Genomic DNA, 210,908 nt, shown 5'->3' on the forward strand with positions numbered 1-210,908 from the left:
AAAACGGCCCCACTCCTCGACCAGCGAGAACCACGAACCCGCTCCCCCACCACCAACTCGACGACCGGCCCCACCTTACGGAACCGGGCCCACGATAGATCATGGGCCCAGTTCCCGGGCCCGGGCCCGTCCGGAGGGGGCTAGTAGCGGTAGTGGGCTACTTTGTACGGGCCCTCGGCGGGAACACCGATGTAGGCGGACTGCTCGGGGGTCAGCACGGTCAGCTCCACGCCGAGGGCGTCGAGGTGCAGGCGCGCTACCTTCTCGTCGAGCAGCTTCGGCAGCACGTACACGCCCACCGGGTACTTCTCCGGTGAGACATACAGCTCGATTTGCGCGAGCACCTGGTTGGTGAACGAGTTGCTCATCACGAACGAGGGGTGTCCGGTGGCATTGCCCAGGTTCATCAGGCGTCCCTCGGACAGGATGAGCACACTGCGCCCGCTCGGCAGACGCCATTCGTCGACCTGCGGCTTGATCTGAACCTTGACGGCGCCCGGCAGCGACTCGAGCGAGGCCATGTCGATCTCGTTGTCAAAGTGACCGACGTTCGCGACGATGGCGAGGTGCTTCATGCGCAGCATGTGGTCGACACCGATGACGTTGAAGTTTCCGGTGCCGCTGACAAAGATGTCGACCTGTTCGACGACGGAATCGAGGCGGGCGACCTGGAATCCATCCATCGCCGCCTGCAGGGCGTTAATCGGGTCGATTTCGCTCACGATGACGCGGGCACCCTGGCCGCGCAGCGCTTCGGCGGCGCCCTTGCCGACGTCACCATAACCGGCGACGAAGACCACCTTGCCGCCGATCAGCACATCCGTTGCCCGGTTGAGGCCGTCGGGCAGCGAGTGGCGAATGCCGTACTTGTTGTCGAACTTGCTCTTGGTGACGGAGTCGTTCACATTGATGGCCGGAAAGAGCAGTTCCTTGCCCGCTGCGAGCTCGTAGAGGCGGTGCACACCGGTGGTGGTTTCTTCGGTGACGCCCATGAGGTCGGCGGCGACCAGGGTCCAGCGGTCGGTCGACTCGGCCAGGGAGCGACGGAGGGCGGCGAGAATGACGCCGTATTCGTGGCTGTCACCGGCAGCATCCGCTGGTACGGCGCCAGCCAATTCGAACTCGCGACCCTTGTGCACGAGCATGGTGGCGTCGCCGCCGTCGTCGAGGATCATGTTCGGGCCGGTCCAGCTGGCTCCGGCCGCGGCCGCCTCGGCACTCCAGTCGAAGATCTGCGCGGTGCACCACCAGTAGTCCTCGAGGGTTTCGCCCTTCCAGGCGAACACGGGAACGCCGGCCGGGGCATCCACTGTGCCGGTGGGGCCGACCGCGATCGCGGCGGCGGCGTCGTCCTGCGTCGAGAAAATGTTGCAGCTGGCCCAGCGCACCTGGGCGCCGAGCGCGACGAGGGTCTCGATCAGCACGGCGGTCTGCACGGTCATGTGCAGGGATCCGGCGATGCGGGCTCCGGCGAGCGGCTTCGATTCGCCGAATTCGGTGCGGAGGGCCATGAGCCCGGGCATCTCGTTCTCGGCCAGACGCAACTGGTGGCGTCCAGCCTCGGCGAGTGACAAATCGGCGATCTTATAGGTGAACGTGGGGGGCGCGATGGCCGAAGCGACAGTCATGGTGCTATCTTGCCATTTCCGCCTGAACGCCCCCGACAAAAATCGGTTCGACCGCACGCTGACAATGCTAAGCAGCGGCAAAACGGATGCTGCCCACTTCCATGGGCAGACGGCCTGCGGGACGAGATGGCCAGGTTTTGTAAACCAAGTAATTCCAAGAGGCCGAAACGGCCACTAGTCGGCGAGGCCGAGACGACCCAAGAGACGAGCAGGGCAGCGGGCCTGGTCAGGGGTTCGACCGCGGGACGAGGCGGCCGGGGCAAGTCGGAGCTGGCTACTCGACAGGGTCGGACTCGTCGGCGACGAGGCGGTGCCGCATCAGCTGCCACCCCTGCGGAGCGGTCGTTCGCTCCGCGTGCCGTGCGCAGAGGTCAAAGGTGTGCGGTTCTTTGCGGCCGGCGAGTGGGCCGAGTACGGCCAGCGAGTCTCGATAGTCAAAGGTGAGCGTGGCCACCGAGGGTTCGAGGCAGGCAACGCGGGAACACGGACGAAATGTCATTGCCTCTCAGGGTACCCGTCGACCAGCCTAGGATGGCAGCATGGCCCGATCTCGACGTTCTGCAGCGCCCGAACCGACCGTACGCGGCCGCGGGCGGGACCGGCACGGCCGCGGAATTCGCAGCTCGGCGACCGGTCCGTTTCTGCCGCCGCTGCGCACCCGGATCGACCTGTTCGACATGACGGTCGCCTCCACAATCGAATACCTGCGCGGCGTCTGGCCGGAAGAACTCGGCCACGCCGTGTTCGAGGTGGCCTCCGGTCCGCGCTCGGTGAAGCCGGGCATCGGCGTGGAACGCTGGATGGTCACGCCGGCGACGAATCGGGTGGTGTTCTACCGGCTGCCAATTCAGCGACTGTCCCGCCTGCACGAAAACGACGAGATGCACCAGCGCATGATGATCGAGACCTGCGTCTTTCGCGGAGTCGCCGAGCTGCTCGGCAAAGACCCGTGGGATCTCGCACCGGATCGCTTCCGCCACTTCTAGGCCGCCGCCACTTCGCGGCCGTCACCGCTTGGGCTGCGGGAGCCGTGCTGCGCCGGGGTCGGGCATCCGCTGATGCTAAACCGCTGCGCCGGTCGGCGCGGCGCGCGCTTGAAAAGCTCGCAGGTGGTCAGAACGTGGACCGCGAGCGGGGGCGGCATCCGCTCGGCTGATCAGCGTCGATCCCTGCTCAGGACCGGGATTGAGGGGTGTTTGGCGCGCCAGCATTGTCTGAATGTTTGCTGAATTAGGTAACAGAACGGTAACGGATTGGGGCAATTCCAAACCATTTCAGGGGTGGAACCGAACACCATGCAGACCCCAACACCACCTGCTCGATTGACAGAAAAGGATTCATCCCATGCGCACATTCACCAAGGCCACCATTGGTTTCGCCTCCGCCGGAATTCTCATCGCCGGTCTCGCCGGCTGCTCGTCGGACGCCGGCACGACGACCCCGGCGCCCGCTTCGAGCTCCAGCTCGTCCGACTCGGCCTCCGCTGACCCGACGCCGCTCGCCTCGATCCCCAGCCTGTCCGGTGTGGACACCGCCGTGCTGCTCGACGCCGACTTCGGTGCCGCGCTGACGAGCCTCGGCCTGACCGCCGGAACCGTGGGAACGGCAACCTTGGAAGAGGGCAGCCTGCACTTCCCGATCACCGGCGGAAACGTGGACTACTACGACCCGGCCGAAGATTACCGCCCCTTCGTTCAGGGTTCCATTGAGCACGAGGGATCCGGCTTCTCGCTGACCGCCGGCGACATCGTCGTCGAGCTGACCAACTTCACCATCGACCCGGGCACCTCGGAGCTCTTCGGTGACGTCTCGGTCAACGGCGAGTCCGCTGCCACCCAGGCCCTGCTCTTCGACCTCTACGGTGGAACCCTTGAGCCGCTCAAGATGGACGGCGACAACGCCATCCTCACCGGCACCACGGTTCACATCTCTTCCGTCGCCGCCGGCCTGCTGAACTCCACGTTCAGCACCGACGCGGTCGCCGACCAGATGCTCGTTGGCATCGCAACCATTACCGCCGCCACGAAGTAGTTCTTTTTCACAGCTTTCGGCTGTACAACACAAACGGGGCTCGCCACACGGCGGGCCCCGTTTGTTGCGTGCCCGGGGGCCTTTGCGGCACCGGTGCGCCTCGCGGCGCTCGTTAGCGAAACGGGCGCCCGGTGCTAGGGATGCCACGAACTCTAACGAGTGCCGCGAGCGGGCTGAGGCGGGCTACCGCACCAAGGCGGTCAGGCAGCAAGGCGGTCAGACAGCAAGGCAGTCAGGCAGGGCGGTCAGGCAGGGCGGTCAGGCAGCAGGGCGGTCAGGCAGGGCGGTAAGACAGCAGGGCGGCCAGGCACGGCGGTCAGACAGCAAGGCGGTCAGGCAGGGCGGTCAGGCAGGGTGGCCAAGCGGCGAGGTCAGGACCGGCGGTCAGACAGCAGGGCGGTCAGGCAGGGCGGCCAAGCGGCGCGGTCAGGACCGGCGGGCGCGCAAGGGGCGCAGCATCCGCTTGACTGTGCCTGGGCCGGCGCGATGCAGGGAAACCGCCACGATCACGATGATCGCGATCGCAATCGACGCTCGGGTGAGCGGAACGCTCGGTACCAGCAGCCGCAATGTGAGCGCCATCGGCACGAGCAGCCATTCCCAGCGGCCGCTGAGCGCCACGAACGGCAGCAGCAGCAGCGCATACCAGGGGTATCGGGGGCTGAGTACGAGCAGGGTCGCGCCGATCATGACGAGCTGGCCGACCCACGGCTGGTTCTGGTCGGTCTTGAGAATCACCAGCACGGCGACGATGGCCAGAATCAGGCCGGCGACGATCACAGCGGATGCCCCCGGCGCCACCAGGGACACCAGCGCGAACCGCGACCCGTCCTGATACCCCTCTTCACTCAGGTAGCCGGGCAGGTAGCCGAGGACCCCGATGCCGGTCGCGATCACATAGGGAACGTAGAGCAGGGCAAAACTCAGAACGGATGCGGTCACCATTCGCCAGCCACCGCGCCGGAGCAGCGCTGGCGCGGCGAGCACCGGGATGAGCTTGGTGCCGATCGCGATCCCGAGGGCGATGCCGCCACGCCAGACCTTCTTCGTGGACACGAGAAATACGGCCGCGACGACGAAGATGACGCCGAGCATATCCACGTGGGAGTTGGTGATCGCCTCGGTCGCCACGAGTGGACACCAGGCCCAGAGGGCGACGTTGCGTTGGTCGAGGCCGCGGCGGCGCGTGCCGACCAGCAGCATGACCGTGGTACCCAGGCTGAGTAGCAGCCCGGCGAGCTGCAACGGCCAGTAGGCCGGCTCGGGTCCGGTAAGGAAACGCACGCCGGCGAAGAAGATTTCGCTGGCCGGAGGGTAGATCGTGGGTACAGCCGTGCGGTTCAGGGACGAGCAGAGCAGGTCGCCGTCGGTCGTGCGTGCGGTGGCGATGCGTTCGCCGACACATTTCTCCTCCCCGCCGGCCTCGCTCTGGGGCGTCGGGAACAGCCAGCCTGGTCTCAGGGAATCGAGGCGGGCATTCGCTGGGGTGAAGGCGTAGGGACTGATTCCTGCGTTTTGCACGATGCCATCCCAGGCGTAGCGGGCCGAATCGGTACTCGTGTTGGGCGGGCCGACCATGGCCGCGCCGCCGATCAGGGCGGAGCCAGCCAGGATCAGGGCAACCACCGCTTTGCCGTTGATTTTATGCAGCAGCCAGCAGGCGAGGCCGAAGACAAACCAGAGCGCAGCCGTGACCAACACCAACTGCACTTCGTCGCGCTCGGGCGGGAACAGGTCGAGGGTTGTCGCGCTGAATGCGGTGAGGGCAGCGCTGAGCACCAGCAGGACCGCGATGATCGTTATGCGCACGGTTCAGTCTCTCGTACGGAGTTCGTTTGCCCGTGATCGTTCCCCAACTCACCCGCACATCGTAAGGAATTTTTCCGGTTTGCAACGCGCTGTGGTGATGCAATAGAAGTATGCGGCAATTGATGTATGAGGCCCAGCGAGCGCTGGCGTCACCGGTGCGCAATCCGCGCATGGCGACCGTGATCGGGCGGCTGCTCGGTGCCGCCTTTCTTATCTGCTTCGGCACCGGCCTGTACAGCCATTTTCTGCAGGAACCGCTCGACTGGATGCGCTTCGCGACCCGGCCGGAATTTCTGTATCAGGTGACTCAGGGCACGCACATCATCGCCGGCATCGCCTGTTTTCCGCTGCTGCTGGCCAAGTTGTACATCGTTTTTCCCGACCTGTTCGCCTATCCCCCGGTGCGCGGTTTCGTGCATTTTCTCGAACGGGCCTCGATCGCCCTGTTCGTGGGGGCCTCGCTCGTGCAGATCACGATCGGACTGCTCAACACGTTTCAGTGGTATCCGTGGCCCTTTCCGTTTCGGCAGGTGCACTTTGCGCTCGGCTGGGTGCTGATCGGGCTGTTGGTGATTCACATTGCGGTCAAGCTGCCGGTGATTACGCGGTATTGGAGTAAGTCGTCGGGTTCGGGTTCGGGTTCAGGTTCGGGTTCGGGTTCTGACTCGGGTTCGGGTACTGACTCGGGTTCGGGTTCTGACTCGGGTTCGGGTTCTGACTCGGGTTCGGGTTCTGACTCGGGTTCGGGTTCTGACTCGGGCGACGGCGATCATCTGGTCGACGCGGTGTCGGCCGACCGGACGGCCGATGCGGAGGCGGTGCGACTGTGGGGCACGACTCGGCCGGGGGGCCTCACCGGGCGACTGCTCGACTATATCGATGCGACGCCGCGCCCGTCCTCGCGGGTCAGCCGGCGCGGATTTCTCACCACCCTCGGCGTCGCCACGACGGCCGTCGTGGCCCTGACCGCCGGCCAGACCTTCACGCCGCTGAACGCGGTCAACCTGTTTGCGCCGCGCAAGAAGGGCGTCGGCCAGCAGGGCGTTCCGGTGAATCGCACCAGCGAGCAGGCGCAGGTGGCGGATGCCGCCCTCGCTTCATCGTGGACTCTTACCCTCGCGGTGGCCGGCACCGAGCGCTCCTTCACCCGGGCCGAACTGCTCGCGCTGCCGCAGACCGAGGTTCGGCTGCCGATCGCCTGCGTCGAGGGTTGGAGTCAGATGGCGACGTGGCGCGGTGTGCGGCTGCGCGACCTCGCCGACCTGATGAAAGCCGACCCGGAGACCTCGTTTCGTCTGATCAGCCTGGAAGAACGCGGCAGCTTCAGCAAAACCCAGATGGGCCGGGAATATGTGCGCGACTCGCTCACGCTCGTGGCTCTCGAGCTCAACGGCGAGACTCTCGACCTCGAGCATGGGTATCCGGCCCGCATGATCGCGCCGGGTCGGCCCGGGGTGTTGCAAACCAAATGGCTGAGCCGAATCGAGGCGATCGAATCATGAGAGCGGATGCGCGCGGATCACGCGGCGAGGCGGCCGGCGGTGACGTCGGTGTGGACACCGGAGTGGGGGTGACCGGCAGGGGTGCCCCGATGGGTTCGGCGACCACGTCAACCGAGAACGCCGGGACTGGCCTGTTTCCGCCACCGGCCGGGATCGCGGCGTCGACCAGTCGGCGGATGCGGAGCATCCGTTTGGCGCTGGTGGGTGCTGGTGTGCTGCTGCTGGCCTGGGGCGCGTTTGTGATGTTCGATTCGGTGCGGCTGACCCGGATTCCCGGGGTGGCGCTCTGGATTGCGGCGGCGATCGTGCTGCACGATGCGATTTTGGCGCCGATCGTGTTTGCGTGTGGGATTGCGCTGCGCCGAGTCGGGCGGCGGACGACCGGCACGGTCATTGCGATCGTGCAGGGCGCAATTGTGGTCGGATCTCTTGTGTCGCTGATCGCGGTGCCGACGATGGTGGCGAAGAACTTTGCTCCGGCGAATCCGACCGTGCTGCCGCTGGATTACGGGCTCAACCTGGGGATTTTCTGGCTCGTACTGGCGGTTTTGACGGTGGGGTTGTCGGTGTGGGCGCTGCTGCGGGAGCGGCGCCAGCGGGTCATCCGCGTCTCGCTCAGACATTGAAGATCGTCGGTGCACGGTCAGACTCCTAAGCACCTTGGTCCGGGCCCACCTTAGGAAACCGGGCCCATGATCCAGCATGGGCCCGGTTCCCGGGCCCGGGCCCGGGTAGATGAACGACTAGGCGCGAGCCAGGCGGGCGAAGGTGCGGCCGCCGCGGGACCATTCTGCGACCGGAGTCAGGCCTGCTTGTGCGGCCCGGCGGCGCAGGGCGCTGACTCCGAGTTCGGCCCAGGGGAAGGCGTCGCTCGTGTGTCCGGCGGCGTCGTGCAGGGTGCCCACATAGGCGAGGTCGTGTTCGGGGTCGCGGTGAACCTCGACGACGAGCATGCCGTCGGGGGCGAGCAACGCGGCGCAGCGTTCGAGGAGCGCGTCGGGGTCGCCGCCAATGCCGATATTGCCGTCGACGAGGAGCAGGGTTGCCCAGGTCCCCTCGAGCGGAAGGTGATCGAAGACGGAGCGGTGCAGCACAGTAAGTCCGGCGGCCAGGGCGATCCGCACGGCGGTCGGTGACACGTCGACGCCGAGTGCGTCGAGGCCTTCGTCCATCGCGGCCCGGATCATTCGGCCCGGTCCGCAGCCGATATCGAGCACCGGTCCGGCGACGCCGGCCAGCAGGGAACGGTCGATCGCATCGGCTCCGGCGCTCCACCGTCCAGCGTGCATGGTGGAAACGCGGGCGGCCGTTTCCGGATCGGCGTCGTGGCGGCGGCCGTGCAGGTAGAGCACGTTGTCGTCGCTTTGCAGTGCCTGGGCGTAGGGTTCGGATCCGCCGGCACCGAAGGTAGTCGGGCGCCGAAAACGGTCGGCCGTCGTCTGGTCGGCAGCCGAACGGTTCGCGGCCCCATGCTCGGCCAGTTCCCCGACGAGTTCCGAAGTGAATCGGTCAGCGGCATTCGGACCCTCGCTGACCGGCCATTTCGCCGGATGGTCCCAGAGGCGCGGGGAGACGAGGGTCACGAGCGTGTTCCGGTCAGCGTGAGCAGGTCGGCAGCGCGCGTGGCCGCCGAGTGCCGGTCGGCCGGGTACGGGGCCACCGGGTGCAGGTCGGGGGCACCCGCGTCGGCAGCTCGCCCATCCGCGGGGGGCCGATCCGTCGAGCGCCGTTCGGTCGCGGGCTGGTTCGCATCACCGGGTTGAGCGGATGCCCGCACCCCCGCGAAGGCACGCGCGAAGCGCGTGTGGGGGGCGATCGAGGCGACGGTCTGGGCATCCGTTATGGTGTCGATGTCGGTGAGCGCGGGCAGCAGGCGCACGGTGAGGCCGGCCTGGTCGAGACGTTGCAGCTGGTGTGCGCCGGTGTCGGAGCGGCTCATCGGGATGCCTCGGAGCAGCGCGCCGCTCGGGTTTTTCAGCGCGAGCGCCCAGAACCCGCCGTCGTTGGCGGGGCCGAACCAGGCATCCGTTTCATTCCAGTTTTGGAATACTGGTGCGAGCAGCTCGGCGCTGACCTGCGGGGTGTCCATTCCGAGCAGCAGCGTCGGCTCGTCGAGGTGGTCGAAGATGGCGGCGAGGCGTTCGTCGAGTCCGCCGCTGGTCTGCGGCAGAATCTGCCAACCGGATGCCTCTGGCGGCGGCGTGACACCATCGAAGGCGAGAATGTGGCGCGTCGCGGGTAGCTGGGCGGCGACCGCGAGGGTGTCGGCGAGGCTCGACGCGGCGAGAAGGGCGGCCTGCTCGAGCGACAGCGGCGGGTGCAAACGGGTCTTCACCTTGCCGGGAAGGCATTCCTTGGCGATGACGACAATGGCGGTCATGAGCGGTCCCCAATGCGGCTGGCGCGGGCAGCGTTGCCACTGGCGGCGCTGTCATTCCGGCGTGGGCTGTCGTCAATCTCGTTCCGGACGGCGCTGCTGGCGCGAAGCAGAGCGGACATGTCGTGGATGGCGGTGAGGGTGCCGCGCACGGTTCCGGTCACCTTGCTGCGGCCGACCCGCGGCGCATAGCCGGTGTCGACCTCACGAATGCGCCAATCGGCCGCGGCAGCGCCGAGAAACATCTCCAGCGGATACCCGCTGCGGCGGTCGCGCAAATCGAGGGCGAGGAGTTGGTCGCGGCGGGCGGCCCGCATGGGGCCGAGGTCATGAATGTTCACACCTGTTATTCGGCGCAGTCGCCAGGAAAGATAGGTATTTGCTAACCGGGCATGCGGCGGCCACGCATTTGGGGTGGTTGGGCGGCGTCTTCCGAGCACGAGATCGGCGTCGTCTTGAGCGACCGGGTCGACCACGAGTGGCAGGTCGCGCGGGTCCATCGAGGCGTCGGCGTCGCAGAACGCAACGATCGGGGCGGTCGCGGCGAGGAGCCCGGCGTGGGCTGCGGCGCCGAATCCACGACGGGTTTCGTGCACGACCTCGGCGCCGAGGGCACGGGCAATATCCGCCGAACCGTCCGTGGATCCGTTGTCAACCACGATCGCCCGGTAGCCGGCGGGCATCCGCTGGAGAATCCACGGAAGCGCCTGTGCCTCGTTCAGGCAGGGCAGCACCACGTCAACCCGAATACTCGTCATGGTTCGACCCTATGCACAGGGTCTGAGTGTTCGGGGCGAAAGTGGTTACGAACCTGGGAAGGATACCGATCAGCTCCACAGCAAGCCAAGCCGTCGATCGGGCCCACCCTATGAACCGGGGCCCAGTTTGTAGACTGGGCCCGCGTTCCGGGCCCGGTCCCCGAACGGTTAGTGGCGGCATGGGGCGGGGCATCCGTTGACCAGGCGCACAGATCGGTCGCGCGGTACCGCGCGGTGACGCGACCGCGCGCCTAGTCTGAGGGGGTGTCCCCCTCCCAATATTTCGCGCCGCCGCAAGCCGATGCCCTGGCCGGGCGCCGCGTGCTCGTCATCGAGGACGATCCGATGGTGTGTGAGGTGGTCGGACAATACCTGCGCTCCGCCGGATTCGTCGTGGACGAAGCCGTCGACGGGCTCGCCGGACTGCGCCGAGCCGAGGCTGTGCCGCCCGACCTGGTCGTGCTCGATCGCATGCTTCCGCTGCTCGACGGCATCGAAGTGTGTCGGCGCATTCGGCAAAATTGGGGCGCCCTTCCGGTGATCATGCTCACCGCGCTCGGCGAGGAAGAGCACCGCATCGCCGGACTCGAGGCCGGTGCCGACGACTATCTGGTGAAACCGTTCTCGCCGCGGGAACTTGTGTTGCGGGTGCAGTCGGTGCTGCGACGCAGCCGGTCGGAGTCGATTCCGGAGGGGATTCTCGAGGCCGGCAAGTTCACGCTCAACCTGGCCGCGCACCAGATTCGCCTGCGCGGGACCCCCCTCGTGCTCACCGCGCGGGAATTCGATTTGCTCGCCTACCTGATCTGGCGCCCCTCCAAGGTGCTCACCCGCGAAGAACTCCTCCGCTCGGTCTGGGGCTGGGAATTCGGTGACCTGTCTACGGTGACCGTGCACGTGCGGCGGCTGCGGGAGAAGATCGAAGCCGACCCGGCGCATCCGCTCGTGTTGAACACGGTCTGGGGTGTCGGCTACCGGTTCGACCCTGTGCCGCTGGGCGCGGGAGCTGCGGATGGCACGGTGCCGGCGGAAAAGGCCGGGACGGCGCGGGGCACACAGAGCGCGGATGGCCCGAAGAATGCCGGCGGCACACCATGACAGCGTCGGTGTTCGCCGCGGTCGCCGGCATCGCACTCGGCTGCGCGCTGGTCGTGGGCGCGCTCGGATTACTCGCGTTGCGGCTGCTGTCGCGCGGGTCGCTGATCGCCCAGATCGTCGTCGTCGCCTTCGCCACCGTCGCATCGGTGGTCAGTGGAACGGCTGCGGTCGCCTCGCTGATGTATCTGTCGGCGCACGATCTGATCGTGTTCTACGCGGTCGCAGCGGTGGCGGGTGTCGTGTCGCTGGTGATGGCGTCGGTGCTCGGACGCTCACTGGCACGCGACAACAAGTATTTTCGGGCCGCCGCGGCGAGCATCGGTCGAGGCGAATCGGTTCTCTCCCCGGATCGACACACGAGTCTGGAGTTCGCAGCGCTGGCCGGGGAGCTCGCCGCAACCGCCGATCGGCTGACCCAATCCCGCGAGCGGGAAGAACGCATTGAAACGTCCAGGCGCGAAATCGTGGCCTGGATCTCGCACGATTTGCGCACCCCGCTGGCTGGAATCCGCGCCATGGCCGAGGCGCTGGAAGACGGCATGGCGCCAGACCCCGAGCGGTACTACGTGCAGATACGCGGGCAGGTCGATCGACTCAGCGGCATGGTCGACGACCTGTTTGAGCTGTCCAAAATCCATTCGGGAGCGCTGCAGCTGTCGCTCGAACGGGTCTCCCTGTATGACCTGATGAGCGATACGGTGGCCGATCTGGCGCCGGTTGCCCTCGCGAAATCGCTCGACCTGCGCTTCGAGGGCGAACGCGGTCTGATGCTGCAAGCGGATGCCCGCCAGCTCGCCCGCGCGGTGGGCAACCTGGTGATGAATGCCATCCAACATTCGCCGGCCGACAGTGTGATTGTGGTCTCCGCGACCCGGCACGTCGACGGGCGGGCCATCATCTCGGTCGTTGATGCGGCGGGCGGTATCCCCGAACAGGACCTCGGCCGGGTGTTCGAGGCCGGGTGGCGGGCGAGCGAGCCGCGGACTGTGTCCGCCTGGGGAACCGGCGGTCGCAGCGGCGGCGCCGGGCTCGGACTCGCGATTGTTCAGGGGATCGCTGAGGCCCATCACGGGTTGGTGACGGTGACCAATGTGGAGAATGGGTGTCGGTTTGATTTGCTGCTGCCGCAGCATCCGCTTGGCTGAGCGGTGTTGATGCGGCGCCGATTGCGACCATTCACCCGCTCAGGGGTGGCACCGCGGGGCCTGCTCAAGGGGCGAAAGGTGGCACCTCACGGATGCGCCGGGACGACCAATCAGGGGCGCACGGCGGCGCGCAGCGGGGCGGTCGCGAACTCGCGCATTCCGTCCTCGAAGGAGATTTGCGCCGACCAGCCGAGTTCTCGTCGCAAACGCTCCGAGGACGCCGTGATGTGCCGCACGTCGCCGAGCCGATACTGCCCGGTCACGATGGGTGCCGGGCCGCCCGCCGCCGCGGCAAGGGCGGTCGCCATGTCTCCGATGGTGTGAACGATTCCGCTGCCGACGTTGAACGGACGAAATATTCCAGCATCGGAATTAATTGAGCCGGTGGGTGCGATTTCAGCAGCTGCAGAGTTGGCGGGCGCGCGGCCAAGGCCGGCAGCCTGCGGCCTGTAGTCGAGCCCGGTGAAGTCAAGCGCGGCGATGTTGGCCGCGGCGACGTCCCGTACGTGCACGAAGTCGCGGCGCTGCCGGCCGTCTTCGTATACGCGGGGAGCCTCGCCACGCTCGAGTGCCGAGCGAAACAGTGAGGCGACTCCGGCATAGGGCGTGTTCTGCGGCATGCCCGGCCCGTAAACGTTGTGGTAGCGCAGGGCCGCGACGCGTCCGCCGGTCGAGCGGGCCCACGCGGTCGCAAGATATTCCTGGCCGAGTTTGCTGCTCGCGTAGACGTTGCGCGGGTCGAGCGGATCGGATTCGCTGACCAGAACGGGCTCGAGCGGCTCCCCGGTGGCCGGGTCACGGGGATCGAAGCGTCCGGCATCGAGGTCGCTGGCCAAGCGGGGGCCGGGCCGGGTAAAGCCGTTCGGGCCCCGGTAGCTGCCCTCGCCGTAGACGACCATGGATGACGCCAACACCAGGCGACGGATGCCCCGCGCGGCCATCGCGGCCAGCAGCACGGCCGTCCCGACCTCGTTGCTGTGCACGTAGTCGGGGGCGTCGGCGAAGTCCACACCGAGGCCGACCTTGGCCGCCTGGTGACAGACCACGTCGATGTCGGCGAGGGCGCCGGCTGCGGTCGCCGGGTCGGTCACGTCCCCGTGCACGAACTCGACCCGCGGGTCCAGTCCCGCCGGCCTGACGTTCCGGGCCCGGGCCCGGAAACGGGGCCCATGTTCTATCATGGGCCCACTTTCCGGGCCCGGGCCCGGACCGGTTGTGGACTCTGCCGCGGGGCCGTGCACGTCGGCGCGCAGTGAGTCCAGCACGCGCACCTCGTAGCCGCGGGCGAGGGCAGCCTCAACGATCGCGGAACCGATGAATCCGGCACCGCCCGTGATCAGCAGACGGACGCCGCTCATGCGAGGCCTCGGTAACAGGCACGAGCTAGTCGGTTGGTCGGCCAGGACGCACCGGGGAGCCTGCGACGAGGCTGAGACCGACCGGTCGTCACGTGCGATCCCCGGCTGGGTCCGACGGCAGGGCAGAAGAGGAATCGCCGTGCGCGGCATCCGACAGCACGGCCCGCGCTAGAACGGCGTCGACCTGGGCCGGGTCGATGAGCTCGCGCGGGGTGAAGTCGGTCGGCAAGGCGCGCAAGATCCCGTCGATGGCCGCGAGGATGCGCGGCTGGGCCTCGCGGAGGCGACGGAACACGACCGATGCGGTGACGGCATCCGTTTCGCTGGTCGCGGTGGCGCCGGGCGTCACGGGGCCGCCGGAAGCGCCGGGCGCGGACAACGCTGAAGCCGGTGACCCGGACACGGCCAAGCCCGAAGCGGCCACGCCGGGCACAGGCAAGCCAGGAGCGGAGGAACCGGAGGCATCGACCACGGGACCAACCTCGACGGCATAAGGCGTCGGCGCGAGTCCCGCGTCGGCGTCCGTCACGAAGGAGAGGTTGACCGTGCCCATGTTGAGCTCACCGGCCAGCACGATTTCAGGGTACGCGGTCATATTGACAATGTGCGCGCCCATCGAACGGAACCAGACCGACTCTGCCCGGGTGGAAAACCGTGGCCCCTGGATGACCACGACCGTGCCGGAGGGAGCGAAGTTCTCGCCAAGGTCCTCGAGCGCGCGCCGGGCGTAGCCGCGCAGCTGAGGGTCGAACGGGTCCGCGGCGGAAAGGTGCTGCACCGATTCCCGGTCGTAAAACGTGTCGGGGCGGCCCGACGTGCGGTCGATGAACTGGTCGGTGACGACGAGCAGACCCGGCGGATATTCCGGCGTGACCCCGCCCACCGCCGAAGAGGAGATGATCGCCCGCACGCCGATCGAGGCGAGGGCCCACAGATTGGCCCGGTAATTGATCAGGTGCGGCGCGACACTGTGGCCACTGCCGTGCCGGGGCAGAAAAGCGACGCGGCGACCCGCGCGCAGGCCGATCGTGACCGACGCCGACCCGTACGGCGTCGGAATCCGATGCGTGACCGCGGTTGCGGGGTCGACGAGTTCGTAGAGGCCGGATCCGCCGATCACGGCGACGTCCGCGCGCGCGGTCGGGTCAAGCACAGGGTCAATCGTCACTAGCGGCTCCCAGCGGGTTACGAGTCGAGTGTTCAGTCTGCCATTGAAAGCTGCGTGCTCACGCAAGCCCGCGACACCAAAACGGATGCCCCCGCCGCGGCTGACCCGGCCCGGGCCCGGTCGCTGGGCCCATGATAGAACATGGGCCCGCTTTCCAGGCCCGGGCCCGGTCCGATAAGGCCGGCAGGCGCGCGACGGGCGACACCCGGTGTTCGGCGCCCGGGCCCGCTCCGTCGGCCCGGTCTGTGAACTCCGCCGGCCCGATCTGTAAACTCCGCCGGCCCGGTCTGTAAACTGGGCCCGCGTTCCGGGGGTAGGCCCCGGACGCAAGAGAGACCCGGACGCAAGTAGAGAGACCCGAATACCCCGGAACCACAACCGGCTAGTGCGTGTAGACGCGGATCGACGACGCGAGCGGTCCGGGCGGGTTCACGGTGAATGACGACAGCAGGCCGTCGCCGGAGTAGTCCACGAGCGCCCACACCGACTCCCCACCGCTCACCAGGTAGCGAGCCCCACTCCGTAGCGGAACCGTCGCGCTCGCCCCGGCGTCGATCTGCAGGTCGACGGGAGAGCCTTGCACGGGCGTGAGGGTGAGCGCAGCATCCGCTCCCCCGCCGTTGACGAGGTGCAGGGTCGGCGACGGCCCCTCGGCGACGGCCACCGTGAACGAACCCTCGAGCGGTGCCGAGGCCGCGAACCAACCGAAGTCCCGGCCGTCAGCGCCCTCGCTGGAGGTGCGGGCGGCCGCGACGATCGGCTGGTCGGAACGCAATTTCACCGAGAAACTGCCTACGGTCAACGGCGACAGCGGAATTTCGGTCGCAACTCCGGGCTCGATCTCCACCTGGGTCGAGGTGCCGTCAGCAGCCCCGTCGGCGCTCGTGACGCCGATCTGCACGGTCGCCGCCTCGGTGCCGGGCACGAACACCCGAATCGACGGGGTATCGGCGTTGAACCCCTCGCCGGTGGTGACGGTGTCCGCGGCGACCGCCGACGTGACACGCACCCCGGCAATTGTCTGGTTGAGTGCCGGCGTGGCGGTGGCGCCAATGATCTCGACTCCGCCGGGTTCAATCCCCCGGATGCTGCTCTGCTCCAATGCTGCCGCCACCTGCCCACCACGCGACGACACAAGCACGACCGGGGATTTCAGGTTCGGGGCGAGGCCGGCCAGCGAAATGACCCGCTGCTCGCCGGGCTGCACCAGAATGCCGGAGGCGCCGGGCGCGTCGACGATTCCGCTCTCACCGTAGACGGTGACGTCGACGGTCGCGAGCACGGTCGACGGGTTGCTGAGCAGCAGCAGGCTACTGCCGCCGATATCGGTGGATCCCCCAACGAGCCAGCTCTCGCTGGCCGCTTCGGTGCAGGACGCGACGGCGAGCCCGCCCAGGGTGTCGGTGCCGACGACCTGCGACTGGCTGCCGGCGACGAGCGGCGGCACGGTGGCGCCATCCTGCACGGGAACGGTCAGCAACAGCGGCGGCTGCCGACTGCTGGAGTCGTCGACCGCACTGATCTCGGTGACGTCCGGGCGAATCTGGTCAAAGTCGCTCCCGGCCGCGTCGATAGCGCCATACACGGCGGCAGCGGACCCGACGCTCGACGCCGACTGGGCCTGCGTCGAATCCTCGGCGAGAGTGAGCAGCGGTCCAGGGCAGACCCGTTGCTGCTCGCTCGGCAGCGGCACGATCTCGCTCGAGCGGGGTTCGTTCTCAACGGTCGGCAGCGTCACGAGGGTCGAGGCCGCGCCGACAGCGACAACGACCGCGATGCCAACCAGACCGAGCACGCCGCGGCCGGCCCGACCACCAATGCGGACGAGAGTGCTTCTAGCGGGCATGATCGTCCTCCACAGTGTCTTCCGTGGACGATTCCAGCCCGGTACCGACGCCGGTTTCCCGGTCCATGGCCAGGTCGGCCTCTAGATCGGTACCGAGCGGCGGTTCCCGATCGGCGTCCAGGTCGGAACCGACCATGCTCTTGCCCCGGCGGGTGCGTTTCGGTTTCGGCTTGGCGTTGGCCCTGGCCGCGCGGCGAATCGCATCGCGGTTGGCCTGGCGCACGGCTTCACGGCCGGCGCCGATCGGCAGCGACAGTAGTACGGCGCTGCCCACCACGGCGACGGCAATCAGCAGGGTGACCAAGCCGAAGACGCCGCCGGCGCGAGCCGGTGCTGAAACGCCACCGGCAGCATCCGTTTCGCCGAACTGCCACAGTCGGCCGAATTCGGTGTCGCCCACCGGTGCCAGTGCGGCATTGCCGTCCAGGGCGGTTTCGGTGCGCAGCTGGGTGTCACCGGCAAGAACATCAGCGCCGGCCGGCTGCAACACGATAAAGCGGATGCCGAATTCGGCCAGATCCGCGCTGGTGTCCAGCCCGCTGCGTGAGGCCAGGTTACCGGCGAGCTCCGCCAGCGCTTTCTCGCGGGCGCTGAGCGTTTGGTCGGTGCTGCCGCGGGTGGATTGCTGGTTCAGCGTGGCGCCGACACCGCGCTCGATCGTAGCGAGCAGGCCGCCGTCGGCCTGCGGAACGAGGTGCAGGGTGCCGACCCGGTCATCGATCTGCGCTTCGGCGGCGACGAAGGCCGGCTGGGTTCGCCCGGTTCCCTCGCGCACGGCGGCGGTACCGAGGTGCAGGGAGCCCAGAAGCGGCAGCACTACGACGGCCAGAGCCAGCGCGGCGACGACCCCGGGCGCCGGCGCAAATCGGCGCAGGGCGCGCAGGCCGATCAGGAGGGCGCCGACCAGGCCGAGCCAGTACAGGCTGAGCCCGGCGCCCGACCACACCCGCACCGGTTCGGCACCGATGGCGGCGAGAACGAGCTGGTTGGCGGCGAGGGCGGTGGCGAATCCGAGCAGGGCGACCAGCCAGGCGCCGCCCGCGAGCCGGGCGCCCGGCAGTAGCAGCGCCAGCAGGGCGAGCAGGGCGATGGGCGCGAGCAGGATGGGCACGATCAGCTGCGGGTCGAGACCAGGCACCCCGAACCGATCGAGGACACCGGCCCAACCGCTGCCGCCGGGCAACCCGAGCAGCAGTTGCAGGGTCGGTGCGTGATCGCTCGGTACGGGCAGGCCGGGGTCGGCGACGAGGTTCAGCCAGGTGCCGCGCAGGCCCTGGTCGGCAATGAGCGGAAGCGCGAGGGCGAGCGCCGGAAGCGGAATGCCGATGAAACGCATTACCCGGCGACCGGCAATGGCCACGCTGAGGAGCCAGGCCACGAGCAGCGCCGGGGCGAGGGAGGGCGCACAGGCCACGACCGCCGCGAACAACAGTGCGGCCGAGGCGGAGGACGACCAGGTGCGCGCGGCCGCGAACCAGGTGAAAAACAGCCAGGGCAGCAGCAGGTGCACGAGGATGGCGGCCGGGCGGCCGTCTGCCAGGGCGGCCAGAAAACTCGGGGCCAGCACCCACAGGGCGGCGGCCAGGGCGCGCAGGCTGCCCCGGTCGGTCAGGCGGGTCGCCGCCATCCAGGCGCCGACCGCAGCGAGCGGAAAGGCGAGCGCGTAGACCAGCACGAAGGCAAAGGACGGCGACCAGAACGCGATGGAGCCGAGCACGGCAAGCACTGCGGCAAACGGGTCTGCGGCGCCGACGAAGCCGAGTCCGAGGTCGCGCCAGCCGTAGCCGACGCTTGCCCACAGTTCGGGCAGGCTGGGCGACAGCGGCAGCAGCCCACCACCGATGAGGGTGTTGGCGCCAAGCAGCGGCACCATCATCACGATGCCGAGCGAAGCGGCGGCGAGCATGGTCCAGGCTCCGCCGCCGGAGAAGAACCGAATTTCGGCGCGTTCACCGTGCAGGCCGAACAGGCTCGCCTCGCGCTTGAGCGACTGCCGCCGGCGAACTTCGGCCGACGGAACGCGCAGGGTGGAGATGGCATCCCAGCCGAGGGTGCGGGTTTTCGTAAACATGCGACGGGCGCTGCTGACGCGCAGGCCGTTGAAGGCAGCGCCGAATGCGGCCGAGAATTCGCCCACGATGGCTCCGGGCTCCTTACGCAGCAGCTGGCCGATCGAGCGGATGAAGGCGAGCGGCAGCAGGGTCAACCAGTGCAGGGCGAGCACTCCGGCCGGCGCGTAGACCAGGCGGCGATGCAGCTGCGCCGAGCGTTCGGCTCGCACCCGGCGGCGGCGCAGCCGCCCGCGGGAGGACTGGTTCGGGCCGGCCACGCCGTCGCCGGCCGAAGCCACCCGTGCGGCCGGCACCACCGAAACGCGATACCCGGCGAGGCGCACGCGCACACAGAAGTCAAGGGAGTCGTCGACGGTGGGCAGCGCCGGGTCGAAACCACCCAGCTGTTCCCACACTTGGTGGCGCACGAGCATGCCGCCGGCGCTGACGGCGAGCACATCGCTCAATCCGTCGTGCTGGCCCTGGTCCAGTTCGCTCTCCACCAGGGTGACGGTCGCGCCAAACGGCGTCATCGACTCGCCGAAGTTGTGGATGTATTCGCCGGCGATCCACTCCATCACCTTGGGCCCGGCCACCGCAACGGACGGCGCAATCTCGAGCGCGTCGACCAGGACTTCGAGGGCGGTCGGGTCTGGGGCGCTGTCCTGGGCGAGCAGCCAGAGCAGCTCCCGGTCGTGCGTGGGCGGCGTGGTCACGCGCACGGCGGCGGTAATCGCCTGCCCGAAGTTCAGGTCGGCATCGGCGGCAATGAACTGGGTCGGCCCGAAATCGGCCAGCATCTTGGCTGTCGCATCGCTCGATCCGCAGTCCACCGTGATCACAATGTCGGGTTTGCGGGTCTGCAACGACAACGCCTTGAGAGTTCGCTCAAGGTGTTTCGCACCGTTTCGGGCGACAAGGATGGCGGTGACTCTCGGTTGCATAACAGAACCAGCCTAGGTCGGGATCGGTCGCTGCCCCTCAACCGAGAGGGCGCGCCTCAAATATTGGCCGGGCAATAGCAAAGCGGATGCGTCAGCATCCGCTTTGCTTCCTCCAGGCCTAGCGCGGCCGAAACCTTGCTCGCTGCCAACCGCTTCAGGGCCGAGAAAGCTGCGCCCGGACCGAGCCAGCCGACAGCATCCGCTTAAAAACTGCGCGGAACGGGTTAGGCGCGCTTGCGCAGTTTGCGCCGTTCGCGCTCGGACAGCCCACCCCAGATGCCGAACCGCTCGTCATTGCTGAGCGCGTATTCGAGGCATTCGCTGCGTACCTCGCAACCGGAGCAAATCTTCTTGGCGTCGCGGGTGGAGCCGCCCTTTTCGGGGAAGAATGCCTCGGGGTCGGTCTGCGCGCAGAGGGAGTCGGCCTGCCAGGCCAAGAGGTTCTCGTCGCCGTGGTCTTGTCGTACTCCCGGAACACCGAGGGTGACGGGGTCAACGAACCAGTCATCTGGTACTCCGGAACGATAGTCAGGTAATGCCATATCGTCTCCCAGCGCTCGATCCGCACCAATCAGTGCCGCACCTAATTACACCCGTGTAATTCGATATCGTCAAGTCGCGAATCGTAAACCCTCAATATGGGCTAGAGAGTTGCGACGCGCCCACGGCGACAAATTCGGCCATTTGGGGGGCGTCTGAACGTTGCGAACAGAGCACGATCTGCGCCTTCAGCGGCGTGTCGACCCTCAATGAACGGCCGCGCGTGATGAGTCCCAGGCACTCTGCACCATCTGCTCGAGGGTATGGCTCATGCTCCAGCGCAGGTCGCGGGCCGCGAGCGCGCCAGACGCGACGATGCGATCGGGGTCGCCCACGCGTCGCGGTCCGAGCTCCGGAACGAAGTCGATGCCGGTGACCCGACGCACAGTCGCCATGATCTCGCCGACCGAGACGCCGTCGCCGCTGCCGAGGTTGTAGACCGGCTCGATCGCCTCGTTGGCGTCGAGCCGGCGTGCCGCGGCGACGTGCGAGAGGGCCAGATCGGCGACGTGAATGTAGTCGCGCACGCAGGTGCCGTCCGGCGTGGCATAGTCGTCGCCGTTGATGCGCGGGGTGCGACCCTCTAGCAGCGCCGCAAAGACGAGCGGAAAGAGGTTGTGCGGGCTGGTGTCGCTCAGGCTGAGGTCGCCCGAGCCGACGACATTGAAGTAGCGCAGCGAGGTGTGCCGCAGGCCGGTCGCTACGCCCTGGTCGCGCAGCAGCCACTCGCCAATCAGTTTGGATTCGCCGTAGGGCGATTCCGGGCTTTTCGCGGTGCTTTCGGTGACGAGGTCGGTGTGCGGCGTGCCGTAGACCGCAGCGCTGGAGGAGAACACGATGCGGTCGATCGCCGCCCCCTCCATGGCGGCGAGCAGCGTGGCCGTCGCGGTGACGTTCTGTTCGTAGGTGTGCAGGGGGCGTTGCACCGAGACGCCGGCGTACTTGAATCCAGCGACGTGGACGACGCCGTGCACGTCGTGCTCGCGAAAGGTGTGCACGAGCAGATCGCCGTCGAGCACGCTGCCCCGCACGAAGGGCACTGTGGCCGGCACGAAAGATTCGTGGCCACTCGAGAGGTCGTCGAGCACAACCACGTCGAGCCCTTCAGCCTGGAAAGCGCGCACCACATGGGATCCGATATAGCCCGCTCCGCCGGTTACCAACCACGCCATACTGCCCCGCTCGTTCACGGTGACACCGATGTGCCACCGCTTCAGGCTAGCGCCAGCGAATCAGTGCGTCATCGTCGTCGGCTGCTCGGACGCCTTGGCGACCGTAACCGTCGCGCCCGGAAGAGCGAATCGTGGCCACAACACCGGCGATCGCGAGGACTGTGAGGAGAAAAATAAGAATGAACATGGCAGAAACTCTATGTATTGTGCTTTTCTGCCGCGAGTGGCACAGTTGACGTTGTTCGACACATTTCTGCCATGTCCAGCCTCAGCAGAACGGATGCCCATGCTTCAGAAAATCGTCTGCGTCACCCTCCCCGGTCTGGCGCCGTTCGAATTCGGCGTCATCTGCGAGGTGTTCGGCATCGACCGCAGCGTGCACGGCGGGCCGGCGTTCGACTTTCACGTCGTCGCCGCCGAACCTGGCCCGATCCGCACCAAGATCGGCTTCGACATCGTCGTGCACGACGACCTCGCCGCCGCCGCTGACGCCGACCTCATCGCAATCCCGGCCTACGCTATCGGAGCGGCAATCGACCCGCGCGTGCTGCAGGTCGTGCGCGACGCCGAGGCTCGCGGTGCCTGGGTGCTCAGCGTGTGCAGCGGCGCGTTCGTGCTGGCCGAGGCCGGCATCCTCGATGGGCGCCGCAGTACGACCCATTGGATGTACACCGAGGCCCTCGCCCGGGCCTACCCGAATACAACCGTCGACCCCGACGTCCTGTTTGTGGAAGACAATCACGTCGTCACCGGAGCCGGCACCGCCGCCGGAATTGACGCCGCACTGCACATCGTGCGCAAGGAACTGGGCGCGACCGTCGCGAACGTGATCGCACGCCGTATGGTCGTGCCGCCGCAGCGCGATGGCGGCCAGTCCCAGTACATCGAAGCATCGGTCGTCGACTGCCAGGACGAATCCTTCGCCGCCGTCACCGAGTGGATGCTGCGCCACCTCGACCAGGAATTGCCCGTCGATCTACTCGCCCGCAAGTCGCTCATGTCGCCGCGCACCTTCGCCCGCCGGTTTCGCGCCGAAATCGGCACCACGCCGACCCGCTGGCTCAACCGGCAGCGGCTGCTTCGGGCGCAGGAACTGCTCGAGGACTCCTCGAGCAGCCTCGAGGAGATCGCCATCGACACCGGCTTCGGCGGGGCGGCCGTGATGCGCCATCATTTTCTGCAGGTTCTGCAGACCACTCCCACCGCCTACCGGCGGGCCTTCGGCCCCCGCCGGGCCGGCTAACCGCGCGGCCTCACGTCGTTCGTCCGGCGGTCTCGACAAGCTCGACCAACGAGAAATGGTTGCCTCCCCGAGGCTGCTCCCGACTCGCCTACGCGACCCAGACAGTCCGCTGGTCGAGCTTGTCGAGACCGCAATCGACCAATGCTTGGCTGCCTGCGAAACCCGGCTTACGCGCCCGTCGTCGCCAGAAACACCTCGCCAGTTCCAGCGAAGGTCAGCGTGCCCTCGTCGGGCGTGACATAGACAGCCTGGCCGCGCTTCAGCGGCCGCGACGACGCGGCCCCGGCCACCAGAAAACCGCCAGCCGTGCAGATGGCAATCGCCGGACCGGTGAGGGTGATCTGTCGCATCGTGACGGGCGACGACGTCGCGGCATCGGCATCCGCTTCAATGTGCACGAGCTCGAAGTCGGGCACGTCCGGACGATACAGCGAGACACCATCGCCGAGAACGATCGGCGCGAGGTAGGGCGAGGGCGCCGGAGAGAAGTCGAGTACCGCGAGCAGTTCCTCGATGTCGATGTGCTTGGGGGTCAGCCCGCCACGCAACACGTTGTCGGAGGCGGCCATGAGTTCGACGCCCAGCCCGGACAGATACGCGTGGATATTGCCGGCCGGCAGATACATCGCCTCGCCGCGCTGCAGGGAGACCCGGTTCAGCAGCAGGGCGAGCACGATTCCGGGGTCGCCGGGATACTCGGCGGCGAGCGCGCGCACCGTCGCGAGCTCTCGCGCATAGCCGATGGCCGCTCCGCCCTCGGCCAGGAATGCGGCGTGGTCGGCGAGCGCCACCACCCGTTCGACCAGCCATTCCACCTCGCCAGAGTCGCCGCCGCGACCGTCGCGCAGCAGCCAGTCGACGGTGTCGGGCAGGCCCCGGGTCAGGTGGCTCTCGAGCAGATCGATGATCGCGGCCTGCGAATCCTCGGTCGCGAGATCGAGCAGCCGCAGCTCAGCGATGATTCCGCGCACCTCGGCGAGCGGCCGAAACCCGCAGAGCGCCTCGAAAGTGTCGCTGAGCGCAAAGATCAGCTCGGGCTTGTGGAACGGGTCGCGGTAATTGCGATTGCCGGCGTCGACCGGCACGCCGGCCGCGTTCTCGAGGTCGAATCCGGCGCGGGCCTGCGCGCTCGTCGGGTGTGCCTGCAGCGACAGCGGGCGACCGGCCGCGAGAATCTTGAGCAGAAACGGGAGGCGTGGGGCCGCATCCGCTTCTCGACTGGCCCCATCAGCGCCGAGTGCTACCTCCGGCGCCGCCGCAATCCACTCGGCGAGGGTGTCACACCCGCCCACCAGGGCCGGATCCTCGATCACCGAAGGCGACCCGGCATGCGCTCCCAACCACAGTTCGGCCTCCGGCCCGCCCGACGCCGTGCGGCCGAGCAGGTCGGCGATGGCGCGAGTGGAACCCCAGGCGTAATTGCGCGGGGTGTTGGTGATGCCCACAAACATATTCGGCTCCTTCTACAACTGTTTAGACCAAACTACCAACCGGGTTGGGGCGCTCAGACAAGCCCCCTAGGCTGGCGGCAATTCACCGGTCGCCTGTCGGCCGCAGTCTATGCAACGGAGCAACCATGACCTTTGAACTACTCGGCAGCGACTTCTTCGGCTACGAAGACCTGCTCACCGAGCCCGAGCAAGCCGCGATCATCAAGCTGCGCGCCTACCTCGAAAAGGAGGTGCGGCCGATCGCAAACGGATGCTGGGATCGCGCCGAATTTCCCACCCAGGTCATCAAGCCCCTCGCCGAGCTCGGCATGTACTCCTTCGGCTGGGAATCGACGAAACCGTTTGAGAATTCGGCGGTGTTCCGGGGATTCGTGGCGCTGGAACTGGCGCGAGTGGATGCATCCGTTGCCACCTTCGTCGGTGTGCAGAACGGTCTCGCCGCCGGCACCCTTGAAGCGTGCGGCTCGGACGAGCAACGCGCCGAGTGGATTCCGCGCCTGGCCTCCGGCGAGATCGTCGGGGCGTTCGGGCTGACCGAGCCGTTGAGCGGCTCCGACGCAGCGCAGGGCCTTCGCACCACCGCGACCCGCAACGGCGACAGTTGGACGTTGAACGGCGCCAAACGCTGGATCGGCAACGCCACCTTCAGCGACCTGACCATCATCTGGGCCAAGGACACGGCTGACAATCAGGTGAAGGGCTTCATCGTTCCTACCGACACCGCCGGATACACGGCCACCAAAATCGAGGGCAAGATCAGCCTGCGCGCGGTGCAGAACGCCGACATCGTGCTGACCGACGTGATCGTTCCCGAAAGCCTGCGCCTGCAGAACGCCAACTCGTTCAAGGACACCGCGAAAGTACTGCGGGCCACCCGCGCCGAGGTGTCGTGGGCGGCGGTCGGCAATGCTATCGGCGCCTACGACGCGGCCGTCGCCTACGCACACGAGCGCGTGCAGTTCGGGAAGGCCATCGGTGGGCACCAACTCGTGCAGGACCTGCTGGTGAAGAGCCTCGGCAACATTACCGCCAGCCTCGGCATGGTGGTGCGGGTGTCGCAGCTGCAGGATCAGGGCGTGCAGCGCGACGAGCACTCCGCATTGACCAAGGCCTACACGACCAGCCGTATGCGCGAGACCGTCGCCTGGTGCCGGGAGCTGTTCGGCGGCAACGGAGTCACCCTCGAGTACAACGTGGCCCGGCACTTCGCCGACGCCGAGGCCATCTACTCCTACGAGGGCACCCAGGAGATGAACACCCTCATCGTGGGCCGCACCATCACGGGCCAGGCCGCGTTCGTCTGACCCGTGCCGCCCGTAAAACCGGCAGAATTTGCGACACGCCGGGTCACCGCAATCCGTTTGAGGCAGCGTGTCGCAAATTTACCGGCGTTAGCTACGCGAGCGGATGCCCGCGCAGGGTGTGCGTCCGCCGGACTCGGGCTACGGTGTCGGAATGAGACTTGACGTGCACGGACCGGCGTGACGACCGACCAGGAGCTCGACGCGATCGTCGTCGGATCCGGCCCGAACGGACTCGCCGGGGCGGTCACGCTCGCCCGCGCCGGGCTCAAAGTGCGGGTCTACGAGCGCAATCCTCAGATCGGCGGCGGGGCGGCCACCGCCGAGCTCACCCTGCCCGGGTTCCACCACGATGTGGGGAGCGCCGTGCACCCGCTCGCGCTGGCCTCCGAGTTCTTTCAAAAGTTCGGCCTCAAGGATCGCATCGAACTCAGGGTTCCGGAGATCTCCTACGGGCATCCGCTGCCCGGCGGCCGGGCCGGCGTGTCCTGGCACGACATCGAACGCACCGCCGCCGGCCTCGGCAGTGACGGCCCGGCCTGGCTGAACCTGCTCGGGCCGCTCGTCGACCAGATCGGAGCCATCGCCGAGCTGACCGGGGATGCGCTGTTGCGCGTGCCGCGGCATCCGCTCACGCTGGCCCGCTTCGGGCTGCGCACGCTGGAGCAGGGCAGCCCGGCGTGGAACTGGCGTTTCACCGGCGAAACAGCGCCGGCGCTGCTCACCGGCACGTTTGCGCACTCGATCGGGCGGCTGCCGAGCCCGTCGACCGCCGGCGCCGGGCTGACGCTCGCGGCGCACGCGCACGCCGGCGGCTGGCCGATTCCTACCGGCGGCAGCGGTGCCATCGTGCGGGCCCTCGCCGACGACCTGCTCGCGCACGGCGGCGAAATAATAACGGATGCCGACATCGCAAGTCTCCGAGAGCTGCCGCCGGCACGCGTGACGCTGCTCGACGTGACCCCCCGCGCCCTTGTGGGCCTCGCCGCCGGCGCCCTGCCCGACCGCTACGCGGCCGCCATGACACGGTTTCGCTACGGAAACGCCGTCGCCAAGGTGGACTTCGCTCTCTCCGAACCGGTGCCCTGGACCGCCGCGGACCTGCGGCGAGCGCCGACCCTGCACGTCGGCGGCACCCGCGCCGACCAGGCCCGCGCCGAAAACGCCGTCGCCCGCGGCCGGCACGCCGACTCCCCCTACGTGCTCGCCGCGCAGCCGAGCATCCTCGACGCCACCCGCGCTCCCGCAGGCAAGCACGTGCTCTGGGCCTACACACACGTGCCGGCTGGCTCGACCCGCGACCAGACCGAGCAGATCACGCGGCAGATCGAACGCTTCGCCCCCGGCTTTCGCGACACCATTCTGGCCTCGGCCAGTCAGACCGCCGCGCAGATGCAGAACCACAATCCGAACCATGTTGGCGGCGATATCGCCGCAGGCGCGATCAGCCTCCCGCAGCTGCTCCGCCGTCCGGTGCTCTCGGGCGACCCGTGGCACACCCCGTTGCCCGGCGTCTACCTGTGCTCCTCGTCAACGTCTCCGGGCCCGGGCGTGCACGGCATGTGCGGCTACCGCGCCGCCCTCAGCGCCCTCCGCCACGATTACGGCATCGAGGACCCCCCCACCCTCTCCCCCTAACAACCCGCGAGAGCGCAAAAAGTGCCCGATTGGGCACTCCAATCGGGCACTTTTTGCGCTCTCGCGACAAACCGAAGGAGACCCGATGGCTGTGAACTATCGAAAATTCCGCTGCACTCCCGAGCAGGTCTTCGCGGTGCTGCACAACGGATGGCTGTACCCCACCTGGGTCGTCGGTGCGAGCCGCATGCGCGACGTCGACGCGATCTGGCCCGCGGTCGGCAGCCGCCTGCACCACTCGGTCGGAGTCTGGCCGGCCCTGCTCGACGACACCACATCCGTGCTCGAATGGCAGGCGCCCCGCCACGCCATGCTGAAGGCCCGCGGCTGGCCGATTGGCGAGGCGCACGTGTCGATCGACGTTCAAGATCACCAAAGCGGATGCCTCGTGCGCATGACCGAAGACGTCGTCGCCGGCCCCGCGCGCCTCGTTCCCACCACCCTGAGCGATCTGGCCATCCGCTACCGCAACTCGGAGACCCTGCGCCGCCTCGCCTACCTCGCCGAGGGCCACGCCGAGTAGCCGCGTCCCCTCGTCCCCTCGTTCCCCTCGTTCCCCTTGTTCCCCTCGTTCCCCTTGTTCCCCTCGTTCCCCTCGTTCCCCTCGTTCCCCTCGTCCCGCGAGAGCGCAAAAAGTGCCCGATTGAGCCCTCCAATCGGGCACTTTTTGCGCTCTCGCGTGACCTGGCGCGCAACACCGGTAATCTGAAGCCATGTCCGCCGTGCAGAGTCGCCTCGTCATTCGACTCTTCGCGACCTTCGTCTGGTTCACCGTTCTGGCCGGCCAGTTCTGTCGCAACCTCGGCGGCTGGTGGGGCTTCGGCGCCATCGCCGTGATCGTGGTGATCGGCAGCATCATCGGCCTGAACACCCAGCGCCACAAAGCCTGCCGCCGGGCAACCGACAACGCAGCCACAGCCGCAGCCACAGCCACCCGCCTAAACGCAGCCCCCGCAAACGCGTCCGCAGTCTCCTCGCACGCTGGCACGGAAGCCTCGGTCCCGGTACATGCCGACGGCGCAGCCGCGGTTTCAACGACCGCAGCGCCCACACCCGCGCAGGACGACACCCCCACCGACCGCGACATCGCCCGCGGAAACACCTACCAGGCTGCCCTCGCGCCCGCTCTGAACTGGCGCAAGTTTCCGAAGACCATCACCGCGTTCCTGCTGCTGACCACCCTGTCGATCGCGTGGTCGTATTACCCGGGGGCATCCGCTCTGGGCGTCACGCTGCAACTCATCACGACCCTCGCCGCCCTGTTCCTGGCCGTGACCCTCACCTGGCCGGAGCTGCTGCGCACCCTGGCGGGCGCCCTGCGCTGGGTACTCGCGCTGAGCCTCGTATTCGAGCTTTTCGTCGCCGTCGTCATCCGAAATCCGGTACTGCCGTTCTTCGTTGACTACGGCACCGACGACGTGCCAGGCGCCTTCTACTGGAGCCGCGGCCTGCTCTTAAACGGCGGCCCCATCGAGGGCATCGTCGCCAACCGCAACCTGCTCGGATTCATCGCGTTGACCGCCATCATCGTCTTCATCGTGCAACTGAGAGCCCGCCTCGTCAAGCGCGGCGCCGGCCTGGTCTGGCTGGGCCTGGCCGTCGGGATGCTGCTGCTCACCCGCTCCGCCACGGTCACCGTCTCGCTGGTCGCGGTCGTCGCAGCCCTGTTGTTCGCGCTCTGGGCCCGACGACTGCACGACCAGCGCCGGCGGCCGCTGTATCTCGTGGCCGCGGCATCCGTTCTGGCAGTGGCAGCGGCCCTCGCGCTGTTCTCGTCGCAGCTGTTCGGGCTGCTCGGCCGCAGCGAGGATCTCACCGGTCGCTTCGACATCTGGGCCAGCGTCACCAATCTCGCCCAGGAACGCCCCGTCTTCGGCTGGGGCTGGGTGAGCTATTGGGTGCCGTGGGTCGAACCGTTCAACGACCTCGCCGTGCGCAAGGGCGTCACCTACCTGCAGGCGCACAACGCTTGGCTCGACGTGTGGCTGCAGCTCGGCATCGTCGGCGTGATTCTGTTCGCCGCACTGGTCTTCTCGACCCTGTGGCGGGCCTGGTTTCTCGCCGTCGACCGGCCGCGCCTCGGCATCGAGGACACCGAACCGTTCGCCGTCTCCGCGCTGCTGCCCCTGCTGCTGCTCGCCGCGCTGATTGCGCAGAGCGTGGCCGAAAGCCGGCTGCTGATCGAGAGCGGCTGGGTGATTCTCATCGTGCTCGCCGTCGTCACCAAACGGCAGCAGCACGCGCCCCGGCCGATGCCGTGACCTGCGCGCGGTAAATTAGAGGATGACCACCCTGCCCGAGGACCTGCGCCGGGTGTTCGCGTCGCCGAAATTCGCGGCCGCACTCACGCTCATTATTCTGGCGACCGCATTCAGCACCCATCTGCTGCGCAGCGTCATGGGCTGGGCCGGCCTCATCGGCATTCTCGGCGGCCTGGTCGTTCTCGCCGTGCTCTCCCTGCTCGCCCGCCGCCCCATCGTGGAGTGGCACGGCCTGCTGCCCATCTCGATCATCGTATTCGTGGCCTGGTGCGCGCTGTCCAGTGTGTGGAGCGGCTACACAGCCTCGACCATCATCGGCGTCAGCTACCAGGTCACCGTCGGATTCCTCGCCATCTACGTGGCCCTCGTGCGCGACACCTTTCAGGTGGTGCGCGCCACCGGCGACGTGCTGCGCGTGCTGCTCGGGCTCTCAATCGTGCTCGAAGTGCTCTCCGGCCTGCTGCTCGACCTGCCGATCGCCTTTCTCGGCGTGGTCGGCAATATCGACCAGTTCGGCCCGATCCAGGGCGTTTTCGGCTCCCGCAACGTCTTCGGGCTCATCGCCCTCATCGCCGCCGTCACCTTCTACGTCGAGCTGCGGGCCAGGTCGATTCCGCGCAGCCTCGGCCTCGGCTCGATGTGGCTGGCCGGTATCTGCCTGGTACTCACCCGCTCCCCTGTCGTGGTCGTCGTCGCGATCTGCGTCACCGTCGCAGCGCTGGCGCTCTACCGGTTGCGTCGCACCCCCGTTGCCGGCAGACGGATGCTGCAGCTCGGCCTCCTGAGCGCGGCCCTCGTCGCCGCCGGCGCGGCCTGGCTCGGTCGCACGACCATCATCGATACCCTCAACGCGGGCAGCGAGTTCGAAGCGCGGTCCTCGCTCTGGAGGGAGATGTGGCGGCTGGTGGAGCTGCATCCGCTTGAGGGCTGGGGCTGGGCCGGATTCTGGCCGCAGGACGTGACACCCTACGGCTGGCTCGAATTCACCACCGGGCGCGTGCACGTGACCGGCCTGAACGCCTACCTGGACGTGTACTTTCAGGTCGGGTTGATCGGCTTTCTCGCTTTTCTCGCCCTGGTGCTGCTGGCCTTTGTGCGCTCCTGGCTGCTCGCCTCCAACAAGCGCTCACTGGCCTACGTCTGGGCGCCGCTCATACTCGTCACCCTGCTGGTGACCAGCGCGGCGGAGAGCACGATTCTGTTCGAGTTCGGCTGGCTGCTGCTGGTGATCTGTTCGGTCAAGGCCGCGCAGGGCCTGAGCTGGCGCAGCGCCCTGCCGCACAAACCGCACCCCGACGCGCCGTAAGCCTGAGCCCTGGTTGAGCCAGTCGATCCCCCCGTTACCTTGTAGCTGTCCCTTGAAGTTCTGCTTCTGAGGGTGTTGGCCTGTTAGGCCGGCATGGTTGCTGCCCCCAGTCGTTGATGATCCGGGGGGTGTTGCCACCGGGCCTGACTGATATTGGGTGATCGCTAATAGGGGCTCGGCTGGAACTTTCTTCTTGGTCGAACGTAACGTGGATGCCGAGACTTTATGCCGTGGACAGGCCAACCGATCCGCATGGCCGACAGGGGAACTCATGATTGAGAACTACGACAGCGTTGACGTGTTCATCGGTGTTGACGTTGGGAAAAGCGAGCATCACGCCGTCGCGTTGGACCGCGCTGGGAAGCGACGTTACGACAAGGCCCTCCCGAATGACGAGGCAAAACTCCGCGCAGTGATCCGCAAGCTAAAGCTCCGCGGCCAGGTGCTCCTGGTCGTTGACCAACCGGAGACCGTGGGCGCTTTGCCCGTCGCAGTCGCCTACGCCGAAGGGATCCTCGTCGGCTATCTTCCGGGCTTGGCGATGCGGCGCATCGCCGATCTGCATGCCGACGAAGCGAAGACCGATGCTCGCGACGCGGCGATCATCGCCGAAGCGGCCCGGACGCTTCCACACGCTCTGCGGGCAATCCGCCTCGAGGACGAGCAAGTCGCCGAGCTGTCTTTGCTCTGCGGATTCGACGACGACCTCGTAGGCCAGATGACCGCGACGAGCAACCGGATTCGGGGGCTGCTGATGCAGATCCACCCAGCCCTTGAGCGGGTTCTGGGTCCGCACCTCGACCACCCCGCTGTCTTGGATCTGCTTCAGAAATACCCCACACCGACAGCGATGAAAGCCGCCGGCCTGGCTCGGCTCGGCACGCGCCTGCTCAAGCTCGCCCCGAGAATCGGACGCCGTTTGGCCGAGGAAATCTTCCAAGCCCTGGCCGAGCAGACCGCTGTCGTGGGCGGCACCAACGCGACGAGCGCCGTGCCGCCCTCCGTCGTCAACGAACAGAAATTGTCGTGGAGGTGGCCGTGCTCGTCGCCGACCACCCGCTGGAGCCCATCATCACCAGCATGCCCGGAGTCGGCGTTCGAACAGCCGCCCGACTCATCACGGAAGTCTCCGGCAAGGACTTCGCCACCGCCGGCCACCTCGCCTCCTACGCCGGGCTCGCTCCCGTCACCAGGCGTTCCGGATCATCGATTCGTGGCGAGCATCCCTCGCGGCGAGGCAACAAAGCCCTCAAACGAGCGCTGTTCCTCTCCGCTTTCGCGGCGCTCAGCGACCCCGTCTCCGCACCTACTACGACCGCAAAATCGCCCAGGGCAAACGCCACAACCAAGCCCTCATCGCCCTGGCCCGACGCCGCTGCGACGTCCTCTACGCGATGCTCCGCGACGGCACCATCTATCAAGCCCAATCGCCCGTCGCAGCTTGACGAACCACATAGGCCCCCCAGAAAAAAATCCTGACCGATTCAGAGCCCAGCGACGTGACCGACCGTTCGCGCCACCATTGTTCGTTGATTCCCCGAGGTCGATTTTGTGCAATCCACCTGCACCAGCCAGCCCCTGCGTAACTAGTCAGGTTCTTTCTGCGTGGGTTTTGCGGTTTCCGGCGGTTTAAAAATATTTCAGGTCTTTTCGCTGCGACGATGGCGTCATGGTCAGTGGTCCTACGTATAGCGAGTTGATGCACACGGTCGCTGAGCTGATGCAGGAGAATAAGACCGTCCGGGCAGAGTTTGGGGCGATGGTTGATCGGCTGGAGAAGCGGGTCGATCGTCTCGAGGAGGAGAACGCTTCGTTGCGTTCTCGGCTGGATAAGAACTCGACGAACTCCTCCAAGCCGCCCAGCACGGATAGCTTCAGCAAGCCCGCCAGTAAGGCCCAGTCGCTTCGCGAATCTTCCGGTAAACCGCAGGGGAAACAAACGGGCAGCGGTGGTACTTCGTTGCCGATCACGGCGACTCCGGGCCAGGTCCTGCGTCACGAGCCCACCACATGCCCGGGCTGTGGGAGTTCATTGCGTGGCCGGGACCATCGCTGCGAGGCGGCACATCATCGACGTCCCGCCGATCCGGGTGGAAACGGTCGAGCATCAACGGATTGAAAAGCTATGCCGGTGGAGGGTGTCAGCGTCACGGCGACAGTATCGGCCAGCTGGCCTCATTCTTGCAAACGGTTCGGATCCACCGTTGCGCCGGGAGGGTGTCAGATGGTCTGTGTAAGGGGTTGCGGATCTATTTGAAGGAGTGACACTAATGGTCATGACTGAACGAAATGAGAAGCTGAAAGCACCGAAGTCCCCGGCCCAGCGTGCGGCCGCCGATGCGATCAAGGAGTTGCGCGATAGCGGAGCTCTCGATGGTCTCTTCGCGAAGATCGATGCCGGCACCATGCAACTCACCGGCGAGGGCGGGTTCGTGCCCGGCCTGATCAAGGCGGCCCTCGAGCGCGGGTTGCAGGCCGAGCTGACCGAGCACCTCGGCTACGACAAGGGCGACCCCGAAGCTAGGTTCTATGCGAATTCGCGAAATGGAACGTCAGCGAAGACGGTCGCGGCCGAGGTCGGCGATCTGGAGCTGGACATCCCGCGGGACCGGGACGGAAGCTTCACACCCCGCCTCGTGCCCAAGGGCGAGCGGCGCCTCGGCGGCCTGGACGACATGATCATCTCGCTTTATGCCGGCGGGATGACGGTGCGCGATATCCAGCACCACCTCGTCTCCACGATCGGCACCGAGCTGTCCCACGAGACGATCTCGAAGATCACCGACGCGGTCCTCGATGCCGTCCTGGAATGGCAGCGCCGCCNCGACGCGGTCCTCGATGCCGTCCTGGAATGGCAGCGCCGCCCACTCGAAGCGCTTTACCCGGTGATCTACCTGGACGCGCTGATCGTCAAAGTCAGGGACAGTGGCCATGTCCGCAACAAGGCCGCGCACATCGCCGTTGGCGTCGACATGGACGGCATCAAGCATGTGTTGGGCATCTGGGTGCAAGACACCGAGGGCGCCAAATTCTGGGCCAGCGTCTGCGCGCAGCTAGCCAACCGCGGTGTCAAAGACGTCCTCATCGTCTGCTGCGACGGCCTGACCGGGTTCCCCGAAGCGATCGAAACAACCTGGCCGCAAGCGACCGTTCAGACGTGTGTCGTACACCTGCTGCGGGCGGCGTTACGGTTCGTCGGCTACAAAGACCGCAAGGGTGTTGCTGCGGCGCTGAAGCCGATCTACACCGCCGTCGACGCCGACGCGGCCTGGGACGCGCTGACCGAGTTCTCCGCCTCCCCGATGGGCGTGAAATACCCCACGGCCGTGAAAACGTTCGAAGATGCATGGGAACGATTCACTCCGTTCCTGGCGTTCCCGCCCGAGCTGAGACGGGTCATTTACACCACTAACAGCATCGAATCATTGAATTTTCAGCTGCGAAAAGTCACCAAGAACCGGGGCCATTTCCCCAACGATGACGCCGTGATCAAGATGCTCTGGTTGGCCATCTGCAACACAGAAGACAAGCGAGCCCGCGACCGAGCCAAGGAACGCGGCCGAGCCGCAGGCGTCAAACGCACCGCCGAAAGCCGCCTCGTCGAAGGCCAAATCACCACGAACTGGAAGCAAGCCCTCAGCCAGCTCGTGATGATTTACCCCGACCGAATCAACCCCCACCTCTAACAAAATTCCCAACACTTACACAAAACACTTGACAGGCTCTGCCGGTGCGACAGCGTTACCAGCGGCGTGTTCCCCGCTGACGTGAAATGCGCGGTGTCCTACGGCCGAGGCTGCACGCGGTCGGCGCCTATTTGATCAATGTGCACGATATGCCCGTCGCCCGCACCGCGGCCGTATTCAAGGATCTGTTCCAGGTCTCCGTGTCCGCCGGGCGGGTGTCCTCCGTGGGAGCGAAAACGTCCGCGCTGCTGGCCGAGACGGTCGTATTGATCAACCAGGCCGTCACCGCCAGTGCGGTAGCTCATGTCGACGAGACCGGCCTGCGCGTGGGCGGCGGCCTGGCCTGCGCGCACTGCGCGGGCACCACCACGCACACCGTGTTCCATATCGATGCGAAACACGGACCGGCCGGCACGCTGAACGGTGGGGTGCTGCAGTCATTCACCGAGGTGATGGTTCACGACCGGCGATGAGCAGTGCCCGGCCCGATTCCACCCGAAAACCGGCGGTCGCATCGCGCAAACCGAGCAGCGGCGACTGCTCAACAGGCTAGGTCCCCACCACGATCACGTGCTGCGTTTCGCCACCGACTTCAGCATCCCACTCGATAATAATCAGGCCGAACGCGACATCAGAATGATCAAGAACCGCCAAAAAATTTCGGGATGCCTACGCCCCACCGCAAGCGCAAGCGCAGAATGCTTCGTGGCCATCCGTTCCGTGAGTCCACGGCCAGGAAACAAGCAGTGAACGAGTCTGAAGTTCTACTCGACGCATTCACCAGCAACGGCTGGATCCCCTCACGGTCCTGACCACGACCCGCCAAACCACCCGTCAAAACACGACCTGTCGGAGAAACGCACAGTCACCCCAAAGAACCTGACTAGTTACCCCCTGACGTATCGAATGCCGCGCCAAGAGTCGCCCGTGGTACCCTACTGCGGTGACATTGTCCCAAATCTCCAATCAGACCAGACTCGCTCCGCCACCGTGCACGGGGAAAGGCCTAATACCGACAGTGTCGTTTGCACCGGAATCGCAGCCGGTGGTGAGCGTGATCGTTCTCGCGTGGCGGCTGGTCGATCCTCTTCTCGAAGCACTGGAATCAGTGTCCCGCTCCGTCGACGCTCCCCCGTATGAAGTGATTGTCGTATTGAATGGTGCTCTCCCGAATGTGCGCCAGGCAGTCCGCGCTCAGGTCGCGGGGGTGCGCGTGGTGGACGTCGAAGCGAATACCGGATTCGGGGATGGCTGCAATCGTGGCGCTGCTCTCGCCCGTGGGCGCTTCCTGCTCTTTCTCAACGATGATGCAGTCGTCGCCCCCTCGATGATCACCGCGCTGGTAACGTCGGCTGACTCCTCGGCGACAGGGCAATCCATCGGAGCGGTGGCTGCAGTTCTGCTCAACGGTGACGGAACAATTCAGGAGGCCGGATCCCGCATGGTCAGCACGGCGGGTACGGTCCAGCTGGGAGCTGGAATCCGTCCGGAATCGCCGGATGCCGCACCGTATCTTCTTCGACGTCCCATCGATTATGGATCGGGCGCTGCCCTGCTAGTACAACGGGACGTATTCACGACAATTGGCGGCTATGACACCAGGTACCGCCCCGCCTACTTCGAAGACGCCGACCTCGCTTTTCGCCTAAAAGCACTCGGCCTCTCGGTGATTCTGGAACCCGTGGCGCGAGCAACGCATCTTTCCGGCGCATCCACTGAACGCGATCTGCGTTTTCGCCAGTTCGCGTCGCACCGGGCCGGCCTGGCGTTCATTGAACATGGATGGATGTACTCGCCACGGCACCACTCGCCGACGCTCCACTCGACCAGCTCTGCGTGGTTCCCGAAGCGGAGTTTGAGTCCGTTCGCGACGATGATCTGTTGAGCACCGATCAACCCATGGCAATCGCGCTCAGCATCGCTGAGGACTATGCGCGGTGGCTGAATACCGAACTGGACGCTTCCCTAACAGAAGTCGCATCGCTGCGGGATGAGCTCACGCGCGTTCGCGAGACTGCCAGTGGCATGGAAAACGACTTGCGCCCGCGGGCCGAGCAGGTGGAGATTCTGGCGCACAGGCTCCAGGACCTGGAGCACCGAGGTCCGATCGGTCTCATTAAATGGAAAATCGGTGCACTGGTTCTGCAGCGACGCAGCCGGTAAGCCCTACTGACCGAAGGACTCCCGCAGCGCCACGATTCCCTCGTCCGTGGCCCCATCGAAAACTATTTTCCCGTGCGACAGTACGACGACTCGGTCACAGAGGTCCGCGACCTGGGCAGCGGAATGTGACACGAAGACGATGGTGCGGCCTTCGGCCTGAAATTCGCGAATCTTGGCCATGCATTTTTCCTGGAAGGGCTCATCGCCAACGGAGAGCACTTCGTCGACGAGGAGAATATCCGGGTCCACATGCACGGCGATCGCAAACGCGAGCCGCACGTACATTCCGGAGGAGTAGAACTTGACCTGAGTGTCGATGAAATCTCCGATTTCGGAGAAGTCGACGATGGAATCGAAGTAGTCGGCGGTTTGCTTCTGGCTCAAGCCAAGAATGGAACCGTTGAGGAAAACGTTTTCGCGGCCGGTCAGGTCCGGGTGAAAACCGGCGCCCAGCTCGAGCAGAGCCGCGAGACGTCCTCGGCGCTCGACGCTGCCATCATTGGGCTGGATGATGCCGCCGATCACCTTGAGCAGGGTGCTCTTTCCGGAGCCGTTGGCCCCGACCAACCCCACGCTCGACCCTGCAGTGATTTCAAATCCGACATCACGTAGCGCCCAAAAGTCTTCTTTATGGCGCTTGGAGCGGCCGAAGTTGACGATTCGTTCCTTGAGCGACTTGTCCTTGCGAATGATGAATCGCTTGGATACGTCCTTGGTACGGATAACGACCGGCGCGTTGGCGATTGATGGTCGATTCGAGACGTGCGGCATTAGATCTCCTGCGCAAAGTTACCTTGAAGCTTCTGGAAAACACGCTGGCACACAATCAGCAGGATGAAACCGATGATCGTCACGACGAGCAGACGAAGGTCGAGGTCGACGGGCCAGGGCTGGGGGCTCACGACGGTTTCGCCGATGGTGCGCGTTTGGGAACCGGCCTGCCACATTCCTTTCTGAAATGCGAGGACTGCGTTCGAGACAGGATTCAGAAGGTACAGGGACGCTATCCAGGAATGGCTCACCACGACCGCCGAGTTCACGACATACGACCAGGCGTAAACAATGGGCGAAGCCCAGAACAACAAGAGCATGGCTACTTCGACCAGGTATTGGATGTCGCGCAGGTAGACGTTGAGCGCCGACAGCAGAATGGCGAAGGCGACTCCGTACACCAGCACGATGAGAATGGCGACGGGGACGTAGAGCAGATTCCACGACAGTGGAAACTGCCCCAACACCACGGTGGCAGCCACGAGCACGATCATCTGAATGGCAAAGTTGAAAATGGCCGAACCGGCCGCCGCCAATGGGAAGATCTCTCGCGGCAAGTAGACCTTCTTGATCAGTCCAGCGTTGCCGATGATCGACATGGTGCCGGACAATACGATCTCGCTATAAAGTCCCCAGATGGTTAGCCCGGCGAACACGAAGATAGCGAAGTCGGGGATGCCACGTGCCGCGCCGAGAAATTGCCCGATCGCTACGTAGTAGATGAGAAGCATGGTGAGCGGTTTGATCAGGCTCCATAGAAACCCGAGGCTGCTATCTTTGTACCGTGCTTTGAGTTCGCGTCGAATCAGAAGGTCAAGGAGTTCTCTGTGAGCCAAAACCTCCTTGATCGAACCCCAGAATCCGCCGATTGCGCCGGCGCTGGAGGAGGTTGACGTCTGGAAGGGAAGGGTCGCCAATCGATCGGCGCGCTCTTGGGCTTTGCTAGTCATGTGGCTCCGAGTGATTCATGGACGCCTGTCCAGTGGTCGAGTCTATGAGATTTTGTGGAAGTAGTTCCACAGCTCGGTGGCGTAGTCGTCCCACCCTTTGTTCTGCCGTTTGGCCGCTTCGAGGCGCAGGTCGGCATTCACCGTGTCGTCAAACATTGCGCTTCCCACCGCTTCAGCGAGGGCGTGGTCGTCTCGTGGATCAACCAATATTGCGCCCCCCTGTTCACAAATTTCCTGCATACTGCCGAAATTCGAGGTTACGACCGGCGTGCCTACCGCGAGCGACTCCGCCACGGGAAGGCCGAACCCTTCGTTCAGGGAGGGAAATACGGTGGCACGAGCCAACCGGTAACCGCCCCAAAGGATTTCATCGGAAATGGCCGAAATACTCTGCACCGGTCGACCGAGTGCCTTCATCTGGGCGAGCTGGGTCGTGAATTGCAGTCCGCCCCACGAGTTGCCACCGACGAAGGAGAGACAGAATTTGTGTCCCTGGCGCCAAAGCAGCTCCGCGGCAGTGAGAACCGCTAGGTGGTTCTTGCGCGGTTCGTGGCTGCCCACGCACATCAGAAGCGGAAGGTCGTCGATCACGAGCTTGCTTCGGGCGAACGCAAGCTCGGTATCTGTGACCGTCCCGGCATCGGAGGCCAGGAACACGGGTTCGATCACAGGCCCGCTCAGGCCCGCTCCGCTCAGCATCCTGCGCCACCCGCGATATTCGACCGCAGCGGCAACGGAAATCGTCGCTACTCGATCGAACCGAGCAATGGCGGCCAAATTCTTTGCAAACGCCCCGCCCATCCCGAGACCGGTCGTCTCGGCCGAGGTCAGCGGAACGCAATCAAACCCGATGGCGAAGGTCGTGTTGCCGGAGAACTCTGCCAGCGCAGAAATGCGCAGTGTGCGTTCGGGCTCGATAGCAAGCTCCGGCAGAATGTACGTTGATTTCCACGGGACAGTGACCTCGCCGATCCCTGCGTGCCCCGCGTGCGGATCGGTCCCATACAGCGCGTTAGTACGTTCTGCCGCCGACAGCTCGCGAAGGCCGCCAAAGGTGGAGCCCCAGCCGACGAGCACTAGGTCCTTGGTCTTCACCCACTCGTCGACGGTCTTGCGCACGACCCGCTGAATGCCCGTGGCCAGGCCGGTTCGAGCAGTGTGGTGCACATCGACGACGGTGACATCGGTGACGACACGCACCGGTCGTACCGAACCCGACGACAGCAATCCGCGACGAACCGGGGATCGCAGCGCTGCGCGGAGGGCAACCTCCGCACCATCGAGCCGGATCCGTCGCACCATGTCGATGACCTGATCGCGGGTCGGAAAATCTGCGCGCAGCACTGCCAGGGCAAGCCACACCCGGTCCGTCGCCGGTTCGGCGTATTGCCGACACACGGCGGCGAACAGCTCGGAATTCGCGATCGACGAAGAGGTCTCCGGTGCCAGCGCATTCAGCAGCACGCGCAGGCGATCATCCCTCGACTGGCGGGGCTGCTTGGCGTCAGACATTGCGCGCAACTCTCAAAGGCTCAACCAGTTGATCCCATAGCTCATCGGCATAGTCGTCCCAATTCCTTGTTGATCGCTCGACGATTTCCGCACGCAACCGTGCGAGCACAGCATCATCGGTGAGCATGATGCGCATGGCATCCGTGATCGCATCGTCGTCGCGGGGGTCCACCGCGAGGCACCCACCGTCAACAGCGATTTCTGCGGTACTACCGTAATTACTGGTCAATACCGGCGTCGCCAAGGCGATGGATTCTGCCACCGGCAGTCCATAGCCCTCGTGCAAGGAGGGGAAGAGTGAGAATCGCGCTTCCCGGTAGGAGGCTATGAGTACGGCGTCGTTGACGCCCCGAAGCACTTCCACCTTGCGGTTCAGTCGTTTGAGCTGGCGCACGCGCTTGTCGAAGTCCCGGGTATAGAGGATGCTTCCCCCGCCAATGAAACGGAGGCGGAAATCGAGCCCCTCGCGCCACAGAACCTCGGCGGCAAAAAGCACCGCGAGGTGATTCTTGCGAGGCTCCTGACTCCCGATGCAGACCACCAGCGGCGAATCAGCGATATCCGCCTGAGCGTAGGCGGCGCCATCCGGGGAGTCCACGGGCAGGCTGACCTCGACTGCGACGGGGCCGACCAGACCCTGGGCGGGCAGTGCGGACACGAAACCCGCGAACTCTTCCGTGGCCGCCGCGCTGATGCCGACCACCCGCTGCGAGTGCTTGAGGATGGTCAGATAGCGCACAAAGCGCTCGGTCTCGTTGGAATCCAACGTGTCAGCACTCACGACCGGGATCGTGTCATAGCCGATCAGGCCGACCCGGTTGCCGGAATACTGGGCGAGGGCCGCCAGTGGGTTGCACAGCACCGCCTGCGGAACCTCCGGGAGGATGACTTCACTGTTAAAAGGGATCACAATCCGGTATGTCGGCGGGTCGACTGGTGCCCTATCAACCTGCGGCTCGGTGTAAGTATTCCACTCGACGACCCGGCTGCGTTCCAGATCCGTCATCGACCGCATGGCGCTGCCGTTCGCCGTCCAGGCCACCAGGGTCATGTCTCGATTAGTCGTCCATCGTGACATGGTCTGGCGAACGACACGTTGAATCCCGGTGTTGTGAACATGGTTGGCGCAGAAATCAACGTCGATGACGGTTCCCGCTGAAATGACCTCGATGCCCTTGTCAAGATCGGCGAATCTCACCGCAGCGTCAAAACAGGTTTCGAGGAACACACTGGAGGCCGTGCGTTCGTCGGCCAGGGTAAGAGCTCGGCGCGTCATTTGCAGAACTTCAGGGCTGGGGAACGCAGCCGTGACTCCAGCGATAAGGAGCCAAACCAGATCATTGCCGCGCCGAGCGCGGGCGATGTTTACCAGGTGCGCCAACAACGGTCCGGTTCCACGCAACGCAAGCTTTACGATCGTGTCCTGATCGGAAACGAAATGCGGGGCAATTGCCTTCAAACGACCGAGAAGAGCGGTGTTAAGGTTTGGCTCCGTGCGGAAACGAGTCGAGCTCAACGCCGGCGCCCGACGTGCCGTCGCTTGAGGTCGGCGACGGCCAATTGGGAAAATCGTGCAGGGCCAAGTTCGACCGCTTTGATCTGCACTTTTCGCACAAACCTCAATGGCTTCGTGATGCGCCAGGACAGGGTGTTGTGGATATCGCCGAGAATGCGTGACTCAGTGCCGACGACCTCGAGCCAGGAGGCGACAGAGTCATTCTCCCGCGCATCCAGTTCGCTCCGCAGCTGGTCCCGCTCAAGTTCCACCTCGGCCAGACGCTCCGAGAGGGACGATGGCTCGGGCTCGTTCGCGGTGGATGAACCGAACGCTTCGCTTTCAGGCATTGCCTCAGTGTACGACAGAAGCCGCAGGAAGAGCCTCCACCCCCGATTCCATTTTTAATGAAAACGGTTCCGCCTGGTGCATCCACAACATAAACTCGGCGTGTAGGGCATCAATTCGGGGCCTGGGGAAGGCACAGAGCACCATGCACCACGCACCACAACGACTTGAACGAGGTCGGCTTTCTCCGCGAGGGATTGCACGATTCCGTCAAACCCGGGCCCAGTGGGCAACGGTAGCCGTGTTGGCTCTGGCAGCATCCTCCCTTGTGACCGGGACTCTCACCGCGAACTCGGCCTCCGCCGCCGATGCGAGTCAGTTCAAAGCTGGCAACATCATTAGCGACGAAACGTTCTATAACGGGAATGCACTCTCCGCCAATGTGATTCAGTCCTTCATCGCGAGCAAGGAAGCGAGTTGCACTGCCTCCAGGGGCCAGCCGTGCCTCAAAGACTACCGAGTATCGACCCCCACGATCGCGGCAACGTCGTTCTGCGCAACGTATAACGGGCGTTCCAATGAACCTGCATCCGACATCATCCAGCGAGTGGGGGCAGCGTGTGGAATCAGCCAGGAAGTTCTGCTCGTGTTGTTGGAAAAGGAACAGGGCCTCGTCAGCAGCATCGCACCGAGCGCTCAGCAATACCGGGCCGCGACGGGATACGGCTGCCCCGACACGGCTGATTGCGACGCCAATTACTACGGGTTTTTCAATCAGGTCTACAATGCGGCCAGTCAGTTCCAGCGCTATACGCAAACAAGTTCCACGCGCGGTTATCAGCCCGGGCGTTACAACAACATTCAGTGGCACCCGAACGCCGCCTGCGGTTCCAGCTCGGTATACATCGAGAACCAGGCCACCGCGAATCTGTACATTTACACCCCGTACCAGCCGAATTCGGCCGCTCTGGCCAACTACTACGGCTCGGGCGACGGATGCTCGTCTTACGGCAACCGAAACTTCTCGCGGATCTTCAATGATTGGTTCGGGAGCCCCACCGAGGGTCGGCTGAAATCAGCGTCCTTTGAAGGCGGCTCAAGCGACGGATGGGGAGGGAGCAACGGCCCCATCAATCAGCTCGTTGCATACGGTCCCCAGCAGGCTCAGCACGGAAATTACTTCCTTGCCACGAACACAAGCGTGGCGGGACGCGCCATGACACAGGACGTCGCTCGAACAACCGTCGTCGGCGAACAGGTGGCCGCGACGATCTGGGTCCGGTCCGCCTCAGGACGTCCGTATGCAGGGACGATGGCGGTCTGGGGCCTCGGCGGCTCGGGAAACGAACAGGCCAACAAGAGTTTCACCGCCACCGACCAGTGGCAGGAGATTGTTGTAAAACTTCCCATCCGCAAGGAAAATCGATCGAAGATTCGTCTCGACATTTACCTGCAAAACACGTCAGACACCCTGTGGATCGACAATGCATCGATGGTATTCGGCGCGGCGCCACCCGTTCAGAACCTCGCCGCCAACCCATCGTTCGAAGGATCCTTCGCAAACTGGGTCCCCGGTAATGGGTTCATGAACCGTCAGATCTACAACGACCCGGCCTTAACGCAATCCGGCTCGTGGTTCGCGGCGTCCAATACGCCTGTGGCCGAACGATCTTTCTCCCAGACAGTGTCGGTGCCGGCCGGGTCGACCGGCAAGTTCGTCTTTTCCGTCTGGCTGCGTTCCTCCAGCGACACCGTGCCGTTCAATGGCACCGTGGCGCTCTGGGGACTTGGCGCACAATCAAAACCGATGAACCTCACCCGGTTTGCAGTCGGCAACACGTGGACCAAAGTGGACGTTGAGGTCGACCTGGGCTCGAGTGGGTCCAGTGCACTCAAGGCAGAGGTCTATATGGCCAACACGACGGACACGCTCTGGTTAGACAACGCGGTTCTCGCGCAGAACGTTCTCCGGGCCAGCTCATTTGAAGGGAACGTTTTCGCCCCCTGGGAACGCAGTGGATCTGAAGTGAACACTCAGGTCCGTTCATCGTCAACAGCGCTGGCTGCCAAGGACGGCAGCTACTTCGCGGCAACAAACACGTCGACGGCCGGCGGGTCCATTCGGCAAGACGTACAGCGGCAAACCACGCCGGGCCACACGTACACGGCGGAGGTGTGGGTGAGATCCGAGGACGGTCAGCCCTTCAATGGTGTCTTAGCACTGTGGGCCCTGGGCGGGACGACCGAGGCCACGAGCCTACCGTTCACGGCAGGCGCCGAATGGACTCGCGTTATGATCGAACTTCCGATCAGAGAAGAAAACCACACGACTCTTCGGTTGGAAACCTATCAAAGCACCACGGCCGGCAACCTTTTGGTCGACGCCACCCGGGTCTACTAGGGTCAGGGCAGCCGCCCTGACAGCACCCCCACCGATCTGCGGATAGGGTTGGGATCGACTCGCTAAACACGGAAACGAAGAGGACTATGCCCCGCGCACTTATCACCGGAATTACTGGCCAGGACGGTCTGTACCTCGCAGAATTGCTGCTCTCTAAAGGTTATGAAGTCTTTGGCTTCATGCGCGGCCAGAACAACCCGAAACGTGAACTGGTTGAAAACACCGTTCCCGGAGTGAAAATTCTCACTGGCGACCTGACTGACTTGTCCAGCATTCTCCGTGCACTCGAAGTTGCCAAGCCCGACGAATTCTATAATCTCGGTGCGATTTCATTCGTGGCGTACTCCTGGGAGAACGCGCACATGACCAGCGAGGTCACCGGATTGGGGGTGCTGAATGCACTCGAAGCTGTGCGGCTGTACTCGCACAACGATCCGCAGAAGGTGCGTTTCTACCAGGCTTCCAGCTCGGAAATGTTCGGTAAAGTTCAGATGGTTCCCCAGAAGGAAGATACCCTTCTCTGGCCACGCTCCCCTTACGGAGTCGCCAAGGTCTATGGGCACTACATGACCATCAACTATCGTGAGTCGTACGGCATGCACGCATCGTCGGGCATCCTCTTCAATCACGAGTCGCCTCGTCGCGGCCCGGAGTTCGTCACGCGCAAGATCAGCATCGCGGTGGCTCGCATCTCCCTGGGGCTGCAGGAGCACATCACCCTGGGCAACATCGACGCCCGCCGCGACTGGGGCTTTGCCGGTGACTATGTCGAGGCCATGTGGCGGATGCTGCAGCAGGACACCCCGGATGACTACGTCATCTCCACGAACGAGACCCATGAAATTCGGGAGTTCCTTGATCTGGCGTTCCGTCAGGTCGGCATCGAAGACTGGGCACCGTACGTCAAGCAGGATCCCCGTTTCATGCGCCCGGCCGAAGTCGACCTTCTCATCGGTGACTCGACCAAGGCACGTACTACCCTTGGCTGGGACCCCAAGGTTGGGTTCGCCGAGCTCGTTCGAATGATGGTCGACAGCGATGTTGCTGAGCAGAAGCTCCTCGCCGGGCTGTAAAACCAGATGACCGTTGCACTTATCACCGGCATTTCCGGTCAGGACGGCTCCTATCTGGCCGAAGCCCTGCTCGCGCAGGGCTTCACAGTGCACGGCGCCGTACGTTCTGAGGCGGAGGTGGACCTCCCGGCCATTGCGCACCCGGACGTCGCGTATCACCGGGTCGATATGTCCGAACCCGAACGGTTGAAACTGCTGATCGAGGATGTGGGACCAGACCACATTTACAACCTGGCGGCGATGAGCAGTGTTTTCCAGTCCTGGCAGCAGCCCATTCAAACCGCCGCAGTGAACGCCATCCCCGTCGCCCAGATCTTGGAATCGGCCTGGCAACTGCAGGAACGGCGGGGCCGCCCGGTTCGGGTCGTCCAAGCATCGAGTGCCGAGTTGTTCGGAAATGCCCAGGAATCGCCGCAGACCGAGCTGACTCCTGTGCGACCCACATCACCCTATGGGGCAGCCAAGGCGTACTCCCACCACCTAATCAACGTTTACCGCGGGCGCGGACTCTTCGCCTCATCGTGCATCCTCTATAACCACGAATCGTCGCGCCGACCCGAGTCCTTTGTCACTCGAAAGATTACGGCTTCGGTCGCTCGGATCTCACTGGGTCTGCAGGATCGTTTGGAGTTGGGGGGCTTGGATGCTCGCCGCGACTGGGGCTGGGCTCCTGACTATGCCAGGGCACTCGCACTCACCGTGCAGGCGGATGAACCCGACGATTTCATCATTGCGACGGGAATCTCACACTCCATAGCTGACTTTGCCCGCTTGGCGTTTGCTCGCGTCGGCATTGCCGACTGGCGGAGGTTTGTCGACCTCAACGACGCGTTCACCCGACCGGTGGATCCTGTCGCACAGGTCGGAGACGCCTCAAAAGCTCTTCGGGTGCTCGGCTGGAAGCCGACCAAACCATTCGCGGAGATCGTGGCCGACATGGTCGACAACGATGTCTCACTCTTGACCGCGCGCAACGCTTAAACTGCAATTCCGATGACTGCGCCATCCGTCTTAATCGATGCCACCTGCGTCCCACGATCCCGCGGCGGGGTAGGGCGGTACGTCGACAGCGTCATTCCGGCTCTGGTCGGCCTCGGCGCCCAAATCACGGTCGTGTGCCAGGAACACGACACCGATCTATTTCGAGCCAGTGGCGCTTCGGTCGTCGCAGCACCAGCTCGAGTGAACCGTGTTCTGCACCGCTTGATCTGGGAACAGACATTCCTGCCGGCCCTGGCACGTCGGCTCCAGATCGATGTCATCCATTCACCGCACTACACGTTCCCCGTACTGACCAGGCTGCCTCGCGTAGTCACCTTGCACGATATGACATTCTTCAGCCTGCCCGACCTCCACTCCCCGGTGAAGAAGATCTTTTTCAAAGCGTGGATACACCTGAGTCGAATCCTCCGTCTCACCGTCGTCACACCGAGCCAGGCAACCGCAGATGAATATGTCCGGGTGACCGGAGCTACCCCGTCCGACGTCGTGGTGGCGTTGCTGGGCTATGACGCAGAGCAGTTTCATCGACCAAGCGAGCAGTCGATTGAGTCCTTTCGCACCGCGCACCAGCTTCCGTCAGGATGGGTCGCTTTTCTCGGCACACTAGAACCACGCAAGAACATTCCAACGCTCATCGCCGGGTATCGCAACGCGATGGGCGACCGGACGCAGGCTTCCAGACCAGCACTTCTTCTCGCAGGTGGTGACGGCTGGGATCACGAAATCGAGCCGGCCATCACTCGAGCCGTGTTGGATGGGTTTGACGTGCGCAAGCTGGGGTACCTGCCCCTGACCGAACTCTCGGCGTTTCTTGGCGGTGCTGCGGTGGTGGCTTATCCCAGCCTTGGTGAGGGATTTGGTCTCCCTGTTCTCGAAGCGATGGCCACGGGAGCGTGCGTCCTCACCACTCGCCGACTGGCCATCCCAGAAATTGGTGGCGACGCCGTGGAATACACCGAGGTGTCGGTCGAAGCCATCAGCCAGAGCCTGCGCGCACTGGTCGCTGACCCAAATCGCTGCCGGGAACTGCGCGAAGCGGGTATTCAGCGGTCGCATTCATTCACGTGGGCGTCAACCGCCGGTAAGCATCAAGATGCTTACCGGCGAGCCCTGCGCTCGTAGCGCTCCTAGCGCCTATTGCACAGTCGTCAGAGTCGGCACAACGACCTCAACAGCCTTCATCAGTTCGAGGTCAGTGGCACGGATATTGCCGACCTGAATGGGACCGCTGTCTCCGCCGACTGGTGATAGCGGTGCGGCACCGTCTCTCACAGCCAGCGGAATTTTGCTGCGACCCGGTGGCACTGTCACATTCAGGGTCACAGATTTCGATTCCACACCTGTCTGCAGCTCCGTTGTACTGCCGTCGGGATAGGTGAAGCGCAACGTCGCGTCCCCTTGCCGATAGGACAGATGAAATGTCAGGGCGATGTCCACTGGCTTGTCACGGGGGTTGTCGAGAGTAAACCCGGGTTCATACGTGGAACCGAGGAGTGGGGCGCTGTATCCCTGGGAAGCGTCCGGTTGGAACGTTGCGAGCACGGGCGTGACCATCCAAGCACCCAGCTTGGCGTTTTCCTCGCTCGTCGTCCCGGCGAGCCCGGCCGTGACTGATACGGTGGTGAAGAAGACATATCGACCTTCGGGCGACTGGTACACGGGTGAGCCGAGCGTCTCGGTCAGGCTGTTGACCGTGGCGGCTGCATCGTCAGGCTCGTACGAGTTCTGGTCGACCAGGATTCCAGCGAAACCGGCGAAGGTCGCTACCGTCGCAAGCTGAGAAACGGTCAATTCTGCCGCAGCAATCCCGCTCCACTCAGAGGTCGGTCGTCCCTTGATCCCGCCACCCGACCACCTGAGGGTGTCGGAGTGCAGGTACGGCTTCAACTGATCCGTGTCCCACACATTGTTTCGCGGCGGTGGCGTCTCCGGAAACTTTCGGTATGGCAGCTGGAAGATCATAGCCTCGCCGGGCACGATCGTTTCGATGGCCTTCACCATAGCCTCATCCTGATCGAAGGCGGCCTTGGTTGCTGAGTAGTTGGGAACGCGCGAGGGAGCGACCTGGTCGAGGTAACCACCGCCGAGCAGCAGCACAGCCGTCGCCGCCGAGATAGTCGGAAGCAGACCCGTTCGGAGGGAGACTCGTTGATCGAGGCTTCGAAGTGCCAGATCGATCACAAGACCGGTGACGCCGAGGGACAGCATCGCAAGGACGATGGACATTCGATTCCATCCACGAAGGTCACTGGTGAAGAAGGAGACCAGGGTCGAGAATCCACCCAGTGTCGCCAAAAGCAACCCGAACATCGTCAAGGCCGAGATCACTCCGAGAGCCGCCAGGAGTTCGGAGTGGCGACCCGCCGTGCGACCGCGATTCCACGTCAACACGGCATAGAGCGTCAGGACAAGGGCGACGATGAATCCGAAGGTCGCAACAAACCCGAGCGCAGGTTGTTCGGCAGGAAATGGATAGGTGCCTTCGTAATAGGTTCTGAGCTCGTTCAGCCAGGGAATTCGATGCCCAGGCTGGGGAAGAATGAGTTGCGCGATTTTGAGCGCGTACAGCTCGGCCTCAACGGGATAACGCACGACAGCAGCATCGTTGGCGCCATTCTGCCAGCTGTAGATTATGTCGGGCAGCATATTGGCCAGCATGACGAGAACCGTGAACACACCGGCCGCCACAGCGCCGACGAATGATCGCCACCGTCGTCCGTTGATAAGCTGGAACAGGCCCGCGACGCCGATGAACAGGACGATCCAGAAGGCGTAGTAGGAATTTGCCGTGCCGACAAGAGCAAGCGCAAAGACGGTGAATGCCGCTGGGCCAGTGAACCAAGAGACAAGGCGCGTCGGGGAGTTGTCCGCACGCCAGATGGGACGGCCCCGGGCGATCAAGTAGACAACGCCCAACGCCAGCGGGATCGGGTAGTAGGCGGACAGCCACATGTGGTTCTCACCGCGAATGAAGTGGTACGGAGCAATCGCGTACAGAACCGCGAGGGCGAGTGCGATCGCGCGAGACACGCCGATTAAGCGGAGGAACCACGCGGCGGTGAGTGCAGCAAGCGGAAATCCCAGCAGGAAGTACAGATTCATCACAACACCAAAGCTGTGAATAAATGTGCCCATTACCGATGCAAAAATGTGGTGGAGATTGTCGGCTGATTTCCAGTCGTGGTACACCTGCCCGAACGGTGCGCCGAGGAGACTTTGGCTCTCATACCAGCCCGTCTCGATATCGGTCTTGATATGCGAAGCGATAAGCACGGCATCGCCCTCGTAATTGATCGGGATATACCAGTTGATCTTCCACAGGTCGTATGCCATCCAGGTCACAAATATGGTGACGGCACCAACTAACAGGTAGAAATAGAATTCGCGGCCCGCAATCCGCTGGCGCATCGTCCGGCGCGGTGACGGATCCGTGGCGAAGGGCTGATTGGGCAAAATACTCCTCATGACGCGCTGACAGTGTTGACGTTCGACAGGTGACATCGACATCTCACCGGTACCGCCGATCTAGCCTAACCGGCGCCGACGCTGCGTTCCACGGGCCGAGGTGAGCGCATCCGCTAATATGGGACTCGGCACGCGCTTACATCGTCCATTTCCACAGACAGGCTTATCGTGACTTGCACCGTTTCAGTCGTGATTCCTGCATTTAACAATGTGGAGTACATTCGGGCGGCTGTCGAGTCCGTCCTCGGGCAAACGCATGCCGATCTCGAGGTGATTGTCGCCGACCATGGTTCAACGGATGGCACGTGGGAGTGTCTGCAAGATTTCCTCAGCGACGATCGAGTGACCTTGCTGCAGACTCCTGCCGGCGGCAGTGCGATACGCAACTGGAATCGGGTGACCGAGTGCGCGTCGGGCGAGTTCATCAAGTTGGTCTGCGGAGACGACATTCTCTATCCGCGCTGTATCGAAGTTCAGCTTCAGGCCTTCGCGGAAGGAATTGCGCTGGTCGCGTCACCGCGGGACATCATCGATGCTCGCGGCGACCTGGTCCTGCGGCGCTGGGGTATCCGGGGCAAGCGCAGACGCATGTCGGGAGCAACGGCGATCCGCCAGGTCGTGCGTGCCGGAACGAATATCTTCGGAGAACCCGCCTCGGTACTCATGCGACGCAGCACCCTTTTCGCCAGCGGCCTGTGGCAGTCGGAACGACCGTACCTCATCGACGAAGCCACTTATGTGAACGTGCTCCAGCACGGGGATTTTGCCCTCGTTCCCGAAAGCCTGTCGGCATTTCGCATGAGCACAAGCCAGTGGAGCGTCAAACTCGCCAAGGAACAGTCCGACCAGGCACTCGCGTTCCATCGGAGTCTGCTTAAGTCGCGGCCAGACATCCTGACTAGACGCGACGTACGTCTGGGAAACGTGCGGGCACGGCAAATGGCGTTGATGCGTCGCGTTAGCTATGTCTGGCTCAAGAATCGCATGTCACGAGAAGAGACATGATTCGCCTCCGTCGTTCCGATGTGCTGCTGTACTCGGCGGCAGCGGTGCTGTCGGCGGTTTTGGTAATCATAACCCTGCAGTTGTGGCGTGCGAACCTGTCGGTGCCGTTCACCTACCGAGGAGATGCTCTCCCTGTGGGCGCGCACTTCAAAACGGTGATCGAAGAAGGCTGGTATGAACATCAGCCCCGGCTGGGAGCGCCCTTCGGCCAGTATTACAGCGACTTTCCGACCGCGGATAACCTGCACCTGATCGCGGCAAAGTTTCTCAGTCTCTTCACGTCCGACTGGGGAACGGCAATGAACGTGTATTACATCGCCGGTTTCATTCTCACCGCTCTGACCGCGGTCTGGTTCCTGCGCGTATGCACCATCTCACGGTCGTTGAGCCTCGTGCTCGCCGTGCTCTATTCCCTGGCCCCATACCATTTCATACGCGGCGAGAGCCATCTGTGGCTCGCTTCGTATTACACCGTGCCTCTGGCATTGGGGCTGAGCGTTCTTCTCTTTCAGCGCCGCCCTCTCTGGGGATGGGGAGAATCTCGGCACCGCATGGTGCGTATCATCATGAGCCCGACGATGCGTTCAGTTGTATTTCTGGCCTTGCTGGGCACCTCGTCGAGCTACTATTCAATATTCTTTCTGGTACTGCTGGCGATGTCGGGCATCGCCGTGCTCATCCGGGATCGAAACTGGCGCGTGTTCTGGGGTGCCGCTGGCGCCGGGCTGCTCACTGTGGCGGTCATGATCATAAATATGCTGCCGGATTTTCTGTATCAGCTGGAACACGGGCAGAACCTTTCCGGACTGGAGCGCAGTCGCGCTGAGACCGAATTCTATTCGCTCAAGCTCGTGCAACTCCTGCTGCCGTGGCCGGGGCACCGCCTGGAACCGCTCGCCGCCCTGCGCGCCCAGTACGACTCCTTCTATTTGGCTGTTGGGGAGCAGCCGGCCCTCGGCGTCATCGGCGCCGTCGGACTCGTCGCGGCATTCGTGCTCATTGTCATTCTCATCGTGGCGCGTACGAAGATTCCGTCGGAGCACAGAACTGGCGGCTCATGGTCGTTGCTCGGAAATCTTTCAATTCTTGTATTCATCGCCTTCCTGTTCTCCACCCTGGGCGGCCTGTCGACCGTCATATCTTTTGCCACGAGCAGCCTGCGCGGCTGGAACCGGATGTCGATTCTCATAGCTCTTCTCTGCCTGGCGATTGTGGGCCTTCTTCTCGACCTGGCTCGGCGACGATGGGGCTCAGGCCACGGACCGCGCACCCAACGCACGGTCGCGGCGCTCCTTGCCGTTGTTCTGCTGGGTGTCGGGTTCTACGATCAGACTCCGGGTAACGCGGGTGACGAGTACGCCAGCAACGAGGCTGCCTACACCGCGGATGCCGAATATTTCAGCACGATTCAGGCCTCTCTTCCCACTGGCGCGATGGTGCTTGTTCTCCCCTACATTCCATTCCCGGAAAGCTCTGCAGCAACGGGTCTTCTTGCCTCCGATCAGCTGATCCCTTACCTCCATACGAGCACCGTGCGATGGTCGAACGCCGGGATCAAGGGCAGGCCGACCACCGACTGGCCGGGTCAGCTCGCGATGTACCCGACCGACCTGACGGCAGTCCTCGCCTCAGCCGCCGGGTCGGACGGGATTTTAGTGGATCGAGCCGGACTCGCCGACAGCGGTCGCGAGCTCGAAGCCGCCATCGTGAAAGCGAGCGGAACATCCGCTTTCACCAGCCCCAACGGACGCTTCGCCTACTTCGATATTGCGAGTTTCCGCGCAGAGCAAGATGCGAGCCGATCTACCGTGGATCGCGCTGAGCTTCTCGCTTTGATCACCAAACCGGTCATGCTCACCTTCCCGCCGGACTTCAACGCGGCACTCGACGAAAACGGATTGACTGTCGCCCAGAGCAATGACGCCAATCCTCGATTGGCCCTTGTGAACGTGCGGTCCAGCGCAGTGGAGGTGACGATTTCGATGGTGGTCACGAGCAGCGTCACTCAGGGCAGGACAGCCATCACCCTCCCCGACGGATCCGTGCTCAGCGAGGACTACACCGGTTCCACAGCGGCGTTTACCGTAGCGCTAGCCGCGAAGCCGGGAGACCATCCGATCACCGTTCAGGTCACAGATCTAAACGGGACCCCGGTTTCCAAAACCGTCCTAGGTGAGATTCACCTCGAACAAGACGTGGTTCTGAAACTTGCGTCGAATCGCGGCTAGGTCTTCAAGACCCACCTGCGTCTAGACAGAGGGTGTATCCGGAGCACTTCTGTCGAACGGTAACGGGCGACGACGGAATGAGAAGAACTTGTGGCCGACATAGCTGACAGTAGTGGTGACCACGACAATCACCGCTTGAGCGCTGAGGGGCGACCAACCCAGCAGTTCAACCAGCAACGGCAACGACACAGTATTGATGACCAACGAGACCACGTAGACGCCCTGAAATCGAAGAAAGTCTACGAGGACATTGCCCCGGACGTGAAAGACGAAGCGTCGATAAAGATTAAACGCCAAAAGACTGGCGAGCGCATATGAGCCGTACAGACTCCCCAGATAGCCGATCACGTGTCCGATGGTCAGCCACAGTCCGGTGTACAAGCCAAACCCGACCACGGTATTCGTGCCGCCGACGATGAGGAACCGGACTCGTTGATCGCGAAGGATTACTCCTGTGAGCCTCTTCAAGCTGTCCAGCGTGGTCTGCAGTCGTGGACGTAGATTCGATGGGTTAGACATACGCGTCGAATCCTTCCTTTGGACAGCTCGTGAACCCTGACACCGGCAATCCCGCCGGCTCTGATCGTTCCCGCAAGTCGGAACAGAGATAACTTAGTTTACCGGCAGTCCTCCCGCAGACCGCGCCGTAAAACATCCGTTCCGGCACCAGCGTCAGACCCTGCTGCCCAAAGCCCGCGTGCTAAATTGGCATTGTGCCTACAGAACCGAATCCAAGTGACAATGTGACCCCAGAACGACCGCACGAAATCTCCGTCGTCATTCCGGTCTACCAGGGCGAGCAGACCTTGCCCGCTCTCATCGCCGAGTTACAATTCCTCACCAATGTCACGAATTCGCCGGACGGTTATGGGTACCTGGTGCGCGAGGTTCTCCTGGTATGCGACAATGGTCCCGACGAATCTCCGCGCATCATGCGTGAGTTGAGTGACCAGTACGACTTTGTCCGGCCAATCTGGTTGAGCCGTAATTATGGCCAGCATGCCGCGACCCTTGCTGGAATGGCGTCCTCGGGAAGCGAATGGATCGTGACCCTCGATGAAGATGGGCAGCATGACCCGGCCGAGATTGGCGGGCTTCTCGACACAGCCATGCGTGAGCAGGCATCCGTGGTGTACGCCAAGCCGACGAACCCCGCGCCACACGGATATCTCCGCAACTCGGCCTCGTCTGGGGCGAAATGGCTACTGACGAAGTTGTTCACAGGCTCGAACGCGCCCGACTATCAAAGCTACCGACTCATCCTCGGAAATATCGGTCGCAGCGTCGCAGCCTACTCCGGGTCCGGGGTCTATCTTGATGTTGCCATGGGATGGGTCGCCGGAAAGGTGGTCACCTCGCCCGTGCGACTCCGTGGCGAAGGAGACCGTCGTTCCGGATATTCCGCTCGCCGACTCTTCTCTCATTTCTGGAGCATGATTCTCTCCAGCGGCACACGTGCGCTTCGGTTCGTCAGCATTCTTGGAGTCGCTATCGGCCTGATCGGCGCCGCGCTTGCAATGGTGATCGGGCTCTCCCGGCTGTTCGGGAACGTCGTGCCGGAAGGTTGGGCGTCAACCATCGTCATCGTTCTGTTGAGCTCAGGCGCAGTACTGTTCTCGCTCGGCGTGATCGCCGAGTACATCGGAGTCAATGTCAACATGGCGATGGGCAAACCGCCCTACCTCATCACAACCGATCCCTCGCACGGGCCACTCGGTCGGCGTCACCAGCACGTGTCGTGACGGCTGCGGCGTGGGTTATTGGCGCTCGCGGAATGCTCGGTCGGGCGACGACCAGGCAGCTCGAGAGCGGGTCGAACTGGCTTCGAATAGAGCAGCCATCGCTGCCGTGGAATGACGACAGCCTCCTCGAACAGGCCGCAGAACGCGGCATGCGGGAGCTGTTGCACCAGGCCAGCACAGTCGGTGGCGGGTGGGCCGTTTTCTGGGCGGCCGGCACCGTGGTCACGTCGAGTCCTGCTGAGGCGATGACGGAGGAACTCCGACAGTTTAGAGTGGTACTCAGTGCGATCGAACGCAGCGTGAAGGGGCATCCCCTCGCCCGAAGGGGCTGCATCTTTTTCGCATCGTCGGCCGGTGGCGTCTATGGCGGATCGGCGAATCCCCCCTTCACCGAGCTCACGATGCCCGTCCCCATCTCTCCATACGGTCATTTCAAGTTGCACGGTGAAGCAATTCTCGAAGAGTTCTCGCGCCGGTCGGGGGTATCGAGTCTGAGTGGACGCATTTCAAACCTCTACGGGCCCGGCCAGAGACTCGACAAGATGCAGGGACTCATCTCCCACGTCGCTCGCGCGCAGTACACCGGACCGCCCACCTCGATCTACGTTCCTTTGGATACCCTACGCGACTATATCTTTGTCACGGACTGCGCAGCCCTCATCGCGGACTCCACCTTGCGTGCGCTGGAGGTGACGGCAAAGCGCGGCACGATTCAAGCAACGAAGAACCTGATTTCAGGTCGCGCGGTCACGATCAGTTCGCTGCTCGGATATTTCCGCGTGCTCTCGAAGGGTCATCCGCGGGTGATGCTCGGATCATCGGCGGCCGCCGCACTTCAGGCCCTCGACCTGCGTCTCGATTCTGTCGTGTGGACAGACCTCGACGATCGAGAGCAGGAAAGTCTTCCCTCGGGAATCACGGCAACAATGATGGACATTCTCGCCGGCATTCAGCGCGGCACTTCCAACGCTCCGTAGCGTCAGACGACGTCCCCGACTCAGCCCTTAATACTAGCGAGGAGGGCCGTCAAGTACTTGCCGTAGCCACTCTTGTTGAGTGGAGCTGCCAGGAGTTCCAGCTGGGCATCGTCGATCCAGCCCGCGCGCCACGCGATTTCCTCAATGCATCCGATCTTGAAACCCTGGCGGTCTTCGATGACGCGTACGTACTCACTTGCCTGCATCATGGATTCAAACGTTCCGGTGTCGAGCCAGGCTGTGCCTCTGTCGAGAACCTGAACGCGGAGTTTTCCGCGGTCGAGGTACTCCTGATTGATCGTTGAAATTTCAAGTTCACCGCGGGCACTCGGCTTGATCGACTTGGCGATCTGAACGACAGAATTGTCGTAGAAATAGAGACCCGGAACGGCGTAATTGCTCTTGGGAACGGCGGGCTTCTCTTCAATGGACACGGCCCGGAATTCTCCGTCGAACTCTACGACTCCGTAGGCAGCCGGCTCGGCAACGTGATACGCGAAGATGAGCGCCCCGTCAATCCCCGCATTGCCCCGCAAGGCCGTTCCAAGGCCGGCACCGTGGAAGATGTTGTCGCCGAGAACCAGGGCGACGCTGTCGTCTCCGATGAATTCTTCGCCGATGGTGAACGCCTGCGCGAGCCCGTCCGGGGACGCCTGCACCGCATACTGAATGGCAAGACCCAATTCGGACCCATCCCCGAACAGAGCGCGGAACTGGCTGGCATATTCCGGCGTCGTAATAATGAGAACTTCCCGGATGCCCGCCATCATGAGCGTTGCCAGGGGGTAGTAGACCATCGGCTTGTCATATATCGGCATGAGCTGCTTGGAGATGCCTTTAGTTATCGGCCACAGCCGGGTTCCCGACCCCCCAGCCAGAATTATCCCGCGCATGTCACGCCTTTCCTATCGATGATCCGTTGAGCGATTCGTAAAAGGCCCGCGATTCCGCCCAGGTCGGGAGGAGCCCAAGCGACTGCGCCTCCATCAGCGAGGGCCCCTCAGTGTCTTTCTCTGAAAGCAATGGCACCCCCGCTTCCAGCGGGAAGACCAGGGCGACGTCCGAATCGAGTGGGTTGATACCGTGCTCGCGTGTGGGGTTGAAGGTGTCGGAGACCAGGTAGGTGACGGTCGCATTGTCGGTCAGTGCTACAAACGCATGCCCCAGCCCTTCGGCCAGATACACACTGCGATGCTCGACGTCATCGAGGAGCACGGAATCCCACTGGCCGAAGGTGGGCGAACCCACTCGAATGTCAATGACATAGTCGAGCACAGCACCAGAAACGGCGGTCACGTATTTAGCCTGGCCGCGAGGGATGCTCGCAAAGTGGATGCCGCGTACTACGCCCTTGCGCGAAACCGACAGGTTCGCCTGGCGAAGGTCGAGTGCGTGACCAATGGTCTCCTCAAGACGGTCGAACCGATACCACTCGAGAAACAGCCCTCGGTCATCCGCGTGTTGTTTCGGGGTCAATTCGTAGGCATCTGGGATCTTGAGTTCACGGATCTGCACCCCCAGAAGTCTACACAGTGACTGTCCCGGTAGAATTGACACGACTTCTTCTCGATCGGAACGGTACCTGCACGCATGAGACTCGGACATACTCGCGATCGCGCTATCTCGAACGTCGAGGAAGTCTCGACGTCATGATCGCTGTGGTTACGGTAAGTCACGGATCAGACGATGTCCTCCGGCCGTTCCTGGCCAGCGTCGCCGCCGCGAGCGCACAGCCACTCCGCATCGTCGTGGTCGACAACAAACCGCTCGGCAGTGAAGCACATGCCATCGCCGCCGAATACGGAGCGGAGTATCTTCGCGATCAAAATCATGGCTACGGTCACGGCATCAATGCCGGTTTTGCAAGCCTCGGCGAAACACCGGCCTGGGTTCTGGTCTGCAATCCCGACCTTGTGCTGGCGCCCGATTCCATCGATATCCTTCGCGCTGTCGGCGATTCCGATCCGTCCATCGGCGCCGTCGGACCCCGCATTCTGAACGCTGACGGAACCACCTACCCGTCGGCGCGTGCCCTGCCTTCAATTCGAACGGGTTTGGGGCATGCTCTCTTCGCAAATATCTGGACCTCAAACCCCTGGACGCGCCGGTACCTCCAAGGAACCAAGGGTGAACCCCACCGTCGCGAGAGTGGCTGGTTGTCGGGCGCCTGTCTCTTGATCCGTGGCTCAGTCTTCGAGGAACTGAACGGTTTCGACGACACTTACTTCATGTATTTTGAAGATGTCGACCTGGGGTACCGGCTCCAAAAGGCGGGGTACCGCTGCATTTACGAGCCCGTCGCGGCCGTCACCCACACCGGCGCCCATTCGACCCAAACCGAGTCGACCCGCATGCTCGCTGCACATCACGAGAGCGCCAATCAATTCCTCTCACGCAAGTACAGCGGTGTACTTCTGTGGCCTCTGCGGAAAGCCATCACGGCCGGTCTCTGGGTACGTTCGCGATTCCAACAACGCAACAAGACGCATTGACCAGTGCCGCCGAAGCCGCTACGAAAGATCCGGTAGAATCACCGGGTCCCCTCAGTCAATGGAACGGTACCTTTTAGATGAAGATCCTCGTCACCGGCGGCGCCGGTTTTATCGGCTCCAATTTTGTGCGACGCACGATTGAAGACAAATACCCGGGCCTAGAAGGTGCCGAAGTTGTCGTGCTCGACGCATTGACCTACTCGGGCAACCTCGCAAACCTCGCCCCGATCGCCGATTCTCCGCGCTACAGCTTTGTGCACGGTGACGTTCGCGACGGTACACTGCTCGACACCTTGTTTCCCGGGCTCGACGCGGTGGTGCACTTCGCCGCCGAGTCGCACGTTGACCGCTCCGTGATGGACTCGACGATCTTCGTGGAAACCAACGTACTCGGAACCCAACAACTGCTCGACGCGGCGCTGCGCCACAAGCTCGCACGGTTTGTGCACGTCTCCACTGACGAGGTCTACGGGTCTATCGCCGAAGGCTCCTGGAACGAGGAGCGGGCGCTAGAGCCCAACTCCCCCTACTCCGCGTCGAAGGCCGGCAGCGATCTGCTCGCCCGCAGCTACCACCGCACGCACGGCCTCAACGTGTCGATCACACGTTGCTCGAACAATTACGGTCCTTACCACTTCCCCGAAAAGGTCATTCCCCTCTTCGTGAGTAACCTCATTGACGACCTGCACGTTCCGCTTTACGGCGAAGGCAACAACATTCGCGATTGGCTGCACGTTGACGACCACACCCGCGCCATTGCGATGGTGCTCGTGGGCGGCCGCGCCGGCGAAATCTACAACATCGGCGGAGGAACCGAGCTGACCAATAGGGAGCTCACCCAGCTGCTCCTCGACTCGACCGGCAAGGATTGGTCTTACGTTGACCGCGTCACCGACCGGCTCGGCCACGACCTACGTTATTCGGTGGACATCAGCAAGATACAGGCCGAATTGGGTTATGCCCCCGAGGTTCCGTTCGACCAGGGCCTCGCCGAGGTGGTCCAGTGGTACCGCGACAACCGCGAGTGGTGGGAACCGCTCAAGGCTCGTGCGGCGCTCAGCTGACATGACCCGTGTCACCCGGCCCCTGCGCCGTGCACGCTCGAACTTTCATCGGAGATGAGACGTAAATGACGACACTGCGCGTGATCGTGGAACAGATGCTCTCACCTGTACCAGGCGGCATCGGGCGCTATACAGAAGAAATCACGCGCCAGCTGATCGCGACTGCCCCCGACGACTGCAGCGTCGAAGGTGTGGTGTGTGCGTCGACTCCCGAGAAGTATGCCTCGGTTTTGGAACGATTGCCCGGCCTGGCGAGCTTGTTCAAGACGACGCTGCCGCGCCGGGAACTCGCCGCGGCCTGGCAATTGGGGCTGACCTCCCTGCCCGGAGGGGGCATGGTACACGCGCCAAGCCTGCTGGCGCCCCTACGACGGCACGATCGCGCCACAGACCAGAATCAGGTCGCCGTCACCATTCATGACGTTGTGCCGTGGACGCACCCGGAAACCCTGACTCCGCACGGTGTCACCTGGCACAAAGCGATGGCGAAACGAGCCAGAAAGCACGCCGACGCGATCATCGTTCCCACCCACGCCGTCGCCCGCGCACTGTCGGAGATTATCGATTTCGGGGACCGCATACGCGTGATCGGCGGTGCCGTCAGCAGCGAATTACGTCTTCCGCTGAACGCAGATGAGCGAGCTGCTGAACTCCAGCTGCCCAGCGAGTTCATTCTGACGGTCGGCACGCTCGAACCGCGCAAGGGACTGACCGCCCTCATCACCGGGCTCGGACTGCCCGGTGCCCCCGACCTGCCCTTGCTCATCGTCGGGCCGCAGGGCTGGGGAGAACTGGACGTGGCCGCTGTAGCCGACGAGGCCGGGCTGGCCGAAGGACGGGTGCGCGCCCTGGGTTTCGTGAGTGACAGCGACCTCGCGCTCATTCTTTCGCGCGCAAGCGTATTCGTGTACCCGAGCCAGGCCGAGGGATTCGGGCTTCCCCTGCTTGAGGCGATGAGTTTCGGCACCCCCGTGGTGCACAGCGACGCTCCCGCACTCGTCGAAGTTGCGGGAGAGGCCGGGCAGATTGTGGCACTGAACGATGCCGCTGGGTATCCGGAACGCCTGGCGGCGGCCGTGGCGCGCGCGGTCAACGATCGCGAGCTGCGGGCCGCCCTGCGCCTGCGTGGCCTGGACCGTGCGAAGGCGTACAGCTGGCGCGACTCAGCAGAGCGGGTCTGGCAATTGCATGCGGACTTGTAACCCCTGCAGGCAACTGCACTCCGTCACGACTCGAGCGGCGCTGATATGACACGGTATTTGATCACCGGAGCCACCGGCATGTTGGGGCGCGACCTGCAGACGGCGCTGGCCGGACGCGACCTGACGGCCCTCGGCCGACGTGAGCTCGATGTGACCGACCTTCACGCGGTGATGGCCGCCGCTACGGAGCATGACGTCATCATCAACTGCGCTGCGTACACCAAGGTCGACGACGCCGAGACAAACCAAGACGATGCCTACCAGATCAACGCGGTGGGGCCGCGCAATCTGGCAGGAGCGGCATCCGCTGTGGGGGCGAAACTGGTGCAGATCTCGACGGACTACGTCTTTGACGGCAGCGCGACCAGGCCCTACGCCGAGGACACCGCGCACAGCCCGATCTCGGCCTACGGCCGCACGAAGGCGGCCGGTGAAGACTTCGTGCTCGCCGAGAACGGCGCCCGCAGCTACATCGTGCGCACGGCCTGGTTGTACGGCAAGAACGGTCCGAACTTCGCCAAGACCATGCTCAAGGCCGCTGGCACGCGCGACACGCTGAACGTCGTCAACGACCAGGTCGGCCAGCCCACCTGGACGTTGGACCTCGCCGCCCAGATCGTGTTGCTGCTCGACTCCGACGCGCCCGCCGGTATCTACCACGGCACGAACTCCGGGGTCGCTTCGAAGTTCGACCAGGCCCGCGACGTGTTCGCCCTGGCCGGACTTGACCCGGAACGCGTGCTGCCGACCGACAGCTCGGCGTTTGTTCTGCCGGCGCCCAGGCCCGCGTACTCCGTGCTCGGCCACGCCAACTGGGCGGCCGCCGGGCTTGAGCCGATGCGCAGCTGGCAGTCGGCCCAGGCCGAAGCTTTCGCCGCGGGGGTTTTCGAGACAGCATGATCACTCTGCGGGTAGTCGTCGACCAGATGGTCGCCCCGGTTCCGGGCGGCGTCGGACGTTACACCGAGGAACTCACGCGCGCACTGACTGCCACCGCGCCCGCCGCACAGTAGGAACTCATTGAGGCCGCCCTGCCGGGCCTGGCCAACCTGCACAAGACGACGCTGTCCCGCCGCGAGTTGGCAACAGCTTGGGCACTGGGCGTAACTGCATCGGCCGGCACAGGCCTGATCCACGCGCCGGGACTTCTCGCTCCCCTGGACCGCCACAACCGTGCCCACGACGGCACCCAGATTGCAGTGACCCGGCACGATGTGCTGGCGTGGACGCATCCATCGTCGCTGACGCCAACGACCGTGGCCTGGACAAAAGGCATGCTGAAGCGCGCCCGCAAGCACGCCGATGCCATCGGTGGTGCCGAGCCATGCTGTGGCGAGGCAACTAACCGAGACTATAGACCTGGGCGACCGGGTGCGCGTGATCGGCGGGGCAGCGGGGCTCGGGCTCGTGTTGCCGGCCATTCCCATCGTGGAAGAGCGCGTGCAGGAGCTGGGCCGCCCGTCGCAGTACATTCTGACCTCCGGGTCGCTTGACCCACGCAAGGCCGTGACGTTGCTGATCGCGGCGTTCGGGCTGCCGAACGCGCCCGACCTGCCGCTGATCGCGCTCGGTCCGGACACCTGGGGCGAGCTCGACCTAGCTTCGGTTGCCGATGAGGCCGGGCTCGCACCGGGGCGCGTGCGCGCGCTGTCGGGCCTGAGCGATTCCGACCTGGCCGTGGTGATTGCCCGGGCGTGCATTTTCGTCTATCCCAGACTGGAAGAAGGCTTCGCACTGCCGATCATCGAGGCATTCCACCTCGGCACTCCGGTCGTTCACTCCGACGCCCCAGCACTGCTCGAAGCCGCCGGTGATGCCGGCGTCGCGGTCGAGCGATCAAACACCAAAGAGCACCCTGCGCGTCTCACCGAAACGATCAACCGGGTGCTCGGCGACAGCGTGCTGCGGGGCCGCGTGACGGTGCACGGTGGAGACCGCTCACGCGCCTTCAGCTGGCGCGACTCCGCCGAACGGGTGTGGCAGCTGCACGCCGACTTGTAACACACGTAGCCATCCGCTTCGGCAATCACGAGAGACGCGGCACGGTCGCGCGGTCGCACACTGCAGCAGGGCTGCCAGCGGCTGCCAGCGCTCACGGCCTGCCACGCAGAGCGTCTGGGCGCACATGCCGGATCTGGCGTGCGCGACGCCGGAAGATCAGGCGTGGCGACTCGTCGGGGTCATGGAGCCGGGGTGGGCGCGGGAGCCAGGACTGCGGCGACCATGGCCTGGATGACGGCGTAGTCGGGGTCTTCGGGGTCGACGCCGTTCTCGGGAATCAGCGGCACCGAGATCACCGGTAGTTCCTTGGTCTTGGCGGCCAGGGTGACGAAGTAGCCCAACATGCCCTGGGGAACATCCGTCTTGATCACCTTAGAACCAGCAGCGGCGATACCCTGAAATTTGGTGAGCACGTTTGCCGGGTTGAACTGCGCCAGCAGAGCTTCCTGCAACTGGGTTTGGCGGCCCATGCGGTCGTAGTCGCTGGTCGTGTGTCGTGACCGTGCATACCAGGTGGCCGTGGTGCCATCCATGTGTTGCGGGCCGACCTCGATCCAGCCTTCGACCTCATTGAGCTGCTCGTCGCCACCGATGGGAAGGCGCTCAGAAACTGTGATGTCGACGCCACCGAGTGCGTCGATGAGGTCAGAGAACCCCTGCATGTCGATCAGCACGTAGTACTGAATGGTGAGCCCGGTGATGCCCTGCGCGGCCTCGAGGGTGGCCTGAATTCCCGGGGAACTGCCCTCGGCCACGGCATTCGGGTAGTACTCGGGGCGTTTGAGCTCGGCTTCGGTGAAAATGGAGTTAAGCATGCACGCCGACACGTCGCATCCGTCGATCGATCCGTATCCCTCGGGGTACAGCGCGCCGAGCGAGGAACCGGCCGAGAACGGCACGTCCTCGAGGTTGCGCGGCAGGCTGATGGTCGTGGCCTGGCCGGTCGTGGCGTCGATGCTGACCGCGGAAAGGCTGTCGGGGCGCAGGCCGTCCCGGTCAGCGCCGGCGTCCCCGCCGAGCAGCAGGATGTTGTAGCGGCCATTGACCGGCGGTTCACTCGGACCGGCGACGAAGACGGAGGAGAGGAATCCGCTCGCCGAGGTTGCGACGAAGGCGCCATAGCCAGCCGTGCCGCAAACGACGACCATGAGGGCCGCGGAGAAGGCGGCGATCAGCGGGCGGGCGCCGGGCGCGGCTTTCAGCAGGTTGATCAGGCTGAGGGTGTTGACGGTGAGCACGAGCCAGGTGAGCGCGTAGAACGCGAGCACTGCGGCGGCGACCCAAAGGCCGATCGTGCTCGTGAACACCGTGAGCACGGCCGCGGGCCAGAACAGGTAGACAGCCCCGGCGACGATTGCCGAGGCCACCAGGATGAGCGTGGCGCCGAGGCCGAACCGGCCGAGTCGTCGATTGCCGGCGAGTACCTGCGCCGAACCGGGGAGCACGAAATTGAGTACGACCAACCACCACGCACGCGTCGTCATGATGCGCGTGGAGCCGGAATTCGGGTGCCGGATCGGGTCAGTCACACTGCTCATAATCGCTCTTGGAGGTCCCGGTTCTTCTGCTCGACCAGGTCGGCGAGTGCGACGGAATAGTCTTCGAGCTTCACGCGTAGCGCGTCATCGCTCGTGGCGAGAATCTTGATCGCGATGAGCGCGGCGTTCTTGGCCCCGCCGATCGACACGGTCGCGACCGGCACGCCGGCCGGCATCTGCACGATCGACAGCAGCGAGTCGAGGCCGTCGAGCAGTCCGAGCGGAACAGGAACCCCGACCACGGGCAGCGTGGTCATGGCGGCGAGCATACCGGGCAGGTGCGCTGCTCCTCCGGCTCCGGCGATGATCACCTTGAGGCCACGGGCCTGCGCGTTGCGGCCATAGTCGAGCATCTTCTCGGGGGTGCGGTGCGCAGAGACGACCTGCACCTCGTGCGCCACCCCGAAGTCTTTGAGGGTCTGCGCGGCGGCACTCATGACGGTGAAGTCGGAGTCGCTGCCCATGACCAGGCCGACGAGCGGCGCGCTGGAGTTCACGGGCACACTGTTAATGGGCACAGCGTTTATGGGCACAGCGGAAGGCTCGATGTTGTCTGGCACGCAGATGATCCTATTGCTCAAGACTGAAAGATTTGTGCAGTGGCACGCGCCTGGTAGGCAACTTCGTCGAGATCGTCGCCGCCCGCGGTGACGTGGCCGACCTTTCGGCCGGGCCGTGACGCCTTCCCGTAGTTGTGCACTTTCACCAGCGGATGCTCCGCGAGGGCGCTCTGATACCGGTCGCCGAGCGAGCCTTCCGAGGGCCCCCCGAAGATGTTGACCATGACCGTCCACGGGTCACGGGCGCCCGTCGCCCCGAGCGGCAGGTCAAGCACGGCCCGCAGGTGCTGCTCGAACTGGCTCGTCGTGCTGCCGTCAATCGACCAGTGGCCGCTGTTGTGCGGACGCATGGCGAGCTCGTTAATGAGGAGGCGCTCATCCGTGGTCTGAAACAGTTCGACGGCGAGCACCCCGGTGACACCGATTCCCTTGGCCACGGCCACCGCGATGTCGGTGGCGACGTCGGCGAGGCGGCCTGCAGACTGCGGGGCCGGCGCGATCACCTCGGCGCAGACACCGTCTTTCTGCACGGTCTCCACCACCGGCCAGACCGCGATCTCCCCGCTCGGGCGGCGCGCGACGACCTGGGCGAGTTCCCGGCTGAAGTGCACGAGCTCTTCGACCAGTAGGGCGCCGCCGTTGCCGTCCTCGGCAAGCGCCAGAAACCAGTCGTCAACGTCGTGTTCGTGGCTGACGACGCGCACACCCTTGCCGTCGTAGCCGCCGCGGGCGGTCTTCACAACGGCGCGGCCGCCGTGCGCCTGCAGAAATTCGGCGAGGCCGGCGGTATCCGTTATGCGCGCCCAATCGGGTACGGGCAAGCCCAGCTCGGCCAGCTTCTCGCGCATGAGCAGTTTGTCTTGCGCGTACAGCAGCGCGTCGGGGCCGGGATGCACTTTGACGCCGGCGCTGACAAGCTCGCGCAGAATCTCCTGCGGCACATGCTCGTGGTCAAAGGTGATCACGTCGACGGTCTTCGCGAAGGCCAGCACCGTGGGCCAGTCGCGGTAGTCGCCGACGCTGACGGCGGCCAGGTCGGCGGACATACCGTCGGCTTCGGCGAGTACCTTGAGGTCGATGCCGAGGTTCACGGCCGCGGGAATCATCATGCGGGCCAGCTGGCCCGCGCCAATCACACCGACGGTCAAAGCCATCTGTTCACCATTTTCTGTGCGAGCGTTCAGCTAAACGCACGTTGATACTCAGCCCGGAGAATTCCGCACGCCGTAGACTGCGAGACTTCACTGCATTCCTAGTGCCACTTTACCGAACGGCGGACGGACGCATGTCGATCACACTGAAGCAGCGCCTGCTCAATTTTCTGAGCCAGGGCCTGAAGTTCGGCACCGTCGGCGCCCTCGGCTTCGTGGTGGACTTCACCGTCTTCAACCTGCTGCGCACCACAGTGCTCGACTCGGCCGACGTGCACGCCGGCCCCATCTACGCCAAGATCATCTCGACCGTGCTGGCTATTCTGGTGAACTGGCTCGGTAACCGGCACTGGACCTTCAGGAAGAATCGCCAAAACCATACGGCACGCGAGGGCCTGGAGTTTCTTGCGGTGAGCCTGGTCGGTATGGGCATCGGCATCGGATGCCTGTGGTTCAGCCACTATGTGCTCGGCTACACCAGCGTTCTCGCCGACAATATCGCCGGCAACGTGGTGGGTCTTTTTCTGGGCTCGGTGTTTCGCTTCACGCTGTACCGCTACTGGGTGTTTGCGCCGAGTCGCAGCGGCGCGTCGGCATCCGTCGCCCATGCGGACACTCGCAGTGGCGCGATTGCGCTAGCGGCGGCCCCAGAACGCTGACTCGTCGGCGTGCGCCGACTGCTCCTGCCGGCGGGAACCCATGACGGTCACCGACTGCTCCATCAGGTCGTGCAGCACGCTCTGCACCAGGTCTACGTTGGGGATGTCTTTCAAGATGAGCGGATGCTCCAGCCCCGAATTGATCAGCACCGTGCCCGAGTGGAACCCGGCCTGCAGCCAGTTCTGCCGCACGCTCACGTCGTAGCCGCGGCTGTGCAGCAGTTCTTGCCGGGTGCGCACGAAGAATCCGTGGCGAAAGATGATGCGCCGGGTGGTGATCGTGTAGCGCTTGGTCAGCCAGGCGGCGAGCGGCAGCAGCCAGCCCAGCACGGCCAGCACGATGGCGCCCGGCAACAGGGCCGCGTTCTGCCAGGGTTCGGGCAGGTTGCCGGCGAAGTAACCGGTGGCGCCGGCCAGGGCGAAGAGCAGCAGGGTGGGCCAGAGCAGCACCCGGGCGTGCGGGCGCAAGCGGGCGACGACCTCCTCCGGCCGACTCTCCCGGGCGTAGCCGGAGGGTTCGGTCTCGTTGGTCTCTGTCTTCTTCGGTTTCATTACTTCTATTAATACCTCAGGTGGGTGACATCGCCGGCGGCGACAGACCGTTCTTCGCCATCGGCCTGGTTGACGATTCTAAGCCGTCCCTCGGCGTCGATGCCGGTGGCGGTGCCGACCAGGTCGACTCCGCCGGGCAGTTCCACCCGCACGACGCTGCCGAGGGTGCCGCAGAGTCTCGACACTTCCTCGTGGAGACCGCTCTTCTGTGCGTCACCGTCGGCCTCGACGAAGGCCCGATACAGGGTGACGAGCTCGTGCAGGTAGGCGGCGAGGACTGCGTCCGGGTCGGGCGCGGTGCGGGTGACTAGCAGGAGCGAGGTCGAGGTGAGGGTGGGCAGGTTGTGCTCATCGAGCGAGAGGTTGAGGCCGGCGCCAATGACGATGCCCTTGCCGTCGGGCAGGAGTTCGCACAGGATGCCGCACACCTTGTAGCCGTCGATGAGCACGTCGTTGGGCCACTTCAGGGTCGTGTCGTGGCGGGGATCCTCGGCCTCTTTAAGATTTACGTCGTGCACCGGCGGCGTGCTGGCCTCAACGATGGTGCGCACGGCCCGGGTCATGGCGGCGCCGGCCAGTAGAGGGAACCAGCCGAGGCTGTGCGGCGGTAACTCCGGGCGAATGAGTAGGGAGATGGCCAGGGCTTTGCCGGTCGGGGCCAGCCAGACACGACCGAGCCGGCCACGCCCCTGAGTCTGGTTGTCGGTGACGACCACCGAGAGGTCGGGCCAGGCTGCGGCATCCGCCTCAGATAAACCAATAGCACTGGCGAGATCTTTGAGCACATCGTTGGTGGAGGAGGCCTCGGCACGGTATTCGAACCGGCTCACCTCGTTGCGGCTGAGCGAAAAATCCATCGTACCTACCCTCTCGTGTGCATAACTCCTGCAATTCTCTCGAATCTGGCCTCAAAACACCTATTTTGGGCAGTTTCTGAAGAAATTGCAGGAGTTATGCACGGGGAAGTCCGGTTTCTGCAGTCCGAGGGACCCAGCGGAGGGGGAAAGAACCAGTGTTGCGGGGCAAAGTTGTAGAACATCGTCAACGAGGAGCGGTCGGGGGGTGCCGGTAGAGTGAAATGGTGACTGACAAGACGCCCGCCGCGGCACCCGACCTGTATACGACGGCGGGAAAACTCGCCGACCTCAAGCTGCGCTATCACGAGGCTGTGACCGCCAGCGGGGCCACCGCCATCGAGAAGCAGCACGCCAAGGGCAAGATGACCGCCCGCGAGCGCGTCGACCTGCTGCTCGACCAGGGTTCCTTCGTAGAGCTCGACGAGTTCGTGCGGCACCGCACCGTGGCCTTCGGCATGGAAAAGAAGCGTCCCTATGGCGACGCCGTCGTCACCGGCACCGGCACGATTCACGGCCGCCAGGTGGCCGTGTACTCCCAGGACTTCACCATCTTTGGCGGTTCGCTCGGCGAGGTCGCCGGCGAGAAGATCATCAAGGTGATGGACCTCGCACTGAAGACCGGGGTGCCGATCATCGGCATTCTCGACTCCGGCGGAGCGCGCATTCAGGAGGGCGTTGTGGCCCTCGGCAAGTACGGCGAAATCTTTCGCCGCAACACGGCCGCCTCCGGCGTCATCCCGCAGATCTCGATCATCTGCGGCCCGGCTGCCGGCGGCGCGGTCTACTCTCCGGCGCTGACCGACTTCGTGATCATGGTCGACAAGACCAGCCAGATGTTCGTCACCGGCCCCGACGTGATCAAAACCGTCACCGGTGAAGACGTCGGCATGGAGGAGCTCGGCGGCGCCCTCACCCACAACAAGGTCTCCGGGGTATCGCACTACCTTGCGAGCGATGAGCCCGACGCGCTCGACTTTGCCCGCGCACTGCTGAGCTACCTGCCCGACAACAACCTGGCCGAGCTGCCGGTGTTCGACAACGAGGTGGAGCTTGAGACAACGGATGCTGACCGTCGACTCAACACGATCGTCCCCGACTCCCCCAACCAGCCCTACGACGTGAAAACGGTCATCGAGCACATCGTGGACCGCGGTGAGTTTCTCGAGACGCAGCCGCTGTACGCTCCGAACATCGTCGTGGGCTTCGCCAGGGTCGAGGGCCGCTCGATCGGCATCGTCGCCAACCAACCCAACGCCATGGCCGGCACGCTGAACATCGAGGCCGGTGAGAAGGCCTCCCGCTTTGTGCGGTTCTGCGATGCGTTCTCCATTCCCATCCTCACCCTGGTCGACGTGCCCGGTTTTCTACCGGGCACCGACCAGGAATGGACCGGCATCATCCGTCGCGGGGCGAAGTTGCTCTACGCCTACGCCGAAGCCACCGTGCCGCTCGTCACCGTCATTCTGCGCAAGGCCTACGGCGGCGCGTACATCGTGATGGGGTCCAAGCAGCTCGGTGCCGACACCAACCTGGCCTGGCCGACCGCGGAGATCGCCGTCATGGGCGGCCAAGGCGCCGTGAACATTCTCTACCGCGCTGAGATCAAGGCGGCCGAGCAGGCCGGCGAAGACGTCGCCGCCGTGCGCACCCGCCTGGCCAACGAGTACACCTACAATGTGGCGAGCCCTTTTCTGGCCGCGGAGCGCGGGGAGCTCGACGGCATCATCGAGCCCGCCGCCACCCGCGTGTCGGTCGTCAAGGCCCTGCGCGCCCTGCGTACCAAGCGGGCCACCCTGCCCGCGAAGAAGCACGGAAACATCCCCCTCTAATGCCCAAGCCCTCAGAGTTCGATCCCTCGGAGCTCATTTTCGTCACCGGACACGTCAGCGACGTCGAGGTGTCGGCGGTGAGCGCCATCATCCGTGGGCTGTTGCGGGAGGAATCCGACGAGCGTCGGGCAGCTCCCGTACAGCACCGGAGCGCCTGGCAGCAGGGCCAGCGCGCCATCCGCCAGCCCGTGCACCCCGGCGCCGGCCGCTGGCGCGGCTTCGCCGGCTGACCCCCTCCGGCGCCCCACCTTCTTCGTGAATGGGGTCAGTTTAGAAACTGGGCCCCGGTTCACAAGGTGGGCCCGGACGGAGTGGAACCAACCTCGCGTCTGTCCTCCTAAATGCCGACAGCGGGAATTTGAAGAATAGTGCATACTGGGATTGCTCGGTGGAACTCTTGGAGTTTCACCACCAATCATTCGCTGACTAGGGTAAGCGAGCGAATGTGTTGGGGGCGAGAACGGATGGCATTCGGGTTGTCGTCCTTTCTCGAATAAACGGTAGGGGACCAGCTTCGGCTGGTCCCCTTTCGCGTACCCAGGGTCCCGAACAGGGAGCAGGGTGATTAGGGCGTGATCTGACGGGGGATTTCCAGCCACAGGTTGACCTCATCGTCACCCGCAGAGTCCGGCCCGAGGGCACTCACCGCCGGGTCGGGGCTCGACAGCCCCACCACGGTCACCGCGACGGTCGCGCTGTCAGCCGCGGTACGCACAATAATCTTGTCGGCGCTCGTCTGCTCGAGGGCGAGGGCGAGGGTGCCCAGCACGTCGTCGAGGGCCCCACCGCCCAGATCGTCGATACCGCCCTCGTCGAGGAGCGTGACGCTGGCTCCGCGACGCCGGGCAGCCATGACCTGTTCCCGCACCGCGTGGTTGAGCAGGCGGCGGCCGCGGATCTCATCGCGAATGGCCGCTTCGAGAAACCGGCATTCCTGCTGTTCCTCTGCGGTCAGCTCACCGTTGCTCTCGCTGATGCGTCGCAGCATCGGCATGGCAAGGCGCATGGTCTGAGTGAGACGCACCTGGCGCTCGTAGAGGTGAGCCTCTTGGGCTGCGTGCCATCCGCTCGCCTCGCGCTCGGCTCGGGCATACTGGCGGGCATCCCGGCTGGCCTTGACCAGGGCACGGGAGAGCACCGCGGCTGCGACCACCCAGACCACGCTTCCGATGACGCCCAGTCCCCCGAGTTCGCCGACTCCGGCCCAGATCACACTGTGGATGACGAGCACGGCCACACCCAGCAGGGCCAGTTGGGGACGCTTGCGGGTGGCAGTGATGGTCATCAGCGTGCCGATGGCGGCGACGTACCAGGTGGCGTAGCCGAGATTACCCGAAGAGCCATCGAGCTGGCTGCCCACGATCAGTGGGAGTGCCACGCTGACCGCGACGTTGAACAGCGCCAGCGGCAACGACATGCGCATCGGGCTGCTCGGCCACAGGCTCGCCGTTGTCGCCCCCACATACAGGCCCATGGCGACCAGGATCGGCACCGACGACGCCGGCTCTTGGATCGAATACAGCCCGAGAATCACGTGATAGCCCGAGAACAGAGCCGCTACGACGAGGATGAGCGTGCGCGACACCCCGACAACGCTGGTCATCAGCGATCACCCGCCCGGTCGGCGTCGAGACTGGTGACGGCATACTCGACCGATGCGGGCGCCATGCGAAGCCCCGCGTCGCTGCCCCCATCCGTTTCGCTGTCGGCGGAGACCTCAGCCCGCGGCCAGCTGATGACCACGGTCGTGCCCTGGCCGGGACTTGAGTTCACCACGGCGACGCCACCCACGCTGGCGATCCGGTCGCGAATAGAGACTCGCACGCCGAGCCGGGCACTGGCCACGCTGGTCGGATCAAAGCCGCAGCCGGTGTCGCTGATCTCGATGCGGCATCCGCTTTGACCGTTGCCGCAGATCATCAGGCTGCGCATTTGCGCTGGGCCGGCGTGCTGCACGCTGTTGACCATGGCTTGCACGCTCGCCGCGTACAGGGCCTCGGCGACGAACTCCGGAATGCTCAGGCCGTCGATCCCCCGCTCGGCGACGGTGAAAGCGCCGTTGTTCAAAGCGGCGCCACGAAGGCGGTCGACCAGACGGCTCACGTCGGTCGTTGCATCGTCGAGGGTTCGTTCGCCATTGGCCTCCTGCAAGCGGATGATGGCGCTGCGAGCCATCGCCGCGGCCAGCTCGGCTCCCTTGGCATTGCGCACACCGGCGGCCGAGAGCAGAGTCGCGAGAACGCTGTCGTGCACGATCGAGTCGACCTCGACGCGTTCCATCTCGGTAGCGTGGTGGCGCACCGCCACGGCGTATTTTGCCAGGGCATTGGACTGGGCGGTGTCGACCTTGTCGGTCGCGTCGCGGAGCACGTAGATGATGATGAGCACGACACCGCCGAGCAGCATGGCGTAGCAGGTGTCGAGGGCGGCGAGCAGGTTTTCGGCCGCACCGCCCGAGGGCAACACCCGCACGAGTCCAAAGACGACGGGCGTGACGACTGTGTAAATGATGGCCCAGAGCAGCGGAAACGCGATCGCCGCGCACGAGGTCGCGACGGTGCACAAGTACCAGAGCCACGGTTTGCTGTCGAGAACGGCCGTGGGGTCGCGCATGACGAGCGGCCAGACGATGAGGGCGATGAGGTAGACGGCCGCGATAATGCCGGCCGTTGTGCGGATGCCGCGCCGAACCAGCGTTGCGACCACGAACACCAGAATTGACAGGCCCAGGGCGATCCCGATGGGCACGGCGGAACCGGGCTTGCGACTTTCCAGCTGTCCGAGCATAAGCGGCAGCGTCTGGAGAGCGAAGACCACCGCGACACCCGCCACCGAACGGGACAGGGCGATCTCGATCTGGGAGTGACTGATCGGATTGCGCGGGTGCCGGGGCTGTCCGAACAGGTCGTCCGGGAAGTCGGCCGGATTGACCGCGCCGAACGCGGCCGTATCGGTTGACACCAGGGCGCCCGGGCGGGCGGCCCGTTTAGACACCGCGGTCACCGTCGGAGGCGTCGAGTCCTGGCAGGATTCCGTCTTCGACGGCGCGGCGCAGCAGGTCGACCTTGGTCGGCGCTGGGCGGCCGACCTCGACGTACTTCACCCGGATTCGGTCCAGGTATTCCCGCGCCGTGGAGTGCGCGATGCCGAGCTGCAGGGCAACCATCTTCAGTGGCAGGCCCGAGGCGTACAGGTGCAGAACGTCGCGTTCACGGCGACCGAGCTGAGCCTTGGCGAAGTCGCGGTCGGCGTCGATCGCGGTGGCCCACTCGAGGTTGTTGAGCACGTCGCCCCGGGCAACGGATGCCAAGGCGGCCATGACCGTGGTGGTCGGCGAGGACTTGGGGATGACTCCGGCGGCGCCGGCGGCGAGTGCCTCACGCACCGAGGCAACCCGGTCGGCGATGCTGTGCACGAGCACGGCCGAGCCGGTGCTCGCGACGAGGTGCACATTGTCGGTCACGAGCGAACCGTCGCCGAGCGAGAGGTCGAGCACAATCACGTCGCACGCTCGTCCGGCGAGGCCATCCACAAGGGCCTGAGCGGTCGCGGCGGCGAACAGCACCTCGTAGCCGGAGTTTTCGCAGGCGGCCTGCAAGCCCAGTCGCACCGATTCGTGGTCGTCGACGATACCGACGCGAACGGACTGCTCGGGGGTGCGTGGGGTGGGATCAGGTAGTGCGTGACTCACTGTGTCGCTGTCCTTCTCGTTGGCTCGTCTTAAGGATAGCTATTTGCTGAGCAGTGCGACGGCCTCAACATGATGGGTATTGGGGAACAGGTCGAAGGCTCGGAGGGTGCGCAGCTGGTATCCCTGCTTCTGGAACAGCGCAACGTCGCGGGCCAGGGCCACCGGGTCGCAGGCCACGTAGACGATTTGCCGGGGGGCCAGGGCCACCAGCTGATCGACGACGGCGGTGCCGGCGCCGGCGCGCGGCGGGTCGAGCACGACGGTGGCGGCGGCGAGGCGGGCGCGCTCCGCGGCATCCGCCTCGCGTAGCAGACGCTGCAGATAGCGGTCGACGCGGTCGGCCTCGGCGGTGGCGCCCGCCCATTCCTTGAGGTTGCGGGCGGCAAAGGTGACCGCTTCCGGGTCACTTTCGACCGACGTGATGCGGGTCGACGCGCCGAACTTGTCGCCGACGGCCGCGGCGAGCAGGCCGACACCGCCGTAGAGGTCGAGGTTGGAGGCGCGCGGGTCGAACTGATCGGGGTCGATGATGTTCTGCACCGCGTGGTAAAGCGTGTCGGCGGCCATGGAGTGCACCTGCCAGAACCCGGACCGGTCGAGTTCAAACTCGCGGCCGTCGACAACCTCGTGAATCAGACCGTGCGGCACCCGCTTGGGCTTGCCGTTGGAATCCTTGGCCGAGACGAGCACCTGCACATCGCCCTTGCTCGGTGCGACCAGGTCAACCTTCGCGGCGTTGTGGAACAGGGTGTCGAGCGGGGCGCGCAGCTCGAGTTCGTGTTCGGCGAGCGGCAGATCGTCGACCGGGATCACGCGGTGGCTCCGGGCAGCGTACGGGCCGATGGTGCCGTCGGCGGCCACGTGCAGGCTCACCCGGGTGCGCCATCCGGTGCCGTCCATCGCGTCGCCGGGGCTGGCCTTGGCGCTGACCGCGACCGGTTCGACGACCACGTCGCTGTCGATCCCGGCCATGCGCGTCAGCGCGTCGGCGAGCACCTGGCGTTTGAGTTCGCGCTGAAATCCGAGCTCAATGTGCCCGAATTCGGCACCGCCCGCGCGGTCTTCGGGGGCGCGATCAACGGATGCTGCGCTCCAGATGTGCGGCTGGCGTTCCGGGGCGGCGTCGAGCACGGCGACCGTCTCAGCCCGCCAGAAGCTCTTGTGGTTGGCCTCGGTAAGGCGCGCGCGCACCCGTTCACCGGGCAGGGTGTCGCTGACGAAAATGACGCGACCCTCATGGCGGGCGATGAAGATTCCGCCGTGCGCGACGTTGGTGATGTCAAGCTCGAGCTCGCTGCCGACCGTTTCGGAGGGGGGGCTGGCGGCGGCCTGGGGCTGGTGACTCGAATTGCTCATTCCTTGATGATCCCACACCCCCCCTTCCTCTCGTGCTCGATCGAGCCTGATTGAATGGAGTCACCGAAACTGCGAAGGACAAGCATGCGCCTCTATCTGGCCTCCACCTCTCCGGCCCGGCTGGCCCTGCTCCGGGCGGCCGGCATCGAACCGGTGCTGATCAACCCTGACGTCGACGAAGCACGAGTCGTCGCCGAGACCGAGGCTGCCGCCGGAGCCGCGCTCGCGCCGCGGGATCTCGTGCTGCTGCTGGCGCGGGCGAAAGCTGAGGCGGCGGCATCCGTTCTGCCAGCGGAGCCGTTGAACGGGCTGCTGCTGGGCGGCGATTCGGTGTTCGTGCTGGACGAGGTCATCTACGGCAAGCCGCATACCGCCGAAGCGGCGCGGGAACGCTGGGAGCGCCAGCGCGGGCGCACCGGAACGCTGTATTCCGGGCACTGGCTGATCGAGGTCGCTGATGGCCGGCCCGGGCCGGCGATCGGCGCGGTCGCGGTGGCCGAGGTGACCTTCGCCGACGACCTCGACGACGCCGAGCTCGACGCCTATATCGCCACTGGGGAGCCATTGTTCGTGGCGGGGGCCTTCACGATCGACAGTCTCGGTGCTCCCTTTATTACGAGCATCGTCGGGGATCCGTCGACCGTGGTGGGGCTGTCGCTACCGACGATGCGGCGGCTGGTGCGCGCCCTCGGACACGAGTGGCCGACCCTGTGGAATCGCCCCGGAGCACTCTAGTTGTAGGCATCCGCAAGAATCTGCCGGGTCTTTTTGTGGGACAGAACCAAAAGGGATGCGGCGGCGGGCAATAGGCTAAGTGATTGTGTCACTCATAACGAAGGTCCTCATCGCCAACCGAGGCGAGATCGCCGTTCGGGTCATCCGTGCCGCGAAAGACAGTGGAATTCTCTCTGTTGCCGTCTACGCCGACCAGGATCGCGATTCCCTGCACGCCCGTCTCGCCGACGAGGCGTACGGTCTCGACGGCACCAGCGGCGCTGAAACTTACCTGGTCATCGACAAGATTCTGTCGATCGCCCGCCGGAGCGGCGCTGACGCCGTGCACCCCGGCTACGGCTTTCTGGCCGAGAACGCTGACTTCGCCCGCGCCGTGATCGGCGCCGGACTGATCTGGATCGGGCCGTCGCCCGAGGCGATCGAGCAGCTCGGCGACAAGGTTTCCGCCCGCAAGATCGCCGAAAAGGTCAACGCGCCGATGGCGCCCGGCACCCTGAACCCCTGCACCGATGCCGCCGAGGTACTCGCCTTCGTCGACGTGCACGGTCTGCCCGTCGCGATCAAGGCCGCGTTCGGTGGCGGCGGCCGCGGCCTCAAGGTCGCCCGCACCCGCGAGGAGGTCGCCGAGATGTTCGACTCCGCCACCCGCGAGGCCATCACGGCCTTCGGTCGAGGCGAATGCTTCGTCGAGAAGTACCTCGACTCCCCCCGCCACGTCGAAACGCAGTGCCTGGCCGACCAGCACGGCAACGTCGTCGTCGTGTCGACCCGCGACTGCTCGCTGCAGCGCCGCCATCAGAAGCTCGTCGAAGAGGCGCCGGCGCCCTTCCTGACCGAGGCACAGACGACCGAGATGTATCGTGCGTCCAAGGCCATCCTCAAAGAGGTCGGCTACCTCGGCGCCGGCACCTGCGAGTTTCTCATCGGCCAGGACGGCACCGTCTCGTTCCTCGAGGTCAACACCCGCCTGCAGGTCGAACACACCGTCTCCGAAGAGGTCACCGGCATCGACCTCGTGCGCGAACAGTTCCGCCTCGCTGAGGGCGGCGAGCTCACCTACGGTGACCCCGTCGCATCCGCTCACTCGTTTGAATTCCGCATTAACGGAGAGGATGCCGGCCGCGGCTTCCTGCCCGCGCCCGGCCCGATTCACGTGTTCAAGCCCGCGGGCGGCCCGGGCGTGCGCGTCGACACCGGCGTGCAGTCCGGCGATGTGATCAGCGGATCCTTCGATTCCCTGATCGCCAAGCTCATCGTCACCGGCGCGACCCGCGAAGAAGCCCTGGAGCGTTCGCGCCGCGCCCTCGACGAGTTCGAGGTTGCCGGCCTGCCGACCGTGCTGCCCTTTCACCGCAAGGTCGTGCGCGACCCGGCCTTCGCTCCGACCGACGGCAAGCCGTTCAGCGTCTTCACCCGCTGGATCGAGACCGAGTTCGACAACGACATCGAACCGTGGACCGGCAGCATGGAAGACGCCGTCGGACCGCAGAAACGCCACAGCATCGTCGTCGAGGTGGACGGACGCCGCATCGAGGTGACCCTGCCGACGCGTCTGCTGCCCGGCGGCGCGAGCGCGCGCTCGGTGGGCCCGGCCCCCAAGCGTCGCGGCGGTCTGCACACCGTCGATACCGCCACCGGAGATGCCGTGAAGGCACCGATGCAGGCGACCATCGTCAAGCTACTGGTCGCCGAGGGCGACATTGTCGTCAAGGGCGACCTGCTGCTCGTGCTCGAGGCCATGAAAATGGAGCAGCCGCTCGTCGCCCACCGCGACGGCACCGTGGGCAACCTGGCCGCCGTCGTCGGCACGACGGTCTCCTCCGGTTCGGTTCTGCTGACCGTCTCCGACGCCGCGTAGCCCGCTCGACACCCGTCGATTGGCTGGCAGCACACCAGACTTTCGCATGATTTTGCCGGCGGGGTTGGGGACAAGACAACCGCTCCTCAGCTCCAACAATGCCGGTTTTCAGGAAGGGATCCGAGAAAAGCATTCGGACCCTTCCCACGCACCCGCGATGTCTGAGCGAGGAGCGGATGACCCGGTTTCCGCGGCCTACCGCCGAACCCCAACCCCGTCCACACAAGCAGGGGCAGGGCGTCGAGAACGCGGGCTACCCCGAGAACTGCGCGGGGATTTCGGGGCTACCGGACGACGTGCATGGCGCGCGCGGCATCCGTTATGGAACCGGTGAGCGAGGGGTAGACCGGGAACGTGCGAGCGACCTCGTCAACCGTGAGTCGGTGCTCGACCGCGAGAGCCAGCGGGAAGATGAGCTCGCTCGCCTTGGGGGCGACGATCACGCCACCGATGACGGTTCCGCTGCCGGTGCGGGCGAAGATCTTGACGAAACCGTCCTTGATTCCCATCATTTTGGCCCTCGGGTTCACGGCAAGCGGCAACTTGTAAATATCGCCCTGGGCGAGTCCGTCTTCGATCTGCTTCTGGGTGTAGCCGACCGTCGCGATTTCCGGCTGCGTGAAGATGTTCGCGGCGACGTTGCGAATCTCGATCGGGTTGACGGTGTCGCCCATGGCGTGGAACACCGCGGTGCGGCCCATCATCGAGGCAACGGATGCCAGCGGGAGCTCGGTCGTGCAGTCCCCGGCCGCGTAGATGTTCGGAATGGAGGTGCGGGCGACCCGGTTGGTCTGGATGTGCCCGGACTCGGTGATCTGCACGCCGGCCTGCTCGAGGCCGATATTGGCGGTGTTCGGAATCGACCCGACGGCGATGAGGCAGTGGCTGCCTTCGACCGTGCGTCCGTCTTCGAGGGTAGCGACGACACCGGTCTTGGTGCGTTCCACCGAGGAAGCACGCGACTTGGAGAGCACGGTCATACCATTGCGCTTGAACACGTTCTCAATCACGTTGGCGGCGTCGGCGTCTTCCCCGGGCAGCACCTGGTCGCGGCTGGAGATTAGGGTGACCTTCGCGCCGAGGGCACGGTAGGCGGAGGCGAACTCGGCGCCGGTAACGCCGGAGCCGACGACGATGAGGTGTTCGGGGATCGCCTTGAGGTTGTAGAGCTGGGTCCAGGTGAGAATGTGCTCGCCGTCGGGAAGTGCAGAGGACAACACGCGCGGGCTGGCCCCGACGGAGACGACGAGGGTGTCGGCGTCGATGCGGTCGAAGTCGGTCGCGGTCGAGTCGCCGGAAGTGGCGACGATGATGCCGGTGGTGCCGTCGAGCCGTCCGTGGCCCTGCACGTAGCGCACACCGGCGCGAATGAGCGTGGCCTTCATATCTTCGGACTGCTGGCGCGCCAGCGCGAGGAGGCGCTTGTTCACTGCGGCCAGGTTGATGGCGACTTCGGGGCGCGTGGGCTTGCCGGTTTCGCCGCGCACGAAGAACTGCACACCGAGGTCGGTAGCTTCTCCGATGGAGTTGGACGCCTCGGCGGTGGCGATGAGGGATTTGGAGGGGACAACATCCGTTATCACGGCGGAGCCGCCGACACCGACGCTTTCGATGAGGGTGACATCGGCACCCTGCTGTGCTCCGGCGATGGCCGCTTCGTATCCGCCGGGCCCTCCACCTAATACTGCGATGCGTTGCTTGCGTTCGAACTCATAGGCCATGTAGTCCATTCTCGTGGCCCGCGCACCCCCCGCCAAACCGTGGGTATGTTCGCGGCGCGCGGATCGTCCGCCAAATCGGCCCAATTCGAGCCGTATTGTCGCCAGAGTGCCGGTTCGGCGCGCCGATGAGCAGAATTCGCGCAAAATCTCCGCCTGGTTGGCGGGGGTTCTAGAGTAGTGAAATGTTTACGAACGAGATCAACCCGTTAGACCTGCCCGAAACTGACCCGTTTGAGGCAGCTCGGTCGGCCGCAGCGGAGATCGCCGGCATCACGGGAGTGCCCCGGCACGACATCGCCCTGACGCTCGGCAGCGGCTGGGCCAAGGCGGCCGACCTCATCGGCGAGACCACGCACACAGTGGCCGCCGCCGACATCACCGGGTTCAGCGCCCCCGCGCTGGCCGGCCACGCCGGCACCCTGCGCTCGATTCTGCTGCCCGGCGGCAAGCGCGCGCTCGTGATCGGCGCACGCACGCACTACTACGAGGGTCACGGCGTGCGCCGGGTCGTGCACAGTGTGCGCACGGCAGCGGCCACCGGAGCGACGACGATGATCCTGACCAACGGGGCCGGCGGCATCCGTGAATCGTGGAAGCCGGGAACTCCGGTGTTGATCAGCGACCACATCAACCTGACCTTCGATTCGCCGATCGAGGGCGCGAACTTCGTTGACCTGACCGATTTGTACTCGAAGCGGCTGCGCAATGTCGCGCGCGGTATCGACCCTTCCCTCGATGAGGGCGTGTACTGCCAGTTTCGCGGGCCGCACTACGAGACCCCCGCCGAGGTACAGATGGCCAAGGCGATCGGCGGCCACATCGTGGGAATGTCGACCGCGCTTGAGGCCATCGCCGCTCGGCAGGCCGGCATGGAGGTGCTGGGTCTTTCGCTCATTACCAACCTCGCCGCCGGCATTCAGTCGACCCCGCTCAGCCATGGCGAGGTTATCGAGGCCGGTGCTCTGGCCGAGCCTGTGATCAGTGCGCTCCTCGCGCGGATCGTGGCAGCGCTGTGAGCGGCCCGGATCGCGACAACGTCGAGCAGCCGGTCGAACGTAGTGGCGGTCGGCACTCAGGCCCGCCAGCGGATGCGACTGTCGAAGTCACCCCGCCACGCACGCCGGCTTCCCCGCACGTCACCGACGCCGACCCGGCCGACGAGACCGCGACTCCCACCCGCGCCCTCCCGATCGTGCAGGACAGCGACGATGCCGGCTCAGAACCGACCGTCGCAATTCGGACCATTGTGCCGGACAACGACGATGACACCGTGCAAGCGACGGTTGCCATTCAGACCATCACGACCGACGATGGCGCTGAGATCGACGACCTAGCGACCGCGCCGGTGGCCCACGAGACCCCGGAGACCCCGACCGACCGCACCGCGACGCTGTTACAGGCCGCGCGGGCCTGGCTCAACCAGGACCCAGATCCGGAGACGCAGGCACAGTTGCGCGCTCTCATCAATGCCGTCGGCGACGGCGACACCGCAGCGCTGTCCAATCTGCATTCCCGGTTCGATACCCGGCTGGCCTTCGGCACGGCCGGGCTGCGCGGTGAGATTTCCGCCGGACCGAACCGCATGAACCGCGTGCTCGTCTCGCAGGCCGCCGCTGGCCTGGCCACTTACCTGCTGCGACACGCTGCGCCCGGGGTGACCCCGTCAGTCGTCATCGGCTACGACGGACGCAAAAACTCACACGTCTTCGCGACCGACACGGCGGCGCTGATGGCGGGCGCGGGGGTGCGCGCCATCCTCTTGCCGCGTCTGCTGCCCACGCCCGTGCTCGCCTTCGCCGTGCGGCATCTCGACGCAAGCTGCGGCGTGATGGTAACGGCCTCGCACAACCCGCCGAACGACAACGGTTACAAGGTGTACCTGGGCGGGGTGAACAATGGCGCTCAGATCGTCTCCCCCGACGACAAGGCCATCTCGGACGAGATTCTGCGCGTCGCTGCCGACGAGCACGTGCCGCACCTGCCGCGCGCCAGCTACGAGACCGCCGAAGAAACCGTTGTCCAGGCCTACATCGCCGAAACGGCCAGCATCGCCCACACACCGCGGGCGCAGGTGAATGCGGTGTACACCGCCATGCACGGCGTCGGTTGGGACACCACCCGTCGCGTGCTCGAAAAATCCGGTTTTGACCTGCCGACCCTGGTTGACGCGCAGATCGCGCCCGACGCGGCCTTTCCCACCGTCGCCTTTCCGAACCCTGAAGAGCCCGGCGCGATGGACCTCGCCTACGAGACTGCGCGTGAGGTGAGCGCCGAGCTCATTATTGCCAACGATCCCGACGCCGACCGGCTTGCCGTCGCCATTCCCGACCTCTCAAGCGCGAGCGGTTATCGCCGGCTCAGCGGCAACGAGGTCGGAGCGATTCTGGGCTGGCGCGCCGCAGCCCTGGCTACTGCTGACGCCTCAAACCCGGGCGCGCTCGCCTGCTCAATCGTGTCATCGCCGGCTCTGCACGCGGTAGCGGATGCCTACGGCCTGCGTTTCGTCGAAACCCTCACCGGGTTCAAATGGGTGTCCCGGGTGCCGGGTCTGGTCTACGGTTTCGAAGAGGCGCTCGGCTACCTGGTCAACCCGGACAGCGTGCGCGACAAGGACGGCATCTCGGCAGCGGTCGCCCTGCTCTCGCTGGTCAGCGACCTCAAGTCGGAAGGGACGACCCTCGCCGGCTACCTTGACCGGTTCAGTGAGAAGTTCGGACACTACGCCTCGGGGCAGATCTCGGTGCGGGTCTCCGAAGTCTCCACGATCGCCCTGGTCATGACGCGCCTGCGGGAATCCCCGCCGACCCATGTCGGGCGCATTCGCGTCGACGAGATCGACGACTTTCGGTGGGGGCTGGGTGACCTGCCGCCGAGTGACGTGTTGCGCATCCGTTTGACCGACGGATCGCGCGTCATGGTGCGCCCGAGCGGTACCGAACCCAAGCTCAAGGTGTATATCGACACCCGAAGCACGGTCGGCACCCTGGTCGAGCGCCGTGCCGCGGCGCAGGCCGCCCTCGACGAGCTCGACCGCGGAATGCGCGCGCTGATCGAGTAGGTTCTGGCCTGCGGTTCGTCGTGAGGTGCTTGCGATTCACACCGCGGCATTCGTTGCGGACCTGATCGAGTCGGTGGCGGCATCCGCTCGCCGGGCCCACCCTAGGGCCCTGGGCCCGTGATTTATCATGGGCCCACCGACCGGGCCCGGGCCCGGTCGGTGTTGGGGAGCTAGCCGAGCAGGGAGACCGCCCGGGCGATGACGAGGGCCAGCAGCACGAAGCCGCCGAACGACTCGATCCCCATGAGCGCTTTAGCCCGGAGCGAGAGCGGCATCGTGTCGGTCGGGCTGAACGCCATGGAGTTCGACAACGAGAAGTAGACATAGTCGAAGAACGAAGCGACCCAACCGGTGCGCTGCGACGACCTGGCGGCGACCTCCTCGATGGCGTCGTGGTCTTCGTCCTGGGGAAAGCGAAAATCAGCCGGCGGAAAATCGGCCCGGTCGGCATGATGCCTCGAGACCGGGCCGCCGCGGTCGAGTTCCCAGTAGACCAGCGCGAAGGCGATAACGTTGGTGACCCACACCTGCAGGGCAGCGAGCAGCAGTGTCGGCCCGTCATCCTTACCGCCCGATGTGAGCTGGATCACGAGTTGCACGAGGGCGACTTCGTTGGCCGCGACCAGCAAGACCGCCTGGCCGGTGGCGAGGTATTTCGACCAGCGGGTTTCGCGATGCAGCCGGTGGGGGTTGAGGGCGAGGAGCGGGATCAGCATGGCGAGCCCGATCGCGACGACCGTGTAACGCAGCCCGGGCAGGAACGTGCTCGGCAAGGTGGCATACAACGTGAGAGCAACCAGCAACCCCAGTACGGCCGGCCAGCGGTGTTCGGCCCGTGCACCCTGCTTTACGCTGTCGCTCATGCGCTGAGCATAGGCCCGTCGCGGGCGCTCGGGCCACTGCTCGAGGCGTCGCCGTCCAGGCCGTCGATGTGCCGCGCGGCGTGCCGCTAGGCACGTTCGCCGCCGGGCCCACCTTACGGTCCTGGGCCCATGATCTATCATGGGCCCACTTTCCGGGCCCGGGCCCGGAAAGAAACGCGGCCCGGAACGCGGCGGGGCTAGGAGCCCAGCGCGATATCGAGCTTGGCGACGAGTTCGTCGACGTCGAAGTAGTTGTTGATGACGATCACATCGGCGTTGGTTTTGCCGATCGCGTCGACAAGCTCCGAGGAGGTCAGGATAACCTGGGCGTCGGCCGCGGCGGAACGCACGCCGGCGACATCCGTTGCCTGTACGCTCGCCTCGATCTCAAGCCGTTCGAGCGCGCGCTCGGCGTTGACCTTGAGAATGGCCGAGGTGCCGAGGCCGACGCCGCACATCACGACGATCTTCACGAGAAGACGCTCTGCACGAATTCCGCGGTGGTCGCGCCGGCCAGCGCCGGAATCACCGCCGGGTCATTGAACACGTTGGCGAGTTCGGCGACGAACTGGAGGTGGTCGTCGGCGCCGGCCACGGCCAGTCCGACGATCACGCTAACCGGGTCGTTGTGCGGGTGCCCGAAGGCGACCGGCTCAGCCAGGGTGACGACGCAGAGTCCGTCGGTGAGAACATCCGCTCCCGGACGGGCATGCGCGAGGGCGAGCCCCGGCGCGATCACGATGTAGGCACCGAATTCGTGGATCACCGCGATCATGCGATCGGTATAAGCGGATGTCGCGGCGCCGGAACGTACGAGGGCGTCGCCGGCGGCCGTGATGGCCGCGGTCCAGTCGTCAGCGTGCGCGCCGATGGTGATGGCGTCAAGCGGGAGGTGCGGGAGTGGCATGGTGTCTTTCGGTTATGCGGGGTCGTCCTTGGTTGGCCGGCGGGGCTAGGCGTCGCCGAAGCCCGCTTCGATGGCTTCGACGAGTTCTTCGCGGTCTTCCAGCGGCAGGAAAGCAGCGTGGGCAGCGTTGAGCTGGAAGGTCTCGAGGTCGCCGAGGTCGTAGCCGAAGGCATCCGAGAGCAGGGCGAGTTCCTGGGACAGGGTGGTGTCGCTCATGAGTCGGTTGTCGGTGTTGACGGTGACCTTGAAGCCGAGCTGGTACAGCAGGTCGAACGGGTGGTCGAAGAGTTCTTCGCCCCAGGCGGCGACCGCTCCGGTCTGCAGATTCGAGGAGGGGCTGAGTTCGAGCGTGATCTCACGGTCGCGCACCCACTGGGCGACCGGTCCGAGGGTGACGAAGGTGTTGTCGTCGTCCTGGCGTTCGATCGTGACGTCTTCGGCGAGGCGCACGCCGTGGCCAAGGCGCAGGGCACGGCCGTCGAAGAGGGCGCCGCGGATGCTGTCAAGCCCGTCGGCCTCGCCGGCATGCACGGTGACCGGCATGAATTCGCGGGCCAGCAGGTCGAAGGCCGCGCGGTGGTTGCCGGCCGGGAAGCCGGCCTCGGCGCCGGCGATGTCGAAGCCGACGACGCCGTCGAAGCGGTAGCGCACGGCGAGTTCGGCGATCTCGAGGCCGCGGTTCGCGTGGCGCATGGCGGTGATGAGCTGGCCGATGCGGATGCTGCGGCCCGACTGCTCGACGTTCTCAATGCCGGCTTCGATGCCGTCCTGCACGGCCTCGACGACCTCGTTCAGGGTGAGGCCGCGAGCCAGGTGCTGCTCGGGAGCCCAGCGGATCTCTCCGTAGATGACGCCGTCATCGGCGAGGTCTTCGACGAATTCGCGGGCGACCCGGGTCAGGCCCTCGCGGGTCTGCATGACGGCGGTCGTGACGTCGAAGGTCTTCAGGTATTCCACGAGCGAGCCGGCATTGGACTGGTCGGAGAACCATTCGCCGAGCGCGTCGGCATCCGTTGTGGGAAGCACGAATCCGATGGAGTCGGCCAGCTCGATGATGGACTGCGGACGCAGACCGCCGTCGAGGTGGTCGTGCAGCGAAACCTTGGGCAGGGTGTTGATGCTCGTGCCGCCGCCGGGCATGAGGAATTCCTCGATCAAAGTCATACGAACAAGCTCCTCGGTACGGGGGCGGGTGTGAACTACAGCCGCGCGCCCAGCTTATCGGAGCGGCTCTGGGCGGACCATGAGAAATGCGGCGAGCGGATGCGCCGGCTCGCGTCGCTGCCGCTGCCCGCGCACGCCGGGCCCACCTTCGGCAACTGGGCCCATGATCTACCATGGTCCCGGTTTCCGGGCCCGGGCCCGGAAAGGGGAAGACCACGTACCCTGAGTTGTGCCCACCAAAATCATCCTCGACTGCGACCCCGGCCATGACGATGCGATCGCGCTGCTGCTCGCACACGGCAATCCGAACATCGAACTTGTCGCCGTGACCACGGTGATGGGCAACCAGACCCTCGCCAAGGTCACTCGCAACGCCCTGTCCGTCGCCCGGGTCGCCGGCATCACCGGGGTCCCGTTTGCTGCCGGCTGCCCGCGGCCCCTGGTGCGGAAGATCGAGACGGCGCCGACGATTCACGGCGAGTCAGGCCTCGACGGCCCCGTGCTGCCCGAACCGACCCTCCAGCTCGACGCCCGGCACGCCGTCGACCTCATCATCGACACGATGATGGCGCACGAGCCCGGGGAAATCACCCTCGTGCCGACCGGGGCGCTGACCAACATCGCCCTCGCCGCCCGCAAAGAGCCGCGCATCGTCGAGCGGGTCGAGCAGGTCGTGCTTATGGGCGGCGGCTACCACGTGGGCAACTGGTCGGCCACAGCCGAGTTCAACATCGTCATCGACCCCGAAGCTGCCCACATCGTGTTCAACGAAACGTGGCCGCTGACCATGATCGGGCTGGACCTCACCCACCAGGCCCTCGCCACCCCCGACATCGTCACCCGCATCGCCGCCGTCGGCACAGCGCCGGCCCGGTTCGTCGGCGAGCTGCTCGCCTTCTTCGCGGAAACCTACAAGGATGCCCAGGGTTTCGACTACCCGCCGGTGCACGACCCGTGCGCGGTCGCCTACGTGATCGACCCGAGTGTCATCACCGTGCGCAAGGCTCCGCTCGACGTGGAATTGGCCGGCACCCTCACCCTCGGTATGACCGTGGCCGACTTTCGTGCGCCGGCCCCGGCCGACTGCACCACCCAGGTGGCCGTCGACCTCAACCACGAGAAGTTCTGGGCCCTCATCGTCGACGCCCTCGAGCGCATCGGCGACCCGCCCCAAAGTTAAGCGGCCGGGAACGGATGCCCCCTCGTCGCTTCCCGAGATGCACCTGCCCCGGAATGCTGCGCGAGGGCGGCCACCCGTGAATCTGCCCGGGCTCGCGACCGACGCGTGACTTTCCCCGCACGAACGGGTTGGCTGAATTACCACCACTACTCGGGAGCACCATGACCAAGACCGCGCCGGCCAGCACGAGCAAACCCGTTCCCGACATCCAGGTTCCCGACCTGCACGGCCAGCTGGCCGTCGTCACGGGCGCTAACAGCGGCCTCGGCTTCGGCCTGACCGGCCGCCTCGCCCGGGCCGGCGCCGAGGTCATTCTCGCCGTGCGCAACGAGGAGAAGGGCGCCGCGGCCGTCAAACTCCTGAACGAGCAGGCCCCGGAGGCGAGCGTCAGCATCCGTCATCTCGATCTGGCGTCGCTCTCGAGTATCGCCGGATTCGGTGAGGAGCTCAGGAACGAGGGCCGCCCGATCGATATTCTGCTCAACAACGCTGGCCTCATGATGCCGCCGGTGCGCGACGAAACCGAAGACGGCTTCGAGCTGCAGTTCGGCACCAACCACCTCGGACACTTCGCGCTCACCGCGTATCTGCTTCCGCTGCTGCGGGCGGCCGGCACCAGCAGAGTCGTGAGCCTGTCGAGCCTCATCGCCCGCGGCGGCCGCCTCGACTTCACCGACCTGCAGGGTCTGCGTTACCGCGCGCACCGCGCCTACGGACTCTCCAAACTGGCCACGCTCATGTTCGCGCGCGAGCTCAACCGGCGCAGCGTCGTCGGGAGCTGGGGCGTGCGCAGCGTCGCCGCGCACCCGGGCGCAACGGTCACGAACCTGCAGATCTCCGGCCCCACCCACAACGGGGCCTCGGCCCGCATCTTTCTCGCCGCCAACGAAGCCTCACACCGCATCGGCTGGATGTGGCAGCAGGTCGATCAAGGCATTCTTCCCGCCCTCTACGCGGCGACGAATCCCGCGGCGGCCGGCGGCGGTTACTACGGCCCTGGCGGGTTCGGTGAACTCACCGGCGCACCGGCTCCCGCCAGGCTGCCCAAACGTTCCCTCGATGAAGCGGATGCCCGCCGCCTCTGGTCGGTCTCGGAGGAACTCACCGGAGTGACCTACCCGGCCGTCTAGCTCAGCTGTCGATCACGTTCACCAGCACCCGGGCCAGGCGCCGGCGGATGATGTGGTCGTTGGCCTCGACCCGGTGCATGGTGACGTGGCGCATCCGCTCAATGATGGTCATGCTGCCCTGCGCGATGAACGCGTCCAACGCGCCGTAGATCACGTCGACCGGCACCTCGAGGCTCGCGATATCGCTCACCACGGTCTGCGATTCGATGCAGTGCTCCATCGATTTGATGAACGGCGTCCAGGTTTTCTCGGTCAGTTCAAAGATGCCCTTGGGGAGCAGCCGCGTGATGATGGACGCGTTGGCGAGTGTGAAATCCTTATTGGCGCGCAGAAAATCGTAGGCCCGCAGGTAGGCGCTGACTCGCGCTTTGACTCGTGGGTCGCCGATATCGCTCGGTGACACATAGACCGGCGGCCCGACCAGCACCACGCGCGACACCGTGCCGCTGCCGGTCAGCCTCCGCCAGACGCTCGCCCCCGGGCCCTGCCGCTGCATCGCGGCGTAGCGGGTGCTGATCAGGCTGCCGAGGGAGTGGCCGACCAGCACGAACGGCTCGCGCAGTTTCATTGAGCGGATGGTCGCGGCCAGGGCCCCGACATGATCCTCCAGCCGGTACTCGCAGCCGTCCGGTGCCGGCGACTGCCCGAAGCCCAGAATGTCCACCGCGATCACCCGATGATTCGGGGTGAGCCGCGGGATCACCTCGTAGAAGGTAATCGAGGACGACGCGATGCCGTGCACGAGAATGACGACCGGGCCGGTACCGGCATCCGTTGCCACGTGCAACAGCGGTGGGCGGGACCGACGCGCTCGGCGCATCCGCTCCGCCCACCAGGTCATGTGCTAATTATCGTTGCGCAGCGTGGCCTTGAAGTCGTTCTTGGCCTCGGTGGCGTTGCGCTCGGCCTCGGCGTGCTTGACCTCGCCCTCGGCCTTCTTCACCTTGACGTCAGCCTTGGCCTCGTCGACCCGGTCTTCGACGCGGTCCTTGGCGTCATCAACCGCCCGGCCGATCTTTTTGCCGGTGGCATCGAGTGCATCCTTGGCATCGTCTACGAATCCCATGTTGTCCTCCTGATCGTGTGTGCAGTTGGGTTGAATGTGCAGTCGGGCTGCTCGCCGACTCCCTGACCTTACTTCGGGGGTAGGCGCCGAGTCCCAATTGTGATCCGACTCCCAGACTGCCCCCAGACAGCGCCCCCACCCCGCTCGGTACGGTGAGTCATGAGACGAACCTGGGGAGTGATCGCGGTCCTGCTGACCGCCGGTTTGTTGGCGGGATGCACGGCGAATAGTGGTTCGGTGAGCACGGACTCGTCTGGGAGCACGGGCTCGGCGGACGGCGGTATCGGCGAGGTCGCGCCGGAACAGGACTTTTCGGTCGACAAGGCCCCCGACGGCAGCGTCGTCACCGGCACTACGGGCGACGTGAACACGTCCAACCGGGACGTCATCACCACCGGGTCCATGTCGATCACGGCCACTGATCCGGTCGCGGCGAGCGAATCCGCCGTCACGATCACCGAACAGGCCGGCGGACGCGTCGACAGCCGCAGCGAAAACCCGGGCACCGACGTCCAGCCAGCGAGCGCCACCCTCACCCTGCGTATTCCGTCCGACGAACTCGACCGTACCCTGGCCGAGCTCAAGAAACTCGGTCGGCTCAACTTCGTCTCGCTCAACGCCCAGGACGTGACACAGCAGAGCCAGGACCTCGACGCCCGCATCACGGCTCTGACCACCTCGGTTGACCGGTTGTTGGCACTGATGGCCTCGGCGACGAGCACGACCGACCTGATCAGCATCGAAGGCGCTTTGTCGAGTCGGCAGGGTGAGCTCGAAAGCCTGCAGTCCCAGCGCGACTTTCTCGCCGATCAGATCGATTACTCGACCGTGCAGCTCGAATTGGTTTCGGAAGGCACCGTGGCCGCCGGCGGCCCCGACAATTTCTGGACCGGCATTATTGCCGGTTGGACCGCCCTCGTCGCCGCCGCCGGCGGCCTGCTGATAGGCCTCGGAGTTGCTCTGCCCTGGCTGGTCGTACTGGCGATTTTCGGGGCAATCGCGCTCGTGATCGTGCGGGTGTTGGCGCGACGGCGTAAGGCTGCATAGGCTTGTCCCTGTGACCGAGTTTCTCCCTGCTTTAACCCTGCCCGAAACCTCTCCGGCAGCGCCCGTTTTTGTTCCTTCGATCGAGCCGGTGCTGTCTGATCAGCTGCTGGCCGGCATCCGCTCACGGGCAGCCGGGTATGACCGGGCCAACGCCTTCTTCACCGAAGATCTCGAGGTGCTCATCGCTGCCGGCTACCTGCGCGCCCTCGTGCCGGTGCAGTTCGGCGGACTCGGCCGCACCCTGCAACAGACCGTGCGCGAGCAGACCCGGCTCGCCGCGCACGCCCCGGCCACCGCCCTCGCCGTGAACATGCACCTGGTTTGGACCGGTGTCGCCGCCAGCCTGAACGCGCAGGGCGACCACTCGCTCGACTTCGTGCTCGAAGAGGCCATGCGAGGCGAAATCTTCGCCTTTGGCGTGAGCGAACCCGGCAACGACCTGGTGCTGTTCGGCTCGCAAACGGATGCCCTCCCCCAGCAAGATGGCGGCTACCGGTTCACCGGCACCAAGGTGTTCACCTCACTCTCGCCCGCCTGGACCCGGCTCGGCACCCTCGGCCTGGATTCCTCCGCCCCGGCTGACCCCGCGATCGTCTGGGCGTTTCTCGATCGAGCGGATGCCGGCATCCGCTCGAAAGATGACTGGGACACCCTCGGCATGCGCGCCAGCCAGAGCCAGAGCACCGTGCTCGATGGCGCTCTCGCCCGCCCGGACCGGGTCGTGCGCCGCCTGCCGATCGGCCCGAACGGCGACCCGCTCGTCGCCGGCATCTTCGCCAACTTTGAAATTCTGCTCAGCGCCGTGTACACCGGAATCGGCCAGCGCGCGCTCGAACTCGCCGCCCTGGGCGCTAACCGTCGCACCTCGCTGAAAAACGAGGGGCGCACGCACGCGCAGGATCCGGTCGCGCGGTGGCGGATCGGGGACCTCGTCATTGCGATGGACGGCATCTATCCGCAGATCGACGCCCTCGCCCGGGCGGTCGACGAGCGTTTATTCGCGGTCGGACCGGCCTGGTTTGCGCAGCTCTCCGGGCTCAAATACCGAGCCACCCAGAACGCCAAGTTCGTCGTCGACACCGCCGTGCAGGTTGCCGGCGGCTCCGCCTACGCCGCGTCCTCCGAACTGGCCCGGCTCTACCGCGACGTGCTCGCTGGTTTCTTCCACCCCTCCGACGCGGACTCCGCGCACGCGACCGCCGCAGCATCCGTTCTCGGACCCCTCGATTTGCCTGCCTCATGAGTTTCAGCAAGACCACCGCCATCACGCTCGACCACTCCGGTTACACCCGGGCCGTGCTCGACCTCACCATGCGCCTCGCCGAAGTCATCTTCACCGCCGGCGCCGGCGCCGAAGACGCCACCGCCGCAATGATCGCGCTCACCAGGGCCTACGGGCTCAAGGGCACCGACGCGAATATCACCCACACGACCATCACGCTGACCCAGGAAGACCCGTCGACGCACGAGTCGATCATCCGCAGCCGCAACGTGAAGTACCGCACGCTGGACTATTCCAAGCTCACCGCCACCTCGGAGCTGATCGCGGACATTATCGAGAAGCCGATCGAAGTAGCCGAGGCCCGCAAGATCCTCGCGACCATCGTCAGCTCAAAACCGCAGGTGCCCAAACAGTGGCGCCGCATCGGCTGGAGCCTGGTCGGTGCCGGCGCCGCCGTTCTGATCGGCGGCGGGCCGACAGTGATCATCGCCGCCTTTATCGCCACCTGGATCATCGACTGGATCACGTCGGTGCTCGACCACCGCCAGGTTCCGCTGTTCTACCAGACGGTCGTCGGCGGGGCGATCGGCCCCCTCGTCGCCACGGTCGTGCGGGTGATCGACCCCACGGCCAACCCCTCGCTCGTCGTCGTCGCCACCATCATCATGCTTCTCGCCGGTGTCACCACATTCGGTGCCGTGCATGACACGCTCTCGGGGTTTTACCTGACCGGCACCGCCCGACTGGTGGAGGCCCTGCTGATCACGGCTGGCCTGGTCACCGGGGTGTCGGGATCCGCCCTGTTTTTGGCCCGGTTCGGGCTGCTGCTCGAGATCGACTCGAATCCGATCGTGACCATCGGCGTGCTGCCGGTACTGCTCGTAGCCGCCATCGTCATCGTCATCGGGTTTGCGCTGGCCGTGCAGGTACCGTGGCGGGCGGTCTGGGTGGTCTGCGTGCTCGGCGCTCTCGCCGAGTTTCTGTTCGTGGCCGCGCTGGCCGGCGGATTCGGACTGGTCGGGGCCTCGGCGGCGAGCGCCCTCGGCGTCGGACTGCTGGCGGCGGTCGCGGCGCGCATCGTGCGTACCCCTCCACTCGTCATTATGGTGACGGCGCTCGTGCCGCTCGTGCCCGGTCTCACCCTGTTTCGCGGGTTGCTCCAGCTCTCCGAGGGCGATATCAACGGGCTGCTCGCATTGCTCACCGCTGCCGGCATCGCGATGGCCCTCGCGGCCGGCGCGCTGCTGTCGCAGTATGTCGTGCAGATCGTCTGGGGCCCGGCGCGCAGGCTGCAGCGCCGCTTCGTCGGACCGCTCATGGCCCTGCCGGTGCGACTCGGCCGCGACGCAACCAAGCGCATTTAGCGCGCGCTGCAGCATCCGCTGTCAAACGGATGCCTGCGTCAGTTGGGAATGTCCGCCTCGCCGGCGTCGACGGCGTCTTCCTCGACGAAACGATACGGGATGGGCTCGTCGGTCTCACGGCCGCGCTTATAAGTGCGGGTGATCGTTTCGGTGTCCTCGACCGCTTCGAGCACCAGGACGTCCTGATACTCACCGTCGATGTATTCCAATTCGACCTCGGTTCCGGCGGCAATCGGGTTGGGTCCAAACAGAACTGCCCGGTAGGTGGCGCTGTGGCTCATGACATGACCTTTCGACGGAGAGCGGGTTCATTGCAGCGACAGCATACGACAGACCGGCAGCCGTGCACAGGGCTCCGACCAGGTCTGGCGATTTGCGGTAGCGCGGTCGGCTGCGGAGATGACGGATGCCGCAAACCCGCGTATTCTCGAGGAGACGGAGCCCCACGGCTCGGCGCGAAGGAGTACACAATGGCTGACAAATCACCGAAAAAGGACGCAACCAAGAAGGTTGCCGACAAGTCCCTCAAGGAAAAGAGGGCCGACAAGAAGGCGAAGTCTGAAGAGACCGCTTCTCGGGCCCGCAAGAGCTAGATTCTGCATCTTCTCGGTGCTATGGGTTCTCCGCTCCTGGTATCGCGCGCTGCATCTGGCGCAGTATTAGCAAGCACGGGTGCCGCCACGATCGTGGCGGCACCTTTCTTTCGTCGGCGTGACCGACAACATCCGCTTGTGAAAGGACCAGCCATGACCCTGCCCACCGAAGATACCCGTGTGCTCTACCCGAGCGGCGCCGTCGACGCGCAGGCGACCGTGCTGCACTCCGAGCCGCTGCCGGACGGACGCTCAGCCGTGCTGCTCGATGCGACCTGCGTGCATCCGGTCGATGCCGGCTGGCCCGACCAGGCCTTGCTGCATCACGGTGCCGCGTTCTGGCCGGTCGAGGACTGCATCGTCGGAGCCACCGATGGGTCCGAGCTGTATATCGGTGCGGACATTCCGGTGGCGAAGGGCACCCCAGGCTGGGCCTTCGTCGTGGTGCACGTCGTCGACGCGGCCGGGCTTTCAGCCGGCGACACCGTCACGGTCGAGGTTGACGAGGGCCTGCGCGACGCCACGAGCGCCGGCCACACCGCGTGCCATTTGGCCTCCCTCGCCCTGAACGACGCTCTCGCCGACCGGTGGAAAAAAGAAGTACGCGCCGACGCGCTCGGCCACCCCGACTTCGACGGGCTCGCCATCGACGAATCATTGATCGGCCAGAACGCTTCGGTCGACACCTACCGGCTCGGCAAATCGCTGCGCAAGAAGGGCTTCTCGGTCGATGGCTTCGCCGAGTCGCTCGCGGCGATCGAAGCGACCATCAACGCGACCCTGCTCGCGTGGACCATGACGGATGCCGCGGTACGCATCGACCAGGGCGGCAACCGGTTGACGGACCGCCGCTACTGGGTGTGCGAACTGCCCGGCGCGACCGTGCGCATCCCCTGCGGCGGCACCCATGTCGCCTCGCTCGGCACACTCGGCGTCGTGACCGTGACGCTCGGCCTGCACGACCTGGACGGCACCGACGTGCTCACCATGAACACCTCCGCCACGCGCTAGTTTTCGCGCATCCGGGGCAATTTGCGAGCATAATCGGGACATCCATTAGGCACATTGCACGGTTAATCTGCGAGAGATTGCGCATTTCCGCTCCCAGGCGCAGAATTCAGAGGTACCCGGTCAGAGAGGACCAGCCATGAGCACCGTCGTTGAGAGTCCGAAGATCGGCGATACCGAAGTGGATGCGCCCAGCACCGAGTTTTACACCGGTCCCACCACCGATTTCTTCTCCTACCAGGACTTCCTCACCGTGGACGAGCAGAATCTGGTAGCCACAGCCCGCGCGGTGTTCGAACGCGAGATTCGACCCGTCGTCGCCGAGCACTGGAACAACGAGACGTTCCCGTTCGAAATCATCCCCGCCCTGACCGCCCTGAACCTCGTCGACCTGTGTGCGCGCGGCGACAATTTCTTACTCCACGGGTTCATGACCGTCGAGCTTGCCCGCGTCGATGCGTCCATTTCGACCTTTGTCGGCGTGCACAGCGGCCTGTTCGCAGCGGCGATCGCCCAGCTCGGCACCGATGACCAGCGAGACCGATTCCTGGCCGACGCCATTTCCCTGCGCAAGATCGGCGCGTTCGCGCTCACCGAACCGGACCACGGCTCCGATGTCTCACGCAATATGGAGACAACCGCCACCCGCATCGGCGACTCCTGGACACTGAACGGCGTCAAACGCTGGATCGGCAGCGGAACCTTCGCGGCCAATGTGCTGGTCTGGGCGCGCGACACCGACGACGACCAGATCAAGGGCTTCATCGTCGACGCGACCCTGGCCGGGTTCACCGCGGAGAAGATCGAGAACAAGATCGCCCTGCGCATCGTGCAGAACGCCACGATCACCCTGCGGAACGTCGTGGTCGCCGAACGCGACCGGCTGCCCGGTGCCACGAGCTTTCGCGATACCAACCGGTTGCTCACCAATTCGCGGGTCTGGGTTGGCTGGCAGTCCGTGGGCCTGCAATTCGCCGCCTACGACTATGCGTTGGGCTACGCCCTCGAGCGCCGGCAGTTCGGCAAGCCGATCGCATCGTTCCAGCTCGTGCAGGAGAAGCTGGTGCGCATTCTCGAGAATGCGACCACGTCGCTCGGCCTGATGGTGCGCATCGCCCAGCTGCAACAGGCTGGAACGCTGCGGCCGGAGCACGCCGCGATGGCCAAGGCCTCCGCCAGCGCGCGCATGCGCGAATCCGTGGCACTGGGTCGTTCGGTGTTCGGTGGCAACGGCATCTCCACCTCCTGGGGCATAGCCCGCGTCTTCGCCGACGCCGAAGCCCTGTATACCTACGAGGGCAGCTACGAGGTCAACACCCTCGTCGTCGGCCGCGCGATCACCGGTATCTCCGCGTTCGAGTAGCTGCTGGTTCGTCAGGCGGATGCCCGCGGCCGCCTCACGGGGCCGCCCCAGGCATCCGCTCACCGAGGCGTGAGTTTCGCGACCCCGGGCGCACCGAGCCGTGAGTTTGGACACGATGTGTTGCCATTTTCGGGCTGAAACTCACGGGTCGATGACCGAAACTCACGGGTCGGCAACGCGCCCGCGTGGCCTGGCAGGCCGCACCGAAAAACCGGGCCGCCACATCCGCTCGCCAGGCTGATCCGGGCCACGGCCGGGCCGATCGTGGTTTGCCTGTGCATAACTAATATGTGCAATCGTGATTGGCGTCATGATCGCTGCATGCCCATCACACCTGAACGTGCAGCCCTGTCGTTTCGTCGTTTGCGGGCGGAGCGCGAGCATCCGGCGTCGACTTTCGACCTCGCCAGAGCATATTCCAAGCGGATGCCCGCCACCCACGTCTTCAGCCACTCGACGGCGGCCGTGATTCACGGGATCTGGTTGCCCAGCCGACTTGAAGGCGACCGCCGACTGCATGTCTCGGTGCCACCGGGGGTGCGGGCACCGCAGGTTGTGGGCATCATCGGGCACGAGGGGGTGGGTGGCACGACGCAGCGGGTGTACGGATTCCCGGTGACCAGTTTGATCCAGACGTGGATCGACCTCGGCCCCGTGCTTCCCCGGGTTGAGCTCGTGGCCGCTGCGGATTTTCTCTGCAGCGGCCGCAATCCGTGGCACACGCCCGACGAGCTTCGCGCGGTCGCTGCGGCCCTGATCGGGAGACGCGGGTGTCGTGCCCTGCGGAAGGCTGCCGCTCTTGCTCGGGCGGCGGTCGACTCTCCGCAGGAGACCAGGACTCGCCTCTTCTTGGTGGATGCGGGTATTCCGGAACCGGTCGTCAACTTCGAGATCCTCGACGCGCGTGGCATCTTCGTAGCCCGGGTCGATCTGGCGTGGCCGCGCTTCAAAGTCTGCGTCGAGTACGAGGGCGACGGACACCGCAGTAACCAGAGGCAATTCCGCGTCGATATCACCCGCCGCGAGCGGGTCGAGGATCAGAAATGGCGCATGGTGCGCATCACCGACGACGACCTGAAGACTGGTGGCCAGGAACTTCTGCGCCGGGTGCGGGCCGCCCTGGTCGAACGGGGCGCGCGCTGGTAGGTGGGTCGGCCATCCGCTCGCCGAGCCGTGAGTTTCCGGTTTCGCCGCTCGCCGAGCCGTGAGTTTCAGGCCCTTTCGAGCGGGTTTTCGGGTCGAAACTCACGGGTCGGCGGCCGAAACTCACGGGTCGGCGGCCGAAACTCACGGCTCGGCGACGGCAGACCAGGTCTTCGCCAAGCGGATGTCGTTAGGCGCGCTCGAAGATGGCCGCGAGTCCCTGCCCACCGCCAATACACATGGTTTCGAGGAGGTAACGACCTTCGGTGCGCTGCAGGTGGCGGGCGGCGGTGGCAAGGATACGAGCGCCGGTGGCGCCGACCGGGTGGCCGAGGGAGATGCCCGAGCCGTTGACGTTGGTGCGGGCCCAGTCTTCCGTGGTGAAGTTCCACTCCCGGCTGACGGCGAGTACCTGCGCGGCGAAGGCCTCGTTGAGTTCGATCAGGTCGATGTCGGCCAGGGTCAGGCCGGCACGCTCCAGCGCGAGCTTCGTTGCCGGCACCGGGCCGAGGCCCATCCGCGACGGCTCGACGCCGGCCCGTGCCCAGGACGCGAGCCGCACCAGAGGGGTCAGGCCGAGCTCAGCCGCCCGCTCCGGGGTGGTCACGATGCACGCGGCGGCTGCATCGTTCTGCCCGCTGGCGTTGCCGGCGGTGACGGTGGCGGCGGCATCCGCTTTGCCCATGATCGGTTTCAGGCCGGCGAGGGCTTCGAGGGTGGTTTCGCGCGGGGTTTCATCGACCGAGACGACGATGGGGGCCTTGCGTCCGGGCACGGTGACCGGCACGATCTCGTCCACGAAGCGGCCGTCGGCGACGGCGGCGAGAGCGCGGCGCTGGGACTCGACGGCGAGCTCGTCTTGTTCGACGCGGTCGAGACTGTAGTCGCGGCGCAGGTTCTCGGCGGTTTCGAGCATGCCGCCGGGCACCGGATAATTGCGGCCGCCGGCGGTTTCGCGGCCACGGCCGAGGGCGTCGCGCAGCAGCACACCGGCCGTTCCGGCCACGCCCCAGCGGGAATCGACCGTGTAGATGGGGGCCTGGCTCATGACGTCCACTCCGCCCGCGATGGCGAGGTCGCTCACCCCGGTCTGCACCTGCATCGCAGCGTCGAGGATGGCCTGCAGACCGCTGCCGCAACGACGATCGACCTGCACCCCGCCGACGGTGACGGGCAGGCCGGCGTTGAGGGCGGCGACGCGGGCGACCGGCGCGGCCTCGGCCGTGGGATAGGCCTGGCCGAAGATGACGTCGTCGACGACGGCGCCGTCGAGGCCGGTGCGTTCCATCAGCGCGACAATGACTGCCGCGGCGAGGTCGGCCGGCGCGACGGTTTTGAACGCGCCGCCGAAGCGGCCGATCGGGGTGCGAAGCGGTTCGCAGATGACGATCTGGCGGAGGGTGGTGATGGTCATACGGCGGCTCCGTTGCTGAGGATGGTGGTACGGGTGCTGAGGACGGTCGCGGCGACGAGCATCATTCGGCAACGCCGAGCAGCGTCGTGATCGTGGCTGGCGGGGTGGGCACGAGCAGGGTCGCCTCGGTGGCGGCCTGCACCGCCAGGGCGGTCACGCCGGGCGCGACCTCGCGCAGCACGAGCCCCTCGGGAGTGACGTCGATCACAGCGAGGTCGGTGATAATGCGGGTAACGACGGCCTTGCCGGTCAAGGGCAGGTCGCAGACCTCTTTGATCTTGAACTCGCCCGTCTTGGTCACGTGTTCCATCACGACGATCACGGTGTCGGCGCCGTGCACCAGGTCCATCGCACCGCCCATACCCTTGATCATCTTGCCGGGCACCGCCCAGTTGGCGATGTCACCGACCACACTGACCTGCATGGCGCCGAGCACGGCCACGTCGATCAGGCCGCCGCGGATCATGCCGAAACTCTGCGCCGAGTCGAAGTACGCGGCGCCGGGATTGACGGTGACGGTTTCCTTTCCGGCGTTGATGAGCTTGGGATCGGCCTCACCCTCCCACGGGTAGGGTCCAACGCCGAGCACCCCGTTTTCGGAGTGCAGCACGACGTGCACCCCCTCGGGCAGAAAGTTCGGAATGAGGGTCGGCAGACCGATGCCCAAATTAACATAGGAATCGGGGGCGAGTTCCTGGGCGGCGCGGGCCGCCATCTCATTACGCGTAAGGGCCATCAGTTCGCTCCAATTTCAGACGAAGGCCGCGGCCGCGTCGTCGTTTTCTCGATCGGCAGGTCGGCGGCGTCCACCGCGCCGAGCTGCACGATGCGGTTCACGTAGATGCCGGCGAGGTGCACCTCGTCGGGGTCGATCTGACCGGGTTCCACCAGTTCGTCGACCTCGGCGATGGTGATGCGGCCAGCCATGCCGGCGACCGGGTTGAAGTTGCGGGCCGATTTCTCAAACACCAGGTTGCCGTGCCGGTCGCCCTTCGCGGCCCGCACCAGGGCATAGTCGGTGACGATGGCCTCTTCCAGGACGTATTCCTTCTCGCTGCCGAGCGAAGAGAAGCGTCGTGTCTCCTTCGGCGGCGATGACACCGTCACCTCACCATCTGGGCCATAACGCCACGGAAGTCCGCCATCGGCGACCATAGTTCCGACGCCGCTCGCGGTGTAGAACGCGGGAATTCCGGTGCCGCCGGCCCGCAGCCGTTCGGCGAGCGTGCCCTGCGGCGTCAGCTCGACCTCGAGTTCACCGCCGAGGTAACGGCGCGCGAAATCCTTGTTCTCACCGATATACGAGGCGATGACCCTGGCTATGCGACCCTCCCGAAGGAGTTCGCCGAGCCCCCAGCCGTCGACACCGCAGTTGTTCGACGCAACGTGCAGGTTCGTGCTGCCGAGGGCGAGCAGCGCACGAATCAGAACGATCGGCACGCCGACCAGCCCGAACCCGCCGACAGCAAGCGAGGCACCATCGGGAATGTCGGCGACAGCGGCCGCGGCGGAGGGATAGGTCTTGTCCATGGTGCTTGGGTCCTTAGCTCGGCCGAATGGCGGTGTCGTCGGGCGTGGTCGCGTCGGTATCGGGTTCGGTGGCAGCCGCATCGAGCCCGGCGAAGGTCTCCCGGGCCACGGTGAACGCGGCATTGGCGGCCGGCACGCCCGCATAGATAGCGGTGTGCAGAATGGCTTCGCTGACCTCGGCGCGGCTCAGCCCGTTGGTCAGGGCCGCGCGCACGTGCATCGCGAGCTCGCCCTCATGCCCGCCGGTAACGAGCGCGGCGATGGTCAGGAAGCTGCGGGTGCGTCGGTCGAGACCCGGCCGCGTCCACACTTCGCCCCAGGCATAACGCGTGATGAAGTCCTGAAACACCGCGGTTTCGGGGGTGATCGCAGCCGTGGCCGCATCGACATGCTGGTCGCCGAGAACCGCGCGACGCACGAGCATGCCGTCCGCATAAGCGGATGCCGCGGTGCGGTCCGCCGATAGCGGCTCGGCCGGTCGCGCGGCAGCAGCCGAAGCGCCGACCAGCCATTCCCCGAGCAGTGCGCCGACCTCGATCGGCTGCTCGAGCGCCGGCAGATGCGCGACCCCGGCGATCTCTACGGCCCGGGCGCCGGGAATGCGCGCCGCCAGCTCCTGCAACTGCACGGTCGGTGTCACCGTATCGAGTTCGCCCGACACGCACAGGACGGGCGTGCGGATAGCGCTGAGTGCATCCGTTTGATCGAAAACAGCGAGCGCTTCACAAGCAAGCGCATAGGATTCGTCGTCGATGTCGAGCAGCGCATCGAGCGCGTTTGATCCGGCCTTGGGGTCGCGACCGAGAAAGTCGGGGGCGAACCAGCGACTGGCGCTGCCGATAATGAGCGAGGGGGTGCCGCTCGCGCGTACGCCGGCGGCTCGATCGGTCCAGGCCTCCGCGGTGCCGATTGTTGCGCCGGAGCAGAACACCGCGAGGCTCGTCAGGCGGCTCGGGTGGTTCACAGCCAGGGCCAGGCCAACGGCCCCGCCGAGCGAGATTCCGGCGTAGTGAAAGCTGTCGACGCCGAGAGAGTCGACCAGGCCAACGACGGCGTCGGCGATCTCCTCGATCGTGAACGCCGCGGTCGCACGAGGGCTGAATCCGTGCCCGGGCAGGTTGAAGCTGAGTACCCGATGGGTCACGGCGAGCGTCGGCACGACGCCGGCCCAGAGGTCGGCCGTGGTGCCGAGCGAGGGGCCGAGCACGATCAGCGGCGCGTTGGCGTCGCCGGTCGCAGCCGGCTCGATGGTGCACAGGATGACGGGCTGGCTCATGAAATCCTTACGTCTTTGTTGGAGTGGGCTGCGCCGGTGCCTGCTTCGACCATATCGGTTGCGGCGGCTGCCTCGGCCCGCCGCTTCACGGCATCCGCTCGCTGCCGGAACGCGCGCACGACGCGGTCGATGCCAGCCGCCGACTGCCCCGGCTGGCCCTCATAGTCGAAGGCCGCCCAGATTTGCGCGCGCAGTTCGTCGGAACAGCCCTCGGCGATGAGGATGCTCGCGAGCACGACCTGCAGCGGCCGGTTGGTCACGAAGGCCTCCTGCGAGGCGCGTTCGACCAGCGCAAACGCGGTGGTTTTGCCGACGGTTTCGGCCAGAATTGTGGTGACCCGTTCGCTGAACACGAGTCCGTCGGTGAGGTCGAGGTTGGCGCGCATGCGCTCCGGGTCCACGTCGAGGCGAGCGGCGAGCGACGCGGCGCCGGTCACCGCCGAGATCGTGAGCCGTTCGAGCACCCGCAGCGACTGCCATTCGGCATGCCAGGCCCCGCTCGGCCGCTGGTCTTCGGCGAGCATGCTGCCATAGAGAGTGGATGCCAGACCCGGCGTTTGCAGCGCAGCCGCCGTGATCAGCACGGCGGACACCGGGTTGCGTTTGTGCGGCATCGCGCTGGAACCACCCTGGCCGGGAGCGAGACGCTCGCTCACCTCGGCGATTTCGGTGCGGGAGAGCACGGAGACGTCGAGCGCAAAGGTACCGGCGACGCCGGTCGCGGCGGCCAGCACGGAGGCGAGTTCGGAGATGACGACCCGGTTGGTGTGCCAGCTGAGGCGTGGCACGACCAGGCCGACGTGGTGGGCGAAGCGGTCAATGACCGCGTCGAGCACGTCAGTGTCGACGGCTGCGCTGCGCCGGGCCCGAGCGATCTCGGTGAGCACGGCCAGGTTGCCGACCGCGCCTCCGAGCTGCACGGGCAGGGTGTCGCGAATGCCCTCGAGGCGCCTGGCGATGAGCAGCACGGCGTCGAGCCAACCGGCCGCGATAAAGCCGAAGCTCGTCGGCGACGCCTGCTGGCCGAGGGTGCGACCGCTCATCACGGTGCCGCGGTGCGCTTCGGCGAGGTCGGCGAGGGTGGCGCCGAAGGAGTCGAGCTGGTCAATGAGTTCGCAGGTCACCCGGCGGGCCACGATCATCGCAGCCGTGTCGAGGATGTCCTGGCTGGTCGCGCCGACGTGAATGTGGTCGGACGCTCCGGCCCGCACCTTCTCGGCGGCGCGGCCGAGGTGCTTCACGAACGGGATCACGGGGTTGCCGCCGCCCCTGGCCTCGACAGCGATCGCACCGAGGTCAAACTGGCTCGCGTCCCCGAGCGCGTCGCAAACGGCCAGCATCCACTCGGGGGCAAGCTCGGCGTCGACGAGCGCGCGGGTGAGGGCGAGCTCGGCGTCGACCATTGCCTGCAGCCACGCCTGATCGCTGGTCAGCTCGGATTCCCGAGTGCCGTGGCTCAGCGGGTTGAGCAGCCCGTCATCAAAGCTGTGGTCAGGCATCAAAGTCCAAAAAGACGGTCTCGTTCTCGCCCTGCACGCGAATATCAAAGCGGTACGACTCGGCTCCCCCGACGATTCCCTCGGAGACGCAGATGAGCGTGCTGCGGCGGTCGACCGGAACCGCGCTGAGCACGGCGTCGGTCGCGTGCAGTGCGGCGTCCTCGGCGAAGTAGGCCCGGGTGAACAGGTGGTGCGTGACACCACGAGCGAACACCGTCACCAGGATGTAGGGCGCTGCTGAGCCGGCCGCACCGGGCTTGAGCGTCGTGAAGGTGTAGTTGCCGGCGATCGTGGTCGCGCACCGGCCGAAGCCGGTGAAGGTGAACCCGTCGCGGTCGATGCTGCCACGGGAGCGGCTGAGCACGCCGCTCTCGTCGGCCTGCCAGATCTCGAGCAGGGCGTCGAGAATCGGCTCGCCTTCGCCGTCGGTGACGGCGCCATGAAAGCGGATGGCGCGGGGATGGTACCCGGGGACCAGCTCCGGCCCGCCCGCAAAGGGCAGGGCGTAGCCGTAGAACGGGCCGATTGTCTGCGACGGGGTCTGCAGAGCATGCTTCTGCGGGGTGCTGGTCTGCACGGCGGCAGCTACTCCGGCAAGGTCAGTCATGGGCTTCTTCGCCTTCCATCCAGGTGGACTTGGGTCCGGTGAGCACGATGTCCCAGTTGTAGCCGAGCGAGAACTCGGGCACGCTCAGGTTGTGGTCGTACTGCCCGATCAGGCGGGCGCGGGCGTCAGCTGAGGCAATCGACTGGTAGATCGGGTCGAGCGCGAACAGCGGGTCGCCCGGAAAATACATCTGGGTGATCAGGCGCTGCGTGAACGCGGTGCCGAACAGCGAAAAGTGGATGTGCGCGGGTCGCCACGCATTCACGTGGTTCTTCCACGGGTACGGGCCGGGCTTGATCGTGGTGAACGAGTATTCACCGTTCTCACCGGTAATAGCGCGGCCGACTCCGGTGAAGTTGGGGTCGAGCGGCGCGGGGTGCTGGTCGCGTTTGTGCACGTAGCGTCCGCCGGCGTTGGCCTGCCACAGTTCGATCAGCTGGTGTCGCACCGGGCGGCCTTCGCCGTCGAGCACCCGGCCGCCAACGGTCATCCGTTCGCCGATCGGTTCGCCGGCGTGCTGGATGGTGAGGTCGCTCTCGAGCAGGTTCACGTCGGTGTGGCCGAACGCGGGCGAGACCCGTTCGACCTCTTCCGGATCGACGCGCACGAGTTCGTGGGTGGGGTGGCGCAGCAGGGAGCTGCGGTAGGGGGCGTAGTTGCGACGCGGCTGGCGCTCTGGCGAGCCGCCGGCGGCGACGCGGGCTGCGGCATCCGCTTCGATCGCTTCGATCTCGGCGGTGATCTCGTTTTGGCTGGCCGGGCCGGTGCCGGGGCGCGGGGATGTCTGAGTCATGGCGTTCTCTATCTGTTAGAGCAGGAGGCCGGTGTACTGCTCGGCGAGCATGCGCTGCGCGAGCGGCGAGTGAGTGACGTAGTCGAGCTGGCCGAGCTGGCTGCGGTAGTCGAAGGCACCGGATTGCAGGTCGCCGGGGTTGGTGTGCAGCATCTCGGTCATCCAGCGGGAGAATTGCTGCACCCGCCACTGCCGGGCCAGCGCGGTATCGCTGTAGCCGGCCAGAAGCGTCTCGTCGTTGGCGTAGAACGCGGTGAGCGCGCTCGCGAGCTGGGTGACGTCGGAGATGGCCGAGTTGAGACCCTTCGCGCCGGTCGGCGGCACGATGTGGCCGGCGTCGCCGACCAGAAACAGGTTTCCGTAGGCCAGGCGGGAGGCCACGAAGCTGCGCATCGGGGTGATCGATTTGTCGGTGATCGGGCCTTCGTTCAGGGTCCAGCCCGGGGTGCCGAGCCGGGTGTGCAGCGCCTCCCAAATGCGCTCATCTGACCAGTTCTTAATATCGTCGGCCGGGTCGACCTGCAGGTAGAGGCGGGAGACGACCGGCGAACGCATCGACAGCATCGCGAAACCGTCTTCGTGCAGCGCATAGATCAGCTCGTCGGAGGAGGGTGCAACGTCAGCGAGGATGCCGAGCCAGGCGTAGGGGTAGCTACGGTCGAACAGGGTGATTTCTTCGCTGGGAATCGACGCCCGGCAGATGCCGTGAAAGCCGTCGGCGCCCACAACGAAGTCGGCGTCGATGGTGTGGTGCTCGCCGTCGTGCACGAAGGTCACGCTTGGGTTCTTGGTGGTCAGGCCGAGGGCGGCGACGTCGGATGCTTCGTAGTAGATCGTCGATCCGGCGTCGGTGTGCGCGGTGACGAGATCCTTGACAACCTGCTGCTGGCCGTAGACGGTGACCGTGCGGCCGATCAGCTCGTTGAAGTTCACGTTGTGGCGCTCGCCGGCATACTGCAGAAAAATTCCGTCGTGCTGCAGGCCCTCGAATGCGAGGCGGTCACCCACCCCGAGGCGGGTCAGGGTTTCGACCGACCCCTGTTCCAAAACACCGGCGCGGATGCGGCCGAGCACGTACTCCTGCGAACGATTTTCCACGACGATCGAGTCGATTCCGGCGTCACGCAAGGCCCAGCCCAGCAAGAGACCGGCGGGACCGGCGCCGATGATGGCGACGCGGGTGTTTTCGTGGGGCACAGATTCTCCTAGCGACGATGACAGGGTGTGTTGTCTTCAGTGTGCTGTACCGGTCAGGGCTCCGATGCCCTTCTTCCACTCAGTGAAAGTGCCGACAATCGGCCATTGCTCACGACTGCTGGGCACGCCGGTAGCCGAGAGCCCGACTGACTCCCTGCGCGGCCAGGCGTACCGCTTTCTCCTGCTCAGGGTCGACGGTGTCGGTCGTGCGGGTAACGATCGACACGGCCGCCACGACCTGGCCGGTGCGGTCCCGGATGGGCGCGGCAATCGAGCTCGACCCTGCCGTCATCTCCTCCGTCATGCGGGCCAGGCCGAGCAGCCGGATCTCGGCCAACCGCTTGCGTACCGCCTCGGGCTCGGTGACCGTGCGCGGCAGAAAGCGCTCAAGGCTCGCAGCGAGATACTGCTGCACCACGTCCGGCGGCGCGTGCGCCAGAAGCACCAGCCCCACCCCGGTCGAGTGCAGCGGTAGGCGAGCGCCGACCCGCGAGATCAAGCGAACCGCGTGGTGGCCCGAGAGCTTTTCCAGGTACAGTGCGTCGCGCCCGTCGAGGATGGCGAGGTGCACGTGTTCCCGCGTCGTCTCATACAGGTCTTCCAGGTAGGGCAGCGCGATCGTGCGCAGGTTGCGGGCGGTCGGCGTCTGCACCCCGAGCTCCCACAGCTTCATGCCGAGCGAGTACTGCCCATTCTCGTGCTTGCTCAGGCCGCCCCAGCTCACCCACTCGGCGACAAGCCGGTGCGTGGTGGAGAGCGGCAGGCCAGCACGTTGGGCAATGGCCGTCAGGGTCAGGGTGAGCGACGTCGCCCCGGCGGGCGCTGCGAACGCGTCGAGAATGGCGAAGAGCCTGGCCGCGACGGAACGATCGTCGACGGGGAGCGCAAGCGCCCCCTCGGGTTGCCTCGACCGCGCGGGTTTTCCTGACATCTATCCCCACGCTACTCGAAACCGGGGCTTCACCGAACTGGAGTTGTGTCGTGCGGGCCGAGGCCCTGCCGCCGTTTTTGTGGAGCGTGCGCCACTGCGCTTTTACCTCGCAGATATGATTTATCTGAACCTCGTTGCCAACGCGCGCTCGGGACAATCTGGTTGCAATGCGCGGTGGCATCTGAAAAGGGGGAATCATGACCGGGGTGCAGGAACGGCTGCTGCAACCAGCAGACGCGGTGACCTGTCGAGAGATTGTTCTGGACTTCTGGGTCGACCCCGAACTCGTATTCCTGCGTCTCCTGAAGTCTGAGAAAAACGCCTTCTGGCTGGATAGCGGGTTCGAAGCAGAGACCGGGGTGAGCTACCTGGGATTGCCCTCGCCATCGGCCCCGGTGGTCACGGCATCCGGCGCCGGCGACACCGTCCTCGTCTCGGGAGTGGGCACGAGCGACAGGTTCGAGGGCTCGATCTTCGACCTGCTCCGGCTGACGACCACCACTCGCGGAGCCGGCCCTGTGGCTGACCCTGTGGCTGACCCGGCCGACGGTCTGCGGATCGGCTGGGTCGGGTGGCTGGGTTATGAACTGGGTGCCAAAACCGTGGGGTCGCCGCGTCACCCGTCTGCCCTGCCCGACGCTGCCCTGATGTGGGCCGATCGCATTATCGCTTTCGACCACCGCGCGTCGACCATGTCCCTCCGCGTCCCCGCCGGGTCGCCGACAGCAAAGCTGTGGGTCCGGGACGTTCAGGCGACCCTCCGCTCCCTGGTCGGGAGCACGGTACCGCCGCTCCCGGAAGCCGGGCAGCCGAGGAAGGCCTCGCTACGTCATACCCACGCGGAGTACGTCGACCTCGTCGAGCAATGCCGGGATGCCATCGCGGAGGGTGATGCCTACCAAATCTGCCTGACCAACGAGATCACCATCGAGGGAGCCCTGGACCCGGTCCAGACCTATCGCCGGTTGCGTCGCCTGAACCCGGCACACCATGGAGCGCTGATCCGTTTCGCCGACTTCGCGCTGTTGAGTTCCTCCCCCGAGCAGTTTCTGGAGGTGTGCCCGGACGGAACAATGACTACCCGACCGATTAAGGGTACGCGTCCCCGAGGCCGAACATCCGAGGAAGATGCCGGGCTCATCACCGAGCTGGCCGGTCATCATAAGGAGATCGCGGAGAACGTGATGATCGTGGATCTCATGCGCAATGATCTGGGTCGGGTGGCCGAAACCGGCTCGGTGCAGGTCCCCGATTTACTCCGGGTCGAGTCCTACCAAAACGTGCACCAACTGGTGAGCACCATCTCGGCGAGGATCGACCCACGACTTACCTGGGTCGACGCCGTTGAGGCATGTCTGCCGGCCGGGTCCATGACCGGAGCGCCAAAACACAGCGCGATGAGCATCATCGATCGGCTCGAAGGCGGCGCCCGGGGACCCTACGCCGGCGCCTTCGGCTACATGGGGGCAGACGGTCGCGTCGACCTGGGCGTGACCATTCGAAGCCTCGTAATTGGACCAACGACGACGACCATCGGCGCGGGTGGCGGCATTACCGCCTGGTCGGTAGCCGAGGAAGAGTACGAGGAAACGCTGCTCAAGGCCGCGCCGCTGCTGGCAGCCGCGTCTGCGGTGATCATCGCCTGACGAGGCCTGTCCGGTCAGGGCCGGCCCGAACTATCTGTGATTATTGTGACCCGCAAGACGGCGAAGGGGATCTTCGACACGCCCTGCTGGCGCTCCTCACCGTGGAGCCGATGACCGGATTCGACCTGTCGAAGGCGTTTCAGGTATCCGTTTCGCATGTCTGGCACGCGCCCGACTCGCAGATCTACCCGGAACTTTGCTCTTCCACTGGATGGAAGTGGCCTGAAGGGGGGCGTCGGTGCTCGTTAGTCTCCGAGAAAGACAATGAGTGTGTTGACTGCTCAAACCAGGCTTCTGCACTTCTCTTGCACCAATAACAGCGTCCCGCGCACCCACAGCAGCACTACCCGCACCACCACACAATGGAGTGAAAATGAAGAAATCGCTATTGATCGGACTTGCCGCGGCATCCGTTCTCGCCCTCAGCTCCTGCTCGGCCGGCGCCGACACCAGTGCCCCGGCCGGCAGTGACACTCTCACGCCCGTCACGGTCGGCGTCATCCCCATCGCCGACACCGCCCCCCTCTACCTGGGCCTCGAGCAGGGCTTCTTCGAGGATGAGGGCCTTCAGCTCACCATCGAAACGGCCACCGGCGGCGCCGCGATCGTGCCGGCCGTTGTGAGCGGCGACTACCAGTTCGGCTTCAGCAACCTCGTCTCGCTCATGGTCGCCAACGACAAGGGCTTGCCGCTCCAGGTCGTCAACGCGGCCGTCGCCTCGACCGGTGATGTCACCAGCGACTTCGGAGCTGTAATCGTCAAGGGCGACTCCCCCGTCGAAACCCTCGCCGACCTCGACGGCAAGACCGTTTCGGGCAACAGCCTGAACAACATCGTCGACACGGTCATGCGCAGCTCGATAGATCGCCTCGGGGGCGATTCCGCGTCGATCTCCTTCGTCGAGGTTCCGTTCCCCGACGCCAGCGCTGCCGTTGAAAACGGACAGGTTGATGCCGCCTTCGTCGTTGAACCCTTCGTCACCGCCGCGATCGAGAGCGGCCAGCGCGTCATCTCCTACGGCTACGCGGACTTCGATGTGAATCTCGACGTTGCTGCCTACTTCTCGTCCGCTGCGACCGTGGCAAATGACCCGGAACTTGTCACGAAGTTTCAGACAGCCATGAAGAAGTCGCTCGAATACGCGCAGGCCAACCCCGACGCCGTACGTGCGATCATCGCGACTTACACCGCAACTCCGGCCGAGGTACTGGCGAAGATCGTGTTGCCGAAGTTCCCGACCGCGTTCAACGTGGAGGCTGTCACAGCGCTCGGCGAGGCTGCCCTCAAGTACGGCGTGGTCGAAACCGCGCCAGACATGAGCACGTTCCTGCCGTAACCCGCCCATCCCGCACCGACCACGAGGAAGTGGCTTGCCAGAATGAGAAAACAACGTAGCGCTGCTGCCGGGCCGAAAGCGAAAGCTTTGGGCCTGGGCATCAGCGGAATTATCCTGTTCTTCCTGATCTGGGAGGCCACTCCCCGGCTCGGCCTGGTCAGCGACCGCTACCTTCCGCCGGCCAGCGAGGTGTTGGTGCGCCTCGGCCAATACCTGACCGAGGCCGCGTTCTGGCAGGACGTCGCCGACACCATGACGAGCTGGGCCCTGGGCCTGGCAATCGCCACGGTCGCCGCCATCGCCGTCGGCCTGATCATCGGGTCGAGCCGGTTTCTGCGCCGCGCCACCCACACCACGATCGAGTTCCTGCGGCCGATTCCCTCGGTCGCGCTGATTCCCCTCGCCGTGCTGATCTTCGGCACCAGCATCGAATCCACCCTGCTGCTCGTGGTCTACGCCTCATTCTGGCAGGTACTGCTGCAGCTGCTCTACGGCATCGCCGATGTGGATGCTGTCGCGAACGACACCGCGAAAAGCTACGGTCTGGGCCGACTCGCCCGGGTACGTTACGTCATCTGGCCGACCGCCCTGCCGTACCTGATGACCGGGCTGCGGCTCGCCGCCGCGGTCGCGCTGATTCTGGCGATCACCGCCGAACTCATCATCGGCACCCCCGGACTCGGCAAGCAGATCGCGCTCACCCAGTCCGGCGGCGCCATCTCCTCGATGTATGCCCTTGTGCTGGCCACCGGCATGATCGGCGTGCTCATCAACCTCGGCGCCCGCATCATCGAAAAACGGGTGCTGTCCTGGCATCCCTCCGTGAGAGGAGAGGTCGTCCTGTGAGTCCCCTCAAACGCATCGCCTACTTCTTCGGCCTGCCCATTCTGCTCATCATTCTCTGGTACGCCCTGTCGTATGGCACGACGAACTTCTTCGTGCCCAAGCCCATCGAACTGGCCCAGACCCTGTGGACCACCTGGATCGGCGACCGCTTCACTGAGGACGTGCTGCCCAGCCTCGGCCGCCTCGCGGTCGGCCTGTTCTTCGCGATCGGCCTGGGCATCGTGTTCGGGCTGCTCATCGGTTCCACCCGCTGGCTGCGCAACCTGCTCGAGCCGCTGCTCGAATTCTTTCGCGCCATCCCGCCGCCTGTGCTCGTGCCGCTGCTCATGCTGCTCATCGGCGTGAACGACAGCATGAAGGTCGCCGTCATCATCTCCGGTGCCATCTGGCCAGTGCTGCTCAACACCGTCGAAGGCGTGCGCGCCGTCGACTCGGTGCTGAGCGACAGCTGCCGCAGCTACGGGATTCGCGGCTTCGCGCGCATCCGCTACTTTGTTCTTCCCGCGGTCACTCCGCAGATCATGGCCGGGGTGCGGCAGTCGCTGTCGATCGGCCTGATCCTCATGGTGATCAGCGAGATGTTCGCCTCATCGTCGGGGCTCGGCTTCACGATCGTGCAGTTCCAGCGCAACTTCGCCATCCCCGAGATGTGGAGCGGCATCGTCGTGCTCGGCCTCATCGGTCTGGGCCTGGCCATTATCTTTCAATTCGTCGAACGACGGGTACTGCACTGGTACCACGGTCTGAAGGAAATCACTCATGACAGTTAGCGAGACCACCATGAACCAGCCCGTACAGCCCCTCCCCGCCGTCCAGGCCGTGCCGATGCTCTCGGTGCGCGGCCTGCAGAAAATCTACAAGGTGCCCGGCGGCGAGGTCGAGGCCGTGCGCGACCTCACCTTCGACCTCGCCGAGGGCGAACTGGTCTGCCTCGTCGGTCCTTCCGGCTCGGGCAAGACCACCCTGCTCAAGTGCATCTCGGGACTGATGGAACAGACCAGCGGCACCGTTGAACTGAACGGCAGCAAGGTCACCGGCCCGCCCAAGTCGATGGCCGTCGTCTTTCAGGAGTACGGCCGCAGCCTGTTTCCCTGGATGACGGTGCGCGCCAACGTTGAGCTGCCGCTGAAGAACCAGAAGGTTCCCAAGGCTGAACGCACGGCGCTCGTCGACGCCGCGCTCAAGTCGGTCGGACTCGACCACGTGCCGAAGAGCTACCCGTGGCAGCTGTCCGGTGGCATGCAGCAGCGCGTCGCGATCGCCCGCGCCGTGGCCTACCGCCCGCAGGTGCTGCTCATGGATGAGCCGTTCGCGGCCGTCGACGCGCAGACCCGCGCCGACCTCGAAGACCTGATCCGCACTATTTGGAAGCAGCTCGGCATCACGATTCTGTTCGTCACCCACGACATCGACGAGTCGGTGTACCTCGGCGAACGCGTCATCGTGCTGTCGAGCTCGCCGACCGTCGTGCAGGAAGACCTCAAGATCGATCTGCCCGCCGAGCGCGACCAGCTCAACACCCGCGCCCTGCCCCGCTTTATGGAGCTGCGCTCGCACGTCTACGCCGAGATTCAGCGCGCCAAGCTCGGCCCGGTCACCGAGCAGATCACGGCGCAGCGCAAGGCTGCACTCAAGTAACTACGCACAATACAAGCGGATGCCCCGACGAATTTCGCCGGGGCATCCGCTGTGCCGCTGACGCTAGGAGACGCTAGGAGACGCCGATCGTGACGATCGCGGGGCCGCCGCGCACGGCATCCGCTTGGAGGCCGGTGGATGAGGTGACGGCGCGGGAGACGCAGCAGCACATCTTCGCGGCGGCGTGCTGCTCGCGTTCGCTGTAGAACACGTCGCGGTGGTCGATGGCGCCCTCAAGCGCCAGCACCTTGACCTCGCACAGGCCGCACTCGCCCTTGCGGCAGTCGAACATCATCTCGACGCCGGCGTCTTCGAGGGCTTCGAGCATTGAGCGGCCGGCGGGAACGCGCGCCTCGACGCCGAGGCTGGGCACCCGCACGACGAATTCTTCCGGGTCGTACCAGCCGCTGTTTCCGAAGGTCTCGAAGCGCAGGTTGGGCAGGTTGAGCTCGCGTTCGCGCCAGGCGCGGCGCACCGCATCCATCAGGCGGATCGGACCGCACATGTAGAGCTCGGACGCGGGGTCGATATTGCCGACCAGGTCGGTCACCGACAATTCGGTGCCCTCGTCGTCGATGTGCACCTTCAAATTGTCGCCGTGCAGGGCGAGCAGTTCGGGCAGATAGGCCATGCGCTCGCGGCTGCGCGCCGCGTAGACGAGTGTGTACTCGGCTCCCAAACTCTTCAGGACCCGCGCCATGTTGACGATTGCGGTCACACCGATGCCGCCGGCCAGCAGCACGTAGCTGGGCGCGCCGACCCGCAGCGGAAAGTTCTGCAGCGGTTGGGTGATCTCCAGCGTGTCACCGGGCTTCAGGGTGTGCATGAAGATCGAGCCGCCACGAGACAGCGGTGCCTGAAGCACGCTGATCGATACCCGCGAACCATCCTCGGTCGAGTCGACGACGGAGTAGGAGCGCTTATGCCGCTCGCCGTCGATGGTGACGAACAGGTCGAGGTGCGACCCCGGTTCGGCCCGTTTCGGCAGGCTGGGCGCGAGCACGATGCGCTGAATATTGCTGGCAACAGCGACGGCCTCGATGACGGACGCCTGCTGCCAGACCTCAATGTTGGTTGCTGCCATGGTCGTGCCCGCCTAGTTGGCGGCGCTCACGCGCCCGGCGCGGCCGGCGGAGACCGGTCGGCCTTCGGCCTCGAGCATGCGTTCGATGAGGCGGCGCACCCACAGGCCGCCGGCGTCGATGTTGAGGTTGTAGAACTCGTAGTCGGGGTTGGCGTCGATCGCCGTCTGCTGGGCCAGCAGCATGTCTTCGTCTTCCTTGAAGACACCGGAGACCCCGGCGCGCAGCTGCGAGGTGATGAGCTGGCTTTCCAGGCGGTAGTTGCGCATGAAGGCCCAGAAGTAGTGGGCGCTACGGGCCGTTTCGGGAGTGATGGTGTTCATGACGTAACCGTTGACGCCCTGGCTGCGGTCGCCTTCTTGCGCTCCGGTGCCGGCCTTCGCTACTCCCACGTCAATGTTGATGGTGGAGGGCGCCTCAAAGTGGATGATCTGCCACCGGTCAACCTTGCCGGTGAAACCCGGAAACTTGTCGCGCATGTTCTTCAACCAGAACGGCGGGGCGTCGATGTTGTGCATCCAGCGCGAGACGGTGACGGTCGTGTCGTCGTGGGTCACCTCGAAGTCACTCTCGCTGAGCTCGGCCTGGCCGATGCTCGAACCGTGCACGAATTCTTCGTGGGTGAGGTCCATCAGGTTGTCGAGCACGAGCTGGTAGTTGCAGGTGACCGGGATGGTGAGGCCGTCGCCGGCCCACTCGGGATGGTCCATCTGGTGCATGTCGGGGATGGTGTCGGGGTTGGCGAGCGTCGCATCGCCCAGCCAGACCCAGAGAAAACGGTGGCGTTCAACGACCGGGTATGACGGCACGGTCGCGCTCGGGTTGATCGTCTCCTGGGCGGGCATCGATACGCACCGGCCAGCCGAGTTGTAGACGATGCCGTGGTATGGGCACTGGATCTCATCCTTAGCGAGTACTTTGCCCTGCGACAACGGCGCGAGGCGGTGCCAGCAGGCATCGGCGAGCGCGACCGGACGGCCGTCTTCGGTTCGGTAGATGGCGAGCGGCTTGTCGGCGACTTTGCGGGAGATCAGCTTGCGCGTGACCTCGTGGTCCCACGCGGCGACGTACCAGGTGTTCAAGGGGTAGTTGAGCACCTTATTCGTGGTCGAACTCTTGGTCTGGATAATCGTCATTGAAAACCTCCGGTCAGCTACCTATCCCCATAGATAGTTAGCGCAGGTCCAGACTATCTATGCTGGTAGGTACTTACAAGACTGAAAGGGGAACGCCTTGAGCCTTCGACACGCCCTGTTGGCGCTCCTCACGGTGGAACCGATGACCGGGTACGACCTGTCCAAGGCGTTCCAGGCGTCCGTTTCGCACGTCTGGCATGCCCCCGACTCGCAGATCTATCCGGAACTGCGTCGCATGGAGGCTGACGGGCTGGTCGTGGGCACCGAGGTGCCGTGGGGGCCGCGCGGCAAGAAGCGCGAGTACCACGTGACCTCCGGCGGGCTCGAGGCCTTTCGGGCCTGGATGAACGAGCCGCTCAGCTACACCCGAGAACGCGACCCCGCGCACCTCAAGGCCGCCTACCTCGAGTGGGCCGAGCCGGACGCAGCGCGCGCCCAGCTGCGCGCGCACATCGCGAACTACGCTGAACGCCGCGCCGAATGGCTCGAGAAAGTGCGGGAGATCGACACCGGAACCAGCGCGATGCTCGAAAAACGTCTCGCGCACGCGCCCAAGAGCGAGCACGCGAGCATCCGCACCTACAAGCGCTACACCTACGAGGGTTTGATCGCGCGGGCTGAGCACGAGATCGAGTGGGCCGAGCGGGGGCTCCGGCTCATCGACGACCTTAACGGAGGCGACCTCACCAGAGCGGACGCCGCGCCCCCGCAAGCTGACCGGCACGAGCCGCGGCATCCACTTTCCTAAGAAACCGCGTGCTCCCGGCGCAGGTCGGCCTTACGGATTTTGCCGCTCGCCGTGCGCGGCATCTCGGCCACGATCACGACGCGTTTCGGAATCTTGTAGCGGGCCAGACGATCACGAAGGTGGGCCTGGATGTCGTCGGAGTCGAGGGTGAAACCGTCGCGCACGGTCACGACGGCGCAGGGCACCTCGCCCCATTTCTCGTCGGGAACGCCGATCACCGCGACGCTCGACACCGATTCGAGTTCGGAGATGGCCAGCTCGATCTCAGCCGGATAAATGTTCTCGCCGCCGGAGATGATCATGTCTTTCAGCCGGTCGGAGATGAACAGATAGCCGTGTTCGTCGGTGTAGCCCATGTCGCCGGAGCGAAACCAGACGTTGCCGGCGTAGCTGTCGGCGGTGGCCTCTGCACGATTCCAATACTCGCGAATCACGTTCGGCCCGGAGATTTGGATCTCGCCGACCTCACCAACCGGCACCTCGGTGCCGGTCTCGTCGACGATGCGCACGTCGGTGAAGAAGTGCGGCAGCCCGGCCGAACCGGCCTTCTCGCGGGACTTGTGCGCTGCGAGGCTCGTCGCCCCGGGCGCCGTTTCGGTGAGGCCGTATCCGCCGGAGAATGCCAGCCCGCGTTTCTCATAGGCCTCCAGCACCCGGGTCGGCACCGCCGACCCGCCACAGGTCAGCTTCTGCAGCGAGCTGATGTCGGTGGTCGTCCAATCCGGATGCTCGCACAGCAGCTGGTACGTCGTGGGTACGCCGCTGATCACGGTGGCCTTGTGTTGCTCGATCAAGTGGAGGGTGCGGCCGGGCTCGAACTTGGGCTCGAGCACGACGGACCCGCCCTTCAGCAGCGTGGGCAGCACCCCCATGCCAAGCGACGCGACGTGGAACATCGGCGCGATCATCAGGGCCACATCGCTGCTGACGAAGTCGTAGTCCACGAGCACGTTGAAGCTGTTCCAGGTCATGTTGCCGTGCGTGAGCAGGGCGCCCTTGGGCTGCCCGGTGGTTCCGGAGGTGTAGAGAATGAGCGCGGGATCGTCGAGGGTGACGTTCTCGTCGCGGTGCGTGGCTGGGGCGCTGAGAATGACCTCCTCGAGGTCTTCGACCAACAGGCCGGCTGGGCCGGTCTCGGCGGCCGACGCCGCGGCATCCGCTACCCGAATGCGCTGCACGATCTGCGTGCCGGTCGATCCGCGCTCGGCCAGCTCAGTCAGCGACGCCGCGTGTACGAGGATACGGCTGCCGGAGTCGGTCAGGGCGAAAGCGATCTCGGGTGCCGCCAGGCGGGTGTTGAGCGGCACGAAGATGGCGCCGAGGACCCCGCAGGCGAAAAGGGTCTCGAGGAAAGCCGGGTGGTTCTCGCCGAGATAGGCCACCCGATCACCCGAGCGGATGCCGCGGGCGTCGAGTGCGTTCGCCAGCCGGTCGACGCGTTCGGCGAATTCGCCATAGCTGAGGCGATCGTCGCCGCTGATCAGCGCCGTCTGGTCGGCCGACTTGATGCGTCGGCGGTGGATCCACGAACCGAGACCTTGGTTATGCATCGTTGCATGTACCTTTCACACGTCTCGCAAGTGGAGACACTGACACTGGGTGGGTCAGGGGTGTGCTCACCGTACTACCTGGGCACACCCCCGAATTGCTAGCTCGCGATCATAGCCCCGACGTCCGGCGCCTCGGTCACGATCTCGTACTTCTGCGTGAGGTCGCCGAGGTCGGCCAGCACGTCGGCGGGCACCTCGCCGTCGAAGGTTTCCATTTTCATGTTCTCGGCGACGGCTGCGTCCATGCCCATGAAGGCGGGGAGTGTCGCCCGCACGTCGTCGAGGTTGGCTTCGGCCGAGGCGAGGGTCTCGTCGACCGCATCCCGGAACTTGGTGAGGGTGTCAGCGTTGGCCGCGGCGTACTTGGCACTGGTGAAGGTGACCATGGTGGGCAGGCCGGGAAGGGCCTGCTGGTTCGGGTAGCCGATGAGCTTGAAGTCGCTGCTCGCGAGCGCCTTGCTCAGGAACGGCTCCGGCAACCAGATGGCGTCGGTGTTGCCGGCGGCGAGCTGGGCTTCCCTGTCGGGAAAGGGCATTTCGTTGAAGTTGATCAGCGTTGAGTCGCCGCCGTCAATCTCGGTGCTCTCCTTGATGGTGAGGTCGCCCTGGGTGCTGACCGCGTTGACCGAGACGGTCTGGTTTTCGAGGTCCGCGAAGCCGTCAATACCCGAGTCCGTGCGCACGACGACACCGTTGATGTCATCGCCGTCGGCCTTGGAATTGCTGTAGCCGGTGACGATCTGCGTCTGCAGGCCCTTATCGACGGCCACCATGACCGAGAGCGGGTTGCCGATGGCAAAGTCCATGCTGCCGGCATACACGGCGGGCAGCATTGCGGCACCGCCCTGCCCGGTTTGCAGCTGCACGTCGAGGCCGTGCTTTTCGAAGATGCCCTCGTCGATGCCGTACTGCATCGCAACCGAGGGGGCGATCGCGAGCACGCCCACGGTCACCGTGGTCAGGGCGCCGTCGGCGGAATCGGCCGTGGTGTCGGCCGCCGGAGTTTCGGTCGACGAGCAGCCGGTGAGGGCCACGGCTACGATCGCCAGGCCGGCCAGGCCCGAAATGGTGCGGGTGCTGTGAAACATGGTGCCTCTTCCTTGAGGGTTGGGTGGGTCAAGCGACGTGCGGTCAAACGGTCAAGCGGATGCCGGTCAGACGTAGAAGCGGTACAGCCCGTGCGCGACGACGGCTGGTTTGGTGCCGCCCTCGATCTCGATGGTCTGGTCGACGCCGAGCTGCACGCCGCCGGCGATCTCGGTGACCGACGCGATGGTCGCCCGCATGCGAATCTTCGAGCCGACGGTGACGGGGGCGGGAAAGCGCACCTTGTCGAGGCCGTAGTTGACCTTGGTGGTGACATCGGTCACGTCGAGCAGCTCGGTCCAGAACGGAATCGCGAGCGCCAGGGTGAGAAAACCGTGCGCGACGGTGGTGCCGAAGGGGCCGTCCTTGGCCTTGACCGGGTCGACGTGCAACCACTGGTGGTCATCGGTGGCGTCAGCGAAGGTGTCGATCTGCGTCTGGTCAACCTCGACATAGTCGGTGTAGCCCAGGTCGGTGCCGGCCAGGCCGGGCAGTTCGGCGAAGGTGGTGACGGTCGTGCTCATGATGCTCCTTATATAGGTACGTTAAATGAAAGCGCTGTGCCCGGTGATGGCGCGGCCGACGATGAGGCTGTTGATCTCGTGCGTGCCCTCGTAGGAATACACGGCCTCGGCGTCGGCGTGAAAGCGGGCGACATCGGTGTCGAGGGTGATGCCGTTGCCGCCGACGACCTCGCGGGCCAACGCGACGGTGTGGCGCATCCGCTCGCAACAGAACATCTTGGCCAGCGCCGAATTCTCCTCGGTGAACAGGCCGGCTTCCTGCTGCTGGGTGAGCCGCACCACCAGGCCGAGCGAAGCGGTGACGTTGCCGAGCATGGTGGCGAGCTTCTGCTGGGTGAGCTGAAAGGCCGCAATCGACTTGCCGAACTGCTCCCGGCTAGTCACGTAACGCAGGGCCGCTTCGTAGGCCCCGGCCTGCAGGCCGGTCGCGATCCAGGCCACGTCGGAACGCATCGACCGCAGCAGGGCCGCAACATCCTTGAAAGAATTGATGCGCTGCAGCCGGTCGCTCTCCTGCACCTCCAAGTTCACGAGATCGATGTCGGAGTTCTGCATGATGCGCAGGCTGGTCTTGCGCTGGATCTTCTTGAGGGTGACGCCCGCGGCATCCGTCGGCACCAGAAAGGCCTTGACCTGGTTGTCGGCTTCGTCGCGGGCGAAAACGGCAAGGACCTGGGCGCTCGTCGCGCCGCCGATCCAGCGTTTCTGGCCGTTGAGCACCCAGCTGTCGCCATCGCGACGGGCGCTCGTGGCGAGCCCGCCGGCAATGTCGGAGCCGTGCTCGGGTTCGGTCAGCGCGAACACACCGGTGTAGTCGAAGGTCGCGATTCTCGCGTCGAGCGCGGCGACCTGCTCCGGGCTGCCGCCGAGGTTCACCGTGGTGCGAAACAGTCCCGACTGGGCGTTGTAGAACGTGGCAACGGAAGCGTCGGTGCGGGCCAGTTCGAAATCGCGAAAGCCCCCAAATAGCGCGCTCGTAGCCCGGTTCATGAGGTCGAGCTCGACCATTTTCGGCACGATCTGGAACGGGAATTCCCCCGCCTCCCAGTGGTCGGCGAGCAGCGGCTGCACGTCGGTGTCGAGCACGGCGCGCAGGTCTTTCAGGACCTCGAGCTCGTCGGCACTGAGCAGTGGGGAGAAGCCGAACTGGTCGCTCGGGTAGAAGGCGGTCATGCGACGAGTCCGAGCAGGCGCACGGCGTTGTCCTTGAGAATTTTCGGACGCACCGTGTCTTTGAGGTTCAGGTCGGCGAAGTCTTTCAGCCAGCGGTCCGGGCTGATCAGGGGAAAGTCGCTGCCGAACAGCACCTTGTCCTGCAGGAAGGAGTTGGCCTGGCGCACCAGGTTCTCGGGAAAGTATTTCGGCGACCAGCCGGACAGGTCGATGTAGACGTTCTGCTTGTGGGTGGCCACGGCGAGTGCTTCGTCCTGCCACGGCACGCTCGGGTGCGCCATGATGATCGACAGTTCGGGAAAGTCGGCGGCGACATTGTCGAGCAGCATCGGGTTCGACAGGCCGAGCTTGAGGCCGAACCCGCCGGGCAGGCCCGATCCGATCCCGGTCTGCCCGGTGTGGAACAGGGCGGGCAGGCCGAGGTCCTGCAGGGCAGCCCAGAGCGGGTAGAACTGCTCGTCGCTCGGGTTGAAGTTCTGCACGGTGGGGTGGAATTTGAAGCCGCGCACCCCAAAATCGCCGGCCAGACGCTGGGCCTGAGTGACGGCATCCGCTCCCCGGGTGGGGTCGACCGAGCCGAACGGAATCAGCACGTCGTTGTTGCGGGCAGCGCCACGGGCGATCTCTTCGCTGCTGTTCGGCGGGTGGTTGAGGTTGCGGGAGGCGTCGACGGTGAACACGACGGCGGCCATGTTGCGTTCGCGGTACATGGCGGCGATCTCGTCGAGGCCGGGGCGCGGGGCATCCGTTTTGAAGTATTTGCTGGCGGCGTCGACGAGCGGCTGCGGCAGGGCGTTGTGCCCGTCGTCGCCGATTTCGATGTGCACGTGGGTGTCGATGGCCGTGAGGGCGTCGACGTTTAGGCCGAGTTCGTAGACCATTACTTGGCGGGCTGGAGCTCGGCCGGAAGCTCGGGCAGCTTTTCGCCGACGCTCTGCAGTTTGTCGCCGAACAGGGAGGAGAAGTCCTCGCTGAGCGCCTCGACGGTCCAGCCGCCGGTTTCGAACGCGGTCGACACGACCTCGGGGTGCGACCACAGCTGCACTCGGTCACCGCCGGAGCCGACGACCTGTCCGGTGATGCCGGCCGCAGCGTCGGAGGCGAGAAAGCCGACGACCCCGGCGACGTCCTGCGCGGTGCCGTAGCCGAGCACCCGGCGGGCGAAGGGCGGCATAGTCTCTCCGCGGGCGGCGGCGGCGTTGAAGGCCTTGAAGAAGGGAACGGTGTCGGTCATCGCGGTGGCAGCGACGGGCACAACGGCGTTGACGGTGACGTTGGCGCGGGCCAGTTCCATCGACCAGGTGCGCACCATGCCCACGATGCCGGCTTTCGCGGCGGCATAGTTGGTCTGGCCGAAGTTTCCGCGCTGGCCGGTCGGCGAGCCGATGCAGATGATGCGCCCACCCTCGCCCTGTTCGCGAAAGCGGATGGCCGCCTCACGCACACAGGTGAACGTGCCGCGCAGGTGCACGTTGATGACGGTGTCGAAGTCGTCGTCGGTCATCTTCCAGACCACGGTATCGCGCAGCACGCCGGCATTGGTGACGAGGACGTCGAGGCGGCCGAAGCTATCGACTGCGGCTTTCACGAGCTGCTGCGCGGTGGCCGTCGAGCCGACCGCTGCGACGACGGTGACGGCCTGGCCGCCAGCATTGACGATGCTCGCGACGGCGTCATCGGCGATGAGCTGGTCCGCATCGTTGATCACAACGGATGCCCCCTGCCGCGCCAATTCCTGCGCGTAGGCCAGTCCGAGTCCGCGGCCACTGCCGGTCACGATTGCTACTTTGCCGGTCAACGCTTTGCTGGTCAACGTCATTGTGACTCCTCGTTCGCTGTGGCACCAGTGCCACGATTGTCCGTACGTAAAACTAATGAAAACCTATACCGTTGAAATTGTCAACTAATTGACAAGGGTTTATTCTAGGGAAATGACAGAGTCCGTTCCGGCAATGAAGTCACCCCCGGTTTCCCGTGCCAAGCGCGCGAACACCTCGCCGTCCGAGGCTGCGGTTACCGGCACGGGGGCACCGATCGCGGTGCCGTTCTGTTCTGGCGCGGCCGACTCGACCTCCGACCGTCTGCGCGACCCGGACCGCCTGCGCGATACCGACCTGGCCAATGAGATCGAGTTCATGACCGCTCGGGCCCGCTCGGTGGGTTCCGGTCGGGCGAACACCATGCTCGCCGAACTCGACCTGCGCGTGCGCTCGTATTCGGTGCTGTCTCTGGCCTGCAGCGGGCAGAACCCGTCGCAACGCGAGCTTGCCGGCTTTCTCAGCCTCGATCCCAGCCAGATCGTGGCCCTGGTCGACCACCTGGAGAATCGCGGCGCGGTCACCCGGGAGCAGGACCCGCGCGACCGCCGCTCCAAAGTGATCGTGGCCACCACGGCCGGGCGGGTGCTCTATCGGCAGGCTCGCGCCGTCATCCAGAAGGCAGAGGACCAGTCGCTGCGCGACCTCAGTACCGCCGAGCGCGAGCAGCTGCGCTCCCTGCTGCGCCGTATCGCGTTCGAGCCGGGGCACTGACGCACCTGACGCACCTGACGCACCTGACGCGAAGCTTGCAGGCGCGGGCGACATCGCCGGGGCCGGGCGCACCTGAAGTTTGCCGGCGCGGGCAGCCTGCCGGGCGCGCCTTCAACTCACGGCGTGCCCGCGCGGATGGCCGCAGGCAGTCATTCGTTTGCCGATTCGTGGGGTGTGATGCCCCGTCGGTGACTAATAGCGGGCGCACTGGGCCAAAATAAGCATGACTCCACCGGCGCGATCACAAGGAGGCAGTCATGACCGACACGAGCATCGGAACCGGCAGCAAGGACGGCCCGTGGGTGCGGCTCCCCCCACCCGGGTCGTCGGAGCACCTCGTGTATCGCGACGAGGCCGCCGATCCCCCGGCACTGGTCTGCAAAGTCGGGTCGACGACGCTGTCGTATCGACTGGGCTGCATCGAAGACCTGCATGCCATGCTCAAGGCCAACGGTGGCTGGGTGGAGTTGGGGGCCGCCGACGAGAAGAAAGGCCCCAAGCCCGACACCGTCGAGGCTTGGGGCCGCGCCGCGGACAACCCAGTCGGCGGCTGGTACGGCCTGAAAAACGGTTTCCGCGGCCGTTTCGGCAGGTACGTCCCGCCGCTACTTGAGGCCCTCGGCCTGGCCGAGGTCGAGCACAACCCGCGCAACGATCGCATGCGGGCCGTCTGAGCGCTGTCGCATCGAAGCGAATCAAGTGCTCGCGCGGAACCGGCCCCGATCCCACCCCTGAAACTCCGGCCGCGAGCACGACTCGTCCGCACGGAGGTAATCTGAACGAGCGCAGACACGTCAGACTCAGGGCGCTCGCGCTTCTTCACTCACCGCTTTTCCCACACCTTCGCCCTAATGGGCGTCCCCCATAAGGGGTAGACAGCGAGTGCACTCCTCAATATTGTGTTAATACCAGCGGCAATACAGTCCGCTCGGATTCGATCGATAACTGGAGTGAAGCACATGATGCGAAGCAAAGTTAGAACCGGCGCCCTGTCGGCGCTTCTGATCGGCACGTTGGTCGGTGCCGGCGGTTTCCTGTCGGCCGGCGCAGCCTCGGCCGCAATCGCGCCCGAGTTGACAGGCACCACCTCGTCAGCGGATGTCGACCGCTGGGTCGTTCCGCAGACCCAACAGGGCGGTGACTACTGGACCCCGGAGCGTATGCAGTCCGCCATACCCGGCGAGGTCCTGGTACAGGACAACGTGCCAGCCGGAGCGATCGGTGCTGTCGCGGCCGGAGCCACCTCCCTGGTCTCCCCGCAGGCAGCGAACTCGAGCCCGTCGCCCGCAGCCACCCAGGTCTCCCCGATTTCCCACATCGGCAAAATCTTCTTCACCCTCGGCGGCACCGACTACGTCTGTTCCGGCAATGCCATCTCCGCGGCCAACGAGAACACTGTCGTCACCGCCGGGCACTGCGTTAACGAAGGACCCGGCAATTTCGCCTCACGCCTCATCTTCGTGCCGGCCTACGAGAACGGCTCCGCCCCGTTCGGCCAGTGGAATGCCACCGAGCTCTACGCTCCCACCCAGTGGAGCAACAGCGGTGATATCAGCTACGACACCGGCTTCGCCATCGTCTCCTCACCCACCGGCACGTCGCTGAGCGACAGCGTCGGCGCGTCCGGAGTCACGTTCAACCAAAGCCGTGGCCTCACCTACACGGCCTACGGTTACCCGGCAGCTGCGCCCTTCAACGGCGAGACCCTGCAGTCCTGCTACGGCACGGCCAGCGCCGACCCCTACGGCCAGACCCAGTCCCAGGGAATCCCGTGCGACATGACCGGCGGTTCCTCGGGCGGCCCGTGGATGATCGGCAGCGGCTCCACCGGCCTGCAGAACTCGGTCAACAGCTTCGGCTACAACAACATCGCGAACACCATGTTCGGGCCCTACTGGGGCTCGGTCATCCAGAACGCCTATGTCGTCGCGTCAGCCTGACCCGAGCGGCGCAGACCCGGTTGCCCGGCAGCGCCTCAATCCCGACGCAACCGACTGGCCCGACGTAACCGACTGGGACGACGAACGGATGCGCGCGGCCCGGCCGCGCGTCATCCGCCTGAACCCCGACGGGTCGCGCGTGCACGACGCGACAACCGAACGATCGGAAGCCGACACGGAGACCCCGCCGCCGGCATCCTGAAATAGGGAAGGCCCCGTCCGAAACTCGGACGGGGCCTTCCCCTTGCCGGCAGGCGGCAGGCGGCAGCACGCTCGTCCTGCTCATAGCTCGGAGCAAGCTCCCTCTGCTAGCAGCTCGGCGCCAGCTCCCTCTGCTAGCAGCTCGGCGCCAGCTCCTCGACCGTGAAGGCGGCCTCGGTGGTGTCCTCGATGTCCTGCAGGCTCACGCCGGGGGCGCGCTGCCGAAGAACGAGGCCGGTCGGCGTCACATCGAAGACGGCCGTGTCGCTGATGATGCGATCCACGACGCGTACGCCGGTCAGCGGCAGGGTGCACTCGGTGACGATCTTCGGGGTGCCATCCTTGGCGACGTGTTCGGTCAGCACGACCACGCGCGGGGTGCCGGCCACGAGATCCATCGCGCCGCCCATGCCCTTGACCATTTTGCCGGGGATGGTCCAGTTGGCGAGGTCACCCTGGCCGGAGACCTGCATGGCACCGAGGATGGCGACCTTCACGTGCCCGCCGCGGATCATGCCGAACGAGGTCGCCGAATCGAAAATCGACGCCCCCGGCAGCACCGTAACGGTCTGCTTGCCGGCGTTGATGAGGTCGGCGTCTTCCTCGCCCTCCCACGGGAACGGTCCCATGCCGAGCAGCCCGTTCTCGCTCTGCAGCGTCACCTGAATTCCCTCGGGCAGGTTGTTGGCTACAAGCGTTGGAATGCCGATGCCGAGGTTCACGTAGTCGCCGTCGCTCAGTTCCTGCGCCGCGATCGCGGCCATTTCATCTCTGGTCCACGCCATGATCTACTCCCCTGCCTGTACACCGGCCAGCACGGGCCGACTGCGCACGGTGCGCTGTTCGATGTCTTTGACCCGGGCCGAGGCCTGAACCAGGCGCTGCACGTAGACGCCCGGAGTAATCACGTGATTCGGATCGATGTCGCCGGGCTGCACAATAATCTCGGCCTCTGCGATCGTCATAATGCCGGCGGTCGCGACCACCGGGTTGAAGTTGCGCGCGGTAAAGCGGTACTCGAGGTTGCCCAGGGTGTCGGCGCGCCAGGCCTTGACCAGCGCGACGTCGGCGACGATGCCGCGCTCCTGAAGATACGTTTCGCCGTCGAAGTCGGCGAGCGGCTTGCCCTCGGCGATGAGCGTGCCGACTCCGGTCTTGGTATAGAAGGCGGGAATTCCCGCGCCGCCGGCCCGCAACCGCTCGGCCAGGGTGCCCTGGGGACTGAACTCTACCTCGAGCACGCCGGCCAGAAACTGCTCGGCGAACAGTTTGTTCTCGCCGACATAGGACGCGATGACCTTGCGCACCTGCCCGGCCTCGAGTAACACGCCCAGGCCTTTGCCGTCGACGCCCATATTGTTCGAGACGACGGTGAGATCTTTCACAGCGGATGCCCGCACCGCGTCGATGAGATCCGCCGGAATGCCGCTGAGCCCGAAACCGCCGACCGCAAGCACCATCCCGTCGCGCAGGACGTCGTGCAGCGCCTCGCTGGCGCTGGCCTGAACCTTGGACATACGGTCTCCTCATCGAGTTGGTGTCGCGCCTGCCGCAGTGTCCACCTTGTGGACATCGGCCGATATCGTCATGCTATTCAGGCCCGATAAGCCCTGTCAAACCCTAGATTCCCTCGTTTCCACCTCGTGAACAGTAGGATATTAATCATCCACAATATGGACAAAGGAGGCGAAATAATCTCTCAGCCATCCGCATCGGACGTGCCGACGCCACCCGGCGCGTCGCCAGCACCGGCCGGGCAATCGGGTCGCGATGCCTCGGTTCGCTCCGCCCGCCCAGAACACGGCGGCCAGCCAGCTCAGAGCGCACACCCCGACCGTGGCGCACAACCCGCACAGTCGGTGCCGGGAGCACAGGTCGTCAGCCGGATCGCCCTACTGCTGCGCCTGGTCGGGCGCAACCCCGCCGGCACGCCCCTGGCCGAGATCGTGCGGGACTCCGGCCTGACCCGGCCCACCGTGCACCGGCTACTCACCTCGCTCGCCGCCGAGGGCCTGCTCGACCATGATGCCGTGCGCCGCACCTGGCACTACGGCCCAGAGGTGTTCGTCATGGGCACCGTCGCCGCGGCGCGCTATCCGATCGAAGAGCTCGCCCGGCCGAGCCTCGTGCGCCTGGCCGAAGCGACCGGGGAGAGCGCCTTCCTGTCCATTCGACGCGGCGCCGAAACCGTGTGTCTGCTCCGCGAAGAGGGCAGCTTCCCCATCCGCTCCTTCGTGCTGCACGAGGGGGTGCGCTTTCCGTTGGGGGTGGCATCCGCTGGAATGGCCATTCTGGCCTACCTGCCCGAGCCCGAAGTGGACGCCCTCCTGGCCGACACAGGATCCGTCGACACCGAGACCTTCGCGGCTCGCTGGGGCGCCCAGCACTCCCCCGCGAGCATCCGCGCCAATCTCAAACGCACCCGAGTGACGGGCTATGCGGTCAACCCAGGACTCATCCTCGAGGGCAGCTGGGGCATGGGCGCCGCGATCTTCGATCGCAGCGGTCGCCCGGGCTGGGCGCTCTCCCTCACCGGCATCGAGCCACGATTCAAGCCCGAGCGGCAGAAGCTTCTGGGTCAACTTCTGCTCGACGAGGCCAGCCGCATCACCCAGACCCTGCAGCGCCCCCCGATAGCCTGACCGCCCGCGCAATGCCAGTTTCGGACCCGCGTCCCTCGTTGTCGCGCGCAACTTGACGCCGTCGGCCCCAGTACCCGTGCAGCCCTGCATGAGGTGCCATCTTCAACCCCATGAACTCGGCCTGGCCACGCGAGGTGCCACCTTTAGCCCCATGACCAGGGGCATCATGCGGCGAAGTGCCACCTTTAGCCCCATGAGTCCTCGGCAAGGGGCCAAAGGTGGCACCTCACAAAAACCATGGGGCCGAAGTTGGCACCTCGCGCGATGTCAAGCTGAGTGGAGCAACTTGGACCAGATTGTCCTGGAACTTCCTGGGACGATGACTGATGCCCACAGCGCACCCTCCTGGACCAGGCATGAAAACAGCCCCGACCGAGGCCGGGGCTGTTCTTACAGTCTGAGTGGAGCTAAGGAGATTCGAACTCCTGACCTTCTCATTGCGAACGAGACGCGCTACCAACTGCGCCATAGCCCCAAACTGCCTTTGAAGAATATCACGGGCTGGCCGCCACTTTCTCCGCTTCCCGCCCGAGCCGCCAATTAGACGGCGCGACGACGACGCAGCACGGCGTCGAGGTCGGTCATGCCGGGGCTGGTTTCGCCAACGATTCCCATCGACGCGAAACGGCTCGGCACCGCAGCCGCTGCGGGCCTGGCGATCGGCGTGGCGGCCCGGATTGCTTCCTCGGCGAGCGCTGCGGCGCGGCGCGTGACCTCCGCCTCGGCGGCGGCCTTGCGCAGCTGATTGGCCGCTTCAACGGATGCCATCGCCGTCTGCGCAATGGATCCGCGCGAGAGATGCATCGCTCGCGGCACCGGCTGCGGCGTCCAGGTCGCCGCGGCAACCGGGGTCTCCTCAAGCTGCACGGGCTCAAAGGCCTGGCCGACCAGAACGGGCAACACCACCGGGGCGTCCACGCGCACCACACGCGCCGAACGGGCAACCGTGGCCAGCCGGCCGAGAATGCCGAACGCGGCCACCATGACAACCCCGCCACCGACAAAAGCGGTGAACGAGCCAGCCAGGGCGGGAGCGATCCCAGTGACGGCCAGCACGAATCCGGCCAGCAGAATCAGCGACACCAGGCCGCGGAAACGGCGCAGCCGCCGAAGCTTCGAAACGGGCGACTCCGCCACGCGCGGCGCTGCGGCAGCAGCGACGGCCGCAGCGGCGCGGCGAACGTCGCGGGCAGCATCAGCCACCGCTTGCGCTTCGGCCCGTTCGGCCTGCTCAGCCCGCGCCAGAACGCGTTGCTGCTCGGCCACGGTGCGGGCGGTGGCTTCGAGTCGCACCTGGTGCGGCACCTCGGCGGTTTCGGCCAGGATGCGCAGCGTTTGCTGCAGCCGCACGGCGTTTTTTTCGGTCGCCTGGTACTGCTTGCGGCGCGACCAGGTGGGCATCAGGTAGGCAACCCAGAGCACGGCGGCCACCGCCACCATGACCCCGCCACCCAATGCCTCATTACTCATGTTGACAACGGTAGGAGGCGCAGCGGCCAGAGCCGATGATTACCGGTGGCGTGTCACCGAAGTTAATACGCTGATTCCGCCCCCGAACGGGGCAAATCGGGGCGATCATCGAACGATGACCCGCACCGGATGCGCGGCCGACTCGAGATCGGCCGCGGTGACCGTGGCGGCATCCGCTGGGACCAGACCATCGTGCCAGCGGCGCAGCACGCCCTGGGTGAGTTCCTCGGCGACCAAACCGAAGCAGAAATGGTCGCGCCAGTCACCGTTGATGTGAATGTAGCGGCGACGCAATCCCTCATAGCGAAAGCCGAGTTTCTCCACGACCCGCAGGCTCGCCTTGTTTTCCGGGCGGATGCAGATCTCCATGCGGTGCAGGCCGAGCTGATAGAAGCAGTAGTCGGTCGCGAGCGCCACGGCCATCGGCGTGATCGACTGGCCGGCGAACTTCTCACTCACCCAGTAGCCGATGGTCGCCGATGACAGTGATCCCCAGGTGATCGACGACACGTTCAGCTGGCCCGCCAGTTCGCCGTTGCTTTCGATGATGAATGGCAGACCGTTGCCCGACCGCGAATGCGTCAATAGGCTCCGGATACTCGCGCGCGTGTCGAAAGACATCGGCGCGTACGGGTTCGTCGCCTCCCACTTGCGCAGCCAGGAACGGTTGGCCAGAAGTTCGCCCTCGAGGGCGCGGGCGTCGCGCAATCGGATCGGGCGCAGGGTGACGGCCCCCTCGCGAAGGGTGGGAATAGCGATCGGCACGGTTCGCCTGTCTGTCGTGGGCTGAAAACCCCGGTGGGGCTCTGTAAAACGTTAGTCGAGCGTGGCGACGAATTCGTGCAACCAGGGCTTGAGGTCGCGCCCGAGGTCTTCGCGATCGACGGCGAGTTGCACGATGGCCTTGATGTAGTCGAGCCGGTCGCCGGTGTCATAACGACGCCCACGAAAAATGAGGCCGTACACGCCGCCGGTGGTTTCGGGGTTGACGGCCATCTCCTGCAGGGCGTCGGTGAGCTGAATCTCGTTGCCCTTGCCCGGCGCGGTGTGCTCGAGAATGTCGAACACCTCCGGACGCAACACATAGCGGCCGATAATGGCGAGGTTTGAGGGAGCATCCTCTTGGCTGGGCTTTTCGACCAGCCCGGTGATGCGCACGACGTCAGGGTCGTCGGTCGTTTCGACCGCGGCCGCGCCGTACAGGTGAATCTGCGACGGGTCGACCTCGAGCAGCGCCACGATGCTGGTGTTGCGCTTGCCCTGCTCCTCGAGCATGCGGGTGAGCAGGGGGTCGCGGGCATCGATGATGTCGTCACCGAGCAGCACCGCGAAGGGTTCGTGGCCGACGTGCATGCGGGCGCGCAGAACGGCGTGGCCGAGGCCGCGCGGGTCGCCCTGACGCACGTAGTGGATATCGGCAAGCTCGTTGGATTCGCGCACCTTGGCGAGCCGGGTCTGGTCGCCTTTGCGTTCGAGCATGGCCTCCAGCTCGGTCATGCGGTCAAAGTGGTTCTCCAGGGCGTTCTTGTTGCGCCCGGTGACCATCAGCACGTCGCTGAGCCCGGCCGCAACGGCTTCCTCAACGACATACTGGATGGCCGGTTTGTCGACGACGGGCAGCATCTCCTTCGGCATGGCCTTGGTCGCTGGCAGGAATCGTGTTCCCAGCCCAGCTGCGGGAATGACGGCTTTAGTAATCGGGGTACCCATGGGCACTAGGTTAGTGGCAAGTAGGATGCCTTATATGGACTCCGACATTGGTCATCGAAAGCGTGCGCTCAGAGCGGAGCTGCGCGAGCGTCGCCAGAATATGACCTCCTCGGAGCGTGAATCGGCCACGGCCGGCTTCACCGCAAACCTGCAGAGCCTCGTCCTGGACCTCTCCGCCCGATCGATTTCCTGCTACCTGTCGGCGCGCAATGAACCCGATACCCGGCCCTTTCTCAACTGGGCAACGGCAGAGGGCATCCGTATTCTGTTTCCCATTTCTCGCGAAGACGGTCTGCTGGACTGGACCGTCGGCGACGGCGAAGAAGAATTCACCGGCATTTCCGGGGTTCCCGAAGCGGTCGGAACCCTGCTCGGCCCGATCGCCATCAACGATGTCGACCTCATCATCGTGCCGGCAGCGGCCATCGACGAGTCCGGTCTGCGCATGGGCTGGGGCCGCGGCTACTTCGACAAGACCCTCGGTTCGATGGAAAAGTGCCCGCCGGTCTATGCCGTCGTCTTCGACAGCGAATACCTCGACGAGGTTCCCCGCGAGGTGCACGACCAACCGGTCAACGGGCTCGTCACCCCGACCAGAATCATCGCGTTCTGACCATTTAATACCGCTCGTGAACCCCGTTCTGCATGTGACGGGGCGCCAGCGCGCCTAACCTTAGTTCTGGTGGGCATTTTGCCTGTCGGCTCAACCAGCTGGAGATGCAGTGCCTACCTACTCTTACCGTTGCACCGAGTGCGACACCGCCTTCGACATCCAGCAGGCCTTCACCGACCACTCGCTCACGGTGTGCCCGACCTGCCAGGGCAAACTGCGCAAGGTGTTTTCGTCGATCGGCGTGACCTTCAGCGGCTCCGGTTTCTACAGCAACGACTCCAAATCGGATGCGAAGCGGTCCAACCCGAATCTCGACCGCAAGCCGAGCGAAACCAAGACCGAGAAGAAGGCGGACAGCACACCCGCCAAGTCCGCGCCCCCCTCCGTTCCGGCCGCCAAGGCGTCCTAGAGCATGGCGCTGACCAAGACGGTCGCCCGAGTCATTCGTTTGGAGCACCCCGTGATCAATGGTTTCAAAGAATTCATTATGCGCGGCAACGTCATTGACCTCGCCGTCGCCGTCGTCATCGGCACGGCGTTCACCGCCCTCGTCACGTCGATCGTCACGAGCATTTTCAACCCGCTCATCGCGTCGATCTTCAAGGCGGACTCGCTCGCTAAAGCGCTCCCGTTGACTCTTCCCGGTGGCGACAAAATTCTGTTCGGCGCCGTCATCGGTGCCCTGATCAACTTTCTACTGATCGCCGCGGTCGTCTATTTTCTGATCGTGCTGCCGCTGAACAAGCTCAAGGAAGCCCAGGACCGTCGTCGCGCCGCCGGGGTTCCCTCCGAGGTCGTCGCCGACTCCACGACCGAGCTCGACCTGCTCACCGAGATCCGCGACCTGCTGGCCAAAAACGCCGCCGCAACGCCGCCCGACCAGGGTCCCAAGCACTAACTACCAGTGCGGCGGGCGATCCTGCCGCAACTGTGCCTCATTCGCGCTGGGCCCACTTCCCGTGTGCGCAACGCCACCCTCTTCGCGCAGCACCGGCGGGTGCGGGTTCGGGTCGGTGTCCGGTGCCGGGAGCAGCTTGGCCCGGCGAGCATTGCCGGCCGCCTTCACGATCGGCTGACGCTCGGTACCCAGGCGCTGTGCACTTTCTGAAGCGCTCACGCGTTGGGCCGTCTCGGGTCGATGGTGGGCGCGTCACCGGTCGCAAAGGGACGAGCATCCGCTTGAGGAACGCCGGCGATCGCGGCGACGCGTGCCGCGACGGCGTCTGGATTGCTGAACAGTTCGAAGCTGTGCACGCGCAGGTAGTGCCAGCCGAGGCGGCGCAGCACTTCGGGGCGCAGCCGCAGGGACTCGCGCAGGCTCGCGCGGCCGACCACGGCATCCGTTTCAACGACGATGGCGCGCGTGCCGTAGGAGGCGGCCAGGGCGAGCTTGCCGCGGTGCCCGAGACGCACGCTGAGGCCGAGCTTTTCGAGGCGGCCGCCGAGGTCGACGAGCATGGCCTCGCTCGCGTCGGGCACCTGCACCTCGTCGCGGCGTGCCTCGGTCTCGCTGAGCACCTGCGACAGCGCCAGGATGCCGTGGCGCTGGCGGTCCACCTCGATGTCTTCGGGGCGGAAGCAGGAGACGATGTCGAGCGCACGGCGCGCCCGGGTCATGCCGATCGCGAGCAGGCGTTCGCCGCCGGGTTCGCCGAGCGAACCGAAGTTGGACAGCAGGCGCCCGTGCGGGGTGCGGCCGTAGCCGATCGAGAAGATGACCCGGTCGCGGCTTTGCGCGACGGCCTGCTCGAGGGTGAGCACGGTGAAGGGTTCGCTGCGGTCCTTCAGAATGAAGTCGGACAGGTCGGTGCGCTTGGCGAACGCGGCCAGCACCGCCTGCTGCACGCGGACGGCGTGCCGGGTGCTCGCGGTGATCACCATGAGCGATTCGCGCGCGCGCTTCGAGGCGTGTTCGAGTACGAGGTCGACGACCTTCACGACCTCCGCATCCACGCTCTCAATCGCGCCGCTGTCGGCGTCGGGCATGCCGCGACCGCCGGCCACATAGTTGATGGTGAGGCTGCCGTGACCGAGAAAACTTCCGGCCCAGGGCAGCGAATCGATGCGGCCACCGTAGAAACGGTGGTTGACCAGTTCGGCGAGGTCTTCGCCGCCGGCCCGGTAGCTGCGGGTGAGCGTCAGCGTCGGCAGTAGTTCGCCGAGCCGGGCCAGGGCGGAGTCGGCGTGCAGGGCGTCGACCGACACGTCGGGGGTCGGCGCGGCCTCACCCGAGGCCGAAATTCCGGTCTCGAACGCTGACGGTGTCTGGGTGACCGGGTCACCGAACGCCACGATCTGGCGTCCGCGGCGAATCGCGCCGACGTTTTCGGCGAGGGTCGTCGCTCCGGCATCGACGAGCAGCACGGTGTCGAAGGTGATCTGGTCGCTGATGCCGGCAATCTCGTAGGGCGAGGCGAGCCAGACCGGCGCGAGCACCCGGCCGAGGTGCGGGGCGACCTCGTTCAGCCGCGCCGGCGTAGCCCGGTCGGCGCGCAGCAGGCGGCGCAGCTGGTCGGCCTCCTCGGGGAAGTCGACGACACCGATCTTCCAGGTTTCGGCCAGCAGCCAGGCCAGCAGCTTGCCCGAAGCGGATGCGTGCGCCTCGTCGACGAGTTTGAAATCGGCTTCGAGGCGGTCCAGTACCGCCGTGTTCGCGTTCAACAGTGCCCGGTCGCTCGCGAGCATGATCTCGAGCACGGACTGCCACCAGGCCAGCTCGAGTTCGGCAGCGACGTTCTCCTCCGACACGTGCCGCTGGGACAGGTCGGTCATCAGCGGGTCGAGGTTGTGCTCGCGCAGCGTTGCGAGCAGCGCGGTGCGCTCGTGCAGGTTGGCGAGCACCTCACTCTCGGCGGCGAGGCCCGAGATCATCGCGGTCAGCTCACCGATCTGACGCCCGGCGAGGATGCGCGGTGTGCCAGTGGTGCCCAGCGGAACGTCGAGCAGACCGAGGTCTTCGGAGACGCGCTGAAAAGCGACGTGCACATCGTTGATGCCGACCGGCACCTCGGGCGTCACTCCCGCGGCGGCGTAGCGCTGCCAGAGGGTGCGCTGGTCCTGGATGCGGCGCAGGCTCTCGTTCATATCGCTGACCCGCACGCCGGGGCGCTGGTACTCCTCGGCGAGCTTGCGCAAGCGGCGCCGGCTGGCCGAGCTCATCTCGGAGGATTCACGCCGCGACGACGTGGCCGCGATCAGTTCGGTCAGCGAGCGGTCGTAGACGCCCGGCTGGAATTTGTCGAGGGTTTCCCGAATATCGAGCAGCAGGCGCAGGTAGATGCCGAGTTCGTTGATCGTCTCGAACGGGCGCAGCCGGGTCTGGCCGATCAGGCCGTTGGCGCGTTCAAGCAACCGCGGCAGTTCAACCTGGTTGATGCGCTTGGCGAGTTGATGCGAGTTGGCGGCATCCGCTGAGGAGGTGAAGGAGGCGCCGTACCAGGGTGAGTCACCGGGGCCGTACCTAAACTCGCCGAGGATAGCGGCTTTGATCAGGGTATTGGCGGCGGCGGATCGGGAGTGAGCGAGCAGTTCGAGAGCGTGCCGGTCGAGCCGGGCCGTCGTCGACGGCGGCTGCGGCAGCTGCGCGAGGCGCGCGAGCTCACCGAGGGCGTCGAGGACAGAGACGCCGAGCGCCGAATCGCGGCGGGTGAGCGCCGAGCGATAGTCGAGCAGCACCTTGCGCAAGCGCACCAGGGCATCGTCCACGTCGCCGACCCGCGGCTGGGTGGCCTTCTCGTTGCGTGTGATCGACTGGATCAGGTCGCGGCGCAGCGTGCGCGGAGTCACGGCGATGCCGGGCAGGCCCACCTGCACCAGGCGACCGGCGATTCCGTCGAGGCTGGAGCGGCGGGCGCTGACCACGAGCACGCGCTTATGCTGGGCGACGAGCGAGCCGATCGCGTTGACGATGGTCTGGGTGCCGCCGGTTCCGGGCAGGGTCTTCACGACCAGGGAGTTTCCCGCCGCGATCTGCGCGACGACATTCTCCTGCTCGGGGTCTGCGTCGCCGAGCAGCGTGTCGGTGGCGGGCGGGCGGGCATCCTGGCCGATCGGCACCACCGGGTTGTAGGCGGACCCGATATTGCGCTTGGCGGTCATATTGCCGGCGACGGCGTCGAGCAGCGGGTGGTCGAGGTTCGAGGCGTCGGCGGCGAGTGCTTGGCCGCAGGAGGCGAAACTCGAGACGACGAGCCGGGGCACGACGTTGAACCAGGGCAGGTGGGAGGTCAGGCCGCGCAGGCGGTCGATGACCGGCTGCGGTTTGAACGCACCGTTCGTGACGGCGAGCGCCACAAAAGCGTCGGCGTCGAGCACGATCTGAAATTGGTCCTTCAGAGCGCGGGCCAGTTCGGGGTTGAGAAAGGGCTGGCCCTTGAGCTTGAGCTCGTAGTCACGGCCGTAGCGGCGGATCGCAAGCGGGCGCAGCAGCACCGGGGCACTGTACTCGACGTCCTGGTAACGCCACTCGGCGAGGCCGATGGCGAGGTTGACCGACTCGATGCCGCGCATCGAGCGCAGTTCGATGCCCTTCTGGGTGATCTCGTTCGCGGCCAGCCGGGCGTTGCGGAGCGCGAGTTCATCGCGAATGAGGTTGGACAGCAGGGTGGTCTTGCCGATGATGAACTGCGGCAGGCCCCCGGGATGGGTGGCGCTGAGCTCGATGCGGGTGCGGGCTTCGTCGGTGAAGTGCAGCAGCGGGGAGCGCCCGCCGAGCGCGGCGAGTTCATCGCGCCAGCGCTGCCAGACCGGCTCGGCGATGTTACCGGCGGTGAACGCCGGATCGCCCAGACTGAGGTTGTGGGGACTGGTCACGTTTTGCGGGTCGATGGGGACGACGTCCAGGTACTTGGAAAGCACGTCGTCGTCGTCTTGTTTTCTATCGAGGTGCCACACAGGGATACCCTAATTGCGAAACCACTGTTTTTGCCTGAGGCGGCCGGGGTTTCGCGTGATTTGGCCCTTACAGCCAGTCCCGACGCTTGAAGACGATGTATAGGGCGCATCCCATCGCGAGCATCAGGGCGAGCGCGAACGGGTAGCCCAGGGTCCAATGTAGTTCGGGCATGTGGTCGAAGTTCATGCCGTAGATGGTTCCGACCAGGGTCGGCGCGAACAGGATCGCCGCCCAGCTGGAAATTTTCTTGACCTCTTCGCTCTGCGCCAGGCTGGTCTCCGACAGGTGCCGCATTTCGTCGTTCTGGGCCTGTCCCACGAGGGTGCTGTGCACGGTCAGCGCGTTTTGCAGCAGCTGCCGAAAGGCGTCGCCGCGTTCAACGATGCGCAGGGTATGGTCGAGCACATCGCGCAGGTGCCGGTGCAGTTCCAGGTCGACGTTGTATTTGTCGAAGCCACGCTGCATGGCCTCAAACATACCCACGAGCGGTTGGGTGGCTCGTTGAAACTCAATCACTTCGCGGGACAGGGCGTAGATGCGTCGGCTGACCTCGGGGTCACCGTCGAAAAGTTGGTCTTCGATCTCATCGATGTCATTTTCGAGGCCGGCGACGACCGGCCCGTACTCGTCGACGACCTGGTCGAGAATCGCATACAGCACGGCTTCCGGGCCGAGGGCGAGCAGGTGCGGTGCCTGCTCCATCCGCTGGCGCACCTGGGCGAGGTCGGGCGATTCCGCGTGACGGATGGTGACGACGAAGTCCGGGCCGACGAAGACGTGCAGCTCACCGAATTCAACGCGTTCCTCGTCGTCCATATAGCGAGCGGGGCGCAGCACCACGAACAAAATATCGCCGAACCGCTCGATCTTCGACCGCTGATGGCCCTTGAAAGCATCCTCAATGGCCAGGTGGTGCAGGCTGAACTCGGTGGCGACGGCCCGCACTTCCTCCTCGCTCGGCCGGTACAGTCCGATCCAGGCGAAGCCCTTATGCTCCTTCATGACCTCGAAGGTCTCGTCGAGGCTGGGCGGTGTCGAAACCCGATGCCCGTCCACGTAAACCGCGTTGTCCACCAGGGCCATGGGCTCTCCTTGTTCGCTCCTAGTTTGCCACCGCGTACGGTTGCAGAGTGACGCAAACGGATGTCTCCCTCTTCCTGGCTGCGCGGGCGCCGCACCCCGAGACCGACCGTCTGCACCTGGCCGAGGCCGTCGCCCGGGTCTGCCGGGTTGAGCTCACCGAGGTCACCATCGCGCAGCGCTGCGAGCGCTGCGGCGGCGCACACGGGAAACCCCGCGTGCTGCGGCCGCCGGGCACCTTCGCGAGCCTGAGCCGCGCCGCCTCGACCGTCGCCGTCGCCGTGTCGCTGGCCGGGCCGATCGGCGTCGATATTGAGAGCGTCAGTGCGGTCGGCCGGGCCGGGTTCGACGACGTCGCGTTCAACGGGCCCGAGCGGTTAGCCCTGCGGGCGGTGCCGATGGCGGCACGCGACCGGGTGCGCGCGACGCTCTGGACGGCGAAGGAAGCGGTGCTCAAGCTGTCCGGGGCGGGGCTGACGGTGGACCCGCGGGAGCTGACCGTTGTATACCCGAAAGCGGCGGCATCCGTTTTTGTGATGGAGCCGCGGTGGCAGCTGCTGAGTTGGCCGGGCGCTTCCCTCGATCTGGCCGACCTGCATCTGGCGGGCTTCGACGCCGGCCCAGGCCTGGTCGGCACGGTGGCCATCCTCGGCCCGGAAGCGCCCCGGATCGTGCTGCTCCCCCAAACGTGAGGCGCAGCGTAACGGATACCTGTTGCTGGTGCCCACAGGCGCCGCCGCCGGCACCCATTTCATGCTGCGCGGGACTTGCGCCGCTGCGCCAAAGGCCCAACACCCGCGATACGCGCGACCCGCCCAGCGCGGCTATCGGCTCGGCAGAGCCCGCTACCGCACCCAGCGCAGCTAGAGGCTTGGCAGGGGCCGCTCCTGCACCCAGCGAGCCACGAACCCGCCGATCGCCCGACTGCCGGTGTGCTCGGCGAAGAACTCGATGAAGTCATCGGTGGAGACATACCCGTGCCGCCGGGCCGACGTGTAGGCGCGCAGGGCTGAAAAGAAGGCCTCGTCGCCGAGCGACTTGCGAATGGCGTGCAGGGCGAGCGCTCCCCGTTTGTAAACGCGGTCGTCGAACATGGCGTGCGGGCCCGGGTCTCCGACGACGATGTCGTGGGGCAGCGCAGCGACCTTGCCGCGGTGCAGGGCGGCCAGAACGTCGGCGGTGCGACCGCCGCGTTCCTCCTCCCAGAGCCATTCGGCGTAGCAGGCGAAACCCTCCTGCAGCCAGATGTCCTGCCAGCGGGCCACGGTGAGGCTGTTGCCGTACCACTGGTGTGCCAGTTCGTGGGCGATCAGCCGGTCTTCGCCGTGGTTGCCGTCGACGTGGTTGCTGCCGAACACGGCCAGGCCGTGCGCCTCGAGCGGAATCTCCAGCTCGTCCTCGGTGACGACGACGGAGTATGACGCGAACGGATACGGCCCGAATCGGTCGGCGAAGAACGCGATCATCTCGGTGAGGCGGGCGAAGTCGCTGCCGACCCGGGTGGCCAGTTCAGCCGGAAAGTACAGGCTGTGCGCGACCGGCCGGGCGGCGAGGTCGCGGCGGCGGTACCGGCCGATCAGCACGGTCGCGAGGTAGGTGGCCATTGGCTCCCGCACGTCGAAGGTCCAGCTGGTGCGCCCGGAGCGACTCGACTGTGCCGACAGCGCCCCGTTGGACACCACGGTGTACCCGGATTCACAGCCGACGGTGATGCGAAAGGTGGCCTTGTTGCTCGGATGGTCGTTGCACGGAAACCAGGAGGGGGCCCCGCAGGGCTGCCCGGAGACGAGTACGCCGTCGTCGAGTTCTTCCCAGCCGACATCACCCCAATTGCTGCGCACCGGATGCGGCGCCCCGCGATAACGCACCACGACCTCGAACAGGGCCCCGGCTTCCACCGGTGTGGCGAGCGTGATCACGAGTTTGCGGGCCGTGTGCGTCACCTTCGCCGGCCGCTCGCGGTTCACTGTGACTTTTTCCATGCTGAGGCCGGCGAAATCGAGACTGAATCGGTCCAGCCGCATCAGCGCCCGCGCGGTGATGATCGCGGTGGCGTTCAGCCGGTTGGTGGCCACCCGATAGTCGAGGGTCAGCTCATAGTGCTCGGCGCTGTAGCCGCCGTTGCCGGAGGTGGGAATATAGGGGTCGCCGGCGCTGGCGGCACCGTAAGTGGTCTGCAGAGTCTGGCCCATCAGTCCACTATTCCACGCTCGACCACGGCGGCTGGTGCCACGGCGTGATCGGGTTGCCGGACCAGAGCGACCCGGTCGGCACGCGTTCGCCGCGCATCACGAGCGAGCCGGGGCCGACGGTCGCTCCGGCATCGATTGACGCCGCTGGCAGAATGACACCGTTCGGGCCCAGGGTGGCACCCTCGGCGAGTTCGACCGCGTCAAGCTGCATGATCCGATCGTGAAACAGGTGGGTCTGCACGACGCAGCCGCGGTTCACCGTGCTGCCGGCACCGAGTCGCACGAGATCGGCTTCGGGCAGCCAATAGGTTTCGCACCAGACACCGCGCCCCACCGTGGCGCCGAGGGTGCGCAGCCACACGGCGAGCGCCGGCGTGCCCGATGCTTTCTCGGCGAACCACGGACGGGCCACCATCTCCACGAAACTGTCCGACACCTCGTTGCGCCAGATGAACGATGACCAAAGCGGATGCTCCGACGCGTCGATCCGCCCGACCAGCGTCCACTTGACCACCGTCGTGACCCCGGCGGCGACCGCGCCGGCCACGAGCATGACCACGCCGGACAGGGCGATGGCCGCGCCAAGTCCGAGCCTGAGCCAGACCAGGTCGAGCAGGGCGAGTACGAGCAGCGCGATCCACGCGGCGGTGACACCGGCCACGATGCGCAGCAGTTCCCAGAGTGACCGGGCGACTTTCAGGCGTACGGGAGGGTGGAACGTTCGCGAGTCGTCGGCATCCGTTTGCCTGCGCCGCAGGCGGGCCGGCGGGTTACCGAGCCAGCTGGAACCGCGCTTGGCCTTGCGCGGCGTCGAGGAGAGCACAGCGACGAGCCCGTTGCGCGGCACGGTACGACCGGGGCCGGCCATGCCGCTGTTGCCGAGAAAAGCCTTGCGGCCGATCTTGGCCGGGCCAATGTGCATCCAGCCGCCGCCGAGTTCGTAGCAGGCGACCATGGTGTCGTCGGCGAGAAAAGCGGCCGGCGCGATCGTCGTCAGCGAGGGCAGCAGCAGCACGGTTGACGCCTCGACGTCGGCGCCCACCTTGGCGCCGAGCAGGCGCAGCCAGGTCGGGGTGATCAGGCTCGCGTAGACCGGAAACAGCACGTTGCGAGCGCCGTCCAGGATACGTTCGGTCATCCAGACCTGCCAGCCGATGCGGCTGCGCACCGGATAGTAGCCCTCGCGCAGCCCGATACCGAGGGCTCGCACGAAGGCGATCACGAGCAGGGCGTAGGCGAGTCCACCGGCCAGAACCGCGACCGGCAAGATCAGCGCTGCCCGCAGCGCGGCGACACCGAGACTGCTGGCGTCGCCGACGGCACCGCCGACGATGACGGCGCCTAGCGCGAGAGCCAGCGTGGGAATGGCCGTCATCGCGACGGACCCGGTGGCGAACGCGCCGAGCCACCGGCTGGCCCTTGCCGGCCGCTCGGCCGGCCACGGACGCCTTGCCGACCCCGCCCGGCGGGCCGGGGAACCAGCCCAGCGCTCCCCCGGTGGCACGCGGGACGAAACTGCAGCGCCGGGTTCGATCTCCGCGCCGTTCCCGACGTGGGCCCCGCCGAGCAGGGTGCTGCGGGAACCGATTCGGGCGTCGGCACCGACGTGCAGGTGGCCGATCCGCAGCACGTCGCCGTCGATCCAATGGCCGGCCAGGTCGACCTCGGGCTCGATCGAGGCCTGGGCGCCGATGGTGAGCAGACCGGTGACCGGTGGCAGCGAGTGCAGGTCGACGTCGCGGCCGATCTCGGCGCCCAACGCCCGGGCGTAATAGCTGATCCAGGGGGCACCGGCCAGGCTCGCTGCGTCAACGAGCAGCGCCACCTGCTCGGCGAGCCATAGCCGCAGGTGCACGGAGCCGCCGCGCGGATAGTTACCCGGCACCAGGTTGCGCAGCAGCAGCCTCGATGCGATCACCGCGATCAGCATTTTGCCGGGCGGCGTCACGAACAGCGCAAAACCAAGTGCCACCCACCACCAGGACAGAGTCGGCGCAAAGGGCGCCCCGGCCAGGCTCAGCAGGTTGTTCGCGATGGCGAGGTAGACCAGCCAGCGGGCGCCGCTGAGCACGTGCAGGGGAATGCCGAGCAGGGTCTGGGCGAGCTGGCTGCGCGCCGGTGTCGGCAGCACGGTGCGCACGACTGGGACTTCCACGGGAGTGCGCGCGTCGAGTTCCTCGGCCAGGGAGCCGATGCGCGGGTGGTCGTAGAGGTCGGCGACGGTGGTTTCGGGGTGCCGGACCCGCACAGCCGACACGAATTGCGCGGCTGAGAGCGAACCGCCGCCCTGGGCGAAAAAATCATCGTCGGGGCCGGTCACCGGCACGCCCAAAATGGATGCCCACGCCTCGGCCAGCCACTCGGCTGTCGGTGACAGCGCCGCGGTCTCGTCGGCCGATTGAGGCAACGGCCAGGGCAATGCAGACCGGTCGACCTTGCCCGAGGTGCGGGTTGGCAGCGCGTCGACGATGGCCAGCAGCGGCACCAGTGCGGCGGGGAGTTCCTCGCGCAGCCGGTCAATCGCGGCCGACCGGTCAAACGGCGCGCTGGCGAGGGCGAGGGCGACATAGCCGACCAGAATGTGGTTGCCGGCCGGGGTGGTCTGGACCACGGCGGCGCCGCCGGCGACTCCGGGAAGAGCGCCCAGGGCCGCATCCACTTCACCGAGCTCGATGCGGCGGCCGCCGAGTTTCACCTGGTCGTCGGCGCGCCCGGCAAAGACAAGGCCCGCCGTTTCGAAGCGCACCAGGTCCCCGCTGCGGTAGGCGCGATCCCAGCCGAGCTGCGGGTGCTGCGCATATTTCTCGGCGTCCTTCTCGGCGTCGAGGTAGCGGGCCAGACCAACACCGCCGATGATGAGCTCGCCGGTCTCCCCCGCGGCGACCCGGTGCCCGGCCGCGTCGACGACGGCGAGGTCCCAGCCGTCGAGCGGGAGGCCGATGCGCATCTCGCCGATGCCGTCGACGAGGGCGCCGCAGGCCACGACGGTCGCTTCGGTCGGGCCGTAGGTGTTCCACACTTCGCGTCCGCGGGTGGCAATGCGGGCGACCAGCTCGGGCGGGCAGGCCTCACCGCCGAAGATGAGCAGCCTAACGGCCTCGAGCGACTCTTCCGGCCAGAGCGCGGCGAGGGTCGGCACGGTCGAGACGACGGTGATGCCGTGGGTGATCAGCCACGGGCCAAGGTCGGCGCCGCTGCGCACGAGCGAGCGCGGGGCGGGAACCAGGCAGGCGCCGTTGCGCCAGGCCAGCCACATTTCCTCACAGCTCGCGTCGAAGGCCACAGAGAGCCCGGCCAGCACGCGGTCTCCGGTTCCGATCGGTTCGTCCCGCAGAAACAGTCCGGCCTCGGCGTCGACGAACGCAGCCGCGGACCGGTGGGTGACGGCGACGCCCTTGGGCACGCCGGTCGAGCCGGAGGTGAAGATGACCCAGGCGTCGTCATCGGGCGTCGGAATGTTGCCGGTCGGAAAGACCAGCGCGGGATCCTCGTGCGGTCCGACACGGCGAGCGCGCAGGGCCTGCACGTCGAGGCCGTCGCGAGGCGCAAACACGCCGCCCTCCCCGATGATGCCGACCACGTGGGCTTCGGCGAAGACCAGCCGGGCGCGTTCCTCCGGGTCGTCCGCGTCGACCGGCACGTAGGCGGCACCCACCAGCAGCGTGGCCAGGATCGACACATACAGGTCGCGGGTGCCGGAGGGAATGCGAATTCCCACGGTGTCGCCGCGCCGCACCCCGGCCAGGCTCAGCGCATTTGCCTGTGCCTGCACGCGTCGCAGCAGGCCGCGATAGCTGATCGTTCCGGCCGCATCTTCCAGGGCCAAAGCCTCCGGATGCTGCGCCGCGGTTTCCGCAATAATGTCGGCGAGGGTGCGGGCCGGCTTGGCCCGGTGGCCCGCCGCCAGCACCTCCTGGCCGTGCCCGCCCCGGTCGGACGTGATCGGGTGACTTTGGCTCTGGTGCTCGCTCACACTGCTCCTTGATCAGGTCGTGGCAGTGGTGCACGGCGCCAAAACACCAGTCTAGAACTCACCGGTAACGCGGAGGTGAACAACCCCGCCACCGGGGGTCACCCGGCCTGGCAGTGGCGTGCAGAGTCTCAATGAAGCGTGCTTGCGCATCCGCTCCCCCTGGGTCGACACCTCGGGGAGCGTCGCAACAGCATTTCCCGGCTCGCAGCGGCCTTCACCGCGAGCGTCTCCACGGCAACGTGTGTCAGCGAGGTGTTGGCCCCCGGCGCCCGAGAAACACAAAAACCCTGCATCTCAGATTTTGCGAGGGATGCAGGGTCGTAAACCGGTGTGCCCCTGGAGGGATTCGAACCCCCAACCGTTTCCTTAGGACGGAACTGCTCTTCCGTTGAGCTACAGAGGCTGGCCGGGCAAGTTTAGCCTGCGCAACGTCGCTGACGCGAAAGCCCGCAGTCCCCCACGTGCCGCGGACGCTGCAGCAGTCGCACTGCAGCAGTCGCGCGGACGTACCTTAAGGGCGCACGCCAGCGCATCCGCTTTGCTGCCGTCAGGCGGCGGGTGCCAGATAGGCGTCCCAGTCCTCCAGCGGTCGCTCGATACCGCGCACGACCCAGGTCGTGCCCTGCGGCATCCGCGGGGTGAAGCGCAGTTCCCACCCCATTTCGGCCGGTGTGTGGTCGCTCTTGAGGTTATTGCAGCGCAGGCAGCAGGCGGCGAGATTGTCCCAGGTGTCGCGGCCACCGCGCGAGCGCGGCAGCACATGGTCGATCGTGGCCGCGGACTTACCGCAGTAACAGCAGCGGTGATCGTCACGGCGCAACACTCCGCGGCGACTGACCGGCACGAGTCTCGACATGGGAATGCGCACGTACCGCGTGAGCAGAATAACGCTCGGCCGATCCCACGAGCCCGAGGCCGCCAAAACGGGGTGATTCTGATCGGACTGCACGATCGTCGCCTTCTGGTTCATCACCAGAATGAGTGCTCGTTTGAACGAGACAACGGCGAGGGGCTCATAGCCCGCATTGAGTACCAGTGTGCGCATGCGCTCCCTTTCGAAGGAGGCTGGACGGCTTCCAGCCATTCGAACTACATCCGATGCGTACAGAACAGGAGCGTGACAGCGCGAGAGAGGGTACAAAAAAAGGCGCCGTCACAATGACAACGCCTTACGGCTGCTCACGCAGCTCTTCTCGCTCTGACAACTATGCCGAAAGCACTCGCGACCGCGCACATCCATGGTGTGGATAGTGCGTCGCTCATGCATGGGCTCTCCTAAAGACCTACAACTACATCAGGGCACTAGGTTAACCCACAAATGGCGCAACAGGGAAACCTGTGTGCGCCATCGGTGTGAGCTGTTACCCAGTGTTCACCGCGGGGGCGACTTAGATGCCGATCCGCACGATGTAGTAGTCGCTAGTCCAGATGGGCTGGATCCGCACGGACTGGCCCGTATAGGGCGCGTGCAAAATGTTGCCGTTGCCGGCGTAGAAACCGTCGTGGCCGTCCATGATCACGAGGTCGCCGGGCACGGCATCCTCGATCGCGATCTTGGTTCCGGCTGCACCCTGGCCCGTCGAGGAGTGGGGCAGGCTGATACCGAACTGCGCATAGACGTACATAATGAAGCCGGAGCAGTCGAAGCCGGCCGGGGTGGCGCCGCCGTAGACATAGGGCACGCCCTGATACTGCGAGGCCACATTGAAAACGGATGCGAGATCAAAATTCGGGTAGGTCGGGTTGGCCAGGTAATCGGCGACACTCGGGCCGGAGTAGCTCGCGGCGTACGAGGTCATCTGCGCGGCCACTTCGATGCGGCGGGTTTCGGCCGCGGCAGCAGCAACGGCAGCTTCAAGTTCCTCCGGGGTGGTGGCGGTGAATCCCTCGCGAGCAACACTCACGGTCGCTGCCTGCGCGTCGACTTCAACGGCTTGAGCCTGAGCCTTGGACATCTCGGAGGATTCACTGGCCTGAAAGCTGGCTTCGTTCGAACCGGGGGCGAAGGCATAGGCCGGGAGGGCCATCGTGGCGATCATGCCGGTAGCGAGGGTCATGACGACGGCATTGCCGAGGCGGCTGCGGCGCTTCTTCGGGGCCGCGCGGGGCAGCGCTCGGTGGGTGTGTGCCGTCGATTCCACTGTTGCCAGGGCATCGGATGTTCGGCTTAGCCCGCGGCGGGACCTTCTCGTTCCTAATGCAGCCAAAGTTTTAACCTCCGGCGCCTCGACAACACTAGGTTGTTGTCCCGTCCACTTCGCTAATCGCGGGTGTGTTCCTAGTCAAGAGACGGGGCGAACAGGCGTCCTAACTAGAGTCCTTCGACCGTTTCTGATCTGTGGGACTCCCCGAGGCTACAAGAAGCACACCCATTTGTCACCCTGAAATACCATTTTTCTAACGAATTGGTAACGGAACGAGTGTCCCCGGGAGGCGACCGGCGGCATCCGTCGACCAGCGATGCCGGCTGGATCTCAGTGAACGACCGGGATGTAGCCGTCCGGTGTGCTGACGAAAATGTGGCTGGCGACCTCGCTGGGCAATTCCAGGCCGGCACCAAAACCTTCGACCTGTACTAGAACGTATGATCCGGCCACCGAGAAGACTCCGGTGGCGCCGGGCATGACGCCGCTCTGCTTGAGCTGCAGCAGCAGCTCGGGGTCGAACTGCACCGGTTCCCCCAGGCGACGGATGACCGCGGTCACCGGATCGGGTGAACTCGCCACCACCGCCACCACGTTGGTCACTCCCGCCATGAACGCCACGGCCGCCGATTCGCCGAACTCGTCCAGACCCGGAATCGGATTGCCATACGGAGACTCGGTGGGGTGACCGAGCAACTCCAAAATCTTACGTTCCACCTGTTCGCTCATCACGTGCTCCCAGCGACAGGCCTCATCGTGCACGAACTCCCACTCGAGCCCGATCACGTCGCTGAGCAGGCGCTCGGCCAGACGGTGCTTGCGCATCACGTGCACGGCCTTACTGCGGCCCGCCACCGTCAATTCCAGGTGCCGGTCGCCGGAGACGACGACGAGGCCGTCCCGTTCCATGCGCGCGACGGTCTGAGAGACCGTGGGGCCGGAGTGCCCGAGGCGCTCGGATATGCGCGCCCGCAACGGCACGATCTCCTCTTCCTCCAGGTCGAGGATGGTGCGGAGATACATTTCGGTGGTGTCGATCAGATCGCTCATCCGCAGCCCTTCGTTCAGCTCGTGCGCGCACCGCTCATCTGGTGACGGAAGGGTGCCTCGTTGGCGGCCTCGGCAATGGCCCGCACAGCGTTACAAGCCTACCTGCCAGTGGGAGGGCAACTAGAATTACGGCATGGCCGACCTTCTCATACCCACCGATCTGCTCCCCCTCGACGGACGATTCGGCTGCGGCCCATCGAAAATCCGGCGAGAACAGCTCGACCACCTGCTCGGATTCGGCACGGGAGTGCTCGGCACCTCGCACCGCCAGCCCCCCGTGAAGGACCTCGTCGGCCGAGTACGTGGCGGCCTCGCCGAGCTGTTCAGCATTCCGGACGGCTATGAAGTCGTGCTCGGCAACGGCGGCTCGACCGCCTTCTGGGACGCCGCAGCGTTCTCCCTGATCGAGAAGCGCGCGCAGAACCTGGTCTTCGGCGAGTTCGGCGGAAAATTCGCCAAGGCGGCTGCCGCCCCGTGGCTTGACGCCCCCGACGTGATCGAGGCCGACACCGGCTCGCGCAGCGACTTCATCGTGAAGGGCGGCATCGACGTTTACGCTTGGCCCCAGAACGAAACCTCGACCGGCGTCATGGCCCCGGTCACCCGGGTCGCCGGCGATGCTGGCGCCCTTACCGTCATCGATGCAACGAGCGCCGCCGCCGGCATCGACTTCGACGCCAGCCAGGCGGACGTCTATTACTTCGCCCCGCAGAAAAACCTCGCCTCCGACGGTGGCCTGTGGATCGCCCTGTTCTCCCCGGCGGCCCTCGAACGAGTCGAACGTATCGCTGCGAGCGGCCGCTACATTCCGGAATTCCTCAGCCTCAAGAACGCCGTCGACAACTCGCGCCTGAACCAGACGCTCAACACTCCAGCCCTCAGCACGCTGCTGCTGATGGAGAACCAAATCGACTGGATCAACCAGAGCGGCGGACTGGCGTGGGCGTCCGCGCGCACCCAGGCATCGTCATCCGTTCTGTATGACTGGGCGGAAGGCGTCGATTACGCGACCCCGTTCGTGGCGGACCCGACCCACCGTTCGCAGGTCGTCGTCACGATCGACTTCGACGACGCCATCGATGCGTCAGCGATCAGCAAGACGCTGCGCGCCAACGGCATTGTCGACACCGAGCCGTACCGCAAGCTCGGCCGCAACCAGCTGCGCATCGCGACCTTCACCGCGATCGACCCTGAGGACGTCAAGAAGCTCGTCGCGTCGATCGAACACGTCGTCGGCCACCTCGGCAACTAGCGCGAACCGCGGGCGAAAGGATCGGGCCATGCGTCTCTGGTTGAAAGACAGTGAACGGCGACCCGATCCGCTGCCCGCCAGAACGGATGCCCGCACGGCACTGGTCGTGGGCACGCTGCTCTGGCTGATGGCCCTCGGCGCCGCACTCGTCGTTGAGTTCACGGCGCCGCGGGCGTCAGGGGCGGCGAGCGCGGCGGGACCGGGTTGGTGGCTGTGGTGCGCTGTGATCGGCGTCGGGCTCGGACTCGCCGGTCTCGCCTGGGTTCAGTTCCGCCGCCGCTAGCGCCTCATCGAAATCGATGCCGTCGAGGGCGTCAAGCGAGTCGTCGTGGGACTCATCATCGTCGTCGTCGTCGGACTCATCGTCATCGTCGTCTCCGTCGTCGTCGTCGGACTCATCGTCGTCGTCGTCGTCGTCGTCCGAGTCGTCGTCTGAGTCGTCGTCTGAGTCGTCGTAATTCTCTGAATCTGAATCGTCGACATCCGCCTCCGAGTCGTCCTCGACCAGTCGATCCGACCACGGCACCCACTCGGGTGCGAGCAGGGAATCGTCGCCGGGGGTGAGCTCTGTCTCGAGCACCGTCGGCGCGGCGTTTTCATCGACTCGAGCCAGGGATACCGTCCAGCGCCAGCCCGGATAGCCCGTCATCAGGCAGTCGAACAGCAGCGAGATCACGAGTTCGCCCTCATCGAGGTGCCCGATCACCTCGCCGATCGTGTCCTCGTCGGTGATCTCCAAAAGCGCAGCGCGGGCCAGATCGACAGCCGCGAGCAGGATGGCGTCGGTCGGTTTCGCCGTCGTCGGCCGGGCGTCGGTCGGCTGGGCGTCGGTCGGCTGGACGTCCGGCAGGTCAGGCATCCAGTTCCTCGGCGACCTTGCGCAGCATCGCCGCGATCTTCTTACTATGGCTCGACTCGGGGTAGCGCCCGCGCTTGAGGTTGGTGCCGATGCCGTCGAGCAGCTTCACCAGGTCTTCGACGATGATCGCCATGTCGTCGGCGGGTTTGCGGTTGATCTTGGACAGGCTTGGCGGAGCTTCAATCACGCGCACCGAGAGCGCCTGAGCGCCGCGCTTGCCATCGGCGATGCCGAATTCGAGCTTCGCGCCGGCTTTGACGGTAACGCCGGAAGGCAGGGCGGAAGCGTGGAGAAAGACTTCCTGGCCGTCATCGCAAGTGATGAAGCCAAAACCCTTCTCCTCGTCGTAAAACTTGACCTTGCCGGTAGGCATCTGAACCTCACTGAGTTTTGGGCGCACGAAAAAGTGCGGGGTGTGCACCCAGCATATTCGGTTGCGGCCGCTGCGTGCCCGTATCCTTAGGCTGTGACCAATCAAACTCCACGACCCGTCAGCCGGATAGAACGTGTTCTCGCTTACATGGTTGCGAGCGTGGTCGGGTTGTCGATCCTCGCCTTCATCGCGGTGATCGCGGCTACGGCGATGGGCGTCAAGGCGGCGCAATTCGGGCAGGGCATCTGGCCATCCGTTATTGTGCTCCCGACCTTCGGCCTGCCGGTTGGATTCCTGCTGGTCATCGCGCTAATGGTCACGGTGGGAGTTCGCCGCAGTCGCGAAGCCCGACGAGACCGCGAGTAATGCTCGGCCTCGCGTCACGACTCCGGGCCCTGTCCGATGCCGAGCTGCGGCACGTGATCGGGGTGCGCGGTGTGAGCGCGAGCGGCATCCACGATTTCTTTGACCTGGCCGAGGCACTGCTGCACCCCGACAGCATCCAGCTGGCGCTCAGCCACCTGGACCGGTCCATACTGGCCGTCCTGGCCGTCGCCGGCGAGTGCACGCGCGCTGATTCGGCACCCAGCCTGCACGCCGTCGCCGGGCGGCTCTCAGCACTGAGTTCCGCCGAGGTCACGGCCGTCGATGTGGCCGCCCGCGCCGACTCCCTCGACGCCCTGCTGCTCACGGTTCGCACGGACGGATGCTGCATCCCCTACGACGCCGTCTCGGCTCACCTGGCTAAATGGCCGGCCCAGGGCCTTCCGGGAGCCGCCGATCTGGCCATCACGGTCTCCCCCGCTGCCGTAGCCGCCGTGCCGGACGCCGATATCCCGTTCATCGACCAGCTCGCCGCCGAGCGCGCCTTCTCGGTTGTATCTTCGATCGCCGAGCTGGTTAATGAGCTCAGCCGCGAGCCGGCCCGCGAGCTCAGCCGCGGCGGACTCGGCCTGCCCGACACGAAGCGCCTGGCCGCCATTATGACCGTCGAACTCGAGCTGGTCGCCCCGATTGTGGCTCTGGCCGCGCGCGCAGACCTGCTGGCCCGCTCCGACGGGTATTGGATGGAAACCGAGGCCGGCGAGGCCTGGCTGCTCGAGGGCACTACCTCCCGCTGGGCCGCCCTGGCTGCGGCCTGGCAGGCGGCCCTCCCGCCGATCGTCGCCGACATTCTGCCGCGGCAGGCTGGACTGTTCTGGGGCGAGGCGCTATCGGGATTCATAGCCTGGCTCTACCCAGCAGGCGGCGAGTGGATGCAGACGCAGCTGGCCGAGTTTGCCCGTGACGCCGAACTGATCGGAATCACCGCCCACGACACCACGAGCACCGCCGGCGCGAGCGTGCTGCGCGGCGACCCCGAGGCGGCCGTGGCGACCATGGTGGCCGCCCTGCCCACCGAGGTCGGTGCCGTGTATCTCCAGCACGACCTGTCAATGGTGTCCCCCGGCCCGTTGGCCCCGTCGATCGATGCCCGCCTGCGGGGGATGGCCGACGTGGAAAGTCGGGAACTGGCGTCGAGCTACCGCATCACCGCGGCATCCGTCAATCGTGCGCTGGCCGCGGGCGAGGACGCGAAGTCCCTGCTGGCCTTCCTGGCATCGATCTCGCTCACCGGAATTCCCCAGCCGGTGGACTACCTCATCAACGAGTCGGCCGCCCGCTACGGTCGTGTGCGGGTGGGTACCCTGGCCGAGGACGCCGCCCTCGCGTTGAGTTACGTCTCTTCAGCGGATGCCGCGCTGCTGAACACGATCGCGGTCGATCAGACCCTCGCCCCACTCGGGCTGGTGCGCGCCGACGACGGCGAGCGCCTGCTCAGTCGGTTCGGCGGCGACGCGGTGTTTTGGGCGCTCAGCGATGCGCGCTATCCCGTCGCCGCCGAGAACGAACACGGCGAGATCGTGCACCTGCGGCGACACCAGGTCGCCCGGATCACCGAGACGCCGCCGAAAGATCCGGCCCTGAACCTGGTCGAGAAACTCCGCGCCGGCGACGGCCACGGCGTGTCGGTAGCGGATGCCTGGCTCGCCCGCCAGCTCGACTCCGCCATCAAAGCGAAGCAGACCATCCTGGTCAGCATCGCGATGCCCGGCGGCTCGGTCGTGGACTATCTACTGCAACCGGCCAGTGTCAGCAACGGTCGCTTCCGAGCTCGCGACCGACGCGCCGACATCGAGCGCACCCTGCCGCTCAAGAGCATCCTGAGCATCACCCCGGTACCCTGACCGATCGGGACACCCAGCGCGAGCATTGGCTGAGTGCGCGGAACCAGCCGGGTACCGGGGACGTCACCCGACGCGAGTAGGATTAGGCGCTATGTCTGATGGCCCCCTGATTGTCCAAAGTGACCGCACGGTGTTGCTCGAAGTCGCCCACCCTCTTGCCGAGGATGCTCGTCACGACCTCGCCGTCTTCGCCGAACTCGAACGAGCCCCCGAGCACATCCACACCTATCGCATCACGCGGCTGGGTCTGTGGAATGCCCGGGCGGCCGGCCACGACGCTTCGGACATGCTCGCCACGCTGGAGAAATATTCTAAATTCGCCATACCCCAGACGGTCAGCGTGGACATCACCGAGACTGTCGGCCGCTACGGGCGTCTCGTCATTGAACGCGACTCCGAGGGCGCTCTCGTGTTGCACAGCAGTGACCAGGCCGTTCTCACCGAGATAGCAGGAGCCAAGCGCATCGCGCCGCTGCTGATCGGGCATCCGTCGCCGGAAACGTACCTGGTGGAGCCGTGGGCGCGCGGGCAGCTCAAGCAGGAGCTGGTGAAGCTCGGCTGGCCGGCCGAGGACCTCGCGGGGTACACGCCGGGCACCCCGCACGACATCGCCCTGCGCGAAGACGGCTGGGCGCTGCGCGACTACCAGAACAAGGCCGTCGCGAGCTTCTTCGACGGCGGCAGCGGTGTGGTCGTGCTGCCCTGTGGCGCCGGTAAGACACTGGTCGGTGCCGGAGCCATGGCCACCGCGAAGACCAACACCCTCATCCTGGTGACCAACACCGTCTCGGCGCGACAGTGGCGCGACGAACTGCTCAAGCGCACCACGCTCACGCCCGACGAGATCGGCGAATACTCCGGGCAGGTCAAAGAGGTCAAGCCCGTCACCATCGCGACCTATCAAATTCTCACCGCGAAGCGCAAGGGTGAGTACGCCCACCTCGAGCTGCTCGATGCCATGGACTGGGGCCTGGTGATCTACGACGAGGTGCACCTGCTGCCAGCACCCGTGTTCAAGCTCACCGCCGAGCTGCAGGCGCGCCGCCGCCTCGGCCTGACCGCCACCCTGGTGCGCGAGGACGGCCGCGAGGGCGACGTGTTCAGCCTGATCGGCCCCAAGCGGTTCGACGCACCGTGGAAGGAGATCGAAGCCCAGGGCTTCATCTCGCCCGCCAACTGCTATGAGGTGCGCATCGACCTGCCACAGTCGGAGCGGCTCAGCTATGCCGCGGCAGCGGACGACGAGCGGTACCGCATGGCCGCAACCGCACCGGCCAAGCTCGGCGTGGTGCAGGCCCTGATCCAGAAGCACGAGGGCGAACGCATCCTGGTGATCGGCCAGTACCTCGACCAGATCGACGAACTCGCCGCGGTCTTGAACGCTCCCCAGCTCACCGGTGCCACCCCAATCGACGAGCGAGAACGGTTGTATCAGGCGTTCCGGGTGGGCGAGGTCAAGGTGCTCGTGGTGTCGAAGGTTGCCAATTTCTCGGTCGATCTGCCCGAGGCGACCGTGGCCATCCAGGTGTCCGGCTCGTTCGGCTCCCGCCAGGAAGAGGCCCAGCGTCTCGGCCGGCTGCTGCGCCCGAAGGAGTCCGGTCTGTCGGCGAACTTCTACACCCTCGTCGCCCGCGACACGGTCGACCAGGACTTCGCCCAGAACCGCCAGCGCTTTCTCGCCGAGCAGGGCTACAGCTACACGATCCTCGACTCGCACAGCCTCGAGGCCGCCTAGCTCCTCTCCCGCGCGTCTGATTACTTCCCGGGCCCGGGCCCGGAAATCGGGCCCATGCTAGATCATGGGCCCGCTTTCGCAAGGTGGGCCCAGGCGGATGCCGACGCCGGGGTCAGCGCATAATCCCGCCTAGCGCCACGGCCACCGACCCGTGAGTTTGCAGTGCCGACCCGTGAGTTCCGCTCGCCGACCCGTGAGTTTCGCGGCGTTGAAACGTTTAATTCGCCCAACACTCACGGCTCGGCAACGAGCGCGCGCTCAGGATCGGGCGTAGCGCAGAAAGAGCATGTCGCCGGCGCGCAGCACGTGCAGCAACTCCATAGTGCGGGTCACAGCACTAGCGCCAACGGCTATACGCCCAGCAGAGCCCCCCACCAGCACCGGGCTGAAACTCAGGCACAACTCGTCGACACAGTCCGCCGCGAGCAGGTCGCCGAACAGGTGCGGCCCCCCCTCGCACAGGATCTGCGGCAATCCGCGTTCGGCGAGCGCCGCCACCACGCGGTGCGGCTCGACTTCTTCGTCGCCGCACACGATCACGTCGGCCACCGCGGCGAGCGCGGCCCGCCGGTCTGACGGGGCGGCGGCGTGGGTCAGCACGATGGGGCGGGTCACGGCTTCCGTGAAAAGCGGATGCCGCGGGTCGAGATCCAGACGCCCCGACACCACGGCCAGCGGAGGCTGGGCGGCCAGACCCGCCTGCGTGCGCCAGGCCGCGTCATCCACTGGTAAACAAATGCCGCCGTAGCCCTCGGCCCGAACGGTGCCGGCCCCGATGAGGATCACGTCGGTCAGTAGCCGCAGGGTGTCGAACACGAGTTTGTCGTCGGCGTTGTTCAGGCCGCCGCTCAGGCCGTCGATGGTTGCGGCGCCGTCGAGGCTCGCGATGAAGTTGACGCGCGTCCGCGGCGCCCCGCGGTCGGCCACCCGGTAGTGCTCGATCAGTTCCGCCCGCGGCGGCAGCTCGGCGCGCATCAGGTGAGGTTGTGACGCTCGTAGGCGGGCTGCCGAAGCCCGAGGATGGCCTCGGTCATGCGCACGGCATCGACCGCCGCGCGCACGTTGTGCATGCGCACGATCCGCGCCCCCTGCAGAATGCAGACCGTCATGGCGGCCAGCGACCCGTCGACCCGTTCGCCGCGCGGCCGATCGAGGCTCTCCCCGACGAAATCCTTATTGGAGACGGCCACCAGCGTCGGCAGGCCGAGCCCGGTAATCTCGCCGAGCCTCCGGGTGAGTTCGAGCGAGTGCTGCGTGGTCTTGTTGAGGTCATGGCCGGGGTCGATGATGATGCGGTCGGCCCGCACCCCCCGCCCGAGGGCTCGGTCGACGCGGGAGAGCAGAAACGCGCTGATCTCACCGACAACATCGTCGTACTGCGGCGCCGGGTAGGGCATGCGCGGCGCCGCGAGGCTGTGGGTGATCACGAGGGTGGCATCGCTGTCGGCGACGACGTCGGCCATCGCCGGGTCGTGCACGCCGGTGGTGTCGTTGATCACGTGCGCGCCGGCGGCAATGCTTGCGGCGGCCACGGCCGGGTGGAAGGTGTCGACCGAGATGACCACGCCGGCGCCGCGCAGCGCCTCGACCACCGGAACGACCCGGTCGATCTCCTCCTCGATCGGCACGATTGGCCCGGGCGCGAACTTGGCGCCACCGATGTCGACCCAGTCTGCCCCGTCGGCAATGGCCTTCTGCGCCGCCAAAACGGATGCGTCGAGCGCGAACGTTGCACCCTGGTCGTAGAACGAGTCCGGCGTGCGATTGACGATGGCCATCACGGCCACCTCGCGATCGAAATCGAAGGTGCGGCCGCCGATCAACCGGCGCGGAGCATCCAGTTGAGGAAGCATCACTCCCGGAGCGGAGTTGATTCTCGTGCGTGTCATAACGGTCCTCACCATTGGAACAAATCGATTGTTCCATTCCATCATGTCGCCAACTCCTGCCGCGGAACGGATCGTCGGCCGTCGATCCCCGCTCACGGACTTACTCTCAGCAAAGCTCCAGCTAACACGCAGATACTGGGGGCATGACTGACGGCCCCCGCATCCTTATCGTCGATGACGAACCCAATATCCGCGACCTACTCACCACCAGCCTCCGCTTCGCCGGCTTCGCCGTACGCGCAGTGGGCAACGGCGCGCAGGCTATCTCCGCCGTGCTCGAGGAGGAACCCGACCTCATCATTCTCGATGTCATGCTGCCCGACATGAACGGTTTCGGTGTCACCAAGCGCCTGCGTTCGGCCGGCTACACGGCCCCGATCCTGTTCCTGACGGCCAAGGACGACACCGAAGACAAGATCACCGGCCTCACCGTCGGCGGCGACGACTACGTGACCAAGCCGTTCAGCCTCGACGAGATCGTCGCCCGGATCAAGGCCATCCTGCGTCGCACCATGCACGCCGATGAAGATGCCGTCATTCGCGCCGGCGAACTCACCATGGATCAGGACACCCACGAGGTTCTCGTCGGCACCGAGGCGATCGAACTGAGCCCGACCGAGTTCAAGCTGCTGCGCTACCTCATGCTCAACCCCAACCGGGTGCTGTCGAAGGCGCAGATCCTCGATCACGTCTGGGAATACGACTTCAACGGTGACGCCGGAATCGTGGAGAGCTACATCTCCTACCTGCGCCGCAAGGTCGACGTGCACTCGAGCGAACCGCTCATTCAGACCAAGCGTGGCTTCGGCTACATGCTCAAGGCCGCCAAGGCGTAGTCACGGCGTTCGTTATACACAGCGAGCTTTCGTAGACTAAATCTTCTTATGCACGAAACCCTGTCCAGGCGGTGGAGCAGCATCTCCCTCCGTTCCAAGATCACCGGTGTCACGGTGTTGATGCTCACGCTCGGCCTGCTCGTTTCCGGCATCGGCACAATGGCCATGCTCAAGCAGTATGTGGTGACCCAGGTCGACACCCAGTTGCAGGTCGACACGCAGACCGCGCTCAGCGGTTACTCGTCGAGCGTGTTCTCGCAGGGTGACACCGAGGGCGTCGCCTCGGACTATTTCGTGGCCCTGTACGACCAGGACGGCGCGCTGATCACCCGCACCTGGCAGGAACGCGACCACGCCGAGCTGCCGGTTGTCGGCATGCCGCTCGACCTGAAACGGGTCTCGCAGCTTGACGGACAGATTCAAACTCTGTGGGACGCCGCCCACGACACCGAGTTTCACGCGATCATGGTTCCGGTCGTGATCAGCCCCACCGGCACCTACGGCACTCTCGTCATGGCCGTCTCGCTGCGGCCCACCGAGAACACCATGGCCACCTACCTCACGATCTTTCTGGGTTTCGGCGCCGGGGTCGTGCTGATCGGCGCCATGCTCACCCGCGTGCTCGTCACGACAACATTTGTGCCGTTGCGCGAGGCGGAGCAGACCGCCGCGGCGATCGCCGACGGTGACTTCAGCCAGCGTCTCGGCGGCGCAACGCCGAACACCGAGGTCGGTCGTCTCAACCGCTCGCTCAACATCATGCTCAGCCGCATCGACCGGGCCTTCAAAGACCGCGCCCGCACCATTGACCAGATGCGCCGCTTCGTCGGCGACGCCAGCCACGAACTGCGCACCCCCCTGGTTTCGGTGCGCGGCTACGCCGAGCTGTACCGCATGGGTGCCCTGCAGACCCCCGAAGATGTCGCCCAGGCCATGGAACGCATCGAAAAAGAGGCCATTCGTATGGGCGGTCTCGTCGAGGATCTGCTCGAACTCGCCCGCCTCGACGAGACCAAGCCGCTCGCGCTCACCCCGGTCGACCTCGTTCCGCTGGCCCGCGACGCCGCCCTCGATGCCATGGCCAGCTCACCGGGCCGCCAGGTGACGGTGGTGATTCCCCCGCCCGTGCTTGCGTCACTCGAGGCTGACGCCGATTTGGACCACCACTTCGGTGACTCCGGCGAGATCGACAACGATGGAACGGAGAGCGTCACCACCGGCACGATTACCCGGCCGTCCGGAACGGGCACTCCGACCGGTGCTATTGCCTTCGCCGGCGCCACCCTGGCCCGGCTGCGCACCCGCAAACCGCGCCGCACAACCGCTGTGCTGCCCGATGCCGGCCTGACTGTGTTGCCCGTCGTGCCCCAGCTGCCGCCCATGGTGATGGCCGAAGAGAACAAGATTCGCCAGGTCATCACCAACCTGATGGGCAATGCGATGCGGTTCACCGCCTCGGACAGCCCGATCGAACTCGAGGTCGCAGTCGACCCGCGCACCCTGCGGGCATCGATCGCCATCGTCGACCACGGCGAGGGAATCCCGCCGCAGATTCGGGAGAAGATCTTCCAGCGCTTCTGGCGCGCCGACTCCAGCCGCGCCCGCGAAACCGGTGGCAGCGGCCTCGGCCTCGCCATCGTCGCCGCCATCGTCGCCAGCCACAACGGCACCGTCGACGTCGGCGACACCCCCGGTGGCGGCGCCACCTTCCGGGTCTCGCTCCCCCTCGCCGGCACGCCGAGCGCGCCGCTGCACGCCCAGCCCGTCATTCCGTAGCGGCCCTCCTGCACCGGCCGCGGCAGGCGGCATCCATTCACAAATTGGCTGCCGGGCAGCGGATGCTGCACGCTCGCCTTCTACGCTCATGGTCACCAACATCCATGTTTGAGTAGCAGGAAGGCACACCATGACGAGCTTTCAGGTCGACAGCGATGCGGTGCAGAGCACCGCCAACACCGCACGCGGCACGATCGGGCGGGTGCAGGCCGATGTGGCCGAGCTCAACGCCCAGCTCACCAGCCTCGAAGGGTTCTGGACCGGCCAGGCGTCTACAGCGTTCCAGGGGGCTTTCGCCGAGTGGCGCGGCATGCATCAGCAGCTGGAAGAGAGCCTGACCCTGCTCAACCAGGCGCTGAGCCTGGCCGGGCAGCAGTACGCCGAGACCGAGCAAGCCAACACCCGGCTGTTCGCGCGGTAGGCGATTCGTGGCCGGTCGGAGTGTGTTATCCCGCGCGGGATAGCACTACCGCACCCACCGCATCCCGAAAAAGCCCGGAAAGACGCGGATTTTCGGTTGCTAGACTGACGGACGCGCTTACGCCGCCACCGCGGCCACTCGGACAGCCAGCCCGCGCACACGCGGCCGGCGCCACCCCGACATCACACCAAGCACCAAGGATGAGATGACTCTCTCTGCCCACACTCCCGCCACCGAACCATCGACCGGACCGCCTGGCCTCCCCCCGGAGAACAAAACCCGGGTGAACAAGACGGTCTTCTTCGGTTCAGCCTCCGGCATCATTGCCATCGCCCTCTGGGCGATCCTCGCCCCCAGCAACGCGAGCGACGTCATTGCCGCCGTCGTCGGCTGGGTGTCGGTCAACCTCGGCTGGTATTACTTTCTGATCGTCACTGTCGTGCTGGTCTTCGTCATCGTCGTCGCGCTGTCCCGGGTCGGCAAGACCCGACTCGGGCCAGACCACTCCAGGCCGCAGTTCAGCCTGTTCACCTGGACCGCCATGCTGTTCGCCGCCGGAATCGGCATCGACCTCATGTTCTTCTCGGTCTCCGAACCGGTCACCCAGTACCTCGCCCCGCCCACCGGTGATGGCAGCTCCGTTGAGGCCGCCCGCCAAGCCATGGTCTGGACCCTGTTCCACTACGGCATCACCGGCTGGGCCCTCTACGCCCTCATGGGTCTGGCCCTCGGTTACTTCGCCTACCGGCAGAACCTGCCGCTGAGCATCCGTTCGGCGCTGTACCCGATCTTCGGCAAGAAGATCCACGGCCCGATCGGCGACGTGGTCGACATCGCCGCGATCCTCGGCACCATTTTCGGCATCGCCACGAGCCTCGGCATCGGCGTCGCCCAGCTCAACTACGGCCTCACTTTTATGTTCGGAACGCCGGAGACCCTGCTCGTGCAGGGCTCGCTCATCGCCCTGAGTGTGGTCATGGCCACGATCTCCGTCGTCTCCGGGGTCGAGAAGGGCATTCGTCGACTGTCCGAGCTGAACGTTCTGCTGAGCGTCGGCCTCATGCTGTTCATTCTGATTGCCGGCAACACGAGCTTTCTGCTCGACGCCATCGTCCTCAACATCGGTGACACCCTGAGCCGGTTCCCGGCCATGACCCTCGACACCTTCGCCTACGACCGCCCCGATGAATGGCTCAACTGGTGGACCCTGTTCTTCTGGGCCTGGTGGATCGCCTGGGCACCATTCGTCGGGCTGTTCCTGGCCCGCATCAGCCGCGGCCGCACCATCCGCGAGTTCGTCGCCGGCACCATGATCGTGCCGTTCGCGTTCATCCTGATCTGGATCGCCGTGTTCGGCAACAGCGCCCTCGCCATCGTGATCGGCGGAGATGCCGGCTTCGGCGAGGTCGCCATGAATTCGCCGGAGCGTGCGTTCTACTCGCTGCTGGCCGAGTTCCCGTTCGCCCCGGCTACCGCCGCAATCGCGACCTTCACCGGACTGCTGTTCTATGTCACCAGCGCCGACTCCGGTGCCCTCGTCATGGCCAATTTCACCTCACATCTCAAGGACTCCGAGTCCGACGGCCCGAAGTGGCTGCGCATCTTCTGGGCGGTGACCACCGGAGTGCTGACCATGGCAATGCTGCTGGTGGGCGGCATCCCGACCCTGCAAAATGCCACGATCATCATGGGGCTGCCCTTCTCCGCGGTGCTGCTGCTCGTCATGCTCGGGCTGTATCGGGCGCTTCGGTTGGAGCAATCGCTCACCGACAGTTACCGGGCCAGCCTGCCCGGCCTGTTGTCCGGTCGCAGCACCGACCCGGCCCGGGCGCGCAACTGGCGTCAGCGGCTGACCCGCGCCATGAGCTACCCTGGCCCCCGCCAGGCCGAACGCTTCGTGTCGAGCGTGGCCCTGCCCGCCCTGCAGGAAGTGCGTGACGAGCTCGTGACGCAGGGTGCCGAGGTGACGCTATCGCAGGGCGTGGTCGATGGCCTGCAGATTCCGCACCTCGACCTCAACGTGTCGATGGGCGACGAGCGCGGTTTCAAATACCAGATCTACCCCGTGCAATTCGACACTCCGACCTATGCGGTGCGTTCGGCGAGCGCCAGCGGCAAGTATTACCGCATGGAGGTTTTCTCCCTCGAGGGCAGCCACGGCTACGACCTCATGGGCTACAGCAAGGAGCAGGTCATCACTGACGTGCTCGATCATTACGAAACCCACCTCGACTTTCTGCACCTGAACCGGGCAGAGCCGGGAAACACCGCCCTCGCCGAGGACCAGGTGGCTAAAGACAATTGGGAAGCCGATTTCGAATCGGACGAGGTCAAGCAATGAACACACCGATCAATACCGCGCCGCCGGCCACGCTGTTCATCAGCGGCGCCTGGGTACCAGCGAGCGACGCCGGCACCCGCGAGATCCACTGCCCGGCCGATCAGAGCCTGGTCGGCACGGTCAGCGAGGCGACCACAACGGATGTCCATGCTGCGATCCGCGCGGCCCGCACCGCCTTCGACAGTGGCCTGTGGAGCAGCGTTCCGGCGCCCGAGCGTGGTGATTTCCTGCTGCGCGTCGCCGCTGAACTGCGCGTGCGCCGGGCCGAGTTCGCCCGCGCCGAGACGCTCGACACCGGCAAACGTCTGGTCGAGAGTGAAATCGATATGGACGACATCGCGAACTGCTTCGCCTACTTCGGCAAGATCGCCGGGCAGGACAGCGGACGCATCGTCGATGCCGGCGATGAAAACGTCGTCAGCCGCATCGTGCACGAGCCCGTCGGGGTCTGCGGGCTGATCGCGCCGTGGAACTACCCATTGCTGCAGGCCGCGTGGAAGATCGCCCCGGCCCTCGCCGCCGGTAACAGTTTCGTGCTCAAGCCGAGCGAGCTCACCCCGCACACCAGCATGCTCATGATGGTACTGCTGGACGACCTCGGTCTGCCGGCCGGCGTCGCCAACCTCGTGCTCGGTGCCGGCGCTGTGGCCGGGGCCCCGCTCTCCAGCCACCCCGACGTCGACCTGGTCTCGTTCACCGGCGGTCTCGAGACCGGCCGGAAGATCGCAGCGGCCGCCGCCGGAACGGTCAAGAAGGTCGCCCTCGAACTCGGCGGCAAGAATCCCAACGTGATCTTCGCCGACGCCGACTTCGACGCCGCCGTGGACAACGCGCTGAACGGCGCGTTCGTGCACTCGGGGCAGGTCTGCTCGGCCGGCGCGCGCATCGTGGTGGAAGCATCCGTTGCCGAGAAGTTCGTCGACGAGCTCGTGCGCCGGGCCAACCAGATCCGTCTCGGCGGACCGTTTGACCCGGAAGCCGAAACCGGGCCGCTGATCAGCGCAGCGCACCGCGACAAGGTCACCGCCTACGTTGCGAAGGGCATCGCCGAGGGCGCCCGCCTGCGCTGCGGAGGAACCTGGGGCGCAGGCGACCTCGCGCAGGGCTTTTATTACACGCCGACCGTGCTCGACCAGGTTTCGAGCGGTATGTCCGTCGTGATCGACGAGGCTTTCGGCCCGGTCGTGACGATTGAAACCTTTGAGACCGAAGCCGAGGCCGTGCGCATCGCCAACGACACCGTCTACGGCCTGGCCGGAGCGGTCTGGACCCAGGACGCCGGCAAGGCCCAGCGCATGGCCAAGGCCTTGCGGCACGGAACCGTCTGGATCAATGACTTTCACCCCTACCTGCCGCAGGCGGAGTGGGGCGGCTACGGCCAGTCCGGCGTTGGTCGCGAGCTCGGCCCGATGGGTCTCGGCGAGTACCAGGAAACGAAGCACATTTACCAGAACACCGCACCGGCCGTCACCGGCTGGTTCGCCGCACGTTAGGACCACCGATGACCGTACTGACCCAGACCGACTTCGACTACATCGTGATCGGTGGTGGTTCCGCCGGGGCCGCTGTCGCCGCCCGGCTGAGCGAGGATCCTGCCCTTGAGGTGGCCCTCGTGGAGGCCGGTCCCGACGACCGTGGCATCGACGTCATCCTCCAGCTCGACCGTTGGATGGAGCTGCTGGAGAGCGGCTACGACTGGGATTACCCGATCGAGCCGCAGGAGCACGGCAACTCGTTCATGCGCCACGCCCGTGCCAAGGTGCTCGGCGGCTGTTCCAGCCACAACTCCTGCATCGCGTTCTGGGCTCCGGCCGAAGACCTGAACGACTGGGCGTTCAAGCACGGAGCCACCGGCTGGGACGCCGCCACCACCTTCCCGCTGTTCCAGCGTCTGGAAACCAACGAGGACCGGGCCCCGCACCACGGCCAGGACGGCCCCGTGCACCTGATGAACGTGCCGGCCACCGATCCGTGCGGCGTGGCTCTCCTCGACGCCTGCGAGCAGACCGGAATCCCGCGCACAACGTTCAACTCCGGTACGACCGTTGTGAACGGCGCGAATTTCTTCCAGATCAACCGGCAGGCGGACGGAACGCGCGCGTCGTCATCCGTTTCGTATATTCACCCGATTCGGGATCGCGCCAACTTCACTCTGCTCACCGGCAGGCGAGCCCGCAAACTCACCTTCGACGGGAACAAGCGCTGCACCGGCGTACAGGTCGTCGATGCCAGCTTCGGCAAGACCCACCAGCTCACCGCGCGCGCCGAGGTCATCCTCTCGGCCGGCGCCATCGATTCGCCCAAGCTGCTCCTGCTCTCCGGCGTCGGTCCGGCCGAGCAGCTTGCCTCCTTTGGCATCGAGGTACTCGCGGACTCCCCCGGCGTCGGCGAGAACCTGCAGGACCACCCGGAGGGCGTAATTCAGTGGGAAGCGAAGCAGCCGATGCCCGAGACTTCCACCCAGTGGTGGGAAGCCGGCATCTTCACGACCACCGAGGAGGGCCTCGACCGCCCCGACCTCATGTTCCACTACGGTTCGGTGCCCTTCGACATGCACACCGCCCGTCAGGGTTACCCGACGACGGAGAACGGGTTCTGCCTGACGCCAAACGTCACCCGGGCACGCTCCCGCGGCACGGTCAAGCTGCGCTCGAGCGACTACCGCGACAAGCCCATGGTGGATCCGCGCTACTTCACCGACCCACACGACATGCGCGTCATGGTCGCCGGCATCCGCAAGGCCCGGGAAATCGTGGCCCAGCCGGCCATGGCCGAGTGGGCCGGCGAGGAACTGTATCCGGGCGCCGCTGTGCAAACGGATGCCGAAATCACCTCGTACATCGAAAAGACCCACAACACGGTCTACCACCCGGCCGGGACCCTGCGGATGGGCGCCGTCGACGATGTGCTCGCGCCGCTCGATCCCGAGCTGCGGGTCAAGGGAGTCACCGGCCTGCGCGTCGCCGACGCGTCGGTCATGCCGGTTCTCGTCACCGTAAACCCGAACATCACCACGATGATGATCGGTGAGCGCTGCGCCGACCTGGTGAAAGCGGCCCGCAGCATCCGCTGACCTGCGCCGAGGTGTGAGTCCGGGCCTGATTTTTGCGAATAATGCGGTCAGCCTCACACCTCGGCTACGGAACATGAAAAAAGTGGGCGCCTCCCGAGGGAGACGCCCACTTTTGTGTGGTGCTAGCTGGCGGGGACTTAGAAGTCCATGCCACCCGAGGGGTCGCCGGCCGGAGCCGAGTTCTTCTCGGGCTTGTCGGCAACGACGGCCTCGGTGGTGAGGAACAGTCCGGCAATCGACGCGGCGTTGAGCAGCGCGGAGCGGGTGACCTTCACCGGGTCATTGATGCCGGCAGCGATCATGTCGACGTACTCGCCGGTGGCGGCGTTGAGGCCCCATCCGACGGGCAGGTTGCGCACCTTGTCGGCGACAACGCCGGGCTCCATGCCCGCGTTGAGTGCGATCTGCTTGAGCGGAGCGTCGATGGCGACGCGCACGATGTTCGCGCCCGTTGCCTCGTCGCCGACGAGAGCGAGAACTGCTTCGCTCTCGAATGCGGTCTTGCCAGCCTGGATCAGTGCAACGCCACCACCGGCGACGATGCCCTCTTCGACGGCAGCCTTGGCGTTACGCACTGCATCTTCGATGCGGTGCTTGCGCTCCTTGAGCTCAACCTCCGTTGCGGCTCCGGCCTTGATGACAGCAACGCCGCCAGCAAGCTTGGCGAGGCGCTCCTGGAGCTTCTCGCGGTCGTAGTCGCTGTCGGTGTTCTCGATCTCGGCGCGAATCTGCGAAACGCGACCGGCGATGGCTTCGACGTCGCCGGCACCCTCAACGATGGTGGTCTCGTCCTTGGTGATGACGACCTTGCGGGCGTTACCAAGCAGGTCGAGCGTGACGTTCTCGAGCTTGAGGCCGACCTCTTCCGAGATGACCTGTCCACCGGTGAGGATGGCGATGTCCTGCAGCTGAGCCTTGCGACGGTCTCCGAAGCCCGGAGCCTTGACGGCGACGGACTTGAAGATGCCACGGATCTTGTTCACAACGAGCGTGGCCAGGGCCTCGCCGTCGACGTCTTCCGCGATGATGAGGAGCTGCTTGCCGGTCTGGATGACCTTGTCCACGATGGGGAGCAGGTCCTTGATGTTGGAGACCTTGGAGTTGACGATCAGGATGTAGGGGTCTTCGAAGACCGCTTCCTGACGGTCAGGGTCGGTGACGAAGTACGCCGACAGGAAGCCCTTGTCGAAGCGCATGCCCTCGGTGAGCTCGAGTTCGGTGCCGAAGGTGTTCGACTCCTCAACGGTGACAACACCTTCCTTGCCGACCTTGTCGATGGCCTCGGCGATGATCGCGCCGATTTCGGTGTCGCCGGCAGAGATGGAAGCCGTGGCCGCGATCTCTTCCTTGGTTTCGATTTCCTTGGCGCTGGCGATGAGCTCGGCGATGACAGCTGCCGTGGCCTTCTCGATGCCGCGCTTGAGGCTGATCGGGTCGGCGCCGGCTGCGACGTTGCGCAGGCCTTCGCGAACCAGGGCCTGGGCGAGGACGGTTGCGGTGGTCGTTCCGTCGCCGGCTACGTCATCCGTCTTCTTGGCGACCTCTTTGACGAGCTCGGCACCGATCTTCTCGTACGGGTCGTCGAGCTCGATCTCCTTGGCGATGGACACACCGTCGTTGGTGATCGTGGGGGCGCCCCACTTCTTCTCCAGAACGACGTTGCGGCCGCGCGGGCCGAGGGTGACCTTGACGGTGTCGGCGAGAATATTCAGGCCGCGCTCAAGCCCACGACGGGCCTCTTCATTGAATGCAATGATTTTTGCCATATGTGTAACTCGTCCCTCCCGGACGTTCCAAACGATGATGGGGTTAGCACTCAGATGACGAGAGTGCTAGATCGATTCTGGCACTCTGGGGTCGAGAGTGCAAGCGAGCATCCGGGGTGATGCCGGGCTATCTGCAGCTGTCAGGGAACGAGATCGGCCGAGCCGGTGCCGTTGGGCACCAACTGGAACCAGGTATTGCCCGGTGCCAGCCGAATTGTCACTCCGTTGGCGTCGATGAGGCGGATCGGCGACGTCTGGGCGTCCTTGCTCCAGGTGGCCGCGAGGGTCTTGCCGCCGGACGAGATTGACGCTTCACCGGAGGCGATCAACTCGGTCTTGGGGATACTGTCGGAGACGGTTACATCGACCCGCAGTACGACCACGTTGGTGGCCTTGAGCTGGGCCCCCTCGGGGGTCAGGTCGGGCGCCCCATCCTGAGCGCGCAGGTAGGCGGCCGCCTCGGCGTTCCAGGTCCAGCTGCGGGCACTGGAGTTGGAGAACCTGGTATTGATCACCGAAATCGGCGTACCGTCCGTGGCAGCGGATGCCGCGGCCAGGGTGGCCGCGTAGGCGTACTGCTGGGCGGGCGGGGCGACAGAGGCATTGCGGTTGACGAATTCCGACGCGGCGAGGATCACGTTGTGCGGGGCTGAAGTAGCGGAGGACCGCGAGAACAAGCCGCTCGTGTCGTAGTCGAAGATGGCGCTGATCTGGCCGGTCGCGTTCATCGCGTCGACGAATCGCTGCTGGCCGCCGGAGTAGGCGACCAGTCCACCGAAGGGGGCGATAATGTCGGGATCCATCGGCCGAATCGACCGCACCGGTCCGAGCTGATCGGGAATGCTTGACTGCCAGACCGCGACATAGCGGGTGATGCCGCCCTCGACCAGTTCTTCGAACACGAGGTCGGTACGGTCAATGGCAACCTGCGGCCGGGCCGCAACGTGGTTGTCGATCTTGGCCGCCAGCGACGGGTGGGCCGACGAGCCGCCTTCGACGCTCAGCCCGGTTAGCGGTGCGATCTCGGTCGCCGCCGGGGCGACATAGTCAGAGGTCCAGGCCGTGCCGGTCGGTGTCGAGGAGGGGGCCGGGGTGCTGCCGCTGCACGCGCTCAGGAGCAGTGCCGGCAGCACGAGGGCGAGCAGCCCCGCGGCCCGAAGCGGTCGAGCGGTGCGGGCCGTATTTTTCATAGTCACCGGTAAACACTAACGCCGCCCGTTGCAGCGGGCGGCGTTAGTGTGAAATGCGAGGCGGGTTAGGCCGGTCGAACCGATTCAGCCTGCGGGCCTTTCGCTCCGGCACCGACCTCGAAGACGACCTGCTGGCCTTCTTCGAGAACCTTGTACCCGCTCATGTCGATGGCGGAGTAGTGGACGAAGACGTCTTGCCCTCCCCCGTCGACAGTAATGAAGCCGAAACCCTTTTCAGCGTTGAACCACTTTACGGTTCCGTTCGCCATGTGTTACTCCTTGCTCAGTTTTCAACGGCAACCGCCCATTGGCTGTTCCGGGCCGTGCCGCAGAGACTGCGTTCATCCTGTGCGAGCAGCAAATCCCCGAGAGCAAGACATCTGTCACAAGTTACCTACTGGTGCAAGTTTCCTTGGGCGAGCTTTCTTGATCCGGGCGGGTATTGCCCGAACAAAATGTGTGACCAAAACGCATGTTACTGAAATGGGAACAGAAGACTAGGGGCTTGACGAATCAAATCGTGGCCGCTAAGACCACGGCTTTCGCGTTTTGCTCAGTCAACCGGTGAAACATAGTCGTTGCCGACGACGACGGTCATACTGGCGTCGGAATCAACGAAATTGGTGGAGACCACGATCTGCGCTCCCGGAAGCGAGGCAGCGACGCCGCGGGCGGCGCCTTCCTGGCTCGCATCGGCGTAGTAGATCACCGTGGTCGCCTCCGTGTCCGTGCTGGCGTTCCCGGTGGCATTGACCACCCAGCCTGCAGCGGAGAGTGTGTCCCTGACGGATGCTGCAACGCCATCGTTCGCGGACCCGTTGAGCACGTTGATGGTCTGCGCCGGGTCGACGGTGGCAACGGCCGTGGGGACAGCGGTCGCTGTCGGCGTCGCGCTTGCGCTGCTCGCGGGCAACCCGGGAATGTTAGAGAAGTCGAGGCGATTGTTGATTGCGAGGATGCCGACTGCACCGATGGCGATCAACAGCCCGGTGGCCCCCAGCGCCCACCAGAATCCGATCCAGCCGCGTCCTCTCTTGCCGGGGGCGCGGTGGGCTCCCACCCGGTCGAGGGCATGCGTGTGGGTGTCGAAACGGTCTTTCGCAAATTTTTGCGCCATGGTGGTGGAATCCTTGGTTGGCCGGCCGGGCCGGAATCGAGCTGCAGGGCAAGGTTCCGTGCTGGCCGAAAAGCGGGTGGGTGCCTAGTCGCGGGTGGGCAGCGAGCGACTGGCGCGTGCCTCGGATCGGACGGAACGCATCCGCTGCAATCGTTTCACCAGCATGGGATCAAAAGCCAACGCCAACGGTGAGTCGACCAATGCGCTCAATAGTTGATAGTACCGGGCGGTCGACAGGCTGAAGGTGGCCCGGATGGCCTCCTCCTTGGCGCCGACGTGCCGCCACCATTGCCGTTCGAAGGCGAGCACGGCCTGGTCGCGTTCGCTCAGCTGGGTTGTCGGCGCGTGCTCAGTCATTGCTGCATCCCTCCCCCGGTTGACTGTCTGTCAGGCTCATCCTATTTGCGGGCGGCTGAATGTTGCCTCCGGCACGCCCTGCCGCGGTGGGACACGCCGTGAGGAATGCGCGCGGGGCCAAGCGAGTTTAGGCTTAGTAGACGCGGCCAGTGCCCGGTCGCCGGAACGAAGGGATCTGAACATGGACTACGAAATCAAGAAGTCAGACAGCGAATGGCGCTCCGAACTGGGCGCGGAGAAGTTTGCGGTGCTGCGCGAAGCCGGCACCGAACGCCCCGGCACCGGCGAGCTGCTCGACGAGGGTCGGGCTGGCCTCTACACCTGTGGCGCCTGCAACGCCGAGCTGTTTCAGAGTGGCACCAAGTTCGATTCCGGCTGCGGCTGGCCGAGCTTTTACGAGTCGGTTCGTCCCGAAGCGGTCGAACTGCTTGAGGACCGCTCCATGGGAAGCGTACGCACCGAGGTGCGCTGCGCGAACTGTGGCTCGCACCTCGGCCACGTTTTTCCCGACGGTTTCGGCACTCCGACCGGCGACCGGTACTGCATGAATTCTCTCTCGCTCAATTTCACGCCCGCTGAGTAGCGCGGTGTCGATGACGGGTGCGGTTGCCAGCTCGGCAGCGGCAGGTTCGGCCGGAGCGAATCCTGGTCTTCCCGGCCGGGACACGACCGGTTTCAGAACGGATACCGCGGCGGTCTTCAAAGCTGTCGCTGACCGGCGCAGTTATTCCAAGGTGACGACGCTCGCCCCCAGCCGGGCGGAGTTGCTGCCGCTCGTGGCGGCGGCCGCGCGGGTGGCCGATCACGGCGCGTTGCGTCCGTGGCGGCTGCTCGAGCTGCGCGGCGACGCCCGCGACCGGCTCGGAGCGGCGTTTGTGGCGGCATCCGCTTGTGAGGGGCTCGAAGCGATCAAGCTGGCCGCCAAGCCGCTGCGCGCACCGCTGCTGATCGCGATCGTCGCGTCACGGCAGGTGAACTTCAAGGTGGCTGGCTGGGAACAGGATGCCGCGGCTGCGGGCGTCGCGCACCTTCTCACGCTGCTGCTCGAAAACGCCGGCTGGGGGGCGATGTGGCGCACCGGGCCGTTGGTGCGATCGGCGCCGGTGCGAGCGTTGCATGGCCTTGCCGACGGGGAAGAGCTGCTCGGCTGGCTCTACGTTGGGGGAATTCCCGAGGAGTCGAAACCGTGCGTGCGGCTGTCGATTGATCCGGAGGAGTTTTTGGGGGTGCTGTAGCTCGGGGCCGTGGGCTTCGTCCCCGGCCCGCCTTGGAGCGCCGGCCCGTGATCTATCAGGGGCCCCTTTCCGGGCCCGGGCGGAAGGGACAGGACGTTCAAGGGCTACGGTCAGGTGCGGGCGTGGCCGGGCCGGTGCCAGCGCACCGCGGCGATGACCACGGCGACGAGGGCGAGCGCGGTTCCGGCCAGGGTCGTCACGCCGAGCGGATGCCTCTGAGTGGGCGCGAGCAGATCCAGCGCAAGGGCGCAGAGCAGCTGGCCGGCGACGATGCACAGGCCGAGCATGAGCACGCCGGTGGTACGAACGACGAGCGCGGCGCCGGCGATGAAGATGCAGCCGATGAGCCCGCCGGTATAGAGCCACGGGTTGCCCGGCAGATCGAGGGCGAAACCGACCAGCACACCGTGCACGAGCGCCGCGAGTACGAGCGCGACGGATCCGGTGAGAAAGTTCAGAAAAGTTGCCGTGAGCGCACTTTGCGCGGTGACCCGCACCTGACCGTTCACGGCCTGCTGCCAGCCCTGGCCGATACCCGCCACGAGGGGTAGCACGAGCAGCCAGAGCGCGTCGCTGCCGCCCAATTCGCCGCTCACCGTCCAGGCTACGGCGACCAGGGCGAGCACCGCGCCAACGATTTTGGACGCGTGCAGCGGTCGGCGCCCACCCGGACCGATGCCAAACCGGTCCATGAGTACACCGCTCACGGTCTGACCGGCCACAACGGCGACAGTGAACAGGGCGATGCCGAGTGGCGCGGCGACAAGGCCCTGCGACAGTACGAACAGCGCGCCGGCCAGGCCGCCGAACAGGTGCCACCAGGACAGGGTTTTCGCTCGCACCGCGCGAGTGACGAGTTGCAGGCCGCGGCGACCGCTTCGGAACACGACGAGGCCAAGGCTGAGAATGACCAGCCCGGAGCCGAAGGAGATGACGGCGGCAGTGAATCCGTCGCCGATTTGATGACCGAGTTCGCCATTCACGCGCGATTGCACGGCATACATGGCCCCGATCAGCACCGAGAACAGAAGCGCCAGCCAGATCGGCACAGCGGATGCCGCTGGCGCGGCCGAAGCATCCGTTCGGGTCCGTGCGCTGTCCTCTGTCACTTGGCAATACTACGAGATGGGTGCGTGCGGGTTCTGCCCGGTGCTGCCCAGTCGGGCTCCGATTCGCCCGGGGCCCACCTTAGGTCGCTGGGCCCATGATCTATCATGGGCCCAGTTTCCGGGCCCGGGCCCGGGCCCGGTCGAAAACAGCGCGCGGGGCGAGGCTTGGCGCGTCAGGCGGCGCGCACCTCGATTTCGCCGGGGGCTGCACCCTCGCTGCCGAAGACCAGGCGGCGGTTGGCGATCTTGTCGGTGAAGAAGCGATCGTGGCTGACCACCACGACGGCCCCGGGAAAGTGCACGAGGGCGCGTTCCATCACCTGGGTGCTCGACATGTCGAGGTGGTTGGTCGGCTCGTCGAGCAGCAGCACCGACGCTCCGGAGAGCAGGCATTGCGCCATGGCGACGCGGGCGCGCTGACCGCCCGAGAGAGCACCGATCTTCTGTTTGAGGTCGGCCTCGCTGAACTGGAACATGGTCAGAAAACGGTTGACCGACTTCTTGGTCGCGGTGAGGGCGAGGCTGCCGGGCATGGCGTTGACGGCATGACTGACGGTGTCGCTCTGGTCGAGTTCGGCGAGAATCTGGTTGTACGAGACAACGCCGGCGCCGCTGGCCCAGGCGACGTCACCGTGGTCGGCGCTCTCCTCGCCGGTGAGCACCCGCAGCAGGGTCGTCTTTCCGCTGCCGTTACTGCCGAGCACGACAATGCGGTTGCCGCGGCGCACCTCGAAACTGAGGTTTTCGAACAGCACCTTGTCGCCGAAGCTTTTGGCCAGGCCGTCGACCCGGCAGAGGACGTCCTTGACGTGCAGGTTGCCGTAGATCTCGGTGATGATCTGGTCGACCGGGCGCGGTGTGCGCGACTTCTTGATGTGCGCCAGCTGGTTGCCGAGCTGACGACTCTCGGCCTTGGCGGCCTCCCGACGGTCGGCGATCCCCTCGGCTTCGAAGGCGAGCAGCTCGGATTCGTGCACGAACTGTGCCTCGAGGGTCTTGAGCCGAAACTGCTTCTGCACGATGTATTCGCCGAAGTTGCCGGGGTACTCGTGCAGGTGAAAGTTCTCGACCTCGATGATGCGGGTGACGACAGCGTCGAGAAACTTACGGTCGTGCGAGACGACGATGGCAGCACCCTTGAAGCTCTTGAACCAGGCTTCGAGCCACTCAACCCCGGCCACGTCGAGGTAGTTGGTCGGCTCGTCGAGCAGCAGTACGTCGGGAGCTTCCAGCACGATCTTGGCCAGGGCAGCCCGGTTACGCCAGCCGCCGGAAAGCTCATCGATCGCGCAGACGCGGTGCGCCTCGTTGAATCCGAGGGTGGTCAGCGCGGTGTCGATGTGCCGCTTGTAGTCCCAGCCGTCCAGCCGATCCATCTCCTCGAACAGCTCGCCCTGCCGCCCGATCAGCCGGTCGAGTTCGGCGCTGGCCGAGGAATCGAGGGCGATCGCCGCATCAATCGCGGCGAGCTCGGCCTCGACTGCCTTCACGGCCACGAACAGTTCGTCGAGCACCTCGGTTATGGTCTGTGCACCGTTGAGTTCGGAGAACTGGGAGAAATAGCCGACCCGAATGCCATCTTCGAGGGTGACCTCGCCGGCGTCTGGCGAGACCTGGTCGAGAATCAGCTTGAGAATGGTGGACTTGCCGGAGCCGTTCTTACCGATCAGGCCGACCCGGTCGCCGGGTTCGAGGCGAAAGAACGCCTCGCGCAGAATCTGCGTGTTCTCAAAGCGGATGCTGACATCGTTCAGCCGGATCAGGCTCATGTGTGTTTCCTCCCGGGGTTTCTGCAGCGGGCATCCGCTCGAAAAACCCCAGCCATCAGTGTACGTGGCGGCCCTGTGGGACCCTGGCGGCACAGAAAAACCCCTACATCCCAGTGGGGAGCAGGGGTTGAGAGGGCCGGCCACGGGACTTGAACCCGTAACCCCCACTTTACAAGAGTGGTGCGCTACCAATTGCGCCAGGCCGGCATGAGACCAGGGCCTCGAAAGACCATCCTAAATGATTCCCGGGCCTTTGCCGCCATCGGCCAGGAGAAGCGGATGCAATGGCACGAGCAGCAGCATCCGCTTCATAGCTACCCGGCGGGTGTCGGGGTGGGGGTCGGCGTCGAGGTCGAGTAGGTCTCGCCGAGGGCCTGCTGCACGAAGGAGGCGAATTCCTTGGGGTCGTCGAGCGAGCCGGTGTAGGGCTTGCCATTGACCAGAACGGTCGGGGTGCCGGTGATGGCCTTGATCGAGGAGTTGGCGATCGGACCGTCGAGGGATCGGTCGGTGGCGGCCTGAACCCAGGACTCGAAGGTTCCGTCGTCGATGCAGGTGTTAATGCTGGAGAGCGCGGTGCGTACTCCGGAATCCTTGACCACGGCCTTGAGCTCATCGTTGCTGCGGCCGGGCTTGTTTTCCTCGGGCTGGTCAACGAACAGCGCCGAGTTGAAGTCGAAGAAGTCATCGGGCGAGTAGTTGGCGACGCAGGCTGCAGCATTGGCGGCTCGCAGGGAGTATTTGGTGCCGGCGGACTTGCTCTTGAGAATCGACACCGGGTGAATTTCGATGGTGGCGGCACCGGAGTCGACCCACTCGGCGATCTGCTCGGTATTGGCTGCTTCGAAGTCCGCACAGAACGGGCAGAGGTAGTCAAGGTAGACGCGAATGTTGGCGACGGCACCGGTGGGATCGGGTTCGGAGGGCCGAGCGGCGGCGTCGGGCTGCAGCGCCGGGGTGAGGGCCGTGATCATGCCTTCGCCGATGAGGACGCCATCGCTCGCCATGTTCCTGGGGCCGGGACCGGCCGGTTTGATGGAATTGACAATGATGACGGCAACGAGCACGACGATGGCGATGCCCGCGATGCCGATTCCGCCCTGTAGGAAGACCTTGTTGCGGCGGTCCTTCTTCTTCTGGCTGACGCGCAGCTGCTTGGCCTTGATGCGGGCCGCGTCACGGCGTCGGTTTTTTGAGGGACTGCTGTCGCTGGGTCCGCCAATAGTCATAAAGATCGCTTTCGAGGAGTGAGTGCGCGCGTTAGCGCACCTTTCGAATAGTAGATCCCCTGACTGGGAATCGACCAAACGGGGCGGGCGGGCGAAAACCGGCAGCGGGGCATCCGTCGTGCAATAATAAAAAGGTCGTGTGCTTCGGCGTGCGGCGGACAAATCCTATTCACAACGGATCGTCCGGCACGTTCCTGCCGGTGAAGGAGTAATAATCATGGCTTCAGTGACCTTTGACAAGGCAACTCGGCTCTACCCTGGTTCCACCAGGCCCGCTGTTGACCAGCTCGACCTGCAGGTCGCCGATGGCGAGTTCCTGGTTCTGGTCGGCCCGTCCGGCTGCGGAAAGTCCACCTCGCTGCGGATGCTCGCCGGCCTCGAAGAGGTCAACGACGGCAACATCCTCATCGGTGACCGCAACGTGACGGATGTTCCGCCGAAGGACCGCGACATCGCCATGGTCTTTCAAAACTACGCGCTGTACCCGCACATGACCGTCGCCGAGAACATGGGCTTCGCGCTCAAGATCGCCGGCATCAACAAGGACGAGCGTGCCGCCCGCGTACTCGAGGCCGCCAAGCTGCTCGACCTGGAGCCCTACCTCAGCCGCAAGCCGAAGGCCCTCTCCGGTGGTCAGCGTCAGCGCGTTGCGATGGGACGCGCGATCGTGCGTCAGCCGCAGGTGTTCCTGATGGATGAGCCGCTCTCCAACCTTGACGCCAAGCTGCGCGTGCAGACGCGTACCCAGATCGCCTCGCTGCAGCGCCGACTCGGGGTCACGACCGTCTACGTGACCCACGACCAGACCGAGGCGCTCACCATGGGCGACCGGATTGCTGTGCTGAAGGACGGCATCCTGCAGCAGGTAGGTTCGCCCCGCGACCTGTACGCGAAGCCGCAGAACGTCTTCGTGGCCGGCTTCATCGGCAGCCCCGCGATGAACCTGTTCCTCGCGGACACCGTCGACGGCGGCATCAAGTTCGGCACCGCGACCGTTCCCGTGCAGCGCGACACCCTGGCCAGCTCCACCGGCAAGAAGGTCACCGTCGGAATCCGTCCGGAAGACATCCAGATGTCGTCGACCGCCGGCGAGGGCCTGCAGATCGAGGTCGACCTGGTCGAGGAGCTCGGCGCCGACGGCTACCTCTACGGTCACTCCACGATCGAGGGCAAGCGCACCGACATTGTCGCTCGCGTCGACGGCCGCTCGCACCCGAACGCCGGCGAGACGGTGTACCTCACGGCTACCCCGAACCACCTGCACGTGTTCGACGCTGAAACCGGCCTGCGCCTCGGCGGCGCCGTCACCGACTAGTCAGCTTTTCGACTATTTTTGGCTTTCGGCTGGAGGGAGTTCGCTCCCTCCAGCCTTTTTCTTAGGGTCACACTATGAGCGGTTCCCTCAATATCACCGCGGCCACGGCCGACCCGGCGCTGCTCGACCTGCCGTGGCATCTGCCCCTGGACGCCTGGCCGAACGAGAACATCGCCTCGCTGCCCAAGGGCATTTCCCGGCACCTGGTGCGGTTCGCTCACCTGAGCGGGCGGGTGGTCGCCATCAAGGAGACCACGAGCGAGATGGCCAAGCGCGAGTACGACATGCTGCGCACCCTGGCCAACCTCGAGATTCCCTGTGTCGAGCCGGTCGCCGTCATCACCAATAGAACGGATGCCGACCTCGACCCCCTGAATTCGGTTCTGGTAACCCGGCACCTCAAGTTCTCACTCCCCTACCGCGCCCTGTATTCGCACGCCCTGCGCCCGGATACTGCCACCCGGCTGGTCGACGCCCTCGCCGTTCTGCTGGTCCGGCTGCACATGATCGGATTCTTCTGGGGCGACGTGTCGCTCTCGAACACCCTGTTTCGGCGCGATGCCGGCGCCTTCGCGGCCTATCTCGTCGACGCCGAGACCGGACAGTTGTATTCCGGTGGGCTGTCGAACGGCCAGCGCGAGAACGATTTGGAAATCGCCCGGGTGAACATTGCCGGCGAATTGATGGACCTCGAAGCCGGCGGCCGCGTCGCCGACGAACTCGACCCGATCCGGGTCAGCAACGGCATCGTTGCGGCCTACCGGCTGCTCTGGAAGGAGCTAACCGGCTCCGAGTCGTTCTCCAGTTCCGAACGGTGGCGCATCACCGAACGCGTCGAGCGCCTCAATAACCTCGGCTTCGACATCGAGGAACTCGCGATCAAGACCGATGGGACCGGTTCGCGCGTGCGGATTCAGCCCAAAGTTGTCGACGCCGGACACCATCAGCGTCGCCTGCTGCGCCTGACCGGCCTCGATGCCGAAGAGAACCAGGCTCGTCGGCTGCTCAACGACCTCGACTCCTACCGCGCTGCGTATGGTTCGCCGGCCGCCGACGAGGAAATGGTCGCGCACGAGTGGCTCGTGCGCGTGTTCGAGCCGGTGGTGCGGGCGATACCTGTGGAGATGCAGGGCAAGCTCGAGCGGGCGCAGGTGTTCCACCAGCTGCTAGATCACCGCTGGTACATGGCGCAGAACCAGTCGCGGGACATTCCGCTGGCCGAGGCCGTGACCTCGTATGTGCAGGATGTGCTGCGGCACCGCCGCGACGAGGCAACCGTGATGGACCCGCTGACTGGCGCAATCACACTGCCGATCCGCGTGCAGCTCGGCGACGATACCTCGGTCGACCCCGATGACGCCGACGACTGGACCCTCAAGGTCTAGCTCCCTCCTCTTCTTCGACCGGGCCCGGGCCCGGAAACGGGGCCCATGATAGATCATGGGCCCCATTCCGTAAGGTGGGCCTGGAGCACCAGAACACCACTCTGACGCCAAGGTCGGATCGTGAGGCGGCGGGCATCCGCTTTGCGGATTAGGCTCGGGGAACGTCGTGCTCGGTCAGGAATTCGTAAAACAGGCGGGGCGAGTAGGCCGTGTCCCAGTCCCACCGATCGAAGCTGCTGACACCGGGTCGCAGCAGGTTCTCGCGATCCTTTTCAACGATGACAACTTCTGAGGGATGACGGTCCCCCAGAATGGCGCCCCGGGTGTACTTAATTTTGCCGTCGAACTCGCCGATCTTGCGCACTCCGCGCCAGAAGAAGTCGACCCAATACTCGCGCCCCTTCACCACAAAACGCACCTGAAGGTCGGGAATCTCGAAGCCCAACTCGGCCATGCGAACGCGACTGAGGGACTCGCCCGGGTTAGCTGAAAGCGGATTCGCGAATTCAATTGCGCGGCGCGCCTGGGCGCCTCCGTTCCGCGGATGCACACTGGCGAGTTCGGCATACAGCGCGTCTTTGGTGAGGGCCGGGGGACCAAGGGTTCCATGCCGGCGTTCCGCCTCCGCGCGCTCCTGCTCCACTCGTAGGGCGTGGTCCATCATCGTGACGCCGACGAGAAAAGTCGAATTGGCTGCCACGTCGATGAGGGTGCGGGGAAGGCTGGTGGCGGCGCATCCGTTCACCGTGACTGTTTCGGGCTCGACCACGCTGCGATGACTCGTGGTGAATCGGGCACTGCTCCCGCCAGCGGTGTCATTGTTGATTGCGTGCACGACCTGCGGCCACGGGCCGATGATGGGCAGGCCATGCAGCACCGCCGCCGAATGATGCGAGAGGAGCAGCGGCTGCTCGGCCGCGAGGACGGTGGCACGTACGAAGAGTCGATATCGGTCCTCGCTGTGGCCGGAGCGCCAGGCCGCCCCCAGGGCGTAAATTCCACGACGGATGCGCACCAGCTGCCCATTCGCAAGAAGTGCGCGCACGGCATGGGTGGTGAGTCCCGATGCGAGCAGGGATTCGGCAAGAATGAGGCCCTCGTTGCGGGCATTTGGTAGATCCAGGCTGTCAAGCATGGCTACTTTTTACCGGGTACGGGTCTCGAGCGTCGAAAAGTTGGCGGACTTGTGGGCACTGGATGGCGGCATCCGCTGTGGAGGAGAGCCGCGGGCCGCCGCGGAGCGCACGCCGGCCGCGCCCCGCTTGCCCGGCCGGGCCCACCTTACGGAACCGGGCCCATGATCTATCATGGGCCCAGTTCCCGGGCCCGGGCCCCGTCGCAAAAAGAGACGGCGACAGGGGCGCGCGGGCCGCCGCGCAGGGGCTACTGCTTCGCGGCCTGCTTGGCCTTCTTGATCTCGGCGCGCAGGCGGGAGACCTCGTACAGGGTGACGCCGGCGGCGATTCCGGCATTGAGCGACTCGGTCGAGGCGCTGATCGGAATCGACACGATCGCGTCGCAGGTCTCGGTGACGAGGCGGGACAAGCCCTTACCCTCGCTGCCGACGACGATCACGATCGGGCGCTCGGCGAAACCGGTGCCGAGGTCGGGCAGCGACACATCGCCGTCGCCGGCGAGGCCGAGCACGAACACGCCCTGAGCCTTGAGCGCCTTGAGCGTCTGGGTCAGGTTGCTCGCCATCGCGACGGGCGTTCGGGCGGCGGCGCCGGCGCTGGTCTTCCAGGCTGAGGCGGTGACGCCGACCGAGCGACGCTGCGGAACGATGATGCCGTGGCCGCCGAACGCAGCGGTCGAACGGATGATCGCACCCAGGTTGCGCGGGTCGGTGATGCCGTCGAGGGCCACGAACAACGGCTTGTGGCCGCGGCTGATGGTCAGTTCGAGCAACTCCATCGGGTGCGCGTACTCGTAGGCCGGAACCTTGAGCGCGAGGCCCTGGTGCACGGCGTCGCGACCGGCGAGACGGTCAAGCTCGGGGCGCATGACCTCGAGAATGGGGATGTTGCGGCTCGTCGCCATGAGCAGCACCTCTTTTACGCGCTCATCCATTTCGATGCGCGCCGCGATGTACAGGGTCAGCGCCGGAATCTTCGCGCGCAGCGCCTCGAGCACCGAGTTACGGCCGGTGACAATCTCGTGCTCGTCGATCTGCTGGGCGCGACGGGTCGAAGAGCCACCGCCGCCGGTGTTGCCGGTGCCGCGCTGCGGGCCGCCCTGCGATGCGCCGCGGGCACCGCCGCGAGCAGCGGGGCCGCCGCGGGAGCCGCCGCGGTTGGCGGAAGCATCCGCTGCGGGGCGGGAGTTGAAGCCGCCGGCCGCGGTGAAGCGCTCGGCGGCAGCCTTGCGCTTGCCCGCGGGGTGGTACGGACGGTCTTCTGCCTTAGGCGTGGGCTTCTTGCCCTCGAGCGCTTGACGGCCCTGGCCGCCGGAGCCGACTTGGGCTCCACGGCTACCCTTGCGCACCGCTCCGGTACGCGATTTGCGGTCTAAGTTCTTCATCAGTCAAAGCTCCAATGGGCACCCGACGGGGTGTCTTCGATGGTAATTCCGGCGGCGACGAGTTCGTCCCGGATTCGGTCTGCGGCCGCGTAGTCGCGGTTTTCCCTGGCGAGGTTGCGGTCGCCGAGCAGCCGCTCGACCAACGCACTCAGGGCCACCATGGCCGGTTCGTCCGTCGCCACGGCCCAGCCGGGCGACAAAGGGTTGATTCCCAGCACTTCGCTCATCGCGAGTACTTCACTGCGAGCGGATGCCGCAGCGTGCAGGTCTTCGGCATCCAGCGCGGCGTTTCCGGCCCGCACGGTGTCGTGCAACACACCGAGCGCCTGCGGAACGGCAAGGTCGTCGTCCATGGCCGCGGCGAACTCGTCGGGCACGACCTCGACGCCACTCCCGGCGAACCGGGTACCGGCAAGGCGCCGGTCTGCACGGTCGAGAAAACTTTCGACGCGCTCGAGGGCCGCCTCGGCCTCGGCCAGGGACCCGTCGTTGTAGTCAATGGTCGAGCGATAGTGGGCCGCGCCGAGAAAATAGCGAACGACGATGGCGCGAGCCTGGTCGAGCAGTTCGGCCGCGAACACGGAATTGCCGAGCGACTTGGACATCTTCTGCCCGTTCACGTTCACCAGGCCGTTGTGCACCCAGTAGTTCGCGAAGTCGCTGCCGGCCGCGTTCGACTGGGCCAGCTCGTTCTCGTGGTGCGGAAACCGCAGGTCGAGTCCGCCGCCGTGAATGTCGAACCGGTCGCCGAGGTAGCGGGCTGCCATAGCCGAGCACTCGATGTGCCAGCCGGGGCGACCAACGCCCCACGGCGATGGCCAGGCGGCTGAGGTCGGCTCGCCCTCCTTGTGGGCCTTCCACAGGGCGAAGTCGTGGGGGTCGCGCTTGCCGCGCGGCGAAGCATCCACTGCCGCTTCCATATTGTCCGGCGACTGGTGCGTGAGCGCGCCATAGGCGGCCCAGCTCGCACTGGAGAAATACACGTCGGCCGAACCGTCAGCGGCCGGGTAGGCGTTGCCGCGTTCGATCAGGGTCGCGATGAGGGTCTGCATCTCGGTGATGCTCGCCGTCGCGCGCGGCTCGTAGGTCGGGGCAAGAATACCGAGGCGCTGGTAGCCGGCGGTGAACTCGAGCTCGTAGCGGTAGGCCAGCGCCCACCATTGCTCGCTCGAGCCCTTGGCGTTGATCAGAATTTTGTCGTCGATGTCGGTGACGTTGCGCACGAACGTGACGTTCAGTCCACGGTAGCTGAGCCAGCGGCGCAGCTGGTCGTAGACCAGGGCGCTGCGCAGGTGACCGATGTGCGGGCTGGACTGCACAGTGGGTCCACACACGTACATTCCGACCTGGCCCGGTTCGAGGGGGACAAAGTCACGCAAGGCCTGGGCCTTCGAATCGTACAGTTGCATGGTCACGCCTCCCAGTTTAGGTCAGGGGTCTGACCCGGCTCTGGTGCTGCGGGCGGGAGCGGGTAGAGCAGCGCCGTGGCCGTCGCCGCGACGCCCTCGCCGCGACCGGTGAATCCGAGGGCGTCGGTCGTGGTTGCTGCGATATTGATCGGTGCAGCGAGGATGCCGGCGAGTCGCGTTTCGGCCTCTGCCCGACGCGGCGCAAACTTGGGGCGGTTGCCGATAATCTGCACCGAAACGTTGCCGATCTGGTAGCCGGCGGCTGCGACCAGGCGCACCGTTTCGGTGAGAAAAACGTCGCCGTGGGCGCCGCTGAACCGCGGATCAGTCGTGCCGAACACGCTGCCGATGTCACCGAGACCGGCGGCGCCGAGTAGGGCGTCGCAGATAGCGTGGCAGGCGACGTCGCCGTCGCTGTGACCGCTGAGGCCGCGCTCCCCCGGCCAATACAGCCCGGCCAGCCAGAGCTCGGTGGTGTCGTCAGGCTCAGTGTCGGCGGCGAAGGCGTGCACGTCAAGGCCGGTACCGATGCGCGGGAGGAGCGGGAGCAGCGGCGGGGTTGCGGCGGCGTGCAGGATCAAGTCAGCTCGGTCGAGGTCTTCCGGCGTGGTGATCTTGAAGGCGAGGGCGTCGCCGGCAATGACGGAGACCGGGTGACCGGCGTCGGCGACAAGGGCTGCATCGTCGGTGAGCGCCTCGAACCGGCCGTTCTGCACGGCCCAGGCGCGGGCAGCGGCGAGCATGGCACGGGGAAATCCCTGCGGGGTCTGGACGGCCAAGAGTTCGGATCGGTCGACGGTGCCGAGGATGGCGCCGGAGGCGGCGACCCGTTTGATGGTGTCCACGACCGGGAGCCCCGGAATGATGCCGTGCCCGGTGGAACGCACGGCGTCGACGACGGCGTCGCATAAGCTGGCGGGGGTGAGAGCACGCGCGGCATCGTGCACGAGCACCACGTCAATACTCGGCAGCAGGGCGGCGAAGCCCTGGTCGACCGAGTCCTGACGGGTGCGTCCGCCGACGACGATCGTCAGGGCCGCCGCGGGCGACTCGTGACGAGCCGCGACAGCGGCGGCGATGGCGCGGGCATCCGTTACCCGGTCGCTGGGGGCAACGGCGATGATCTGCACGGGCGAACGCATTCCAAAAATGGAATCTAGGGCGTGGTCGAGCAGCGGGCGCATATGCAGCAAAACGAATGCTTTAGGTTCGGTGTGCCCCAGACGGATTCCGCTGCCGGCAGCGACGATGATCACGGCAACGGTGGGCGCATCGGGTGAGGGGTCGTCGAGCGGGCTGGCCGGCGGCAGGAGGGGAACAGTCATATCTGGAGGGTATCTATCTGGGCGATGCAGCGGGATGAACATGCAAAAGGCGGCACCTCGCGGCACCGCCCCTCACGAAGCAAAATAAAGAATCAGGAAGCGAGGACTTCATCCAGAACGGTGGAGGCCCGCTCTTCATCGGTCTTCTCGGCCAGCGCCAACTCGCTGATCAGGATCTGCCGGGCCTTGGCCAACATGCGCTTCTCACCGGCGGACAGGCCGCGGTCTTGGTCGCGACGCCACAGGTCGCGCACGACCTCCGACACCTTGATGACATCGCCGCTGGCGAGCTTCTCGAGGTTGGCCTTGTACCGGCGGGACCAGTTGGTGGGCTCCTCGGTGAACGGTGCCCGCAGCACTTCGAACACCCGGTCGAGGCCCTCCTGGCCGATCACGTCGCGCACGCCAACCAGGTCGACGTTCTCGGCGGGAACCTCAATTGTCAGATCACCCTGCGTGACGTTGAGCTTGAGGTAGAGCTTCTCTTCACCCTTGATGATGCGCGTTTTCACCTCGGTGATCGTCGCAGCGCCATGGTGGGGATAAACAACAGTTTCGCCAACCTCAAACAGCATAGGGATCCCTCCAGCAACGTTCATAATACCACATCAAGGTGGTGCTAGAGTACGCGCGCCCCCGCGAGGCGCGGCGACGACATGTCGCCGCCCAGACTCGCCGCTAAGCTAGTGACAAAGCGAATTCTGCAGCGCCGGCCCACCGTCGACCGCTGCTTCGGTATGGAGGTCTTGTGAGAGCGCGCATCGCTGCATCCGTTGTATTGGCGGCCGGCATTCTGTTGGGCACGAGCGCATGCGGATTTTTCGCACCGCAGGCCACCTCGATCGAGTACAACGCGAGCGACGGAGTCAGCGGTGATGTTGGCGAGATCCACATTCGCAACGGTCTGCTGCTCTCGACCGACGGTGAACTGGCGAACCTGATCGTGTCCGTCGTGAACACGACCGACTCCGAGCAGAACCTGGTCGTGCAGTACGAGTCCAGCACCGGCACGGTATCGCAGGATATTCCGGTCGAGGCCAACACGACCGTGACGTTCGGCACCGAGGGTGAAGAATCGGTCATTCTCGAGAACATGGACAGCCAGCCCGGGTCGCTGTTTCCGGTGTTCTTCCAGTACGGCGAAGAGACCGGCGTCGAGCTTCTGCTGCCCGTGCTGACCGGCACTCAGGGTGAGTACTCGACCCTGCTGCCGACGCTCGCGCCGACCGAGACCCCCGAGCCGACTGAGACGCCCGCAGCGTAGGTTCTTCGGCACACAGGCCGCCATCCCCTCGGGGACGGCGGCCTGTTTTATGTCTGCGGCAGCCGGCGCCGAGCGGCCGGCGGGACGCGCGCGAGTGCGCGCATCCACTGCCTGCCTGGTCAAGCGGATGCCGCCCGTCCGTGACGGCTCAGGCCTCGAAGCGGTAACCGAGCCCGCGCACGGTGACGAGCATGGTCGGGTCAGACGGGACCGCCTCGATGCGCGAACGGATGCGTTTAATGTGCACGTCGAGCGTCTTGGTGTCGCCGAAGTAGTCCGTGCCCCAGACCCGGTCGATGAGCTGACCGCGGGTGAGCACCCGGCCGGCGTTGCGCAGCAGAAACTCGAGCAGCTCGAATTCCTTGAGCGGCATATTCACGAGTTCGCCGGAAACTGAGACGGCGTGCCGCTCGACGTCCATGCGCACGGTGCCGGCGGCAAGCGTGGTGTCGTCGTCATCGCCGCCCTGATCGTCGTGGCGCCGGAGCACCGCACGGATGCGCGCGACGAGTTCGCGCGTCGAATACGGCTTGGTCACATAGTCGTCGGCGCCGAGTTCCAGCCCGACGACGATATCGATTTCGGAGTCCTTGGCGGTGAGCATGATGATCGGTACCGTCGACCGGGTGCGGATCTCGCGGCACACCTCGGTACCCGGAATTCCGGGCAGCATGAGGTCGAGCAGGATGAGATCGCTGCCGTTCTGGTCGAATTCGCTGATCGCGCTCGGCCCGTCTTCGGCCACGACGACCTCGTAGCCCTCACGTTCGAGCAGGAAGCTCAGCGGCTCGCTCAGCGCGCTCTCGTCTTCGACCAGAAGGATGCGTGTCATGGTGTGTCTCCTGCGGCCGCACGTGCGGCTGGTTGCGGCTTCTTGGGGCCGGGTTCGATCGGCTGCGCCGCCTCGGGGAGACGGATGGTGAAAGTGGATCCGCTGCCCGGCTGGGACCAGACGCGAATGTCTCCGCCGTGGTTCTGCACGACGTGTTTGACGATGGACAGGCCCAGTCCGGTTCCGCCGGTGTGGCGCGAACGGGCCTGATCGACCCGGAAAAACCGTTCGAAGACCCGGTCCAGATCGGCCTCGGCAATTCCGACGCCCTGATCGGTGACGGTGATTTCGACGATGCCCTTCTGCAGGCGCACGCCAACGCCCACGCGCGACCCCTCGAGGGAGTAGTTCACCGCGTTGGCGACCAGGTTGTGCACGGCCACGATGAGCAGGGCTTCATCGCCATAAACGTGGGCACCAGACTTCTTGCCCAGAACAATGGTGATGCGTTCCGCCTCGGCGACGACTCGACTCTGATCGACGGCCGCGGCGACGATGTCGTCGACGCTGAGATTCTCCGGCTCGGCGAGCACGTCCTGCGCCTGCAGCCGGGACAGTTCGATGATCTCCTGGGTGAGGCGGCCGAGCCTGGCCGACTCGGTCGTTAACCGGTTGGCGAAGCGGCGAACCTGCGCCGGTTCATCCGCTGCCTTGTCGAGCGCCTCGGCGAGCAGACCGACGGAGGCGATCGGGGTCTTCAGTTCGTGGCTGATGTTGGCGACGAAGTCGCGGCGCACCTCGTCGAGGCGGAAGGCTTCGGTGCGGTCTTCGGCCAGGAGCAGCACGTAGCGAGTGCCGAGCCGGGCCAGGCGCACCCGAAACCGCATGCTTGCGTCGCCGAACGGGCCGCGGGAGAGCACGAGGTCTTCACTGATCGGCTCGCCGGTGCTGCGCACTCGTCGGGCGAGTTCGAGCAGTTCGGGATGCACGAGCTGATGGTTCCAGACCAGACCGAGAGTGAGGGCGCCCGGGCTGGTCTTGATGACGTTGTTGGACGGGTCAAGCACGACGCCGGCGGTCTCGAGGGCGTCGAGCACCTGGTCGATTCCGTCGGGCACGGCCGGGTTGACCACTTCGCTGGCGCGGCGTCCGTGCCGTTCGGCGACGTGCAACAGGGTCACGAAGCCAGCCCCGACGCCGAGGCCGAGTGCCAGCGACAGCAACACCAGCAACGTCGATTCCATAACCTACAGGTTACTGACACTCTGGGGCTCTACTTCGCAGCGAAGGCCGCCGGAGACCTGTACTTTAGAAAGTGTTCAAGACCACGGCACCTGCCGTTAACCTAAATCCGGCATTCTAGGTCGGAGGCCAAGGCGGGTCTCACAGGCCCGTGCGTGCCCGCGCGGCAAGGAAGGACCACAGCATGCGCGACGTATTCCAGCAGGAGCTGGCAGAAGTTCAACAACGACTAGTCGAGATCTCTCGGCTCGTCGCCATCTCGATGGACAAGGCCACTCGCGCCTTCAACGAGAGTGACGTCAGCCTCGCCGAAGAGGCCATCACCGAAGACGAGAAGATCGACGAACTCACGGTCGAGCTCGACGAACTCGCGATCACCATTTTGGCCCGCCAGCAGCCGGTCGCCCGCGACCTGCGAATTGTCGTGAGTGCCCTGCGCATCAGCGCCTCCCTTGAGCGGATGGGCGACCTTTCGACGCACATCGCCCAGCTGGCCCGCTACCGTTTTCCCGACAAGGTCATTCCCAAGGGGCTGCGCGGCACGTTCGCCGAAATGGGCGCGCTCGACGTGGTCATCGCGAATATGCTCACCGAGCTACTCCTGCATCAGGACATGGCCCTCGCCGAGACCATTCGCAATGAAGACGACAAGGTCGACGCGCTGCACGTGAGCGTGTTCGACGCCGTGCTCGGCGAAACCTGGAAGGGGCTCGCCGCCGACACCGTCGATGCGACCCTGGCCAGCCGGTACCACGAGCGATTCGCCGACCACGCGGTGTCCATCGCGAAGAAGGTGCAGTACCTCGGCACGGGGGCCTGGCACCAGGACAACAACGACTGACTTATTGCACGTGAGAGGCCCCGGAGCATGCGCTCGCGGGGCCTTTTGCGTGAAACTGATGCCCCGCCCGGTTGCGGCACGGGTGAGCGCACCTGATATGGGTGGCCGCGGTCGGTTTGGCGGCGCGGCACGCATGACCGCGCCCGATATCGGTAGCCGCTACGGTAACTAACGAACGGGCGTAGCGCGCACCAGTTTCGGGCGCGCTCATGACCTGCGGGCAGATAGAAGGCCCCGGAGCACCTGCTCTGGGGCCTTCTATGGGGGCTACTTCGTGTTGCCCTGGGCTGCGACGGCGGCAGCTCCGGCGGCGGCGGCCTCGGCGTCGAGGTACTCTCCCGGGCCAAGCGGCATGAAGTCTTCGCCGAGCCGATATACCAGCGGGATTCCGGTGGGGATATTCAGTTCGGCGATGTCGGCGTCGCTGATGCCGTCGAGGTGCTTGACCAGGGCGCGCAGGGAGTTGCCGTGCGCGGTCACCAGGACGGTCTTGTTCGCCTGCAGGTCGGGCACAATGTCGGACTGCCAGTAGGGCAGCATCCGCTCGACGACGTCTTTGAGGCATTCGGTGCGGGGAAGGTCGTCGCCGAGGTCGGCGTAGCGCGCGTCGTGCGCCTGCGAGAACTCGCTGGAGTCGTCGAGCACGGGCGGCGGGGTGTCGTAGGAGCGGCGCCACAGCATGAACTGCTCCTGGCCGAACTTGGCCTGGGTGGCCGCCTTGTCGAGGCCCTGCAGTCCGCCGTAGTGGCGTTCGTTGAGGCGCCAGGAGCGCTTGACCGGGATCCACGAGCGGTCGGCTTCTTCGAGCGCGAGGTTCGCGGTCTGGATGGCGCGGGAGAGCAGGCTGGTGTGCAGCACGTCGGGCAGCAGGCCGGCGTCCTTGAGCAGTACACCGGCGCGCGCGGCTTCGGTGGCACCCTGCTCGCTGAGGCGAACGTCCACCCAGCCGGTGAACAGGTTCTGCTGATTCCAGGTGCTTTGGCCGTGGCGGAGGAGGACGAGTGTGTAGGGGGCAGACATGTGCCCACTCTATCGAGCGTGGGTGACGCAGTTGCGCCGGAGCGCACCCGCCGGCGGGGGCTAATTCAGGAAAACTGGTCACAACGGATGCCGCCACCCGCGCCGACACGCGGGGAGCAGCATCCGTCACAGAAGAGTTCCTGAATAAGCCATCGAAAGTCGGCGAGCCCGGGAACCCTGGAAGGTCAGCGAACGGGGGCGCGGACTCCGAGGCGGGGCAGGCGGGGAATGTCGGCGACCGACCCGGCGGACTGCGGAACGATGATCTCCTGGCCGGCCGAGATGGAGATGCCCTCGGACTCGACGTAGAGCGTCGATGCGCCCGGGATGGTGCGCTTGATCACGGCGAGCGCGATCGGTCCGAGCTCATAGTGGATGGCACTGGACGTGATGCTGCCGACAACGACCCGTTCGGGCTCGGCTTCGGGCCGGACGCGGTCGGCCTGCACCGGGTCGCCGGGCGCGGGCAGCACGCCTTCCGACCCGTCGAGGTGCAGCATGACCAGGCGGCGCGGCGGGTGGCCGAGGTTGTGCACCTTGGCCACGGTTTCCTGTCCGCGGTAGCAGCCCTTGCTGAGGTGCACGGCGGTGCGCAGCCAGTCCAGCTCGTGCGGGAGGCTCTTCTCATCGACCTCCCGGGCCCGGCGCGGACGCCACGCGGCGATGCGCAGCGCCTCGAGCGCGAGCAGTCCGGCCGGTTTTACCAGTGAAGCGGATGCTGCAGCGTCGGTTGGGACTGGGGCGGCCGGGTCGGAGGCGGGCGCTGTTGCGGCGGGCGTGGCGGACTCGGGCCTGACGGTCAGGGCGCCGGCGGCGAGTGCGTCACGCAGGGCGGGGAGGCTGGCGCGGGCCACGAGGGTCTCGGTGTAGGTCCAGCGGGTTCCGGGATGCTCGGGCGCCTCGGCATACTGATAGCCGCCTCGGGCGACAGTGGCCCAAGGATCCAGCCAGGTCAGCGGCACGCCGTTCGGGGCGGCGGCGGTGATGCCTACGGAGGAGGGGGCATCACTCATGGCGCCGATGGTGGCGTAGGCGAGGGTGTGGTCGACGACCTGCACCCGCAGCATGAACTTCATGCGGTCAAGGAAGGTTTGCAGGCCGGGCAGCTCGGCGGCCTCAACGAGGAGCCAGGTTTCGACGCCGTCATCGAGCACGCGGACGGCGTACTGAAGGTGTCCGTTGGGGTCGAGCAACAGCATCTCGGTGGATTCGCCGGGGGCGAGGGTTTTGAGTTCCTGGCTGGCGATGGAGTTGAGCCAGCTGAGACGGTCGGGGCCGGCGACGGAAAGCACGCCGCGGTGCGAGAGGTCGACGATGGCGTGTCCGGCAACGAGCGAGCGTTGTTCGATCATGGGGTTGCCGTAGTGCGCGGCGACGCCGGCATCGATTCCCGCGGACTGCACCGCGCCGGGCAGTCCGAGCAGCGGTGAGACGGTTGTTGCCGGGTCAGTCATGGCGCTCAATTCTGCCGATCCGGGTTGACGGTCGGCGATCGTGCTTGGGGGGCGTGCTCGTTGGCACGGCTCATGCACTAACAACACTACGGCCCGCGGATTTATTCGACAGGCGAGCCGGGTCGCGGCCCGACTGGGCCCACCCTACGGAAGTGGGCCCATGATCCATCATGGGCCCGCTGCCCGGGCCCGGGCCCGGGCGAAAGAGGAGGGTGCGCTCTGCTGGGCCCACCTTATGACCGCGGGCCCAGTTTATAAACTGGGCCCAGGGGCGGAGCCCAAGCCCCGTCCCGATTAGAAAGGGGCTACTGGACCCGGGCGAGGCGGCCGGAGGCGTGGGTACGCAGGTCCTGGCCCAGGGCGGCGATGTCCCAGGCCCAGAGCAGGTCATTGTCGACCAGGCCGTAGAGGCGGGTGGCGGCCGCGTAGGGCTTGGATCCGGCGGTGCGCAGCACGGCATCCGTGGCGAGGTCGATACGGGGGCCCTTGACCTGGCCGAGGTAGAGTTCGGCGACGCCGCCGGGATGCACGAGCGTGACCTCGATGTCGAAACCACCGTCACGATTGCGCAACGTTTCAACGGCCGCCGCCGAGGTGAACGGGCGCTCCCCCATGCCCGGCAGCATGCCGGGCCCAGGGTCGCCGTCACCCTGGTGACGACTGAGCCGCCAATACCCGGCTTCCGTGACCAGCGGGAGCTTCTCGTCGGACAGCATCTCGGGCGGCAGCGTCGGGGCCGGCGTGGCGACATCCGTTTCAGAGGGAACGTTTTGTTCAGCCAAAGCGGATGCGGCATCCGCCTCAAGAGCAGCGCCAGCACCAGAAGCGCCCTCGGACTCGGGCACAGCGGTATCCGATTCAGAGGCGGCCGCAGCCAGCGGCTCCAGCCAGGTGTACGAGCTGTAGTTCAGGTGCGGCAGGCCGTCGTGGCTGAAGCTGATGCGGTGACCGAAGGTACGGCTGACCGACTCCTCGCCGATTTTGTATTCGAGCACACCGGAACCTTCCCAGACTCCGATCAACCAGGAGAGTGGAACAAGTTCGGACGGCAAACCGACCGGAAGGTCAAACATGCGTACTTACCGCTGCCCCCGGAACAGCTTGAAAACGACCATGCCGGATACCCAGGCGATCGACAAGCTGGCCAGTCCGAGCAGGCCTAAAAAGAAAAGTTCCAGCGCTAACAGATCCATGCTGCGAGTCTAGCGGGAGCTCAGAGCAGAGCGACCACAATCGTCGCCGCGACGAGGATCACGAGGGCGCCGGCGATGCTCAGCGTGACCCGTTTCACGTAACCTTCTTTGGTTCCGGTGGCGATCTGCAGTCCGAGCGTGACGAGCGTGCAGCCGGCCAGGGTGAGCCCGAACCAGCCGAGCGCCGAGGCCGGCGTGGCGAGCAATCCGGTGAGAATGGCCCCCACAATCGCCAGTAACCACACGGTCGCGATCGTTCTCCAGTGCCAGCTCACGTCTCTATTGTGCCTGAACGGTCGCATCCCGTGGCACGCTAGTATGAAATTCGAGACACTTGGAGGGCGCCCGTGGCGCAGTTGTTGATCCTGACCTCGGCGGCCAACAATGACGTACTCCCCGCCCTGGCGTTGCTGTCACACAGCGCGAAACTGATTCCCGCCCAGGCGGATCAACTCATTCACGCCCCGGATTCCGATCTGATTTTGGTGGATGCCCGCAGCAACCTCGCCGCGGCCAAGTCGCTCTGCCAGATTCTGCGCACGATGGGCACCATTACTCCCCTGCTTCTCGTCATCACCGAGGGGGGACTGGCCGCGGTCAGTCCGGACTGGGGCGTCGACGATGTCATTCTCGACACGGCCGGCCCAGCGGAAGTGGATGCCCGTATCCGCCTGAGCATCGGCCGGCTCGCCCAGACCGTGCCCTCGAACACGATCCGCGCGGCCGGAGTCGTGATCGACGAGGCGAGCTACTCGGCCAAGGTGCACGGGAAACCGCTCGACCTCACTTATAAGGAGTTCGAACTGCTGCGGTTCCTGGCCGCGCATCCGTCACGGGTGTTCACCCGTGAACAGCTCTTGAGCGAGGTTTGGGGCTACGACTATTTCGGCGGCACTCGCACGGTCGACGTGCACGTGCGGCGCCTGCGCGCCAAGCTGGGCGACCAGGAATCGCTCATCGGCACCGTACGCAACGTCGGCTACCGGTTCAATGTGCACGAGGAAAACGATGAGCGAGTTCCCAATTCTCTCCGCGCTTAGTAAAACGGATGCCGCCGGGCTGACCGAATTCCGCCGCATCGCCGCGGAGGCGCTCGCCTTCGACGGCTACGCGCCCTTCAACGAGCAGGGGCTGTTCGACCTGCACAGCGGCCTGCGGACCGCCTATTTGGTGCGATCGAACGACCTTCTGGTGGGGGCGGCGCTGGCTGGGCGCGGCGAAATCGACCTGGTTATTACGCCGGAGTGTCGCCGACGCGGGTACGGACGGGCGGCATGGGGCGAACTCAGCGCGCTCGAGCCCGGCGTAGTGACCGCGTGGTCGCACGGCGACCACCCCGGCGCGCGCGCCCTGGCGGTCGAGCTGAACTTCGTCGCGGTGCGAACCCTTTTGGAATTGCGCACGACATTGGCGGACACCGAGGAGTCGGCATCCGTTTCCCTGGATGGCGCAGGCATTTCGGCATTTCGGCCAGGCCTGGACGATGCGGAGTGGGTTGACCTGAACGCGCTCGTGTTTGCGACGCACCCGGAACAGGGTGCTATTACCGAGGCCGACTTGGCAGCGCGACAGGCCGAGTCGTGGTTCAGCAGCGACGACTTTTTGATTCTGCGGGACGTTGAGGGTCGCATGATCGGCTACAACTGGCTGAAGATTGACGGGGCGATCGGCGAGATCTATGTGATCGGGGTGTATCCGGATGCCGCCGGTCACGGCTTCGGCCGCGCGCTCATGCAGGCGGGGCTTCAGCGCTTGCACGCTGCCGGCTGTAGTACAGCCGCCCTCTACGTGGAGGCCGACAGCGCCGGCGCCGTGCACCTGTATCGGTCGCTCGGATTCACCGATCACACGGTCGACGTGCAGTACCGCCGCCTCGCCGACTGAGGCCATATCATCCGGTCGGGGCAGACTCGCAGGGTAACACCGGCGAGTTATTCCGGGCGACGCGCCGAAAAGTCAACGGCTCAGAGAATATTTCGTCAGACGTTCACCCGGTTCGTCGCGGTGGCGTGACCAAGGGTGTCAGGATGGACAGATGGACGGCGAAATCACTCAAGCGGACTCGGGTCTCGGAACGGACTTCGATGACGACTTCGACCCACTCTTCTCAAAACTCGATCCGGCGCTGCCCGACGACCGTTACCTCGACCGCGAGCTGAGCTGGCTCGCCTTCAACCAGCGCGTGCTCGAACTGGCCGAAGACGAGTCCCTGCCGGTGTTGGAACGCACCAACTTTCTCGCCATCTTCGCGAGCAACCTCGACGAATTCTTCATGGTGCGCGTCGCCGGCCTGAAACGCCGCATCCTGACCGGCCTGGCCGTTCCGACGAACGTCGGCCGGGCCCCGCAGGACGTCCTGAGCGATATCTCGGCGGCCGCCCATGCCCTGCAGGATCGCCACGCCCTCGCTTTTCAGAACCTCGTGCGTCCGGCCCTCGCCACGGCCGGCGTCGACGTCGTCGACTGGCAGAGCCTCGGCGACGCCGACCGTCGCTCGCTGCGCACCTACTTCTCCAACCAGATCTTTCCGGTGCTGATGCCCCTGGCGGTCGACCCGGCGCATCCGTTCCCCTATATCTCCGGCCTCTCCCTCAACCTGGCCGTGCGGGTGCGCAACACCAAAACGGGCAAGCAAGAGTTCGCCCGGCTCAAGGTGCCACCGATGCTGCCGCGCTTCGTGCGGGTCGACCGCACCGAGTCTGTCGATCGCATCCGCTATATCGCGCTCGAAGATCTCATCGCCAACCAGCTCGGCGACCTGTTTCCGGGCATGGAGATTCTGGAACACCACGTGTTTCGGGTCACCCGTAACGAAGACGTCGAAATCGACGAGGACGAGACCGAGAACCTGATCAAAGCGCTCGAGAAGGAGCTGCTGCGTCGCCGGTTCGGCCCGCCCATTCGACTGGAGATCACCGAGGACATGGACGAGGTCACCCTCGGGCTGCTCGTTCGCGAACTCGACGTGACCGAGCAGGAGGTCTACCACCTGCCGGCGCCGCTCGACCTCGGCGGACTGTTCGACCTGCGCATCGACCGCCCCGACCTGCACTTCGCCAAGCACGTACCGACCACGGCCGCGCAGCTGCTGCCGAGCGAGCCGAACGCCGAGCAGGACATCTTCACGGCCGTCGCGCGGCGCGACGTGCTGCTGCACCACCCGTATGAGTCGTTCGCGACGAGCGTGCAGGCGTTTCTGGAGCAGGCCGCGGCCGACCCGAACGTGCTCGCCATCAAGCAGACGCTGTACCGTACCTCCGGCGACAGCCCCATCGTCGAGGCGCTCATCGCCGCCGCCGACAGCGGCAAGCAGGTGCTCGCCCTGGTCGAGATCAAGGCACGGTTCGACGAGCAGGCCAACATCACCTGGGCACGCAAGCTCGAAAAGGCCGGCGTGCACGTCGTCTACGGACTGGTCGGCCTCAAAACGCACTGCAAGCTCGCCCTCGTGGTGCGCTACGAGAAGGGCGTTTTGCGGCACTACAGCCACATCGGCACCGGAAACTACAACCCGAAGACCAGCCGCATCTACGAAGACCTCGGCTTGCTGACAGCGGATGCCCAGGTCGGCAAGGACCTCACCCGCCTGTTCAACGAGTTGTCGGGTTACGCCATCGAGAAAAAGTTCAAGCGACTGCTCGTGGCTCCCCTGCATTTGCGCAAGGCCCTGCTCAAGCAGATCCAGGCGGAAACCGACAACGCCCTCTCGGGGGCGACCAGCGGCATCCGCATCAAGGTCAACTCGATGGTCGACGAGGACATTATCGACGCGCTGTACCGGGCCAGCCAGGCCGGCGTGCACGTCGACGTCTGGGTGCGCGGCATTTGCAGCCTCAAACCGGGCGTTCCCGGCATGAGCGAGAACATTCGGGTGCGGTCGATTCTCGGCCGGTACCTCGAGCACTCGCGCATCTTCTCCTTTCACAACCTCGGGGACACGCAGGTGTTCATCGGCAGCGCCGACATGATGCACCGCAACCTCGACCGCCGGGTGGAGGCGCTCGTGCGACTGGTCGACCCGGAACATCTGCTCGAAATCGAGGCGCTGTTCGAACGGGCCATGGACGATCGAACCTCCAGTTGGTGGCTCGATGACACCGGTCACTGGACCCGCCACGACGTCGACGAGAACGGCGTGCACCTCAGCGACATGCAGAACCGGTTGATGCAGCAGATCAATGCCCGCAAACGACCGCCGGCGCGGCGCTGATGGCGGTCAAGACCACCGACCCGAACGTGTACGCCGCCGGAGCCGTCTGCTGGCGCCTGATCGACGGCCGCATGCACGTGCTGCTCATTCACCGCACCGTGCACGGCGATGTCACCATCCCCAAGGGCAAGGTGGATCCGGGCGAGTCGCTGCCCCGCACCGCGGTCCGCGAGGTCGCGGAAGAGACCGGGCTGGACGTGGCGCTCGGGGTTCCGCTCGGGGTATCGCACTACGACATGCCCGACGGCCGCACCAAGATCGTGCACTACTGGGCCGCCGAAATCACCCCGGACGCGATCGCGCGGTCAACCTTCGTTCCCAACGGTGAGGTCGCCGCGATCGAGTGGGTGACCATCAAAAAGGCCCGCAGCTACCTGAGTTACCCGGCCGATGTCGAGATTCTCGAGACGTTCTCCGCCCTCGTCGACTCCGGCGTCACCCGCACGTTCGCGCTGATCGCGCTGCGCCATGGCAAGGCCGCGCCGCGCACCGGCGCCGGCCCGGACGCGCGTCGTCCGCTGACGGCGCGTGGGGTGACGCAGGCAACGGGCCTCGTGGCCACGATCACGGCCTGGCGCCCGCTGCGCATTATCTCGAGCACGGCCGTGCGGTGCGTCACGACGGTGGCTCCGCTCGCCGCCGCTACGGGCATCCCGATCAAGCAGACGGATCTGATCAGCCAGGACGCGCTCGAAAGCGGTGAAGCGGATGTGCGCTCCATCGTCGGCAAGCGCGTACGCTCCCGCAAAACCGCTGTTTTCTGCAGCCACGGGCCGGTGCTGCCGGAGATCATGCGGGAAATCGCGCTGGCTACCGGGAGTCAGCCGACCACGGCGCTGTTCGACGCCGCAGACCTCGACACCGGCGGGTTCTCGATCGTGCACCTGTCGTCGGAGAACCCGGCCGCGGGCATCCTGGCCATCGAGACGTTCCGCGCAACCGCCTGACCCGCGTTTCGCGGGCCCGCTCGCTTTGGTCGATGGCGGTCTCGCGAAGCGTCGCTACGGGATCGGAACGGGAGTGATGCCGAACTGGGCGAGGCCGGCTGCGCCGCCGTCTTCGGCGGTGAGCACCCAGATGCCATCCTTGTGCACGGCGATACTGTGTTCCCAATGCGCTGCGGCCTTGCCGTCGCTGGTGGCAACGGTCCAGTCGTCGTCCCGGGTGTAGGTATCGATCGATCCGAGCACGACCATCGGCTCGATGGCGACGACGAGGCCCGGCTTCACATCCGGACCCTTGGGGCGTACGCGGTAGTTGAACACGGGCGGAGCCTCGTGCATCGAACGGCCGATGCCGTGGCCGACATAGTCGGTCAGGATGCCGTAGCTACCCTGCGACTCCACGTAATCTTCGATGGCGTCACCGACCTCGTTCAGGTGGCGCGCGGTGTGCAGCCGGGCGATGCCGTGCCACAGGGACTGCTCGGTGACATCGGACAGCTTCTGACGCTCAGCCACGACCTCGGGCCGCGACGCGTCTGGCAGCACGAAGCTGAACGCGGCGTCGCCGTTCCAGCCCTCGATAATGGCTCCGCTGTCGATCGAGACGATGTCGCCGGCCGCGAGGCGTCTCCCGGAGGGGATGCCGTGCACGACATCGTCGTTCACTGAGGCACACACGGTGTGGTGATATCCGGCTTCGAGTTTGAAGTTCGGCTTGCCGCCGAGCGCGACGATGGCGGCCTCGGCCGCAGCGTCGAGTTCGAGGGTGGTGGCCCCGATCACCATGGCCGCGCGGGCGGCCGCGAGCGATGCCGCGGTGGCCAGGCCCGGCGCGACCATGAGGCGCAGCTGGGCGGGGTTCTTGTAGATGGAACGACGAAAACTCACTGATTTCCTACAAACTAGCTCCGAGAAGGGGAGCGATCTTTTCTTATTTAAGTGGTGGTGCAGATGATGATGGGCCGAGTCAGGCCCGGCCCCAAACGGGTATTAGAGCGTGCTGCTGTCGGGGCGCAGACCGCCCTCGGCCAGGGCCGCGAGAATGCGGTCGGTGACCGCCTCAACGGCACCGAGGCCATCGATCGTGACGACGAGGCCACGAGCGCTGTACACATCGATCAGCGGAGCGGTCTGCTCCGCGTACACGTCCAGACGATGACGGATGACGTCGGCCGTGTCGTCCGCGCGGCCCTGCTCGGCCGCACGCTTCAGCAGCCGCGCGACGACCTCGTCAGTGTCGGCGGTGATGAGAACGACGACGTCGAGCTGGGTGCCCGCTGCACTTAGCAGACGGTCGAGCTCAGCGACCTGGTCGGTCGTGCGCGGGTAGCCGTCAAGCAGAAAGCCGTCGGCAGCATCCGCTTCGTTGAGCCGGTCAGCGACAATGGCGTTGGTGAGGGTGTCGGGAACGTATGCCCCGGCGTCCATGAACGACTTGACCTCGACCCCCAACGGGGTGTTGTTGGTCACGTTGTAGCGAAAGATGTCGCCGGTGGAGATGGCGGGAATATCGAAGGCGAGCGCCAAGCGCTCCGCCTGGGTGCCTTTGCCAGCGCCGGGCGGGCCGATCAGTAGTAAGCGCGTCATTTAAGAAGCCCCTCATAGTGTCGCTGTTGCAGTTGCGAGTCGATCTGCTTGACCGTCTCGAGCCCCACGCCGACGATGATGAGAATGCTCGCGCCGCCGAACGGGAAGTTCTGGTCGGCGCCGATAACCGAGAATGCGACGAGTGGAATCAACGCGATAAAGCCCAGGTAGAGCGAGCCCGGAAGTGTGATGCGGGTCAGCACGAAGTCGAGGTACTCGGCGGTCGGGCGGCCGGCGCGGATGCCGGGAATGAATCCGCCATACTTCTTCATATTGTCGGCGACTTCTTCGGGGTTGAACGTGATCGCCACGTAGAAGTAGGTGAAGCCGATGATCAGGAAGAAGTACATGGCCATGTACAGCGGCTGGTCCCCACCGGTGAGGTTGTTGGAGATCCAGACGACCCAGGCCGGAGCCTCGGTGCCGGCGGCCGGCTGGTTGAACTGCGCGAGTAGGGCGGGCAGGTAGAGCAGAGAGGAGGCGAAGATCACGGGGATCACGCCGGCCATGTTGACCTTGATCGGAATGTAGGTGTTGTTGCCGCCGTAGGTGCGGCGCCCCACCATGCGTTTGGCGTACTGCACCGGTATTCGCCGCTGGGATTGCTCGACGAAGACCACGCCGGCGACCACCAGAATTCCGACGATCAGCACGATGATGAGGGTGTCGAGGCCCTGCTGCTGGCCGATGGAGCCGAGCGATCCGGGGAACAAAGCTGCGATCGAGATGAAGATCATGAGCGACATGCCGTTGCCGACGCCGCGTTCGGTGACGAGCTCACCCATCCACATGATGACGCCGGTGCCGGCGGTCATCGTGATGACCATGAGCATGATGGCATACCAGGCGTCGTTGGTGATCAGCTGCGTGCACTCGGTGCTGGCGGATGTGCCAAACAGGGCGCCGCTGCGGGCGACAGTGATCAGCGTGGTCGACTGCAGAATGCCGAGGGCGATCGTGAGGTAGCGGGTGTACTGGGTCAGTGTGCTCTGACCGGAGGCACCCTCCTTATAGAGGGTGTCGAAGTGGGGGATGACCACGCGCAGCAGCTGCACGATGATCGACGCCGTGATGTACGGCATAATTCCGAGGGCGAACACGCTGAGCTGGAGCAGGGCGCCACCGCTGAACAGGTTGACGAGCTCGTAGAGGCCGCTCGATCCCTGGTTGGCTGCCAGACACAGCTGCACGTTGCCGAAGTCCACGAACGGGGCCGGGATGAACGAGCCCAAGCGGAACAGAGCAATAATGCCCAGGGTGAAGCCGATCTTCTTGCGAAGGTCGGGTGTGCGGAAGATCCGCGCAATGGCGCTGAACAAAAAGGCCTCCAGATATTTACGCAGACCGACCCGCGCGGGTCGACTTAAAACGATCGAGCTTGTCGAATCACACCAAACGATTGAACTCGATTGACGGATTCGACAAGCTCGATGGAGCGTCTACGGGTTTACTTTACAGATCCGCCCGCGGCAACAATTTTCTGCTCAGCTGAAGCAGAGACCTTGTCGACCGTCACGTTCAGCTTAACGGTAATCTCACCGGTACCGAGAACCTTGACTTTTTCGTTGTCACGAACCGCACCCTTGGCGATCAGGCTGGCGATGGTGACATCGCCGCCGTTCGGGTAGAGCAGTTCGAGCTTTTCCAGGTTGACAACCTGGTACTCGACGCGGAACGGGTTCTTGAATCCACGCAGTTTCGGGGTGCGCATGTGCAGAGGCATCTGCCCACCCTCGAAGCCGACGCGTACGCTGTAACGCGCTTTCGTGCCCTTGGTGCCTCGACCCGCGGTCTTACCCTTGGATCCTTCACCACGGCCAACGCGCATGCGGGCCTTCTTCGCTCCGGGAGCCGGGCGAAGGTGGTGTACCTTCAGCACGTGCTCGCGGGGCTCAGTCGGCTCGGCTGCAACGGGGGCCTTCTTCGGTGCTGCGGCCTTTTTGGGGGCAGCGGCCTTCTTCGTGGCGGGCTTGTCGGCTACCTTGGTAGCTTCCTTCTCGTCAGCCATTAGTCAATCTCCTCGACCTTTACGAGGTGAGCGACGGTGTTGACGTAGCCACGGTTCTGCGAGTTGTCCTCGCGGATCGTAACGGCGCCAATGCGTCGCAGACCCAGGCTGCGAAGAGTGTCGCGCTGGTTCTGCTTCTCACTAATTTTGGACTTGATCTGTGTGATCTTCAGCTGGGCCATCAGGCACCTGCCTTCGCGGTTGCGGCTGCTGCAGCTGCAGCAGCGTCGGCACGCAGGAAACGGGCCGGAGCCACGTCTTCATAGGCCAGGCCGCGGCGAGCCGCAACCGCACGCGGCTCTTCGAGCTGGTGCAGTGCCTCGACCGTGGCGTGCACGATGTTGATGGTGTTCGACGAGCCGAGCGACTTGCTCAGCACGTCGTGGATGCCAGCGCATTCGAGTACGGCGCGCACCGGGCCACCGGCGATAACGCCGGTACCTGCTGCTGCCGGACGAAGCAGAACGACGCCGGCTGCGGCCTCACCCTGTACGGGGTGCGGGATGGTCAGGCCAACGCGAGGAACGCGGAAGAAGTTCTTCTTCGCCTCTTCGACGCCCTTGGAGATAGCGGTCGGGACCTCGCGGGCCTTACCGTATCCAACGCCGACCAGTCCGTTACCGTCGCCGACAACGACGAGAGCGGTGAAGCTGAAGCGACGACCACCCTTGACGACCTTCGACACGCGGTTGATGGTGACGACGCGCTCCAGGAACTGGCTCTTGTCGGCATCGCGGCTTCCGCGGTCCTTGTTCGGGTTGCGCTCACGGCCACCACGACGAGCCTCGCGGGGCTCGTTCTGCGGCGGGGTCGTGGACGCAGCGGTTTCAACCGGTGCAACCGCAACGGCCTCAACAGGTGCTGTGGTTTCGATCTTTTCAGTGCTCACAGGTTCAATCCACCCTCTCGAGCTCCTTCAGCGATGGCAGCGACGCGTCCTGCGTACTTGCTGCCACCACGGTCAAATACAACGGCTTCGATGCCGGCGGCTTTCGCACGTTCAGCAACGAGCTCACCGACCTTGCGGGCCTTGGCGGTCTTGTCACCATCGAAGGTGCGCAAGTCCGTTTCGAGCGTGGATGCCGACGCAAGGGTGAAGCCCTTGCTATCGTCGACGACCTGCACGAATACGTGGCGAGCCGAGCGCGTGACGACGAGGCGCGGGCGAAGCGCCGTTCCCTCGATCTTCTTGCGAAGACGGGTGTGTCGACGTCCGCGGGCTGCGGCCTTGCTCTTGCCTCTAGTTCCGAGTCCCATGGCTACTTACCGCTCTTTCCGGCCTTGCGGCGAACAATCTCGCCGGCGTAACGCACACCCTTGCCCTTGTAGGGCTCTGGCTTGCGAATCTTACGGATGTTGGCGGCAACCTCGCCGACGGCCTGCTTGTCGATTCCGCTGACCGTGAGCTTGTTGACGCTCTCCACGGTCAGAACGATGCCGACGGGCGGCTCGACGACGACCGGGTGCGAGAAGCCGAGGGCGAACTCAACAGAGGTGCCCTTCTGCGCCGCGCGGTAACCGGTACCGACGATTTCGAGACCCTTGGTGTAACCAACGGTTACGCCGATGATCTGGTTGTTGATCAGGGTGCGAGTCAGACCGTGCAGCGAACGCGACTGGCGTTCGTCGTTCGGACGGGTGACGAGAACGTGACCGTCCTCGATTGACACCGTGATGGGGTTGGAAACGACGAGCGCGAGCTCGCCCTTCGGGCCCTTGACGGAGACGGCCTGGCCGTCAGCCACAACCGTGACCCCGGCAGGGATCGGGATGGGGAGTCTTCCAATACGTGACATTCTCAGTTACCACACGTAGGCGAGAACTTCTCCGCCTACGCCCTTCTTCTCAGCCTGGCGGTCGGTAAGCAGACCGCTGGAGGTGGACAGGATGGCAACGCCGAGGCCGCCGAGAACCGTGGGGATCTCAGTCGACTTTGCGTACACGCGCAGGCCGGGCTTGGAAACCCGCTTGATGCCGACGATGGAACGCTCACGGTTCGGACCGAACTTGAGGTCCAGCGTGAGGGTCTTGCCTACTGTTGCATCCTTGACGGTCCAGGCAGAGATATAACCCTGTGCCTTGAGGATGTCAGCGATGTGCGCTTTCAATTTGCTATGCGGCATCGACACTGTGTCGTGGTACGCCGAGTTAGCGTTGCGCAGTCTGGTCAGCATGTCTGCGACCGGATCTGTCATTGTCATTTTGTGGTGCCTTTCTCGCCTGGTTTCATCATCCGTTACGCGAATGACGACCTGTGGTGGTGAGGAAACCGATCGGTTGAACGGCTTCCGGGGTGAAAATCTGTGTGCGCCTGGCATTTCTGCACGGCGGGGCCAACCATGAGTTGGGAGCTCGCAAGCGCAAGCTCCCAACTCTAGTTGAAAAACGCTACTTCTGTGCGTCGGCCGTCTTGAACGGGAAGCCGAGCGCCTTGAGCAGCGCGCGACCCTCATCGTTGGACTTCGCGGTCGTAACAACCGTGATGTCCATACCGCGAACGCGGTCAATGCGGTCCTGGTCGATTTCGTGGAACATAACCTGCTCGGTCAGACCGAAGGTGTAGTTGCCCGCACCATCGAACTGCTTGTCGGACAGGCCGCGGAAGTCACGGATGCGAGGAAGGGCCAGGCTGAGCAGCCGGTCCAGGAACTCCCACATGCGGTCGCCACGAAGGGTGACGTGGGCGCCGATGGGCTGTCCCTCACGCAGTTTGAACTGCGCGATGGACTTGCGAGCCTTGGTGACCTGCGGCTTCTGGCCGGTGATCTTGGTGAGGTCAGAAACCGCACCGTCCATCACCTTGCCGTCGCGTGCTGCTTCTCCGACACCCATGTTGACGACAATCTTCGTCAGGGTGGGGATACGGTGCACGTTGGTGAAGCCGAGTTCCTCGGAGAGCTTGGCACTGATCTCATCGCGGTACTTCTGCTTCAGACGCGGCAGGGCCTTGACGGGCGCGGTGCCCTCAGGGGCGGTGCCGGTAACGGTGTCAGTCATTAGAGGTCCTTCCCTGACTTCTTGGCGTAACGAATGCGGACCGTCTTGGTGACGCCGTCCTTCGTTACCTCTTCCTGGCGGAAGCCGACGCGGGTCGGCTTCTTGGTCTCCGGGTCGACGATGGCAACGTTGGACACGTGGATGGCGGCTTCGAAGGTCTCGATGCCACCCGTCTTGGTGCCGCGCTGGGTCTGTCCGACGCGAACGTGCTTGGTCACGAAGTTGATGCCCTCAACGAGGACACGGTTCTTCTCGACGTCGACGGAGATGATCTTGCCCTGCTTGCCACGGTCTCCGCCGCGAGCCTGGCTGCGGCCGCTGATGACCTGTACGAGGTCACCTTTTTTGATTCTGGCCATGATTAAATAACCTCCGGTGCCAGCGAGATGATCTTCATGAACTTCTTGTCGCGAAGCTCGCGACCGACCGGTCCGAAGATTCGGGTGCCGCGGGGGTCACCGTCTGCCTTCAAGATCACTGCAGCGTTCTCATCGAACTTAATGTAGGAGCCGTCTGGACGACGGGTTTCCTTCTTGGTGCGAACGATGACAGCTTTGACGATGTCACCCTTCTTGACGTTTCCGCCCGGGATTGCATCCTTGACCGTGGCGACGATGACGTCGCCCAGGCCGGCGTAACGACGGCCGGAGCCACCGAGAACGCGGATGGTCAAGAGTTCCTTGGCGCCGCTGTTGTCGGCAACCCGTACTCGTGATTCTTGCTGAAGCACTTTATAACTCCTTTACGTCAAGTAAGCGCGCGGCTTACTTGGCCTTCTCAAGAATCTCGACCAGGCGCCAGCGCTTGGAGGCGCTAAGCGGACGGGTCTCACTGATCAGGACCAGGTCGCCGATGCCGGCGGAGTTCGCCTCATCGTGCGCCTTCAGCTTGGATGTACGGCGGATGACCTTGCCGTACAACGGGTGCTTCACGCGGTCTTCGACCACGACAATGATGGTTTTGTTCATCTTGTCGCTGGTCACGTAACCACGCAGCGTCTTGCGGTAACCGCGAACGAGAGCTTCTGCCTCGGCTGCGACGACCGTTTCGTCAGTCTTCGCCATGACTAGGCCTCCTTCGTCTCGACGGTCTCGGCTGCAGCGTCGTCCGTGGACTCGTCTGCGGCCTTGGCCTTCTTGGTTTTCTTGTCGGCCTTCTCAGCCTTGGCCGGAGCCGGGACTGCGACCGGGGTCGCACGAATGCCCAGCTCGCGCTCACGGAGAACCGTGTAGATGCGAGCGATATCGCGCTTGACCGCGCGGAGGCGGCCGTGGCTCTCGAGCTGACCGGTGGCCGACTGGAAGCGCAGGTTGAACAGCTCTTCCTTGGCCTTCTTCAGCTCTTCGAACAGCTTCTCATTGTCAAAAGTGTCGAGCTCGACTGGGGCGAGCTCCTTGGTTCCGATCGCCATTATGCGTCGCCCTCCTCGCGCTTGATGATGCGTGCCTTGAGGGGCAGCTTGTGAATTGCACGGGTAAGTGCCTCTTTCGCAACGGCGTCGGTGACACCACTGAGCTCGAAGAGAACGCGACCCGGCTTGACGTTGGCAACCCACCACTCGACCGAACCCTTACCGGAACCCATGCGGGTTTCGGCCGGCTTCTTGGTCAGCGGGCGGTCGGGGTAGATGTTGATCCACACCTTTCCGCCACGCTTGATGTGACGCGTCATGGCGATACGAGCGGACTCGATCTGACGGTTGGTCACGTACGCGGGGGTCAGCGCCTGGATGCCATAGTCACCGAAGGAGACCGTGGTGCCACCAGTAGCGTGGCCGGTACGACCCGGGTGGTGCTGCTTGCGGTGCTTGACTCTACGTGGAATCAACATTATTTAGCCTCAACTCCTGCTGCGACCGGTGCCGCTGCCGGAGCATCTGCACGAGGTGCACGGCGCGGTCGATCGTCACGACGCTCGGGGCGGGACGACTTAGCGTTGGCCTGCTCGCGAGCGAGTTCCTTGTTGGTGATGTCGCCCTTGTAGATCCAGACCTTCACGCCGATGCGGCCGAAGGTGGTCTTGGCTTCGTAGAAGCCGTAGTCGATGTTCGCGCGAAGCGTGTGCAGGGGCACCCGGCCTTCGCGGTAGAACTCGCTGCGGCTCATCTCGGCGCCACCCAGACGACCGGACACCTGGATGCGAACACCCTTGGCGCCGGCGCGCTGTGCGCCCTGCAGGCCCTTACGCATCGCGCGGCGGAAAGCCACACGTGCGGAGAGCTGCTCGGCGATACCCTGCGCGACCAGCTGGGCATCCTGTTCGGGGTTCTTGACCTCGAGGATGTTCAGCTGAATCTGCTTGGCGGTGAGCTTCTCCAGGTCAGAGCGGATGCGCTCGGCCTCCGCGCCGCGGCGACCAATCACAATGCCCGGACGGGCGGTGTGAATGTCAACGCGAACGCGGTCACGAGTGCGCTCGATCTCGATGCGGCTGACGCCGGCACGGTCGAGGCTGGTGCTCAGCAGGCGACGAATCTTGACGTCTTCTGCGACAAAGTCAGCGTAACGCTGACCCGGCTTGGTCGAGTCAGAGAACCAACGCGATACGTGATCGGTGGTGATTCCCAGACGGAAGCCATAGGGGTTTACTTTCTGACCCATTACTTCGTACCCTCCTCAGGAGTGGTGAGCACAACCGTGATGTGGCTGGTGCGCTTCTTGATTTCGAATGCGCGACCCTGGGCACGAGCCTGGAAACGCTTGAGGGTCGTACCCTCGTCAACGAATGCCCGGCTGATGAACAGGTCCTGCTCGTCCAGATACGTGTTGGCTGCATCTGCCTTCACCCGGGCGTTGGCGATGGCCGAGGCCACCAGCTTGTACACCGGATCGGATGCGCCCTGGGGCGCAAACTTCAGAATTCCCAGCGCTTCATGCGCCTGCTTGCCGCGGATCATGTCAACGACGCGACGAGCCTTCTGGGGGGTAACGCGGATGTGACGCACGCGTGCGATCGACTCCACCATTTCTTCTCCTCCTTCACGTCCCCGCGCTAGCGGCGACGGCCCTTCTTGTCGTCCTTCACGTGTCCACGGAAGGTGCGGGTGGGCGCAAACTCGCCGAGCTTGTGGCCGACCATGCTCTCGGTGACGAACACCGGGATGTGCTTGCGTCCGTCGTGCACTGCGATGGTGTGTCCGAGCATGTCGGGGATGATCATCGAGCGGCGCGACCAGGTCTTGATTACGTTCTTGCTCTTGGCTTCGTTCGCCGCGAACACCTTGCGAAGCAGGTGGTCGTCAACGAAAGGGCCTTTCTTAAGACTTCTTGGCATCGTCTACTCCTACTTACGCTTCTTGCCGACGGTGCGGCGACGAACAATGAGCTTGTCGCTTTCCTTATTCGGGTGGCGGGTGCGCCCTTCCTTCTGGCCCCAGGGGCTGACGGGGTGACGTCCACCGGACGTCTTACCCTCACCACCACCGTGCGGGTGATCGACCGGGTTCATGGCAACACCACGAACGGTCGGGCGAACGCCTTTCCAGCGCATACGTCCGGCCTTGCCCCAGTTGATGTTCGACTGCTCGGCGTTACCGACCTCGCCGATCGTCGCGCGGCAGCGAGCATCCACGTTGCGGATTTCACCAGACGGCAGACGAAGCTGGGCGTAGACGCCCTCCTTCGCGACCAGACGAACGGATGCTCCGGCGGAGCGGGCCATCTTGGCGCCGCCACCCGGACGCAGCTCGATCGCGTGAATGATGGTACCGGTGGGGATGTTCTTCAACGGCAGGTTGTTGCCGGGCTTGATGTCAGCCCCGGCTCCCGACTCGATGATGTCGCCCTGGCTGAGCTTGTTCGGCGCGATGATGTAACGCTTCGTGCCGTCGATGAAGTGCAGGAGCGCGATGCGCGCCGTGCGGTTCGGGTCATATTCAATTTCAGCGACGCGGGCGTTGACGCCGTCCTTGTCGTTGCGCTTGAAGTCGATCACGCGGTACTGGCGCTTGTGGCCACCACCGATGTGACGGGTCGTGATGCGGCCCTGGTTGTTACGTCCACCGGTCTTGGAGAGGGGACGCAGAAGCGACTTCTCCGGGGTGGAACGCGTGATTTCCGCGAAGTCGGCAACGGATGAACCGCGTCGACCCGGGGTCGTGGGCTTGTACTTACGAATAGCCATTAGTTATCCCTCTGCCTGTCGCTTAGCCGACGGCCGTGAAGATGTCGATGGAGCCAGACTTGAGCGTGACAATGGCACGCTTGGTGTCCTTGCGCTTGCCCATGCCGAACTTGGTGCGGCGAGTCTTGCCCACGCGGTTCAGGGTGTTGATCGAAGCGACCTGCACCTTGAAGATCTTTTCGATCGCGAGCTTGATCTCCGTCTTGTTCGAGCGGGGGTCAACGATGAAGGTGTACTTACCCTCGTCAATCAGGCCGTAGCTCTTCTCAGAGACAACCGGAGAGATGATGATGTCGCGGGGGTCCTTGTTGGTCGCGATAGTCATTATGCGGCCACCTCTTCCTTCTTGGTCTTGCTCTCCACAAACGCGTTGAACGCGGCGGTGGTGAAGACAATGTCGTCGCTGACGAGCACGTCGTAGGCGTTGAGCTGGTCCCACGAGAGGATGTGCACCGTCGGGATGTTGCGAATGCTGCGCAACGTGATCTCGTCGGTACGCTCAAGAACAACCAGCACGTGCTTGCTCGTGGCGATCTGCGAGAGCAGCTCCAGGGCAATCTTCGTGTTGGGGGTCTCAGCCGTGAACAGTGCCTCGACGATGTGCAGGCGGCCACCGCGGGCGCGGTCGCTCAGTGCACCCTTGAGGGCTGCGGCAATCATCTTTTTCGGGGTGCGCTGGTCGTAGCTGCGCGGGGTCGGTCCGTGGACGATTCCACCACCGGTCATCTGAGGAGCGCGGATCGAGCCCTGACGAGCGCGACCGGTTCCTTTCTGCTTGAACGGCTTGCGGCCGGCACCGGAAACTTCTCCACGGCGCTTGACCTTGCTCGTTCCCTGGCGTGCGGCAGCGAGCTGCGCAACAACGACCTGGTGAATGAGAGGAATGTTGGCGGGAACGTCGAAGAGCTCGTCGGGAAGCTCGGCAGAGCCTGCCTTCTTGCCCTTGGCGTCAATGATGTCGAGTGCTGTAGCCATAAGGACTACGCTCCCTTCACTGCGTTGCGAACGAATACGAGGCGGCCACGAGCACCGGGAACGGCACCCTTGACGAGCATGAGGCCCTTATCGGCGTCAATAGCGTGCACCTTGAGGTTCAGCACGGTTACGCGCTCGCCACCCATACGACCAGCCATGCGCATGCCCTTGAAGACACGGCTCGGGGTCGAAGAAGCACCGATGGAACCGGGCTTGCGGTGGTTACGGTGCGAACCGTGTGAGGAGGAAACACCCTTGAAGTTGTGACGCTTCATAACACCGGCGAAGCCCTTACCCTTGCTGGTGCCCATGACGTCAACCTTGGTGCCGGCAGCGAAAACACCGTCAACGGTGAGCTCCTGGCCGAGGTTGTAGTCAGCGGCATCCGCGGTGCGGAGCTCGGTGATGTGGCGACGCGGCGTGACGCCGGCCTTGTCGAAGTGACCGGCAAGGGGCTTGTTGACCTTGCGCGGGTCGATGGGGCCAGCGGCGATCTGAACGCCGTTGTAGCCGTCGACGGCCTTGGTGCGAACCTGCGTGACAACGTTCGGCGCGATTTCGATGACGGTAACGGGAACAAGCTTATTGTTCTCGTCCCACACCTGGGTCATGCCGAGCTTCTTGCCAAGGAGACCCTTGGTGGTTTTGGTATCTGCGTAAGACATCGCGGGCCCTAGAGCTTGATCTCGATGTTGACGTCGGCCGGAAGGTCGAGGCGCATGAGCGAGTCAACAGCCTTCGGGGTCGGGTCGATAATGTCGATCAGACGCTTGTGGGTGCGCATTTCAAAGTGCTCCCGGCTGTCCTTGTACTTGTGAGGAGAACGGATGACACACACCACGTTCTTCTCGGTCGGAAGCGGCACCGGGCCGACGACTGTAGCGCCCGCACGGGTCACTGTGTCGACGATCTTGCGCGCCGAAATGTCGATGACCTCGTGGTCATACGACTTAAGTCGAATGCGGATCTTCTGTCCCGCCATGTCGAACTCTCTCTCTGTCGAGGCGTCTTACAGACAACGGCACTGTTTGCCGAGGTTGCATTGGACGCCGTAGTAGCACTGCTGCTGAAAGCACCACTGTTCAAATGTCAATTTGATTCACGTACGAATAAACGACGCTCATCATCAACGCCGACTCCCAGAGCAGAACCTGGGGGACGACACGGTTTTACCCACGCCGACCAGATCGTTGATTTATGCTGCGCTCTGCTCCCTGCGGCCTAGCCTGCGATCGTTGCTCTTGCGACAAGTGTTCTTCGTAGAGGGTGACGCGACTATGCACTGCCTGGCAGTGATTCCGGCGACGCGTAGCGCACGCCAAAAGTGTTGAACTAGAAGAGTCTGCCACACAGTTGCCACTTCGTGCAACCCGGGCGTGTCGCACACGTCTCGTCGGATCGTTCTTGTCGGGCGATTCTCAGGCGTAGGCCCGCGGCCGGCCCAGGTCCTGCACTCTGCTGGTCTGCTGGTCTGCTGGTCTGCTGGTCTGCTGGTCTGCTGGTCTGCTGGTCTGCGCGGGGCTAGCCCTGAATGCCGGCGACGACGCGCGGACTCTGGTCCGCGCAGCTCTTGGCGGCGGACTCGGTCAGCACTCGCTCGGCCATGATTTGACGCGACTGGTCGGAGAGGCCCGATGTCGGGTATTCGGCCAGCACCGTGGTGATGATTTCGGGGATCGACAGGGCAGCGTACTCTTCGAGACTGTTGCAGACCAACACGCTGTAGACGCTGACCGTGCTCGCCACGATGTCGTCGAGGATCTGCTGTTCCGTCTTCGCAATCGGCGAAGGAATGGGCGTCGGCGCAAGCGTCGGGGTAAGGATCGCGCTCGGGGCCGGCGCGGACGCTTCCGGCCCAACGGCCGATTGGGCAGCGGGGGCGGACCCGACCAGTCGCGGCACGATCACCACGGCGAGGATGCCGACCACCAAGATCGCGATCGCCATCAGGATGCGCATTTCAAGTTTCGATATCTGCATGAGCAGACCATAACCGGATCCTCGCAATCCTGCCCCGGGGTCGACCCGTTAAACGGCACCTTCGGGGTGGGCGACGGCCCGAAACGTGCGCCAGAGAATCTGGATATCCGCGGTCATCGACCAGTTCTCGACGTAATACAGATCAAGTCGGATGCTGTCTTCCCAGCTGAGATTGGATCGCCCACTCACCTGCCAGAGCCCGCTCATACCCGGCTTCATGATCAGACGTCGGTGCGCGGCGTCGTCGTACAGGGCGACTTCGGCAGCGCGCTGCGGGCGAGGCCCCACAAGGCTCATGTCGCCGATCAGCACGTTGAACAGCTGCGGCAGTTCGTCGAGCGAGAACTTACGAATGAACAGGCCGACAGAGGTGATGCGCGGGTCATTGGTGACCTTGAACAGCGGAGTGTCAGACGTGCCCTGGGCGTCGAGCAGGCTCTCAAGTTGGTCGTCAGCGTCTTGAACCATGGAGCGAAACTTCAACATGCCAAAGGCTTCACCGGTGCGACCGACTCGTACCTGGCGGTAGATGATATCGCCGGGGCTCGATCGCTTCACTGCTATTGCCACGCCGATGAGCACCGGAGAACTCAGCAGAATGAGCAGCGACGAAGCAACGATGTCAAAACTACGCTTGGTCCAGCGCCGCGCTCCTTCAAAAGCCGGGTAGCTCACGTGGATAAGAGGAAGGCCGGCTACGGGCCGTGCGTGGATTCGCGGGCCGGCTACGTCGGTGAGTGCTGGCGCCACGATGAGCTCGATATCACGTGCGTCGAGCTCCCACCCCACTCGGCGCATCACTTCGGGGTTGATCTCGTCGGCGCCGGTGAGAATTACCGTGTCGGCCTGCGATTCGTCGACGACTCTGATGAGTTCGTCATAGCCACCAAGAATCGGAATTCCCTGGATGGGCCGCCTGGAATGGCCATCAAGCTGGCTGAGCGCTCCAACCAACAGCAGTCCCGACCCCTGAGCGCGCATGATGGTCTTGGCAACGTGCGTGGCTTTCAATCGCTCGCCCATAAGCAGCGCCCGCGACAAATAGCCCCCGGCCTTCTGCTGCTTGCGCAGCCACTGGCGCCAACTCCACCGAGAAAGAACCAACACAATCAGGCCGATAGGAAGCGCGGTCAGAAAATACCCTCGGGCAACTTCGAGCTTGAACAAGTAAGCGACGATGGCGAATGACCCGAATAGACGAACGGTCGCGTCGGCCACTCTCTTGTACTCGAGAGTGCCGCTGCCGATAACCTTATGGTCGCGCGTTGCAAAGACGTCGAGCATCACCATCCACGAAACGACGAGAACAACCGAAACCGCAAGGTAACTCGCGCGAAGATCAAGACCGCCCTCGGCGACCAATTCAACCGGTGCAAAACCAAACCACAACAGTTGGGATCCATACACCACGCACGATACTACGAGAGCATCGGTGGCAAATAGTCGCACCGCAAACGCGCGTTGCCACGACTTGCGTCGTGTAGTGCCTATGGTGCGCCTATCGGTCACTGCCACGCGTTGTTCCCCCTGGGGTTTCAGACCGTCGCTTCTGTAAAATCTCGAACCCGACGACGTTAGTTCTATCTTTTCACATAGAACGGGCAGGTTCGTGGTCGACCCGCTCATAGACTACCCCCCGTTTATGGCGCATCGATCACCACTTCCGTCGACATTCGCCGACTTCACCGAAACGCTCGTCTAGTGTTGACCTGTGATTTCCAGAGACTCCGCGCGCGCTACGCGCGCCCATGCGCACCGACAAACCACGCGATCAACGACGAAGCGTCGAGTGTGGATAGGAGCAGGGGTTGCCGTTGTTCTCATTTTGGGCGCCGGCACCTGGGTCGCAACGCGTGCGCTCGTGGTGAAAAGCGAACTCGAGAGCGCCCAAGGTTTGGTCGAACAAATGCAGGCTGAGGCTTCGGACTTCAATCTTGATGCCCTGGCGAAGTCAAGCGACGAGTTGCTTGTGCACTCTGCCAGCGCAGTCACCCACGCTCAGGACCCGATTTGGCGCGCAGCTGAGGTCATCCCCTATCTCGGTGACAACTTAGCGGCCGTGCGTGTTGTCGCTGAAAGCATTGACGCCATTGCGCAGGATGTTGCTGCGCCCGCAGTGGACGTCGTGACAGGTTTCGATCTCGCTAAACGCGACCCAGAGACCGGCGGGTTCGACCTGAGCCCACTTACTGAAGTCGAGAAAATCGTTGCCGCGGCCAAACCGATAATCACAACGTCCCGCGCGAAACTCGACGGAGTCAACCACGCGAAGACATTCGGCCCCGTGACCGCAGCCGTGGTCCAGCTACAAGGCATGCTCTCCAAGGCGAGCGGTCCATTAGATTCCGCTGGTGAAGTACTGAAAGTTGCAAGTGCTGCACTGGGTAGGGACTCGCCCCGCAATTACCTCCTTGCTTTCCAAAACAACGCCGAGAGTACTGCTCTCGGCGGCAGTGCTGCCTCGTACACAATGATGTCTATCGATGGTGGCGCGATTGCAATTGTTGACCAAAAGGGAAGTGGAGACTTCACTGCAGGCACGCCTGTAACCGTTCCAATAGATCAAAGCGCCCTCGACCTATACAGCGCGTATTTGGTGACCCACGTGAATACATCGACAAGTCGACCTGATTTTCCCACCGCCGCCCAAATCATGAGCACATTTTGGCAACGCGACCAAGGCGCCAGCGTTGATGGGGTCATCTCCGTCGACCCTCTCGCGCTGTCGTATATCCTCCGAGCCACAGGGCCTATCCCTCTCGCATCGGGCGATATTCTGTCGAGCGAAAACGCAGTCTCATTGCTTGTAAACGAAATTTATTTTCGCACCGATAGCTACGCGGAACCAGAAGTCGCCGACACTTTTTTCCAGGAGGCTGCATCTGCGGTGCTCAATAAGGTCACTAGCGGAGACTTTGATTTAAAAGAAATGTTTGCAGCGATCACACAAAGCGTCAACCAGGGAAGCATCATGATGTGGAGCAGTGATCCCTCGGAACAAGCCCTTCTTGACGGAACTCGCATACAGGGCGTTCTTCCCACGTCCAACGATGCGCAAACCGTCATCGGTGCCTATTACCGAGACACGTCAGCGTCAAAGATTGACTACTACCTCCAAACAGCTACCCACACCACGAGCGACGTGTGTTCCTCGCCCGAAAACCCCACCTTCACGACGACCGTGACCCTACATTCCAATCTGACGGTCGAGCAAGCGAAAGCGCTGCCCGACTATGTAAATAGCTTCAATTTTGGAGCCGACATGTTCAGCACGCAGGTCTTTGTCTATGGCCCCGTGGGAGCAACGCTGACCGAAGCTAGCGTTGACTCCGAGGGCGTCGACACGATGCAGAATGCTGGAGCGACAGACCTCGGACGCCCCGTCGCTTCGTTCACTGCCTATCTGGCGCCGGGTGAAACGAGCGCAGTCACAGCAACGTTTACTGGCGCTCCCGGAGCTTTCGGGCCATTGGAAGTGCGAGGCACGCCGATGATCAACACCACAGCCAGAACTTTGGACCCGGCGACTTGCTGAGGCAGAAAGGCACACCTCCCCTTCGGTTCTCGCCCGCAGAGGCGCCCTCACGGATTTGTTCCAGCAGTTGACGCGACTACCTAGTACTACAGTCGCGTTTGTGGGGTGTGACCGCGGGCTTTGTAATGGCATTGCTGGGCGCGGTGTTGGTGTTTTCGTCGCCAGAGGGAGCAGCGAATCACGTGGCGAGGATCTGGTTTCTGGTGCCAGGCGATCCGGGCGATGAGGTGCCTAATTTCGGGCAGTGAGAGCCTTACCAGCTGGTCGGAGTCTGGATGTGGGCCCCCTTTTAGAGCGAATGACGCTGAGAAAAGCGTGGGCGAACATGGAGAGGGTGATGTGTCGGTACCAGCCGGTGTATTGCCGTACTTGGTAGTGGTCGAGTCCGGTTTCGCCTTTGGAAGTTTGGAAGGTTTCTTCGATGGCCCAGCGCGCTCCGGCGACACGGGCCATCTCGATCAGGGTGACGTTCTCGGGTGTGTGGCAGATGAAGTACGCCAGGTCAGTGGGGTCTTTCAGGGAGCGGCGGGCCAGCAGCCAATGTTCCCCTGTCTCGGCGGGGCCGTTGATGCGGATCCTGGCCCACGAGTAAAGGCGTTCACCCTTGGTCCCGGTGCCGGCAGTCCGAGTGCGCCAGGCTCGCCCGTCCAGTGCGGCGAAGAGTCGATCGGCCCGCCCTTCGACGCCCAATGAACCCGGGCTTGGGGTGATGGCTCGCTGGTTCATGGGCACGGCCATCACGTAGTGCATGCCGCGGGCCTCCAGCCGGCGGCGCAGCTCGGTGTGTTGGCCGTAGACGGCATCCCCGGTGGTCCATTCGGCCTCGATGCCGGCGTCCAGGGCGCGCTCGATCATCTCGGCGGCCAGCACGGGCTTGGTGGCCATCACCCGGTCCTCGGGGATTCCCGCTCGCTCGCGCCGCCCGGCATCATCGATCCACGCTTTGGGCAGGTACAGCTCCCGGTCCAGGAATGTCCGCCCGGCCGGGGACTCGTAGGTGAGGAACACTCCAATCTGGCAATTTTCCACCCGCCCGGCGGTGCCCGAATACTGGCGTGCCACCCCGGCCGACGCCGTCCCCTTTTTCAGGAAACCGGTCTCGTCAATCGCAAAAATCCCCTTGGGGTCGCCCAAGTGCTTTTTCACGTAGCCGAACAAGGCATCGCGCACGGCATCCGCGTCCCAATCCGTGGTCGAGAGCAGCCGCTGCATCCCATCAGGGGTGCCGTGGCCAGCCCGTTCAGACAAGGTCCAGGAGTTCTTCCGCTCCTCGTCCGAGAGCAGGCCACGAATGTAACTGACCGCGTTGTTCCGCGGTTCCGAGCGCGCAAACTTGTCCCCGATCAACCCGCGGATCTCCTCGAGGCCTTGCGCCCATCCCTGTATCTCTGCCACCCAAATATCATCGCTTACCCGTCATGATTAACAGGATTCGGCGCAAAAGTCCGATTAGACCGCCGATACAGCCAAAAATAAACGCGACTGTAGTACTAGGGCGTGTCTCCTAACCCAGCGGGTTGGTTGTGAGAGCATTTAGATGTGTGTCTCGCACCGTTTTCCTTACTGATTCGCAGTGGTCGTTGATCGAGCAGTTGATGCCGTCTGCTGCGGCGAAGGGTGGCCGCCCCTTTCAGGAGCATCGCCGCGTGGTGGAGGGGATCATCTACCGGTATCGAACCGGGATTCCTTGGCGGGATTTGCCGGAGAGTTTTGGTCCGTGGCAGACGGTATGGAAGCGGCACCACCGGTTCAGCGGCGACGGCACCTGGGACAAGATCCTCACAGAGTTGCTGTCCCAGGCTGATGCCGCCGGGCTAATCGAGTGGGAAGTGTCGGTGAACTCGACCGTGAACCGGGCGCAGTGAGCTGCTGCGGATATCTCGGACAGTGGGCCCTCTTAAAATGGGGCGTTACTGAAAGTAGAGATCAGCATGAGAGCCTGTCAAATCTTTTGTGTAAGTGTTGGGAATTGGTTAGAGGTGGGGGTTGATTCGGTCGGGGTAAATCATCACGAGCTGGCTGAGGGCTTGCTTCCAATTCGTGG

General features: G+C 65.1%; 201 protein-coding genes, 3 tRNA genes and 4 pseudogenes. 86 read left to right on the top strand and 122 right to left on the bottom strand.

All coding sequences use genetic code 11. The annotated features are described in order from the left end of the window. Positions 1-140: 140 nt before the first annotated feature. A complete protein-coding gene (ahcY, locus tag E3O45_RS12515; RefSeq protein WP_134443694.1) occupies positions 141-1,628 on the bottom strand; it encodes an adenosylhomocysteinase in 1,488 nt (495 codons plus the stop codon). A gap of 274 nt (positions 1,629-1,902) precedes the next feature. After that, positions 1,903-2,127: a DUF3499 family protein gene (locus E3O45_RS12520; protein WP_092452672.1), complete on the bottom strand. Its 225-nt coding sequence runs from the start codon at positions 2,125-2,127 to the stop codon at positions 1,903-1,905. Between the two features lie 40 nt (positions 2,128-2,167). On the opposite strand from E3O45_RS12520, the gene E3O45_RS12525 reads away from it, so the two are divergent. Both E3O45_RS12525 and E3O45_RS12530 read left to right on the top strand, forming a co-directional pair. Then, entirely contained in the window at positions 2,168-2,614 is a 447-nt protein-coding gene (locus E3O45_RS12525) for a metallopeptidase family protein (protein WP_134443695.1), read from the top strand. Between the two features lie 358 nt (positions 2,615-2,972). Further along, the gene (locus E3O45_RS12530; RefSeq protein WP_134443696.1) at positions 2,973-3,659 is read left to right on the top strand and encodes a hypothetical protein; all 687 of its coding nucleotides are present in this window, start codon (positions 2,973-2,975) and stop codon (positions 3,657-3,659) included. Between the two features lie 426 nt (positions 3,660-4,085). On the opposite strand, the gene E3O45_RS12535 is transcribed toward E3O45_RS12530, so the two are convergent. Next, positions 4,086-5,468 (bottom strand): glycosyltransferase family 87 protein, encoded by a 1,383-nt coding sequence (locus tag E3O45_RS12535; RefSeq protein WP_134443697.1) that lies wholly within the window; start codon positions 5,466-5,468, stop codon positions 4,086-4,088. Positions 5,469-5,578: 110 nt separating this feature from the next. On the opposite strand from E3O45_RS12535, the gene E3O45_RS12540 reads away from it, so the two are divergent. Together E3O45_RS12540 and E3O45_RS12545 are read left to right on the top strand one after the other, a co-directional pair. Beyond that, complete coding sequence (locus E3O45_RS12540; protein WP_174843088.1) at positions 5,579-6,970, top strand: molybdopterin-dependent oxidoreductase; 1,392 nt, start codon at positions 5,579-5,581, stop codon at positions 6,968-6,970. Positions 6,971-7,059: 89 nt separating this feature from the next. Next, entirely contained in the window at positions 7,060-7,596 is a 537-nt protein-coding gene (locus E3O45_RS12545; protein ID WP_134443698.1) for a hypothetical protein, read from the top strand. 117 nt (positions 7,597-7,713) lie between these two features. Here E3O45_RS12545 and E3O45_RS12550 read toward each other — a convergent pair whose 3' ends face one another. Genes E3O45_RS12550 through E3O45_RS12560 form a run of 3 tightly spaced genes read right to left on the bottom strand, consistent with a single transcriptional unit; the run spans position 7,714 to position 10,105 of the window. Continuing rightward, positions 7,714-8,553, bottom strand: coding sequence for a bifunctional 2-polyprenyl-6-hydroxyphenol methylase/3-demethylubiquinol 3-O-methyltransferase UbiG (locus tag E3O45_RS12550; protein WP_241985345.1), 840 nt, complete (start codon positions 8,551-8,553; stop codon positions 7,714-7,716). Next, positions 8,550-9,350 (bottom strand): DUF2064 domain-containing protein, encoded by an 801-nt coding sequence (locus E3O45_RS12555; RefSeq protein WP_134443699.1) that lies wholly within the window; start codon positions 9,348-9,350, stop codon positions 8,550-8,552. The genes E3O45_RS12550 and E3O45_RS12555 overlap by 4 nt, the downstream gene beginning before the upstream one ends. Beyond that, positions 9,347-10,105 (bottom strand): glycosyltransferase family 2 protein, encoded by a 759-nt coding sequence (locus E3O45_RS12560; protein ID WP_134443700.1) that lies wholly within the window; start codon positions 10,103-10,105, stop codon positions 9,347-9,349. Before E3O45_RS12560 ends, E3O45_RS12555 begins: the two co-directional genes overlap by 4 nt. Positions 10,106-10,369: 264 nt before the next feature. Between E3O45_RS12560 and E3O45_RS12565 the strand changes: the two genes are divergently transcribed. Beyond that, complete coding sequence (locus E3O45_RS12565) at positions 10,370-11,203, top strand: response regulator transcription factor (protein ID WP_198418260.1); 834 nt, start codon at positions 10,370-10,372, stop codon at positions 11,201-11,203. Then, positions 11,200-12,348: a sensor histidine kinase KdpD gene (locus E3O45_RS12570; protein ID WP_134443701.1), complete on the top strand. Its 1,149-nt coding sequence runs from the start codon at positions 11,200-11,202 to the stop codon at positions 12,346-12,348. Before E3O45_RS12565 ends, E3O45_RS12570 begins: the two co-directional genes overlap by 4 nt. A gap of 110 nt (positions 12,349-12,458) precedes the next feature. Here E3O45_RS12570 and E3O45_RS12575 read toward each other — a convergent pair whose 3' ends face one another. The 7 genes from E3O45_RS12575 to E3O45_RS17570 form a co-directional block, all read right to left on the bottom strand. Beyond that, on the bottom strand, positions 12,459-13,706 hold the full coding sequence (locus E3O45_RS12575) for an NAD(P)-dependent oxidoreductase (RefSeq protein WP_134443702.1): 1,248 nt from the start codon (positions 13,704-13,706) through the stop codon (positions 12,459-12,461). A gap of 88 nt (positions 13,707-13,794) precedes the next feature. Further along, positions 13,795-14,874: an MTAP family purine nucleoside phosphorylase gene (locus E3O45_RS12580; protein ID WP_134443703.1), complete on the bottom strand. Its 1,080-nt coding sequence runs from the start codon at positions 14,872-14,874 to the stop codon at positions 13,795-13,797. A gap of 382 nt (positions 14,875-15,256) precedes the next feature. Further along, positions 15,257-16,720, bottom strand: coding sequence for a DUF5719 family protein (locus E3O45_RS12585; protein WP_134443704.1), 1,464 nt, complete (start codon positions 16,718-16,720; stop codon positions 15,257-15,259). Then, positions 16,710-19,715 carry a glycosyltransferase family 2 protein gene (locus tag E3O45_RS12590; RefSeq protein WP_134443705.1) on the bottom strand — a complete coding sequence of 1,002 codons (3,006 nt, stop codon included), beginning with the start codon at positions 19,713-19,715 and terminating at the stop codon, positions 16,710-16,712. Before E3O45_RS12590 ends, E3O45_RS12585 begins: the two co-directional genes overlap by 11 nt. Before the next feature lie 224 nt (positions 19,716-19,939). Then, the gene (locus E3O45_RS12595) at positions 19,940-20,257 is read right to left on the bottom strand and encodes a WhiB family transcriptional regulator (protein ID WP_134443706.1); all 318 of its coding nucleotides are present in this window, start codon (positions 20,255-20,257) and stop codon (positions 19,940-19,942) included. A gap of 204 nt (positions 20,258-20,461) precedes the next feature. Next, entirely contained in the window at positions 20,462-21,427 is a 966-nt protein-coding gene (gene galE, locus E3O45_RS12600) for a UDP-glucose 4-epimerase GalE (RefSeq protein ID WP_134443707.1), read from the bottom strand. 46 nt (positions 21,428-21,473) lie between these two features. Continuing rightward, a complete protein-coding gene (locus tag E3O45_RS17570) occupies positions 21,474-21,614 on the bottom strand; it encodes a hypothetical protein (RefSeq protein ID WP_166789494.1) in 141 nt (46 codons plus the stop codon). A gap of 99 nt (positions 21,615-21,713) precedes the next feature. On the opposite strand from E3O45_RS17570, the gene E3O45_RS12605 reads away from it, so the two are divergent. Continuing rightward, positions 21,714-22,670, top strand: coding sequence for a GlxA family transcriptional regulator (locus tag E3O45_RS12605; protein ID WP_134443708.1), 957 nt, complete (start codon positions 21,714-21,716; stop codon positions 22,668-22,670). A gap of 167 nt (positions 22,671-22,837) precedes the next feature. Here E3O45_RS12605 and manA read toward each other — a convergent pair whose 3' ends face one another. Next, the gene (gene manA / locus E3O45_RS12610) at positions 22,838-24,121 is read right to left on the bottom strand and encodes a mannose-6-phosphate isomerase, class I (RefSeq protein ID WP_134443709.1); all 1,284 of its coding nucleotides are present in this window, start codon (positions 24,119-24,121) and stop codon (positions 22,838-22,840) included. 125 nt (positions 24,122-24,246) lie between these two features. On the opposite strand from manA, the gene E3O45_RS12615 reads away from it, so the two are divergent. The 12 genes and pseudogenes from E3O45_RS12615 (at position 24,247) to E3O45_RS12665 (ending at position 36,476) form a co-directional block, all read left to right on the top strand. Next, positions 24,247-25,425, top strand: a complete 1,179-nt coding sequence (locus E3O45_RS12615) for an acyl-CoA dehydrogenase family protein (RefSeq protein WP_134443710.1) — start codon at positions 24,247-24,249, stop codon at positions 25,423-25,425. A gap of 177 nt (positions 25,426-25,602) precedes the next feature. Next, positions 25,603-27,060, top strand: coding sequence for an NAD(P)/FAD-dependent oxidoreductase (locus E3O45_RS12620; RefSeq protein WP_134443711.1), 1,458 nt, complete (start codon positions 25,603-25,605; stop codon positions 27,058-27,060). An 85-nt stretch (positions 27,061-27,145) separates the two neighbouring features. Continuing rightward, positions 27,146-27,583: an SRPBCC family protein gene (locus E3O45_RS12625; RefSeq protein ID WP_134443712.1), complete on the top strand. Its 438-nt coding sequence runs from the start codon at positions 27,146-27,148 to the stop codon at positions 27,581-27,583. A 190-nt stretch (positions 27,584-27,773) separates the two neighbouring features. Continuing rightward, complete coding sequence (locus E3O45_RS12630) at positions 27,774-29,321, top strand: O-antigen ligase (RefSeq protein WP_198418261.1); 1,548 nt, start codon at positions 27,774-27,776, stop codon at positions 29,319-29,321. A gap of 22 nt (positions 29,322-29,343) precedes the next feature. Continuing rightward, the gene (locus E3O45_RS12635; RefSeq protein ID WP_134443713.1) at positions 29,344-30,627 is read left to right on the top strand and encodes an O-antigen ligase; all 1,284 of its coding nucleotides are present in this window, start codon (positions 29,344-29,346) and stop codon (positions 30,625-30,627) included. A gap of 212 nt (positions 30,628-30,839) precedes the next feature. Further along, positions 30,840-32,072 (top strand): annotated as a pseudogene (locus E3O45_RS12640) (IS110 family transposase). Positions 32,073-32,347: 275 nt separating this feature from the next. After that, positions 32,348-32,746, top strand: coding sequence for a DUF6444 domain-containing protein (locus E3O45_RS18235; RefSeq protein WP_255452984.1), 399 nt, complete (start codon positions 32,348-32,350; stop codon positions 32,744-32,746). A gap of 151 nt (positions 32,747-32,897) precedes the next feature. After that, on the top strand, positions 32,898-34,313 hold the full coding sequence (locus tag E3O45_RS12645; protein WP_134443714.1) for an IS256 family transposase: 1,416 nt from the start codon (positions 32,898-32,900) through the stop codon (positions 34,311-34,313). Positions 34,314-34,399: 86 nt separating this feature from the next. Then, positions 34,400-34,786, top strand: a complete 387-nt coding sequence (locus E3O45_RS12650) for a transposase (protein WP_134443715.1) — start codon at positions 34,400-34,402, stop codon at positions 34,784-34,786. Positions 34,787-34,826: 40 nt separating this feature from the next. Further along, complete coding sequence (locus tag E3O45_RS18435; RefSeq protein ID WP_134443841.1) at positions 34,827-35,063, top strand: transposase; 237 nt, start codon at positions 34,827-34,829, stop codon at positions 35,061-35,063. Between the two features lie 268 nt (positions 35,064-35,331). Then, positions 35,332-36,198, top strand: coding sequence for a glycosyltransferase family 2 protein (locus E3O45_RS12660; RefSeq protein ID WP_166789495.1), 867 nt, complete (start codon positions 35,332-35,334; stop codon positions 36,196-36,198). Then, complete coding sequence (locus E3O45_RS12665; RefSeq protein WP_134443717.1) at positions 36,195-36,476, top strand: hypothetical protein; 282 nt, start codon at positions 36,195-36,197, stop codon at positions 36,474-36,476. Before E3O45_RS12660 ends, E3O45_RS12665 begins: the two co-directional genes overlap by 4 nt. Before the next feature lie 12 nt (positions 36,477-36,488). Here E3O45_RS12665 and E3O45_RS12670 read toward each other — a convergent pair. The 5 genes and pseudogenes from E3O45_RS12670 to E3O45_RS12690 form a co-directional block, all read right to left on the bottom strand. Then, positions 36,489-37,247, bottom strand: a pseudogene (locus tag E3O45_RS12670) (ABC transporter ATP-binding protein); the annotation flags it as partial. Continuing rightward, positions 37,247-38,197, bottom strand: a complete 951-nt coding sequence (locus tag E3O45_RS12675) for an ABC transporter permease (protein WP_134443719.1) — start codon at positions 38,195-38,197, stop codon at positions 37,247-37,249. The gene E3O45_RS12675 and the pseudogene E3O45_RS12670, both read right to left, overlap by 1 nt. Before the next feature lie 42 nt (positions 38,198-38,239). Then, positions 38,240-39,709 (bottom strand): glycosyltransferase, encoded by a 1,470-nt coding sequence (locus tag E3O45_RS18095; protein ID WP_134443720.1) that lies wholly within the window; start codon positions 39,707-39,709, stop codon positions 38,240-38,242. Next, positions 39,702-41,168, bottom strand: a complete 1,467-nt coding sequence (locus tag E3O45_RS12685) for a glycosyltransferase (RefSeq protein ID WP_134443721.1) — start codon at positions 41,166-41,168, stop codon at positions 39,702-39,704. The genes E3O45_RS18095 and E3O45_RS12685 overlap by 8 nt, the downstream gene beginning before the upstream one ends. A gap of 53 nt (positions 41,169-41,221) precedes the next feature. Next, positions 41,222-41,554, bottom strand: a complete 333-nt coding sequence (locus E3O45_RS12690; RefSeq protein ID WP_134443722.1) for a hypothetical protein — start codon at positions 41,552-41,554, stop codon at positions 41,222-41,224. Between the two features lie 266 nt (positions 41,555-41,820). Here E3O45_RS12690 and E3O45_RS12695 point away from each other — a divergent pair, with 266 nt between their 5' ends. From E3O45_RS12695 to E3O45_RS12710, 4 genes are all read left to right on the top strand, one after another. Then, positions 41,821-43,893, top strand: a complete 2,073-nt coding sequence (locus tag E3O45_RS12695) for a carbohydrate binding domain-containing protein (protein ID WP_134443723.1) — start codon at positions 41,821-41,823, stop codon at positions 43,891-43,893. Between the two features lie 86 nt (positions 43,894-43,979). Beyond that, positions 43,980-44,966, top strand: coding sequence for a GDP-mannose 4,6-dehydratase (locus tag E3O45_RS12700; protein WP_134443724.1), 987 nt, complete (start codon positions 43,980-43,982; stop codon positions 44,964-44,966). A 6-nt stretch (positions 44,967-44,972) separates the two neighbouring features. After that, positions 44,973-45,947, top strand: coding sequence for a GDP-mannose 4,6-dehydratase (locus tag E3O45_RS12705; RefSeq protein WP_134443725.1), 975 nt, complete (start codon positions 44,973-44,975; stop codon positions 45,945-45,947). 12 nt (positions 45,948-45,959) lie between these two features. Next, on the top strand, positions 45,960-47,090 hold the full coding sequence (locus E3O45_RS12710; protein ID WP_134443726.1) for a glycosyltransferase family 1 protein: 1,131 nt from the start codon (positions 45,960-45,962) through the stop codon (positions 47,088-47,090). A gap of 12 nt (positions 47,091-47,102) precedes the next feature. Here the strand turns inward: E3O45_RS12710 and E3O45_RS12715 are convergent, their stop codons facing one another. Next, positions 47,103-49,421, bottom strand: a complete 2,319-nt coding sequence (locus E3O45_RS12715) for a hypothetical protein (RefSeq protein ID WP_134443727.1) — start codon at positions 49,419-49,421, stop codon at positions 47,103-47,105. A gap of 201 nt (positions 49,422-49,622) precedes the next feature. Between E3O45_RS12715 and E3O45_RS12720 the strand changes: the two genes are divergently transcribed. Further along, positions 49,623-50,438: a glycosyltransferase family 2 protein gene (locus E3O45_RS12720; RefSeq protein ID WP_241978947.1), complete on the top strand. Its 816-nt coding sequence runs from the start codon at positions 49,623-49,625 to the stop codon at positions 50,436-50,438. Further along, positions 50,435-52,666, top strand: coding sequence for a hypothetical protein (locus E3O45_RS12725; protein ID WP_134443729.1), 2,232 nt, complete (start codon positions 50,435-50,437; stop codon positions 52,664-52,666). Before E3O45_RS12720 ends, E3O45_RS12725 begins: the two co-directional genes overlap by 4 nt. 21 nt (positions 52,667-52,687) lie before the next feature. Here E3O45_RS12725 and E3O45_RS12730 read toward each other — a convergent pair whose 3' ends face one another. Then, positions 52,688-53,185 (bottom strand): GtrA family protein, encoded by a 498-nt coding sequence (locus E3O45_RS12730; protein ID WP_134443730.1) that lies wholly within the window; start codon positions 53,183-53,185, stop codon positions 52,688-52,690. A gap of 224 nt (positions 53,186-53,409) precedes the next feature. On the opposite strand from E3O45_RS12730, the gene E3O45_RS12735 reads away from it, so the two are divergent. Together E3O45_RS12735 and E3O45_RS12740 are read left to right on the top strand one after the other, a co-directional pair. Then, a complete protein-coding gene (locus E3O45_RS12735; RefSeq protein WP_241978946.1) occupies positions 53,410-54,408 on the top strand; it encodes a glycosyltransferase in 999 nt (332 codons plus the stop codon). Beyond that, positions 54,405-55,385: an NAD-dependent epimerase/dehydratase family protein gene (locus tag E3O45_RS12740; RefSeq protein ID WP_134443731.1), complete on the top strand. Its 981-nt coding sequence runs from the start codon at positions 54,405-54,407 to the stop codon at positions 55,383-55,385. Before E3O45_RS12735 ends, E3O45_RS12740 begins: the two co-directional genes overlap by 4 nt. A 20-nt stretch (positions 55,386-55,405) precedes the next feature. Here E3O45_RS12740 and rfbA read toward each other — a convergent pair whose 3' ends face one another. Together rfbA and E3O45_RS12750 are read right to left on the bottom strand one after the other, a co-directional pair. Continuing rightward, the gene (gene rfbA / locus E3O45_RS12745) at positions 55,406-56,278 is read right to left on the bottom strand and encodes a glucose-1-phosphate thymidylyltransferase RfbA (protein ID WP_134443732.1); all 873 of its coding nucleotides are present in this window, start codon (positions 56,276-56,278) and stop codon (positions 55,406-55,408) included. A gap of 1 nt (position 56,279) precedes the next feature. Then, complete coding sequence (locus E3O45_RS12750) at positions 56,280-56,900, bottom strand: dTDP-4-dehydrorhamnose 3,5-epimerase family protein (RefSeq protein ID WP_134443733.1); 621 nt, start codon at positions 56,898-56,900, stop codon at positions 56,280-56,282. A 134-nt stretch (positions 56,901-57,034) separates the two neighbouring features. Here E3O45_RS12750 and E3O45_RS12755 point away from each other — a divergent pair, with 134 nt between their 5' ends. The 5 genes from E3O45_RS12755 (at position 57,035) to E3O45_RS18100 (ending at position 62,144) form a co-directional block, all read left to right on the top strand. Continuing rightward, entirely contained in the window at positions 57,035-57,877 is an 843-nt protein-coding gene (locus tag E3O45_RS12755) for a glycosyltransferase family 2 protein (RefSeq protein WP_134443734.1), read from the top strand. A 77-nt stretch (positions 57,878-57,954) separates the two neighbouring features. Further along, positions 57,955-58,941 carry a dTDP-glucose 4,6-dehydratase gene (gene rfbB, locus E3O45_RS12760; protein ID WP_134443735.1) on the top strand — a complete coding sequence of 329 codons (987 nt, stop codon included), beginning with the start codon at positions 57,955-57,957 and terminating at the stop codon, positions 58,939-58,941. A 65-nt stretch (positions 58,942-59,006) separates the two neighbouring features. Then, positions 59,007-60,143, top strand: coding sequence for a glycosyltransferase family 1 protein (locus E3O45_RS12765; RefSeq protein ID WP_134443736.1), 1,137 nt, complete (start codon positions 59,007-59,009; stop codon positions 60,141-60,143). A 45-nt stretch (positions 60,144-60,188) separates the two neighbouring features. Further along, positions 60,189-61,043 carry a dTDP-4-dehydrorhamnose reductase gene (rfbD, locus tag E3O45_RS12770; protein ID WP_134443737.1) on the top strand — a complete coding sequence of 285 codons (855 nt, stop codon included), beginning with the start codon at positions 60,189-60,191 and terminating at the stop codon, positions 61,041-61,043. A gap of 429 nt (positions 61,044-61,472) precedes the next feature. Then, positions 61,473-62,144, top strand: a complete 672-nt coding sequence (locus tag E3O45_RS18100) for a glycosyltransferase (protein WP_241985347.1) — start codon at positions 61,473-61,475, stop codon at positions 62,142-62,144. A 179-nt stretch (positions 62,145-62,323) separates the two neighbouring features. On the opposite strand, the gene E3O45_RS12780 is transcribed toward E3O45_RS18100, so the two are convergent. The 3 genes from E3O45_RS12780 to E3O45_RS12790 form a co-directional block, all read right to left on the bottom strand. After that, positions 62,324-63,682: an LCP family protein gene (locus E3O45_RS12780; protein ID WP_241985348.1), complete on the bottom strand. Its 1,359-nt coding sequence runs from the start codon at positions 63,680-63,682 to the stop codon at positions 62,324-62,326. Further along, positions 63,679-64,146 carry a 5-(carboxyamino)imidazole ribonucleotide mutase gene (purE, locus tag E3O45_RS12785; protein ID WP_092452378.1) on the bottom strand — a complete coding sequence of 156 codons (468 nt, stop codon included), beginning with the start codon at positions 64,144-64,146 and terminating at the stop codon, positions 63,679-63,681. The genes E3O45_RS12780 and purE overlap by 4 nt, the downstream gene beginning before the upstream one ends. A gap of 113 nt (positions 64,147-64,259) precedes the next feature. Then, positions 64,260-65,396, bottom strand: coding sequence for a 5-(carboxyamino)imidazole ribonucleotide synthase (locus E3O45_RS12790; RefSeq protein ID WP_134443738.1), 1,137 nt, complete (start codon positions 65,394-65,396; stop codon positions 64,260-64,262). Positions 65,397-65,527: 131 nt separating this feature from the next. Between E3O45_RS12790 and E3O45_RS12795 the strand changes: the two genes are divergently transcribed. Further along, on the top strand, positions 65,528-66,052 hold the full coding sequence (locus E3O45_RS12795; RefSeq protein ID WP_134443739.1) for a GtrA family protein: 525 nt from the start codon (positions 65,528-65,530) through the stop codon (positions 66,050-66,052). Here E3O45_RS12795 and E3O45_RS12800 read toward each other — a convergent pair. Continuing rightward, positions 66,029-66,604 carry a PH domain-containing protein gene (locus E3O45_RS12800; protein WP_134443740.1) on the bottom strand — a complete coding sequence of 192 codons (576 nt, stop codon included), beginning with the start codon at positions 66,602-66,604 and terminating at the stop codon, positions 66,029-66,031. The two genes, E3O45_RS12795 and E3O45_RS12800, sit on opposite strands and share 24 nt — an antisense overlap. An 8-nt stretch (positions 66,605-66,612) precedes the next feature. Then, positions 66,613-67,461 (bottom strand): biotin--[acetyl-CoA-carboxylase] ligase, encoded by an 849-nt coding sequence (locus E3O45_RS12805; RefSeq protein ID WP_134443741.1) that lies wholly within the window; start codon positions 67,459-67,461, stop codon positions 66,613-66,615. Between the two features lie 221 nt (positions 67,462-67,682). Here E3O45_RS12805 and E3O45_RS12810 point away from each other — a divergent pair, with 221 nt between their 5' ends. Together E3O45_RS12810 and E3O45_RS12815 are read left to right on the top strand one after the other, a co-directional pair. Next, on the top strand, positions 67,683-69,290 hold the full coding sequence (locus E3O45_RS12810; protein WP_134443742.1) for an acyl-CoA carboxylase subunit beta: 1,608 nt from the start codon (positions 67,683-67,685) through the stop codon (positions 69,288-69,290). Then, on the top strand, positions 69,290-69,520 hold the full coding sequence (locus E3O45_RS12815; protein WP_092452307.1) for an acyl-CoA carboxylase subunit epsilon: 231 nt from the start codon (positions 69,290-69,292) through the stop codon (positions 69,518-69,520). Before E3O45_RS12810 ends, E3O45_RS12815 begins: the two co-directional genes overlap by 1 nt. Before the next feature lie 335 nt (positions 69,521-69,855). Here the strand turns inward: E3O45_RS12815 and E3O45_RS12820 are convergent, their stop codons facing one another. Genes E3O45_RS12820 through E3O45_RS12835 form a run of 4 tightly spaced genes read right to left on the bottom strand, consistent with a single transcriptional unit; the run spans position 69,856 to position 74,337 of the window. Next, positions 69,856-70,893 (bottom strand): hypothetical protein, encoded by a 1,038-nt coding sequence (locus E3O45_RS12820; RefSeq protein WP_134443743.1) that lies wholly within the window; start codon positions 70,891-70,893, stop codon positions 69,856-69,858. Beyond that, positions 70,893-72,284 (bottom strand): sensor histidine kinase, encoded by a 1,392-nt coding sequence (locus E3O45_RS12825; protein ID WP_134443744.1) that lies wholly within the window; start codon positions 72,282-72,284, stop codon positions 70,893-70,895. Before E3O45_RS12825 ends, E3O45_RS12820 begins: the two co-directional genes overlap by 1 nt. After that, complete coding sequence (locus E3O45_RS12830; RefSeq protein ID WP_134443745.1) at positions 72,277-72,981, bottom strand: response regulator transcription factor; 705 nt, start codon at positions 72,979-72,981, stop codon at positions 72,277-72,279. The genes E3O45_RS12825 and E3O45_RS12830 overlap by 8 nt, the downstream gene beginning before the upstream one ends. Positions 72,982-73,020: 39 nt before the next feature. Then, positions 73,021-74,337 carry a class I SAM-dependent RNA methyltransferase gene (locus tag E3O45_RS12835; protein ID WP_134443746.1) on the bottom strand — a complete coding sequence of 439 codons (1,317 nt, stop codon included), beginning with the start codon at positions 74,335-74,337 and terminating at the stop codon, positions 73,021-73,023. An 84-nt stretch (positions 74,338-74,421) separates the two neighbouring features. Between E3O45_RS12835 and E3O45_RS12840 the strand changes: the two genes are divergently transcribed. Both E3O45_RS12840 and E3O45_RS12845 read left to right on the top strand, forming a co-directional pair. Further along, positions 74,422-75,072 (top strand): nucleoside triphosphate pyrophosphatase, encoded by a 651-nt coding sequence (locus E3O45_RS12840; protein ID WP_134443747.1) that lies wholly within the window; start codon positions 74,422-74,424, stop codon positions 75,070-75,072. An 85-nt stretch (positions 75,073-75,157) separates the two neighbouring features. Beyond that, positions 75,158-76,930: a biotin carboxylase N-terminal domain-containing protein gene (locus E3O45_RS12845; RefSeq protein ID WP_134443748.1), complete on the top strand. Its 1,773-nt coding sequence runs from the start codon at positions 75,158-75,160 to the stop codon at positions 76,928-76,930. Positions 76,931-77,214: 284 nt separating this feature from the next. Here the strand turns inward: E3O45_RS12845 and E3O45_RS12850 are convergent, their stop codons facing one another. Next, a complete protein-coding gene (locus tag E3O45_RS12850; RefSeq protein ID WP_134443749.1) occupies positions 77,215-78,651 on the bottom strand; it encodes an NAD(P)H-quinone dehydrogenase in 1,437 nt (478 codons plus the stop codon). A gap of 182 nt (positions 78,652-78,833) precedes the next feature. Here E3O45_RS12850 and E3O45_RS12855 point away from each other — a divergent pair, with 182 nt between their 5' ends. Continuing rightward, positions 78,834-79,667, top strand: coding sequence for a purine-nucleoside phosphorylase (locus E3O45_RS12855; RefSeq protein ID WP_134443750.1), 834 nt, complete (start codon positions 78,834-78,836; stop codon positions 79,665-79,667). Positions 79,668-79,996: 329 nt separating this feature from the next. Next, positions 79,997-81,709: a phospho-sugar mutase gene (locus tag E3O45_RS12860; protein WP_134443844.1), complete on the top strand. Its 1,713-nt coding sequence runs from the start codon at positions 79,997-79,999 to the stop codon at positions 81,707-81,709. A 170-nt stretch (positions 81,710-81,879) separates the two neighbouring features. Here the strand turns inward: E3O45_RS12860 and E3O45_RS12865 are convergent, their stop codons facing one another. The 4 genes from E3O45_RS12865 to E3O45_RS12880 all read right to left on the bottom strand — a co-directional run bounded on the left by E3O45_RS12865 (position 81,880) and on the right by E3O45_RS12880 (position 84,643). After that, entirely contained in the window at positions 81,880-82,572 is a 693-nt protein-coding gene (locus tag E3O45_RS12865; RefSeq protein WP_134443751.1) for a DUF1345 domain-containing protein, read from the bottom strand. A 197-nt stretch (positions 82,573-82,769) separates the two neighbouring features. Beyond that, positions 82,770-83,045: a PTS sugar transporter subunit IIB gene (locus tag E3O45_RS12870; RefSeq protein ID WP_134443752.1), complete on the bottom strand. Its 276-nt coding sequence runs from the start codon at positions 83,043-83,045 to the stop codon at positions 82,770-82,772. Next, on the bottom strand, positions 83,042-83,479 hold the full coding sequence (locus E3O45_RS12875) for a PTS sugar transporter subunit IIA (RefSeq protein ID WP_134443753.1): 438 nt from the start codon (positions 83,477-83,479) through the stop codon (positions 83,042-83,044). Before E3O45_RS12875 ends, E3O45_RS12870 begins: the two co-directional genes overlap by 4 nt. A 45-nt stretch (positions 83,480-83,524) precedes the next feature. Beyond that, on the bottom strand, positions 83,525-84,643 hold the full coding sequence (locus E3O45_RS12880) for an adenosine deaminase (RefSeq protein WP_092452338.1): 1,119 nt from the start codon (positions 84,641-84,643) through the stop codon (positions 83,525-83,527). A 229-nt stretch (positions 84,644-84,872) separates the two neighbouring features. Here E3O45_RS12880 and E3O45_RS12885 point away from each other — a divergent pair, with 229 nt between their 5' ends. Together E3O45_RS12885 and E3O45_RS12890 are read left to right on the top strand one after the other, a co-directional pair. Beyond that, complete coding sequence (locus E3O45_RS12885; RefSeq protein WP_134443754.1) at positions 84,873-85,823, top strand: nucleoside hydrolase; 951 nt, start codon at positions 84,873-84,875, stop codon at positions 85,821-85,823. Positions 85,824-85,984: 161 nt separating this feature from the next. Then, a complete protein-coding gene (locus E3O45_RS12890; RefSeq protein ID WP_134443755.1) occupies positions 85,985-86,953 on the top strand; it encodes an SDR family oxidoreductase in 969 nt (322 codons plus the stop codon). Position 86,954: 1 nt separating this feature from the next. Here the strand turns inward: E3O45_RS12890 and E3O45_RS12895 are convergent, their stop codons facing one another. Together E3O45_RS12895 and E3O45_RS12900 are read right to left on the bottom strand one after the other, a co-directional pair. Beyond that, positions 86,955-87,794 (bottom strand): alpha/beta fold hydrolase, encoded by an 840-nt coding sequence (locus tag E3O45_RS12895; RefSeq protein WP_134443756.1) that lies wholly within the window; start codon positions 87,792-87,794, stop codon positions 86,955-86,957. Positions 87,795-87,797: 3 nt separating this feature from the next. After that, the gene (locus E3O45_RS12900; protein ID WP_134443757.1) at positions 87,798-88,019 is read right to left on the bottom strand and encodes a hypothetical protein; all 222 of its coding nucleotides are present in this window, start codon (positions 88,017-88,019) and stop codon (positions 87,798-87,800) included. Between the two features lie 159 nt (positions 88,020-88,178). On the opposite strand from E3O45_RS12900, the gene E3O45_RS12905 reads away from it, so the two are divergent. The 3 genes from E3O45_RS12905 (at position 88,179) to E3O45_RS12915 (ending at position 91,652) form a co-directional block, all read left to right on the top strand. Beyond that, complete coding sequence (locus E3O45_RS12905; RefSeq protein ID WP_134443758.1) at positions 88,179-89,066, top strand: DUF4349 domain-containing protein; 888 nt, start codon at positions 88,179-88,181, stop codon at positions 89,064-89,066. A 79-nt stretch (positions 89,067-89,145) separates the two neighbouring features. Beyond that, positions 89,146-90,309 (top strand): acyl-CoA dehydrogenase family protein, encoded by a 1,164-nt coding sequence (locus E3O45_RS12910; RefSeq protein WP_134443845.1) that lies wholly within the window; start codon positions 89,146-89,148, stop codon positions 90,307-90,309. Next, entirely contained in the window at positions 90,306-91,652 is a 1,347-nt protein-coding gene (locus E3O45_RS12915; protein WP_092452356.1) for a threonine/serine exporter ThrE family protein, read from the top strand. Before E3O45_RS12910 ends, E3O45_RS12915 begins: the two co-directional genes overlap by 4 nt. A 38-nt stretch (positions 91,653-91,690) precedes the next feature. Here the strand turns inward: E3O45_RS12915 and E3O45_RS12920 are convergent, their stop codons facing one another. Next, complete coding sequence (locus E3O45_RS12920) at positions 91,691-91,933, bottom strand: hypothetical protein (RefSeq protein ID WP_134443759.1); 243 nt, start codon at positions 91,931-91,933, stop codon at positions 91,691-91,693. A gap of 189 nt (positions 91,934-92,122) precedes the next feature. On the opposite strand from E3O45_RS12920, the gene E3O45_RS18240 reads away from it, so the two are divergent. The 4 genes from E3O45_RS18240 (at position 92,123) to E3O45_RS12935 (ending at position 95,762) form a co-directional block, all read left to right on the top strand. After that, positions 92,123-92,245 (top strand): hypothetical protein, encoded by a 123-nt coding sequence (locus tag E3O45_RS18240; protein ID WP_255408738.1) that lies wholly within the window; start codon positions 92,123-92,125, stop codon positions 92,243-92,245. A gap of 153 nt (positions 92,246-92,398) precedes the next feature. Beyond that, complete coding sequence (locus E3O45_RS12925) at positions 92,399-93,256, top strand: metal-dependent hydrolase (RefSeq protein WP_134443760.1); 858 nt, start codon at positions 92,399-92,401, stop codon at positions 93,254-93,256. 136 nt (positions 93,257-93,392) lie between these two features. Then, entirely contained in the window at positions 93,393-94,616 is a 1,224-nt protein-coding gene (locus E3O45_RS12930; protein WP_134443761.1) for an acyl-CoA dehydrogenase family protein, read from the top strand. Positions 94,617-94,937: 321 nt separating this feature from the next. Beyond that, on the top strand, positions 94,938-95,762 hold the full coding sequence (locus tag E3O45_RS12935; protein ID WP_134443762.1) for a hypothetical protein: 825 nt from the start codon (positions 94,938-94,940) through the stop codon (positions 95,760-95,762). 187 nt (positions 95,763-95,949) lie between these two features. Here E3O45_RS12935 and E3O45_RS12940 read toward each other — a convergent pair whose 3' ends face one another. The 9 genes from E3O45_RS12940 to E3O45_RS12980 all read right to left on the bottom strand — a co-directional run bounded on the left by E3O45_RS12940 (position 95,950) and on the right by E3O45_RS12980 (position 105,006). Then, entirely contained in the window at positions 95,950-97,173 is a 1,224-nt protein-coding gene (locus E3O45_RS12940) for an acetyl-CoA C-acetyltransferase (protein ID WP_134443763.1), read from the bottom strand. Positions 97,174-97,234: 61 nt separating this feature from the next. After that, positions 97,235-97,909, bottom strand: coding sequence for a 3-oxoacid CoA-transferase subunit B (locus E3O45_RS12945; RefSeq protein WP_134443764.1), 675 nt, complete (start codon positions 97,907-97,909; stop codon positions 97,235-97,237). Next, positions 97,909-98,703, bottom strand: a complete 795-nt coding sequence (locus tag E3O45_RS12950; RefSeq protein ID WP_092451006.1) for a CoA transferase subunit A — start codon at positions 98,701-98,703, stop codon at positions 97,909-97,911. Before E3O45_RS12950 ends, E3O45_RS12945 begins: the two co-directional genes overlap by 1 nt. A 13-nt stretch (positions 98,704-98,716) precedes the next feature. Further along, the gene (locus E3O45_RS18440; RefSeq protein WP_134443765.1) at positions 98,717-99,979 is read right to left on the bottom strand and encodes an alpha/beta fold hydrolase; all 1,263 of its coding nucleotides are present in this window, start codon (positions 99,977-99,979) and stop codon (positions 98,717-98,719) included. Further along, a complete protein-coding gene (locus tag E3O45_RS12960) occupies positions 99,976-101,478 on the bottom strand; it encodes a lyase family protein (RefSeq protein ID WP_134443766.1) in 1,503 nt (500 codons plus the stop codon). The genes E3O45_RS18440 and E3O45_RS12960 overlap by 4 nt, the downstream gene beginning before the upstream one ends. After that, a complete protein-coding gene (pcaG, locus tag E3O45_RS12965; RefSeq protein WP_134443767.1) occupies positions 101,471-102,085 on the bottom strand; it encodes a protocatechuate 3,4-dioxygenase subunit alpha in 615 nt (204 codons plus the stop codon). The genes E3O45_RS12960 and pcaG overlap by 8 nt, the downstream gene beginning before the upstream one ends. Further along, positions 102,078-102,878, bottom strand: coding sequence for a protocatechuate 3,4-dioxygenase subunit beta (gene pcaH, locus E3O45_RS12970; RefSeq protein ID WP_134443768.1), 801 nt, complete (start codon positions 102,876-102,878; stop codon positions 102,078-102,080). The genes pcaG and pcaH overlap by 8 nt, the downstream gene beginning before the upstream one ends. A gap of 15 nt (positions 102,879-102,893) precedes the next feature. Next, positions 102,894-104,075, bottom strand: a complete 1,182-nt coding sequence (locus E3O45_RS12975; protein WP_134443769.1) for a 4-hydroxybenzoate 3-monooxygenase — start codon at positions 104,073-104,075, stop codon at positions 102,894-102,896. A 109-nt stretch (positions 104,076-104,184) separates the two neighbouring features. Further along, complete coding sequence (locus E3O45_RS12980) at positions 104,185-105,006, bottom strand: IclR family transcriptional regulator (RefSeq protein WP_134443770.1); 822 nt, start codon at positions 105,004-105,006, stop codon at positions 104,185-104,187. A gap of 197 nt (positions 105,007-105,203) precedes the next feature. On the opposite strand from E3O45_RS12980, the gene pabB reads away from it, so the two are divergent. From pabB to E3O45_RS13010, 6 genes and pseudogenes are all read left to right on the top strand, one after another. Further along, the gene (pabB, locus tag E3O45_RS12985; protein WP_134443771.1) at positions 105,204-106,652 is read left to right on the top strand and encodes an aminodeoxychorismate synthase component I; all 1,449 of its coding nucleotides are present in this window, start codon (positions 105,204-105,206) and stop codon (positions 106,650-106,652) included. Between the two features lie 110 nt (positions 106,653-106,762). Beyond that, positions 106,763-106,849 (top strand): annotated as a pseudogene (locus E3O45_RS18115) (PadR family transcriptional regulator); the annotation flags it as partial. 176 nt (positions 106,850-107,025) lie between these two features. Further along, positions 107,026-107,988, top strand: coding sequence for an ABC transporter substrate-binding protein (locus E3O45_RS12995; RefSeq protein WP_134443772.1), 963 nt, complete (start codon positions 107,026-107,028; stop codon positions 107,986-107,988). A 42-nt stretch (positions 107,989-108,030) separates the two neighbouring features. Next, on the top strand, positions 108,031-108,834 hold the full coding sequence (locus tag E3O45_RS13000) for an ABC transporter permease (protein WP_134443773.1): 804 nt from the start codon (positions 108,031-108,033) through the stop codon (positions 108,832-108,834). Beyond that, the gene (locus tag E3O45_RS13005) at positions 108,831-109,604 is read left to right on the top strand and encodes an ABC transporter permease (protein ID WP_134443774.1); all 774 of its coding nucleotides are present in this window, start codon (positions 108,831-108,833) and stop codon (positions 109,602-109,604) included. The genes E3O45_RS13000 and E3O45_RS13005 overlap by 4 nt, the downstream gene beginning before the upstream one ends. 55 nt (positions 109,605-109,659) lie before the next feature. After that, complete coding sequence (locus E3O45_RS13010) at positions 109,660-110,472, top strand: ABC transporter ATP-binding protein (protein ID WP_134443846.1); 813 nt, start codon at positions 109,660-109,662, stop codon at positions 110,470-110,472. 73 nt (positions 110,473-110,545) lie between these two features. Here E3O45_RS13010 and E3O45_RS13015 read toward each other — a convergent pair whose 3' ends face one another. Beyond that, a complete protein-coding gene (locus E3O45_RS13015; RefSeq protein ID WP_134443775.1) occupies positions 110,546-111,556 on the bottom strand; it encodes a PDR/VanB family oxidoreductase in 1,011 nt (336 codons plus the stop codon). A 12-nt stretch (positions 111,557-111,568) separates the two neighbouring features. Further along, on the bottom strand, positions 111,569-112,690 hold the full coding sequence (locus E3O45_RS13020) for an aromatic ring-hydroxylating dioxygenase subunit alpha (RefSeq protein WP_134443776.1): 1,122 nt from the start codon (positions 112,688-112,690) through the stop codon (positions 111,569-111,571). 97 nt (positions 112,691-112,787) lie between these two features. Here E3O45_RS13020 and E3O45_RS13025 point away from each other — a divergent pair, with 97 nt between their 5' ends. Beyond that, a complete protein-coding gene (locus E3O45_RS13025) occupies positions 112,788-113,438 on the top strand; it encodes a helix-turn-helix transcriptional regulator (RefSeq protein ID WP_134443777.1) in 651 nt (216 codons plus the stop codon). On the opposite strand, the gene E3O45_RS13030 is transcribed toward E3O45_RS13025, so the two are convergent. The 6 genes from E3O45_RS13030 to E3O45_RS13055 form a co-directional block, all read right to left on the bottom strand. Continuing rightward, entirely contained in the window at positions 113,435-114,988 is a 1,554-nt protein-coding gene (locus tag E3O45_RS13030) for a long-chain fatty acid--CoA ligase (RefSeq protein WP_134443778.1), read from the bottom strand. The genes E3O45_RS13025 and E3O45_RS13030 overlap by 4 nt on opposite strands. Positions 114,989-115,086: 98 nt before the next feature. Then, on the bottom strand, positions 115,087-116,076 hold the full coding sequence (locus E3O45_RS13035) for an ABC transporter substrate-binding protein (protein ID WP_134443779.1): 990 nt from the start codon (positions 116,074-116,076) through the stop codon (positions 115,087-115,089). A 66-nt stretch (positions 116,077-116,142) separates the two neighbouring features. Further along, a complete protein-coding gene (locus tag E3O45_RS13040) occupies positions 116,143-116,598 on the bottom strand; it encodes a MaoC family dehydratase (protein WP_134443780.1) in 456 nt (151 codons plus the stop codon). Positions 116,599-116,619: 21 nt separating this feature from the next. Continuing rightward, complete coding sequence (locus E3O45_RS13045; RefSeq protein WP_134443781.1) at positions 116,620-117,771, bottom strand: acyl-CoA dehydrogenase family protein; 1,152 nt, start codon at positions 117,769-117,771, stop codon at positions 116,620-116,622. Then, on the bottom strand, positions 117,768-118,652 hold the full coding sequence (locus E3O45_RS13050) for an amidohydrolase family protein (protein WP_134443782.1): 885 nt from the start codon (positions 118,650-118,652) through the stop codon (positions 117,768-117,770). Before E3O45_RS13050 ends, E3O45_RS13045 begins: the two co-directional genes overlap by 4 nt. Continuing rightward, positions 118,652-119,590 carry an SDR family NAD(P)-dependent oxidoreductase gene (locus tag E3O45_RS13055; RefSeq protein ID WP_134443783.1) on the bottom strand — a complete coding sequence of 313 codons (939 nt, stop codon included), beginning with the start codon at positions 119,588-119,590 and terminating at the stop codon, positions 118,652-118,654. The genes E3O45_RS13050 and E3O45_RS13055 overlap by 1 nt, the downstream gene beginning before the upstream one ends. A gap of 112 nt (positions 119,591-119,702) precedes the next feature. On the opposite strand from E3O45_RS13055, the gene E3O45_RS13060 reads away from it, so the two are divergent. The 4 genes from E3O45_RS13060 to E3O45_RS13075 all read left to right on the top strand — a co-directional run bounded on the left by E3O45_RS13060 (position 119,703) and on the right by E3O45_RS13075 (position 122,444). Continuing rightward, positions 119,703-120,302, top strand: coding sequence for a MarR family winged helix-turn-helix transcriptional regulator (locus E3O45_RS13060; RefSeq protein WP_241985350.1), 600 nt, complete (start codon positions 119,703-119,705; stop codon positions 120,300-120,302). 257 nt (positions 120,303-120,559) lie between these two features. Next, the gene (locus tag E3O45_RS13065; RefSeq protein ID WP_174843089.1) at positions 120,560-120,976 is read left to right on the top strand and encodes a DUF6855 family protein; all 417 of its coding nucleotides are present in this window, start codon (positions 120,560-120,562) and stop codon (positions 120,974-120,976) included. A 285-nt stretch (positions 120,977-121,261) separates the two neighbouring features. Continuing rightward, a complete protein-coding gene (locus E3O45_RS13070; RefSeq protein ID WP_174843090.1) occupies positions 121,262-122,242 on the top strand; it encodes a serine protease in 981 nt (326 codons plus the stop codon). Then, entirely contained in the window at positions 122,223-122,444 is a 222-nt protein-coding gene (locus tag E3O45_RS13075) for a hypothetical protein (protein ID WP_134443784.1), read from the top strand. The genes E3O45_RS13070 and E3O45_RS13075 overlap by 20 nt, the downstream gene beginning before the upstream one ends. A gap of 133 nt (positions 122,445-122,577) precedes the next feature. Here the strand turns inward: E3O45_RS13075 and E3O45_RS13080 are convergent, their stop codons facing one another. After that, a complete protein-coding gene (locus tag E3O45_RS13080) occupies positions 122,578-123,228 on the bottom strand; it encodes a CoA transferase subunit B (protein WP_134443785.1) in 651 nt (216 codons plus the stop codon). Positions 123,229-123,231: 3 nt separating this feature from the next. Beyond that, positions 123,232-123,960 (bottom strand): CoA transferase subunit A, encoded by a 729-nt coding sequence (locus E3O45_RS13085; RefSeq protein WP_134443786.1) that lies wholly within the window; start codon positions 123,958-123,960, stop codon positions 123,232-123,234. 342 nt (positions 123,961-124,302) lie between these two features. Between E3O45_RS13085 and E3O45_RS13090 the strand changes: the two genes are divergently transcribed. Next, positions 124,303-125,085: an IclR family transcriptional regulator gene (locus tag E3O45_RS13090; protein WP_241985357.1), complete on the top strand. Its 783-nt coding sequence runs from the start codon at positions 124,303-124,305 to the stop codon at positions 125,083-125,085. A gap of 402 nt (positions 125,086-125,487) precedes the next feature. On the opposite strand, the gene E3O45_RS13095 is transcribed toward E3O45_RS13090, so the two are convergent. The 4 genes from E3O45_RS13095 to galU all read right to left on the bottom strand — a co-directional run bounded on the left by E3O45_RS13095 (position 125,488) and on the right by galU (position 128,265). Beyond that, a tRNA-Ala gene (locus E3O45_RS13095) sits at positions 125,488-125,560 on the bottom strand. Positions 125,561-125,625: 65 nt separating this feature from the next. Next, the gene (locus E3O45_RS13100; protein WP_134443788.1) at positions 125,626-126,555 is read right to left on the bottom strand and encodes a hypothetical protein; all 930 of its coding nucleotides are present in this window, start codon (positions 126,553-126,555) and stop codon (positions 125,626-125,628) included. A 105-nt stretch (positions 126,556-126,660) separates the two neighbouring features. Next, positions 126,661-127,320 carry a GNAT family N-acetyltransferase gene (locus tag E3O45_RS13105; RefSeq protein ID WP_092451036.1) on the bottom strand — a complete coding sequence of 220 codons (660 nt, stop codon included), beginning with the start codon at positions 127,318-127,320 and terminating at the stop codon, positions 126,661-126,663. Positions 127,321-127,371: 51 nt separating this feature from the next. After that, complete coding sequence (gene galU / locus E3O45_RS13110) at positions 127,372-128,265, bottom strand: UTP--glucose-1-phosphate uridylyltransferase GalU (protein WP_134443789.1); 894 nt, start codon at positions 128,263-128,265, stop codon at positions 127,372-127,374. Positions 128,266-128,299: 34 nt separating this feature from the next. Here galU and E3O45_RS13115 point away from each other — a divergent pair, with 34 nt between their 5' ends. The 3 genes from E3O45_RS13115 (at position 128,300) to mscL (ending at position 129,776) form a co-directional block, all read left to right on the top strand. Next, on the top strand, positions 128,300-128,878 hold the full coding sequence (locus E3O45_RS13115) for a 5-formyltetrahydrofolate cyclo-ligase (RefSeq protein WP_134443790.1): 579 nt from the start codon (positions 128,300-128,302) through the stop codon (positions 128,876-128,878). Between the two features lie 109 nt (positions 128,879-128,987). Further along, on the top strand, positions 128,988-129,287 hold the full coding sequence (locus E3O45_RS13120) for an FmdB family zinc ribbon protein (protein WP_134443791.1): 300 nt from the start codon (positions 128,988-128,990) through the stop codon (positions 129,285-129,287). Between the two features lie 3 nt (positions 129,288-129,290). After that, positions 129,291-129,776 carry a large conductance mechanosensitive channel protein MscL gene (gene mscL / locus E3O45_RS13125; protein WP_241985351.1) on the top strand — a complete coding sequence of 162 codons (486 nt, stop codon included), beginning with the start codon at positions 129,291-129,293 and terminating at the stop codon, positions 129,774-129,776. Here the strand turns inward: mscL and E3O45_RS13130 are convergent, their stop codons facing one another. The 3 genes from E3O45_RS13130 to E3O45_RS13140 form a co-directional block, all read right to left on the bottom strand. Beyond that, positions 129,777-129,995 carry a hypothetical protein gene (locus E3O45_RS13130; RefSeq protein WP_241985352.1) on the bottom strand — a complete coding sequence of 73 codons (219 nt, stop codon included), beginning with the start codon at positions 129,993-129,995 and terminating at the stop codon, positions 129,777-129,779. Continuing rightward, entirely contained in the window at positions 129,992-133,771 is a 3,780-nt protein-coding gene (locus tag E3O45_RS13135; RefSeq protein ID WP_134443792.1) for an ATP-binding protein, read from the bottom strand. Before E3O45_RS13135 ends, E3O45_RS13130 begins: the two co-directional genes overlap by 4 nt. 67 nt (positions 133,772-133,838) lie before the next feature. After that, positions 133,839-134,855 carry a magnesium and cobalt transport protein CorA gene (locus E3O45_RS13140; RefSeq protein ID WP_134443793.1) on the bottom strand — a complete coding sequence of 339 codons (1,017 nt, stop codon included), beginning with the start codon at positions 134,853-134,855 and terminating at the stop codon, positions 133,839-133,841. Between the two features lie 47 nt (positions 134,856-134,902). Between E3O45_RS13140 and E3O45_RS13145 the strand changes: the two genes are divergently transcribed. Beyond that, positions 134,903-135,544 carry a 4'-phosphopantetheinyl transferase superfamily protein gene (locus tag E3O45_RS13145; protein ID WP_134443794.1) on the top strand — a complete coding sequence of 214 codons (642 nt, stop codon included), beginning with the start codon at positions 134,903-134,905 and terminating at the stop codon, positions 135,542-135,544. Positions 135,545-135,715: 171 nt separating this feature from the next. Here the strand turns inward: E3O45_RS13145 and E3O45_RS13150 are convergent, their stop codons facing one another. The 6 genes from E3O45_RS13150 to E3O45_RS13175 all read right to left on the bottom strand — a co-directional run bounded on the left by E3O45_RS13150 (position 135,716) and on the right by E3O45_RS13175 (position 144,211). Further along, positions 135,716-137,044: a M1 family metallopeptidase gene (locus tag E3O45_RS13150; RefSeq protein WP_134443795.1), complete on the bottom strand. Its 1,329-nt coding sequence runs from the start codon at positions 137,042-137,044 to the stop codon at positions 135,716-135,718. A gap of 7 nt (positions 137,045-137,051) precedes the next feature. Beyond that, positions 137,052-140,954: a Pls/PosA family non-ribosomal peptide synthetase gene (locus E3O45_RS13155; protein WP_241985358.1), complete on the bottom strand. Its 3,903-nt coding sequence runs from the start codon at positions 140,952-140,954 to the stop codon at positions 137,052-137,054. Between the two features lie 394 nt (positions 140,955-141,348). Continuing rightward, positions 141,349-141,420 (bottom strand) — tRNA-Arg (locus E3O45_RS13160). Positions 141,421-141,564: 144 nt separating this feature from the next. Then, positions 141,565-142,062, bottom strand: a complete 498-nt coding sequence (locus E3O45_RS13165; protein ID WP_134443796.1) for an HNH endonuclease — start codon at positions 142,060-142,062, stop codon at positions 141,565-141,567. Positions 142,063-142,405: 343 nt separating this feature from the next. Then, positions 142,406-143,158, bottom strand: coding sequence for a C40 family peptidase (locus E3O45_RS13170; RefSeq protein ID WP_241985353.1), 753 nt, complete (start codon positions 143,156-143,158; stop codon positions 142,406-142,408). A gap of 333 nt (positions 143,159-143,491) precedes the next feature. Then, a complete protein-coding gene (locus E3O45_RS13175) occupies positions 143,492-144,211 on the bottom strand; it encodes a metal-dependent transcriptional regulator (RefSeq protein ID WP_134443797.1) in 720 nt (239 codons plus the stop codon). A 133-nt stretch (positions 144,212-144,344) separates the two neighbouring features. Here E3O45_RS13175 and serC point away from each other — a divergent pair, with 133 nt between their 5' ends. Continuing rightward, the gene (serC, locus tag E3O45_RS13180; RefSeq protein WP_134443798.1) at positions 144,345-145,463 is read left to right on the top strand and encodes a phosphoserine transaminase; all 1,119 of its coding nucleotides are present in this window, start codon (positions 144,345-144,347) and stop codon (positions 145,461-145,463) included. 175 nt (positions 145,464-145,638) lie between these two features. On the opposite strand, the gene E3O45_RS13190 is transcribed toward serC, so the two are convergent. After that, the gene (locus tag E3O45_RS13190; protein ID WP_134443800.1) at positions 145,639-146,322 is read right to left on the bottom strand and encodes a DUF3027 domain-containing protein; all 684 of its coding nucleotides are present in this window, start codon (positions 146,320-146,322) and stop codon (positions 145,639-145,641) included. Next, the gene (locus tag E3O45_RS13195; RefSeq protein ID WP_134443852.1) at positions 146,315-146,695 is read right to left on the bottom strand and encodes a cold-shock protein; all 381 of its coding nucleotides are present in this window, start codon (positions 146,693-146,695) and stop codon (positions 146,315-146,317) included. The genes E3O45_RS13190 and E3O45_RS13195 overlap by 8 nt, the downstream gene beginning before the upstream one ends. Before the next feature lie 93 nt (positions 146,696-146,788). Here E3O45_RS13195 and E3O45_RS13200 point away from each other — a divergent pair, with 93 nt between their 5' ends. The 3 genes from E3O45_RS13200 to E3O45_RS13210 all read left to right on the top strand — a co-directional run bounded on the left by E3O45_RS13200 (position 146,789) and on the right by E3O45_RS13210 (position 150,658). Continuing rightward, a complete protein-coding gene (locus E3O45_RS13200) occupies positions 146,789-147,061 on the top strand; it encodes a multidrug ABC transporter ATPase (RefSeq protein WP_134443801.1) in 273 nt (90 codons plus the stop codon). After that, positions 147,061-148,923 (top strand): helicase-associated domain-containing protein, encoded by a 1,863-nt coding sequence (locus E3O45_RS13205; RefSeq protein ID WP_134443802.1) that lies wholly within the window; start codon positions 147,061-147,063, stop codon positions 148,921-148,923. Before E3O45_RS13200 ends, E3O45_RS13205 begins: the two co-directional genes overlap by 1 nt. 91 nt (positions 148,924-149,014) lie before the next feature. Then, the gene (locus E3O45_RS13210) at positions 149,015-150,658 is read left to right on the top strand and encodes a DNA repair helicase XPB (RefSeq protein WP_134443803.1); all 1,644 of its coding nucleotides are present in this window, start codon (positions 149,015-149,017) and stop codon (positions 150,656-150,658) included. 258 nt (positions 150,659-150,916) lie between these two features. Here E3O45_RS13210 and E3O45_RS13215 read toward each other — a convergent pair whose 3' ends face one another. Together E3O45_RS13215 and folP are read right to left on the bottom strand one after the other, a co-directional pair. Beyond that, positions 150,917-151,633, bottom strand: a complete 717-nt coding sequence (locus E3O45_RS13215; RefSeq protein WP_134443804.1) for a pyrimidine reductase family protein — start codon at positions 151,631-151,633, stop codon at positions 150,917-150,919. Then, positions 151,633-152,547 carry a dihydropteroate synthase gene (gene folP / locus E3O45_RS13220; protein ID WP_134443805.1) on the bottom strand — a complete coding sequence of 305 codons (915 nt, stop codon included), beginning with the start codon at positions 152,545-152,547 and terminating at the stop codon, positions 151,633-151,635. Before folP ends, E3O45_RS13215 begins: the two co-directional genes overlap by 1 nt. 143 nt (positions 152,548-152,690) lie before the next feature. On the opposite strand from folP, the gene E3O45_RS13225 reads away from it, so the two are divergent. The 6 genes from E3O45_RS13225 (at position 152,691) to E3O45_RS13250 (ending at position 160,994) form a co-directional block, all read left to right on the top strand. After that, positions 152,691-153,383: a response regulator transcription factor gene (locus tag E3O45_RS13225; protein ID WP_092112483.1), complete on the top strand. Its 693-nt coding sequence runs from the start codon at positions 152,691-152,693 to the stop codon at positions 153,381-153,383. Positions 153,384-153,431: 48 nt separating this feature from the next. Further along, on the top strand, positions 153,432-155,159 hold the full coding sequence (locus E3O45_RS13230) for a HAMP domain-containing sensor histidine kinase (protein WP_134443806.1): 1,728 nt from the start codon (positions 153,432-153,434) through the stop codon (positions 155,157-155,159). Between the two features lie 130 nt (positions 155,160-155,289). After that, on the top strand, positions 155,290-155,580 hold the full coding sequence (locus E3O45_RS13235) for a WXG100 family type VII secretion target (protein ID WP_134443807.1): 291 nt from the start codon (positions 155,290-155,292) through the stop codon (positions 155,578-155,580). A 205-nt stretch (positions 155,581-155,785) separates the two neighbouring features. Then, complete coding sequence (betT, locus tag E3O45_RS13240) at positions 155,786-157,921, top strand: choline BCCT transporter BetT (protein WP_134443808.1); 2,136 nt, start codon at positions 155,786-155,788, stop codon at positions 157,919-157,921. Next, positions 157,918-159,414 (top strand): aldehyde dehydrogenase family protein, encoded by a 1,497-nt coding sequence (locus E3O45_RS13245; protein WP_134443809.1) that lies wholly within the window; start codon positions 157,918-157,920, stop codon positions 159,412-159,414. The genes betT and E3O45_RS13245 overlap by 4 nt, the downstream gene beginning before the upstream one ends. A gap of 8 nt (positions 159,415-159,422) precedes the next feature. Next, the gene (locus E3O45_RS13250) at positions 159,423-160,994 is read left to right on the top strand and encodes a GMC family oxidoreductase (protein WP_134443810.1); all 1,572 of its coding nucleotides are present in this window, start codon (positions 159,423-159,425) and stop codon (positions 160,992-160,994) included. Positions 160,995-161,131: 137 nt separating this feature from the next. Here E3O45_RS13250 and groL read toward each other — a convergent pair whose 3' ends face one another. The 5 genes from groL to E3O45_RS13275 all read right to left on the bottom strand — a co-directional run bounded on the left by groL (position 161,132) and on the right by E3O45_RS13275 (position 165,424). Beyond that, on the bottom strand, positions 161,132-162,760 hold the full coding sequence (groL, locus tag E3O45_RS13255) for a chaperonin GroEL (RefSeq protein WP_092451084.1): 1,629 nt from the start codon (positions 162,758-162,760) through the stop codon (positions 161,132-161,134). A gap of 140 nt (positions 162,761-162,900) precedes the next feature. Beyond that, positions 162,901-163,950, bottom strand: a complete 1,050-nt coding sequence (locus E3O45_RS13260; RefSeq protein ID WP_241985359.1) for a DUF3048 domain-containing protein — start codon at positions 163,948-163,950, stop codon at positions 162,901-162,903. A gap of 65 nt (positions 163,951-164,015) precedes the next feature. Continuing rightward, positions 164,016-164,219 (bottom strand): cold-shock protein, encoded by a 204-nt coding sequence (locus E3O45_RS13265; protein ID WP_035834941.1) that lies wholly within the window; start codon positions 164,217-164,219, stop codon positions 164,016-164,018. 284 nt (positions 164,220-164,503) lie between these two features. Then, positions 164,504-165,067, bottom strand: a complete 564-nt coding sequence (locus tag E3O45_RS13270) for a LytR C-terminal domain-containing protein (protein ID WP_134443812.1) — start codon at positions 165,065-165,067, stop codon at positions 164,504-164,506. 84 nt (positions 165,068-165,151) lie between these two features. Continuing rightward, a complete protein-coding gene (locus E3O45_RS13275) occupies positions 165,152-165,424 on the bottom strand; it encodes a DUF3263 domain-containing protein (RefSeq protein WP_134443813.1) in 273 nt (90 codons plus the stop codon). A gap of 181 nt (positions 165,425-165,605) precedes the next feature. On the opposite strand from E3O45_RS13275, the gene msrB reads away from it, so the two are divergent. Then, positions 165,606-166,007, top strand: a complete 402-nt coding sequence (gene msrB / locus E3O45_RS13280; RefSeq protein WP_134443814.1) for a peptide-methionine (R)-S-oxide reductase MsrB — start codon at positions 165,606-165,608, stop codon at positions 166,005-166,007. Positions 166,008-166,017: 10 nt separating this feature from the next. Continuing rightward, positions 166,018-166,659, top strand: coding sequence for a nitroreductase family protein (locus E3O45_RS13285; protein ID WP_134443815.1), 642 nt, complete (start codon positions 166,018-166,020; stop codon positions 166,657-166,659). A 110-nt stretch (positions 166,660-166,769) separates the two neighbouring features. On the opposite strand, the gene E3O45_RS13290 is transcribed toward E3O45_RS13285, so the two are convergent. The 4 genes from E3O45_RS13290 to E3O45_RS13305 form a co-directional block, all read right to left on the bottom strand. After that, positions 166,770-167,768, bottom strand: a complete 999-nt coding sequence (locus tag E3O45_RS13290) for a DMT family transporter (RefSeq protein ID WP_241985354.1) — start codon at positions 167,766-167,768, stop codon at positions 166,770-166,772. A gap of 173 nt (positions 167,769-167,941) precedes the next feature. Beyond that, positions 167,942-169,537: an ABC-F family ATP-binding cassette domain-containing protein gene (locus E3O45_RS13295; protein ID WP_134443816.1), complete on the bottom strand. Its 1,596-nt coding sequence runs from the start codon at positions 169,535-169,537 to the stop codon at positions 167,942-167,944. 134 nt (positions 169,538-169,671) lie between these two features. Beyond that, positions 169,672-169,744, bottom strand: a tRNA-Thr gene (locus E3O45_RS13300). A 107-nt stretch (positions 169,745-169,851) separates the two neighbouring features. Continuing rightward, positions 169,852-170,766, bottom strand: a complete 915-nt coding sequence (locus E3O45_RS13305) for a thioredoxin domain-containing protein (protein WP_092451095.1) — start codon at positions 170,764-170,766, stop codon at positions 169,852-169,854. A 217-nt stretch (positions 170,767-170,983) separates the two neighbouring features. Here E3O45_RS13305 and E3O45_RS13310 point away from each other — a divergent pair, with 217 nt between their 5' ends. Further along, on the top strand, positions 170,984-172,081 hold the full coding sequence (locus tag E3O45_RS13310; protein ID WP_092451097.1) for an ABC transporter ATP-binding protein: 1,098 nt from the start codon (positions 170,984-170,986) through the stop codon (positions 172,079-172,081). 74 nt (positions 172,082-172,155) lie between these two features. Further along, complete coding sequence (locus tag E3O45_RS13315) at positions 172,156-173,466, top strand: DUF4032 domain-containing protein (protein WP_134443817.1); 1,311 nt, start codon at positions 172,156-172,158, stop codon at positions 173,464-173,466. A 148-nt stretch (positions 173,467-173,614) separates the two neighbouring features. Here the strand turns inward: E3O45_RS13315 and E3O45_RS13320 are convergent, their stop codons facing one another. From E3O45_RS13320 to E3O45_RS13340, 5 genes are all read right to left on the bottom strand, one after another. Continuing rightward, a complete protein-coding gene (locus E3O45_RS13320; RefSeq protein ID WP_134443818.1) occupies positions 173,615-174,601 on the bottom strand; it encodes a type IV toxin-antitoxin system AbiEi family antitoxin domain-containing protein in 987 nt (328 codons plus the stop codon). A gap of 248 nt (positions 174,602-174,849) precedes the next feature. Beyond that, positions 174,850-175,986: a 23S rRNA (guanosine(2251)-2'-O)-methyltransferase RlmB gene (rlmB, locus tag E3O45_RS13325; RefSeq protein ID WP_092451103.1), complete on the bottom strand. Its 1,137-nt coding sequence runs from the start codon at positions 175,984-175,986 to the stop codon at positions 174,850-174,852. Next, positions 175,986-177,401 (bottom strand): cysteine--tRNA ligase, encoded by a 1,416-nt coding sequence (gene cysS, locus E3O45_RS13330; RefSeq protein WP_134443819.1) that lies wholly within the window; start codon positions 177,399-177,401, stop codon positions 175,986-175,988. Before cysS ends, rlmB begins: the two co-directional genes overlap by 1 nt. Next, the gene (gene ispD, locus E3O45_RS13335) at positions 177,398-178,720 is read right to left on the bottom strand and encodes a 2-C-methyl-D-erythritol 4-phosphate cytidylyltransferase (RefSeq protein WP_134443820.1); all 1,323 of its coding nucleotides are present in this window, start codon (positions 178,718-178,720) and stop codon (positions 177,398-177,400) included. The genes cysS and ispD overlap by 4 nt, the downstream gene beginning before the upstream one ends. Positions 178,721-178,812: 92 nt before the next feature. Next, positions 178,813-179,295 carry a CarD family transcriptional regulator gene (locus tag E3O45_RS13340; protein ID WP_104135553.1) on the bottom strand — a complete coding sequence of 161 codons (483 nt, stop codon included), beginning with the start codon at positions 179,293-179,295 and terminating at the stop codon, positions 178,813-178,815. A 173-nt stretch (positions 179,296-179,468) separates the two neighbouring features. On the opposite strand from E3O45_RS13340, the gene E3O45_RS13345 reads away from it, so the two are divergent. Next, positions 179,469-179,984, top strand: a complete 516-nt coding sequence (locus tag E3O45_RS13345; RefSeq protein ID WP_134443821.1) for a hypothetical protein — start codon at positions 179,469-179,471, stop codon at positions 179,982-179,984. A gap of 148 nt (positions 179,985-180,132) precedes the next feature. Here E3O45_RS13345 and E3O45_RS13350 read toward each other — a convergent pair whose 3' ends face one another. Together E3O45_RS13350 and E3O45_RS13355 are read right to left on the bottom strand one after the other, a co-directional pair. Then, entirely contained in the window at positions 180,133-180,816 is a 684-nt protein-coding gene (locus E3O45_RS13350) for a response regulator transcription factor (protein ID WP_092451113.1), read from the bottom strand. Further along, positions 180,813-182,000: a cell wall metabolism sensor histidine kinase WalK gene (locus E3O45_RS13355; protein ID WP_092451115.1), complete on the bottom strand. Its 1,188-nt coding sequence runs from the start codon at positions 181,998-182,000 to the stop codon at positions 180,813-180,815. The genes E3O45_RS13350 and E3O45_RS13355 overlap by 4 nt, the downstream gene beginning before the upstream one ends. A 182-nt stretch (positions 182,001-182,182) precedes the next feature. On the opposite strand from E3O45_RS13355, the gene phoU reads away from it, so the two are divergent. Then, a complete protein-coding gene (gene phoU / locus E3O45_RS13360) occupies positions 182,183-182,839 on the top strand; it encodes a phosphate signaling complex protein PhoU (RefSeq protein ID WP_104132048.1) in 657 nt (218 codons plus the stop codon). Positions 182,840-183,106: 267 nt separating this feature from the next. Here the strand turns inward: phoU and E3O45_RS13365 are convergent, their stop codons facing one another. The 4 genes from E3O45_RS13365 to E3O45_RS13380 form a co-directional block, all read right to left on the bottom strand. Continuing rightward, complete coding sequence (locus E3O45_RS13365) at positions 183,107-183,859, bottom strand: phosphoglyceromutase (RefSeq protein WP_134443822.1); 753 nt, start codon at positions 183,857-183,859, stop codon at positions 183,107-183,109. A 185-nt stretch (positions 183,860-184,044) separates the two neighbouring features. Continuing rightward, positions 184,045-185,313, bottom strand: a complete 1,269-nt coding sequence (locus E3O45_RS13370) for a folate-binding protein YgfZ (RefSeq protein ID WP_134443823.1) — start codon at positions 185,311-185,313, stop codon at positions 184,045-184,047. A gap of 305 nt (positions 185,314-185,618) precedes the next feature. After that, positions 185,619-186,386, bottom strand: coding sequence for an FABP family protein (locus E3O45_RS13375; RefSeq protein ID WP_134443824.1), 768 nt, complete (start codon positions 186,384-186,386; stop codon positions 185,619-185,621). A 140-nt stretch (positions 186,387-186,526) separates the two neighbouring features. Next, complete coding sequence (locus tag E3O45_RS13380; protein WP_092451125.1) at positions 186,527-186,781, bottom strand: hypothetical protein; 255 nt, start codon at positions 186,779-186,781, stop codon at positions 186,527-186,529. A gap of 72 nt (positions 186,782-186,853) precedes the next feature. Here E3O45_RS13380 and E3O45_RS13385 point away from each other — a divergent pair, with 72 nt between their 5' ends. The 4 genes from E3O45_RS13385 to E3O45_RS13400 all read left to right on the top strand — a co-directional run bounded on the left by E3O45_RS13385 (position 186,854) and on the right by E3O45_RS13400 (position 191,663). Further along, the gene (locus E3O45_RS13385; RefSeq protein WP_134443825.1) at positions 186,854-187,546 is read left to right on the top strand and encodes a response regulator transcription factor; all 693 of its coding nucleotides are present in this window, start codon (positions 186,854-186,856) and stop codon (positions 187,544-187,546) included. Next, positions 187,515-188,390 (top strand): mycothiol synthase, encoded by an 876-nt coding sequence (gene mshD, locus E3O45_RS13390; RefSeq protein ID WP_166789497.1) that lies wholly within the window; start codon positions 187,515-187,517, stop codon positions 188,388-188,390. Before E3O45_RS13385 ends, mshD begins: the two co-directional genes overlap by 32 nt. A gap of 151 nt (positions 188,391-188,541) precedes the next feature. Then, entirely contained in the window at positions 188,542-190,716 is a 2,175-nt protein-coding gene (locus tag E3O45_RS13395; protein WP_134443827.1) for an RNA degradosome polyphosphate kinase, read from the top strand. Then, positions 190,716-191,663: an NUDIX domain-containing protein gene (locus E3O45_RS13400; RefSeq protein ID WP_134443828.1), complete on the top strand. Its 948-nt coding sequence runs from the start codon at positions 190,716-190,718 to the stop codon at positions 191,661-191,663. The genes E3O45_RS13395 and E3O45_RS13400 overlap by 1 nt, the downstream gene beginning before the upstream one ends. Before the next feature lie 54 nt (positions 191,664-191,717). Here E3O45_RS13400 and map read toward each other — a convergent pair whose 3' ends face one another. The 25 genes from map to E3O45_RS13525 form a co-directional block, all read right to left on the bottom strand. Next, positions 191,718-192,548 (bottom strand): type I methionyl aminopeptidase, encoded by an 831-nt coding sequence (map, locus tag E3O45_RS13405; protein WP_241985355.1) that lies wholly within the window; start codon positions 192,546-192,548, stop codon positions 191,718-191,720. Between the two features lie 102 nt (positions 192,549-192,650). Next, positions 192,651-193,247 (bottom strand): adenylate kinase, encoded by a 597-nt coding sequence (locus E3O45_RS13410; RefSeq protein ID WP_134443829.1) that lies wholly within the window; start codon positions 193,245-193,247, stop codon positions 192,651-192,653. Continuing rightward, positions 193,244-194,566 carry a preprotein translocase subunit SecY gene (gene secY, locus E3O45_RS13415; protein ID WP_134443830.1) on the bottom strand — a complete coding sequence of 441 codons (1,323 nt, stop codon included), beginning with the start codon at positions 194,564-194,566 and terminating at the stop codon, positions 193,244-193,246. The genes E3O45_RS13410 and secY overlap by 4 nt, the downstream gene beginning before the upstream one ends. 128 nt (positions 194,567-194,694) lie before the next feature. Beyond that, a complete protein-coding gene (gene rplO / locus E3O45_RS13420; protein ID WP_134443831.1) occupies positions 194,695-195,255 on the bottom strand; it encodes a 50S ribosomal protein L15 in 561 nt (186 codons plus the stop codon). Continuing rightward, complete coding sequence (rpmD, locus tag E3O45_RS13425) at positions 195,255-195,437, bottom strand: 50S ribosomal protein L30 (RefSeq protein ID WP_066597599.1); 183 nt, start codon at positions 195,435-195,437, stop codon at positions 195,255-195,257. Before rpmD ends, rplO begins: the two co-directional genes overlap by 1 nt. After that, positions 195,437-196,144 (bottom strand): 30S ribosomal protein S5, encoded by a 708-nt coding sequence (gene rpsE, locus E3O45_RS13430; RefSeq protein WP_370449991.1) that lies wholly within the window; start codon positions 196,142-196,144, stop codon positions 195,437-195,439. Before rpsE ends, rpmD begins: the two co-directional genes overlap by 1 nt. Further along, positions 196,141-196,512 carry a 50S ribosomal protein L18 gene (gene rplR, locus E3O45_RS13435; RefSeq protein WP_092107252.1) on the bottom strand — a complete coding sequence of 124 codons (372 nt, stop codon included), beginning with the start codon at positions 196,510-196,512 and terminating at the stop codon, positions 196,141-196,143. The genes rpsE and rplR overlap by 4 nt, the downstream gene beginning before the upstream one ends. 2 nt (positions 196,513-196,514) lie before the next feature. After that, entirely contained in the window at positions 196,515-197,051 is a 537-nt protein-coding gene (rplF, locus tag E3O45_RS13440) for a 50S ribosomal protein L6 (protein WP_092451139.1), read from the bottom strand. A gap of 6 nt (positions 197,052-197,057) precedes the next feature. Then, on the bottom strand, positions 197,058-197,456 hold the full coding sequence (gene rpsH, locus E3O45_RS13445; protein WP_092107248.1) for a 30S ribosomal protein S8: 399 nt from the start codon (positions 197,454-197,456) through the stop codon (positions 197,058-197,060). A gap of 187 nt (positions 197,457-197,643) precedes the next feature. Continuing rightward, on the bottom strand, positions 197,644-198,252 hold the full coding sequence (rplE, locus tag E3O45_RS13450; RefSeq protein ID WP_092451141.1) for a 50S ribosomal protein L5: 609 nt from the start codon (positions 198,250-198,252) through the stop codon (positions 197,644-197,646). Then, positions 198,252-198,611: a 50S ribosomal protein L24 gene (gene rplX / locus E3O45_RS13455; protein WP_092451143.1), complete on the bottom strand. Its 360-nt coding sequence runs from the start codon at positions 198,609-198,611 to the stop codon at positions 198,252-198,254. Before rplX ends, rplE begins: the two co-directional genes overlap by 1 nt. Positions 198,612-198,613: 2 nt before the next feature. After that, positions 198,614-198,982, bottom strand: coding sequence for a 50S ribosomal protein L14 (rplN, locus tag E3O45_RS13460; RefSeq protein ID WP_092451145.1), 369 nt, complete (start codon positions 198,980-198,982; stop codon positions 198,614-198,616). A gap of 34 nt (positions 198,983-199,016) precedes the next feature. Then, positions 199,017-199,316 carry a 30S ribosomal protein S17 gene (rpsQ, locus tag E3O45_RS13465; protein WP_092451147.1) on the bottom strand — a complete coding sequence of 100 codons (300 nt, stop codon included), beginning with the start codon at positions 199,314-199,316 and terminating at the stop codon, positions 199,017-199,019. A 2-nt stretch (positions 199,317-199,318) separates the two neighbouring features. Beyond that, positions 199,319-199,663, bottom strand: a complete 345-nt coding sequence (rpmC, locus tag E3O45_RS18285; protein WP_134443832.1) for a 50S ribosomal protein L29 — start codon at positions 199,661-199,663, stop codon at positions 199,319-199,321. Beyond that, a complete protein-coding gene (gene rplP / locus E3O45_RS13475; protein WP_092451151.1) occupies positions 199,663-200,082 on the bottom strand; it encodes a 50S ribosomal protein L16 in 420 nt (139 codons plus the stop codon). The genes rpmC and rplP overlap by 1 nt, the downstream gene beginning before the upstream one ends. Next, entirely contained in the window at positions 200,082-200,852 is a 771-nt protein-coding gene (rpsC, locus tag E3O45_RS13480; RefSeq protein ID WP_092107240.1) for a 30S ribosomal protein S3, read from the bottom strand. Before rpsC ends, rplP begins: the two co-directional genes overlap by 1 nt. Then, positions 200,852-201,217 carry a 50S ribosomal protein L22 gene (gene rplV / locus E3O45_RS13485; RefSeq protein ID WP_092339439.1) on the bottom strand — a complete coding sequence of 122 codons (366 nt, stop codon included), beginning with the start codon at positions 201,215-201,217 and terminating at the stop codon, positions 200,852-200,854. Before rplV ends, rpsC begins: the two co-directional genes overlap by 1 nt. A 26-nt stretch (positions 201,218-201,243) precedes the next feature. Further along, on the bottom strand, positions 201,244-201,525 hold the full coding sequence (gene rpsS, locus E3O45_RS13490) for a 30S ribosomal protein S19 (RefSeq protein WP_092107237.1): 282 nt from the start codon (positions 201,523-201,525) through the stop codon (positions 201,244-201,246). A gap of 9 nt (positions 201,526-201,534) precedes the next feature. After that, a complete protein-coding gene (gene rplB, locus E3O45_RS13495; RefSeq protein ID WP_092451153.1) occupies positions 201,535-202,374 on the bottom strand; it encodes a 50S ribosomal protein L2 in 840 nt (279 codons plus the stop codon). A gap of 22 nt (positions 202,375-202,396) precedes the next feature. Next, positions 202,397-202,699, bottom strand: a complete 303-nt coding sequence (gene rplW, locus E3O45_RS13500; protein ID WP_092107233.1) for a 50S ribosomal protein L23 — start codon at positions 202,697-202,699, stop codon at positions 202,397-202,399. After that, positions 202,699-203,349 (bottom strand): 50S ribosomal protein L4, encoded by a 651-nt coding sequence (gene rplD / locus E3O45_RS13505; RefSeq protein ID WP_092451155.1) that lies wholly within the window; start codon positions 203,347-203,349, stop codon positions 202,699-202,701. Before rplD ends, rplW begins: the two co-directional genes overlap by 1 nt. 5 nt (positions 203,350-203,354) lie before the next feature. Beyond that, positions 203,355-204,014, bottom strand: a complete 660-nt coding sequence (gene rplC / locus E3O45_RS13510; protein ID WP_092451157.1) for a 50S ribosomal protein L3 — start codon at positions 204,012-204,014, stop codon at positions 203,355-203,357. 8 nt (positions 204,015-204,022) lie between these two features. Then, positions 204,023-204,331: a 30S ribosomal protein S10 gene (gene rpsJ, locus E3O45_RS13515; protein WP_035834607.1), complete on the bottom strand. Its 309-nt coding sequence runs from the start codon at positions 204,329-204,331 to the stop codon at positions 204,023-204,025. 539 nt (positions 204,332-204,870) lie between these two features. Beyond that, complete coding sequence (locus E3O45_RS13520; RefSeq protein WP_134443833.1) at positions 204,871-205,329, bottom strand: hypothetical protein; 459 nt, start codon at positions 205,327-205,329, stop codon at positions 204,871-204,873. A gap of 48 nt (positions 205,330-205,377) precedes the next feature. Further along, on the bottom strand, positions 205,378-206,844 hold the full coding sequence (locus E3O45_RS13525) for a sugar transferase (RefSeq protein WP_370450374.1): 1,467 nt from the start codon (positions 206,842-206,844) through the stop codon (positions 205,378-205,380). A gap of 274 nt (positions 206,845-207,118) precedes the next feature. Between E3O45_RS13525 and E3O45_RS13530 the strand changes: the two genes are divergently transcribed. After that, positions 207,119-208,864 carry a DUF4012 domain-containing protein gene (locus E3O45_RS13530; protein WP_134443835.1) on the top strand — a complete coding sequence of 582 codons (1,746 nt, stop codon included), beginning with the start codon at positions 207,119-207,121 and terminating at the stop codon, positions 208,862-208,864. A gap of 231 nt (positions 208,865-209,095) precedes the next feature. Here the strand turns inward: E3O45_RS13530 and E3O45_RS13535 are convergent, their stop codons facing one another. Continuing rightward, the gene (locus E3O45_RS13535) at positions 209,096-210,259 is read right to left on the bottom strand and encodes an IS701 family transposase (protein WP_370450375.1); all 1,164 of its coding nucleotides are present in this window, start codon (positions 210,257-210,259) and stop codon (positions 209,096-209,098) included. Between the two features lie 146 nt (positions 210,260-210,405). Here E3O45_RS13535 and E3O45_RS13540 point away from each other — a divergent pair. Then, positions 210,406-210,723: pseudogene (locus E3O45_RS13540) on the top strand (transposase); the annotation flags it as partial. Positions 210,724-210,908 lie beyond the last annotated feature (185 nt).

This window comes from Cryobacterium sp. TMS1-20-1, from assembly GCF_004402355.1.
Classification (GTDB): Bacteria; Actinomycetota; Actinomycetes; order Actinomycetales; family Microbacteriaceae; genus Cryobacterium; species Cryobacterium levicorallinum.

Coding starts and splice junctions, on each gene's coding strand:
- E3O45_RS13210 (WP_134443803.1), top strand. CDS start 149,015: ATGTCTGATGGCCCCCTGATTGTCCAAAGTGACCGCACGGTGTTGCTC.
- msrB (WP_134443814.1), top strand. CDS start 165,606: ATGGACTACGAAATCAAGAAGTCAGACAGCGAATGGCGCTCCGAACTG.
- E3O45_RS13285 (WP_134443815.1), top strand. CDS start 166,018: ATGACGGGTGCGGTTGCCAGCTCGGCAGCGGCAGGTTCGGCCGGAGCG.
- E3O45_RS12650 (WP_134443715.1), top strand. CDS start 34,400: ATGCGCGGTGTCCTACGGCCGAGGCTGCACGCGGTCGGCGCCTATTTG.
- E3O45_RS12855 (WP_134443750.1), top strand. CDS start 78,834: ATGTTTACGAACGAGATCAACCCGTTAGACCTGCCCGAAACTGACCCG.
- pcaH (WP_134443768.1), bottom strand. CDS start 102,878: ATGACTCAGACATCCCCGCGCCCCGGCACCGGCCCGGCCAGCCAAAAC.
- rlmB (WP_092451103.1), bottom strand. CDS start 175,986: ATGAAGAACTTAGACCGCAAATCGCGTACCGGAGCGGTGCGCAAGGGT.
- E3O45_RS13140 (WP_134443793.1), bottom strand. CDS start 134,855: ATGGCCCTGGTGGACAACGCGGTTTACGTGGACGGGCATCGGGTTTCG.
- E3O45_RS12525 (WP_134443695.1), top strand. CDS start 2,168: ATGGCCCGATCTCGACGTTCTGCAGCGCCCGAACCGACCGTACGCGGC.
- E3O45_RS17570 (WP_166789494.1), bottom strand. CDS start 21,614: ATGTTCATTCTTATTTTTCTCCTCACAGTCCTCGCGATCGCCGGTGTT.
- pabB (WP_134443771.1), top strand. CDS start 105,204: ATGACCGGGGTGCAGGAACGGCTGCTGCAACCAGCAGACGCGGTGACC.
- E3O45_RS12940 (WP_134443763.1), bottom strand. CDS start 97,173: ATGACCATCACCACCCTCCGCCAGATCGTCATCTGCGAACCGCTTCGC.
- E3O45_RS12570 (WP_134443701.1), top strand. CDS start 11,200: ATGACAGCGTCGGTGTTCGCCGCGGTCGCCGGCATCGCACTCGGCTGC.
- E3O45_RS12800 (WP_134443740.1), bottom strand. CDS start 66,604: ATGAAACCGAAGAAGACAGAGACCAACGAGACCGAACCCTCCGGCTAC.
- E3O45_RS13165 (WP_134443796.1), bottom strand. CDS start 142,062: ATGCGCACACTGGTACTCAATGCGGGCTATGAGCCCCTCGCCGTTGTC.
- rpmD (WP_066597599.1), bottom strand. CDS start 195,437: ATGGCCCAGCTGAAGATCACACAGATCAAGTCCAAAATTAGTGAGAAG.
- E3O45_RS13310 (WP_092451097.1), top strand. CDS start 170,984: ATGGCTTCAGTGACCTTTGACAAGGCAACTCGGCTCTACCCTGGTTCC.
- E3O45_RS13075 (WP_134443784.1), top strand. CDS start 122,223: ATGTCGTCGCGTCAGCCTGACCCGAGCGGCGCAGACCCGGTTGCCCGG.
- E3O45_RS12555 (WP_134443699.1), bottom strand. CDS start 9,350: ATGACCGCCATTGTCGTCATCGCCAAGGAATGCCTTCCCGGCAAGGTG.
- E3O45_RS12875 (WP_134443753.1), bottom strand. CDS start 83,479: ATGCCACTCCCGCACCTCCCGCTTGACGCCATCACCATCGGCGCGCAC.
- E3O45_RS13395 (WP_134443827.1), top strand. CDS start 188,542: ATGGACGGCGAAATCACTCAAGCGGACTCGGGTCTCGGAACGGACTTC.
- E3O45_RS13150 (WP_134443795.1), bottom strand. CDS start 137,044: ATGGGCCAGACTCTGCAGACCACTTACGGTGCCGCCAGCGCCGGCGAC.
- E3O45_RS12755 (WP_134443734.1), top strand. CDS start 57,035: ATGATCGCTGTGGTTACGGTAAGTCACGGATCAGACGATGTCCTCCGG.
- E3O45_RS12995 (WP_134443772.1), top strand. CDS start 107,026: ATGAAGAAATCGCTATTGATCGGACTTGCCGCGGCATCCGTTCTCGCC.
- rplP (WP_092451151.1), bottom strand. CDS start 200,082: ATGTTGATTCCACGTAGAGTCAAGCACCGCAAGCAGCACCACCCGGGT.
- E3O45_RS13000 (WP_134443773.1), top strand. CDS start 108,031: ATGAGAAAACAACGTAGCGCTGCTGCCGGGCCGAAAGCGAAAGCTTTG.
- E3O45_RS12780 (WP_241985348.1), bottom strand. CDS start 63,682: ATGAGCAGTGTGACTGACCCGATCCGGCACCCGAATTCCGGCTCCACG.
- rfbB (WP_134443735.1), top strand. CDS start 57,955: ATGAAGATCCTCGTCACCGGCGGCGCCGGTTTTATCGGCTCCAATTTT.
- E3O45_RS12805 (WP_134443741.1), bottom strand. CDS start 67,461: ATGGATTTTTCGCTCAGCCGCAACGAGGTGAGCCGGTTCGAATACCGT.
- rplX (WP_092451143.1), bottom strand. CDS start 198,611: ATGGCCAGAATCAAAAAAGGTGACCTCGTACAGGTCATCAGCGGCCGC.
- E3O45_RS12545 (WP_134443698.1), top strand. CDS start 7,060: ATGGGTTCGGCGACCACGTCAACCGAGAACGCCGGGACTGGCCTGTTT.
- E3O45_RS12795 (WP_134443739.1), top strand. CDS start 65,528: ATGTCGATCACACTGAAGCAGCGCCTGCTCAATTTTCTGAGCCAGGGC.
- E3O45_RS12900 (WP_134443757.1), bottom strand. CDS start 88,019: ATGGGATTCGTAGACGATGCCAAGGATGCACTCGATGCCACCGGCAAA.
- E3O45_RS13370 (WP_134443823.1), bottom strand. CDS start 185,313: ATGACTGACCCGGCAACAACCGTCTCACCGCTGCTCGGACTGCCCGGC.
- E3O45_RS13050 (WP_134443782.1), bottom strand. CDS start 118,652: ATGGTCTACGAACTCGGCCTAAACGTCGACGCCCTCACGGCCATCGAC.
- E3O45_RS12865 (WP_134443751.1), bottom strand. CDS start 82,572: ATGAGCGACAGCGTAAAGCAGGGTGCACGGGCCGAACACCGCTGGCCG.
- E3O45_RS13205 (WP_134443802.1), top strand. CDS start 147,061: ATGCTCGGCCTCGCGTCACGACTCCGGGCCCTGTCCGATGCCGAGCTG.
- E3O45_RS12615 (WP_134443710.1), top strand. CDS start 24,247: ATGACCTTTGAACTACTCGGCAGCGACTTCTTCGGCTACGAAGACCTG.
- E3O45_RS13010 (WP_134443846.1), top strand. CDS start 109,660: ATGCTCTCGGTGCGCGGCCTGCAGAAAATCTACAAGGTGCCCGGCGGC.
- E3O45_RS13055 (WP_134443783.1), bottom strand. CDS start 119,590: ATGACGTTGACCAGCAAAGCGTTGACCGGCAAAGTAGCAATCGTGACC.
- rfbD (WP_134443737.1), top strand. CDS start 60,189: ATGACACGGTATTTGATCACCGGAGCCACCGGCATGTTGGGGCGCGAC.
- E3O45_RS13315 (WP_134443817.1), top strand. CDS start 172,156: ATGAGCGGTTCCCTCAATATCACCGCGGCCACGGCCGACCCGGCGCTG.
- E3O45_RS12820 (WP_134443743.1), bottom strand. CDS start 70,893: ATGACCAGCGTTGTCGGGGTGTCGCGCACGCTCATCCTCGTCGTAGCG.
- E3O45_RS18095 (WP_134443720.1), bottom strand. CDS start 39,709: ATGTCTGACGCCAAGCAGCCCCGCCAGTCGAGGGATGATCGCCTGCGC.
- E3O45_RS13030 (WP_134443778.1), bottom strand. CDS start 114,988: ATGCATAACCAAGGTCTCGGTTCGTGGATCCACCGCCGACGCATCAAG.
- rplC (WP_092451157.1), bottom strand. CDS start 204,014: ATGTCTTACGCAGATACCAAAACCACCAAGGGTCTCCTTGGCAAGAAG.
- E3O45_RS12810 (WP_134443742.1), top strand. CDS start 67,683: ATGGTGACTGACAAGACGCCCGCCGCGGCACCCGACCTGTATACGACG.
- E3O45_RS12930 (WP_134443761.1), top strand. CDS start 93,393: ATGAGCACCGTCGTTGAGAGTCCGAAGATCGGCGATACCGAAGTGGAT.
- E3O45_RS13250 (WP_134443810.1), top strand. CDS start 159,423: ATGACCGTACTGACCCAGACCGACTTCGACTACATCGTGATCGGTGGT.
- E3O45_RS13400 (WP_134443828.1), top strand. CDS start 190,716: ATGGCGGTCAAGACCACCGACCCGAACGTGTACGCCGCCGGAGCCGTC.
- E3O45_RS13225 (WP_092112483.1), top strand. CDS start 152,691: ATGACTGACGGCCCCCGCATCCTTATCGTCGATGACGAACCCAATATC.
- E3O45_RS13045 (WP_134443781.1), bottom strand. CDS start 117,771: ATGACCGCCTTCTACCCGAGCGACCAGTTCGGCTTCTCCCCACTGCTC.
- rpmC (WP_134443832.1), bottom strand. CDS start 199,663: ATGGCGATCGGAACCAAGGAGCTCGCCCCAGTCGAGCTCGACACTTTT.
- rpsS (WP_092107237.1), bottom strand. CDS start 201,525: ATGCCAAGAAGTCTTAAGAAAGGCCCTTTCGTTGACGACCACCTGCTT.
- E3O45_RS13190 (WP_134443800.1), bottom strand. CDS start 146,322: ATGCCTGACCTGCCGGACGTCCAGCCGACCGACGCCCAGCCGACCGAC.
- E3O45_RS12935 (WP_134443762.1), top strand. CDS start 94,938: ATGCCCATCACACCTGAACGTGCAGCCCTGTCGTTTCGTCGTTTGCGG.
- E3O45_RS12605 (WP_134443708.1), top strand. CDS start 21,714: ATGCTTCAGAAAATCGTCTGCGTCACCCTCCCCGGTCTGGCGCCGTTC.
- E3O45_RS12675 (WP_134443719.1), bottom strand. CDS start 38,197: ATGACTAGCAAAGCCCAAGAGCGCGCCGATCGATTGGCGACCCTTCCC.
- E3O45_RS13085 (WP_134443786.1), bottom strand. CDS start 123,960: ATGTCCAAGGTTCAGGCCAGCGCCAGCGAGGCGCTGCACGACGTCCTG.
- purE (WP_092452378.1), bottom strand. CDS start 64,146: ATGGGCAGCGACTCCGACTTCACCGTCATGAGTGCCGCCGCGCAGACC.
- E3O45_RS13115 (WP_134443790.1), top strand. CDS start 128,300: ATGGACTCCGACATTGGTCATCGAAAGCGTGCGCTCAGAGCGGAGCTG.
- E3O45_RS12725 (WP_134443729.1), top strand. CDS start 50,435: ATGATTCGCCTCCGTCGTTCCGATGTGCTGCTGTACTCGGCGGCAGCG.
- E3O45_RS12530 (WP_134443696.1), top strand. CDS start 2,973: ATGCGCACATTCACCAAGGCCACCATTGGTTTCGCCTCCGCCGGAATT.
- mshD (WP_166789497.1), top strand. CDS start 187,515: ATGAGCGAGTTCCCAATTCTCTCCGCGCTTAGTAAAACGGATGCCGCC.
- E3O45_RS13305 (WP_092451095.1), bottom strand. CDS start 170,766: ATGACTATTGGCGGACCCAGCGACAGCAGTCCCTCAAAAAACCGACGC.
- E3O45_RS12730 (WP_134443730.1), bottom strand. CDS start 53,185: ATGTCTAACCCATCGAATCTACGTCCACGACTGCAGACCACGCTGGAC.
- E3O45_RS13215 (WP_134443804.1), bottom strand. CDS start 151,633: ATGCGCGCCGAGCTGCCGCCGCGGGCGGAACTGATCGAGCACTACCGG.
- E3O45_RS12625 (WP_134443712.1), top strand. CDS start 27,146: ATGGCTGTGAACTATCGAAAATTCCGCTGCACTCCCGAGCAGGTCTTC.
- E3O45_RS12895 (WP_134443756.1), bottom strand. CDS start 87,794: ATGACCTGGTGGGCGGAGCGGATGCGCCGAGCGCGTCGGTCCCGCCCA.
- E3O45_RS13265 (WP_035834941.1), bottom strand. CDS start 164,219: ATGGCGAACGGAACCGTAAAGTGGTTCAACGCTGAAAAGGGTTTCGGC.
- galE (WP_134443707.1), bottom strand. CDS start 21,427: ATGGCGTGGTTGGTAACCGGCGGAGCGGGCTATATCGGATCCCATGTG.
- E3O45_RS13245 (WP_134443809.1), top strand. CDS start 157,918: ATGAACACACCGATCAATACCGCGCCGCCGGCCACGCTGTTCATCAGC.
- E3O45_RS12590 (WP_134443705.1), bottom strand. CDS start 19,715: ATGCAACCGAGAGTCACCGCCATCCTTGTCGCCCGAAACGGTGCGAAA.
- E3O45_RS12710 (WP_134443726.1), top strand. CDS start 45,960: ATGACTGCGCCATCCGTCTTAATCGATGCCACCTGCGTCCCACGATCC.
- E3O45_RS13350 (WP_092451113.1), bottom strand. CDS start 180,816: ATGACACGCATCCTTCTGGTCGAAGACGAGAGCGCGCTGAGCGAGCCG.
- rplB (WP_092451153.1), bottom strand. CDS start 202,374: ATGGCTATTCGTAAGTACAAGCCCACGACCCCGGGTCGACGCGGTTCA.
- E3O45_RS12920 (WP_134443759.1), bottom strand. CDS start 91,933: ATGAGCCACAGCGCCACCTACCGGGCAGTTCTGTTTGGACCCAACCCG.
- E3O45_RS12690 (WP_134443722.1), bottom strand. CDS start 41,554: ATGCCTGAAAGCGAAGCGTTCGGTTCATCCACCGCGAACGAGCCCGAG.
- E3O45_RS13320 (WP_134443818.1), bottom strand. CDS start 174,601: ATGCTTGACAGCCTGGATCTACCAAATGCCCGCAACGAGGGCCTCATT.
- E3O45_RS12980 (WP_134443770.1), bottom strand. CDS start 105,006: ATGTCAGGAAAACCCGCGCGGTCGAGGCAACCCGAGGGGGCGCTTGCG.
- E3O45_RS12815 (WP_092452307.1), top strand. CDS start 69,290: ATGCCCAAGCCCTCAGAGTTCGATCCCTCGGAGCTCATTTTCGTCACC.
- E3O45_RS13365 (WP_134443822.1), bottom strand. CDS start 183,859: ATGTCTGCCCCCTACACACTCGTCCTCCTCCGCCACGGCCAAAGCACC.
- E3O45_RS12950 (WP_092451006.1), bottom strand. CDS start 98,703: ATGGACAAGACCTATCCCTCCGCCGCGGCCGCTGTCGCCGACATTCCC.
- E3O45_RS18240 (WP_255408738.1), top strand. CDS start 92,123: ATGGCTGACAAATCACCGAAAAAGGACGCAACCAAGAAGGTTGCCGAC.
- E3O45_RS12635 (WP_134443713.1), top strand. CDS start 29,344: ATGACCACCCTGCCCGAGGACCTGCGCCGGGTGTTCGCGTCGCCGAAA.
- rfbA (WP_134443732.1), bottom strand. CDS start 56,278: ATGCGCGGGATAATTCTGGCTGGGGGGTCGGGAACCCGGCTGTGGCCG.
- E3O45_RS12890 (WP_134443755.1), top strand. CDS start 85,985: ATGACCAAGACCGCGCCGGCCAGCACGAGCAAACCCGTTCCCGACATC.
- rpsJ (WP_035834607.1), bottom strand. CDS start 204,331: ATGGCGGGACAGAAGATCCGCATTCGACTTAAGTCGTATGACCACGAG.
- serC (WP_134443798.1), top strand. CDS start 144,345: ATGGCCGACCTTCTCATACCCACCGATCTGCTCCCCCTCGACGGACGA.
- rplE (WP_092451141.1), bottom strand. CDS start 198,252: ATGACTGACACCGTTACCGGCACCGCCCCTGAGGGCACCGCGCCCGTC.
- E3O45_RS13175 (WP_134443797.1), bottom strand. CDS start 144,211: ATGAGCGATCTGATCGACACCACCGAAATGTATCTCCGCACCATCCTC.
- E3O45_RS13410 (WP_134443829.1), bottom strand. CDS start 193,247: ATGACGCGCTTACTACTGATCGGCCCGCCCGGCGCTGGCAAAGGCACC.
- rpsQ (WP_092451147.1), bottom strand. CDS start 199,316: ATGGCGAAGACTGACGAAACGGTCGTCGCAGCCGAGGCAGAAGCTCTC.
- rpsH (WP_092107248.1), bottom strand. CDS start 197,456: ATGACAATGACAGATCCGGTCGCAGACATGCTGACCAGACTGCGCAAC.
- pcaG (WP_134443767.1), bottom strand. CDS start 102,085: ATGACTGACCTTGCCGGAGTAGCTGCCGCCGTGCAGACCAGCACCCCG.
- E3O45_RS12880 (WP_092452338.1), bottom strand. CDS start 84,643: ATGACTTTGATCGAGGAATTCCTCATGCCCGGCGGCGGCACGAGCATC.
- E3O45_RS13035 (WP_134443779.1), bottom strand. CDS start 116,076: ATGTTTCACAGCACCCGCACCATTTCGGGCCTGGCCGGCCTGGCGATC.
- E3O45_RS12765 (WP_134443736.1), top strand. CDS start 59,007: ATGACGACACTGCGCGTGATCGTGGAACAGATGCTCTCACCTGTACCA.
- folP (WP_134443805.1), bottom strand. CDS start 152,547: ATGACACGCACGAGAATCAACTCCGCTCCGGGAGTGATGCTTCCTCAA.
- rpsC (WP_092107240.1), bottom strand. CDS start 200,852: ATGGGTCAGAAAGTAAACCCCTATGGCTTCCGTCTGGGAATCACCACC.
- E3O45_RS18235 (WP_255452984.1), top strand. CDS start 32,348: ATGCAGGAGAATAAGACCGTCCGGGCAGAGTTTGGGGCGATGGTTGAT.
- E3O45_RS12560 (WP_134443700.1), bottom strand. CDS start 10,105: ATGACGAGTATTCGGGTTGACGTGGTGCTGCCCTGCCTGAACGAGGCA.
- groL (WP_092451084.1), bottom strand. CDS start 162,760: ATGGCAAAAATCATTGCATTCAATGAAGAGGCCCGTCGTGGGCTTGAG.
- E3O45_RS12945 (WP_134443764.1), bottom strand. CDS start 97,909: ATGGCCCTTACGCGTAATGAGATGGCGGCCCGCGCCGCCCAGGAACTC.
- E3O45_RS13295 (WP_134443816.1), bottom strand. CDS start 169,537: ATGAGCCTGATCCGGCTGAACGATGTCAGCATCCGCTTTGAGAACACG.
- E3O45_RS12520 (WP_092452672.1), bottom strand. CDS start 2,127: ATGACATTTCGTCCGTGTTCCCGCGTTGCCTGCCTCGAACCCTCGGTG.
- rplD (WP_092451155.1), bottom strand. CDS start 203,349: ATGGCTACAGCACTCGACATCATTGACGCCAAGGGCAAGAAGGCAGGC.
- E3O45_RS13065 (WP_174843089.1), top strand. CDS start 120,560: ATGACCGACACGAGCATCGGAACCGGCAGCAAGGACGGCCCGTGGGTG.
- E3O45_RS13275 (WP_134443813.1), bottom strand. CDS start 165,424: ATGACTGAGCACGCGCCGACAACCCAGCTGAGCGAACGCGACCAGGCC.
- phoU (WP_104132048.1), top strand. CDS start 182,183: ATGCGCGACGTATTCCAGCAGGAGCTGGCAGAAGTTCAACAACGACTA.
- E3O45_RS13195 (WP_134443852.1), bottom strand. CDS start 146,695: ATGCCTACCGGCAAGGTCAAGTTTTACGACGAGGAGAAGGGTTTTGGC.
- galU (WP_134443789.1), bottom strand. CDS start 128,265: ATGGGTACCCCGATTACTAAAGCCGTCATTCCCGCAGCTGGGCTGGGA.
- ahcY (WP_134443694.1), bottom strand. CDS start 1,628: ATGACTGTCGCTTCGGCCATCGCGCCCCCCACGTTCACCTATAAGATC.
- E3O45_RS12960 (WP_134443766.1), bottom strand. CDS start 101,478: ATGCCTGACCACAGCTTTGATGACGGGCTGCTCAACCCGCTGAGCCAC.
- E3O45_RS13015 (WP_134443775.1), bottom strand. CDS start 111,556: ATGGCAGCAACCAACATTGAGGTCTGGCAGCAGGCGTCCGTCATCGAG.
- E3O45_RS13355 (WP_092451115.1), bottom strand. CDS start 182,000: ATGGAATCGACGTTGCTGGTGTTGCTGTCGCTGGCACTCGGCCTCGGC.
- E3O45_RS13235 (WP_134443807.1), top strand. CDS start 155,290: ATGACGAGCTTTCAGGTCGACAGCGATGCGGTGCAGAGCACCGCCAAC.
- E3O45_RS13340 (WP_104135553.1), bottom strand. CDS start 179,295: ATGCTGTTTGAGGTTGGCGAAACTGTTGTTTATCCCCACCATGGCGCT.
- E3O45_RS13520 (WP_134443833.1), bottom strand. CDS start 205,329: ATGCAGATATCGAAACTTGAAATGCGCATCCTGATGGCGATCGCGATC.
- rplO (WP_134443831.1), bottom strand. CDS start 195,255: ATGGCTGACGAGAAGGAAGCTACCAAGGTAGCCGACAAGCCCGCCACG.
- E3O45_RS12540 (WP_174843088.1), top strand. CDS start 5,579: ATGCGGCAATTGATGTATGAGGCCCAGCGAGCGCTGGCGTCACCGGTG.
- E3O45_RS13080 (WP_134443785.1), bottom strand. CDS start 123,228: ATGGCGTGGACCAGAGATGAAATGGCCGCGATCGCGGCGCAGGAACTG.
- E3O45_RS12915 (WP_092452356.1), top strand. CDS start 90,306: ATGAGTTTCAGCAAGACCACCGCCATCACGCTCGACCACTCCGGTTAC.
- mscL (WP_241985351.1), top strand. CDS start 129,291: ATGGCGCTGACCAAGACGGTCGCCCGAGTCATTCGTTTGGAGCACCCC.
- E3O45_RS12575 (WP_134443702.1), bottom strand. CDS start 13,706: ATGAGCGGCGTCCGTCTGCTGATCACGGGCGGTGCCGGATTCATCGGT.
- betT (WP_134443808.1), top strand. CDS start 155,786: ATGACTCTCTCTGCCCACACTCCCGCCACCGAACCATCGACCGGACCG.
- rplV (WP_092339439.1), bottom strand. CDS start 201,217: ATGGTGGAGTCGATCGCACGCGTGCGTCACATCCGCGTTACCCCCCAG.
- E3O45_RS12700 (WP_134443724.1), top strand. CDS start 43,980: ATGCCCCGCGCACTTATCACCGGAATTACTGGCCAGGACGGTCTGTAC.
- E3O45_RS12595 (WP_134443706.1), bottom strand. CDS start 20,257: ATGGCATTACCTGACTATCGTTCCGGAGTACCAGATGACTGGTTCGTT.
- E3O45_RS12925 (WP_134443760.1), top strand. CDS start 92,399: ATGACCCTGCCCACCGAAGATACCCGTGTGCTCTACCCGAGCGGCGCC.
- E3O45_RS13375 (WP_134443824.1), bottom strand. CDS start 186,386: ATGTTTGACCTTCCGGTCGGTTTGCCGTCCGAACTTGTTCCACTCTCC.
- E3O45_RS18440 (WP_134443765.1), bottom strand. CDS start 99,979: ATGAGCCAGCCCGTCATCCTGTGCACCATCGAGCCGGCTGCGACCGGC.
- E3O45_RS13260 (WP_241985359.1), bottom strand. CDS start 163,950: ATGAAAAATACGGCCCGCACCGCTCGACCGCTTCGGGCCGCGGGGCTG.
- E3O45_RS13060 (WP_241985350.1), top strand. CDS start 119,703: ATGACAGAGTCCGTTCCGGCAATGAAGTCACCCCCGGTTTCCCGTGCC.
- E3O45_RS12790 (WP_134443738.1), bottom strand. CDS start 65,396: ATGGCTTTGACCGTCGGTGTGATTGGCGCGGGCCAGCTGGCCCGCATG.
- E3O45_RS12705 (WP_134443725.1), top strand. CDS start 44,973: ATGACCGTTGCACTTATCACCGGCATTTCCGGTCAGGACGGCTCCTAT.
- E3O45_RS12850 (WP_134443749.1), bottom strand. CDS start 78,651: ATGGCCTATGAGTTCGAACGCAAGCAACGCATCGCAGTATTAGGTGGA.
- ispD (WP_134443820.1), bottom strand. CDS start 178,720: ATGACTGTTCCCCTCCTGCCGCCGGCCAGCCCGCTCGACGACCCCTCA.
- E3O45_RS12905 (WP_134443758.1), top strand. CDS start 88,179: ATGAGACGAACCTGGGGAGTGATCGCGGTCCTGCTGACCGCCGGTTTG.
- rplR (WP_092107252.1), bottom strand. CDS start 196,512: ATGGGACTCGGAACTAGAGGCAAGAGCAAGGCCGCAGCCCGCGGACGT.
- E3O45_RS13070 (WP_174843090.1), top strand. CDS start 121,262: ATGATGCGAAGCAAAGTTAGAACCGGCGCCCTGTCGGCGCTTCTGATC.
- E3O45_RS12835 (WP_134443746.1), bottom strand. CDS start 74,337: ATGAGCAATTCGAGTCACCAGCCCCAGGCCGCCGCCAGCCCCCCCTCC.
- E3O45_RS13230 (WP_134443806.1), top strand. CDS start 153,432: ATGCACGAAACCCTGTCCAGGCGGTGGAGCAGCATCTCCCTCCGTTCC.
- E3O45_RS13100 (WP_134443788.1), bottom strand. CDS start 126,555: ATGAGTAATGAGGCATTGGGTGGCGGGGTCATGGTGGCGGTGGCCGCC.
- E3O45_RS13270 (WP_134443812.1), bottom strand. CDS start 165,067: ATGGCGCAAAAATTTGCGAAAGACCGTTTCGACACCCACACGCATGCC.
- E3O45_RS13020 (WP_134443776.1), bottom strand. CDS start 112,690: ATGACGATTATCCAGACCAAGAGTTCGACCACGAATAAGGTGCTCAAC.
- E3O45_RS12840 (WP_134443747.1), top strand. CDS start 74,422: ATGCGCCTCTATCTGGCCTCCACCTCTCCGGCCCGGCTGGCCCTGCTC.
- manA (WP_134443709.1), bottom strand. CDS start 24,121: ATGTTTGTGGGCATCACCAACACCCCGCGCAATTACGCCTGGGGTTCC.
- E3O45_RS13040 (WP_134443780.1), bottom strand. CDS start 116,598: ATGAGCACGACCGTCACCACCTTCGCCGAACTGCCCGGCCTGGCCGGC.
- E3O45_RS12630 (WP_198418261.1), top strand. CDS start 27,774: ATGTCCGCCGTGCAGAGTCGCCTCGTCATTCGACTCTTCGCGACCTTC.
- E3O45_RS12585 (WP_134443704.1), bottom strand. CDS start 16,720: ATGCCCGCTAGAAGCACTCTCGTCCGCATTGGTGGTCGGGCCGGCCGC.
- rplW (WP_092107233.1), bottom strand. CDS start 202,699: ATGACTATCGCGACCAACAAGGACCCCCGCGACATCATCATCTCTCCG.
- rplF (WP_092451139.1), bottom strand. CDS start 197,051: ATGTCACGTATTGGAAGACTCCCCATCCCGATCCCTGCCGGGGTCACG.